This is a genomic window from Burkholderia sp. 9777_1386, from assembly GCF_015712265.1.
GTDB classification, from domain to species: Bacteria; Pseudomonadota; Gammaproteobacteria; order Burkholderiales; family Burkholderiaceae; genus Burkholderia; species Burkholderia cenocepacia.
This window is the reverse complement of sequence record NZ_JACCQB010000007.1, coordinates 1-192,375: the sequence shown is the minus strand read 5'-3', so window position 1 is coordinate 192,375 and position 192,375 is coordinate 1. Positions and strand designations below refer to the sequence as shown.

The following is a 192,375-nucleotide window of genomic DNA, read 5'->3' as shown; positions in this document are numbered from 1 at the left end:
GCTGTTCCGACACGGCACCGCGTCCATCAAGATAAACGCGGGCCTTATCGTCGGCAGCGTCAGATGTGTATAAGCGACAGGGCCGGCACGGTTCACTTCTTTCCAGTCACGACAACACGCGGTCATTGTCCTGCGCACGAAAACACGTGTCGACCCGGCTGCGCGCAATAACGTATTACGCACATCGGGACAACATGCGGGTTGCGGTAGTGGTCGACACGCGTTTCGATCGCGACGTGTGCGCGACGAAGCATGATTCGTCCTGCTTGATGATAAGCAGGGCCAAAACGCGGCGTTCGCGCGCGGCATTCCGCTTGCCGTTCGAGACACGCAAAAAAAACGCGGCCGGGGTGGCCGCGTGAATACTCGCAGACTCCTTCGGACGAAGGAAACAAGCAACTGTGAAACGAAGTGTAGCGAAAGCCCGTGCACGGATTCAGGGGCCGTGCTGCAAAGGTCTCTTCCAGGTTTCGGCAGGCTGCCGGACCGGGCGCCGATCGACTACCATCACGGGTGACGCCGCCGCCCGGGCGGCGTACCACGTCGTACAAGGAGAATCCATGCTCAAGCTGCGTTTGCTCCAGGTCGCGTTATGCGCGGGCGTGCTGGCGGCCGGCAGCGCCGCTGCCGAAACGGTGCGCCTGTCCGCCAGCCTGCAGCCGTCGAGCGAAGTGCCGCCGACGGCGACCAAGGGCTCGGGCGCCGTCGCCGCCACCTACGACACGGCCACCCACATGCTGCAGTGGACGGTCACTTACGAACACCTCACGGGGCCGGCCACGGCCGCGCATTTCCACGGGCCCGCGCCGGTCGGCCAGAACGCCGGCGTGCAGGTGCCGATTCCGAAGGACGAGCTGGCGAGCCCGATCAAGGGTTCGAAGGCGCTCACCGACGCGCAGGTCACCGACCTGATGGGCGGCAAGTGGTACTTCAACATTCATACGAAGGAACACCCGTCCGGCGAGATCCGCGGCCAGGTGATGCCGGCGAACTGAGCGCCGGCGTTTGATATAGAGGCACCTGTCGAGCGACGCGGGAGCGTTCGCACGTACCATCGTCACACTGCGATGACGGAGTGCGTCCGATGAGTTGGCAAAGCAAGTTCGCCTGCTGGCTGCTGCGCTGGCAGTTTCGTCCGGAAACCATGCGCGAGGTGCTCGACCCCGCGCGTGCCCGGCGCTTCACCGACCTGCGGATGTTCGTGCCGCGCCGCCCGCCGTCGGGCTACCGGCTGCGGCAGTGCTATGGCGCCGGGGACGCGCCGCTGCGCGGCGAATGGCTCGAGCGCACCGACACGGGCGCGGGCCGCGGGTCCGGCCGCACGCTGCTGTATTTCCACGGCGGCGGTTACTACTTCTGTTCGACGAAGACCCACCGACCGCTGGTGTTCGGCCTGACGAAGCGCGCGGGCGTCCGTTCGTTCTCACTCGACTACCGGCTCGCACCCGAAAACCGTTTCCCCGCCGCGCTCGACGATGCGCTCGCCGCCTATCGGCAACTGCTGGCGCTCGGCACGCCGCCCGAATCGATCGTGCTCGGCGGCGATTCGGCGGGCGGCGGCCTCGCGCTCGCGACGCTCGTCGCGCTGCGTGATCGCGGCGAGCCGCTGCCGGCCGGCGCGATCCTGTTCTCGCCGTGGACCGACCTGGCCGGCACCGGCGGCACGATGCGCAGCAACGACGGCGTCGATCCGATGTTCGCGGCCGCGGCGCTGCCGAAGGCGGCGAAGCTGTATCTCGGCGACGAGCCCGCGACGAATCCGTACGCATCGCCGCTCTACGCGGACTTCACGGGCCTGCCGCCGCTGTACATCCAGGCCGGCAGCACAGAAGTGCTGCTCGACGATTCACGCCGCGTCGCCGAGAAGGCAAAGGCGGCCGGCGTTCAGGTCGAAATCGAGGTGTGGCCCGACATGCCGCACGTGTGGCAGCTGTACGCACCGATGGTGCCGGAAGCGCGCGACGCGCTCGATCGCGCGGCCGCGTTCCTGCGCCGCGTCGCGGTCGAGCGCGCGGTTCAGCGCGTGGGCGAGGCGTCGATCGCCTGATAGGCGGCCTTGACGGCCACCGAGCCGTACTTGCGTTCGAGCCGGCGCACGGTGAAGTGGCCGTGCGCCATCTGCTGGAAGTGGTCGATGAACAGCGTGTTGACGGTCGCGCCGAGCACGGCGCCGATCGCCGGGATCGACTTCGCGGCCATCTGTTCGGTCACCTGCACCGAGAAGCGCGAGGCCACCGTCTGCACGAGCTTGAACACGGCCGCCGAGCTGTGCGCGGCGATGCCTTTCGCCGTGATGTCCGACGACGCCTTCGAGATCGCCTGCGCGAGCGCGCCGCGCAGCACGAAATAGCCGAGATCGGCGTCTTCCTCCTGCTTGTCCGGGTTGCCGCCCATGCCGAGCACGGCCAGGCACTGCAACTGCGTATCGACCGACGTCAGGTCCTCGCCCTCGCTGCGCGCGATGTCGCACACCGAGCGGAAGATCAGCGTGGTCGTCACCGGCAGCTCGACCGGCAGCGCGAGAAAACCGAACGCGCCGCCCGCCGCGCCGGTCGTCGCGACCGCGAGCTTGTGCAGCAGGTTACTGGGTTTCTCGGGCTCCGCGTCCGGCGCCTGCGGCTTGCCGAGCGTGCGCAGCGCGATGTTCAGGCACTTGCGCAGCGCGAGCTGCGTCGCGTCGTTGATCTTGCCGGTCGCGAAGTCCGGCAGCCGCGCGATCATCTTCTCGACCGGCGCGCCGAGCACGCCCGTCAGCTTCATCGTCAGCGACGGGCTTTCCAGCACCTGTTTCGCGCGCCGCAGCGCGTCCCGATCCTCCGGCGACAGCGCCGTCGCGGGGGTGATTGAAATCGGTTCCATCTTTCTCCTTGGCCTGAGCGGGCCCTGAACCATCGCCAGCCTAGATTACTCCGGCATGCTAGAATTTTGAGATTCTTTGACTCGGCAAAAGTTGCATCGACAAAAAATGGCCGTTCACACCGCCGCCCACCATTCGAGCGGGCAAGTCCTGCCGTTCCGCGAGTCGCTGCTGGCGATGATCGGGATCTCGTTCGTCACCATGCTGGTCGCGCTGGACCAGACGGTCGTCGGCACGGCGCTGCCGACCATCGTCGCCGAACTCCGCGGCTTCGACCTGTACGCGTGGGTCGCGACCTCGTACCTGCTCAGTTCCGTGATCACGGTGCCGATCTTCGGCCGGCTCGGCGACTATTACGGCCGCAAGCCGTTCGTGATCGCGTCGATCGTCGTGTTCACCGGCGCGTCGGTGCTGTGCGGGATGGCCAACGACATGCTGACCCTCGTGCTCGCGCGCGGACTGCAGGGAATCGGCGGCGGGATGCTGGTCGGCACCGCGTTCGCGTGCATTCCCGATCTGTTCCCCGATTCCGTCGTGCGGCTGCGCTGGCAGGTGCTGATGAGTTCCGCGTTCGGCATCGCGAACGCGGTCGGCCCGTCGCTCGGCGGGTTCCTGACCCAGTCGTTCGGCTGGCGCTCGGTGTTCTACGTCAACCTGCCGATCGGCATCCTGTCGCTGATTTTCGTGTGGCGCTACCTGCCGCACCTGCGCCACGTCGAACACGATCGCAAGATGCGGCTCGACTGGCCGGGCGCGCTCTTGATCGCGCTGTCGCTCGGTGCGCTGCAACTGTTCGTCGAATGGCTGCCGAAGTACGGCGTCATGAGCTGGGCGTCGCTGCTGCTCGTCGTCGCGGTCGCGGCGGGCGTCGGCCTGTGGCACTGGGAGAAACGCTGTGCGCAACCGATTTTGCCGTTCGACATGTTCGGCAACCGTGCGCTGTCGGCGCTGTTCGTGCTCGCGATCCTCGCCGGTTTCTCGATGTTCTCGCTGCTGTTCTACGCGCCGCTGCTGTTCCAGGGCGGCTTCGGGATGTCGCCGAAGGAGGCCGGGCTCGTGATCACGCCGCTCGTCGTGTTCATCACGATCGGCAGCATCATGAACGGCCGCGTCGTCACGCGCATCCGCAACCCGAACGCAATGCTGCACGTCGGCTTCGTGCTGTTCGCCGTCGCGTGCGCGGGCATCGTCGTGGCGACCCACACGACGCCGGCCTGGATGCTGATGGCGCTGATGGTCGCGGGCGGCATCGGGCTCGGTTTCGTGTTGCCGAACCTCACCGTGTTCGCGCAGCAGACGGCCGGCCGCGAGCATCTCGGCATCGCGACGGCGCTCTTGCAGTCGCTGCGGATGGTCGGCGGGATGCTGGGCACCGCGCTGACGGGCACGCTCGTCAACCAGATGTATTCGAGCGGTGTGCGCAACGCGCTGTCGGCCGACCACGCGATGCAGTGGCACGCGCGGCTCGCCGATCCGCAGATCCTGATCGATCGCGCGGCGCAGGGCGGTCTCGTCGCGGAGTTGACGCGTGCCGGGCATAATGGCGCGCTGCTGCTGGAAGCGGCCCGCGAATCGCTGGTCGGCGCGATTCACCTGGGGGTCGCGATGGCGGCCGTCGTCGCCGTGGTGTCGGTGTGGCAGTGCCGTCGCGTGCCGCCGATCGCGCTGCGGCGCAAGATCGAACCGCACGTCGCGGCCGACTGACCGGTCACGCGATCGAGCGATTCGACGACTCAACGATTCACCGGAACGAAATCAGCGCATGGAAGAACAGGACCGCGTCGCGATCTTGCAGCAATTCGGACGCACGTATCGCGCCTTCATGACCGCGTTCGAAGCGCACGTCGGGCAGCCGATGCCGCGCTGGCGCATCATGGTCGCGCTGCACACGATGGACGGGCATGCGTCGCAGAAGAAGCTCGTCGAAGTGCTGCGCATCGATCCGGGCGCGCTCACGCGCCAGTTGAAGTCGCTCGACGCGCTCGGCTGGATCGAGCGCGAATCGGACGCGCGCGACAACCGCGTGACCAACGTCACGCTGACGGAAGCCGGCCGCGCGGCGTTCGACGCGTGCCTGCCGCGCCGCAAGGCGTTTCTCGACCAGACGATGGCGCAGTTGCCGGACGATGTGCTGAATGCGCTGTCGGGTGCGCTCGCGATGCTGGAATCGCGGATCGCGGATGTCGGGTCGACGCCGGTCGCGCGTTGATGCGCGGGGCCGGGCGGTACTTGAGCGCCGCCGGCCGCCGCTTCATTTCATTCTGATCAGGTGACGGTTTACAGCTCGATGCGCGTGCCGAGCAACGCGAGGAACTGCGCGAGCCAGGCCGGATGTGCAGGCCACGCGGGGGCGGTGACGAACGGCGCGTCGGTCACGGCCGCGTCGACCGGGATGTCCGCGTATTCGCCGCCCGCGAGCTTCACTTCCGGCGCGCAGGCCGGGTAGGCCGAAATGCGCTTGCCGCGGATCACGTCGGCGGCCGCGAGCAGTTGCGCCGCGTGGCAGATCGCCGCGATCGGCTTGCCGGCCTCGGCGAACTCGCGCACGAGCGAGATCACCTTCGGATCGAGTCGCAGGTATTCGGGCGCACGGCCGCCCGCGATCGCGAGCGCGTCGTAGCGCGCCGCATCGACGTCGTCGAATGCCGCATTCAACGTGAACTGGTGGCCGGGCTTCTCGGTGTAGGTCTGGTCGCCTTCGAAATCGTGGATCGCGGTCTTGATCTTGTCGCCCGCGCGCTTGCCCGGGCAGACTGCATCGACGTGGTGGCCGACGGCCTGCAGCGCCTGGAACGGCACCATCGTTTCGTAGTCTTCGGCGAAATCGCCGGTCAGGAACAGGATCTTCTTCGCGGCCATGGCTTTCTCCAGTGAAGCAGCGTTGAAGGCCCGGTCGCGCCGTGCATGACGGCGGCGACGGGCCCCGAGGACGAAAGCGCAGTGTACTCCGCCAGATTGAAGCGCGCGTGACGGCCGCCCCGCGCGAGCGGCTGGGCGGCGTCGCGCGCGGCGTGCGTCAGAAGAAGGTCTCGACGACTTCCGTCACGCGGAACTGCGGATCGAGCACGAGCACCTGGCGCCACTTGTCGAACGTCAGGCACGGGTGCGAGATGTCGAACGCGACCATGTCGCCGACCTTCACGTCCGCGCCCGGCGGGATCTGCAGGTATGCGTGCTGGTCCATCATCCCGGTGACGGCCCAGCCTTCGGTGGCGGCGACGTCGCGCGGCGCGCTGTCGCGGCCCGGGCGGAAGTGGCGCGCCGGCTCGGGCAGGCCCGCGTCGAACGCCGCATCGCGCTTGCCGAGCGCGACGATCGCGCGATCGGGCTCCGGCACCGACTGCACGTACGCCCACAGCTGCAGCGCCGGCAGCAGCCCTTCGCCCATCGAGCGGGCGATCGGGTTGCGCGCGAACACGTCGCTCTGCGCCTTCTTGTAGATGCCGACGTCGTGCGTCAGGTAGCAGCCGGGACGCAGCACGACTTCCGCGAAGCCCGCGTCGGACGCCTTCCGGAATTCTTCCGCGACCACGTCGTACCACGCCGAACCGGCGCCGGACAGGATCGCCGGCGTGCGCGCGAAGCGGCCGGCTTCGGCCAGCTCGCGCGTGAGCGCGACCGCCTGCTGCAGGAACGCGCGGATCTCGCCTTCCTCTTTCAGCACGCCTTCATAGAGCTCGATGCCGGCCAGCTTCAGCGTGTCCGGATAGCGCGCGATCGCGGCCAGCACGGCCTCGCGCTGCGCGGCATCGCGCACGCCCGCGCGGCCGCCCGGCACGCCGAGCTCGATCAGCACGTTCAGCGACTTCTGCGCGGCGCCGAAGAAGCGGCCGAGCTGGTCGACGCTCTCCGCGGAATCGACGAGACAGAAGAACTCGAAATCGGGATCGGACAGCAGCCCCGCGATGATCGTCATGTTCTGGCGGCCGACCAGCTGGTTCGCGAGCAGCACGCGCCGCACGCCGCCGTGATACGCGGCCTGCGTCTGGTGCGCGGTCGCGAGCGTGATGCCCCACGCGCCGGCGTCGAGCTGGCGGCGGAACAGTTGCGGCGCCATCGTCGTCTTGCCGTGCGGCGCGAACTTGACGCCGTATTTCTGCACGAACGCCTGCATCCAGTTCAGGTTGTGCTCGACGCGATCCTCGTAAAGCACGGCGGCCGGCAGGCTGACGTCTTCCGCGAGCAGGTTCCATTCGAGCCGGCCCGCGTCGCCGAGCGGCACGCTCGCGCTCGGCAGATTGCCCAGGCCCTTGCCGAACGGATCGATCGTCGCTTCCTGATAGTTTGTAACTTTCATGTCATCCCGCTCCATCATCACTATGCATTGCACTGAAGTTGACATGCAGATGGTACAGAAAGTAGCATCGGCGCGGTGATGTTATTTAATAACATCCGGCCTCGCACCCTTTTCCGCAGATGAATACGCCCGCTTCCCCGTCCGCTCCGCCAGCCGCCGAGCCCTATCCGGCTCAGGCCGCTCCGCCGGTCCTCGACATCGTCGCGCGGATCGCCGAATGCGCGCCCGAGTTGCGCGAGGCCGAGCGCAAGGTCGCCGCGTTCATCCTCGCCGATCTGGCCCGCGCCGCGCATGCGAGCATCGGGGCGCTCGCGCGCGACGCGGAGGTCAGCGTCGCGACGGTCACGCGTTTCGCGAAGGCCGTCGGCTGTCGCGACGTGCGCGAACTGAAGGTGCTCGTCGCGCAGGCGGCGGCCGTCGGCCAGCGCTTCCTGGTGCCGTCCGACGACACGCCGGCCGACGACGCGAGTCCCGCGTCGATGGTCTACGACGAGATCCGCGTGGCGCTCGCCCACAATCACCAGCTGTTGCGCAACACGTCGTTCGACGCGGCGGCCGACCTGCTCGCCGGCGCGAAGATGACGTACGTGTACGGGCAGGGCGGCGGCTCGACCGCGCTCGCCGACGAGCTGCGCTTCCGGCTCGTGCGCTTCGGCCGGCCGGTCGCGAGCTACCAGGACAGCCTGCTGCAGCGGATGGTGGCCGCGACGCTGTCGGGCGACACCGTCGTCGTCGCGTTGTCGGTGAGCGGGCGTGTGCCCGAGCTGCTCGAGAGCTGCCGGCTCGCGAAGCGCTACGGCGCGAAGCTGATCGCGATCACCGCGCCGGCGTCGCCGCTCGCGAAGCTCGCCGACCACCTGATCCCGGTCGTCGCGTTCGAAACCGATTTCATTTACAAGCCGTCGACCTCGCGCTACGCGATGATGATGGCGATCGACGTGCTCGTCACCGGCGTCGCATTGCGGCTCGGCGATGCGGGCCGGGAATCGCTGCGCCGCATCAAACACGCGCTTGACGCGCACCGCGGCGGCGGCGACCGTCAACCGGTAGGAGACTGACCATGCATTCGCATCCCGAAGCGGCCGATACGCTGATCGTCGGCGCGCAACTGTACGACGGCACCGGCGCGCCGCCCGTCACGCGCGACGTCGCGATCCGCAACGGCCTGATCGCGGCGATCGGCAACCTGTCGAACTGGCTCGCGGAGCACGTCGTCGACGCGAACGGCCGGGCGCTCGCGCCGGGTTTCGTCGACGTGCATACCCACGACGACACGCACGTGATCCGTGCGCCGGAGATGATCCCGAAGATCTCGCAGGGCGTGACGACCGTGATCGTCGGCAACTGCGGGATCAGCGCATCGCCGGTGACGCTCGCGGGCGACCCGCCCGACCCGATGAACCTGCTCGGCGAGCGCGGCGCGTTCCAGTACCCGACCTTCGCCGCTTACGTCGCGGCCGTGAACGACGCGCGCCCGGCCGTGAACGTCGCGGCGCTCGTCGGCCACACGGCGCTGCGCAACAACCAGATGGACCGCCTCGACCGCGCGGCGACCGACGGCGAGATCGCCGGCATGCGCGCGCAGCTCGAGGAGGCGCTCGCGAACGGCGCGCTCGGCCTGTCGTCGGGTCTCGCGTACGGTTCCGCGTTCGCGGCGCCGACCGAGGAAGTGATGGCGCTCGCCGAGCCGCTCGCCCGCTCCGGTGCGCTGTACACGACGCACATGCGCACCGAGTTCGACGCGATCCTCGACGCGATGGACGAAGCCTATCGCGTCGGCCGTCACGCGCAGGTGCCGGTCGTGATCTCGCACCTGAAATGCGCGGGCCCGTCGAACTGGGGGCGCAGCACCGAGGTGCTCGCGTCGCTCGAAGGCGCGCGCCGCTACCAGCCGGTCGGCTGCGACTGCTATCCGTACAGCCGCAGTTCGTCGACGCTCGACCTGAAGCAGGTGACGGGCGACATCGACATCACGATCACGTGGTCGGAGCCGCACCCGGAAGTCGCGGGCAAGCTGCTGAAGGCGATCGCGGCCGACTGGGGCTTGACCGAGCAGGAAGCCGCGCAGCGCATCCGTCCGGCCGGCGCCGTGTACCACAACATGTCCGAGGACGACGTGCGCCGGATCCTGTCGCATCCGGCGACGATGGTCGGCTCGGATGGCCTGCCGAACGATCCGCTGCCGCATCCGCGGCTGTGGGGCGCGTTTCCGCGCGTGCTCGGCCATTACGTGCGCGACACCAACCTGCTGCCGCTCGAGGAGGCGATCCGCAAGATGACGTCGCTGTCCGCGCGTCGCTATGGCATCCCGAAGCGCGGCGAGGTGCATGTCGGCTATCACGCGGACCTGGTGCTGTTCGATCCGGCGAGCGTGATCGACGCCGCGACGTTCGAGAAGCCGCAGCAGCCCGCGCACGGGATCGACGCCGTGTGGGTGAACGGCGTGCTGACCTATGAAAACGGCCAACCGACCGGCGAGCGCGCCGGCGGTTTCGTCGCGCGCGGCGAGCGCGTGCCGGCCAGTGCCGATGCGGCGTTCTGAACGCACGCATTCCGATCTTCCGTGCGCGCCGCAGCAGCCGGCGCGTGCATCCGTAACCGAAATGTGAGGAGTGAAACGATGAAGCGATATGGCGTAGGCGAAGCGAAGGGCACCGGCGGCCAGGTGATGCCGTTTGCACGGGCGGTCGAGGCCGACGGCTGGCTGTACGTGTCGGGCCAGACGCCGATGGTGAATGGCGAGGTCGTGGAAGGCGGGATCGTCACGCAGTCGAAGCAGGCGATCGAGAACGTGATCGCGATCCTGAAGGAAGCCGGCTACGGCCTCGAGCACGTCGTGCGCTGCGGCGTATGGCTCGACGACGCACGCGATTTCGCGTCGTTCAACAAGGTGTTCATTTCGTACTTCGGCGAGAACCCGCCGGCGCGCGCGTGCGTGCAGTCGAGCATGGTCATCGACTGCAAGGTCGAAGTCGATTGCATCGCTTACAAGGCGCCGGCGAAGTAACGCGGCCACGCTTCCCCGCGCACAGTGAAACAGCCCGGTCGGTTGAAGCCGACCGGGCTGTTTCGTTTGACGCGCGTGGCCGTTACTGCCGCGCGGTCCGCGCGTTGTCCGGCATCGGCTGGTTGTAGTTGGTGCGGAACGGGTTGATGTCGAGCCCGCCGCGGCGCGTATAGCGCGCGTACACCGCGAGCTTCACCGGTTTGCACGCGTGCATGATGTCGAGGAAGATCCGCTCGACGCACTGCTCGTGAAAGCCCGTGTGATTGCGGAACGAGATGATGTAGCGCAGCAGCCCCGCGTGGTCGATCTGCGGCCCGACGTAGTGGATCTGCACGCTGCCCCAGTCGGGCTGGCCCGTGACCGGGCAGTTCGAGCGCAGCAGGTCGGACACGAGCGTCTCCTCGACCGGTGCTTCGTCCTCGCCGTCGGCCGCCGACAGTAGCGACGGATCGGGTTCGTACACGTCGGCGTCGAGGTCGAGCCGGTCGAGCGACAGCCCGTCGAGCTCGTCCATCTCCAGCTTGCGGAAATCGTGCGCCGACACCAGCTGGACCGACACGCTCGCGCCGCACGCGGCCGACACGTCGCGCTTCAGCACGTCGCGCACCGCGTCGACCGAGTCGAACTTCGACTGTGCGAACGAGCCGAGATACAGCTTGAACGACTTCGATTCGACGATGTTCGGCGATTCGGCCGGCACGTAGAACGTCGCGATCGCGACCTGCGGCTTGCCGCGCGCGTTGAGCCACGACAGTTCGTACGCGTTCCAGATGTCGGTGCCGAAGAACGGCAGCGCCGACGTGATGCCGAGCTGCTCGCGCGCGCCGGCGCGCGGGATCGGGAACAGCAGCGACGCATCGTACTGCGCCGCGTAGACGGTGGCCTTGCCGAGCGGGGATTGTTCGGGATTCATTGCACGCAGCCTTTACGACAGGAAGAGGCGGTAAGCCGGGTTGGCGCTCTCTTCGACATACGGATAGCCGAGCGCCGCGAGGAAGCGTTCGAATTCGGCGCGGTCGGCCTGCGGCACCTGCAGCCCGACGAGGATCGAGCTGTAGTCCGCGCCCTGGTTACGGTAGTGGAACAGGCTGATGTTCCAGTCCGGCGCCATCGACGACAGGAACTTCATCAGCGCGCCCGGCCGTTCCGGGAATTCGAAGCGGAACAGGCGCTCGTCGAGCGCGAGCGGCGAGCGGCCGCCGACCATGTAGCGGATGTGCTCCTTCGACAGCTCGTCGTGCGTCAGGTCGACGCTCTTGAAACCGTGCGACTCGAAGTTCGCGGCGATCTCCGCCGATTCGCCGCGACGGCGGATCTGCACGCCGACGAAGATGTGCGCGGACTTCTCGTCGGCGATCCGGTAGTTGAACTCGGTGACGTTGCGATCGCCGACCAGCGAGCAGAAGCGCTTGAAGCTGCCGCGTTCCTCGGGGATCGTGACCGCGAACACCGCTTCGCGCGCTTCGCCGACCTCGGCGCGCTCGGCGACGAAGCGCATCCGGTCGAAGTTCATGTTCGCGCCGGACGTGACCGCGACGAGCGTCTGGTTCTCGATGCCTTCGCGTTCCGCGTACAGCTTCGCGCCCGCGACCGCGAGCGCGCCCGACGGTTCGAGCACGCTGCGCGTGTCCTGGAACACGTCCTTGATCGCCGCGCACAGCGCGTCGGTGTTGACCGTCACGACGCCGTCGAGGAATTCGCGGCACAGCCGGAAGGTTTCCTCGCCGACGAGCTTCACCGCGGTGCCGTCCGCGAACAGGCCGACCTCGCTCAGCTCGATGCGCTCGCCCGCGTCCAGCGACTGCTTCATCGCGCACGAGTCCTCGGCCTGCACGCCGATCACCTTGATCTCCGGACGCACCGCCTTCACGTACGCGGCGACGCCGGACGCGAGCCCGCCGCCGCCGATCGGCACGAAGATCGCATGGATCGGGCCCTGGTGCTGACGCAGGATCTCCATCGCGATCGTGCCCTGGCCGGCGATCACGTACGGATCGTCGAACGGGTGAACGAACGTGAGGTCGCGCTCCTGCTGGACCTTCACCGCGTGCGCGTATGCATCGCTGTACGATTCGCCCGCCTGGATCACCTCGACGCTCGGGCCGCCGTGCGCGCGCACCGCGTCGACCTTCACCTGCGGCGTCGTGACCGGCACGACGATCACGGCCTTGATGCCCATCCGGGCCGCCGAGAACGCGACACCCTGCGCGTGGTTGCCGGCCGACGCCGTAATCACGCCGCGCGCGAGCGCATCCGTCGGAATGTGCGCCATCTTGTTGTACGCGCCGCGCAGCTTGAACGAGAACACCGGCTGGTTGTCCTCGCGCTTCAGGTAAACGGCGTTGCGCAGCCGGGCCGACAGGTTGCGGGCGGGTTCGAGTTCCGTCTCGATCGCGACGTCGTAGACGCGCGCGGTGAGGATTTTCTTCAGGTAATCGTGGGATGCCATGGGCGCTCGCGTGCAGTGCGGATGCAGACGGTAAAGGGTCAATGATAGCGCCAAGGGTCCGCCCGTACGCAAGCGGCATGCCGGGCGGCCGGGTGGGCGTGCCGGCAGGGGAGGCGCGCCGCCGGGCGCCGCTTTTTATCGGCTTAACCGCGTGGTTACCGACCGGACGGACGGCGAATGATCGCATGAAACCGCGCCGAGCCCCGCCCGGCGCGGCTCGCGGCGATAGCCCCACGACCTGTCCGGCGTGTCACGGACCGCCCGATCATGGGTTAGAATTCCGTTTTGAATCAAGGATTCGGAAGATGCAGAGGCACCCTCGGATCGCACCGTTGAAGCCGACGCCGCGCGCAGCCAGCCCCGCGGCCGAACGGCATGCGCGCCGCGCGCGATCGTGCTGATGATCCCGAGTGCCGCCAGGCCCTGTCGCCGGCCAGGAGGGGCGAGTCGCCCGCTCCGGCCCCATGAAGGACAGCCGCGCGCCTGGTAACAGAACAGATTTCCCCAAGATTGCGCCCACGCGCTTGCCGACGCCCGTGCACGGTGTATCGGCCCTCCGAGTCGTCCGAACATGAACGCACCACAAGTTTTCGATCCGCATGGCGCGGCCGCCGCCGTCGCCGCCGACCCCGCGCCCCGCTTGCGCGAGATTCCCTACAACTACACGTCCTTCTCGGATCGCGAGATCGTGATCCGCCTGCTCGGCGAAGAGGCGTGGTCGGTGCTCGACGAGCTGCGCGCCGAGCGCCGTACGGGCCGCTCGGCGCGGATGCTGTATGAAGTGCTCGGCGACATCTGGGTCGTGCGTCGCAACCCGTACCTGCAGGACGACCTGCTCGACAACCCGAAGCGCCGCGCGCTGCTGATCGAGGCGCTGAACCACCGTCTGACCGAGATCGGCAAGCGCCGCAGCGCGGATCTCACCGAGCATCGCGACGACGCGGGCCGCGAGCGCGCGTCGCGCGTGGAGATGCTCGAGACCGCCGCGCAGCGTGCGGTCAACGAGTTCGCGGACGAATTCGACAAGATGGCCGAGCTGCGCCGCCGCGCGACCAAGGCGCTCGGCCGCTGCACGCAGAAGGACAACATCCGCTTCGACGGGCTGTCGCGCGTGTCGCACGTGACCGACGCGACCGACTGGCGCGTCGAATACCCGTTCGTCGTGCTGACGCCCGATACCGAAGCCGAGATCGCCGGCCTGATCAAGGCGTGCTTCGAGCTCGGCCTGACCGTGATCCCGCGTGGCGGCGGCACCGGCTACACGGGCGGCGCGGTGCCGCTCACGCCGTTCTCCGCGGTGATCAACACCGAAAAGCTCGAACAACTGGGCGCGGTCGAGCTGACCGAGCTGCCCGGCGTCGCGCACAAGGTGCCGACGATCTTCTCCGGCGCGGGCGTCGTCACGCGTCGCGTGACGGAAGCGGCCGAGGCGGCCGGCTACGTGTTCGCGGTCGATCCGACGTCGCTCGACGCCTCGTGCATCGGCGGCAACGTCGCGATGAACGCGGGCGGCAAGAAGGCCGTGCTGTGGGGCACCGCGCTCGACAACCTCGCCTGGTGGCGGATGGTCGACCCGGACGGCAACTGGCTCGAAGTCACGCGCCACGAGCACAACCAGGGCAAGATCCACGACATCGCGGTCGCGCGCTTCGAGCTGAAGTGGTTCGACGGCGCGTATGCGCCGGGCGAGAAGCTGCTCAAGAGCGAGATGCTCGAGATCGAAGGCCGCCGGTTCCGCAAGGAAGGGCTCGGCAAGGACGTGACCGACAAGTTCCTCGCCGGCCTGCCGGGCGTGCAGAAGGAAGGCTGCGACGGGCTCATCACGTCCGCGCGCTGGGTGCTGCACAAGATGCCCGCGCACACGCGCACCGTCTGCCTCGAATTCTTCGGCCAGGCGCGCGAGGCGATCCCGAGCATCGTCGAGATCAAGGATTACCTGTTCGAGACGTCGAAGCAGGGCGGCGCGATCCTCGCGGGCCTCGAGCACCTCGACGAGCGCTACCTGCGCGCGGTCGGCTACGCGACCAAGAGCAAGCGCAACGCATTCCCGAAGATGGTGCTGATCGGCGACATCGTCGGCGACGACGCCGACGCGGTCGCGCACGCGACGTCCGAAGTGATCCGGATGGCGAACGGCAAGAGCGGCGAAGGCTTCGTCGCGGTCAGCGCGGAGGCGCGCAAGCGCTTCTGGCTCGACCGCAGCCGCACGGCCGCGATCGCGAAGCACACGAACGCGTTCAAGATCAACGAGGACGTCGTCATCCCGCTGAACCGGATGGGCGAGTACACCGACGGCATCGAGCGGATCAACATCGAGCTGTCGCTGAAGAACAAGCTGCAGCTGGTCGATGCGCTCGAAGCGTTCTTCCGCGGCGGCAACCTGCCGCTCGGCAAGACCGACGACGCGAACGAGATCCCGAGCGCGGAACTGCTCGAGGATCGCGTCCAGCAGGCGCTGGAACTGCTCAAGCGCGTGCGTGCGCGCTGGGAATTCGTGCGCGACCGGCTCGACCAGCCGCTGCGCGAGGCGCAGCACTACCTGGTGCAGCTCGGCTACGAGGCGCTCGCCGAGAAGTTCGCGGATCGTGCGGACGAACAGCCGGGCGCGACCGTGTTCCACATCACGCAGGACCGCACGGTCCGCATCTCGTGGAAGCAGGAAATCCGCGCGGAATTGCGCGCGATCTTCAACGGCGGCGCATTCAAGCAGATCCTCGACGAGGCGCAGGCGATCCACAAGCGCGTGCTGCGCGGCCGCGTGTTCGTCGCACTGCACATGCACGCGGGCGACGGCAACGTCCACACCAACATCCCGGTCAACTCCGACAACTACGAGATGCTGCAGGACGCGCACGCGTCGGTCGCCCGCATCATGACGCTCGCGCGCTCGCTCGACGGCGTGATTTCCGGCGAACACGGGATCGGCATCACGAAGCTCGAATTCCTGACCGACGACGAGATTGCCGAATTCCGCGCATACAAGCAGCGCGTCGACCCGAACGGCCGCTTCAACAAGGGCAAGCTGCTCGACGGCGCCGACCTGCGCAACGCGTACACGCCGAGCTTCGGGCTGATGGGCTACGAATCGCTGATCATGCAGCAGTCCGACATCGGCGCGATCGCCGATTCGGTGAAGGACTGCCTGCGCTGCGGCAAGTGCAAGCCGGTGTGCGCGACCCACGTGCCGCGCGCGAACCTGCTGTACAGCCCGCGCAACAAGATCCTCGCGACGTCGCTCTTAGTCGAGGCGTTCCTGTACGAAGAACAGACGCGCCGCGGCGTGTCGATCAAGCACTGGGACGAGTTCAACGACGTGGCCGACCACTGCACGGTGTGCCACAAGTGCGCGACGCCGTGCCCGGTGAAGATCGATTTCGGCGACGTCACGATGAACATGCGCAACCTGTTGCGCAAGATGGGCAAGAAGAAGTTCAACGCCGGCAACGCGGCGGGCATGTTCTTCCTGAACGCGACCAATCCGCAGACGATCAACGTCGCGCGCGGCGTGATGATGGGCGTCGGCTACAAGGTGCAGCGCTTCGCGAACGACATGCTGAAGAAGGTCGTGACGAAGCAGACGCAGCACCCGCCCGCGACGACCGGCAAGCCGCCGGTGGTCGAGCAGGTGATCCACTTCGTCAACAAGAAGATGCCGGGCAACCTGCCGAAGAAGACGGCGCGCGCGCTGCTGGACATCGAGGACAACAAGATCGTGCCGATCATCCGCAACCCGAAGTCGACGACCGTCGATTCGGAGGCGGTGTTCTACTTCCCGGGCTGCGGCTCCGAGCGCCTGTTCTCGCAGGTCGGGCTGGCCACGCAGGCGATGCTGTGGGAAGCGGGCGTGCAGACGGTGCTGCCGCCGGGCTACCTGTGCTGCGGCTATCCGCAGCGCGGTTCGGGCCAGTACGACAAGGCCGAGAAGATCGTCACGGACAACCGCGTGCTGTTCCACCGCGTCGCGAACACGCTGAACTACCTCGACATCAAGACGGTCGTCGTGTCGTGCGGCACCTGCTACGACCAGCTCGCGGGTTACGAATTCGACAAGATCTTCCCGGGCTGCCGGATCATCGACATCCACGAGTTCCTGCTCGAGAAGGGGATGAAGCTCGACGGCGTGACGGGCACGCGCTACATGTATCACGACCCGTGCCACACGCCGATCAAGACGATCGACCCGGTGAAGCTCGTCAACGAGCTGATGGGCGCCGAGAAGGACGGCTACAAGATCGAGAAGAACGATCGCTGCTGCGGCGAATCGGGCACGCTGGCGGTCACGCGGCCGGACATCTCGACGCAGGTCCGCTTCCGCAAGGAGGAAGAGATCCGCAAGGGCGCCGCGAAGCTGCGCGCGATTCCCGTGGTGGCGGGCGACGCGCCGGCGCCGGCCGCCGCGGCCGCGAACGGCCCGGACGTGAAGATCCTGACGAGCTGCCCGTCGTGCCTGCAGGGCCTGTCGCGCTACAGCGAGGACGCGAACCTCGAAGCCGACTACATCGTGGTCGAAATCGCGCGCCAGGTGCTCGGCGAGAACTGGATGGCCGATTATGTCGCACGGGCGAACCATGGCGGGATCGAGCGCGTGCTGGTCTAATGCGGGCATGACGACCGCCCGACCGGGCCGGGAATGAGCGGGCGCCGGCATGCCATGCCGGCGCCCGTCCACATGGGAGCGACGATGGAATGCGTGTTTTGCCGTGAAGACGGCGGCGAGGTGCTCTGGCAGGACGATGCGCTGCGCGTCGTGCTTGCCACGGGCGAGCACGACTACCCGGGCTTCTGCCGGGTGATCTGGGGCGCGCACGTGGCCGAGTTCTCCGATCTCGGCGAGCCCGAGCGGGCACATCTGATGCGCGTGGTCTACGCGGTCGAGCGGGCCGTGCGCCGCGTGATGCAGCCGAACAAGGTGAATCTCGCGAGCCTCGGCAACATGGTGCCGCACGTGCACTGGCACGTGATTCCGCGCTTTTCCAACGATGCCCATTTTCCGCAGCCCGTGTGGGCACCGCGCCAGCGCAGCGTGTCCGAGGCGCTGCTGCGCTCGCGCGCGGCGCAGGCCTCGCTGCTGCACAATGCGGTGCGCGAGGAAATTCAACGCATGACCGATTCGAGGCAAGCATGAGCGGTTTGACTTCCACGACGCCGATTCCGTCCGGCGTCGTCGTGCACGCGGTGTCGCGCGTGCTCGAATTGCAGTATCCGAACGGCGAGAGTTACCGGATTCCGTTCGAGCTGATGCGCGTCTATTCGCCGTCGGCCGAGGTGCGCGGCCACGGGCCCGGCCAGGAGACGTTGCAGACCGGCAAGCGCGAAGTGACGATCACCGCGCTCGAGGGCGTCGGCAACTATGCGCTGCAGCCGACGTTCTCCGACGGCCATTCGACCGGCATCTACTCGTGGGACCTGCTGTACGAGCTGGCGACGCAGCAGGACGCGCTGTGGCGCGACTATTTCGACAAACTGAAGGCGGCGGGCGTCGAGCGCGACGCGCCGATGCAGGCGGCCGGCGCGCCGCACGGCCACTGCCACTGAAATCGACGGCGCCCGCTCGGCGCCGTCTTGCCATTTACTGAGGATCAACGCGATGAGCAAAACCCACTTCGGCTTCGAGAGCGTCGAGGAAAACGAAAAAGCGAAGAAAGTGGCGGGCGTGTTTCATTCGGTCGCGAGCAACTACGATCTGATGAACGACCTGATGTCGGCGGGCATGCACCGCGCGTGGAAGGCGTTCACGATCGCGCAGGCGAACGTGCGCCCCGGCTTCAAGGTGCTCGACATCGCGGCCGGCACCGGCGACCTGACGAAGTCGTTCGCGAAGGCGGCCGGGCCGACGGGCGAGGTCTGGCATACCGACATCAACGAATCGATGCTGCGCGTGGGCCGCGACCGGCTGCTCGACAAGGGCGTCGTGACGCCGTCGCTGCTGTGCGACGCCGAGAAAATTCCCTTCCCGGACAACTACTTCGACGTGGTCACGGTCGCGTTCGGGCTGCGCAACATGACGCACAAGGATGCCGCGCTGGCCGAGATGCGCCGCGTGACGAAGCCCGGCGGTCGCGTGATGGTGCTGGAATTCTCGAAAGTCTGGGATCCGCTGAAAAAAGCGTACGATCTGTATTCTTTCAAAGTATTACCGTGGCTTGGCGACAAGTTCGCGAAAGATGCCGAAAGTTATCGGTATCTTGCTGAATCTATCCGGATGCACCCCGATCAGGACACGCTGAAGACGATGATGGAACAAGCGGGCCTCGACGCCGTCAAATATTACAATTTGTCAGGTGGCGTGGTAGCTTTACACCTAGGGACCAAGTACTAAGGGGTTCTTTCCCTACATTCGTCTTACATTCGGAGAAGCTGATGTCTGAATCGCGTTCGTTGTTCAACCGTAGCAAGCCGTCGAAGCCGTGGGCTCGACGGGTCGGCACGCTGCTGATGGTCGGCCTGCTCACGGCCGGCACGTTCGCATCGCTCGACGCTGAAGCGAAGCGCATGGGCGGCGGGCGCAGCATCGGCCGCCAGAATTCCACCGTCACGCAGCGTCAGGCCACGCCGCCTGCGCAGCAGCCGATGCAGCAGGCCGCGCCGTCGCAGGCGCAGCGCACGAACCCGGCTGCCCCCACGCCGGCCGCGCAGCCCAACCGCTCGCGCTGGCTCGGGCCGATCGCCGGCCTCGCGGCCGGTCTCGGTATCGCGGCGCTGCTGTCGCACTTCGGTCTCGGCGGCGCATTCGCGAGCATGATGGCGAACGTCATCGTGATTGCGTTGCTCGCGATGGTCGGCATCTGGCTGATCCGCAAGTTCATGAACCGCCGTCGCCCGCAGGAGCCGGCGTATTCGGTCGGCGGCGCCGCATCGTCGTCGGGCGGCTACTCGCAAAGCCCGTCGTTCCAGCAAGGCAATGCCGGCAGCAACTACGCGGGCAGCGGCAGCAGCTATGCGAACGAAGCGCAGGGCGTGTTCGGCGGCGGTGCGGCGGCCGCCGGCGCGGCTGCGGCGGCAGCGGCGCCCCTGCAGGTGCCGGCCGGCTTCGACACCGAAGCGTTCCTGCGCAGCGCGAAAGTCTATTTCGTGCGCCTGCAGGCCGCGTGGGACCAGGGCAACCTGGCCGACATCCGCGAGTTCACGACGCCCGAAATGTTCGCCGAGATCAAGATCGACCTCGATTCGCGCGGCAACGACGCGAACCAGACCGACGTCGTACAGCTCGACGCGGAACTGGTCGCGATCGAGGATCGCGGCATCGAGCAGTCGGCGAGCGTGCGCTTCCACGGCCTGATCCGCGAATCGGCGAATACGTCGGCGGCGCCGTTCGACGAGGTGTGGAACCTGTCGAAGTCGGGCAGCCAGGGCTGGCTGCTCGCGGGTATCCAGCAGATCAACACGCACTGAGCGTGGCCGGCGGCCCGCGCCGCCGGGCACCCGGGCGACGGCCGCCGCACTGCGACCGCTTGCCGCCCGGGTGTACGGTCAGGCACGGTCCGCCATCGATCCGACGTTACAATAGAAACCCGCGTGGGCGCCCGGCCTGCGCGGGTTTTTTCTTTCCCAGCCCGATGACCTTTGCCGCCAAGCCTTTTGCTGCTGCCGTCAATCACCTGCTCGCGCGCGAATCGTGGGCACGCGACCGCCTGATTCCCTATGCGGGCAAGACCGCCCGGATCGACGTGCCTCCCGTCACGCTCACGCTGCTGGTGCAGCCCGACGGTTATCTGTCGGCCGTCGACGCGCACGACGCGCAACAGGTCGACGTGTCGATCGCGCTCGCCGGCGACACGGTCGCCGCGTTCCTGCAGGGCGGCCAGGCGGCCGTGATGAAGCACGTGAAGATCGAAGGCGACGCGGAATTCGCGACGCAGATCGCGAAGCTGGCCGAGCATCTGCGCTGGGAACCGGAAGAAGATCTCGCGAAGCTGGTCGGCGACGCGGCGGCGTACCGGATCGCGACGGTCGTGCGCGACGCCGGCGCGCGCGCACGCCGCACCGGCCGCAACGTGCTCGATTCCGTCGCCGAATACTGGCTCGACGAGAACCCGCAGGTCGTCCGGCGCGCGTCGCTCGGCGGCTTCGACGCCGAGCTGGCGCGCGCACGCGATGCGCTCGCGCGGGTCGAAAAGCGGGTCGAGCGACTCGAACAAAAAATCGGCGCGCGCACGGGCTCCGGCCCGCGCGGCGCGCACTGAGGGCCGCAGGGCATGCGCATTTTCCGTTTCATCAAGATTGTCTACACCGTCATCCGCTTTGGCCTCGACGAAGTGATGCTGTCCCGGATCGACGACCGGCGGGTGAAGCTGCTGCTGCGGATCACGACGATCGGTCGCCGCTTCTCCGATCCGCCGGCCGTGCGGTTGCGTCACGCGCTCGAAAGCCTGGGCCCGATCTTCGTGAAGTTCGGCCAGGTGCTGTCGACGCGCCGCGACCTGCTGTCGGTCGATTTCGCGAACGAACTCGCGAAGCTGCAGGACCAGGTGCCGCCGTTCGATTCGGCCGTCGCGATCGCGATCATCGAGAAGTCGCTCGGCGCGCCGGTCGACGAGCTGTTCGACGAATTCGAGCGTGAGCCGATCGCGAGCGCGTCGATCGCGCAGGTGCATTTCGCGAAGCTGAAGCAGGGCGTGCATGCGGGCAAGGCCGTCGCCGTCAAGGTGCTGCGCCCGAACATGCTGCCGGTGATCGATTCCGACCTCGCGCTGATGCGCGACATCGCGACGTGGACCGAACGCATGTGGGCCGACGGCCGGCGCCTGAAGCCACGCGAGGTCGTCGCCGAATTCGACAAGTACCTGCACGACGAGCTCGACCTGATGCGCGAGGCCGCCAACGGCAGCCAGCTGCGCCGCAACTTCGCGGGCCTCGACCTGCTGCTCGTGCCCGAGATGTTCTGGGATTTCTCGACGTCGCAGGTGCTCGTGATGGAGCGCATGACCGGCGTGCCGATCAGCCAGGTTGAGACGCTGCGCTCGGCCGGCGTCGACATCAAGAAGCTCGCGCGCGAAGGCGTCGAGATCTTCTTCACGCAGGTGTTCCGCGACGGCTTCTTCCACGCCGACATGCACCCCGGCAACATCCAGGTGAGCCTCGACCCGAACACGTTCGGCCGCTATATCGCGCTCGATTTCGGGATCGTCGGCGCGCTGTCCGATTTCGACAAGAACTACCTCGCGCAGAACTTCCTCGCGTTCTTCAAGCGCGACTACCACCGTGTCGCGACGCTCCACCTCGAATCGGGCTGGGTGCCGCCGGAGACCCGCGTCGAGGAGCTCGAAAGCGCGATCCGCGCGGTGTGCGAGCCGTATTTCGACCGCGCGCTGAAGGACATCTCGCTCGGCCAGGTGCTGATGCGCCTGTTCTCGACGTCGCGTCGCTTCAACGTCGAGATCCAGCCGCAGCTCGTGCTGCTGCAGAAGACGATGCTGAACGTCGAAGGGCTCGGCCGCTCGCTCGATCCCGAACTCGACCTGTGGAAGACCGCGAAGCCGTATCTCGAGCGCTGGATGACCGAGCAGATCGGCCTGCGCGGCTGGTACGAGCGGTTCAAGGTCGAGGCGCCGCAGTGGAGCAAGACGCTGCCGCAACTGCCGCGCCTCATCCACCATGCGCTGGCCGCGCGCCACGATGCGCCGCGCGCCGCGAGCGAGGAACTGATGCGTCAGGTCCTCGTCGAGCAGAAGCGGACGAACCGGCTGCTGCAGGCGTTGCTGATCTTCGGCCTGGCCGTCGGCGTCGGGGCGCTCGTCGCGCGCGTGCTGCTCGCGCTCGCGTACGGCGCTTGATCGAAAGGAGCACGGCGATGTCCGATCCGAAGCAACCGGCCGCACCGTCGGCCACCGATTTCGCGACACGCGACCCGGGCAGCGCGTCGTTCTGGAACGAGCGCTTCGAGCGCGGCGTGACGCCATGGGAATTCGGCGGCGTGCCGGACGGTTTTCGCGTGTTCGCGCAGCGGCTGGCGCCGCGCGCGGTGCTGATTCCCGGCTGCGGCAGCGCGCAGGAGGCCGGCTGGCTCGCGCAGGCCGGCTGGCCGGTGCGGGCGATCGATTTCGCCGCGCAGGCGGTCGCTGCGGCGAAGGCGCAGCTCGGCACGCATGCGGACGTCGTCGAGCAGGCCGATTTTTTTCAGTACCGGCCGCCGTTCGACGTGCAGTGGGTGTACGAGCGTGCGTTCCTGTGCGCGTTGCCGCCGAGCCTGCGTGCCGATTATGCGGCGCGGATGGCCGAGCTGCTGCCCGCGGGCGGATTGCTGGCCGGCTATTTCTTCGTGGTGGCGAAACCGAAGGGGCCGCCGTTCGGGATCGAGCACGCGGAACTCGATGCGCTGCTCGCGCCGCACTTCGAGCTGGTCGAGGATTTGCCCGTGACCGATTCGCTGGCCGTGTTCGACGGGCACGAGCGCTGGCTCACGTGGCGTCGCCGCTGATGCGCGGGCGTCGCGGCCATTGCCGGAGCGCGCCAGGGTTTCGGCTATAATTCAAGGTTTTGCAAGCCGTTTCCAGTTTCTGCGGGAAAAATATCATGCCGATCTACGCCTATCGATGCGAAGCGTGCGGTTTCGCGAAGGACGTGCTCCAGAAGATGAGCGACGCGCCGCTGTCGCAATGCCCTGAATGCGGGAAGGATGCTTTTCGCAAACAGGTGACCGCCGCCGGTTTCCAGCTGAAGGGCTCGGGGTGGTATGTCACCGATTTCCGCGGCGGCTCGGGCGGTACCAGCGCGCCGGCGACGGCGTCGGGCGACGCGGCGCCGGCCGCACCGGCGGCTGAAGCCGCACCCGCCGCGGCCGCGCCGGCTGCGGCGAGCAGTTCGGGCAGTACCTCGACGACGAGCGCCGCGCCGGCTCCGGCCGCAGCGCCCGCCGCCGGTAGTTGACCGTCGCGGCCCGTCCGGGTCGCGACCAACCCGCGCCGCCGGCGCGGTTCATTGACGGCAGATGATGAAAAAGACGACCCTGAAAACGGTGTTCCTGACCGGCCTGCTGGTTCTCGTCCCGCTCGCGATCACGCTGTGGGTGCTCGGCCTCATCATCGGCACGATGGACCAGACGCTGCTCCTGCTGCCCGAATCGTGGCAGCCCGAGCGGATGCTCGGCTTCCATCTGCCGGGGATCGGCGCGGTGCTGACGCTCGCGTTCATCTTCGTCGTCGGGCTGGCCACGCAGAACTTCATCGGCCAGAAGCTCGTCACGTGGTGGAACGCGGTCGTGCGTCACATCCCGGTCGTCGGGCCGATCTACACGAGCGTCAAGCAGGTGTCCGACACGCTGCTGTCGAGCAGCGGCAATGCATTCCGCAAGGCGCTGCTGATCGAATACCCGCGCCGCGGCTCGTATACGATCGCGTTTCTGACCGGCACGCCCGGCGGCGACGTGGTCAACCATCTGACGGAAGAGTACGTGAGCGTGTACGTGCCCACGACGCCGAACCCGACGTCGGGCTTCTTCCTGATGCTGCCGAAGAGCGAAGTCATCGAACTCGACATGTCGGTCGATGCCGCGCTCAAGTACATCGTCTCGATGGGCGTCGTGGCGCCTTCGGCGCCGGCTCCGGCGCCCGCCCGCCGTCCCGTCGAGCCGCCGCTGTAAGTAAAGAATCATCGCCCGGGCCGCGCGTTGCGGCGCCCGTTGATCAAACCGAACGAAAGCAAACATCATGTCGATGCGTACTGAATACTGCGGTCTCGTGACCGAACACCTGCTGGGCCAAACCGTGTCGCTGTGCGGCTGGGTGCAGCGCCGCCGCGATCACGGCGGTGTGATCTTCATCGACCTGCGCGATCGTGAAGGCCTCGTGCAAGTGGTGTGCGACCCGGATCGCGCCGAGATGTTCGCGACCGCCGAAGGCGTGCGCAACGAGTTCTGCGTGCAGATCAAGGGCCTCGTGCGCAACCGTCCGGAAGGCACGGTCAACGCCGGCCTGAAGAGCGGCAAGATCGAAGTGCTGTGCCACGAACTGAACGTGCTGAACGCGTCGGTCACGCCGCCGTTCCAGCTCGACGACGACAACCTGTCGGAAACGACGCGTCTCACGCACCGTGTGCTCGACCTGCGCCGCCCGCAGATGCAGCACAACCTGCGCCTGCGCTACCGCGTCGCGATCGAGGCGCGCAAGTACCTCGACGAGCAGGGCTTCATCGACATCGAGACGCCGATGCTGACGAAGAGCACGCCGGAAGGCGCGCGCGACTACCTCGTGCCGTCGCGCGTGAACGCGGGCCAGTTCTTCGCGCTGCCGCAGTCGCCGCAGCTGTTCAAGCAGCTGCTGATGGTCGCGAACTTCGACCGTTACTACCAGATCACCAAGTGCTTCCGCGACGAAGACCTCCGCGCGGACCGTCAGCCGGAATTCACGCAGATCGACTGCGAGACGTCGTTCCTCGGCGAGCAGGAAATCCGTGACCTGTTCGAAGACATGATCCGTCACATCTTCAAGACGACGATCGACGTCGAGCTCGACGCGAAATTCCCGGTGATGCCGTACTCGGAAGCGATGGCGCGTTTCGGTTCGGACAAACCGGACCTGCGCGTGCAGCTCGAATTCACCGAGCTGACCGACGCGATGAAGGACGTCGACTTCAAGGTATTCAGCACGCCGGCCAACGCGAAGGACGGCCGGGTTGCGGCGCTGCGCGTGCCGAAGGGCGGCGAGCTGTCGCGCGGCGACATCGACGGCTACACGGAATTCGTGCGTATCTACGGCGCGAAGGGCCTCGCGTGGATCAAGGTCAACGAGAAGGCGAAGGGCCGCGACGGCCTGCAGAGCCCGATCGTCAAGAACCTGCACGATGCATCGATCGCGGCGATCCTCGAGCGCACCGGCGCCGAAGACGGCGACATCATCTTCTTCGCGGCCGATCGCGCGAAGGTCGTCAACGACAGCCTCGGCGCGCTGCGCCTGAAGATCGGCCATTCGGAATTCGGCAAGGCGAACGGTCTCGTCCAGGCCGGCTGGAAGCCGCTGTGGGTCGTCGACTTCCCGATGTTCGAATACGACGACGAAGATGCGCGCTACGTCGCCGCGCACCATCCGTTCACGAGCCCGAAGGACGAGCACCTCGAGTACCTCGAGACCGACCCGGGCCGCTGCCTCGCGAAGGCGTACGACATGGTGCTGAACGGCTGGGAAATCGGCGGCGGCTCGGTGCGTATCCACCGCGAGGAAGTGCAGAGCAAGGTGTTCCGCGCGCTGAAGATCGGCGCGGAAGAAGCGCAGGCGAAGTTCGGCTTCCTGCTGGACGCGCTGCAGTACGGCGCGCCGCCGCACGGCGGTATCGCGTTCGGTCTCGACCGTATCGTCACGATGATGGCCGGCGCCGATTCGATCCGCGACGTGATCGCGTTCCCGAAGACGCAGCGTGCGCAGGATCTGCTCACGCAGGCGCCGAGCCCGGTCGACGAGCGTCAGCTGCGCGAGCTGCACATCCGTCTGCGTCAGCCGGAGCAGCCGAAGGCGTAACGCGCTTCTCGCCCCGGTCGTGTGCGTGGTCACGCGCACACGACGCCCATGAAAAAGGCGCAGTGATGCGCCTTTTTCATTTTTTGCGGTACAGTCGCAGCACTTGCCGCACGTTCGGGCGCAGGCCCGGCGCACGGCCCTGTGCCGCATGAAACAAAGATGACGAAGCCGCCGAAAATCCCCGAATCCGTTCTCGTCGTGATCTACACGCCCGACCTCGATGTGCTCGTGATCAAGCGTGCCGACCAGCCCGATTTCTGGCAATCGGTCACCGGCTCGAAGGACGCGCTCGACGAGCCGCTCGCGCTCACCGCCGCGCGCGAAGTGGCCGAGGAAACCGGCATCGCGGTCGGCACGCCGGACGTGCCGGCCAGCGCGCTCGTCGACTGGCACCACCGGATCGAATACACGATCTATCCGCAATACCTGCATCGCTATGCGCCGGGCGTCACGCGCAACGTCGAGCACTGGTTCGGCCTGTGCGTGCCGCATCGCGTCGACGTGACGCTGTCGCCGCGCGAGCATGTCGACCATGCGTGGCTGCCGTTCCGCGAGGCGGCCGCGCGCTGCTTCTCGCCGTCGAACGCCGAGGCGATCCTGCAATTGCCCGCGCGCGTGGCCCTCGCGCGTGCGCCGCACGGCTCGTCCGCATGAATGCGGAGACCCGCAAGCGCTTCGCGCAATTGCGGCAGATGTTCCTGCAGGAGCGCGGCTCCGCGTCGCGGCTCGCGTTTACGGCCGGCAACACGGTGCGGCTGTGCGAAACCGGCGGCGAATTCTTCCACGCGCTGATCGAGCGGATCGACGCCGCCCGCGAGCAGGTGATGCTCGAAACCTACATCTTCTGCGACGACGCGGCCGGCCGCCCGGTGTCGGACGCGCTGATCCGCGCGGCGCAGCGCGGCGTGCGCGTGCGGGTGATCACCGACGGCATCGGCACCGCACGCCTGCCGCTGTTCGACACGTGGGCCGAGTCCGGTGTCGAGCACTGCATCTACAACCGTTTCCTGTTCGGCCGCTTCGGCTTCTCGCGCACGCACCGCAAGCTCGCGGTGATCGATCATGCGGTCGCGTTCTGCGGCGGCATCAACATCGTCGACGACTACACGCAGGGCAGCGCGACGCTGCCGTTCCCGCGCTGGGATTTCGCGGTCGAGATGGCCGGGCCCGCGGTGTCCGACGTGCGTGCCGCGTTCGAGCTGCAATGGCACCGGATCCAGTTCGGCCACAAGCCGTACGCGCAGTACGCGGCCGGGCTGCACGGCGGCGAAGCGTTCCCGGACATGTTCCGGCGCTGGATGCGCAGCCACCGGTGGATCAAGGCCGGCGCGCTGCGGGTCGTGACGGAGCCGAGCGTCGCGTTCGTCGCGCGCGACAACGTCGTGAACCGCCGCGCGATCGAGAAGGCCTATCTCGCGGCAATCGGCCAGGCGCGCCAGCGGATCCTGCTCGCGAATCCGTATTTCATGCCGGGCCGCAAGCTGCGTCGCGCGCTGACGGGCGCGGCGCGGCGGGGTGTCGACGTGCAGGTGCTGATCGGCCGCAAGGAATTCGCGGCGCTCGATACGGCCGTACCGTTCCTCTATCACACGCTGCTGCGCGCGGGCGTGCGCGTCGCCGAATACGACAAGACGATCCTGCACGGCAAGGTCGCCGTGATCGACGACAACTGGGCGACGGTCGGCTCGTCGAATCTGGACGCGCTGAGCCTGATGCTGAACAATGAAGCGAACGTCGTGCTGGTGCGCTACGATGCAGTGACGAACCAGTTGCGCGACGCGATCGCCACCGCGTTCGCCGAAGGCCGGGAGATCGATGCCGCGCACTACGCGGCGCGCCCGCGCGTCGAGCGGCTGCTGAACTGGCTCGCGTACACGACCTACCGTGTCGTGATGAAGGCGCTGACGGTCGGCGGTTACGACTGACGCCGACTAAGTATTCGCTTCAAAAAATCTGTCCGCACGTTCGTGCGGAAAAGCCGCTCCGGTCCCGCCGGAATCGCGCAAAATAGCGGCTCGGTTAGACACCGGTTTCTAATAATTTCCTTGTTTCGCGAGCGGCCGCACTCAATAATAGTACGGCCGTTCGATTTTATTCGAACCCCCGAACGGTTACAGAAATAGCTATGCGAAAAGGCGAACAGACGCGTGCCGCGATACTTGAAGCTGCTTTGGACCTCGCCAGCCGTGACGGGCTGGAGGGGCTGACGATCGGCCTGCTGGCCGAGCGCATGCAGATGAGCAAGAGCGGCGTGTTCGCGCACTTCGGATCGCGCGAAGACCTGCAGGTCGAGGTCGTCCGCGAGTACCACCATCGTTTCGAAAACGAGGTGTTCTTTCCGAGCCTGCGCGAGTCGCGCGGTCTGCCGCGTCTTCGGGCGATGCTGGCGCGCTGGATCGAGAAGCGCATCCAGGAGGTGACGACCGGGTGCATCTACATCAGCGGCGCAGTGGAGTACGACGACCGGCCGGACAGCCCCGTGCGCGAGCAGTTGATCGCGAGCGTGACCGCCTGGCGTGCCGCGTTGCTGCGCGCCATTTCGCAGGCGATGGAAGAAGGGCATCTGCGCACGGACACGGATCCGGAACTGATGCTCTTCGAGTTGTACAGCTTCACGCTCGGCCTGCATCACGACGCACGCTTCCTGCATTCGCCGGACGCCGTGCGCCTCACGTGGGCCGCGCTGGAAAAGACGATTGTTTCGTATCAGAGCGAGAGCCGTTAGCGGCGCGTGACCCGCCCGCCAGGAGCTCGAGCCGTTTTGCCCACCTTTGGAGAGAGTCATGGGACAGTACGCCGCGCCGCTGCGCGACATGCAATTCGTGTTGCACGAGCTTCTGAACGTCGAAGCCGAAGTCAAGCAAATGCCCAAGCATGCGGACCTCGACGCCGACACGATCAACCAGGTCCTCGAGGAAGCGGGCAAGTTCTGCTCCGAGGTACTGTTCCCGCTGAACCAGGTCGGCGACCGCGAAGGCTGCACGTATGAAGGCGACGGCGTCGTGAAGACCCCGACCGGCTTCAAGGAAGCGTATCAGCAATACGTCGAGGCCGGCTGGCCGGCGCTCGGCTGCGATCCGGACTACGGCGGCCAGGGCCTGCCCGCGTTCGTGAACAACGCACTCTACGAAATGCTGAACTCGGCGAACCAGGCCTGGACGATGTATCCGGGCCTGTCGCACGGCGCGTACGAATGCCTGCACGCGCACGGCGCGCCGGAACTGCAGCAGCAATATCTGCCGAAGCTCGTGTCGGGCGAATGGACGGGTACGATGTGCCTGACCGAGCCGCACTGCGGCACCGACCTCGGCATCCTGCGCACCAAGGCCGAACCGAACGGCGACGGCTCGTACTCGATCAGCGGCACGAAGATCTTCATCTCGAGCGGCGAGCACGACATGTCGAAGAACATCATCCACCTCGTGCTCGCGCGCCTGCCGGACGCGCCGCAAGGCACGAAGGGGATCTCGCTGTTCATCGTGCCGAAGTTCATTCCGGACGCTGCGGGCGAGCCGGGCGAGCGCAACGGCATCAAGTGCGGCTCGATCGAACACAAGATGGGCATCCACGGCAACTCGACGTGCGTGATGAACCTCGACGGCGCGAAGGGCTGGATGGTCGGCGAGCCGAACAAGGGCTTGAACGCGATGTTCGTGATGATGAACGCCGCGCGCCTCGGCGTCGGCATGCAGGGCCTCGGCCTCACGGAAGTCGCGTACCAGAACTCGCTGACGTACGCGAAGGAACGCCTGCAAATGCGTTCGCTGACGGGCCCGAAGGCACCGGACAAGCCGGCCGACCCGATCATCGTGCACCCGGACGTGCGCCGCATGCTGCTCACGCAGAAGGCTTACGCGGAAGGCGCGCGCGCGTTCACGTACTGGTCCGCGCTGCAGATCGACAAGGAGCTGTCGCACGCCGACGAAGCGGTGCGCAAGGAAGCGGCCGACCTCGTCGCGCTGCTCACGCCGATCATCAAGGCGTTCCTGACCGACAACGCGTTCGAGTCGACCAACCACGCGATGCAGATCTACGGCGGCCACGGCTTCATCTCCGAGTGGGGCATGGAGCAATACGTGCGCGACGCGCGGATCAACATGATCTACGAAGGCACGAACTCGATCCAGTCGCTCGACCTGCTGGGCCGCAAGGTGCTCGGCGACATGGGCGCGAAGCTGAAGAAGTTCGGCAAGCTCGTCACCGAATTCGCGGAAGCCGAAGGCGTGAAGCCGGAGATGGCCGAGTTCATCAACCCGCTCGCCGACATCGGTGAAAAGGTGCAGAAGCTGACGATGGAAATCGGCATGAAGGCGATGCAGAACCCCGACGAAGTCGGCGCGGCCGCCGTGCCGTACCTGCGCACCGTCGGCCACCTGGTGTTCTCGTACTTCTGGGCGCGCATGGCGCGTCTCGCACTCGACAAGGAAGCGTCGGGCGATCCGTTCTACAAGTCGAAGCTCGCCACCGCCCGCTTCTACTTCGCGCGTCTGCTGCCTGAAACGGCATCGACGATCCGCGCCGCGCGCGCCGGTTCGAAGACGCTGATGGAAGTCGACGAATCGCTGTTCTGACGCGATTCAGGGCGGTGCGCGCCGCGCGCCGCCCGGACGCAACGGTTCCTGGTACTCACTTCGCCGTGCAGCCCTCACATTTCGCGCTGCACGACACTATCCGGAGACATCCCGTGAGCAATTTCCTGATTCGCAAGGTCGCCGTGCTGGGCGCCGGCGTGATGGGCGCGCAAATCGCCGCGCATCTCATCAACGCGCGCGTGCCGGTGCTGCTGTTCGACCTGCCGGCCAAGGAAGGCCCGAAAAACGCGATCGCGCTGAAGGCGATCGAGAACCTGAAGAAGCTGTCGCCCGCGCCGTTCGGCGTGAAGGACGATGCGAAGTACCTCGAAGCGGCGAACTACGAGGACGACATCGCGAAGCTGGCCGAATGCGACGTCGTGATCGAGGCGATCGCCGAGCGGATGGACTGGAAGCACGACCTGTACAAGAAGGTCGCGCCGCACATCGCTTCGCACGCGATCTTCGCGACCAACACGTCGGGCCTGTCGATCACGAAGCTGTCCGAAGGTTTCTCGGACGAGCTGAAGTCGCGCTTCTGCGGCGTGCACTTCTTCAACCCGCCGCGCTACATGCACCTCGTCGAGCTGATTCCGACCGCGCATACGCGCCCGGAGATCCTCGACCAGCTCGAAACCTTCCTGACGAGCGTCGTCGGCAAGGGCGTCGTGCGCGCGAAGGACACGCCGAACTTCATCGCGAACCGCGTCGGCATCTTCTCGATCCTCGCGGTGATCACCGAGGCCGCGAAGTTCGGCCTGCGCTTCGACGAAGTCGACGACCTGACGGGCAGCCGCCTCGGCCGCGCGAAGTCGGCGACGTTCCGCACCGCGGACGTGGTCGGCCTCGACACGATGGCGCACGTGATCAAGACGATGCAGGACAACCTCGCCGACGATCCGTTCTTCCCGGTCTACCAGACGCCTGCCGTGCTCGCCGAGCTGGTGAAGCAGGGCGCGCTCGGCCAGAAGACGGGCGGCGGCTTCTACAAGAAGGAAGGCAAGGCGATCAAGGTGCTCGACGCGAAGACGGGCACCTACGTCGATTCGGGCGCGAAGGCGGACGAAACGGTCGGCCGCATCCTGAAGCGTCCGCCGGCGGAACGCCTGAAGCTGCTGCGCGAGACGGATCATCCGCACGCGCAGTTCCTGTGGTCGATCTTCCGCGACGTGTTCCATTACATCGGCGTGCATCTCGAGTCGATCGCCGACAACGCGCGCGACGTCGACCTCGCGATCCGCTGGGGCTTCGGCTGGAACGAAGGTCCGTTCGAAGGCTGGCAGGCCGCCGGCTGGAAGCAGGTCGCCGAGTGGGTGCAGGAAGACATCGCGGCCGGCAAGGCGCTCGCGAACGTGCCGCTGCCGTCGTGGGTGCTCGAAGGCCCGGTCGCCGAGAAGGGCGGCGTGCACACGGCCGAAGGCTCGTGGGCGCCGGCCGCGAAGCGCTTCGTGCCGCGCTCGGACCTCGCGGTCTACGGCAAGCAGGTGTTCCGTGCGCCGCTGCTCGGCGAAGCGGGTGCCGATCCGAAGACGTACGGCAAGACGCTGTTCGAGACCGACGCAGTGCGCGCATGGGTCGACGACCGTGCCGGTGAAGACGACGTCGTGATCGTGTCGTTCAAGTCGAAGATGAACACGATCGGACCGAGCGTGATCGACGGCCTCGTGCAGGCGATCGAACTCGCGGAGAAGGACTACAAGGGCGTGGTGATCTGGCAGCCGACGTCGCTGAAGCTCGGCACGCCGGGCGGCCCGTTCTCGGCTGGCGCGAACCTCGAGGAGGCGATGCCCGCGTTCATGATGGGCGGCGCGAAGGGCATCGAGCCGTTCGTGAAGAAGTTCCAGGAAGGCATGCTGCGCGTGAAGTACGCGAACGTGCCGGTCGTCGCGGCCGTGTCGGGCATCGCGCTCGGCGGCGGGTGCGAGCTGATGCTGCACAGCGCGAAGCGCGTCGTGCACGTCGAGAGCTACATCGGTCTCGTCGAAGTGGGCGTCGGCCTCGTGCCGGCGGGCGGCGGCCTGAAGGAAGCGGCGCTGCGCGCGGCAGACGCCGCGACGGCCGCGAACGCGACCACCGACATCCTGAAGTTCGTCACGAAGTCGTTCGAGAACGCGGCGATGGCGAAGGTGTCGGCGTCCGCGCACGACGCCCGTGCGATGGGCTACGTGAAGCCGTCCGACACGATCGTCTTCAACGTGTTCGAACTGCTCGACACCGCGAAGAAGGAAGCGCGTGCGCTGGCCGACACCGGCTACCGCGCACCGCTGCGTGCGAAGGACGTGCCGGTTGCAGGCCGTTCGGCGATCGCGACGATCAAGGCATCGCTCGTCAACATGCGTGACGGCCGCTTCATCAGCGACCACGACTACCTGATCGCGAGCCGCATCGCAGAAGCCGTGTGCGGCGGCGACGTCGAAGCCGGCAGCCTGGTCGACGAAGAATGGCTGCTTGCGCTGGAGCGTCGCGCATTCGTCGAGCTGCTCGGCACGCAGAAGACGCAGGAACGGATCATGGGCATGTTGCAGACCGGCAAGCCGGTGCGTAACTGAGCGAGCGGATAACTTTGTATGGGGCCCGGGCCGGCGCTGAAGCGCCCGCTCGGGTCGACAGGAGTCTGAAATGAGCAAACAACTGCAAGACGCATACATCGTCGCCGCCAGCCGCACGCCGATCGGCAAGGCCCCGCGCGGTGTCTTCAAGAACACGCGGCCGGACGAGCTGCTGGTCCACGCGATCAAGTCGGCGGTCGCGCAGGTGCCCGGCCTCGACACGAAGGTGATCGAGGACGCGATCATCGGCTGCGCGATTCCGGAAGCGGAGCAGGGCCTGAACGTCGCGCGCATGGGCGCGCTGCTCGCCGGCCTGCCGCAGACGGTCGGCGGCGTGACGGTCAACCGCTTCTGCGCGTCGGGCATCACCGCGCTGGCGATGGCGGCCGACCGCATCCGCGTCGGCGAATCGGACGCGATCTTCGCGGGCGGCTGCGAATCGATGAGCATGGTGCCGATGATGGGCAACAAGCCGTCGATGTCGCCGCACATCTTCGATCGCAATGAAGATTTCGGCATTGCATACGGGATGGGCCTGACCGCCGAGCGCGTCGCCGAGCAGTGGAAGGTGAGCCGCGAAGACCAGGACGCGTTCTCGGTCGAGTCGCACCGCAAGGCGCTCGCCGCGCAGCAGGCCGGCGAGTTCAACGACGAGATCGCCGCCTACACGATCAGCGAGCGTTTCCCGAATCTCGCGACGGGCGAAATCGACGTGAAGACGCGCGAGATCAAGCTCGACGAAGGTCCGCGCGCGGATACGTCGCTCGAAGGCCTCGCGAAGCTGCGCACGGTATTCGCGAACAAGGGCTCGGTCACGGCCGGCAACAGTTCGCAGACGTCGGACGGCGCGGGCGCGCTGCTCGTCGTGTCGGAGAAGGTGCTCAAGGAATTCAACCTGACGCCGCTCGCGCGCTTCGTGAGCTTCGCGGTGCGTGGCGTGCCGCCGGAAATCATGGGCATCGGTCCGAAGGAAGCGATTCCGGCCGCGCTGAAGGCCGCCGGCCTGAAGCAGGACGATCTCGACTGGATCGAGCTGAACGAAGCGTTCGCCGCGCAATCGCTGGCGGTGATGCGCGACCTCGGCCTCGATCCGTCGAAGGTCAACCCGATGGGCGGCGCGATCGCGCTGGGCCACCCGCTCGGCGCGACCGGCGCGATCCGCGCGGCGACCGTCGTGCACGGCCTGCGCCGCCGCAACCTGAAGTACGGGATGGTCACGATGTGCGTCGGCACCGGCATGGGTGCGGCGGGCATCATCGAACGCCTGTAAGCGGGACGCGACGACAAGCGACGACGGTGCGCGGGCCACGAGCTCGCGCACCGTTTTTTCATTCCGGTAGAGACAGTCAAAGGAGACGGTTGTGGCCGACATTCAAGTGGAACGCGCCGACGGCGTGATGACGATCACGATCGCGCGCCCGGCGAAGAAGAATGCGCTGACGGCGGCGATGTACCAGACGATGGCCGATGCGCTCGCCGATGCGCAGGAAGACAAGGCGGTTCGCGTGATCCTGCTGCGCGGCAGCGACGGCAATTTCAGCGCGGGGAACGATCTCGAGGATTTCCTGAAGTCGCCGCCGAAGGACGACACCGCGTCGGTCTTCCAATTCCTGGCACGGATCAGCAGCGCGAGCAAGCCGGTCGTGGCGGCGGTGCCGGGCATCGCGGTCGGCGTCGGCGTGACGATGCTGCTGCACTGCGATCTGGTCTACGCGGCCGATACCGCGACGTTCTCGCTGCCGTTCGTGCAGCTCGGGCTGTGCCCGGAGGCCGCATCCAGCGCGCTGCTGCCGCGTCTGGCCGGCCATCAGGTCGCGGCCGAGAAGCTGCTGCTGGGCGAGCCGTTCGACGCGCTGGAAGCGCACCGGATCGGCATCGTCAACCGCGTGCTGCCGGCGGCCGAACTCGACGCGTTCGCGGCGAAGCAGGCGGCGAAGCTGGCGGCATTGCCGGCGGCATCGCTGCGTGTGACGAAGGCGCTGCTGAAGGAGACGGGCGGCGTGGCGACGCCCGCGCGGATGGCCGAGGAAGCGCGCCACTTCGCGACGATGCTGCGCGCGCCGGAAGCGCGCGAGGCGATGACTGCGTTCTTCGAGAAGCGTAAGCCGGATTTCCGTCAGTTCGACTGACGGAGCGGGCCGCGCCGGCGGCGGAGCGCCGGCGCGATCCGTTGATTGCGGTCAGGCCGTGCCGTAGTCGACGTGGCCGGTTTCGCGGCAGAAGCTGACGAGCCGCAGGCCAGCCGCCTTCGCGATCTCGATCGCGAGCGACGACGGCGCGGAGATGGTCGCGACCAGCGGGATGCCGACCCGCGCGGCCTTGCGTACGAGCTCGTAGCTCGCGCGGCTCGACAGGAACACGAAACCGTCGGTGGTATCGGCGCGCGACAGCACGAGCGAGCCGATCAGCTTGTCGAGCGCATTGTGGCGGCCGACATCCTCGAATGCCGCGCGGATCGCGCCTGTTGCGTCGCACCACGCGGCCGCATGCAGCCCGCCGGTCAGTTTCGTGAGCGCCTGATGCGCCGGCAGCGTATGCGCGGCGCGCGCCAGTGCGTCGGGCGCGAGGCGTGCGAGAAAGCCGGTATCGGGCACGCGTTCGGGCGCAAGGTCGAGCAGGTCGATGCTCTCGATGCCGCAGACGCCGCAGCCCGTGCGCCCCGCGAGTGCGCGGCGCCGGTCCTTCAGCGCGGCGAACGCCTGCTGGACCACGTCCAGATGGACTTCCGCATGCGGCAGCGGCGCGTCGGCGTGCAGGATCACCTCGATGTCCTTGATGTCGCTGCCGCGCGCGACGATCCCTTCCGAGATCGCGAAGCCGACCGCGAACGCTTCGAGGTCGCATGGCGTACACATCATCACCGCGTGCGAGATGCCGTTGAAGACAAGTGCGACCGGCCATTCCTGGCCGACGAAGTCGTGCGCGGTGTCGACCGCGCCGCCGCGCGTGCGGCTGACGGGCAGCTCGATCGCGCCGCGCGGTTCGTCGCGAAGTTCGTCGCGCAGTTCGTCTGATTGGGTCGGATTCACGAGCACTCCCGTTGATTCGAAGCACGGCCGGCGACGATCGTGCCGCCGCCCGCGCGCAGAGGTTCTAAAATACCCCAGGCAAGCCGGCCGCGCCGGCATCCGCCACGTCAGGTAACGACCATGGGACTCAGCGACGCTCCGTTGCTCTTCAACTTCGAACACGATTCGTCGGAAAACTTCACGTACATCCCGATGATCGTGCGTTTCAATCTCGACCGCTTCGGCCTGCGGATTTCGCTCGACCAGTGGCAACTGCTGCCGCTCGAGGACCGCAAGCTGCTCGCGCGCTTTCCGGCCGACGACGACACCGCGATCGAGCCCAATTTCGATCATGCGCTGTTCGAAATGCTGCGCACGCACGCCGATCTGGAGCCGTCGTGGTTCCAGCCGGACGAGCAGCCGGCCTGGCGCGCGGTCGACACGGTGCCGGAGTCGCTCGTGCAGCAGAGCGCGCTGGCCGGGCTGCCGGCGCCCGCGCTCGCGCAGTGGCAGCGGCTCGCGCCGTTCCAGCGCTACGTGCTGGTCAAGCTGTCGCGCAAGCCGACGCTGAATCACGATTTCCTGCCCGCGATGCGGGAGTTCGGGCTGACGGCCACGCACTGACGGCCATCTGCCGCGCGGCGGCGCGGCGCGTGCCCGTCAGAGCGGCGGCAGTTGCCGCGGCTTGCGGTCCGGGCCGGTCGCGACGTACGTGAGCGTCGCTTCGGTGACCTTCACGACTTCGCCCATCAGGCGCATGCGCTGCGCGTATACCTCGACGTCGACCGTGATCGACGTGTTGCCGGTGCGCATGATGGTGGCGTAGAAGCTCAGCAGATCGCCGACGAATACCGGCTGCTTGAACACGAACGAGTTGACCGCGACCGTCGCGACGCGGCCGTTCGCGCGCTGGCTCGCGGGGATCGAGCCGGCGATGTCGACCTGCGACATGATCCAGCCGCCGAACACGTCGCCGTGGACGTTCGCGTCGTGCGGTTGCGGGACGACGCGCAGCGCGGGCTGCTTCTGCGGAAGTTCGAGGGTCGAATCGGTCATGGCGGGGGCTTTCATCCTGTAATAAATGGACCGCCGCGCGCAGGCTGGCCGGCGAGGGCGCCGGCAGCGGCGCGAAGCGGCTTCTGCGACAATACAACGTTCACAAATTGTACGAGAAAGCGCGCGAGCCGGCCGTCGGAAAACGGATCCGGCACCGCCGCGCAATCCTTCCCCATGCGCCGATTTCCCGCTTCCGGCGAGCCCGCGCCGGCTTCGACCGGGCCACGCAACGACTGGCAGACCGTCCGGTCGCTGCTGCCGTACCTGACCACCTACAAATGGCGCGTCGCGCTGGCGCTCGGCTGCCTGATCGGGGCGAAGGTCGCGAACCTCGGCGTGCCGGTCGTGATGAAGCGCATCGTCGACCACCTGTCCTACGTGCAGCAGCTCACCGCGCTCGGCCGTGCCGAACAGTCGGCCGGCATCGTGCTCGCGGGCGGCGTCGGGCTGCTGGTCGTCGCGTATGCGCTCGTGCGGCTGTCGACGTCGCTGTTCACCGAGCTGCGCGAAATCCTGTTCTCGAAGGTCACCGAGAGCGCGGTGCGCCAGCTCGCGCTGCAGGTGTTCCGGCATCTGCACGGGCTGTCGCTGCGGTTTCATCTCGAACGCCAGACGGGCGGCATGTCGCGCGACATCGAGCGCGGCACGCGCGGCATCCAGCAGCTGATTTCGTATTCGCTGTACAGCATCCTGCCGACGCTCGTCGAGGTCGGGCTCGTGCTCGGCTTCTTCGTCGTCAAGTACGAGGCCTACTACGCGTACGTGACGTTCGCGGCGCTCGTCACGTACATCGTGTTCACCGTGAAGGTCACCAACTGGCGCACGCATTTCCGCCGCACGATGAACGAGCTCGATTCGCGCGCGAACTCGCGGGCGATCGATTCGCTGATCAACTACGAGACGGTCAAGTACTTCGGCAACGAGGAATGGGAAGCGCAGCGCTACGACGAGAACCTGAAGCGCTACCGGAAGGCCGCGATCCGCTCGCAGAACTCGCTGTCGGTGCTGAACTTCGGCCAGCAGGCGATCATCGGCACGGGGCTGGTGTTCATCCTGTGGCGCGCGACGCAGGGCGTGCTCGCGGGCAAGCTGACGCTCGGCGATCTCGTGCTGATCAACACGTTCATGCTGCAGCTGTACATTCCGCTGAATTTCCTCGGCGTCGTCTATCGCGAGCTGAAGCAGAGCCTGACCGACATGGACCGGATGTTCGGGCTGCTGTCCGCGCCGAAGGAAGTGGCCGACCGGCCCGATGCGCCGCCGCTCGCGGTGACCGGCGCGCAGGTGCGCTTCGAGCACGTGAACTTCGCGTACGAGCCGTCGCGGCCGATCCTGCACGACGTGACGTTTACGATCGAGGCCGGCACGACGACCGCGGTGGTCGGCCACAGCGGGTCGGGGAAATCGACGCTGTCGCGGCTGCTGTTCCGTTTTTACGATCTCGACCGGCAGGCGGGCGGCGCGATCCGGATCGACGGCCAGGACATCCGCGACGTCACGCAGGAATCGCTGCGCGCATCGATTGGGATCGTGCCGCAGGACACCGTGCTGTTCAACGACTCGATCTACTACAACATCGCGTACGGGCGACCGACCGCGACCCGCGACGAGGTGGTCGCGGCCGCGCGCGCCGCGCACATCCACGACTTCATCGAAAGTCTGCCGAAGGGCTATGACACGCCGGTCGGCGAGCGCGGGCTGAAGCTGTCGGGCGGCGAGAAGCAGCGCGTCGCGATCGCGCGCACGCTGCTGAAGGACCCGCCGGTGCTGCTGTTCGACGAAGCGACGTCGGCGCTCGATTCGCGCTCGGAACGCGCGATCCAGCACGAACTCGACCAGATCGCGCGGCATCGCACGACGCTCGTGATCGCGCACCGGCTGTCGACGGTCGTGCACGCGCAGCAGATCCTCGTGATGGACCACGGGCGGATCGTCGAGCGCGGCACGCACGACGAACTTGTGCGCGCCGACGGGTTGTATGCGCAAATGTGGGCGCTGCAGCAGCAGCGCGCGGCGGCTGGCGGGGAAGAGGCCGAGGCCGCGTGAGCGCGCAGGCGCCGCGCGACACGGCGGGCGGCGGGAATGGATGGTGGGCGTCCGTCCGGTAGCGGGCGGTGTAGCGGCGTCCCGGTCGGGTGACCGGGCGGATGCCCGCGGGCACGTGATCCGGGCTCGGCCGGGCATTCATTGGCCCGTCAGGCCATCGGCGCCGCGCCGGCTACCCGACGACCGGCGCCCGGCCACGAGACGATCAGCCCGCGGCGGCGCGCAGCCGCGCGTCGAGCTCGCCGAGCTGCGCGGGCGTGCCGACGTTCTCCCAGATGCCTTCGTACAGTTCGCCGCTCGCGTGGCCGGCTTCGATCGCCGCGCGATAGTACGGCGTCAGCGCGCGCCGCGTGCCGGGCGCGAGGTCGCGGAACATCCGCGTGTCGTACAGGCCGATGTTGCCGAACGTGAAGCGCGCGGCGCCGTCGAGCGCCAGACGGCCATCGTCGCCGAGCGCGAAGTCGCCGGCCGGGTGGAACGGCGGGTTCGGCACCATCACGAGGTGCATCGCCGGCGTGTCGAGCGCGGCCATCCGGGCCGCGCGCGGCGCGAGCGTCCGGTAGTCGAACGCGCAATACACGTCGCCGCTGACCGCCGCGAACACGGCCGGCTGCCCGTCGCGCTCCAGCAGCGGCAGCGCCTGCGCGATGCCGCCGGCGGTTTCCAGTGCGTCGCCCTCGGCCGAATAGGCGATCCGCACGCCCCAGCGCGAACCGTCGCCGAGCGCGGCCTCGAGCTGCTCGCCGAGCCATGCGTGGTTGATCACGATGGTCTCGATGCCCGCCCGCGCGAGCGCCTCGATCTGCCACACGATCAGCGGCTTGCCGCCGGCTTCGAGCAGCGGCTTCGGGCGGGTGTCGGTCAGCGGGCGCATCCGTTCGCCGCGTCCGGCGGCGAAGATCATCGCCGTGGTCAGGGTAGTGCTCATGTTCGACTGGGTGTGGGGACGGTCAGAACGTATAGCCGACGTCGGCCGGCGCATTGCCCTCGAGCTCGTCGAGCAGCTTCGCGAACGGCACGAGCGGGCGATAGCGCAGCGCGACCTTGCGCGCATAGGTCAGGAAGCGCGGCAGGTCGTTCAGGTAATGCGGCTTGCCGTCGCGATAGTTGATGCGCGCGAACAGGCCGAGGATCTTGATATGGCGCTGCAGCCCCATCCATTCGAGCTGGCGGTAGAACTCGCCGAAATCCGGATCGACCGGCAGGCCGGCCTTTTTCGCCTTTTCCCAGTAGTACGCGAAGCAGTCGAGCTCGAACTCCTCGTCCCAGCTGATGAACGCGTCGCGCAGCAGCGACACGACGTCGTACGTCAGCGGCCCGTACACGGCGTCCTGGAAGTCGAGCACGCCCGGATTCGGCTCGCAGACCATCAGGTTGCGCGGCATGAAGTCGCGCAGCATGAAGCCTTGCGGCTGCGCGTGCGCGCTCGCGACCAGCAGCGCGAAGGTGCGCTCGAGCGTGCCGCGCATCGCGTCGGTGACCGGCTTGCCGAGGTGGCGGCCGACGAACCATTCGGGCAGCAGCTCCATTTCGCGGCGCAGGAACGCTTCGTCGAACGGCGGCAGCACGTCGGGCTTCGACGTGAGCTGGAAGCGGATCAGCGCATCGAGCGCGGCGCGCATCAGCGGACGTGCGGCGGCCGGGTCGGCCGGGTCGAGCACCGAGATGTACGACGTGCGGCCGAGGTCGGTCACGAGCATGAAGCCTGCGTCGAAATCGTGAGCCAGCACGTCGGGCACGTGGTCGCCGGCCGCGGCGAGCAGCTGCGCGACCTGGACGAACTCGCGGCATTTCTCGGGCGGCGGCGCATCGACGGCGATCAGCGTGCCGCCGGCACTGGTGGCCGACGCGACCCGGAAATAGCGGCGGAAACTGGCGTCCGACGACGCGGGCGCGAGGGTCGACAGATCGAGGGCGTAGCGCCCGGCGAGCGGGTGCAGCCACGCGGTGAGCGCTTCGAGGCGGGCGTCGGGCTGGGATGCGGCGGATGGGGGCGTCATGAAACTCGGCGGAGGGGGGAACGTCTTGCCATATAATACCCCACGACTTTTTTGACGCGCCCCCGCGTCAGCTTCCGCCGTGCAGGCCCGCCGCCTGTCGCGCCGTCCGCCCGATCGCCTCCCCGGTTTGCGAAGAGCCGCAGTCGCGGCTCGACGGCGCGGCCCGCCGCGCGCGAAGGTGCCGTGCAGGCGCGGTTGACAAGGGGCGATTCGCCAAACGATAGATGCCGCCCAAACCGCTATTCCCGAATGTTTTCCCCGGTGACGGGGCGCCGCGCAAACGGCGGCTCGCGCTCGCGCTCCTGGCCGTGCCCGGCCTCGTGCCGGCCGTGTCGTACGCGCAGCTGTCGGGCGCGGCTGCGCAGCCGCAGCCGCTCGACTCGCCGTGGGATCTGCGTCTCGCACCCCAGCTCGAGGATCATCCGCTGAAGGACGGCGCGAAGCCGGCCGCCTTCGTGATCGCCGACCACACGAGCGGCACCGCCGAGCAGGATCTCGCCGCGAAGGGCTCCGCCGAGCTGCGGCGCGGCGACGCCGTCGTGAAGGCCGACGCGATCCACTACGATCAGGATACCGACATGGCCGATGCGTACGGCCAGGTCAAGGTGGTCAATGGCGGGATGTCGTTCGCGGGCCCCGAGGCGCACATGAAGATCGAGGCGAGCCAGGGCTTCATGACCGCGCCGAAGTATCACTTCAACGTGACGGGCGGGTCGGGTAGCGCGGAGCGCGTCGACATGGTCGACAACGAGCGCTCGGTGTTCGTCAACGGCACGTATACGGCGTGCCAGTGCTCGACGAACCCCGCGTGGTACATCAAGGGCAGCCGCTTCGACTTCGATACGGGCGCCGACGAAGGCACCGCGCGCAACGGCGTGCTGTTCTTCCAGGGCGTGCCGATCTTCGCGAGCCCGTGGATGACGTTCCCGCTGTCGGGCGAGCGGCGCAGCGGCCTGCTGCCGCCGACGTTCTCGATGAACTCGAACAACGGCTTCGAGCTGTCGCTGCCGTACTACTTCAACATCGCGCCGAACCGCGACCTGACGCTCACGCCGCGCATCATCTCGCGGCGCGGCGTGATGACCGAGGCGACGTTCCGCTACCTGTCGCCGTCGTATTCGGGCACGTTTACGGCCAATTACCTGCCGGATGACCGGCTCGCGCACCGCAACCGCTATGCGATCTACTGGCAGCACCAGCAGAATTTCGGCGGCGGTTTCGGCGGCTACGTCTACTTCAACAAGGTCTCGGACAACACGTATCCGGAAGACCTCGGGTCGACGAACCAGTTCGTCAACGGGACGCAGACGCTGTACCAGCAGGAAGCCGGCCTCACGTACAACAACGGCCCGTGGTCGGTGCTCGCGCGCTACCAGCACTGGCAGACGCTGCCGCCGTCGATCGCGCCGTACAGCCGCGAGCCGCAGTTGAACGTGAAGTACACGAAGTACAACGTCGGCGGTTTCGACTTCGGCGCGGAAGCCGACTATTCGCGGTTCCGCATCACGACCGCCGATGCGACCCAGGGCGACCGGATCGTCTTCAACCCGTACATCTCGTACGGCGTGTACGGCCCCGGCTACTTCGTCGTGCCGAAGGTCCAGTATCACTTCGCGTCGTACGACCTGGGCTACCTGTCGTCGACCACGCCGAACAACCCGAAGCGCTTCACCGAGTCGATCCCGACCGTGAGCGTCGATTCGGGCCTGATCTTCGACCGTTCGGTGCGCCTGTTCGGCCAGGACTTCATCCAGACCCTCGAGCCGCGCCTGTACTACGTGTACACGCCGTATCGCGACCAGTCGAACGCGCCGCTGTTCGACACCGCGGAATCGGACTTCGGCCTCGCGGAGATCTACCAGCCGAACACGTTCGTCGGTAACGACCGGATCGCCGATGCGAACCGGATCACGGCCGGCCTGACGTCGCGCTTCATCGATCCGCGCACCGGCGACGAGCGCGCGCGCTTCGTGATCGCGCAGCAGTACTACTTCGCCGATCAGCGCGTCACGCTGACGCCGGGGCAGAGCGCCGTGCTGGCGCGCCACTCGGACCTGATCGTCGGCGCCGCGCTGAAGCTCGGCTCGGGCTTCATGTCGGAAACGGCGTTCCAGTACAACCAGAACAACAACCAGCTCGTGAAGTCGAGCGTCGGTTTCGGCTACAGCCCGGGCGAGCGCCGCGTGATCAACGTCGGCTACCGCTATACGCGCGCGAACACCACGCTCGACAACCAGCCGATCAACCAGTTCCTGGTGTCCGCGCAATGGCCGCTCACGCGCCGCCTGTATGCGATCGGCCGTTTCAACTACGACCTCGCCGGAGATCGCGTGGTCGACGGTCTGGTCGGCTTACAATACGACGCGGACTGCTGGGCGCTCGGGGTCGGGGTCCAGCGATTTGCGAACGGCATCAATACGTCGGGACAGCAGAACTCGTCGACGCGATTCATGATGCAGCTGACGCTCAAGGGCCTGTCGACCGTCGACAACGGCCTCGTGTCCGCGTTCCGCGCCGGGGTGCCGGGCTACACGCCGTTGCCGCCGATGTCCCGCTTCAGCAACTACGAGTAACGCCGGCATGTCTGCACCGGTCAGCACGATTTCAATGGAGTTTCAGTGGCAATGAAGAAAACCCTTCGTTTCGCGGCAGTCGTGTCCAGCCTTGCCGCGTCCGCCGCGCTGCTCGCCGCCGCGCCGGCCGCGGCGCAGGCGCTCGGTTCGCAAGGTGCGCAGCTCGCCGACGAAGTCGTCGCGGTCGTCAACAACGACGTGATCACGGGCCGTGAACTCGACCAGCGTGTCGGCTTGATCGCGCGCCGGCTGCAGCAGCAGAACGCGCCGGTGCCGCCGGCCGACCAGCTGCGCGGGCAGGTGCTGAACCAGATGGTGCTCGAACGTATCCAGGTGCAGAAGGCCAAGGATGACGGGATCCGTGTCGACGACGCGACCGTGCAGGCCACGCTGCAGCGTCTCGCGCAGGCGAACGGGATGACGCTCGACCAGTACCGCGCGCGTCTCGAGGCGCAAGGCGTGCCCTGGAGCATCTTCACGAACGACGCGCGCACCGAGCTGACGCTGTCGAAGCTGCGCGAGCGCGAGGTCGACGGCAAGATCACGGTGTCGGACGCCGAGGTCGCGAACTACATCGCGAGCCAGCGCGGGCCGAACGCGTCGCAGCAGCAGGACCTGCGCTTCCAGCACATCTTCATCAAGGCGCCGACCAACGCGCCGCAGGCCGACATCGAAGCCGCGCAGAAGAAGGCGGAAGCGCTGCTGCAGCAGGCGAAGTCGGGCGCCGATTTCGAGCGGCTCGCGAAGAACAACTCCGAAGCGAACGACGCGAAGAAGGGCGGCGATCTCGGCTTCAAGTCGCCGAGCGCGCTGCCGGCCGACGTCGTCGAGGCCGCGTCGAAGCTGCGCCCGGGCCAGGTCAACCCGACGCTGATCCGCGTGCCGGACGGCTTCGAGATCGTGCGCCTCGTCGATCGCCGCCAGAGCCAGGGCGCGAGCGCCGCGGCGCCGAAGATCGTCCAGACGCACGTGCGCCACATCCTGCTGCGCGTCGGCGAAGGCAAGTCGGAAGGCCAGGCGCGTCAGCAACTCGTTGACATCCGCAACCAGGTCGAGGCCGGCGGCGATTTCGCGAAGTTCGCGCGCACCTACTCGCAGGACGGGTCGGCGTCGCAGGGCGGCGATCTCGGCTGGATCAGCCCGGGCGAGACCGTGCCGGAATTCGAGCGTGCGATGAACAACCTGCAGGACGGCCAGATCAGCCAGCCGATTCGTACCGAGTACGGCTACCACCTGATCCAGGTGCTGAACCGCCGCGAAGCGGAAGGGTCGGTGCAGCAGCAGATGGACATCGCCCGCCAGGCGATCGGCCAGCGCAAGGCCGAACAGGCCTACGCCGACTGGCTGCGCGAGCTGCGCGATTCGTCGTACGTGCAGTACAAGATCGGCGGCGTCGGCCCGGCGAACTGAGCGAGCATCGAATGACCACGCCCGCGCTGCAGATCGCGATCACGACCGGCGAACCCGCGGGAGTCGGCCCGGAGCTGACCGTGCAGGCGCTGCGTGACGCCGCGCAGCGTTGGCCCGACGCGCATTTCACCGTGCTCGGCGATGCGGCGTTGCTCGACGCGCGGGCCGCGGCGGTCGGCATCGACCCGGCCACGCTGGCCGGCGGCGCGCAGGTGTCGGTCGCGCATCGCGCGCTGGCCGTGCCCGCGCAGGCGGGCAAGCTCGACGCGGCGAACGGCCGCTACGTGCTCGGGCTGCTCGACGCGGCGATCGACGGCGCGCTGGCGGGCCGGTACGACGCGATCGTCACCGCGCCGCTGCAGAAAAGCACGATCAACGATGCGGGCGTGCCGTTCACCGGCCATACCGAATACCTGGCCGAGCGCACGCATACGCCGCGCGTCGTGATGATGCTGGCCGGCACCGGCCAGCGGCCGCTACGTGTCGCGCTCGCGACCACCCACTTGCCGCTGAAGGACGTATCGGCCGCGCTGACGATCGACGGGCTCGTCGAGACGCTCGCGATCATCGATCGCGACCTGCGGCGTGACTTCGGTCTCGCCACGCCGCGCATCCTCGTGACGGGCCTGAACCCGCACGCGGGCGAGAACGGTTATCTCGGCCGCGAGGAGATCGACGTGATCTCGCCGGCGCTGGCCCGTGCGCATGCGCAACACATCGATGCGCGCGGCCCGTATCCGGCCGACACGCTGTTCCAGCCGCGCCATCTGGCCGATGCCGATTGCGTGCTGGCGATGTTCCATGACCAGGGCCTGCCCGTGCTGAAGTACGCGACGTTCGGCGAGGGCATCAACGTGACGCTCGGGCTGCCGATCATCCGCACGTCGGTCGATCACGGCACCGCGCTCGATCTGGCCGGCACGGGCCGCGCCGATCCGGGCAGCATGATCGCCGCGCTCGATACGGCCGTCACGATGGCGCGCCATCGCCGCGCAGCCTGACGCTGCCGGCTTACCCCATTCGTCGTATTTTTCGTTTTACTCAGTCGATGTCGAACAGCAGACAGCACCAAGGCCATTTCGCGCGCAAGCGCTTCGGGCAGAACTTCCTCGTCGATCACGGCGTGATCGATTCGATCGTCGCGACGATCGGCCCCGCGCGCGGCCAGCGGATGGTCGAGATCGGGCCCGGGCTCGGCGCGCTGACCGAGCCGCTGATCGAGCGTCTCGCGACGCCCGAGTCGCCGCTGCACGCGGTCGAGCTCGACCGCGACCTGATCGGGCGCCTGCAGCAACGCTTCGGCGCGCTGCTGGAACTGCACGCGGGCGATGCGCTCGCATTCGACTTCCGCTCGCTCGCGGCGCCCGGCGACAAGCCGTCGCTGCGGATCGTCGGCAACCTGCCGTACAACATTTCCAGCCCGCTGCTGTTTCATCTGATGACGTTCGCCGATGCGGTCGTCGACCAGCATTTCATGCTGCAGAACGAAGTCGTCGAGCGGATGGTCGCGGAGCCGGGCACGAAGGCGTTTTCGCGGCTGTCGGTGATGCTGCAGTACCGCTACGTGATGGAAAAGATGCTCGACGTGCCGCCGGAGTCGTTCCAGCCGCCGCCGAAGGTCGATTCGGCGATCGTCCGGATGATTCCGTACGAGCCGCACGAACTGCCGGACGTCGATCCCGTGCTGCTCGGCGAAATCGTCACCGCCGCGTTCTCGCAGCGCCGCAAGATGCTGCGCAATACGCTCGGCGACTACCGCGAGACGATCGATTTCGACGCGCTCGGCTTCGATCTCGCGCGCCGTGCGGAGGACGTGAGCGTGGCGGAGTACGTCGGCGTCGCGCAGGCGCTTGCGGCGGTGCGCAAGGCCGGATGACGCGGGTCGCGCGCGCCCACCGGCTGTATCGAAGAGGCTGCCTGACCGGCGGCCTTTTTTATTGCCCGCGCATCTCGCGTCGGTCGTCACGCCCGCCGGCGCGGCGGCGCGTTGACGAGCGCGATGCCGGTCAGCACGAGCGCGGCCGCGGACATGAAGCGCCAGCCGACCGATTCGCCGAGCAGCAACACGCCGAACGCGACGCCGAACAGCGGCGACAGAAACGTGAACACGGACAGCCGGGACGCGCTGTAGCGTGTCAGCAGCCAGAACCACGACAGGTAGCTGACGAACGCGACGATCACCGACTGGTACGCGAGGCTCGCCAGCGCGACCGGCGTCACGTGCGCGAACGACATCTGGCCGGACAGCGCGGCGAGCGCGACCAGCACGACCGCCGATACCGCGAGCTGGTAGAACAGCGTCTTGCTCGCGCTGGCCCGCGCGAGCGCCGTCGAGCGCACGACGACCGTCGTCGCGGCCCACATCGCGCCGCCGAGGATCCCGAGCGCGTCGCCGGCGAGCCCGGCCAGCACGGATGCGCCGGCCGCGCGCGGCTTCAGGAAGCCGTCCGCGAACGCGAGCGCGATGCCGGCGAAGGCGAGACCGACGCCGGCCCATTGCGTGCGCTGCAGCCGCTCGCCCGGGGCGAACAGGTGCAGGCCGAGCGCGGTGAAGCACGGCGCCGTGTACAGGAAGATCGCCATGTGCGACGCGCTCGTCAGCGTCAGTCCGAAGAACACGCAGATGAATTCGCCGGCGAACAGCGCGCCGGCGGCGAGCCCCGCGCCGAACGTGCCGTCCGCCTGGAACAGCGGCGTGCCGCGCGTGCGGGCCCAGCCCCATAGCAGCACCGCCGCGATCACCGAGCGCAGCCCGGCCTGGAACATCGGTGCGATCGCGGCGTTCGTGCTCTTGATCGCGACCTGCTGGAAGCCCCAGATCGCGCACAGCAGCAGCATCAGGCCGACCGCGCGCGTATCGAGCGCGCGGCGCACGGGGGCGGCGGCAAGCGCGGTCATCGGCGCGCCTCGCGGGTCCGGTATGACGGCGGCGAGGTCAGGCGGGCGGCGCGTCCGGCGCGCTCGAATCGGCGGTTTCGCACGGCAGTGTGGGGTAGGGAAGAGTGGGTGGTCGCGGTCGGGCGGCGGGACGCATGCCCGCTTTTGGTGCGAAGTGGAAGGATGTTACCCGATCGGCGCGGTGGTCGGGCGGGCCGGAGTGTGACGTTTTCTGCCGTTGCGCTTGCGTCGGGTCAACCGATGTGCCGCCTCGGCCGTGCGCCGGGCGGGGCGCCCCCGGCGAAATTCACCCGTCTCCGGTAGAATTTCCGGTTCTGGAAAGTCCCCACAGGAGTACAACACATGCGTTTGCTGCATACGATGCTGCGAGTCGGCGATCTCGACCGCTCGATCAAGTTCTACACCGAATTGCTCGGCATGAAGCTGCTGCGTCGCGAGGATTATCCGGAAGGCAAGTTCACGCTCGCGTTCGTCGGCTACGAAGACGAGAGCACGGGCACCGTGATCGAACTCACCCATAACTGGGAGACGCCGTCCTACGATCTCGGCAACGGCTTCGGCCATCTGGCGGTAGCGGTCGACGATGCGTACGCGGCCTGCGAGAAGATCAAGGCGCAAGGCGGCAAGGTCACGCGCGAGGCAGGCCCGATGAAGCACGGCACGACCGTGATCGCGTTCGTCGAGGATCCGGACGGCTACAAGATCGAGTTCATCCAGAAGAAGTAAGCGCGGGATGAACCGGGCCGCGGCGTGCGATGTGCGCCGCGGCAGCGAAAAAGGGCGATGCGGGGTAATCCGCATCGCCCTTTTTCGTTGGAGCCGAAGCCGCGCGCGTCAAAGCGACGGCAGCAACTCGGGCGGATGATGCTTGAGCGTATGCCGCGCTTCGCGGAACTCGGGGAAGATCGATTCGACGGTCTGCCAGAAGGCCGGGCTGTGGTTCATCTCGCGCAGGTGCGACAGCTCGTGCGCGACGACGTAGTCGATGATCGACATCGGGAAATGGATCAGCCGCCAGTTCAGGCGGATCTTGCCGTCGCTCGAGCAACTGCCCCAGCGCGTCGCGGCCGACGACAGCGCATACATCGAATACGTGACGCCGAGCTTTTCCGCGTAGACGACGAGGCGTTCGCCGAAGATGCGTTTCGCTTCGCCCTGCAGCCAGCCCTGCACGCGATCCTTGATCTGCTGCATGTCGGCCTGCACGGGCAGCGGCAGCGACAGCCGCAGCGCATCGGCATCGAACGCGACGGCGCCCGCGCCGAGCGCGATCGTCACCGTCTTGCCGAGATACGGCAGCTGCGCGCCGTCGCGCCAGTCGATTTGCGGCAGCGCGCGCTGCTCGGTGCGCGTCTTCCACTCCGCGAGCTTCGCGAAGATCCAGCGTTGTTTCTCCGCGATCGCCGCTTCGATGTCGGCGAGCGTGACCCAGCGCGGCGCGGTGATCGACAGCCCGCTGCCGTCGATCGTGAAGCCGATCGTACGGCGCGCCGAGCGCTTCAGCCGGTATTCGAGCACGCGGCTGTCGAGCGCGAACGTGCGCACGCGCGAGCGATCGGGCGCCGGGCCCGGATCGAGCGGTGCGGCGGGTGCGACTTCAGGCGGCGCCGGCGGGGCGGCGGGCGCCGACGGCGCCGCGGCCGGCCCGTCGAAGAGCGGCAGATCCATCTGGCGATGATCGAGGGCCACGACGGCAGGCCGTGGCCGCGGACGCTGTTTCATCAGTTCGCTTCTTTTTGTCGTACGCAACGGCTGCAATCCGGGGCTTCAGGCGCGCGCGGCGTCGCGTGTGCCGGCGTTGCCCGCCTGACGATACGCATCGGGATCGATGCGGCGCATTTCCGCTTCGATCCATGCTTCGACCTGCGAGTTCAATGCATCGGGCGTCAGCCCTTCGCTCGCGATCGGCTTGCCGATCGACACCGTGACGACGCCCGGGAATTTCGTGAACGAGTTACGCGGCCACACCCGCCCTGCATTGTGCGCGATCGGCACGACCGGCGTGCCGGTTTCGATCGCGAAGCGCGCGCCACCCGTCTTGTACTTGCCCTGCTTGCCGACCGGCGTACGCGTGCCTTCGGGGAACATGATCATCCATGCGCCTTCCGACAGGCGCTTCTTGCCCTGGCGGATCACCGAATTGAACGCGTTCTTGCCTTCCTTGCGGTTGATGTTGACCATGTGCAGCAGCCCGAGCGCCCAGCCGAAGAACGGCACGTACAGCAGCTCGCGCTTGAACACGTAGCAGAGCGGCTTGGGCATCAGCGCCGGGAACGCGAGCGTCTCCCACGCGGACTGGTGCTTCGACAGCAGCACGGCCGGGCCGTCGGGCAGGTTTTCCATCCCTTCGATCCGGTAGCGGATGCCGTTCAGCCAGCGCACGACCCACAGCGTCGACTTGCACCAGCCGGCCGCCATCCAGTAGCGCGCGTCGGGGCGCATGAACGGAAACGCGATGAAGCACGCGGTGGCGTACGGCACCGTGTACAGGATGAAGTAGATCAGCAGCAGCAGGGAGCGGACGAAGCGCATCGGCGTGAGTCTGGCGTTGGGGAGGATGCGCGCGGCAGCCGCATCACTCGTGTTCGTGTGAAAGAAAATCGAGCGCAAACGCGCGCAGGTCGTCGTGGACCTTCGTGCCGGGCGGCAGATTGCCCGCGGCGAGCGTTTTCTTGCCCTTGCCGGTCAGCACGAGGTGCGGCTGGAAGCCGACCGCGACGCCGGCCTGCAGGTCGCGCAGCGAATCGCCGACGACCGGCGTGTGATCGGGATCGATCTCGAAGCGCTCGGCGATCATCTGCATCATGCCGGGTTTCGGCTTGCGGCAGTCGCAATGATCTTCGGCCGTATGCGGGCAGAAGAACACCGCGTCGATGCGCGCGCCGACCGCGGCCGCCGCGCGATGCATTTTCAGGTGCATCTCGTTGAGCGCGGCCATGTCGAACAGCCCGCGACCGATGCCGGACTGGTTGGTCGCGACGACCACGCGGTAGCCCGCGTGGTTGAGCCGGGCGATCGCCTCGAAGCTGCCGGGCAGCGCGATCCATTCGTCGGGCGTCTTGATGAACGCGTCCGAATCGACGTTGATCACGCCGTCCCGGTCGAGGACGACGAGCTTTCGGTTGGGGCTGGTCGGCATCGGGCGGCCCTTATGCGGCGAGCTTCGAGATGTCGGCGACGCAGTTCATCTGCTGGTGCAGCGCGGACAGCAGCGCGAGACGGTTCGCGCGCAGGGCCGGATCTTCCGCGTTGACCATCACGTCGTTGAAGAACGTGTCGACCGGCGCGCGCAGCGCGGCGAGCGCCGACAGCGCGCCCGTGTATGCACGCGCCTCGAGCTGCGACTGCACGTGCGGCGTGACGGCCGCGAGCTGTTCGTGCAGCGCCTTCTCGGCGGCCTCGACGAGCAGCGTCGGCTGCACCGCGCCGTTCGCGCCGCCTTCCGACTTCTTCAGGATGTTCGAGATCCGCTTGTTCGCGGCCGCGAGCGCTTCGGCTTCCGCGAGGCGCGTGAATTCGCGCACCGCGTCGAGACGCGCGACGAGATCGTCGATGCGCGTCGGATTCAGGCTCAGCACCGCGTCGATTTCGCCGGCCGAATAGCCGCGCTCGCGCAGCAGGCCGCGCAGGCGATCCATGAAGAACGCGAAGATCGCGTCGGTCGATTCGGCGACGCCCGGCACGCCGTTAAAGCGTGCATGGGCCGTGCGCAGCAGCGAGACGAGATCGAGCGGCAGCTGCTTTTCGAGCAGCAGGCGCAGCACGCCGAGCGCGTGGCGGCGCAGCGCGAACGGATCCTTCTCGCCGGTCGGCGCGAGGCCGATGCCCCAGATGCCGACGATCGTTTCGAGCTTGTCGGCGAGCGCGACGGCGGTCGACACCGGCGTGGTCGGCAGTGCGTCGCCGGAAAAGCGCGGCTGGTAGTGCTCGGCGCATGCGAGCGCGACGTCGTCGGCTTCGCCGTCGTGGCGCGCGTAGTACGTGCCCATCGTGCCCTGCAGTTCCGGGAACTCGCCGACCATGTCGGTCAGCAGGTCGGCCTTCGCGAGGCGCGCGGCGCGCTTCGCGTGCGCGGTGTCGGCGCCGATCGCAGGGGCGATTTCGCCGGCCAGCGCCTCGAGGCGCTCGACGCGGGCGAGCGCCGAACCGAGCTTGTTGTGATAGACGACGTTCGCGAGTTGCGGCACGCGGTCGGCGAGCGGCTTCTTCTTGTCCTGCTCGAAGAAGAACTTCGCATCGGCGAGGCGCGGGCGCACGACGCGCTCGTTGCCCTCGATGATCTCGCCCGGCGTCTTCGTCTCGATGTTCGACACGATCAGGAAGCGCGAGCGCAGCTTGCCGGCGACGTCGGTCAGCGCGAAATACTTCTGGTTCGTCTGCATCGTGAGGATCAGGCATTCCTGCGGCACCTGCAGGAATTCGTCCTCGAAGCGGCACGGGTAGACGACCGGCCATTCGACCAGCGACGTGACTTCGTCGAGCAGCGATTCGGGCATCACGACCGTGTCGCCGTTCGCATGTTCGTTCAGCTGCGTGCGGATCGTTTCGCGGCGATCGGCGAAGTGCGCGATCACGCGGCCCTTGTCGCGCAGCGTGTCGGCGTACGCGCGGGCGTGCTGGATCGCGACCAGGCCGTCGGACAGGAAGCGGTGGCCGAGCGTCGTGTCGCCGGCGTCGACGCCGAACGCGGTGACGGGCACGATGCGGTCGTCGTGCAGCACCGTCAGGCGATGCACCGGGCGCACGAACTTCACGTCCGAGCCGTCCGGGCGCTGGTACGTCATGAATTTCGGGATCGGCAGCTTCGCGAGCGCCTCGTCGAGCGCGGCCTGCAGGCCGTCGGCGAGCGTGGCGCCGGCCGCCGAGTAATTGATGAAGAACGCTTCGGCCTTGCCGTCCTGCGCGCGCTCGAGATCGGCGATCGACAGGTTCGGGTGGCCGAGCGCCGCGAGCTTCTTCGCGAGCGGGGCCGTCGGCTTGCCTTCGGCGTCGAGCGCGACCGACACGGGCAGGACCTTTTCGCGGACCTGCCGGTCAGGCGCGACGGCGCGCACGTTCTGCACGACGACCGCGAGGCGGCGCGGCGTGGCGTAGCGTTCGAACACGAGTTCGCCTTCGACGAGGTCGCGCGCCGCGAGGCGTTGCGCGAGACCTTCGGCGAATGCGTCGCCGAGGCGCGCGAGGGCCTTCGGCGGCAGCTCTTCGGTCAGCAGTTCGACGAGCAGGGGGGCGGGATGATTGTGCGTCATGGTTGGATTGAATCTCGTCTCGTCAGACCTGATCGATCTTGCGTTCGACCTTGAGCGGCGGCGCCCATGCCGGCTGGGCGGCGTCCTGGGCGTCGGTGGTGAGGCCCGGCACGCCCGGCGGGTTGCCGAGCATCGGGAAGCCGAGCTTCTCGCGCGAGTCGTAGTAAGCCTGCGCGACGAGACGCGACAGTGCGCGGATGCGGCCGATGTACGCGGCCCGCTCGGTCACCGAGATCGCGCCGCGCGCGTCGAGCAGGTTGAACGTGTGGCCGGCCTTCAGCACGAGTTCGTACGCGGGCAGCGCGAGCTGCGCGTCGATCATCTTCTTCGCTTCCGCTTCGTAGCTGTTGAAGAACGTGAACAGCAGGTCGACGTTCGCGTGCTCGAAGTTGTAGGTCGACTGCTCGACCTCGTTCTGGTGGTACACGTCGCCGTACGACAGGCGGCGCAGCTCGGGGCCGTTCGGGCCTTGCTCTTCCCACTCGGTCCACACGAGGTCGTACACGTTCTCGACCTTCTGCAGATACATCGCGAGGCGCTCGAGGCCGTACGTGATCTCGCCGAGCACCGGCTTGCATTCGAGCCCGCCGACTTCCTGGAAATACGTGAACTGCGTGACTTCCATCCCGTTCAGCCACACTTCCCAGCCGAGGCCCCACGCGCCGAGCGTCGGGTTCTCCCAGTCGTCCTCGACGAAGCGCACGTCGTTCTGCTTCAGGTCGAAGCCGAGCGCCTCGAGCGAGCCGAGGTACAGGTCGAGGATGTTTTCCGGCGCCGGCTTGAGCACGACCTGGTACTGGTAGTAGTGCTGCAGGCGGTTCGGGTTTTCGCCATAGCGGCCGTCCTTCGGGCGGCGCGACGGCTGCACGTACGCGGCGCGCCACGGCTCGGGGCCGACCGCGCGCAGGAACGTGTGGACGTGCGACGTGCCCGCGCCGACTTCCATGTCGATGGGCTGGAGCAGGGCGCAACCCTGCTTGTCCCAGTAGGACTGCAGCGTCAGGATGATTTGCTGAAACGTAAGCATGAAGAGCCTTCGTGGCGCTGGCGCTCCGTTGCGGACGGCGCTCCGGGCGGGCCCGGAGGGTCGGCTCGCGCGGCGGCGCGGCTTGTTAGTGTGCTGAAACGCGTAATTTTACCGGATCGGCGACCGGATGCGGCCGGAACGCCGATGCGGGCATCGCCGCACCGCTCCCGCGGCCTGCGCGCACGCGCGCGGCGCCCCTGCCGCGGCGCGGCGCGCGGGCGGTAAGATGCGCGTATTGCGGCGCGCCACGCGTGCCGCGTCACCGCTTGCCGATGCCGATTGCATGGACGAACCGACCGACATTCTGATTCCGCTGCTTCCGCCGTTCCTCGCGCTGCTCGGGCAGGCCGCCGACGCGCAGGCGCGCGGCGAGCGCCCCGCGCACGAGCTGTGGCTGGCCGCCGCCGCCCATCTGCATGCGGTCGATGCCGACGCGCTCGTGCGGCTCACGACGGCGCTCGTCGCGCGGCAGCGCACGGCCGACGCGCTCGCGCTCGCCGAATGCGCGGTGCGCGTGCAGCCGGGCGCGGCCACACACTTCAACCATGGCTATGCGCTGCAGATGGCCGGCCGTCACGCGGACGCGGTCGCGCCGTACCGCGCGGCGCTCGCGATCGATGCCGGCTGGCCGTCGCTGCGCAACAACCTCGCGATCGCGCTGCGCTTGTCGGGCGCCGATCGCGCGGAAGAGATCGCGTTGCTCGACGCGGCCGTGCAGCACGATCCGCGGGACGTGCAGGCATGGATCAACCTCGTCGTCGCGCGGATCGCGACGCACGACCTGGACGGTGCGCTCGCGTGCGCCGCGCGGCTCGTCGAGCTCGCGCCCGACAACGCGCTCGCGATGAACAACGTCGCGATGGCGATGAAGGAGGCGCAGCGCTGGGACGAGGCCGAGCGCCATGCGGCGCGCGCCTGCGAACTCGCGCCCGACGATGCGTCGTTCCGCTTCAATCTCGCGATCATCCAGCTGGTGCGTGGCAACCACGCGGCCGGTTGGCGTGGCCACGAGGCGCGCTGGGACGGCGCGGGCGAGTTGCGCGGCCGCCGGCCGGCGCTGCCGGGCCCGCGCTGGCAGGGCGAGCCGCTCGCCGGCAAGACGCTGCTGGTGTGGGGCGAGCAGGGGCTCGGCGACGTGCTGCAGTTCTGCCGCTTCGTCGTGCCGCTCGCCGAACGCGTGCATCGCGAAGGCGGCCGGCTCGCGTGGAATACGTTTCCGGCGCTCGGCACGCTGATGCAGCGCAGTCTCGGCGCGCACGCGGACGTGTTCGGCGCGGGCGGCGGCATCGACGCGCTGCCGGCATTCGATTACGAAGTGCCGCTGATCGGCCTGCCGCTGATGCTCGGGATGGAGGCGTCGACGCTCGCCGCGTCGGTGCCTTACCTGCGGGCCGAACCACGCGCACGTGATGCATGGCGCGCGCGGCTCGCGGGCGATGGCCGGCTGAAGGTCGGGCTCGTGTGGACGGGCAGCGCGGGCCATCAGCGCAATCCGTTCCGGCGCGTCGGGCTCGAGCGCTATGCCGACGCGTTTCGCGGCATCGACGGCGTCGCGTTCTATTCGCTGCAGCCGGGTGCGGATGCGGATGTCGCCGCCGCGCGCGCGGCGGGCTTTGCGATCGACGACTACACGGCCGAGTTGAAGAGCTTCGACGATACGGCCGCGTTCATCGGCGCGCTCGATCTCGTGATCACCGTGTGCACGTCGGTCGCGCACCTGGCCGGCGCGCTCGGTGCGCGCACCTGGGTGCTGCTCGACGTGAATCCGCACTGGCCGTGGCTGCTCGATCGCGCGGACAGCCCGTGGTATCCGACCGCGACGTTGTACCGGCAGCCGACGTTCGGCGCGTGGGCGCCGGTGATGGAGGAAGTGAGCCGCGATCTGCGCGGCCTTGCCGCGCAGCCGGCGCAACAGGATCGATCGAACTGATCGTCCCGGCCCGCCTGAGCGGCCGGCCGGTTCGTGGTCACGGGCCGCCGCGCGCGGCAGCGGCCCGCTGCATCATGCCGCTTCGTCGTCGCCGGGCTTGCGGCCGTTGCGTCGCCGCAGCCCGGGCCCGAACGTGAAGCCGAACGCGAGCAACACGAGCGACACCGCGAGCACGATATTGTTGCCGCTCGTCACGTACGGCGTGAAGCCGCTCGTGCCTTCGATCCGCACGTCGAGCGAGCCGATCGTGAACGGCTTCAACTGGCCGAGCACGCGGCCGTGCGCGTCGATCGCGGCCGTCATCCCGGTGTTGGTCGAGCGCAGCATCGGCCGGCCCGTTTCGAGCGAGCGCATCCGGGCGATCTGCAGGTGCTGGTCGAGCGCGATCGTGTCGCCGAACCACGCGAGGTTCGTGACGTTGACGAGCACGCCCGGCGGCTGCGGGTTGTCGCGGATCGTCGCGGCGATTTCCTCGCCGAACAAGTCCTCGTAGCAGATGTCGGCCATCACCGGCTGGTTGTGCACGAGGAACGGCTTCTGCACGGGCGCGCCGCGCGCGAAGTCGCCGAGCGGCATCTTCATCAGGTCGACGAACCACCGGAAGCCCCACGGAATGAACTCGCCGAAGGGCACGAGGTGGTGCTTGTCGTAGTGATAGATGTCGCGCGAGTTCGGCGTCACGCCGTACAGGCTGTTCGTGTAGTCGACGTAGTGGCCGTCCTCGGTCACCGACGCGCCGACCGCGCCGAACAGCACGGCCGAGCCGGTCGTGTCGCTGAACTTGCGGATCGCGACCGCGAACGGTTCGGGCAGCTCCTGGATCATCACCGCGATCGCGGTCTCGGGCGTGACGATCAGGTCGGCCGGTTTCTCGACGATCATCTGCTGATACATCTTGATCGCTGCGTCGATGCCTTCCTGCTCGAACTTGATGTCCTGCTTCACGTTGCCCTGCAGCAGCCGCACGGTGAGCGGCGCGTTCGCGGGCACGGTCCAGGTGACCTGCGACAGTCCGAGGCCGGCCGCGACGAGTGCGACGGCGATGCCGGCCGGCGCGGCGACGCGCACGCGGGCGTTGCCGCCGGATGCACCGGCTCCGTTGTCACGCACGGGCGACGGACGCGCGGCGACGAGCGCCTGCACGACCAGTGCGGCGAACAGCGCGAGCACCCACGCGATCCCGTACACGCCGACCACCGGCGCAAAGCCGGCGAACGGGCCGTCGACCTGCGGGTAGCCGCTGCCGAGCCACGGAAAGCCGGTGAACACGGTGCCGCGCAGCCATTCGCCGAGCGCCCACGCGCTCGCGAACGCAAACGCACCGTGCCAGGTCGGCGAGAACGGCCGCGGGTCGGGCGCGCGGCGATGCCACGCATGGCCCGCGCAGAACGACCACAGCCCGGCCGAGAACGCCGGGTACAGCGACAGGTACAGCGAGAACAGCACGAGCGCGCCGCCCGCGAGCGGCGCGGCCATCTCGCCGTACACGTGCATGCTGATGTAGAGCCACCAGACGCCGCTGATGAAGTTGCCGAAGCCGAACGCGCCGCCGGTGAGCGCGGCACCGCGCCAGCTCGACGTGCGCGTCAGCTGTGCGAAAAACCAGACGAATACGACGAGCTGCAGCCAGCCGCCGTGCGGCGTGGGCGCGAAGCTGAGCGTATTGGCGGCGCCGGCGAGCAGCGCGGCCGGATAATGCCAGCGCGGCAGCGCGCGGCCGGGGGCCGGCGCGAGAAGGCCGCCAGCCGGGCGGGACGGGATCGGATCGTCCATGTGAAGCGGAAGTGGGCGAGCGGTTGAAGGAGGCGCGGCTGGCGCGGAACGGTCAGTCTTCGTGCGAGGTTTCGGCGCGACGGCTGGCGAGCGGGTTGCGGCGCACCAGCAGCACATGAACCTGGCGCGCATCGCCGCGCTGGATTTCGAACGCGAGGTTGCCGAGCTGCAGCTTCTCGCCGCGGTGCGGCACGCGTCCGAAATGATGGGTGATCAGCCCGCCGATCGTGTCGACTTCGTCGTCGGGGAAATCGGTGCCGAACACCTCGTTGAACTGTTCGATCTCGGTGAGCGCACGCACGCGGTAGCGGCCGTCCGGCCCCGCGATGATGTTGCCGGCTTCCTCGTCGAAGTCGTATTCGTCCTCGATGTCGCCGACGATCTGTTCGAGCACGTCCTCGATCGTGATCAGGCCCGCGACGCCGCCGTATTCGTCGACGACGATCGCCAGGTGGTTGCGGTTCACGCGGAAGTCGTGCAGCAGCACGTTCAGGCGCTTCGATTCCGGAATGAACACGGCCGGGCGCAGCATCCCGCGCACGTCGAACTCTTCCTCGGCGTAGAAGCGCAGCAGGTCCTTCGCGAGCAGCACGCCGATCACGTTGTCGCGGTTCTCCTCGTACACGGGGTAGCGCGAGTGCGCCTTTTCGAGGACGAACGGGATGAAATCCTCGGGCTTGTCGGCGATGTTGATCGCGTCCATCTGCGCGCGCGGCACCATGATGTCGCGGGCGCACAGATCGGATACCTGGAACACGCCTTCGATCATCGACAGCGAATCGGCGTCGATCAGGTTGCGTTCGTGGGCGTCCTGGAGGATTTCCAGCAGCTCGCCGCGGGATTCGGGCTCGGGCGAGATGAAGTCGGTCAGGCGCTCGAGCAGCGAGCGCTTTTCTTGCGGTTTGTCGGTTGACTTACGACTGGGATACGAATCGTTCATGGTGGTGCGCCCGGGTCATGCCGGGGCGCGCGGTCACGGAGTAGGCAAGGATACACCAAGGGCACGACGCGACCGTGTCACCCCGGCCGCACGGCCAGGATGGGCGGCTCGCGCGGGCCCGCTCGCGGACGGCCGCGCCGGGCGCGACATCGTCCTCGGGTCCATCCTAGCGCAGAAAGAGTCGGCGGGGCGCGGCGGCAAAAAAACGGCGGCGGCAAGGGCGGCGCGGCCCGACGCGGGACATCGGTCGTGAGCGCGGCATTCTGCCGCAGGCGGGCGCCGCCGGCGCGCGGTTCAGAACCGCATGCCGGCCGAGCAGCCGCCGGCGGCCGCGCCGTTGGTCGCGGCGCCGCCGCAGCCGAGGATTCCGCAGCCGGACAGCGCGACGCTCGCGGCGACGAGCAGCGCGGCGATCCTGCCGCGCGACCAGTTTGACGGTTTCATCGGGGATGTCCTCGTTCGGATGCGCGGGCGGCGTGGTGTCGCATCACCGGCATCGCGCCAGCAGCCCTTCCAGCGCGCGGTCGGGGATGCCGCTCGCGCGCAGCGCGTCGACCGTGCGGCTCACGTAGTCGAGCGTCGTGCCGTAGCGGCCGGCCGCGCAACTGAACACTTCCTTCACGACGGGATCGGTCAGCTTGCCCGTATAGGTCGGTGCATCGCGGCGCATCACGAACGCGAGCGCGTTCACGCGTTCGCCGGTCTCGAGCGAGCACGGCAGCCACGCGGGCCGGTACGAGCCCATCGGCATCTCGCGCTTCCACAGCGTCTCGAGATGCGGCTGCGCGGTCGGGCCGGAGAGCCGGAACGCGATGCCCGAGCACGAGCCGCCGCGATCGAGCGCGAGCACGAGGCCCGGCCGTTCGGGGGTGCCGCGGTTCACGCGCGACCACAGGTAGAGCCCGCGGTGATAGCCGTGCACCTTGCCGCGTACGGCGGCGACGGTCGGCAGCCCGGGGTTCCAGATCAGCGAGCCATAGCCGAACAGCCACAGATCCTGCCGGCCGTCCCAGTCGCGCATCGTATGCGCGAGCGACGCCGCGAGCTCGTCTTCCGTCAGCAGACGGCCTTCGCCGATCGACGGCGGGTAGGCGGGCGGCAGCATCGCGGCGTTACGCATCGGGCGGACGGCTTACTGGTACGGGTTCGGGAAACCCAGTTTAGCGAGGATGTCGACTTCGAGCGCTTCCATTTCGGCCGCGTCCTCGTCGCTGGTCTCGTGGTCGTAGCCCTGCGCGTGCAGCGCGCCGTGCACCAGCAGGTGCGCGTAATGGGCCATGAGCGGCTTGCCCTGGTCGTGCGCTTCCTTCTCGACCACCGGGCAGCACAGCACCAGGTCGCCGATCACGGTGCCGTCGGGCGCCGCGTCGTACGCGAAGGTCAGCACGTTGGTCGGATAGTCCTTGTGGCGGTAGCCGGCGTTCAGCGTACGGCCTTCGTTCTCGCCGACGAAGCGCACGGTGAGCTGCGCGCTCGCGAACAGCGCCGGCTCGAGCCATTCGGCGATCAGCTTGCGCTTGGGGAGCGTCTTGCGCACGTCGCTCGTGATCTCGTCGCCGTACTGCACCGACAGGTCGAGTTCCAGCGCGCGCGGCTCGTCTTCCGGATCGTCCTCGCGCGGCGCGAACTCGGCGCCGACGTGCAGCGTCACGCTGTCGTAATGCTCGGGTTGCAGCGCGAGCTTCGCGCGCATCGCCGGATCGTTGTGCTGCGCGACGATCGCGACGGCCGCGTCGCCCGAGCTGCCCGACAGGTCGAACATCAGGCTGCGGCCGTCCGGGAAGTCGATCCGCAGCCCTTGCGCGTTGACGGTGCGGGCTTTGCCCTTCGCGTCGAACAGCGAAAGGCGGGGGGATTCGGACGCGGCGGACTGGGCGCGACCGGACTTGCGGGAACGGGAGGATTTCATGACGCGTGCGGCGATTGGGACGCGTTGAGGATACACCAAACGGCCGATCGCGCCCGAATTCGGCCGGGCTGCGCGCGGGTGAAAAAAAGCCCGGCGCGCCATGACGGCGGGCCGGGCCGGCAGGCCTGGGGCAGCGCACGCGCGCCGCCGCTCAGCCGTCCTGGTGCTGCGCGTGGAATTCGTCGTACGCCTCGACGATGCGCGCGACGAGCGGATGGCGCACCACGTCCGCGCTCGTGAAGCGGGTGAGCGCGATGCCGCGCACGCCGCCGAGCACCTGCTGCGCCTCGACGAGGCCGCTCTTGTGGCCGCGCGGCAGGTCGACCTGGCTCGTGTCGCCCGTCACGACCGCCTTCGAGCCGAAGCCGATCCGCGTGAGGAACATCTTCATCTGCTCGGGCGTCGTGTTCTGCGCCTCGTCGAGGATGATGAACGCGTGGTTCAGCGTGCGGCCGCGCATGTACGCGAGCGGCGCGATCTCGATCATCTGGCGCTCGAACATCTTGGCCGTCTTGTCGAAGCCGAGCAGGTCGTACAGCGCGTCGTACAGCGGACGCAGGTACGGGTCGACCTTCTGCGCGAGATCGCCGGGCAGGAAGCCGAGCCGCTCGCCGGCCTCGACGGCCGGGCGCGTCAGCACGATCCGCTTGACCTGGTCGCGCTCGAGCGCGTCGACCGCGCACGCGACCGCGAGGTAGGTCTTGCCGGTGCCGGCCGGCCCGATGCCGAACGTCACGTCGTGCGACAGGATCTGCTTCAGGTATTCGCGCTGGGCGGGCGTGCGGCCGCGCAGGTCGGCGCGCCGCGTGTAGAGCTTCGGCGCCGGCTCTTCGTCCGGCGCGTCCGCGTCGAGCTGCACGACCGGTTCGTCGAACGGATGATCGGGGTCGCCGCGAAAGCGCACGTCGAGCGTGTCCTGGCGGCCGTTGCCGGCCGTGTGGCGCACCTCGACCAGCGCGAGCTGGATGTCGTCGACCGACAGCGGATCGCGCGCGCGGTTGTAGAAGTTTTCGAGCGCGGCGAGCGCGAGCTTGGCGCCGCGCCCGCGGATCGTGATCCGGTGGCCGCGCCGCGCGAGCGTGACGTCGAGCGCCTGTTCGATCTGCCGCAGGTTCTCGTCGAGCGGGCCGCAGAGGTTGGCGAGGCGCGCGTTGTCGTCGCGCGGGGCGGTGAATTCCAGTGCTTGGACGGTCTTCAAAGTAGCGTCGGGCTCCTGTCGGGCGTCAATCAGTGGGTGGCCGCGCTCGCGTCGTCGCTGACGATCACGAGCTCGCCGCGCAGCGAGTGCGGGTACGCATGGTTGATCTTCACGTCGATCATCTGGCCGATCAGGCGCGGGTGCGACGCGAGCGGCGCCGGGAAATTCACGACCCGGTTGTTCTCGGTGCGGCCCGCGAGTTCGTTCGGGTCCTTGCGCGACGGGCCCTCGACGAGGATCCGCTCGACCTTCCCGACCATCGACTGGCTGATGCGCGCGACGTTCTCCTCGATCGTCGCCTGCAGATGTTGCAGGCGTTTGAGCTTCACGTCGCGCGGCGTGTCGTCGGCGAGGTTCGCGGCCGGCGTGCCGGGGCGCGGGCTGTAGATGAACGAGAAGCTGGTGTCGTAGCCCATCTCGTGCACGAGCGCCATCATCTTGTCGAAATCGTCCTCGGTCTCGCCGGGGAAGCCGACGATCATGTCGGTCGACAGCGACAGGTCGGGGCGGATCGCGCGCAGCTTGCGGATCACCGACTTGTATTCGAGCACCGTGTAGCCGCGCTTCATCGCCATCAGGATGCGGTCGGAACCGTGCTGGACCGGCAGGTGCAGGTGGTTCACGAGCTTCGGCACCTTCGCGTAGGTGTCGATCAGGCGCTGCGTGAATTCCTTCGGATGCGACGTCGTGTAGCGGATCCGCTCGATGCCGGGGATGTCGGCGACGTATTCGATCAGCGTCGCGAAATCGGCGATCTCGGACGAGCCGGCCGCCAGCGCGCCGCGGTAGGCGTTCACGTTCTGGCCGAGCAGCGTGACTTCGCGCACGCCCTGGTCGGCGAGGCCGGCCACTTCGGTCAGCACGTCGTCGAGCGGGCGCGACACTTCATCGCCGCGCGTGTACGGCACCACGCAGTAGCTGCAGTACTTCGAGCAGCCTTCCATGATCGACACGAACGCGCTCGGCCCCTCGACGCGCGCGGGCGGCAGGTGGTCGAACTTCTCGATTTCGGGGAACGTGATGTCGACCTGCGCGCGGCCGCTCGCGCGGCGCGCGTCGATCATCTGCGGCAGGCGGTGCAGGGTCTGCGGGCCGAACACGAGGTCGACGTACGGCGCGCGCGACACGATCGACGCGCCTTCCTGGCTCGCGACGCAGCCGCCGACGCCGATCAGCAGGCCGGGCTTCGCTTCCTTCAGCTCGCGCACGCGGCCGAGATCGGAGAACACCTTTTCCTGCGCCTTTTCACGCACCGAGCACGTGTTGAACAGGATGATGTCCGCGTCTTCCGGCGTGTCGGTCTTTTCGAGGCCTTCGGCCGCGTTGAGCACGTCCACCATCTTGTCCGAGTCGTACTCGTTCATCTGGCAGCCGAAGGTCTTTACGTAAACTTTCTTGGTCATGGGGATTCGCCGTTCGCAGTGGTTGACCTGGGGGCGTCGTCAAGGGTGAGTCGGGACGGCCGTGCGCGGCACGCGAATCGCGCGCACGGACAGGAAAGGCCGTCGGGAAAGCCTTCCATTATAGCTTTCCATGCCAAGACGGACGGGCGGCCGGTTGCGGGCGCGCGACGCCGGTTTTCGCGTTCCGACCCCGGAGTGGTGACGGCCCGGCCGTCAGCGACACGCGTTCAGCAGGTCGTCGAGCGCGGCTTCCTCGCGCGCGAAGCGTTCGGCGAGAAAGTCGAGCAGCACGCGCACGCGCGGCGCCATGTAGCGCTTGCTGTGATAGATCGCGTGCAGCGGCGCGTCCTGGTGCCGCCACTCGGGCAGCAGCACGCGCAGCCGGCCCGCGCGGACGTCGTCGGCGATGTCCCACAGCGACTTCAGCGCAATGCCGTGGCCGCGCAGCGTCCATTCGCGCGTGAGCCCGCCGTCGTTGGTCTCGAACGCCGTCGACACGGGCACCGTGTGGATCTGCACTTCGTCGCCGCGCGTGAAGTGCCAGGTGTTCATCGGGCCGGACGCGATCGTGATCACGTTGCACGGAAAGCGGGCCAGATCGTGCGGATCGGCCGGCACGCCATGGCGCTCGACGAACGACGGCGCCGCGCACAGCACGCGCCGGTTGGTCGCGAGCCGGCGGGCGATCAGCGCGCCGTCGGGCGGCGCGGCGAAGCGGATCGCGAGGTCGATCTCGTCCTGCCACAGGTTCGACGACGAATCGGACGCCGTCAGCGAGAACGTGACGCCCGGATGCAGCGTCGTGAATTCGTGGAGCCAGTCGAGCAACTGATGGCGGCCGAAATCGGACGTCGACGACAGCCGCACCTTGCCGCTCACGACATTGCGGCCTTCCTGCAGCATCGCGTCCGCGTCGTCGAGCGCCTGCAGCGCCTGGCGGCAGCAGTTCAGGTACAGCTTGCCTTCGTCGGTGAGCCGCAATTGCCGCGTCGAGCGTTCGAACAGCCGCGTCGCGATCTTCGCCTCGAGCTTCGCGAGCCGCGCGCTCGCGGCGGCCGGCGTGAGGTTCAGCTTGCGCCCGGCGGCGGACAGGCTGCCCAGCTCCGCCGCCTCGACGAACAGCCGGATGTCGCCCAGTCGGTCCATGCGATTTTCCAGAAATATTTGAAAATGGTTCAAATGCCACGCCAATTATCAAATATAGGCGTCTTCGGGACAATGCGCGCACACCCCGCTTTTTTGTGCGGTGCGGCACCGATCGGGCGCCGCGGCCGCCGCCTTCCGGAGAACGTCATGCCCATTCCGTTACTGGCGCTCGCGATCAGCGCCTTCGCCATCGGCACCACCGAATTCATCATCATGGGCTTGCTGCCCGAAGTTGCGCACGACCTGGCCGTGTCGCTGCCGTCGGCCGGCCTGCTCGTCACCGGCTACGCGCTCGGCGTCGCGGTCGGCGCGCCGCTGCTCGCGGTGCTGACGAGCCGCATGCCGCGCAAGGCTGCGCTGCAGTTGCTGATGGCGATCTTCATCGTCGGCAACGTGCTGTGCGCGACCGCGTCCGGCTACGCGATGCTGATGGTCGCGCGCGTCGTCACGTCGTTCGCGCACGGTTCGTTCTTCGGCATCGGTGCGGTGGTCGCCGCGTCGCTCGTGCCGGCCGACAAGCGCGCGAGCGCGATCGCGCTGATGTTTACCGGACTCACGCTGTCGAACGTGCTCGGCGTGCCGTTCGGCACGTTCGTCGGCCAGTTGCTCGGCTGGCGCGCGTCGTTCTGGATCGTCGCCGCGCTCGGCGTGCTGGCGCTCGGCGGCGTGGCCGCGCTGGTGCCGAACCGCCACGACAGCGGGCCGGTCGGCCTCGGCCACGAAGTGCGCGTGCTGAAGGAGCCGCAGGTGTGGCTCGCGCTGCTGATGACCGTGCTCGGCTTCGGCGGCGTGTTCGTGGTGTTCACGTACATCGCGCCGATTCTCGAGACCGTGTCGGGCTACTCGCCGCGCGCGGTCGCGCTGATCCTCGTGCTGTTCGGCGCGGGGCTGACGATCGGCAATACGATCGGCGGCAAGCTCGCCGACCGCGCGCTGATGCCGTCGCTGATCGCGATCCTCGTCGCGCTGATGGCCGTGATGGCCGTGTTCGCGAAGACGAGCCACCTGCCGGTCGCGGCGGCCGTCACCGTATTCGTCTGGGGGATCGCCGCGTTCGCGACGGTGCCGCCGCTGCAGGCGCGCGTGGTCGAGAAGGCCGCGAGCGCGCCGCATCTCGCGTCGACGCTGAACATCGGCGCGTTCAACGTCGGCAATGCGGGCGGTGCGTGGCTCGGCGGCCTCGCGCTGGAACACGGCTTCGCGCTCGATGCGCTGCCGTGGGTCGCGGTCGCGGTGACGTTCGCGGCGCTGATCGTCACGTGGCTCGCGATGCGGCTCGACGCGCGCGGCCCGGCCCGCGGCGCCGCGCCGGCGGCGCAGTGAGCGTCGGCCCCGGCGCGCCGACGGCGACGCCATAGCGGCAGGAAAAGGTTCGCGAGAAACGCATTCCTCCGCGATGCTGATAACGGTGTGAAGATAACTTCGTTTGCCCGTGCCAGGCCGGGTGATAGCGTCTCGATACGCGCCAATGACCGGCGCAACCCGATTCCGATTCCGGCTTACCCCCTACGCAGGGCCGCGCGGCGGCCCGGAGGCAATGCTATGTCTTCATCCCTGGCGCTCGTGCGCGACGTGTCTTCCTTCGAGTCCGGCCATGCCGCCGACCTGCGCGCGTCCGCGTCGCTCGACGTGCTCGAGCAGGTCGTCGGCGTGAACCTCGCGCGCTTGCGCGCCGAGCGGCAACTGTCGCTCGATGCGCTCGCGCGGCTGTCCGGCGTGTCGCGCGCGATGCTCGCGCAGATCGAATCGGCGCGCAGCGTGCCGTCGATCAAGGTGCTCTGCAAGATCGCCGCGGCGCTGAAGGTGTCGGTCGCCGCGTTCCTGCGGCGCCACGCGGTGAACGGTTTCGAGCACCTGGCGGCCGAGCGCGCGTCCCGCGTCGTCAGCTCGAACGGCCGTTTCTCGGCGCGTGCGCTGTATCCGGAAGGCGAGCCGGCCGCGGCCGAATTCCACGAGCTGCGCATCGCGCCGCTGCATACGGAGCCCGGCGCGCGTCGCGCCCCCGGCACGACGGTCAACCTCGTCGTCAGCGAAGGCACGCTCGAAGTCAGCGTGCACGATCGCCGCCAGTTGCTCGCAACCGGCGACGCGATCGTGTTCGATGCCGACCAGCCGTACAGCCTGCGCAACCCGGGCGACAGCGAAGCGCGGGCGTTTCGCGTGACGGTGAGCCCCGAGGTGCCGCCGCGCTGGCTTGTGCCCGACGCGGCGCACACGGCGGCCGCCAACTGATCGCGCGGGTGCGCGCGGCGCGACTGCGCTCCCGGATTCTCGCGGGATCGCGGGCGGGTGCGTCGGCCGTTCGGACGATGCCGTTAGACAGGGTCGTCAGTAAGGTTTTACCGGTAGTGGGCTGCGCGTCGCGCGCGGCTGTTGTATGCTTGGCCCGCCGGTGACGGGGCGTTCCCGTCCGGCAATCAGTGCGTCTTCAGGGCGGGGCGAAATTCCCCACCGGCGGTAGGCTGGCGTAAGCCGGCGAGCCCGCGAGCGCCCGCGCATCCGCGCGGGGTCAGCAGATCTGGTCGAATGCCAGAGCCGACGGTCACAGTCCGGATGAGAGAAGATGTGCAGATAGTCATGTCCGTCAGGGCCGCTTCGCGCTGCGTGCGAAGCGGGTTGTCGTTCTGTCTGTTTGCAATGCCCTGAAACGTTTTTCGCCCAAATCGTATTTGCGAGGAGCGTTTCACATGTCCTTGATGTCCGTTTCGTCGGCGCCTGCCGACGCCTTTGCCGATCTCCCGTTGCTGGATTCCGAACCGGTGCCGCCGCGCATCGCCGCTGCGCTCGACGCGATGCGCGCAGGCCGCGCGGTCGTGCTGCAGGACGACCACGACCGCGAGAACGAAGCCGACCTGATCGTCGCCGCCGAGCGCATCACGCCCGAGACGATGGCGCTGTTGATCCGCGAGTGCAGCGGCATCGTCTGCCTGTGCCTGACCGACGACACGGTGCGCGCGCTCGAGCTGCCGCCGATGGTGCAGACCAACGAAAGCCGCAACGGCACCGCGTTCACCGTCTCGATCGAGGCGCGCGAAGGCGTGCATACCGGGGTGTCGGCCGCCGATCGCGTGACGACGATCCGCGCGGCGATCGCCGACGGCGCGAAGCCGCACGACATCGTGCGCCCCGGCCACGTGTTTCCGTTGCGTGCGCAACCGGGCGGCGTGCTGGCGCGCCGCGGTCATACCGAAGGCACGGTCGACCTGTCGATCCTCGCGGGCCTGAAGCCGGCCGGCGTACTGTGCGAGCTGATGAATCCGGACGGCACGATGACGCGCGGCGACGATGTCGAGCGCTTCGCGCAGCGGCACGGGCTGCCGATGCTGACGATCGCGGAACTCGTCGAGTTCCGCGAGGCGCTGGCCGCGGCGCGCGAACGCTGCTGCGAGCCGGCCTGAGCGAAGGAAGGCGGGCGCGTACGCGCGCCCGCGGCATGGCCGGATCGACCCGGTCCGGCCCGAATGACGATCAGGACTGCACGTCGCCGAATTCGCCGCGCATGCCGGCTTCGACGAGCGCCGGCAGTTCGTCCATCCGGCGCATGATCCGCGTGATGCCCATCGCGCGCAGCGCGTCCGCGTAGTTGTCGGGGATGTGGCTCGCGCCGACGAACGCGATCGTCTTCATCCCGGCCGCCCGCGCGGCATTCAGCCCCGAGATGCTGTCCTCGACGACGACGCAGCGCGCCGGCTCGACGCCGAGCGTGTGCGCCGCATGCAGGTAGACGTCGGGGTAGGGCTTCGGCCGCGCGACCTGTTCGGAACTGAACACGCGCTCGCCGAAGATCTCGGTGAGCGACGCGCGCTTCAGCGAATTGCGCACGCGCACGAGCCGGCTGTTCGACACGACGGCGGCCGGCAGCGTGACCTTCAGCAATGCGTCGCGCACGCCGCTGATCGGTGCGAGCGATTGCGCGAGCGCGATTTCGATGTTGTGCTCGATGGTCTCGATGAAGTTGGCGGGCATCTCGATGCCGAAGCGGGATTCGATGCCGGTGAGGAAGCGCGACGTCTGCTGGCCGAATGCCGACTTCGCGGCGGCTTCGAAATCGAGGTTGGGGAACGTGGCGGACAGCGTGTCGAGCAGCACGCGGTCGGCGATGACTTCGCTGTCGACGAGCACGCCGTCGCAGTCGCAGATGAGGTGATCGAGCATGGTGATGAAAACGCGGGATATCGGCGACGCCGATCGATTCGCCATCATACGTGCTTTCATGCGCCTGCCGCGCGACGTGGCGGCAAATTTGCCCGATGCGGCCGTGCTACTGCGGCAACGCGTGCCCGAGTGCCGCCGGTCGTGCGGCTGCGGCGACCCGGTTGCGCGGGCCGCCGCCGTTCACGGCGTCACAGCGCGATCACGCGCCCCGTTTTCCACGACGTCATCGCGGCTTCGGCCAGCTCGAGCGCGGCGAGCCCGTCGTCGATCGTCGTCCGGACCGGCGTGCCGTCGCGCAGCGCGTCGACGAAGTGCGCGATCTCGGCCGCGTACGCGTGCCGGTAGCGTTCGAGGAAGAACGGCTCCGGCACGTCCGTCGCGATGCCGCCCGCGAGCCAGGCGCTCACCTCGGTCGGCCGCACGTTGCCGGCCTGCAGCATCCCTTGGCTGCCGAGCAGCTCGAAGCGCTGGTCGTAACCGTAGGCCGCGCGCCGCGACGTGTTGATCTGGCACAGCAACCCGCGCCGCGTGCGGATCGTCACGGCGGTCGAATCGATGTCGCCCGCGTCGTGCACGGCCGGATCGGTCAGGCAACTGCCCGTCGCGTGCAGCGTCTGCGCTTCGTCGCCGAGGATCCAGCGGAACACGTCGAAGTCGTGGATCAGCATGTCCTTGAAAATGCCGCCCGAGCTGCGAATGTAGTCGGCGGGCGGCGCGCCCGGATCGCGGCTCGTGACGACCAGCATTTCCGGCGCGCCGATCTCGCCGCGCTCGACGCGCGCCTTCAGCGCCGCGAAGGTCGGGTCGAAGCGGCGCTGAAAGCCGATCATGCAGGTCACGCCGGCGCGCCGCACGACGTCCGCGCATGCACGCGAGCGTTCGACGGTGAGGTCGACCGGTTTCTCGCAGAACACCGCCTTGCCCGCGTTCGCGGCGGCGACGATGAGATCCGCGTGCGTGTCGGTGCTCGACGCGATCACGACAGCCTGCACCGACGCGTCGCCGAGCGCGCGCTCGACGTCGGCGACCTGCGCGCCGTGCATGCGGGCGAGCGCTTCCGCCGACGGCGCGTGCCGGTCGATCACGTATGTCAGTTTCGCGCCCGGCTGGCGCGCGAGATTCGCCGCGTGGATCTTGCCGATGCGGCCCGCGCCGAACAAAGCGAATTCGATCATTCCGTTCTCCGGTGGATTGCGTTGTCTTGCCGATGCGCTCAGCGATCCGCCAGTGCGCCGCGCACGTAGTCGATGCTCGCCCGCAGCCGGTCTTCGATGTCGTCGGCTTCGGCGATCTCGCTCGCGAACGGCTCGAACGACAGCGCGCCGCGGTAGCCGCGCGCGAGCAGCTCGCGCAGTTGCGGGATGTTGCCGAGCCGGTCGGCGCCGCCGACCAGCACGCGGTGGCCGTCGCGCATCCGCTCGATCGGCAGGTCGGCTTCCTCGACGCCCGAGATGTGCACGAGGCCCGTCAGGTTCGGGAAGAAGATGTCCTCGCCGGCGAGATGATGGTGGAACGTGTCGTGCACGAGCCGGAACACCGGCTCGCCCGCCGCCGCGTAGATGCCCTTTACCGCGTCCGACTTGCGGCGCAGCGCGCATTCCTCGAAACCGAGCGGCTCGATGAAGCCGAGCAGGCCGCGGGCCGCGAGGATCGGCTTCAGCGCCTGCAGCGCCGTCACGAGATCCGCGTGGCGGGCGTCCGCGCTGCGCGTGTCGGCGCGGCTGTTGGTCGGGCACAGCACCAGCGCACGCGCGCCGCATTGCGCCGCGTAGTCGGCCAGCGCGGTCGCCTCGTCCGCGCGCTCGGCGTTCCACTGCTCGAAGCGCTGCAGCGCGTTGATCGTCAGAATCGTCACGCCGCCGGCCTCGGCGGTTGCGCGCACGGCGGCGGCCGGCGTGCCGTCGGCGAGCTCGACGCCGTCGAGATCGTTGCGGATCTCGATCGTGTCGACACCGAGGCGCCGGCACAGCGCGACGTAGCGGTCGAGCGGCAAGCGCGGCGCGCTCATCCGGTTCAGCGAAAAGTGGCAGGCTTGCGTCATCGTTCTGTCCTTGGAGCTTGAGTGGGGCGTGGGGGGCGAATCAGGTGCCGGCATGCGCGGCGAATGCTTGCCACGTGTCGCGCAGCCATTGCGCGCACGCGACGTTGTTGTCGAAGATCGAATAGCGTGCGCCGCCGCCGTAGTCGGGAAACGGGATGAACTCGCAGCTGATCTGCTCGAGTCGTGCCGGCTGCGCGGGAGCGGGAGCGTGAACCTCGGCCTGCGCTTGCGCGTGCAGCAACTGGCGCAGCGCGGCTTTCCACGGATCGAGCGACGCCGCACGCCATTCGCCGTGATAGGCGCCCGGCGCGGGTTCGACGAACGGGTACTGGATACCGCGCCCGGGCCGGCCGTCCGCGCGGCGCATCCAGCGGTTGGCGGGATTGTTCGGCGTCACGCTGCGCGCATGCGCATGCCGGACCCAGCCGCGCGCGATCCAGTCGGTGTAGATCGCGGCGGGCGACGCCGGGTCGAGCATCGCGCAGCCGCCGTCGGCCGATTCGCGCAGCCCCGACGCGTCGAGCTCGGCGCGGTTGCCGATCTTGAACAGCAGATGCGAATGATCGAGCGTGATCCGGAACGGCGCGCCGGCCTGCTCGACCAGCCGCGCGACGCGCGCCACGCGGGCGACATCCTCGCTCCACATGTCGACGTGCACTTCGAGGCTCGGCAGGCAGCCGACCGGCTCGCCCGATGCGTAGGCGCGCAGGTAGAAATCGGCGACTTCGCGGTCCGACAGCGGATGGCCGTCCGCGTGATGCGCGAACAGCTGGCAGTTGAGCACCGTGCTGCCGAAGCGCGCGCCCGCCGCGAGGATCTCGGCGACATGCGCTTCGTCGCGGCCCGCGCACCAGATGCCGCCGATCACGCGAATCGGCAGCGCGTGGCGGTCGACCAGCGCGAAATACGGCGACAGGTCCTCGCCGCGTACCGGGTTCTTTTCGATGTAATCGAACACGCCGGCGCCGGCGATCATCCGAAAGCGTTCGGCGGGCGTTGGCGCCGGCAGCCCGTCGTGTTCGAGCACGCCGTCGAGGTTCACGCCGATGAGGATCGGTTCAGCCATCGTCTCCTGTCCGTTGTCGGTTATCGATGGCTGACCAATGTACGGAGGCGCGGCGCGACCCGCATGACAAACGTTGGCGAAAAATCGCCAACGCGACGGTCGATTTTTTCGCCGCGAGCACGCGGCCCGCCGCGCGGCGCGATTCACGGCTGCAGGTACGCGCTCGTCCTCACGTTCGCCGGACAGAACACGCGGAATTCGACCGGATCGTCCGGCGGCGGTTGTTCGACGATGCCGCATGCATGCAGCACGTGCTGCAGCGCGGAAATCGCCTGTCCGTCCGGATCCTGGTCGATCGCGAGATCCATCGCGCCGGCTTCGATGAAGGCGCGATGCTGGTCGATCATCTCGTGGCCGATCCACACGACGCGCCCGATCGCGCCGGCCTTGCGCAGCGCCGCTTCGATGCCGGCCGAACCCGCGCCGCTGTTGTAGATCGCGACCACGTCGTCGTGCGCCTGCAGCGCCTTCGACACCGCGCGGTAGCAGCGGTCGTCCTGGTCGAGCGTCTCGACCGGCGCGTCGTCGCAGCGCACGGCGGCGAACGCGTCGGCGAGCTGGTCGCGGCAGCCGGCCATCCGGTCGACGTGCGCGCGGTAGCCCATGCGCCCGCCGAGCAGCAGCACGCGGCCGGGGCGCGCCGCGAGGCGGCCGATGTAGTAGCCGGCCGTGCGCCCGGCGCGATAGTTGTCGATGCCGGCGAAGTGCGTGCGGTCGATGCCGCCGATGTCGGTGACCATCGTGACGACGGTCTCGCCCCGCGCGATCGCGCCGGCCAGCGCGTCGCGCACGCGGGCCGTGTCGTGCGCGGTGACGATCAGCGCCGCGCGCCGGTACGCGGGCCGTTCGATCAGCGTCGCGGCGCGCACGTCGTCCGCGGCGGGCAGGATCGTCCGGTGCACGACCACGCGCCGGTCGAGCATCTGCAGCGAGCGCTGCAGCGCCTGCTGCAAGCGTCGGAAGAATGGCGCGTCGGTGTCCGGCAGCAGCACGTCGACGTGGATCAGCCCGTGCCGCGTGTCGGGCAGCTGCCGCGGCACGCCGAGCTGCCGCGCGGCCGCCACCACGCGTTCGCGCGCCTGCGCGGAGACGCTGCCGCGCTCGTTCAGCACGCGGTCGACGGTGGTCGTGCTGACGCCGGCGAGCGCCGCGATCTCGTCGAAGCGCGCGGTGCGCTTGCGCCAGCGCGGCCCGGATTCACCTGCCATGGTCGTCTCCATCGTGAGGGTCGCCATCGATCGCGTGGCGTTGTCGGGAACGCTAAAGCGGTGGCGAAATTTCGTCAACGTTTCGATTGAGGCGGGGCGGCCGCTCGCCTAATTTCGTTCCTATGGCGAAGCGCTTGCCGCGCTTCCCCCGCACAAGAACCCCAGGAGACAGACGTGGCCCAACCCGACGACCCGGCACGCGAACCCACGGCGGCGCGCCGTCAGGCATACCGAATGATTGGCGGCGCCGGCGAGCGCGCGCACGCGGCCGGGCTCGTCAACGCCGCGTGGTACCGCTGCGCGGTGCCGCGGCCGCTGATGAAGCAGTTGATGCAGCGCGGCGATGCGCGTGCGATTCGCGACACGCTGATCTGGTACGCGGCGATTGCAATCAGCGGCGTGCTCGCGTGGCTGGCGTGGCGCGCGCATTCGACGTGGGCGATCCCCGCATTCTTCGTGTACGGCACGCTGTACTGCAGCCCGGCCGATTCGCGCTGGCACGAATGCGGGCACGGCACCGCGTTCCGCACGCGCTGGATGAACGACGTGCTGTACCAGGTCGCGTCGTTCCAGGTGTTCCGCCGCGCGACTGCCTGGCGCTGGAGCCATGCGCGCCATCACACCGATACGCTGATCGTCGGGCGCGATCCGGAAATCGCCGCGCCGAAGCCGACCGACTGGCTCACGCTCGCGCTGAACGTCGTCGCGCTGAAGCACGTGGCCGGCGAACTGCGCAAGATGATCGCAGTGTCGTTCACCGGCCGGCTCGACGACGAGGAACGCACCTACGTACCTGCATCGGAATGGCCGAAGGTCGTGCGCGAGTCGCGCATCCATCTCGCGATCTACGCACTCGTGACGGGCGCGGCGCTCTACTGGCACACGATCCTGCCGCTGCTCTACATCGGGCTGCCGAGCCTCTACGGCGCGTGGCTGTACCTGTATTTCGGCCTCACGCAGCACGCGGGCATGCCGGAGAACGTGCTCGATCACCGGCGCAATTGCCGGACCGTGATGATGAATCCGGTGTTCCGCTTCCTGTACTGGAACATGAACTATCACGTCGAGCACCACATGTTCCCGATGGTGCCGTTCCATGCGTTGCCGAAGCTGCATGAAGCCGTGAAGGCCGACATGCCGCCGCCGTACCGCAGCACGCTGGCCGCGTACGCGGAGATCGTGCCGGCGCTGGTCCGGCAGACGCGCGACCCGTCCGCTTGCGTCGTGCGGCCGGTGCCCGATGCCGCGCGCGCCTAGCCGTTATCCAATATCCCGACGAAGGAGACACACACCATGACGCAATGGATCGACACCGGCGCGCTCGACGATATCGACGATGAAGACGTCGCACGCTTCGACCACGGCGGCCGCACGTACGCGATCTACCGGATCGGCGGCCACGTGTATGCGAGCGATGGCCTGTGCACGCACGAGCAGGTGCATCTCGCGGACGGGCTCGTGATGGATCACGTGATCGAATGCCCGAAGCACAACGGCCGCTTCGACGTGCGCGACGGCCGGCCGCTGTCGGCGCCCGCGTGCGAGAAGCTGCGCACGTACCGCGCGAAGATCGAAGACGGCCGCATCCTGATCGAGGTATGACGCAATGAACAGCGACCGGGTGATGGCGATCGTCGGTGCGGGCCATGCGGGCGGCCGCGCGGCGCAGGAGCTGCGCGCGTGCGGCTGGCGCGGGCGCATCGTGCTGATCGGCGCGGAGCCGCATCCGCCGTACGAGCGGCCGCCGCTGTCGAAGGGCGTGCTGACGGGCGAGCGCAGCGCGGCGCAATGCCGGTTGCGCGATGCGCAAGCCTGGGCGGCCGATCGCATCGAACGGATCGTCGCGACCGTCGAGCGCATCGAACCGCACGCACGCGAAGTGCGGGTGTCCGGCGGGCACGTGTTCGGCTACGACGCGCTGCTGCTGGCCACGGGCGGCCGTGCGCGTCGCCTGGCCATCCCGGGCGCGGCGCTCGACGGGGTATTCGCCTTGCGCACGCTCGACGATGCGGCGGCGCTCGGCGCGCGGCTCGTGCCCGACGCGCGGATCGTGCTGATCGGCGGTGGCTTCATCGGTCTCGAAGTCGCGGCGTCGGCGCGGCAGCGCGGCTGCCGCGTGACCGTGCTCGATGCGGCGCCGCGACTGCTCGGCCGCGCGGTGCCGGCAGCCATCGCGACGCGCGTGCATGCGCTGCACGACGAGCAGGGCGTGGCGATTCGTCTGAACCGGACGCCGGTGGCGATCGAGCGGACCGCGGGCGGGGCGCTGGCCGTCGTGCTCGACGACGGCGACACGCTGATCGCCGACACGGTCGTGGCCGGCATCGGCATCGAACCGGCCGACGAGCTGGCGCGCGACGCGGGCCTCGCGGTCGAGCGCGGGATCGTCGTGAATGCGCAGCTCGAGACGTCGGCGCGCGGCATCTACGCGGCCGGCGACGTCGCGGTGTTTCCGAGCGCGCTATCGGGCCAGCCGGTTCGGCAGGAGACGTGGCACGGCGCGGAGACGCAGGCGCACGTCGCCGCCCGCAACATGCTCGGTGCGGGCGAGCCGTATCGCGATACGCCGTGGTTCTGGTCCGATCAATACGATGCGCAGTTGCAGGTGGCCGGGGAGCCGGCGCTCGGCACGCAATCGGTCGCGCGCGTGCTCGGCGACGATGCGGAAATCCATTTCCATTTCGACGCGCGCGCGCGGCTCGTCGCGGCGAGCGGCTTCGGCCGTGCAGCGGGATTCGTGAAGGACATGCGCGTGGCGAGAATGCTGGTCGAGCGCGGGACCGACGTGACGCCGGCGGCGGTCGCGGACGTCGACGTGAAGCTGAAATCGCTGGTGACGGCCGTGAATGACCGGTAGAACGACGCAGGGGCGTGAAGCGCGCGGCAGTGCAGGCCGCGCGCTTCGTTCAAACCGCGATCAGATCGTGGTGTGCAGGTGCAGATACAGGCCGGCCGCCGCGGCGCCGCCCAGCAGCGGGCCGACGACCGGCACCCATGCATAGCGCCAGTCGCTGTCGCGCTTGCCGGGAATCGGCAGCAGCGCATGCATGATGCGCGGCGACAGGTCGCGCGCGGGGCTCATCGCATAGCCGGTCGGGCCGCCGAGCGAGATGCCGATGCCGAGCACCAGCAGGCCGACGGGCAGCGCGTCGAGTGCGCCGAGGCCGACCTGCGGCGACGCGAGATACAGCACGCCGAGGATCAGCACGAACGTGCAGATCGCTTCGGTCAGCACGTTGTGCGTGACGCTGCGGATCGCCGGTGCCGTGCAGAACACCGCGAGCTTCAGGTCCGCATCGGCTTCCTTCGCGAAGTGCTGGCGATACGCGAGCCACACGAGCAACGCGCCGGCCATCCCGCCGAGCATCTGCGCGAGGACGTAGCCGCCGACTTTCGACCACGCGAACTTGCCCGCGAGCGCGAGGCTGATCGTGACGATCGGGTTCAGGTGCGCGCCGCTGAACGACGCGGTCACGTAGACCGCGACGAATACCGCCATCGCCCAGCCCATCACGATCACGATCAGGTCCGCGCCTTTGCCCTTGGTCTTTGCAAGCAGCACGTTTGCGACCGCGCCGTTGCCGAGCAGCACGAGGATCGCTGTGCCGATGAATTCTGCAATGTAAGGTGACATGATTGTCTCTCGTATGTCACGGCGGACTCGCGCGTCGCGCGGTCCGCCAGTGTTGTTGTATGTCGTCCGGACTGATTCGGATTACTGGGCGTCGTCGGCCCATGCCTTCGCGGCGCGCACCGCCCGCTGCCAGCCGGCCATGCGCTGCTCGACCTGCTCCTTCGGCATCGACGGTGCGAAGCGGCGATCGAGCTGCCACTGGTCGCGCACTTCGTCGAGGTTCTTCCAGTAGCCGATCGCGAGGCCCGCGAGGTAGGCCGCGCCGAGCGCGGTCGTCTCGGTGATCTGCGGGCGCACCGCGTCGACGCCGAGCAGGTCGGCCTGGAACTGCATCAGCAGGTCGTTCGCGCTCGCGCCGCCGTCCACCCGCAGCTCGCCGATGCTAATGCCCGAATCGGCTTCCATCGCGGCCAGCACGTCGAGCGACTGGTACGCGATCGCATCGAGCGCCGCGCGCGCCAGATGCGCGGCGCTCGTGCCGCGCGTGACGCCGAACACCGAGCCGCGCGCCCGCGCGTTCCAGTGCGGCGCGCCGAGGCCGGCGAAGGCCGGCACGAGATACACGCCGTCGGTATGCGGCACGCTGGCGGCGAGCGCCTCGATTTCCGCGGCCGTCTTGATGAGGCCGACGCCGTCGCGCAGCCACTGCACGACCGCGCCCGCGATGAAGATGCTGCCTTCGAGCGCGTACTGCACGTCGTCGCCGATCTGCCAGGCGATCGTCGTGACGAGGTTGTTCTTCGATTCGATCGGCTTGTCGCCGGTGTTCATCATCAGGAAGCAGCCGGTGCCGTAGGTGTTCTTCACCATGCCCGACGTCGTGCACATCTGGCCGAACAGCGCCGCATGCTGGTCGCCGGCGATGCCCGCGAGCGGGATCTTCGATGCGAACACGGTGGTCTTCGTGTGGCCGTAGATTTCCGACGACGCCTTCACTTCGGGCAGCATGCTGCGCGGGATGTCGAGCAGTTCGAGCAGCTCGCTGTCCCACTCGCGCGTATGGATGTTGAACAGCATCGTGCGCGACGCGTTGGTCACGTCGGTCACGTGCAGCTCATGCTTCGTGAAGTTCCACACGAGCCAGCTGTCGACGGTGCCGAACGCGAGCTTGCCCTGGCGCGCCTTGTCGCGCGCGCCCGGCACGTTGTCGAGGATCCAGCGGATCTTCGTCGCGGAGAAGTACGAGTCGATCGGCAGGCCGGTCTTCGCGCGCACCTTCGCTTCGAGGCCCTGCTTCTTCAGCGAGTCGCAGAAGTCGGCCGTGCGGCGATCCTGCCAGACGATCGCGTTGTAGACGGGCTGGCCCGTCTCGCGATCCCAGACGATCGTGGTTTCGCGCTGGTTCGTGATGCCGATCGCGGCGATCGACGTGCCGTTCAGGCCCGTGCGCGTGACGGCTTCCGCGGCGACGCCGGCTTGCGTCGACCAGATTTCCTGCGGGTCGTGCTCGACCCAGCCGGGTTGCGGGTAGATCTGTTCGAATTCCTTCTGGGCGATCGATACGATATTGCCCTGGCGATCGAACAGCATCGCGCGGGAACTCGTGGTGCCCTGGTCAAGCGCGAGGATGTACTGGTCCTGCATGTCTCTCATCTCCATCCGTGGATTGGCTTAGTTGTGATGCGCGCCGCATGTGAGCGGCGCGTCGGTGAGTCAACGTCGGTCAGGCAACTGCAACTGCATTCGGATCAGGCGTGCGGCGCATGCGCGGCGGCGAACCATGCGTCGACCGCGGCGGTCACGGCGTCGAGCGTGCCGGGCGCGACGTGCAGCCCGAGCTTCGAGCGGCGCCACAGCACGTCCTGCGCGCAGGTCGCCCATTCGGCGTCGCGCAGGTAGCGCAGTTCGGCATCGTGGATGCCCGGCGCGATTTCGGCGCCGAGATCGGCGAGCGACTTCGCGTCCGCCACCACGCGCTCCGCACGCGTGCCGTACGCCCGTGCATAGCGGCGCGCGAGCGCGGCGGGCAGCCACGGATGGCGTTTCGCGAACGCGCTGGCGAACCCGTCGAACTTCGCGTCCGCGATGTCGCCGCCCGGCAGCGCGACGCCGGCCGTCCAGGTCTTCGCGTCGCGGCCGAGCGCGCGGCACAGCATGTCGCCGGCTTCTTCCGCGAGCTTGCGGAACGTCGTGATCTTGCCGCCGAACACCGACAGCAGCGGCGCGCCCGCGCCGTCGTCGAGTTCAAGGCGATAGTCGCGCGTGACGGCCGATGCGTTCGCCGCGTTCTCGTCTTCCAGCAGCGGGCGCACGCCCGAATAGGTCCAGTGCACGTCTGCCGGCGAGATCTTGCGCTTGAAATAGCGGTTGATCGAATCGCACAGGTACTGCGTCTCGTCGCGATCGATCGCGACCTTCGCCGGATCGCTCGTGTATTCGACGTCGGTCGTGCCGATCAGCGTGAAGTCGTGCTCGTACGGAATCGCGAAGATGATCCGCTTGTCCGGGTTCTGGAAGATGTACGCGTGATCGTGATCGAACAGGCGGCGCGTGATGATGTGGCTGCCCTTCACGAGCCGCACGCTGTGATGCGCGCCGCGGCCGAGCGCGCCGTGCAGCACGTCGCCGACCCACGGGCCGGCCGCGTTCGCGATCGCGCGCGCCTGCACGACGCGGATCGAACCGTCGGCCTGCTGCAGCCGCGCTTCCCATTCGTCGCCGCGGCGTTCGGCGGACAGGAGCTTCGTGCGCGTCAGGATCTCGGCGCCGCGCTCCTTCGCGTCCATCGCGTTCAGCACGACGAGGCGGGCGTCGTCGACCCAGCCGTCGGAATACACGAAGCCGCGCTTGATGGAGTCGATCAGCGGCGCGCCGGCCGCATGGCGGCGCATGTCGATGCCGCGCGAGCCGGGCAGCAGCTCGCGTTTCGCGAGGTGATCGTAGAGGAACAGGCCGATGCGGATCAGCCAGGCCGGGCGCAGGTTCGGCATGTGCGGCATCACGAAGCGCAGCGGCCACATGATGTGCGGCGCCGCGCGCAGCAGCGTTTCGCGCTCCTGCAGCGCCTTGCGCACCAGTCCGAACTCGTTGTACTCGAGGTAACGCAGGCCGCCGTGAATCAGCTTCGTGCTGGACGACGACGTATGCGACGCGAGGTCGTCCTGCTCGCAGAGCATGACCGACAGGCCGCGGCCGGCCGCATCGCGCGCGATCCCCGCGCCGTTGATGCCGCCGCCGACGACGAGCAGATCGTAGCGATTCGGTTGGGTCACCTGCTGTCCTTATCGTCTGTTGAAATGGGGCGAACATGAAATGTTCGAATTCGAAATTTAACGAACGGAATCGAAAAAGTAAAGTTCGAAAAAGCGGGGCCAGTAGCGCGCGACACGATCCCGGACGATACTGGCGGAATCGACCGTTTCGCGAGGTGAATCATGCGTATTGGGATGTGGGCCGGCGTGTGCGCCGTCCTTCTGGCGGGGTGCGGCGCGGGTATGCCGCCGCTCGCCGGCAACTGGCGGGCGCCGTCGTTCGTCGACCTGCAGACGTCGTGCGGCGGCGCGGCGCGCGACTGGGGCGCGGACGCGCAGCCGGTCTACTCGACGCTGTACGACGCGTACGTGGCGAAACGGTATCGCGGGCTGACCGAAGCGAACTATTGTGCGTTCGTAAACGAACTTTCGACCCACTATGTGGCGCCTGACGCGGCGGCACGCGCCGGCTGGATCGCGTATTTCAACGGCGCGCGCGCGCAGGCCATCAGCTGGCGGGCGGCGGTCGATCCGACGCTGCGCGGCGGTTGAGGCCGACGGCGACGAACGGACAGGCGGGAGGCAGGAACGACCGCGCGGCCGATTCCGGCCGCGCGAGCAGGTTCAGGTCAGGGAACGGCGGAGCTTACGAATAGCGGTATTTGATGGATCGCAGCGCGGCGTCGCCGGTCTCGGTCACGCAGTATTTGCGCCCCGAGCCGAGCCCTTCCAGGCGGACGAGCTGTTGTTCGAGCAGGATGTCCAGTTCATCCCGATCCATGTCGCGCTGATCAGGCGCGTCCTTCACAAGCAATAGCGTGGCGAATTCATGCGGACTCAGCATCGTTTCTCTCCATGGCAATCGGACTGCCCGCGCGGCCGGCGCACCGCCGACGCGCGATACCCCGCGGGGTATGGCTTGGGGGGAAAGCTGTCTTCGCCGGCCCTGCGATTCGCACCGCCCTGGCACAGGCGGATCGGCGAACGGGCCGGGGAACTGGAGTCTAGTCGAGCGCGCAGGCAACGACAAATCGTGCCCCGTTAATTTTCCGTTTGACAGAAGGGCCCGCCACAAGCGGGTTGCGCGCGGCGCCAACTTCTTGATTTCACTTGAAGTTTCAGGTGCGGTGCAGCATCGCAACGGTCATTCCGCGACGTACACCTGGGTGCCGGCGGCCGCCACCGTATCGGCCATTTCGGGCGGCAGCGGCTTGTCGGTGAAGAGCGCATGCACCTGGCTCAGATGGCCCTGGCGCACCAGCGCCGGGCGGCCGACCTTCGAATGGTCGGTCACGAGGTAGACCGTGCGCGCATGCTGCATGATCGCCTCGGCGACGCGCACCTCGCGCGTGTCGAAATCGCGCAGCGTGCCGTCGGCCTCGATCGCCGACGTGCCGATGATCGCGTAGTCGACCTTGAACTGGCGGATGAAGTCGATCGCGAGCTCGCCGACGATGCCCTTGTCCCACGGCCGCACGATGCCGCCCGTGATCAGCACCTCGCAGTCGGGGTAGCCGCTCATCATCGACGCGACGTTCAGGTTGTTCGTGATCACGTGCAGCCCGTGATGGCGGTTCAGCGCGCGCGCGACTTCCTCGGTCGTCGTGCCGAGGTTGATGAACAGCGACGCCTGGTCGGGGATGTGCGACGCCGCGAGCGCCGCGATGCGCCGCTTCTCGTCGTGGAACATCCGCTGGCGCGCGGTGTACGACACGTTCTCCGAGCTGGTCGGCAGGCTCGCGCCGCCGTGGTAGCGGCGCAGCAGGTTCAGGTCGGCGAGCCAGTTCACGTCGCGGCGGATCGTCTGCGGCGTCACCGCGAAGTGCGCGGCGAGATCGTCGACGGTCACGAAGCCGTCGCGCTGCACCCATTCGAGCAATTCCTGCTGGCGCGCGTTGAGGGTGAGGCGGGGATCTCGGGTCATGGCTCGATGGTCGTGTCGTGAGACGGAGCGGGTATTGTAAGGGCGGCAACGGCGTTCGGCCGGCCTGCGGAACATCGCCGCGCGCGATTCATGTAGAAAACGCATGGATTCATTTGACAAATGAATTTGTGCGATCGCGCGGATCGCGCTGCAATGGCGGATTGCCCGTTCACGCGGGGCACGTTCATTCAGCTTTCGACGAGGTGGTATCGATGAGTGGCTTCAACTGGCACAACCCGTATCCGACGACCCGCATTCCGGTGTTCGCGCGCAACGTCGTGTCGACGTCGCACCCGCTGGCCGCGCAGGCCGGGTTGCGGATGCTGTGGAAGGGCGGCAACGCGGTGGACGCGGCGCTGGCCGCCGCCGCCGCGATCACGGTCGTCGAGCCCGTGTCGTGCGGGCTCGGCGGCGATGCATTCGCGCTCGTGTGGGACGGCGAGCGGCTGTCCGGGCTGAACGCATCGGGCGTGGCGCCGGCCGCCTGGAACGTCGACTACTTTCGCAAGCGCCACGGCGAGGACGCGCACGGCATCGCGAACAAGCCGACGCGCGGCTGGGACACCGTCACGGTGCCGGGCGTGATCGCGGGCTGGGAAGCGCTGCACGCGAAGTTCGGTTCGCTGCCGTTCGCGGACCTGCTCGAGCCGGCGATCGAGATCGCGGAGCGCGGCTATTCGGTGCCGCCGATCGTCGCGCACAAGTGGGCGGCGGCCGTTCCCGAACTGCAGGGCCTGCCGGGCTTCGCGGACACCTTCATGCCGCGCGGCCGCGCACCGCTCGTCGGCGAACGCGTGTGCCTGCCCGGTCATGCGCAGACGCTGTGCACGCTCGCGAAGGACGGCGCCCGTGCGTTCTACGAAGGGGCGCTCGCCGAGCGTATCGCCGCGTTCGCGCGCGAAGGCGGCGGCGCGCTGACGGAAGCCGACCTGCGCGCGTACCGGCCGGAATGGGTCGAGCCGATCGGCAAGCGCTTCGGCCGCCACACGATTCACGAGATTCCGCCGAACGGGCAGGGTATCGCCGCGCTGATCGCGCTCGGCATCGCCGAGCATGCGGGCGTGACCGAATGGCCGGTCGACTCGGTCGATTCGCAGCATCTGCAGATCGAGGCGATGAAGCTTGCGTTCGCGGACGTCTATCGCTACGTCGCCGATCCGCGCGCGATGGAGGTCACGCCCGAACAGATGCTCGACGATGCGTATCTCGCCGAACGCGCGAAGCTGATCGATCGCGCGCGGGCGACGCACTTCGCCGCCGGCCGTCCGCATTCGGGCGGCACGATCTACCTGTCGGCGGCCGACGAGCGCGGGATGATGGTGAGCTTCATCCAGTCGAACTACATGGGCTTCGGTTCGGGGCTCGTCGTCCCCGGCACGGGCATTGCGCTGCAGAACCGCGGGCACGGCTTCTCGATGGACCCGGCTTCGCCGAACGTCGTCGCGGGCGGCAAGCGGCCGTTCCACACGATCATCCCGGCGTTCGTCACCGAGGAAGCCAATGGCCGCACCGAGGCCGTGATGAGCTTCGGCGTGATGGGCGGCGACATGCAGCCGCAAGGCCACCTGCAGACCATCGTGCGGATGCTCGGCTATGGCCAGCAACCGCAGGCCGCGTGTTGCGCGCCGCGCTGGAAGGTCAACCGCGACTTCACGCTCGACGTCGAGGCGACGATGAACCGCGCGACGGTCGACGCGCTGGCCGCGCGCGGCCATACGATCAAGTCGATCGACGATCCTTACATGGATTTCGGATCGGGGCAGTTCGTCTGGCGCCTCGATCCCGACGATCCGGAGCGCGGCTACGTGGCCGCGAGCGACAGCCGGCGCGACGGGCTGGCGGCCGGTTTCTGACGGATCGCTTCCAGCCTGCTTGGCAGTGTCCCGGCATGACGGGCGGCCCGACGGCCGCCCGTTTTCATTTGGCGCGGCGCCTGCCGTCGAGCACGCGCAAGCGGTTTGAAGGACTCATCTAACGCACGGCAACAGGCGCCGTGGAACTGCGCTCGTCGGGTATGGTCAGTGCTCTGGAGCACGAACATCAAAGTCCGGCTAAGATGCCAAGATGGTTCGGCCGGACCGATTCACTATAAACGCAAGTAAAACGCCGCCTGCGGATCGGCTGGCGCCTGTGCCCCAGGCATGGGCCGGCCTCCGCGCGACGACTGGGAGCGCACTACCATGGACACCAAAACGACGCATGTGATGCCGTGGCGTATCGAGGACATCGACCTGAACCGGATCGATCGTCAGCGTGCCGCCGCGAACGAGGATCTGCTGCTGCTGCTGTGCGCGTCGTCGTTCATCGAGAGCGGCTCGGATCTCTATACGAGCAATCTGAGCGAATTCTTCAATGACGATCCGGAAGTCTCCGCATGGCTCAACAATGCATGGGAGCACGAAGAATTGCAGCACGGCCGCGCGCTGAAGGCGTACATCGCGCACGTGTGGCCCGAGTTCGACTGGGATACCGCGTTCGCGAATTTCTTTGCCGAGTATTCGAAGACCTGCTCGGTCGAGGCGTTCGAAAAAACCCGCGCGCTCGAAATGGTCGCACGCTGCGTCGTCGAGACGGGCACGGCCACGCTCTATCGCGCGATCAACGAATGCTCGGACGAGCCGGTGCTGAAGGAAATCACCGACAACATCCGCACGGACGAAGTGCGTCACTACAAGCACTTCTTCAAGTTCTTCAAGAAGTACAACCAGGTCGAAGGCAACGGCCGGCTCGCGGTGCTCGGCGCCCTCGCGCGCCGCGTGATGGAAATCAAGAACGAGGATTCCGAGATCGCGCTGCGCCACGTGTTCGCTATCCGTTATCCGGATCGCGTCGGCGACAGCCAGTACAACCGCGAGCGCGCCGCCCGCATCAATTCGCTCGTCCGGCGCAACCTGTCGGCCGACATGTGCGTGAAGATGCTGCTCAAGCCGCTCGACCTGCCCGCGAAGATCCAGCCGGGCGTCCACTATCCGCTCACGAAGATCACGCGGCACGTTTTCCTGCGCTGATCGCCGCGGCACGGCCCGTCGCGCGTATGCTGGCGCATCCTCATCCGATCCGCACCGGGGCCACGCCATCATGACCGATACCCATCGCCACGCGCTCGAACAATGGACGTTCGACGCGTGGCCGCCCACCGTTGTGTCGCGGTTCGACGGCACCGCACTCGAGCGTCATGCCGACATGGCCGCATCGCTGATCGTCGCGACCGACGACGGCCAGTTGCGCACGACGCTGCTCGGCGTCGGCGAGATCTATGCACACGATGCGCGCACGCTGCTGATCGCGCTCTGGCCGCAGTCGCGGGCGGCGCGCGCGATCGCGCAGCGGCGCACGGCCGCGTTGACGCTCGTCGCGGACGGTGCGTTCTTTCAGGCGCAACTGGAGATGGCGCCGCTCGAAGGAGACTTCGGCGGACTGGCCGGATTCGCTGCGACGATCGCGCACGGCGATGCGCAGCGGGTCGGCTATGCGCGTCTCGCGACAGGCGTCACGTTCACGCTGGAAGGGGAGCGCGCCGCGGTGCTCGCACGCTGGCAACGCCAGATCGAGCACCTGCGGCGCGCGGCCGCGCGGCTTCAGTGACCGCGCTGGCCGCTGCGCGACGAACGGTTGCGGTTCGCGTGCGCGGCGTTGCCGTTCGCCGGGCGGGCGCCGTTGCCGCCGCCCGCCGGACGTCCGCCGCCGTTACCACCGGCGCCGGCACCGCCTTGCGTGCGCGGCTTCGCGGCCTTCTGCTGCGCGGCCTTCGGTTGCGCGTGGCCGTCGCGTTTTGCGGCCGGCTGGCCTGAGCCGCCGGCGCGCGGCTGGCGATTGCCGCCGCCGCCACCGCCACGCGGTTGCTGCTGCCCGCGGCGCTGCTGGATCGGCTCCGGCTTCGCGTTCGGATCGGGTTCGAAGCCCGCGATCACTTCCTGCGGGATCTCGCGCTTGATCAGCCGCTCGATGTCGCGCAGCAACTGCTTCTCGTCGACGCACACGAGCGACACGGCTTCGCCGGTCGCCCCCGCGCGGCCCGTGCGGCCGATCCGGTGCACGTAATCCTCGGGCACGTTCGGTAGGTCGAAGTTGACGACGTGCGGCAACTGGTCGATGTCGATCCCGCGCGCGGCGATATCGGTCGCGACGAGCACCTGCAGCGTGCTGTTCTTGAACTCGGCCAGCGCGCGCGTGCGGGCCGACTGGCTCTTGTTGCCGTGGATCGCCATCGCGCTGATGCCGTCCTTCGTCAGCTGCTCGGCAAGCCGGTTCGCGCCGTGCTTGGTGCGCGTGAACACGAGCACCTGGAACCAGTTGTGTTCGCGGATCAGGTGCGTGAGCAGCTCGCGCTTGCGGTCGCGATCGACCGGGTGGATCTTCTGCGCGACGCTCTCGGCGGTCGTGTTGCGGCGCGCGACTTCGATCAGGGCGGGCGAGTCGAGCAGGCTGTCGGCGAGCGCCTTGATTTCATCGGAGAAGGTGGCCGAGAACAGCAGGTTCTGACGCTGCGGCGGCAGCTTCGCGAGCACGCGCTTGATGTCGTGGATGAAGCCCATGTCGAGCATCCGGTCGGCTTCGTCGAGCACGAGGATGTCGAGATCCGACAAGTCGATGGTCTTCTGCTGCATGTGATCGAGCAGGCGGCCTGGCGTCGCGACGACGATGTCGACGCCGCGCTTGAGCGCATCGATCTGCGGATTGATGCTGACGCCGCCGAACATCACGGTCGAGCGCAGCTTCAGGTACTTGCTGTACGCACGGACGCTTTCCTCGACCTGGGCGGCGAGTTCGCGCGTCGGCGTGAGGATCAGCGCGCGCACCGCGCGCTTCGCGCCACGGTGCTCGGCGTAGAACGTGTGCAGGCGTTGCAGGATCGGCAGCGTGAAGCCGGCGGTCTTGCCGGTGCCGGTCTGTGCGCCGGCGAGCAGGTCGCCGCCGCCGAGGACGGCCGGGATCGCCTGCTGCTGGATCGGGGTCGGCGACGTGTAGCCGAGCTCGTTGACCGCCTTGACCAGCGGTTCGGCCAGGCCGAGAGATTCGAAAGACATAGATACCACTCTTGAGTTTTATGATCGGCGATGCGTCGCGCGGCCCGCGCGGCAAACCTGCATCGCAAAACAGCCAAAAAGCAAAAGGGCGCGGCCGCGGTTTCCCGCAGCCGCGCCCCGTTTGTGTGAGCCGCTTCTTAGTCGAGCGGCGCGGAACGCAGGTCGCTCACCTGTTGCGGCGAGATCGGCGTACCGTTGTTACCCCAAGACATCCGGATATACGTGACGACCGCCGCGACTTCCTGGTTCGACAGCGACTGTGCGAACGGCGGCATCCCGTACGGACGCGGATTCTTGAACGTGCTCGGCGGATAGCCGCCATTCAGCACCATGCGGATCGGGTTGACGGCCGATTCCATCATGATCGAGTGGTTGCCCGCGAGCGGCGGATAGGCCGGCGGCTTGCCGGCGCCGGTTTCGGCGTGGCAGGTCGCGCAGTTGTCCGCGTAGATCTTCTTGCCCTGGTCGAACAGCGCGTTGCCGAACTGCTTCGACGGCTCGTACTGCATGTTCTTCGGCGCTTCAGCCTTCTGCGGGATCGACTTCAGGTACGTCGACATCGCGCGCGTATCTTCGTCGGTCATGTACTGCAGGCTGTTGTGGACCACGTCCGCCATCGGGCCGAATACCGCACCCTTCTGCGACACGCCGGCCTGCAGCAGGTCGGACAGCTCCTGCACGTGCCAGTCGCCGAGGCCGAGTTCCTTGTCGTTCGTCAGCGACGGCGCATACCAGTTCTGCAGCGGGATCAGGCCGCCGGCGAACGCCGACGAGCTCACCGGGCCGCCCATCATGTTGATCGACGTGTGGCACATCGAGCAATGGCCGAGGCCTTCGACGAGATACGCGCCGCGGTTCCATTCGACCGACTTCGTCGGGTCCGGCTTGTATTCGCCTTCCTTGAAGAACAGCGTGCGCCAGCCGATCAGCAGGTTGCGGTTGTTGAACGGGAACTTCAGTTCGTGCGGACGGCTCGGCACCGACACCGGCGGGACCGAACGCAGGTACGCGTAGATCGCGTCCGAATCGGCGCGCGTGACCTTCGTGTAGCTCGCGAACGGGAAGCCCGGGTACAGCAGGCTGCCGTCCTTCGAGCGGCCCGTGTGCATCGCGCGGTAGAAGTCGTCCGACGTCCACTTGCCGATACCGTTCTGGTCGTCCGGCGTGATGTTCGGCGTGTACATCGTGCCGAACGGCGTCGCCATCGGCAGGCCGCCCGCGAACGACTTGCCGCCGCGCACGGTGTGGCACGCGATACAGTCGCCGACGCGCGCGAGGTATTCGCCCTTCTTGATCAGCGCGGCCTGGTCGGCCGGCGTGGCGGCGACGGCGGCAGCGCCGTGCAGCGTGTCGTTGCCCGGCCACAGGACCGGCACGAGGGCGGCAGCCGCGACGATCGCGACGGCCGAGAGTGCAAACAGGGACTTGCGTTTCATTGTGTCTGTCTCCCTTGCCTTATTGCGGTTCGCTGCCGCAGGCGAGCGGAGTCTTCATCGAACGCGCCGGGGCCGGCACGGGGTTGGCGGGCGCCGGTTGCGCGGCGAGCCATGCGGTCACGGCCGTCACGTCTTCGTCGGAAAGCTTCGCGGCGATGTCGTGCATGCAATCGGGTGCCTTCGCGTGGCGGTTGCCCGAGCGCCATGCGCCGAGCTGCGCGCTCAGGTAATCGGCGTGCAGGCCGACGAGGCCCGGGATCGCCGGCTGCATGCCGGTCAGCCCTGCGCCGTGGCAGGCTACGCAAGCCGGCAGCTTGCGGGACGGGTCGCCCTGCGTGACGAGCTGCTTGCCGCGTGCGAGCGTCGCGGCCGGCAGCGTCGGCTTCGCAGGCGTCGGGTACGGCGGACGTTCGGCCGAGAAATGCTCGGCGATTTCGCGCAGGTAGTCGTCGCTCAGATACGTCAGCAGGTAGTTCATCGGCGGGTACTTGCGCCGGCCGTCGCGGAAGTTGACGAGCTGGTTGTACAGGTACTCGGCCGGCTTGCCGGCAAGACGCGGGAAATAGTCGTTGTCCGTGCCCTGGCCGTGGACGCCGTGGCATGCGGTACAGCCGCGCACGCGCTCGGCCATGGTATCGGGTGCCTTGAGCGGCGCCTGCTGGGCGTGCGCTTGCTCCGTGGGCTTGGTCTGCGCTTGGGCAGCGCTCATAAGGCCCGCGCCGCCGATCATCAGAACGGCGAGCAGCGGACGGAAGAGGCGTCTTGAAGACACACGAGACTCCATGTTTATTCGTCGGGGACCTTGTCCGGGCTACGATCGGCTCGGCGCATGGACGGCAGGACAGCCGGGCTGCTGCGACGCGGCATTCTATCATCGATGGGTAATGACGGCTATTTGACGAAAGGACATCGGTTCCTGTCTGTTTGCGACTTGCGACAATTTGACGCGCATTGCGGTGGGGCCGTGTGAACCGGCGTGCGTTTTCACCATCGAAGACCGTACACTCGCGGGTCGCGCGGCGCCTGCGCCGCAGGTCCAGTCATTTCTCCCGTTTCCGGATTCATCGATGACGTTTTTTACCGTGCCGTTGCCTGCCTCACGCTGTCCGTCCCGTTGCCGCCGCATTGCCGGCCTGCCGCTTGCGGGAGGGTGCGCGCGATGAAGTTCGACAGCTTGTGGATCGGCCAGGTCGCGCTCGCGGCGCTGATGGATGCGGCGTTCGCGATGGCGGTCGGCTCGGCGCTGCTCAAGGCGTGGCTCGGCAAGGACGGCGCGCGGCCGGTCGTCGCGCCGTCGCACCCCGCATGGCTGCGCGCGCAACATTCGCTGGTCGCGGCGGCGCTGGCGCTGGTGCTCGCCGATCTCGGCTGGCTCGTCTACGAGGCCGCGACGATGAGCGGCGCGGGGCTCGGCGGCGCGTTCGCCGCGATCCCCGTCATGCTGATGCAGACGCACACGGGCTTCGCGTGGAGCGTCGCGTTCGCCGGCGCGGTGGTGCTCGCGATCGTCGCGCTCGCGAAGCCGGATGGCCCGCTCGCGCATGCGGTGCTGTGGCTCGCGGTGATCGTGGTCGCGGCCGGCAAGGCGTCGCTCGGCCATGCGGCCGACAGCGGCGTGGTGTCCGCGGCGGTCGGCGTGCAGACGCTGCACCTGCTGGCCACCGCCGTCTGGGGCGGCCTCGTGCTCGCGGGCGGGCTCGCGGTGCTGCCGGCGCTCGGGTCGTCGGTCGCGCGCGGCGCGCTGATCCGCATCGGCCAGCACCTGTCGCGCACGTCGATCGTCGCGGTGGTCTTCGTGCTCGGGACGGGCGTGCTCAACGCGATCCGCGGGCTCGGCGGCTCGCTCGCGCCGCTCGACGGCAGCACGTGGGGACGCGTGTTGCTGCTGAAGCTGCTGCTCGTCGCGCTCGCGCTGGTGCTCGGCGGGCTCAACCGCTTCTCGGCGCTGCCGCGTCTGCGCCGCACCGCGTCGACCGAGGACGCGCACACGTTCCGCAACATCCTGCATCTCGAAGGGATGACGATGATCGGCGTGTTCGTCGCGGCGGCCGTGCTGTCGTTCAGCGTGCCGGGGTTCGCGGCGCTCGGCTGACGACCGAACGGCGCGGCCCGACGCGAGATGCCGGCGCGCGGCGGGCGTGGCGCGGATGCAAGAACGGCCGCCTGGTCGGGGCGGCCGTGTCGAACGTGTGGCGCGGCGCGCGTGCCGCGCCACCCGGCTTCGTCATCTCACGCGTTCATCACCATTCGGCGACGCTGCCGTCCGCGTGGCGCCACACCGGGTTGCGCCAGCGATGGCCGGTCTTCGCCATCTCGCGCACCTTCTCCTCGTTCACGTCGATGCCGAGCCCCGGGCCCTGCGGGATCGCGACGAAGCCGTCCTCGTAGCGGAACACTTCAGGGTTGCGCAGGTAGTCGAGCAGGTCGTTGCCCTGGTTGTAGTGGATGCCGAGGCTCTGTTCCTGGATGAATGCGTTGTAGCTGACCGCGTCGAGCTGCAGGCACGCGGCGAGCGCGATCGGCCCGAGCGGGCAGTGCAGTGCGAGTGCGACGTCGTAGCTTTCCGCGAGCGTCGCGATCTTGCGGCACTCGGTGATGCCGCCCGCGTGCGACGCGTCCGGCTGGATGATGTCGACGTAGCCGCCCGCGAGGATGTGCTTGAAGTCCCAGCGCGAGTACAGCCGTTCGCCGAGCGCGATCGGCGTGTTGGTCTGGTTGACGATGTCGCGCAGCGCTTCGGCGTTCTCCGACAGCACCGGCTCCTCGATGAACATCAGCTTGTACGGGTCGAGTTCCTTCGCGAGCACCTTCGCCATCGGCTTGTGCACGCGGCCGTGGAAGTCGACGCCGATCCCGACGTGCGGGCCGACCGCGTCGCGCACCGCCGCGACGTTCGCGATCACCTGCTCGACCTTGTCGTAGGTGTCGACGATCTGCAGCTCTTCGGAGCCGTTCATCTTCACGGCCTTGAAGCCGCGCTCGACGACCGCGCGCGCATTGTTCGCGACGTCGCTCGGGCGGTCGCCGCCGATCCACGAATACACCTTGATGCGGTCGCGTACCTGGCCGCCCAGCAGCGCGTGCACGGGCACGCCGTGATGCTTGCCCTTGATGTCCCACAGCGCCTGGTCGACGCCCGCGATCGCGCTCATCATGATCGGGCCGCCGCGGTAGAAGCCCGCGCGGTACATCACCTGCCAGTGATCCTCGATCAACAGCGGGTCGCGGCCGACGAGGTAGTCGGCCAGTTCCTGCACGGCGGCCTCGACGGTGTGCGCGCGGCCTTCGACGACCGGCTCGCCCCAGCCGATGATGCCCTCGTCGGTTTCGATCTTGAGGAACAGCCAGCGGGGCGGAACGACGAAAGTTTCGAGGCGGGTGATTTTCATGACGCGAGTCTCCATGATTGACCGGCGCGGCCGGGGCGCACGATCCGTGCTTTCGCGGTTATCCTAGCGTAGTCGAATAAAAAATAGTATTAATAGCATTAATGTGCAGATAGTGGGCAGCCCGCCCGACGGAGAACGATCATTCAACGCGACCTGCATGGACAGACGGCCTTCCGGCTCGCGACGGCGATCCTGCGCGGCGACTATCCGCCCGAATCGCTGCTGCCGAGGGAACCCGACCTGATGGAGATGTACGGCGTGAGCCGCACGGTGATGCGCGAGGCGCTGCGCACGTTGACGTCGAAGGGGCTGGTCGAATCGCGGCCGAAGGTCGGCACGCGCGTGCGGCCGCGTCGTGCGTGGAACCTGCTCGATGCCGACCTGCTCGACTGGTATGCGCGCGTCGCGCCGCCGCTCGCGTTCGCGCTGAAGCTGCAGGAGATGCGCGAGATGATCGAGCCGCACGCGGCCGCGCTGGCCGCGCGCACCCATACGCCCGAAGCGTTCGACGCGATCGACGACGCGGTGCGGGCGATGGCCGCCGCGCGCAACGTCGACGAATGGGTGCGCGCCGACCTGCGCTTTCACCTGAGCGTGCTGGAGGCCGGCGGCAACGAGCTGCTGGTGCCGCTCGGCGCGCTGATCGATCGCACGCTCGAGGCGCAACTGCAGCTGAACGCGCGCCGGGCCGAGGTGTACAACGCGTCGCTTGCCGAGCACACGGCCGTCAGCGACGCGATCCGCGTGCGCGACGAGGACGGCGCGCGCCACGCGATGGCGATGCTGCTCGCGGTGACGCGCGCGCGGATCGAGATGTCGTGACGGACGCGAGGCGGGCGGCGCCGGCGGCGTGCCGTCAGGCGTTCGCGCAACCGCCCGGCTTGTGGATGCGTTCCGTCGACGGCGGGTACTTCGCGAGGAGGCTCGCCGGCCGCCGCGGGCGGGCGACCAGGTCGCCGCCGCAGTTCGGGCAGCGGCCCTTCAGCACGTCGTCCGCGCAGGTCGCGCAAAACGTACATTCGAATGTGCAAATGCGCGCTTCCGCCGAATCGGGCGGCAGGTCCTTGTTGCAGCATTCGCAGCCGGGGCGCAGTTCGAGCATGACGGTCTCCTGGGTCGGTGAGGGATGGGCGCCGCCCGGGCATTGCGTGCGGCGCATGCGAGCGCTACTGTACGCGCTTGGATCGGCCCGGCCAACGGTGTCCCGCCCGGGCGCCGGCGATGCGCACGGGCTGCACCGGGAGACGACCATGCTTTATCGCGGAAGCTGTCATTGCGGAGACGTGACGTTCGAGGCGGAAGGTGACCTGCAGGGCGTGATGGCGTGCAACTGCTCGATCTGCCAGCGCAAGGGCGCGCTGATGTGGTTCGTGCCGCGCGATCACATGAAGCTGCTGACGCCCGACGAGCATCTCGCGACCTACATGTTCAACAAGCACGTGATCCAGCATCGCTTCTGCAAGCGCTGCGGGATTCATGCGTTCGGCGAAGGCGTCCATCCGGACGGCACCGCGATGGCCGCGATCAACGTGCGCTGCCTGGAAGGCGTCGACCTCGACGCGCTGCCCGTCACGCACTACGACGGCCGCTCGCTCTGAGCGGCGCATCGGCGCGGGCGCCTGCGGGCCGCGATCGCGTCACGACGGTTGCACGGCCGCCGCGTTCGGCGCGGGCGTTTCCGCTTGCGGCGCCGGTCCGGCGGTGCGCGTGCCGGCGCTGGCCGGGCGTTCGATCAGCGGCGCGAGCGCCGGCGCCATCGACTTCAGCAACTGCACGGCCATCGCGCTCGTGAAGTCGTAGCGCGCCGCATACGGCTCATGCGCGGTCGCCGTCAGCACGCCGAAGAACCGGTCGCCGAGTGCGAACACGAAGGTGCCGCTGCGATTGACCTTGCGCGACTCGATCAGCCGCGCGCCGCGCGCATAGACGTTGAAGCGCTGGTCGCCCGTCCCCGTCTTGCCGTACACGTCGAGCGTCTTGCCGTCCGGCAGCGTGAGCCCGCCTGCGAGGCGGCGCGCGGTGCCGTTGAGCACGACGTCGCGCAGCAGCGTGTGCGTCACGTTGACGATCTCCGGCGCCAGCATCGGCTGCGGCTGCGCGGCCGCGCGCACGAAGCGCGTTTCGTACGGCGTGCCCTTCGCGAAATCGAGCCGCGTGATCGTTTCGGTCGGCGCCTTCTGGCCGCCGTTGGCGATCAGGCCGATCAGTTTCGCGAGCGCGTCGGGCTGGTCGCCCGATGCGCCGATCGCGGCTGCATACGACGGCGTCACTTCCGCGAACGGATAGCCGAGCGCGCGCCACGACTTCGTGATCTCCGCGTACGCACGCAGCTCGACCATGCGGCGGATGCGCCGGTCCTGCGTCGCGTGGTAGCGGGTCTTGTACAGCCACGAATACGTGTAGAAACGCGCATCGCGGCTGTCGCGCTGAACCTCGGCGAGCGATGCGCCCGGATGCGCGCGCAGGTAGTTGAGTGTCCACAGCGCGAGCGGATGGACGCTCGCGATATAGCCGCGATCGTTGAGATTGAAGCGGTCGATCGCGTATTTCGCGTAGAGCGCGGCGAGATCGTCGTCGGACAGCGTCGCGGCCGGCGTGCCCTTCAGTTGCGCACGCATCTGCGCATTGAACCATGCGGGCGATTCGTTCGGCGCGACGCTGCGCAGCACCGTCGCGAGCTTCGGCGGCGACTTGCGGACGTCGCGCAGCATCAGCGCGAGTGCGTCGTCGGGCGCCTTGCCCGCATAGCGCGTGTAGTAGCGCTTCACGTAGACCTGGCTTTCGCCGTCGACGAATTGCTGCAGGTAGTGCTGGCGCTGCGCGGGATCGTTGAGCCACGACGACGACGGCCCGGCCGCCTGCAGCGTCTCGTAGTGGACGATGTCGCGCATCAGCCGCACGAACACCAGGTTCACCGAATGCTCGAATGCCGCGTGCAGCGTCATGATGCGGCCGTTGTCCGACTTCTCGAAGTTGGAGAACACCTGCGCGCCGCCGCCCGTGTAGAACACGTCCGGGCTCGCCGAATACTTGCGTTCGACGGAGGCGTCGAGCATCGCCTGCAGCGAGCGGTCGCGCGTATGCGACAGATAGTCGAGCGCCCAGCGCGACAGCCCGTCGATCGGATCGGGCTTCACGCGCGCGAGCTCCGCGTTCGACAGGTTCGCGTAGCGCGCATGCAGGTCGGAGACGATCTGCAGGTACGTGATCAGCGTGCGCAGCTTCGCGGTCGAGCCGAGATTGATGCGGCCGCCGCGATTCACGTCGAACGGCTGGTTCACGCTGTCGGTCTGCACGCGCAGCAGGTTCGCGCCGTTGCGGTGTTCGTAGAGCGTGAAGCTGTACGTGAGGTGCGACGGGTCGTCCTTCGGCGCGAGCATTTCGAAACCGTACAGGCCGGCGGCCTGTGCGCCTTCACGCGTCGACGCTTGCGCGAGCCGCGCGGCGACCGCCTGCTGCACGCCGTTGTCGAGCGTGCTGGTCGCCTGGAGATCGAGCTGGTCGAGCTGGTACAGGTCGCTGATGCCGAGCGCCGACAGCAGCGACGCGCGCGCGGACGTGACGGCCTTGCGCGACACGAACGACTGCACGCGCGCGGCGGCCGGCGGCGCGCTGCGTTCGATCTGCGCGGCGAGCGCGGCATCGCGCAGCGCGGGCGAGATCACGCCGCCGTTCGACAGCAGCCGCAGGTAGCTGTCGGTCAGCTTCTGCAATGCCGGATAGCCGCGGTTCAGGAAGTACGACGGCGCGCGCTGCGCGATCAGCAGCGACAACACCTCGCGGAACGTCTTGCCCTGCTGATCGACGTTGTCGCCGGTCGTCGGCGCGGACAGTACGCGATTCACGTCGTTGAAGTCGCGGCCGTACCACGCGGCGAGACCGTCGCCGATGCCGGTGATTTCGCCCACGTGCGGCCGCGCGGCGAGCGGCACCGAGTTCAGGTAGCGCACGACGATCGTGCGGCGCGCGAGCATCGTCTGCGGACCGTTCAGGTAGGCGCGCACCGACGCGGAGGCGATCTGCCGCAGCTTTTCGGGCGGCGTCGCGGTGCGGCCCTCGGGCGAATGGCGGAACTTCTCGATCTGCGTCGCGAGCGTGCTGCCGCCCGGGCGCGCCTGGTGGCGGTTGACGACGTGCAGCGCCTGGTCGGCGAGCGCGCGGCTGAAGCGTCCCCAGTCGATCGCCGGGTTGCGGTTCGGCTCGTTCGCATCGAGCAGGTAGCGATCCTCGATGAACAGCAGCGAATCGGTGATCACGCGCGGCACCGTGTCGAAATCGGCATAGACGCGCTGCGGAAACACGGTCGCGAACAGCGGCGAGCCGGTCGAATCGAACAGCATCAGGCCCGTCTGGTCTTTCTCTTCGTAAGGGAGGAACAGCCCGCGCTCGCCGAGCGACAGCATCCGCTGCGAATCGCGCGCCTGCTCGCTGACGACGAAGCCGCGTGCGAGCAGCCGCTGCTGGAACGCGGGAATCATCGCGTAGCCGAAGCGCTGGTCGTACGGGCCGTTTGCCGGGAAGCGGATGTGATCGCTCGGCCCCGCCTCGACCGTGTAGCCGACGTCGCGGGTGAGCTCGGACAGGTAGTGCGCCTGCAACCGGGACGTTTCGATCTCGGTCTGCACGAGCCGTGCGACGATCGCGACCGCGATCAACAGTGCGGCGAGCAAGGACCACTTGACCCACGTCCACACCGAGGCGGGACCGGTCACGCGCGGCAGGATACGATTCAGCGGCCGATTCATGGCGGCGTCTCCCTGAGGGCGCGGTTATCCGGCCGCACCCCATTAAGGATTAGTGTAGTCCTCCGCGGCGGGCTGCCAAGGGCGGTTGACTACCGAGATGCGCCGGCGCAACAGGCGTGCCCACGCGAGCCGCGCGGCGGCTCGCGGGCCGTCGGGGCGCCTGCCGGCGCGCCGCCGCGACCAGGCGAGGGCCGCGCGGGCGGCGGCGAATCGGTGTGAAAAATGGTGTGCGATGCCACCCTTCATTCAACCGACGAAATGGTCGATCAGGTGATCGACGAAAAGCCGGGCCTTGCGCGGAAAGTGACGGCGGCTCGGGTATGCGACGTTCATCTCGAGCGTCTCGAGCCGATAGCCGGGCAGCAGCGCGAGCAGTTGGCCGTCGTCGAGATCCGACTGGACGAGGAAGTCCGGCAGGACCGCGATGCCCATGCCGGACAGCGCCCAGTTGCGGATCAGCCCGACGTTGTTCGACGACGCGGACTTGTTCGGGCGCACGGTGATGCGCGTCTGGTCGTGATCGAACGACAGGTATTCGCCCATGAAGTCGGCATGGAACGACAGGCACGCGTGCGACGCGAGGTCGTGCGGATGCGCGGGCGCGCCATGCCGGTCGACATAGTGCGGTGCGGCGCAGACGATCTGCTTGAGCCGCGTGAGCGGGCGCTTCACCAGCGTGTTGTTGCTGATGTGCTGGGACAGCAGCAGCCCGACGTCGAAGCCCTCCGACACGAGGTCGACGTGACGATCCACGATCGTGACCTCCGGCACGATGGCCGGGTGGCGCATCTTGAACGCGTCGATGGCCGGCGCGAGCACGTGCATGCCGAACATGACCGGCGCGGCGATTTTCAGCGATCCGATCGGTTCGTGATGCATCGACGCGATGGTTTCCTCGACCCGGTCGATTTCGTCGATCACGTGACGGATCTGCGCCAGATAGAGGTGGCCTGCGTCGGTCAGCGACAGGCTGCGGGTGGTGCGATTCAGCAGGCGGGCGCCAAGCCGGTCCTCGATGCTCATGACGAGGCGGGTGGCCGATGAATTGGAGATGTTCAGTTCCGTGGCGGCGCGCGCGAAACTACGAAGTTCGGCGACCTTGACGAATAGTCGCATCGGTAGGAGTTCGTCCATTTTCTTATCGATAAACAGAAGGCATTGATTGAATTCTATCTATCGGTTTGCTGAATTTTAACGCCCCGTTTTAATGAATGTTTATTATGGAATAGCGTGTTTATCGGGTGTGCGAACGGTCGGAGAATGGTAGGTTTTGAGGTGGGAAGGGCGTCGAATGAATGATTCGAATCGGCTTGCTATTAAGCCTTTTTGATGTATTTGTATTTAGTACTTGTACGAAAATATAGGCTATTTTTTTCATTAAAGCATCAGCATTATCGATGCAATGCGATGTCGAACCGGCTGTGTCCTGATCGCCATGACGACTTCATGCGATCGTGCCGGCGCACGGCTCCGATGGAACAGGGGAACGGGTCGTCGCAGGCAGGCGGGTTCGACGCGTCATGGTGCGTGAGCACACCGCGACGCCGAATAGCCGTGTGCGGCGAAGGCGTGTTGTGACGGCCGCCCGATGCGGAGGGCCTGCGTCGCGGCCGTGGCGAGCGGTGATATGCTCGCGGGACGCCCGCGACCGACCGGCAGTATCACGATACCCGTGCGCGGTTGCGTTGCGCGGCGTTTCCGAGGGAAGAACCGACATCATGAGCCGCAAATTCATTCTGAAGGGCGACACGACCGATCATGGCGGCGTCGTGCTCGAAGGGATCGCCAATTCGTCGTTCGACGGGCGCGAACTCGCGTATCTCGGCGCAGCCGTGTTCTGCGCGGCGTGCAAGTCGCCGGGCGTGATCGTGTCGGACGGCGGCGAGCGCACGATGACCGTGATGGGCAAGGTCGTCGCCCTCGAGCACGACCTGTGTCAGTGCCAGTGCACGCCGCTGCCGAAACTGATCGCATCGCAGGCAACCGGCACGATCTCGGGGTAACGCCCACCGCGCGGCGTCGAGCCTCCGAGGCTCGCCGTCAGACGCTGCCTTCGGTCTCGATCACCAGGATGCGCGCGACGCCGAGCGGATGCGCGACGTGTTCGGTGCCGACCGTCGCGTGGAAGACGTCGCCCGTCTCCAACACCGTCGCATGCTCGACGCCTGCCTCGCGGTAGCGCATCTCGACGCGGCCGTCGAGCACCGCGAATACCTCCTCGCCGTCGTTCACGTGCCAGCGATACGGCTGATCGGTCCAGTGCAGCCGGACCGTGATGCCGTTCAGGTTCGCGATGTCGAGGGCGCCCCACGCGCGGTCCGCGGTGAATGCGGCGCTCCGGATGATGTTCATCGAGATGGTCTCCCGCACGCGTGCGCGTTGCTTTCCCATGATTGTTCCGACATCCGCATTCAGCGCGGCGTCGCGCGCAGCGCGTGCTCGACGATCTGCTTGCGTTTCGCGAAGCCGGCGGCCGAACGTTCGGTGACGCGCTTCACGACCGCGGCCGGCGCGGTGTCGGGCGAGCCGGCGTCGAACGGCGGCGCCGGCGCATATTCGAGTTGCAGCTGGATCGCCTGCGCTTCTTCTTCGCCGACCAGCTCCGCGGCGATCGTCAGCGCGAAGTCGATGCCGGCCGTCACGCCGCCGCCCGTGACCAGGTTGCCGTCGCGCACGACGCGCTCGCGCACGGGTATCGCACCGAGCGGTTCGAGCAGCGCATGGAAGGCCCAGTGCGTCGTCGCGCGCCGCCCGCGCAGCAGGCCGGCCACGCCGAGCAACAGCGAACCCGTGCAGACCGACGTCACGTAGCGCGCGGTGGCCGCGCGCTGCTGCACGAACGCGATCGTTTCGGCATCGAGCAGCAGCTCGTTGATGCCGATGCCGCCCGGGATGCAGATCACGTCGAGCGGCGGGCAGTCGTCGAACGTGCAGGTCGGTGCGAGCGCGAGGCCGCTGCTCGACGCGACCGCGTCGCGCGACTTCCACACCAGATGGACGGCCGCGTCGGGCAGCGATGCAAGCACGTCGTGCGGGCCGGTGAGGTCGAGTTGCTGGACGCCCGGAAAGACGAGAAGGCCGATATGCAGGGTCATGCGAAGACTCCGAGAGGAAGGGAACGCGCGCCGTTCGGCACGGGATGGACAGATCGATTCTAGGCGCGTAGTGTTTGGCGAAATTGCCATATCCCCCACGTTTTCAGCCAATCGCCATGCCTGCCGCCGCCCCGCGTTCGATCCTGGTCCTCGCGTTTCCCCGTGCGCAACTGCTCGATGTGACGGGCCCGCTGCAGGTATTCGCGTCCGTCAACGAGCTCGCGCTGGAGCGCGGGCAGCCGGCGCCGTATGCGCCGCGCGTCGTGGCCGTCGAAGCGGGACCGGTCGAGACGTCGTCGGGCCTCGTCGTGATGGCCGAGTCACTGCGCGCGGCCGCGCGCCATCCCGATACGCTGATCGTCGCCGGCGGCAAGGGCGTGCATGCGGCGTCGAAGGACGCGCGGATGGTGCGCTGGGTGCGGCAGCAGGCCGGGCGCGCGCGGCGCGTGGCGTCGGTCTGCACCGGTGCGTTCCTGCTCGCCGAAGCCGGCCTGCTGGACGGGCGGCGCGCGGTCACGCACTGGGCGCGCTGCGACGAATTCGCGGCGCGCTATCCGAACGTGCGCGTCGAACCGGACCCGATCTTCATCCGCGAAGGCGCGCTGTGGACGTCGGCCGGCGTGACGGCCGGCATCGATCTCGCGCTCGCGCTGGTCGAGGAGGATCTCGGGCGGGCCACCGCGCTCGACGTCGCGCGCGAACTCGTCGTGTTCCTGAAGCGTCCGGGCGGGCAGGCGCAGTTCAGCACGATGCTGTCGATGCAGCGCACCGCCGACCGGTTCGGCGAGCTGCACGCATGGATGGCCGAGCACCTGACGGCCGACCTGTCGGTGCCCGCGCTCGCCGAACGCGTGAGCATGAGCGAGCGCAGTTTCGTGCGCCACTATCGCGCTGCAACCGGCCGCACGCCCGCGCGCGCGGTCGAGCAGATCCGTGTCGAGGCCGCGCAACGCCTGCTCGGCGAAACGGCGTGGTCCGTCAAGCGGATCGCCGGGCGTTGCGGCTTCGGTTCCGAGGAGACGCTGCGGCGCAGTTTCGTGCGCGTGCTGGGGGTGTCGCCGCAGGGATATCGCGAGCGGTTCGTGCGGTAACGTACGACGGATGAGCGGGCTCGCCCGGAACTGCACGGAAACGACGCGATTTCCAGTCCGAAGCGTCGAAACTATTCGGTATCGGAGAACAATAGACGGGGGCTTGTGCCGCGCTTGTCGCGCGCTCTATTCTGTTCCGTTGGCGATTCGAAGGGGGAAGCAGCATGGACCGAATCCAGGCAATGGAAGTTTTTACCCGCGTGGTCGACGCGAACAGCTTCACGCGGGCGGCCGACACGCTCGCGATGCCGCGCGCGTCGGTGACGACCATCATTCAGAATCTCGAGGCGCTGCTCGGCGTGCGCCTGATGCACCGGACGACGCGCCGGCTGTCGCTGACGCCGGAGGGCGCCGCATACTACGAGCATTGCATGAAGATCATCGCGGAGATCGCCGAGGCCGACGCGAGTTTCCAGACCGGCAACCGCAAGCCGAGCGGCGTGCTGCGCGTCCACATGCCGAGTTCGCTCGGGCGGCGCATCGTGCTGCCGTCGCTGTCGATCTTCCGGCAGCGCTATCCGGACATCACGCTCGAGCTGGGATTGTCCGACCGTTACGTCGATCCGGTCGAGGAAGGCATCGACTGCATGATCCGGGTCGGCCCGCTCGAGGATTCGTCGATGGTCGCGCGGCGCATCGGGATGCTCAAGCGCGTGACGTGCGCGTCGCCCGATTACCTCGCCCGTCACGGCGAGCCGAACGAGATTGCCGATCTCGTCGAACATCATGCGGTGAATTTCCGGTCGAGCCATGGCGCGCGGGCGATTCCGTGGGTGTTCATGATCGACGGCAAGCCGTTCGAGGTGCGGATGAACGGCAGCGTGACGGTCAACGACTCGGATGCGTACGTGACGTGCGGGCTCGAAGGCTTCGGGATGATCCAGCCGACGCTGTTCATGGTGCTGCCGAACCTGCTCGACGGATCGCTCGTCGAGGTGCTGCCGGACTGCAATCCGAAGCCGAAACCGATCTCGATCGTCTATCCGCACAACCGGTATCTGTCGCAGAAGGTGCGCGTGTTCGCCGACTGGATCGCGGAGGTGTTCGAGTCGACGCCGGCGCTGGAGGGCGGGGAGAACTGGCGGGGGAAGCTGCGGGCGCAGACGCCGGATGCGCAGCGCGGCGCGGTGGTGGCGTAGTCGCGGCGCAGCGCGCGGCCTGAAGGCGGGCAGCGCGCGACACCGCGTGCTGCCGGATGAGGCAATGAAAAAAGCCGCTGTTTCTTTCGAAACAGCGGCTTTTCGCATTTGGTGGCGAATCAGGGATTCGAACCCCGGACCTGCGGATTATGATTCCGTCGCTCTAACCGACTGAGCTAATTCGCCGTGAAGACTTGAATTATGTCGATCGGCCGGTCAGCTGTCAATACCTTTTTCCATCTTTCCCGAAAAAAGTTGCCGGCGGCTCGTGCCGGCCTCCGTCGCGGGCGGGAGCCGGGCGCCGGAAGGCGATCCTCCGCCGGCCGTCCCCGCCGCGGACCCGACATCAATCCTGCGCATAGATGTCCGAGTCCTTCGTCTCCTTGACGAACAGCAGGCCGATCACGAACGTGGCCAGCGCGATCACGATCGGATACCAGAGCCCCGAGTAGATGTTGCCCTTCGCCGCGACGATCGCGAACGCGGTCGCCGGCAGGAAGCCGCCGAACCAGCCGTTGCCGATGTGATAGGGCAGCGACATCGACGTGTAGCGGATCCGCGTCGGGAACATCTCGACCAGCATCGCGGCGATCGGGCCGTAGACCATCGTCACGAAGATCACGAGGATGGTCAGAATCACGATCGTCATCGGCCAGTTGAGCTGCGCCGGGTCGGCCTTCGCCGGATAGCCGGCCCCCTTCAGCGTCGACGCGAGCGTCTTGTCGAACGCCGCACCCTGCGTCTTCGCGTCGGCCGCCTTGCCGTCGTAGGTCTGGATCACCGTGTCGCCGACCTTGATTTCGGCCAGCGTCCCGGCCGGGGCCGCGACGTTCTCGTAGTTCAGGCCGGCCTTCGCGAGCGCGCTCTTCGCGATGTCGCACGAGCTGGTGAACTTCGACGTGCCGACCGGGTTGAACTGGAACGAGCAGGTAGCCGGATCGGCGACGACCGTGATCGGCGCCTTCTGCGTCGCGAGTTCGAGCTGCGGGTTCGCGTAGTGCGTGAGCGCCTTGAACAGCGGGAAGTAGGTCAGCGCGGCGATCAGGCAGCCGGCAAGGATGATCGGCTTGCGGCCGATCTTGTCCGACAGCGAACCGAAGAACAGGAAGAACGGCGTGCCGATCAGGAGCGCGATCGCGATCAGGATGTTCGCGCTGGCGCCGTCGACCTTCAGCGTCTGCGTGAGGAAGAACAGCGCGTAGAACTGGCCCGTGTACCACACGACCGCCTGGCCGGCCGTCAGGCCGATCAGCGCGAGGATCACGATCTTCAGGTTCTTCCACTGGCCGAACGCTTCGGTCAGCGGCGCCTTCGACGTCTTGCCTTCCGCCTTGATGCGCAGGAACACCGGCGATTCATTCAGTTGCAGCCGGATCCACACCGATACCCCGAGCAGCAGGATCGACGCGACGAACGGCACGCGCCAGCCCCAATTGCCGAACGCTTCCTCGCCGATGAACGTGCGCACGCCGAGGATCACGAGCAGCGACAGGAACAGGCCGAGCGTGGCCGTCGTCTGGATCCACGCGGTGTAGAAGCCGCGACGGTTGGCGGGCGCATGCTCGGCGACGTAGGTCGCCGCGCCGCCGTATTCGCCGCCGAGCGCGAGGCCCTGCAGCAGCCGCATCGCGATGAAGATCACGGGAGCGGCGATGCCGATCGACGCGTAGCCGGGCAGGAAGCCGACCACGAACGTCGAGACGCCCATGATCACGATCGTCACGAGGAACGTGTGCTTGCGGCCGACGAGGTCGCCGAGCCGGCCGAACACGATCGCGCCGAACGGCCGCACCGCGAAACCGGCCGCGAAGCCGAGCAGCGTGAAGATGAACGCGGCGGTCGGATTGACGCCGGAGAAGAAGCTCTTGCTGATGTAGGCCGCGAGCGAGCCGGCCAGGTAAAAGTCGTACCACTCGAACACGGTGCCGAGCGACGACGCGAAGATCACCTTCTTCTCTTCGCCCGTCATCGGCGAGTGCGAAATTTGCCCGCCTAACGTTGCCATGAATCGTCTCCAAGTCCCTTGATATAGATGTGCGGCCGCCTTGGGAGGGGCGGGCCTGTCGACGATTATTGGCACGGAAACTTACGGCGCACTGACTCGCGCGCACAAAACGACTGCGCGTTAACCCGTGTCGAATCGGCGGCTTCGCGCGCGGATCGTGACGCGAACGTCCGGTAAAGCGCCGGTTTCGACGTATCCGCGGCCGAGCCGCGGCGGCGTACGTCAGGGTTAATCCGGGGCGGTGTCGGTCAGCGGCAGGCTGATGCGCACGAGCGTGCCGGCGAGACGCGGCGCATGCTGGTAGACGTGATCGTCGAGCGTCAGCGTGCCGCCGTGCTGCGTGGCGATCTCGCGCACGATCGCGAGCCCGAGGCCGCTGCCGTCGCCTTCGCGGCCGAGGATCCGGTAGAAGCGCTCGACGACGCGCTCGCGCTCGCCGGCCGGGATGCCGGGGCCGGTATCCTCGACTTCGAGATGCACGCGCCGCGCCGCGCGCTCGGCCCGCACGCGCACCGTGATGCGGCCGCCTTCCGGCGTGTAGCGGATCGCGTTGTCGATCAGGTTGCCGAGCATCTCGCGCAGCATCACCGGGTTGCCGTCGACGTTGAGCGGCGCGTCGTCGTCCGGGCCTTCGTAGCCAAGGTCCATGCGTTTCGCGAGCGCGGCCTGCACCCAGTCGCGCACCGCGCGCCGCGCGAGCGCGGCGATCTCGACTGGCTCGAACGTCAATCCGCTCGCACGGTTCTCGGCGCGCGCGAGCGCAAGCAGTTGCGTGACGAGCCGCGCGGCCTGCTCGGAACTCGTCGCGATCTGCTCGAGCGAGCGCTGCACGTCGGGCGGGACAGGGTGGCGCATCGCGAACTCGGCCTGCGTGCGCAGGCCCGCGAGCGGCGTCTTCATCTGGTGCGCGGCGTCGGCGATGAAGCGTTTCTGCAGCGCCATGTTCTGTTCGAGGCGTGCGAGCAGGTCGTTGAACGACGTGACGAGCGGTTCGATCTCGGGCGGCGCGCGCTGCGCCTCGACGGGCGACAGGTCGTCGGGCCGGCGCGCGCGGATGTGCGCCTGCAGCGCGTTGAGCGGCGCGAGCCCGCGCGACAGCCCGAACCAGACGAGCAGGATCGCGAGCGGCAGGATCACGAATTGCGGCAGGATCACGCCCTTGATGATGTCGTTCGCGAGCGCGTTGCGCTTGTCGAGCGTCTCGCCGACCTGCACCAGCACGGGCTGCGCGCCGCTCGTCTGCGGCAGCGCGACGGTCGTATACGCGACCCGCACGTCGTTGCCGCGCAGCAGGTCGTCGCGGAACACGACGACGCCCGGCGGCGGGCGGTCCTCGTCGCGCGGCAGCGGCATGTCGGCTTCGCCCGCGACCAGCTCGCCGCGCGTGCCGAGCACCTGGAAGTAGACGCTGTCGATGTTGTCCGCGCGCAGGAAGTCGCGCGTCTGCTCCGGCAGCGTCAGCTCGGCGACGCCGTTGACCGGATGGATCTGGCGCGCGAGCACGTACGCGTTGGTCTCGAGCGCGCGGTCGAACGGGCTGTTCGCGATCGTTTTCGCGACGAGATAGGTGACGGCGATGCTCATCGGCCACAGCAGCAGCAGCGGCGCGAGCATCCAGTCGAGGATTTCGCCGAACAGCGAGCGCGGGCGCGGCGTTTCGGGCGATTCGGTTTCGTCGGGCGGCGCGAACGGGTTCTCGTAGCGCGCGTCGCGTGCCTCGTCGGCGGCCGACGACGGCGCGCCGGTCGGGTGGCGGGAGTGGGCCGGCGTGGCCATCGCGGCGACGCCCGGCGTCAGCGCAGCGGCGTGCCGGCCGCCGCGGGCTGGGGCGCCGCCGTGTCGGCCGGCGTCGCGGGCGCGACCTTCTCGAGGCAATAGCCGAGGCCGCGCACGGTCGAGATCCGCACGCCGCTCGGTTCGATCTTCTTGCGCAGCCGGTGCACGTAGACTTCGATCGCGTTGTTGCTGACTTCCTCGCCCCATTCGCACAGGTGATCGACGAGCTGTTCCTTCGATACGAGCCGGCCGATCCGCTGCAGCAGCACCTCGAGCAGGCCCAGTTCGCGCGCGGAGAGATCGAGCACGTGATCGTTCGCATACGCGATGCGGCCGACCTGGTCGAACGCGAGCGAGCCGTGGCGCACGACGGTCGGGCCGCCGCCGGCGCCCCGCCGGGTCAGCGCGCGCACGCGCGCCTCGAGCTCGTTGAGCGCGAACGGCTTGGCCATGTAGTCGTCGGCGCCGAGGTCGAGTCCCTTCACGCGTTCGTCGACGCTGTCGGCGGCGGTCAGGATCAGCACGGGAAGATTGGAATTGCGCGCGCGCAGGCGCTTGAGCACGTCGAGCCCGGACATTTTCGGCAGCCCGAGATCGAGGATCAGCAGGTCGAAAGTCTGCATCGACAGCGCGGTGTCGGCGTCGACGCCGCTCTTCACGTGATCGACGGCATAGCCCGATTGGCGGAGTGACCGGGTGAGGCCGTCCGCGAGTATGCTGTCGTCTTCGGCGATGAGAATTCGCATGTTGCTGACCGATGCCGGCAGGGCGTTCGCGCCGGCGCGGCTGTCTCCGAAGTTATTCGTGCACAACGCGCTGCATTGCGGGCTTGCACAAAACACTGTTTTTTTATACAGTGTCTGCATTCGTGGGCAGCGCTTGAAAGGGGCGCGCCTCCAACAGACGCTGCTCATCATAGCAAAGGACGATTCATGGAAGATAGCAAGAAGGGCTCCGGGATGACCGCCGAGAAGAGCAAGGCGCTGGCGGCCGCGCTCGCGCAGATCGAAAAGCAGTTCGGCAAGGGCTCGATCATGCGGATGGGCGACGGCGAAGCGGCCGAGGATATCCAGGTCGTCTCCACGGGGTCGCTGGGTCTCGACATCGCGCTGGGCGTCGGCGGCTTGCCGCGCGGCCGGGTGGTCGAGATCTACGGTCCGGAATCGTCCGGTAAGACCACGCTCACGCTGCAGGTCATCGCCGAGCTGCAGAAGCTGGGCGGCACCGCGGCGTTCATCGACGCCGAGCACGCGCTCGACGTTCAATATGCCGCGAAGCTCGGCGTGAACGTGCCGGAGCTGCTGATCTCGCAGCCGGACACCGGCGAGCAGGCCCTCGAAATCACCGATGCGCTGGTGCGCTCGGGCTCGATCGACATGATCGTCATCGACTCGGTCGCGGCGCTCGTGCCGAAGGCCGAAATCGAAGGCGAGATGGGCGATTCGCTGCCGGGTCTGCAGGCCCGCCTGATGTCGCAGGCGCTGCGCAAGCTGACCGGTACGATCAAGCGCACGAACTGCCTCGTGATCTTCATCAACCAGATCCGGATGAAGATCGGCGTGATGTTCGGCAACCCGGAAACCACGACGGGCGGTAACGCACTGAAGTTCTACTCGTCGGTGCGTCTCGATATCCGCCGGATCGGCTCGATCAAGAAGAACGACGAGGTGATCGGCAACGAAACCCGCGTGAAGGTCGTCAAGAACAAGGTGTCGCCGCCGTTCCGCGAAGCGATCTTCGACATCCTGTACGGCGAAGGCATTTCGCGTCAGGGCGAGATCATCGATCTCGGCGTGCAGGCGAAGATCGTCGACAAGGCGGGCGCCTGGTACAGCTACAACGGCGAGAAGATCGGCCAGGGCAAGGACAACGCGCGTGAATTCCTGCGCGAAAATCCGGAAATCGCGCGCGAGATCGAGAACCGCATCCGCGAATCGCTCGGCGTCGTCGCAATGCCCGATGGCGCAGGCAACGAAGCCGAGGCGATGGACGAAGAAGAGTGATGGTTGCGCGCCGAGGTCAGGCCGGCGAGCCGGAGGAGCACGACACGCCCGAAACGGCGGGTCGCTCCGGCCGGCGAGGCGGATCCTCGGGCGCCGACCGGCGGAGCGCAGGCGGCAACGCCGCGAACCGCACCGCGACGAGGGCATCCGACGATGCCCTCGTTTCGTTTGAGATTGCCGCACCGGACGATCCGTTCGACGACGATGAGTCGTTCGACGCGCACGATCGGTCCCGCCGTCGCGTGTCCGGTGTCCGCTTCCCGGTCGATCGCACAGCCGATGCGCCGGCGACGGAAGATGTCTATACGCGCAGCAGCCAGCATCCGCGCCGCGCACGCCGTGCAGCCGGCGCGTCTTCCGGCGATGCCTCGAGTGACGCGCCGGGCGCCCGCGAGCGCAAGTCGTCGAAGCCGCCGCGGTCGTTGAAGGGCCGCGCGCTCGGCTATCTGTCGAGGCGCGAATACAGCCGCGCGGAGCTCGCGCGCAAGCTCGCACCCTACGTCGGCGAGGACGAATCCGTCGAGCCGGTGCTCGATGCGCTGGAAAAGGAAGGCTGGCTATCCGACGCCCGTTTCGCCGAGAGCCTCGTGCATCGCCGCGCGTCGCGTGTCGGCGTCGCGCGCATCGTCGGCGAGCTGAAGCGCCACGCGGTCGGCGACAGTCTCGTCGAAGCGGTGAATGCACAATTGCGCGAGACCGAGTTGACGCGCGCGCAGGCCATCTGGCGCAAGAAATTCGGTGCACTGCCGCAAACGCCCGCCGAGCGCGCGAAGCAGGCGCGCTTCCTGGCCGCGCGCGGCTTCTCGAGCGCGACCATCGTGAAGTTGCTGAAGGTCGGCGACGATTTCCCGATCGACGACTGACGGGCCCGGTCGCGCGCGTGGCGCGCGATTTTGCTGCATTGCAACCGCTTCCGGACAGGCGGGAATACCCGCCGTCGCGGCAAACTGTCTCAAATACCCAATATGCTAAAATCCACGGGTTTTCCTCTTCGGCCTCAACCTCCAGCATGCCGCTATCCGAGCCCGTGCCCCGTCAGTTGCGACATCGACGCGCAATCCGAGCGGAAGCCTACGAGCGCGGCGACGGCTTGTGGGACATCGAAGCCTGCCTGACCGACCACAAGCCGCGCGATGTCGCGCTTGCGTCGGGCATCCGGCCCCAGGGCCTGCCGATCCACGAACTCTGGCTGCGCGTGACCATCGATCGTGACCTCAATGTCGTCGACGCCGAAGCGTCTTCGGAATGGGTGCCCTATCCCGGTCACTGTCAGTCCGCCCCGCCTGCCTATCGGGCCCTCATCGGGCTCAATCTCTTCCGCAATTTCCGCCGCAACGCGACCCGGCTGCTCGCCGGCGTCGCAGGCTGCTCCCATCTCACCGAACTGTGCGCCGTGCTGCCGACGGCCGCGATCCAGGCGTTCGCCGGTGATGTGTGGAACGTGCGCGAGGAGGGCGGCGAAGGGCCGGATCATGACGACGCGCACGCCGAACCGCCTTTCCAGCTCGGCCGCTGCCGGGCGCTGCGATTCGACGGCGAGGTCGTGCGGCAGTACTACCCGAAGTGGTATGGCCCGCTTCGGCCGGATTTGCCCGGTGAAGGCAGCACGAAGGAATGAACGGAAATCATTCGAAGAAGCGTCTTAAGCGACTTTTCATCCAACTCTCAGACTGAAGGGAATCACGCATGAAGATTCACGAGTACCAGGGTAAGGAAATCCTGCGGAAATTCGGAGTCGCGGTACCGCGCGGCAAGCCGGCGTTCTCGGTTGACGAGGCCGTCAAGGTGGCGGAAGAGCTCGGCGGCCCGGTATGGGTCGTGAAGGCTCAGATTCACGCGGGTGGCCGTGGCAAGGGCGGCGGCGTGAAGGTGGCGAAGTCGATCGAGCAGGTCCGCGAATACGCGAACCAGATCCTCGGCATGCAACTCGTCACGCACCAGACCGGTCCGGAAGGCCAGAAGGTCAACCGTCTGATGATCGAAGAAGGCGCCGACATCAAGCAGGAACTGTACGTCAGCCTCGTCGTCGATCGCGTGTCGCAAAAGATCGTTCTGATGGGTTCGAGCGAAGGCGGCATGGACATCGAAGAAGTCGCCGAAAAGCACCCGGAACTGATCCACAAGGTCATCGTCGAGCCGTCGACGGGCCTGCTGGATGCGCAGGCCGACGACCTCGCCGCGAAGATCGGCGTGCCGGCTGCTTCGATCCCGCAAGCGCGCGCGATCCTGCAAGGCCTGTACAAGGCATTCTGGGAAACCGACGCATCGCTGGCTGAAATCAACCCGCTGAACGTCTCCGGCGACGGCAAGGTCACCGCACTCGACGCGAAGTTCAACTTCGACTCGAACGCGCTGTTCCGCCACCCGGAAATCGTCGCGTACCGCGATCTGGACGAAGAAGATCCGGCTGAAATCGAAGCGTCGAAGTTCGACCTCGCGTACATCTCGCTCGACGGCAACATCGGCTGCCTCGTGAACGGCGCGGGCCTCGCGATGGCGACGATGGACACCATCAAGCTGTTCGGCGGCGAACCGGCGAACTTCCTGGACGTCGGCGGTGGCGCGACGACGGAGAAGGTCACGGAAGCGTTCAAGCTGATGCTGAAGAACCCGGGCCTGAAGGCGATCCTCGTGAACATCTTCGGCGGCATCATGCGCTGCGACGTGATCGCGGAAGGCGTGATCGCCGGTTCGAAGGCCGTGAACCTGAACGTGCCGCTCGTCGTGCGCATGAAGGGCACGAACGAGGACCTCGGCAAGAAGATGCTGGCCGATTCGGGCCTGCCGATCATCTCGGCGGACAGCATGGAAGAGGCTGCGCAGAAGGTCGTCGCGGCTGCCGCAGGCAAGTAACGCTATCGAATACGCATGGCGGCGCGGTTTGCACGCGACGCCCATCGAACAGAGGTCAAAATACATGTCGATTCTGATCAACAAGGACACGAAGGTCATCACGCAGGGCATTACCGGCAAAACCGGTCAGTTCCATACGCGCGCCTGCCGTGAATACGCAAACGGCCGCGAAGCATTCGTCGCGGGCGTGAACCCGAAGAAGGCCGGCGAAGACTTCGAAGGCATTCCGATCTACGCGAGCGTCAAGGAAGCGAAGGCGGAAACCGGCGCGACCGTGTCGGTCATCTACGTTCCGCCGGCAGGCGCGGCGGCTGCGATCTGGGAAGCGGTCGAAGCCGACCTGGATCTCGCGATCTGCATCACGGAAGGCATTCCCGTCCGTGACATGATCGAAGTGAAGGACCGCATGCGTCGCGAAGGCCGCAAGACGCTGCTGCTCGGGCCGAACTGCCCGGGCACGATCACGCCGGACGAGCTGAAGATCGGCATCATGCCGGGTCACATCCACCGCAAGGGCCGCATCGGCGTCGTGTCGCGTTCGGGCACGCTGACGTATGAAGCCGTTGCGCAGCTGACGGCACTGGGCCTCGGCCAGTCGTCGGCAGTCGGTATCGGCGGTGACCCGATCAACGGTCTGAAGCACATCGACGTGATGAAGATGTTCAACGACGATCCGGATACGGACGCGGTCGTGATGATCGGCGAAATCGGCGGTCCGGACGAAGCCAACGCGGCCGAGTGGATCAAGGACAACATGAAGAAGCCGGTCGTCGGCTTCATCGCGGGCGTCACGGCGCCTCCGGGCAAGCGCATGGGCCACGCCGGCGCGCTGATCTCGGGCGGTGCGGATACGGCCGAAGCGAAGCTGGAAATCATGGAAGCGTGCGGCATCACCGTCACGCGCAACCCGTCGGAAATGGGCCGTCTGCTGAAGAAGGCGCTGTAATCATTTCCCCCGGGCTCGTCCTGCAGAAAACGCCGGCTTTGCCGGCGTTTTTTGTTATGCTGCCGCAATGAATTCGTAAGCACCGGGCATGCGTCCTGCATGTGCCGGCGATGAACCGGGTCGCCCTCGGAGCGGCCGCTGTCCTTTCCTCACCGCCATGCTCGAATTCCTGACCTCGCTGCACTGGGGCGCGATTCTCCAGATCGTCATCATCGATATCCTGCTCGGCGGCGACAACGCGGTCGTGATCGCGCTGGCCTGCCGCAACCTGCCGGCGAACCAGCGGCTGCGCGGCGTCGTCTGGGGCACCGCCGGGGCGATCCTGTTGCGTGTCGCATTGATCACGTTCGCGGTCGCGCTGCTCGACGTGCCATTCCTGAAGTTCGGCGGCGGGCTGCTGCTGCTGTGGATCGGCATCAAGCTGATGGCGCCGGCCGCCGACGCACACGACAACATCAAGCCGGCCGACCGGCTGTGGGACGCCGTGAAGACGATCGTGATCGCCGATGCGGTCATGAGCCTCGACAACGTGATCGCGATCGCCGGCGCGGCCGAGCAGGCCGACCCGTCGCACCGGATCGCGCTCGTGATCTTCGGGCTCGTCGTCAGCGTGCCGATCATCGTGTGGGGCAGCACGCTGGTGCTGAAGCTGCTCGACCGTTTCCCGGTCGTCGTCGCGCTCGGCGCCGGGCTGCTCGGCTGGATCGCGGGCGGGCTGATCGTGAACGACCCGGTCGGCGATCGCTGGCCGGTGCTCGATACGCCGCCGGTGGTCTACGGCGCGAGCATCGCCGGCGCGCTGTTCGTCGTGGCGATCGGTTACGCACTCAGAAAACGCCGCAGCGCGCCGCACGCGCACTGACTAGGCCGTCCGGCCGACTGCCGGCTTCGCCGCCCGCTGGCTACGATCGAGACGCCTGCCTGTATCGGCAGGCGTTTTTCGTTTCCGGAGCCTGTTCATGTTCGAAGCCTTTTCCGTTTCCCTGTTCCGTCGCGTGGCCGCCGACCTGCGGCGCGCGAACCGGCCATCGCCGCGCTGGCGGCCGGCCGGCTTCACGCTGATCGAACTGATGATCGTGCTCGCGATCGTCGGCGTCGTCGCGGCCTATGCGATTCCCGCGTACCAGGATTACCTCGCGCGGTCGCGCGTCGGCGAGGGGCTGGCGCTCGCATCGTCGGCGCGGCTCGCGGTCGCCGACAACGCGGCCAGTGGCACGAGCCTCGATGGCGGCTACAGTCCGCCTGCCGCGACCCGCAACGTCGAGTCAGTGGCGATCGACGGCGCGACCGGTCAGATCACGGTCGCGTTCACCACCCGCGTCGCCGCCGCCGGCACGAATACGCTGGTGCTCGTGCCGTCCGCGCCCGACAAGGCCGATACGCCCACCGCGCGCGTGCCGCTCAAAAAGGGCACGATACAAGCCGGCACGATCGCGTGGGAATGCTTCGCCGCCGGCAAGGATGCGTCGTCGCTGCCGGCACCGGGAGCCGGGCCGTTGCCGAGTAACGCCGCGACGTTGCCCGCGAAATATGCGCCTGCGGAGTGCCGCGCATAGGTCCGGCGCGGAACGAGGGCGCCGGGGCATGCGGCCGCCGCTTCGGCCGGCGGGGCGCCGGCGCCGCGCCGGCTCGCGGAGCGACAGCCCCGCACAGAGCAGGGAAAGTTTTGTATAGTGCGCCGGTTGCTGACATCCGGTTCGCTCATGCCTTCTACTTTTTCCCGTTCGTTGTCGCTCGTTGCGCTGGCTGTCGCCCTGATCGTGCCGTACGCGATCACGAATCACACGTATCCGATCCCGACCTTCTATTCCGAGTTTTCCGCGCTGGTGCTGTATCTGCTGGTGGGCGTGTCCGTCGTGCTGCTCGCGCGCACCGGCCGTCCGGCCGAGCCGTTTGCCGCGCCGGCCGCGTTCGCGGTGCCGCTCGGCTTTGCGGTGGTGCTGCTCGCGCAGGTTGCGCTGATCCCGCTCAAGGTGCCGTCGATGAACTGGCTCGCGCTCGGGTATCTGGCCGCTGCGCTGGTCGCGATGCAGGCCGGCTATGCACTGGCGCGCGACGGGATGGCGGAAACGGTGTGGCCGATGATGGCCGGTGCGCTGCTCGTCGGCGGCGTGTTCGCGGTCGGTACCCAGATCGTGCAGCTGTTCCACCTCGAGTCGGCCGTCTCGCCGTTCGTCGTGGTGTACAACATCGCGGTCGACCGCCGTCCATACGGCAACATGGCGCAGGCGAACCATCTGGCCAGCTACATCGCCTTCGCGCTCGCGGGCGCGCTGTATCTGGTGCAGACGCGCCGGCTCGCGGTGTGGGCATGGCTTGCGCTGTCGCTCGTGCTGTCGGTCGGTCTCGCGCTCACCGTGTCGCGCGGGCCGTGGCTGCAGGTCGCGGTGATGGTCGTCGCGGGCTTCTGGATGGCGTGGGTCGAATCGCGCCGCACGCCGGGCAATGCACGCGCGTGGCTGATCCCGGTCGTGCTCGCGGCCGCCTTCATCGCGGTGAACGTCGCGGTGCGCTGGGCCAACGTGCACTATCACCTGAATCTCGCGGAGTCGGCCGCCGACCGGATGCGCGACGCCGGGCAGATCGCGCCGCGCCTCGCGCTGTGGAAGTACGGGCTCGCGATGTTCCGCGAGCATCCGCTGCTCGGGGTCGGCTGGGGTGAATTCCCGTCGCACCAGTTTGCGCTGGTGCGCACGCTCGGCGGCGTCGAGATCGCGAACAACTCGCACGACATCTTCATCGACCTGCTCGCGAAGTCCGGTCTCGTCGGGCTCGGTGTGCTCGCCGTCACGCTCGTCGCGTGGTTCGTGCGCGCGGTGCGTGCGCCGCAGTCGAGCATGCGCGTGTTCGGCTTCGCGCTGATCGGCATCCTGCTGATGCATGCGCTGGTCGAGTATCCGCAGCAGTACATGTTCTTCCTGCTGCCGGCGATGTTCGTGATCGGGCTGCTCGACGTGAAGCCGCTGCGCATCCTGCCGGGGCGGGCGGCCTTCGGGCTGTTCGCGGTGCTGTCGTTCGGCGGCGTGCTGGCGGCGGTGCCCGTGCTGCGCGACTACCAGCGCGCGGAAGTGCTCTATTACGGCAGCAGCCCGGCCGCGCAGTACCGCGATGCGCCGTCGCTGCTGTTCGGCGCGTGGGGCGATTACGGTGCGGCGACGCTGCTGCCGATTTCGCCGGACGATCTGCCGGCCAAGCTCGCCGCGCACGAGCGCGCGATCGCGCTGTTGCCCGGCGAGACGGTGCTGCGTCGCTACGCGGTGCTGCAGGCGCTGGCCGGCCGCGAAGCCGACGCGCTCGATACCGTCGCACGCCTGCATGTGTTCGCGAAGGAACTGAAGGACTGGCCGCAACAGCTGGCCGCGTTGTACAAGCTGTGCGACCAGGAGCCCGCGCTGAAGACGTTCAGGGCGGCCGTCGTCGCGAAATACGGGGAAGCGCCGGCCGACGAGGGCGACGACTCGGACGACGACGATTCGGATTGACGCCTGTCGTGCGCGCCGGAACGGGGAATTCCGGCGTCGATCGCGGCGGGCTTGAGGCGGCTGACGTCGGAGCCACACGACGTGGCCTGTCGCGCGGCAATCCGTCGGATCTCGATTACCTCGCGGATCGCGCGGATTCCGGCCGAACGAGCAGCGATTCGCGTCAACCATTGTCAAATTGACGCCGCTGACCTGGCGGCGCGTGCACAATGCGCGAAAGCGTTTGCGTGCCCGCAGGCGCCGGGCATCGCCGGTGCGAATACGGCAGATTTCCCGGCTATTCGGGCATTGCGCCGAGCAGGATCGCGGCCGAGCATCGCTCGGTCGTGCGGCCGTAACGGGGCGCCGGTCCGATGGCCGCGGCGCAGTGCGACACATGCGATGCGGCCGGGGAAGGCTGCCGGCCTGCGGTGCGTGTGCCCAGAACAGTGCTGAAGAACGATATTCGACCATGGCCATTCGCTCGACCTACCTGATCCTGCCTGCCGCCGCGATGCTGTTTTCCGGCTGCGCGATGTTGTCGTCATCGCAGGAAAGCAAGCTGACCTGCCACATTCCGCGGGCCGTCTATCCGGATACCGCGAAGCCGCTTACGCGTCCGGCGACGGTGCTCGTGCGCGCGCTGATGACGACGTCCGGCGAAGCGCAGAATGTCACCGTGACGACGAGCAGCCGCAATGCGGCGGCCGATCGCGCGGCCGTCGAAGCGATGACGCACGCGACCTGCGTGCAGACCGGCGCGAGCGCGAATCCTTTCTTGCTGACCCAACCGTTCGTGTTCGAGCCGCAGCGCCGGCAGTGACGCGGGGGCGGGCGCCGCGCCGTGGCGCGGTCCAGATTCAGTTCCGGGGTATCGGGTTCGTGCCGCGACAGTCCGGCGGGGCACGAATGGCGCGAACCCGTCGCGCGTCCGTCGATCAACGCGTCGTGACGGTGTTTTCCCGCGCTTGCCCGTCAGGGCCGGTTCACATGGGAACGGATAGCTGCCGGCACGGTGGCGCACCGGGGCACGCATACGGCAGCGGCGCAACGCATTTCACCGAATCGCTCCCCATCGGCGACGTGGTTTCCTGATGGTCTGTCGTCCGACCGGGAAATCACGACAACCATCGATTCTCCACGAGCTGCGCGCGAGTGCGTCGCGGCGGGCGCTCAACCCGCGACGTCTTCCGCCTTCCAGTCCCCCGACTTCCCACCGCGCTTCTCCCGCACGCTCACGTCGGTGATCACCATCCCGCGATCGACCGCCTTGCACATGTCGTAGACGGTCAGCAGCCCGACCTGGACGGCCGTCAGCGCTTCCATCTCGACGCCGGTCCGGCCGAACGTCTCGACCTGCACGACGCAGTGGACGCCCGGCAGCGCGTCGTCGAGTTCGAAGTCGACGGCCACGCGCGTCAGCGCGAGCGGATGGCACAGCGGAATGAGATCGGCCGTGCGTTTCGCGCCCTGGATCGCCGCGATGCGCGCGACGCCGAGCACGTCGCCTTTCTTCGCCTTGCCGTCGCGGATCAGCGCGAACGTGGCCGGCAGCATCCGGATCGTGCCGCGCGCGATCGCGATGCGTTGCGTTTCCTGCTTGCCGCCGACGTCGACCATGTGGGCGTGGCCGGCGGCGTCGAAATGGGTGAGTCCTGACATGTCTTCCTCTGGTGGAACGGAGTGCGCGTGCACGTGCGTCGATCCTGCTTCGCGATCGGCAGGCCACCGGATGCCATACCGGCGCGACGAACCGATCCAACCGCTCAACGGGCGCCTATCATAGCAGCGGCGTTCGCGTTGCCGGAGGCGCAGATGACGCACGCGCGGTACGGGACAGTCATCGCGGCGCCGGTACAATGACCCGAATATTCAGACCAAACGCCGCGATGCGCGCCGCTCGCGCGGGACGGCGTCGTTTTCATCCTGCCATGCGTGTCAAACAGTTGCTTGCCGTGTCGCTGTCGGCGGCGCTCGCGCTACCGCCGGGCGGCCATGCGCAGAGCGCCTCCGCGCCGCCGCTCGAGCCGGCGGCCGGCGGCGCGACGTCGATTTCCACCGTGCCGTCCGGCATCGCGACCGGCGTGTTCGGCACGTACGGCGGCGCGGAGAGCCGGTTCTCGGGCGCGGGCGGTGCGTCGGCGCCCGTCGCGAGCCTGCGCGCGCCGCTGCGGGCACTGGAGCTGCCCGATCTAGGCGACGGCTCCGGCGGTGCGCTGACGCCGCGGGCCGAGCGCCGGCTCGGCGAGCGCGTGATGCGCGAAGTGCGGCGCGATCCCGACTATCTCGACGACTGGCTCGTGCGCGACTACCTGAACGCGATGGCGGCGCGGCTCGCGGCCGCGGCGGCGGCGCGCTACATCGGCGGCTACGCGCCGGACTTCGACCTGTTCCCGGTGCGCGATCCGCAGATCAACGCGTTCTCGATGCCGGGCGGCTTCATCGGAATCAACAGCGGGCTGGTGGTCACGACGCAGACGGAGTCGGAGCTCGCGTCGGTGGTCGGCCACGAGATGGGCCACGTGCTGCAGCGGCACATCGCGCGGATGATCGGCGCGAGCGAGAAGACCGGCTATACGGCGCTTGCGACGATGCTGCTCGGCGTGCTGGCCGGCGTGCTCGCGCGCAGCGGCGATCTCGGCAGCGCGATCGCGATGGGCGGACAGGCGTACGCGGTCGACAACCAGCTGCGCTTCTCGCGGTCGGCCGAGCGCGAGGCCGATCGCGTCGGCTTCCAGTTGCTAGCGGGAGCGGGCTACGACCCGTACGGCATGCCCGGCTTCTTCGAGCGGCTGGACCGCGCGTCGATGGGCGATGCGGGCGTGCCGGCCTATGCGCGCACGCACCCGCTGACCGGCGAGCGGATCGCCGACATGGAAGATCGTGCACGTCGCGCGCCATACCGGCAGCCACGCCAGTCGGCCGAATACGGGTTCGTGCGTGCGCGGCTGCGCGTCCTGCAGAACCGGGCGCCGACCGACATCTCGGCCGAGGCGCGGCGGATGCAGCTGGAGATCGACGATCGCACGGCGCCGAACGTCGCGGCGAACTGGTACGGCATCGCGCTCGCGAACACGCTGCTCGGCCAGTACGATGCGGCGGACAAGGCGCTCGCGTCGGCGCGCAGCGCGTTCGATGCGCGCGAGCGGCGCGACGACGATCCGGCGACCAGCTCGCCGAGCCTCGACGTGCTGGCCGCGGACCTCGCCCGCCGCGCGGGCCGGACCGACGACGCGGTACGGCTGTCGGCGCTCGCGCAGCGGCGCTGGCCGGCGTCGCACGCGGCGATCGTCGCGCACCTGCAGGCGCTGATCGCCGCGCGCCGCTTCGCCGAAGCGCAGACGCTCGCACGGGCGCAGGCGAAGGCCGACCCCGAACAGCCGGACTGGTGGGATTACCTCGCGAAGTCGAGCGACGGCAAGGGCGACGTGCTCGCGCGGCGTCGCGCGCTGGCGGAGAAGCTGGCGCTCGACGGCGCGTGGCCGTCGGCGATCCGGCAACTGAAGGAAGCGCGCGACGCGAAGGATGTGTCGTTCTACGAGCAGTCGATCATCGGCGCACGGCTGCTGGAATTCGAGGCGCGCTACAAGGAAGAGCGCGACGACGAGAAGAACGGCCGCGGGTAGCGGCCGTCGCGCGGCGAACGCGGAAGGCGCCGCGGCGGGTCAGTTGCCGCTGTCGGCGGCATCGCGTGCGTGGCGCGCCGGGCTGGGAATGTAGCCGAACCGCGCAGGCACGTCGGCGCACGCGATGCTGCCAAGCGGCAGCGAGCGGCCGTCGCGCCAGCGCAGCACGGGTGGCTCCGCGTCGAAATCCGCGTGGTCGGCGAACAGCCCGAGATCGTGATCGTGCAGTGCCGCGATGCGCGGCGGTGTGCCGGCATCGCGAAACAGCACGCCGCCGCCGTCATCGAGCCACGCTGCGTCCGGTTCGAACGGGGCGCCCGTCTGGTCGGTGAGCGCGAGCTGCCCGTCGCGTTCGGCGAGCCGCACGACCCACGGCGTATAGGCGAGTTCGACGTACACGCGCTGCGGCCCGTTCTGGAAGAACCACTGGCCCTGCGCGTCGCATTCGTAGTTGCGGCCGATGAACGCGTTCAGCGCCGCATGCCGGATCGGCGAGCCGAGCTCGCCGGCCGCCTGCGCCGCGTCGTCGCGCAGCCGCCATGCGCCGCGCCGGTCGAGCAGCAGCCAGCCGGTGCAATGCGGCACGTTCGGCCATTTGGCGAGTGCCTGCCTGACGATGTCATCCATGGTCGACGAATTTCGAGCAATAGCCGAACACCCGCGCCGACAGCCAGTCGAGGCGGCCGGGGAACGGCCCGGTCATGAAACCCGCATGGCCGCCGTGCGCGGGCTGGTCGAGCTCGACGGCGGGCGACACGTCGGCCGGGCCCGGCAGCGCCGATTCCGGCAGGAACGGGTCGTTGCGGGCGTTGAGGATCAGCGTCGGCACGTCGATCGCGGGCAGCAGCGGCCGCGTGGTCGCCTGCGTCCAGTAGTCGTCGGCGTTCGCGAAACCGTGCAGCGGCGCGGTCACGACCTCGTCGAAGTCGCGCATCGTCACGGCCTGCAGCATCGCGTCGCGGTCGAACAGCCCCGGATACTGGTCGAGCTTCGCGAGCGCCTTGCGCTTGAGCGTCTTCAGGAAGCTGCGTGTGTAGACCATCGCGAACCCCTGCGACAGCGCGCGGCCGCCCGCATGCACGTCGATCGGCGTCGAGATCGCGGCGGCGGCGCGCACGATCGACGTGTCGCTGCGATGCTCGCCGAGCCAGCGCAGCAGCACGTTGCCGCCGAGCGATACGCCGGCCGCGACCAGCGGCCCGCGATGCTGCGCGGCGAGCCGGCGCAGGATCCAGTCGACCTCGGCGCTGTCGGCGAGATGGTAGAAGCGCGGCTGGCGGTTGATCTCGCCGCTGCAACTGCGGAAGTGCGGCACCACGGCGTGCCAGCCGTTCGCGCGCGCGGTGGCCATCATCGCGAGCGCGTAGTGCGACGCGGAGCTGCCTTCGAGACCGTGGAACAGCACGAACAGCGGCGCGTCGGGCGCCGGCGCCGCGCTGTCGAGGTGCGCGACCCAGTCGAGGTCGATGAAGTCGTGGTCGGGGGTTTCCCATCGCTCTCGCCGGTAAGCGACAACCGGACGCCGCGCGAACAGCGCGGGCACGATGGTTTGCACATGGCTGTTGGGCAGCCAGCGCGGTGCGCGATAGCGCAGTGTGTCGTCGTCGGGGGCCGGGGCCCCGGTCAGCGGCGAGGTGGGCGGAGAAGCCGTACTCATGATCGCCCCGCTAATGCGTTGCTTCGTTCTTCGTCAGTGCAGCGGACCCTGCCCGTGACGGATCTTCGCGGCGAATTGTCCGGCCGCCTGTTCAGGAATCGGGCTCGCGTGGATGTGCGCGATGCGCCATTCGCCGCGTTCGTGGATCATCACGTACGTCGCGAAAACCATGTCGGGTTCGGCCGTCAGGTCGGCCTGCTGATGCGCTTCGGCGATCGTATAGACGACCGTGCCGAGGCTGTCGTACACGCGGATGTCGAGCGGCTCGATCGTGACCGGGCGCGTCGCGAGCCGGTTGGCGAGCCCGCCGCGGATCTGGTCGAGGCCGTGCAGATGCTCGCCGTCCGCCCACACGCAGCTGGCGAAATCCTCGTCGATCCACAACGCCAGCAGCGCGTCGAGATTGGCATCCGCGACGGCCTGGTAGTAGGCGTTCAGCGTATCGGCAGCGGCTTCGAAGAGGCGGGCAAAACGTGGCATCGGGGTTGTCTCTCGCGCGCGTCGCGCGCCGTATTCAGCACGGCGGCCCGGATCGAGCCGCCGCACACCGGTGAATCGGATTGCCCGGCGCGCCGTGCGACGCTGCCGGTCAGGGTCAGCGCTGCCCGACGAGCATGCCGCGCAAATCGCCGAATACCTGCTCCGGACCGAGTTCGCGCAGGCACTTCAGGTGGCCGAGCGGGCACTCGCGTTCGAAGCAGGGACTGCATTCGAGATGCAACCATTGTACCTTCGCCAGCTCCGACAGCGGAGGGGTGTGGCGCGGATCGGTCGATCCGTACAACGCGACGAGCGGCCGGCGCAGCGCGGCCGCGACGTGCATCAGCCCGGAATCGTTGGTGACGACCGCGTTCGCGCGCGCGATCAGCGCGCACGCCTCGGACAACGACGTCTGCCCGCACAGGTTGCGCACGTTCGGCGCGTGGTCGGCGATCGCCTGCGCGGCCGCGGCATCCTTCTGCGAGCCGAGCGCGACGATCTGCGTATACGGGAACGACTGGTGCACGATGGTCGCGAGCGACGCGAAGTGCTCGGGCGGCCAGCGCTTGGCCGGGCCGTATTCGGCGCCGGGGCAGAACACGACGAGCGGCTTGCGTGTATCGAGATTGAAACGTGCGGACACCCGCGCCGTTTCGTTCAGGTCGGCGTCCAGGCGCGGGGCGGGCAGCGTCTTCATCGACTCGGGCAGCTTCGCGCCCGGCGCGTACGCGAGCGCCGCGTAGTGGGTCGTCATCGGCGGCCGCTCGCCCGACTTGTCGGGGTTCGCGTGGCGCACGTTGAGCAAGCCGTAGCGGTGCTCGCCCGTATAGCCGATCCGCAGCGGGATGTTCGCGAGCCACGGAATCACGGCGGACTTCAGCGAATTCGGCAGCACGTACGCCGCGTCGTACCCGACGTCGCGCAGGTCGCTCGCGAGCTGCCAGCGGCGCAGCAGCTGCAGCTTGCCGTGCGCGAGATCGGTCGCGTGGACATCGTGGATCTCGGGCATCCGCTCGAGCACGGGCGCGACCCACGAGGGTGCGACGGCATCGATCGCGATGCGGGGATGGAGTTTCTTCAGCAGCGCAAAAAGCGGCTGCGCCATCAATGCGTCACCGATCCAGTTCGGTGCGATAACCAGCGCTCGACGCATCAGGTCGACTTCCGATGTCGTAATGAAGCACGGCGCTCGGGCGCCGCGTTCGGGTTGCCAGAATGGGGAACGGCGGCGCGCCGGACTTCCGGCTGCGCCGCCTTGCGGGTCGGTGGGCCTTCAGGCCCGGCCGCCGGGCTCAGTGGCCCTTGACGACCTCGCCGTCGCGCAGCTTGTAGCGCGTGCCGCAGTACGGGCAGCGCGCCTCGCCGTGCGACACGTCGATGAAGACGCGCGGGTGCGCGTTCCAGCGGGTCATGGCCGGGTTCGGGCAGTAGGCGGGAAGATCCTTGGCCGTCAGCTCGACCAGCGGCATTTCCTTGATTTCACTCATGAGACTTTCTCTTATCACTCTTGTGTGGGGCGGTCGGTCGCGCGGCGCGCTCAGACCTTCGTCAGCCAGTGCGCGTACTTCGCGTTCTTGCCCGACACGATATCGAAAAACGCCGACTGGAGCTTTTCCGTGATCGGGCCGCGCGCGCCGCTGCCGATCGTGCGGTTGTCGAGCTCGCGGATCGGCGTGACTTCGGCGGCAGTGCCGGTGAAGAACGCTTCGTCGGCCGTGTAGACCTCGTCGCGCGTGATGCGCTTCTCGATCACCTCGATGCCGGCGTCCTTCGCGAGCGTGATGACCGTGTCGCGCGTGATGCCGTCGAGGCACGACGACAGGTCGGGCGTGTACAGCTTGCCGTTGTTCACGAGGAAGAAGTTTTCGCCCGAGCCTTCCGACACGTAGCCGTCGACGTCGAGCAGCAGCGCTTCGTCGTAGCCGTCGGCCGTCGCTTCCTGGTTCGCCAGGATCGAGTTCACGTACCAGCCCGACGCCTTCGCGCGCACCATCGACACGTTCACGTGGTGGCGCGTGAACGACGACGTCTTCACGCGGATGCCCTTCGCGAGACCGTCTTCGCCGAGGTACGCGCCCCACGGCCATGCGGCGATCGCGACGTGGATCGTGTTGCCCTTCGCCGCCACGCCGAGCTTTTCCGAGCCGACCCAGATGATCGGGCGCAGGTAGCACGACTCGAGCCGGTTCTCGCGCACGACCGCGAGTTGCGCGGCTTCGAGCGTTTCGCGGTCGAACGGCACGTCCATCTGGAAGATCTTCGCCGAATTCAGCAGACGTTTGGTGTGCTCGGGCAGGCGAAAGATCGCGGTGCTGCCGTCGGCCGCCTTGTACGCGCGCACGCCCTCGAAGACGCCCATGCCGTAGTGCAGCGTGTGGGTCAGGACGTGGATCTTGGCGTCGCGCCAGTCGATCAGCTTGCCGTCCATCCAGATCTTGCCGTCGCGGTCGGCCATTGACATAGGATTCTCCTGGAAGCGGTGAGGTGCTGCGGGTTGTATGCAGCGTTGAGCCGGAAAGACGCGTATTTTAGCGTCATTTGGCGACGATCCGGTCGGACGGCGCGGGGCCGGCGCTATAATCGTCCGGTACCGATTCCAATAACGAAGGGTCGCACCGGCAGGAGGCGCCGGCGTCCCGACGAACCGCCCGCTGCGGCCCGCTTTCCCATGCTCGCTCGATTGTCCGCCACCGACCGCTTCGCGCTGATCCAGGGCGCGCGCGACTATTCCCCGACACTGATGGCGATCCTGTCCTGGGGGCTCGTCACCGGCATCGCGATGAGCAAGTCCGTGATGACGCTCGGGCAGGCGAGCGCGATGTCGCTGTTCGTCTACGCGGGCTCGTCGCAGCTCGCGGTGCTGCCGCTCCTCGCGGCGAAGCTGCCGATCTGGACCGTGCTGCTCACGGCCGCGATGGTCAACATGCGCTTCGTGATCTTCAGCGCCGGGCTGGCGCCGCATTTTTCCTACCTGCCGCTGTGGCGGCGTCTCGCGATCGGCTATTTCAACGGCGACGTGATCTACCTGCTGTTCCAGAAACAGGGCTTCGCGTACGGCCGCGTGCCGGGCAAGGAAGCCTATTTCTGGGGGATGGCGCTCGCGAGCTGGGCGTCGTGGCAGGTGTCGTCGCTCGCCGGCATCCTGCTCGCGAGCTTCTTTCCCGCGAGCTGGGGGCTGGAGCTGGCCGGCACGCTCGCGCTGATCCCGATCATGGTGTCGGCGGTCGCGAACCGCTCGACGCTCGCGGCCGTCGCGGTCGCCGGGATCGTGTCGCTCGTCGCGTTCGACCTGCCGTACCGGCTTGCGCTGCCGCTCGCGGTGCTCGCCGCGCTCGCGGCCGGCTGCACGGCCGACTTCTTCGTCGAGCGGGCCGACTGGCGGCGCATCCGTACCGAAACCGTGCACGAAAAGGAGATCGAATGAGCGCGACCGAGATCTGGATCGTCATCGTCGGGATGACGATCGTCACGGCGGTCACGCGCGCGCTGTTCCTGATCGGCGGCGAGCGCACCGTGCTGCCCGAACGCGCGCAGCGCGCGCTGCGCTACGCGCCGGCCGCCGCGCTGGTCGCCGTCGTGCTGCCCGACGTGCTCGAAACGCCGGCCGGCCTGTCGTTCGCGCTGTCCAACCATCCGTTCTACGCGGCGCTCGCCGGCCTCGGCTGGTTTTTGTGGCGGCGCAGCATGCTCGGTACGATCGTCGTCGGAATGCTCGTCTTCACCGCGTTGCGCCTGATCTTCTGATGGGCCGCCGTTCCGGCTCGCCCGGCGCCGCCCGGTTGCGTCGGCGAATTGCTGCGTTGCGGCAATATGTCGGTTCCGGCCCGCGATCCCAAATAGGCGGAATTCGCCGCCGCACGGGTCAGTCTGCCGGGTGGATCGGCTAGAATGCCCGTTCGAGATTTTTTACCCGTGCGCGTCATGCGAACCGCCAGCCACGGCCGCATCCGGCGCCCTTTCGCGGCAGCCCGCGCACGTCCAGCGTGAACCCCCTTTCCCCATCCACTACTTCAATCTGTCCAACATGAGCCAAGTCAAGCGTCTTACCGACCTGATCGCCGCCGGCCAGCTCGCCGGCAAGCGGGTGTTCATCCGCGCCGACCTGAACGTCCCGCAGGACGATCACGGCAACATCACCGAGGACACCCGCGTGCGTGCGTCCGTGCCGGCCATCCAGGCCGCGCTCGACGCCGGCGCGGCCGTGATGGTCACGTCGCACCTCGGCCGTCCGACCGAAGGCGAATTCAAGCCGGAAGACTCGCTCGCGCCGGTCGCCAAGCGTCTCGCCGAGCTGCTCGGCCGCGACGTGCCGCTGGTGTCGAACTGGGTCGAGAACGGCGTGAACGTCGCACCGGGCCAGATCGTGCTGCTCGAGAACTGCCGCGTGAACAAGGGCGAGAAGAAGAATTCGGACGAGCTCGCCCAGAAGATGGCGAAGCTCTGCGACGTGTACGTGAACGACGCGTTCGGCACCGCGCACCGCGCGGAAGCGACCACGCACGGGATCGCGAAGTACGCGCCCGTCGCGTGCGCGGGCCCGCTGCTGGCCGCCGAACTCGACGCGCTCGGCAAGGCGCTCGGCAACCCGGCGCGCCCGCTGGTGGCGATCGTCGCCGGCTCGAAGGTGTCGACCAAGCTGACGATCCTGAAGTCGCTGGCCGGCAAGGTCGACCAACTGATCGTCGGCGGCGGCATCGCGAACACGTTCATGCTCGCGGCCGGCCTGTCGATCGGCAAGTCGCTCGCGGAAGCCGATCTCGTCGCCGAGGCGAAGGCGATCATCGACGAAGCGCGCGAGCGCGGCGCGTCGGTGCCGATCCCGACCGACGTCGTCACCGCCAAGGAATTCTCGCCGACGGCCGCGGCCACGGTGAAGCAGGTCGCCGACATCGAAGCGGACGACATGATCCTCGACATCGGCCCCGATACGGCCAAGGCACTCGCGAGCCAGCTCGAGAAGGCCGGCACGATCGTGTGGAACGGCCCGGTCGGCGTGTTCGAGTTCGACCAGTTCGGCAACGGCACCAAGACGCTCGCCGAAGCGATCGCCAAATCGTCCGCGTTCTCGATCGCGGGCGGCGGCGACACGCTCGCGGCCATCGCGAAGTACGGCATTCACGACCAGGTCAGCTACATCTCGACGGGCGGCGGCGCCTTCCTCGAGTTCCTCGAGGGGAAGAAGCTGCCGGCGGTGGAAGTGCTCGAAACGCGGGCGGCCTGAGCGTGGCGGCGCGCGCAGGGGTGACGAAGGCCGCGCGCTCCGCGAAAGCGGAGCAGCCGGCCGGCGCGGGCAAGCGCAAACGCGCGCCCGCGCGGGCGAACACCGCCCCGCGCGCACCGGCGGCTGCCGGCGACGCGGCCGCACAGCACCACGAGATTCAGAACAAAGCGATGCCGGGCGCAAGCACCGGCACGCCCCCCGGAACGGCCGCCGCTGGGCCCGCCGATTCCGGCTCTCGCAGCGTTTCACCCAGCGCATCCACCTTGATCCAGATGAGGAGTTTCATGCAGCGCGCCACCAAGATAGTCGCCACGATCGGCCCGGCTTCCAGTTCGCCGGAGATTCTGCTGCAGATGATGCAGGCGGGCCTCGACGTCGTGCGGCTCAACTTTTCGCACGGCACGGCCGACGATCACCGCCAGCGCGCCGAAATGGTGCGCGAGGCCGCCCGCAAGGTTGGCCGCGAGATCGCGATCATGGCCGACCTCCAGGGCCCGAAGATCCGCGTCGGCAAGTTCGAGAACGGCAAGACCACGCTCGTGCCCGGGCAGCCGTTCATCCTCGATGCGGGCTGCGAGCTCGGCAACGACGAGCGTGTCGGCCTCGACTACAAGGAACTGCCGCGCGACCTGAAGCCGGGCGACCTGCTGCTGCTGAACGACGGGCTGATCGTGCTGACCGTCGAGCGCGTGCTCGGCGACGAAATCCACACGACCGTCAAGGTGGGCGGCGAGCTGTCGAACAACAAGGGGATCAACCGCCAGGGCGGCGGCCTGTCGGCGCCGGCGCTGACCGCGAAGGACATGGAAGACATCCGTACCGCGATGTCGCTCGGCGCGGACCTCGTCGCGGTGTCGTTCCCGAAGAATGCGACCGACATGGAAATGGCGCGCCAGCTCGCGAACATCGCGGGCGCGCCGTACGGCATCAAGCCGAAGATGATCGCGAAGATCGAGCGCGCGGAGGCGATTCCGGCGCTGCAGAGCATCCTCGACGCGTCCGACGGCATCATGGTCGCGCGCGGCGACCTCGCGGTGGAAGTCGGCAACGCGGCCGTGCCGGCGCTGCAGAAGCGCATGATCCGGATGGCGCGCGAGTCGAACAAGCTCGTGATCACCGCGACGCAGATGATGGAATCGATGATCCACGCACCGGTGCCGACCCGCGCGGAAGTGTCGGACGTCGCGAACGCGGTGCTCGACGGCACCGACGCGGTGATGCTGTCGGCCGAGACGGCCGCCGGCAAGTACCCGGTCGTCACGATCGAGACGATGGCGGCCGTGTGCGTCGAAGCGGAAAAATCCGAAGAAGTCGAGCTGGACAAGGATTTTCTCGACCGGACGTTCACGCGGATCGACCAGTCGATCGCGATGGGCGCGCTGTTCACCGCGTACCACCTGGGCGCGAAGGCGATCGTCGCGCTGACCGAATCGGGCGCGACCGCGCTGTGGATGTCGCGTCACTACACGCACGTGCCGATCTTCGCGCTGACGCCGCGCGTCGGCAGCGAGCGGACGATGGCGCTGTACCGCAACGTGACGCCGCTGCACGTCGACTTCAACAGCGACCGCGATTCGGCGCTGCAGGCGGCGCTCGAGATCGTCGTCAAGCAGGGGTACGTGCAGCACGGCGACATGGTCGTGCTGACCGTCGGCGAGCCGATGGGGCAGGCGGGCGGCACCAACACGCTGAAGATCGTGCGGGTCGGCGAGCACTATTGAGCGCCGGCTGAGCCTCGCTGAGCCGGCGCCCCGGATCGGTCGAGGCTGATCTGGCACCGTTTTTGCGCAAAAAGCCGCGCGGGGTCCGAAGCCCCGCGCGGCTTTTTTTCTCCTTTTTGGCCGCATTGTGCCGTGCGAACGTAACAAATTGCGAGCGGGGGCCACCGGGCGGTCGGAATCGGAGGCGCTTCGCGATAAAATGCGGCTATTCGACGCTCAGCCGCGCCGCGCTGCCCCGGTCCAGACCCGGGCAGGTGCCGCGCCGGCGTCAGGGCGCACCGGTTTTCATTCCAAGGAGTTCCACAATGCCTCTCGTATCAATGCGTCAATTGCTGGACCACGCGGCAGAGCACGGTTACGGCCTGCCGGCCTTCAACGTGAACAACCTGGAGCAGGTCCAGGCGATCATGGCGGCGGCGGACCAGGTCGGCGCGCCCGTGATCATGCAGGCATCGGCCGGCGCGCGTAAGTATGCGGGCGAGCCGTTCCTGCGCCACCTGATCGAAGCGGCGGTCGAATCGTATCCGCACATCCCGGTCGTGATGCACCAGGATCACGGCCAGTCGCCGGCCGTCTGCACGGCCGCGATCCGCAGCGGCTTCACGAGCGTGATGATGGACGGTTCGCTCGAAGCCGACGGCAAGACGGTCGCGTCGTACGAGTACAACGTCGACGTGTCGCGCAAGGTCGTCGAGATGGCGCACTCGATCGGCGTGACGGTCGAAGCCGAACTCGGCGTGCTCGGCTCGCTCGAGACGATGAAGGGCGACAAGGAAGACGGCCACGGCGCGGAAGGCACGATGACCCGCGAGCAGCTGCTGACCGATCCGGAGCAGGCCGCCGACTTCGTCAAGCTCACGCAGTGCGATGCACTCGCGATCGCGATCGGTACGTCGCACGGCGCGTACAAGTTCTCGAAGAAGCCGACGGGCGACATCCTGTCGATCCAGCGCATCAAGGAAATCCACGCGCGCATCCCGAACACGCACCTCGTGATGCACGGTTCGTCGTCGGTGCCGCAGGAACTGCTGGCCGAGATCCGCGAATTCGGCGGCGACATGAAGGAAACCTACGGCGTGCCGGTCGAGGAAATCCAGGAAGGCATCAAGCACGGCGTGCGCAAGATCAACATCGACACCGACCTGCGTCTCGCGATCACCGGCGCGATCCGCCGCTACCTGTTCGAGAACCCGGGCAAGTTCGATCCGCGCGACTACCTGAAGCCCGCGCGCGAAGCGGCGAAGAAGGTGTGCGTCGACCGTTACCTCGCGTTCGGCTGCGAAGGCCAGGCCGGCAAGATCAAGCCGGTGTCGCTCGACAAGATCGCCGAGCAGTACAAGTCGGGCGCGCTCGCACAGGTCGTGCGCTGAGACTGTAGTACGATTTGCCCCGCCCGGTTCTGCCGCCGGGCATGGGCTGGCCGCCCGGCTGGCCGGATCCGATCCGGCCCCGGCAGCCGTTCCGTCCGGCCGAACAAGGGCCGGCCGGCAGCCGTCGGGGCGCTGCGCCCGCCGGTTCGCCGACGTATTGCAAGACCGCCGTTCCCGCCTGCCGCGGGGAACGGCGTTTCCCTTTTTGTTTGGCTCCTTATCTGCGAAAAGACGATGTCTACCCTTTACGAATCCACGCTCCGTTCGCTGCCGCTCCTCGGTCGCGGCAAGGTTCGCGATAACTACGCGGTCGGCAACGACAAGCTCCTGATCGTCACGACCGATCGCCTGTCGGCGTTCGACGTGGTGATGGGCGAGCCGATTCCGAACAAGGGCCGCGTGCTGAACCAGATGGCGAACTTCTGGTTCGACAAGCTCGCGCACATCGTGCCGAACCACCTGACGGGCGACGCGCCGGAAGCGGTCGTCGCGGCCGACGAAGTCGAGCAGGTGAAGGGCCGCGGCGTGGTCGTCAAGCGCCTCGAGCCGATCATGATCGAAGCGGTCGTGCGCGGCTACCTGGCCGGCAGCGGCTGGAAGGAATACCAGGCGTCGGGCGCCGTGTGCGGCGTGCAGCTGCCGGCAGGCCTGCAGAACGCGCAGAAGCTGCCGGAGCCGATCTTCACGCCGGCCGCGAAGGCCGAGATGGGCGAGCACGACGAGAACATCACGTTCGAGGAAACCGAGCGCCGCATCGGCACCGAGCTGGCCGCGACGATCCGCGACATCTCGATCAAGCTGTACAAGGAAGCGGCCGACTACGCGGCGACGCGCGGCATCATCATCGCCGACACGAAGTTCGAATTCGGCCTCGACAACCACGGCAAGCTGTACCTGATGGACGAAGTGCTGACCGCCGATTCGTCGCGCTTCTGGCCGGCCGACCAGTACGAAGTGGGCACCAACCCGCCGTCGTTCGACAAGCAGTTCGTGCGCGACTGGCTCGAGGCGCAGCCGTGGGGCAAGACGGCGCCGGCGCCGGCGCTGCCGGCCGACGTCGTCGAGAAGACGGCCGCGAAGTACCAGGAAGCGCTCGAGCGCATCACGGGCCAGTCGCTCGCCTGATCGGGACAGATACGACATGAGCGAAATCCAGACTGCCCACACGCACAGCGCGCCGCTCGTCGGCGTGCTGATGGGCTCGAGTTCCGACTGGGACGTGATGAAGCATGCGGTCGCCATCCTGCAGGAATTCGGCGTGCCGTACGAAGCGAAGGTCGTGTCCGCGCACCGGATGCCCGACGAGATGTTCGACTATGCGGAGAAGGCGCGCGAGCGCGGGCTGCGTGCGATCATCGCGGGCGCCGGCGGCGCCGCGCACCTGCCCGGCATGCTGGCCGCGAAGACCACGGTGCCGGTGCTCGGCGTACCGGTCGCGAGCAAGTACCTGAAGGGTGTCGATTCGCTGCACTCGATCGTGCAGATGCCGAAGGGCGTGCCCGTCGCGACGTTCGCGATCGGCGAGGCCGGCGCCGCGAACGCCGCGCTGTTCGCGGTGTCGATCCTGTCCGGCAACTCGGTCGACTACGCGAACCGGCTCGCCGCGTTCCGCGTGCGCCAGAACGAAGCCGCGCACGCGATGGTGCTGCCGCCGCTGGAATGACGGCATGGCGCGCGGCCGCACGACGCGGCCGGCGCCGGATTTTCCCACAGCGGCGGGCCGTTCCGCGTTCCGCCGCGACCGACCACTGACATGACCGCAACTCCTGATTCCGTTTCCCCGATCCTGCCCGGCGCGTGGCTGGGCATGGTCGGCGGTGGCCAGCTCGGCCGCATGTTCTGCTTTGCCGCCCAGTCGATGGGCTATCGCGTCGCCGTGCTCGATCCCGATCCGACGAGCCCCGCCGGCGCGGTCGCCGATCGCCACCTGCGCGCGGCGTACGACGACGAAGCCGCGCTCGCCGAACTGGCCGACCTGTGCGAGGCCGTATCGACGGAGTTCGAGAACGTGCCGGCCGCGAGCCTCGATTTCCTCGCGCGCACGACGTTCGTCGCGCCGGCCGGCCGCTGCGTCGCGGTCGCGCAGGACCGGATCGCGGAGAAGCGTTTCATCGCGGCATCGGGCGTGCCGGTCGCGCCGCACGTCGTGATCGAATCGGCGGCGGCGCTCGCCGCGCTCGACGATGCCGCGCTCGACGCGGTGCTGCCGGGCATCCTGAAGACGGCCCGCCTCGGGTACGACGGCAAGGGCCAGGTGCGGGTCGCCACCGCGCAGGAAGCGCGCGACGCGCATGCCGCGCTCGGCGGCGTGCCGTGCGTGCTGGAGAAGCGCCTGCCGCTGAAATACGAAGTGTCGGCGTTGATCGCGCGCGGCGCGGACGGCCGTTCGGCCGCCTTCCCGCTCGCGCAGAACGTGCATCACAACGGCATCCTCGCGCTGACGGTCGTGCCGGCGCCGGCCGCCGATGCGGCCCGCGTCGAGGAAGCGCAGCAGGCGGCGATCCGGATCGCCGATACGCTCGGCTACGTCGGCGTGCTGTGCGTCGAATTCTTCGTGCTGGAGGACGGTTCGTTCGTCGCGAACGAAATGGCGCCGCGCCCGCACAACTCCGGCCACTACACGGTCGATGCGTGCGCAACGAGCCAGTTCGAGCAGCAGGTGCGCGCGATGACGCGCATGCCGCTCGGCAACCCGCGCCAGCATTCGCCGGCCGCGATGCTGAACATTCTCGGCGACGTGTGGTTCCCCAACGGTGCGGCGGCCGATGCCGTCACGCCGCCGTGGGACACGGTCGCCGCGATGCCGGCCGCCCACCTGCACCTGTACGGCAAGGAAGAAGCGCGCGTCGGCCGCAAGATGGGCCACGTGAACTTCACGGCCGAGACGCGCGACGAAGCCGTCGCCGCCGCCACCGCGTGCGCGCAACTGCTGCGCGTGCCGCTCGACTGAGGCGCCGGCCGATGTCCAGCGATCTCCCGAAGCACGTGACGCCCGCGCAGATCGACGCGGCCGCCGCGTTGCTCGACGCGGGCCAGCTCGTCGCGTTTCCGACCGAAACCGTCTACGGGCTCGGCGGCGATGCGGCGAACCCCGAGGCCGTCGCACGCATCTACGCGGCGAAGGGGCGGCCCGCGAACCATCCGGTGATCGTGCATCTGCCGCCGGGCGGCGATCCCGGTTACTGGGCCGACGACCTGCCGGCCGACGCGCACGCGCTGATCGACGCGTTCTGGCCGGGCCCGCTGACGCTGATCCTGAAGCGCCACGCGCGCATTCCGGATGCCGTGAGCGGCGGGCAGGATTCGGTCGGGCTGCGCTGCCCGTCGCATCCGGTCGCGCAGGCGCTGCTGGCCGCGTTCAGCGCGCGGCGCGGCGGCCACGGCGGCGTGGCTGCGCCGTCCGCGAACCGGTTCGGCCACGTGAGTCCGACGACCGCGCAACACGTGCGCGACGAATTCGGCGATACCGTGCACGTGCTCGACGGCGGCGCATCCGAAGTCGGCATCGAGTCGACGATTCTCGACCTGTCGCGTGGTTTCCCGGCGCTGCTGCGCCCGGGGCACGTGACGCCGCAACAGATCGCCGACGTGCTCGGCCGCGCCCCGAAGCTGCCGGACGGCAGCGATGCGACGGCCCCACGCGCGTCGGGCACGCTGAAAGCGCATTACGCGCCGCGCACGCCGCTCGCGCTGCTGCCGTTCGACGCGCTCGAGCCGCTGCTCGCGGCCGCGCAAACCGACGGCGAACGCATCGCGCTCGTCGCCCGCGCGTCGCGTGCGGGACGCTGGGCGCAGGCTGACGGCGTGCACTTCGTCGCGGCGCCGGAAGATCCGCAAGCCTATGCGCGCGACCTGTATGGAATGCTGCGCGCGCTCGACCGGGCGCAGGTCGCGCGCATTCTCGTCGAGAAGCTGCCCGAGACCGTCGAATGGATCGCGGTCAACGATCGCCTCGGCCGCGCGGCCGCGGCGTTCGAAGCGCGCGACTGACGCAGCCACGCGCATCCGTCCACGCAAACAAAAAACGCCTGACCGGCGCGAACCGGTCAGGCGTTTTCGTTTGGGCGCGTAGTGGGCGGCTTACTTGCCGACGCCGGACTTTGCGATCTGCTGTTCGACGTACTGCGCGAACAGCGCATGCAGGCGCGTCGTCGGGTGGACCGTGTCGGCGAACATGTAGGTCTGGTCCGCGTTCGCGACCGTGTAGGTCTGCGGCGAGCAGAACAGCGACGAGCCGAACGCGGTCGCGTTCGCGACGCCGTACTGCGTGGCGGCCTGGACCATCGCCTTCAGGTTGCATGCGGTGTCGGTGTTCGACACGCTGAAACCGTTCGACTGGTAGTTGGCCGCGATGCCGTCCTGCCACGTGAACGAATCGATCACCGCATATTTCGTCGGGTCGACCTTCAGCGCGGCGAGCGTACCGACGAGCGTCTTGTTGAACAGCCCGGACAGTTGCGTGAACGCGGCCTGCGTGCCGCCTTGCAGCGCGAGCGGCGTGCCGCCGATGTCCGGCACGTTCGCGACGAACACGTGGGTCGCGCCGGCCGCGACGATCTGCTGGACGATCCCGCCGAGCTGCTGCGCGGCCAGGCCGATCGCCTGCGCCGCCGCGAGCTGCGCGGCCGGCGTGTTGCCTTGCGCCTGCGCGACCTGGGCCTGGTAGAAGATGTCGTTCGCACCGCCGTTGATCAGCACGATCTGGCCGGCGTTGAAGCTGCCGTATTGCGACAGGTACTGCTTGACCTGGTCGGCGATCGGCGTGGTCGTCGCCTGCGCGTAGTCGGGATTCGGCACGCTCGCGTCCGCATGGCCGATGCCCGGCTGCAGCGTCACGCGCGAGCCGCCCTGCGCGTAGCCGAGGCCGCCGGTGGCCTGCAGCGGGATGCCGAAGCCGCCCTGGTTGGCGGGCTGCAGCGTGTCGCCGTAGTACTGCGCGACGTTCTGCGTCCATACCTGGCCCGGGTTGGTCGTGAAGCGGCCGCCGCCGAAGCCGAGCTTGATCTGCGAGTAGGTGCCGACGTCGGACAGGCTGTCGCCGAACGACACGATCTGCATCTTCACGCCCGACGGCGGCGTGTTCGACGCACTGCTGTTGTTGTTGTCGTCACCGCCGCCGCATGCGGCGAGCAGCGCGAGCGCGGCGCCGGCGATCGCGACCTGCGCGGTGCGCAGCATGCGCTGCCGGGTGCGGGAAGGTGCGTGTTGTTGTGTCTGCATCGTTCGATCTCCTCGTAGATATGGCCTGATGTGTTGCTCATCTGCCGCGCGCCTGCTCGGTTCCGGGCTGCGCGGCGGCCGTTGGCTGAAACGGTTTATCGATCGCGCGCAGCCGCCAGTGGCACGGTGCGCGGATCCTGGTTCGCGGCCTCGGCAATCTGCGCATGATAAGCGCTCGCCCATTCGGGCGGGCCGAAAATCGCGCGCAGCTTGTTGCGCCATCCGCCGACGCGCAACGCGTCGGACGCCATCGACACCCACTCGTGAAACGTCGCGACGAGCGGGTTGTTCGAGCCGAGCCGCTCGACGATGCCGTACTGCGGCGGATCGTCGGGCGTTTCCTCGACATAGCTGCCGAACAGGCGATCCCAGATCACCAGGACGCCTGCGTAATTGCGGTCGATGTAGCGCGCGTTGCGCGCATGGTGCGCGCGGTGGATCGACGGCGTGTTGAGCACGTATTCGAGCCAGCCGAGCTTGCCGATCGCCTGCGTGTGCACGAAGAACTGGAACGCGAGGTTGATCAGCACGACGCCGACGACCTGTTGCGGCGGAAAGCCGGCGAACGCGAGCGGCAGCCAGAACAGCCACATGCCTGCGACCGGATACATCAGGCTCTGGCGGAACGCGGTCGAGAAATTCATTCGCTCGGACGAGTGGTGCACGACGTGCGCGGCCCACAGCCAGCGCACGCGATGGCTCGCGCGATGGAACACGTAGTAGAGGAAGTCCTGCGCGACGAACAGCACGGCGAACGACAGCCAGCCGTCGTGCCACGTGTAGACGCGATAGTGCCGGTAGCAGTACGCATAGACAGGAATCACGAACAGCCACGCGATCTTGTCGGCGCCCTGGTGCATCAGCGCGAGCGCCGCGTTGCACAGCGTGTCGCGCCACGCGTAGATACGGTCCTGCGCACGGGTGCGGGCGAGGTGCCAGGCCTCCCACGCGATGCAGAGCAGGAAGACGGGCGCCAGCGCGAGCAGAAGCAATTCGACGTCGAATCGCATGGGCGTGTGTCTCCTTCGTTCCCCTGCAAGCCATCAGGCCGGGCGTGTGGCCCGTTGTAGATATCGTCAGGCCAACAGCCTACGCAATCGCTACGCGCTAGGCGAGGGGGCAGCGTAGAGGGTTCCCTCTGAGGACAGGGTTTCTACGGAATCCGTACTGCACGGGGCCGGGCGGTGTGGCCCCGTTTTGAGGATGGGGCGAGCGCGCGAGGCGCCGCGCGACGGTGGCGGCGCGCGTTTCAAACCGCGCGGCGCGAAATTTCGCGGGTGACGCACTGCGGGGCCGCACGGGCCGCCGTGTCACGACGGCCCGCCGCGCGGTGCGCGGATCGTCAGTGCGCGCCCGCGTAGATCCATTCGAGCAGCGTGTCGTGCGCGGCGCGCGCGGCTTCCGCGTGATCGTTGTTGATGAAGCTGACGACGATGTAGCTCTGGCCGTCCGCGCCGGCGACGTAGCCGGCGATCGCGCGCACGTCGCGCAGCGTGCCGGTCTTGATGTGCGCGTTGCCGAGCACGCCCGCGTTGGTGAGGCGGTTCTTCATCGTGCCGTCGATGCCCGCGATCGGCAGCGAATCGATGAACGCCTGCGCGACCGGGCTCGCGTTCGCGGCCTGCAGCAGCGCGGCGAGCGACAGCGCGCTCACGTGCTCTTCGCGCGACAGCCCCGAGCCGTTCTCGAGCACGAGGTCGGGCATCGCGATGCCGTTCTTCTGCAGGAACGCCTGGATCGCGCGGCTCGACTGCTCGGGCGTCGCGGGCGGCTTGCCGCTGACCGCGCCGATCGTCAGGAACAGGTTGCGCGCCATCACGTTGTTGCTGAACTTGTTGATGTCGTAGACGATGCTGCCGAGCACCGGGCTGTGATGCACGGCGAGCGGCCGCGCGGTGGTCGGCACCTTGCCTTCGCTCACGGGCCCGGCGATCGTGCCGCCGTCCTGCTGCCACAGCGCGAGGAAGCCGCGCGCGAAGAAGGTCGTGTGATCGAGGATCGCGAGGTTGGTCGTGTGCGCGCCGCAGCGCAGCGGGTAGTCGCCGGCGAACGACGCCGTCATGATTCCGCCGCCGGCCGTCAGCGTCGGGCGCGCGGCCGCGGCGGCCGCGCTGCACGAGCCCGAACCTTCGACGAGCTGGTTGTCGATCGACAGGTCCGCGAGCGGCGGCAACACGTCGACGGCGACCTTGCCGTCGTCGCCCGGCGTGACCGTGAACGACACGGCCTTGAACGCGTACAGCAGCGGATCGGGGCCGACGTTGTACGGCGCGCTGGCATCGTCGTCGAACGACGGCAGGTCGCGCGTCGACGCCGCGAAATAACTCTTGTCGAGCACGAGGCCGCCGGCCACGCGCTTGACGCCGGCCTTGCGCAGCTTGTCGACGAGGTCGATCAGCTCCTCGGGCACGAGCTTCGGATCGCCGGTGCCCTTGATGTACAGGTTGCCCTGCAGCGTGCCGTCCGGGTCGACCGTGCCGTCCGTGTACGCGGTGGTGCGCCAGCGGTAGTCGGGGCCGAGGATCGACAGGCCCGAGAAGGTCGTCACGAGCTTCATCGTCGAGGCCGGCAGCATCGGCCGGCTCGCATTCCACGCGATCAGCGGCTGCGGATCGCCGACGCGCTCGACCACCACGCTCATCGCCGACGCCGGCACCTTCGCACGCTGCAGCGCGACGAGCACGGAGGCCGGCAGGCCGGCCGCGCGTGCGGCCGGCGACACGACGGCGGTCTTGCGCGCTTCCTTGTGGGATTTCTTGCGGGCCTGGGCGGACGGCGCGAACGCGAGGGCCGTGCAGGTGGCGACGACGGCGGCCGCGCGCAGGCAGACGCGGGCGCGGGGGGCGAACCGGGCGGAAAGATCGGAAATCGGCATGGGCGAATACGGGAAAAGCAGGGGGCTCGGGCAGGACGCGCGGGGGCGCCGAAGCGCACATTGTAGAGACAAGTCGGGGTAGGCCCCTTGCAATCCGCCTTACTGTTGCATTGCACGGTGCCGCGCACCCGATTCGCGGCGCTACAATGGTCGCCGTGTTTGACTCGCCCCATGGATGCGTGGCCCGATGCGGATTCTGCTTGTCGAAGATGATCGAATGATTGCCGAGGGCGTGCGCAAGGCGCTGCGCTCGGACGGCTTTGCGGTCGACTGGGTGCAGGACGGCGACGCCGCGCTGACGGCGCTCGGCGGCGAGACGTACGATCTGCTGCTGCTCGATCTCGGCCTGCCGAAGCGCGACGGCATCGACGTGCTGCGCACGCTGCGCGGGCGCGGGCTCGCGCTGCCGGTGCTGATCGTCACCGCGCGCGACGCCGTCGCCGATCGCGTGAAGGGGCTCGACGCGGGCGCCGACGATTACCTCGTCAAGCCGTTCGATCTCGACGAGCTGGGCGCACGGATGCGCGCGCTGATCCGCCGTCAAGCGGGGCGCAGCGAGTCGCTGATCCGCCACGGCGCGCTGACGCTCGATCCCGCGTCGCACCAGGTGACGCTCGACGGCGCGCCCGTTGCGCTGTCCGCGCGCGAGTTCGCGCTGCTCGAGGCGCTGCTCGCGCGGCCGGGCGCGGTGCTGTCGAAGAGCCAGCTCGAGGAGAAGATGTACGGCTGGGGCGAGGAGATCGGCAGCAACACGGTCGAGGTCTACATCCACGCGCTGCGCAAGAAGCTCGGTTCGGACCTGATCCGCAACGTGCGCGGGCTCGGCTACATGGTCGTCAAGGAAAGCTGACGCGTGCGGTCGATTCGTCATCAACTGCTGATCTGGCTGCTCGCGATCGTCGTCGCGGGCGTGGGCGCCGCGGGCTGGCTCATCTACCGGCAGGCGCTCGCCGAGGCGAATGAGCTGTTCGACTACCAGTTGCAGGAAATCGCCGCGGCGCTGCCGTCGGAGCCGTTCTCGCAGGTGTTCGGCTCGCGCACCAACGGCGACGAAGGCATCGTGATCCAGATCTGGAATCGCAACGGCGTGCTGATGTACTTCTCGCATCCGCGTGCGCCGATCGCGCCGCGCGCGGAGCTCGGCTTCTCGACCGAACGCACCGATCGCGGCGAATGGCGCGTGTACGGCGCGATCGTCGGCGACAACGTCGTGCAGCTCGCGCAGCCGCTGTCGGTGCGCAACCGGCTCGCGGCGAACGTCGCGCTGCGCACGCTGTGGCCGCTGATCGTGCTGCTGCCGTTCCTCGGCGCGGCCGCGTGGGGGATCGTCGGGCGCGGGCTCGCGCCGCTCGGCCGCGTGACGCGCGCGGTCGAGGCGCGCCGGCCGGAAGCGCTCGATCCGCTGCCCGACGCGCGCCTGCCGCTCGAGGTGCAGCCGCTCGTGCGGGCGCTGAACGGGCTGCTTGCGCGACTGTCGGCGGCGCTCGACACGCAGAAGGCGTTCGTCGCCGACGCCGCGCACGAATTGCGCACGCCGCTCGCGGCCGTGCAGATCCAGGCGCAGCTCGTCGCGCGCGCGAAGGACGATGCGTCGCGCCGCGAGGCGATCGCGGATCTCCAGGACGGCGTGTCGCGCGCGACGCGCCTCACCGAGCAACTGCTCGCGCTCGCGCGTGCCGAGCCGGACGGCGCGACGATGCGCGAGCCGGTCGACCTGCAGGCGCTGCTCGCCGAATGCGTGGCCGCGCATGCGCCGCTCGCGCAGCGGCGCGACATCGATCTCGGCTTCGAGGAAACGCGCGCGGCGAGCGTCGTCGCGGACGTCGGCGCGCTGCGCGTGATGTTCGGCAACCTGCTCGACAACGCGGTGAAATACACGCCGGACGGCGGCCGCATCGACGTGTCGCTGACGCGCGACGCGGCCGGCCGCGCCTGCGTGCAGATCGGCGACAGCGGGCCGGGCATTCCGGCCGACGAGCGCGAGCGCGTGTTCGACCGCTTCTATCGCGACAGCACGGCGCGGGCGCGCACCGACGTGTCGGGCAGCGGGCTCGGGCTCGCGATCGTCAAGCGCGTGGCGGCGCAGCAGGGCGCGACGGTGTCGCTCGGCGATGCGGCCGCGGGCGGCCTGCTCGTCAGCGTCGTGTTCCGCGATGCCGAGATGCCGGCCCCGGCGTCGCAGCCGTCCGAAACCGTCTGAGGGGGCGGCGCGGGCAGCCGCTTAAGCCCCGCTTAAGGCTGATTAAGCCTCCTTTAAGTCAGGGTCGTTACGCTGCGTCCTAACAAAGAGGAGGTCCTACGATGAACACCCGATTCCTTGCGCGCGGCGCCGTCGCGGTCGCCGTGGCGGCCGCCCTGTCGGCCGGCTATTTCGCCGGCACCCGCCGCGCCGATCCGCAGATCATCACGCCCGCGCAGGCGGCCGCATTGATGCCGGCCGAAGCTGCCGCCAAGACCGGCATTCCCGATTTCTCCGGGCTCGTCGAGACCTACGGCCCGGCGGTCGTGAACATCAGCGCGAAGCATGTCGTGAAGCAGGTGGCGCGGCGCGCGCCGCAGCCGCAACTGCCGATCGATCCGAGTGACCCGTTCTACCAGTTCTTCAAGCACTTCTACGGCCAGGTGCCGGGCATGGGCGGCGACGCGCAGCCGGACGACCAGCCGAGTGCCAGCCTCGGGTCGGGCTTCATCGTCAGTTCCGACGGGTACATCCTCACCAATGCGCACGTGATCGACGGCGCGAACGTCGTCACGGTCAAGCTGACCGACAAGCGCGAATACAAGGCGAAGGTCGTCGGCTCCGACAAGCAGTCCGACGTCGCCGTGCTGAAGATCGACGCGAGCGGCCTGCCGACCGTGAAGATCGGCGATCCGGCGCAGAGCAAGGTCGGCCAGTGGGTCGTCGCGATCGGCTCGCCGTACGGCTTCGACAACACGGTCACGTCGGGCATCATCAGCGCGAAGTCGCGCGCGCTGCCGGACGAGAACTACACGCCGTTCATCCAGACCGACGTGCCGGTGAACCCCGGCAACTCGGGCGGCCCGCTGTTCAACCTGCAGGGCGAGGTGATCGGCATCAACTCGATGATCTACTCGCAGACGGGCGGCTTCCAGGGCCTGTCGTTCGCGATCCCGATCAACGAGGCGATCAAGGTGAAGGACGAGCTCGTGAAGACGGGCCACGTGAGCCGCGGCCGGCTCGGCGTGGCCGTGCAGGGGCTGAACCAGACGCTCGCGAGCTCGTTCGGGCTGCAGAAGCCGGACGGCGCGCTCGTCAGCTCGGTCGACGCCAACGGTCCGGCCGCTAAGGCCGGCCTGCAGCCGGGTGACGTGATCCTGTCGGTCAACGGTTCGCCGGTCGCCGATTCGACGTCGCTGCCCGCGCAGATCGCGAACCTGAAGCCGGGTTCGAAGGCCGACCTGCAGATCTGGCGCGACAAGTCGAAGAAGTCGATCACCGTGACGCTCGGCGCGATGGCCGACGCGAAGCTCGCATCGAACGACGGCGGGCCGGTCGAACAGGGCCGCCTGGGTGTCGCGGTGCGGCCGCTGTCGCCGCAGGAACGCAGCGCCGACAACCTGTCGCACGGGCTGATCGTGCAGCAGGCCGGCGGGCCGGCCGCCAACGCGGGCATCCAGCCCGGCGACGTGATCCTCGCGGTGAACGGCCGTCCGGTCACGAGCCCCGAGCAGTTGCGCGACGCGGTGAAGGGCGCGGGCAACAGTCTTGCTCTGTTGATCCAGCGCGATAATGCACAGATCTTCGTGCCGGTCGACCTGAGCTGACCGGCAACGGCCGACGGCCGGCCCGGCCGGCCGTGGCGGGCGCCGCCGCCGCTCGATCGATCGCGTGACGCCGCGCCCCGTATGTGTTCCGACCCCAAGGAGAGAGCCATGCAATATCTACGCAACGTGTCCCGATTTGCCGTCGCCGCGGCGCTGACCGCCGGCCTCGCAGCCGGTGCGACCGGCGCGTACGCGCAGTCGGACGGCTTGCCCGCCGCGCGCCAGCAAGGCGATGTCACCTTCGTGTCCGGCGGTGTCGGGCAGGACGAATCGACGGCGTTCCAGCGCAACGAGTCGCAGTGGCCGCTGGCGCTGCGCTTCACCGGCAAGGGCGGCGAGTTCCTGGCCGACGTCCATGTCCGGATCGTCGACGGCAAGGGCGCCGAGGTGCTGAAAACCGACACGCGCGGGCCGTACATGCTCGTGAAGGTGCCGCCGGGGCGCTATACGGTGCACGCGTCGTACCAGGGCAGCGACGAATCGCGCGCCGTCACGGTCGGCGCGAAGGGCGGCGCGAAAGCCGCGTTCCAGTGGAGTGCGCAGTAGCCCGTCGCGCGCGGCCGGGCTCCCGGTCGCGCAATCGGACGAAGTTTCGCCCATAATGAAAGCCACGGCATGCGTGCCGTGGCTTTTTCGTTTCCTGCCCCCGGCCTGACGCCGCCCGAAGGAGAAACGATGTCCGATGCAGCCGACCCCCGACTCGAAATCGTGCCGAACCGTCATCGCGTGCGCGTGATTCATCGCGGCATCACCTATGCCGATTCGCACGGCGCGCTGACCGTGCGCGAGGCGGGGCTCCCGGACATTCATTACCTGCCGCGCGGCGACGTCAACATGCGCCGGCTCGTGAAATCGGGCGTCACGTCGGCCTGCCCGTTCAGGGGGCAAGCCGTGCATTTCGACTTGCAGACGGAAGACGGCGTGATCGAGAACGCCGCATGGAGTTACGAAGAACCGAAGGAGGCGGCGGCCGTGCTCGCGCACTACGTCGCCTTCGATGTCGCACGGGTCGACAGTCTCGTCGAGACGTCCTGATGCGGCGCGCGTTCATCGGGGAGGCGTCATGGAACTGAACGACACGTTACGCGTACCGCTCGCGCCGCCTGTCGTGCGGGATGCGCTGGAGGATCTCGCGCTGCTGCGGGCGAGCTTCGACCATTGCGAATCGTTCGTGAAATTCGCGCACGGCGAGTTCGCGCTGACGATCACGGTGCCGCTCGGCCCGCTGCGCGCCCGCTACGACGTGCGCGCGCATGCGGCCGCCGAGCAGGGCGACGCCGAAGGTCGGCCGCGCCGGGTGCTCAACTTCAAGGCGCGGGCCGACGGCCTCGGCGCGCTGCGCGGCCAGGTCGAACTGGTGCTGACGCCGGATGACGATGCGAACGCCACGCGGATCGAATACGTGGTCTGGGCGACGGCGAGCGGGCCGCTCGCGGAGTTGCCGGCGCGGCAGATCGACAATGCGCTGCGCGAATGGACCGACACGTTCTTTCGCGAGTTCTGCGCGGTCGTGCAGGCGAAGCACGGTCTCGCGCCGAATCGCGCGCGCGCCCCCGCGCAGCGCCGCCAGCATGTCTTCCTGCGGCCGGCGTCGCTGGTGGCCGCGACGAAGCGTTCGCTGCCGCCGCACCTCGGCGGCGCGCTGAGCGGGCGGGCGGCGAGCGCGCTTCCGCATCGCGATTCGGGCACCGTGCCCGTATGGGCCTGGGCGGCGATGATCGTGTTCGTCGCGTTGCTGCTTTACGCGGCGCGCTGGATCAACGGCGGCTGAGCGGCTGCCCGGTTCCGCTTCGAGGCCTGCCCGCCACGCACGCGGCCGGCGTCACTGTCCCGCGTCGGCACGCGCTCCGGCGCCGCGAAATTCCCTTCGATACGCAGACGGCGACGTGCCGAGCGCGCCCGCGAAATGCTGGCGCAGCGACACGCTCGAGCCGTAGCCGGCCGCCTGCGCGATCGCGTCGATCGACTGCCCGGTGGTTTCGAGCAGATGCTGCGCACGCGCAAGCCGTTCGGCCTGCAGCCACGCGGTGACGGTCGTGCCCGTCGCCTGGCGGAAGTGGCGCGTGAACGTGCGGCGGCTCATCAGCACGCGTTCGGCGAGCGAATCGACGCTGTGCGCGGCGTCGAGATGCGCGCGCACCCAGTCGAGCAGGCCCGCGAGCCGTGCATCGCGCGGGTGCGCGGCGACCGGCTGCGGTACGTATTGGGCCTGTCCGCCCTGGCGGTGCGGCGGGATCACGAGGCGGCGCGCGATCCGGTTCGCGGCGTCCGAGCCGAAGCGCCGCCGCACGACGTGCAGGCAGCAGTCGAGGCCGGCGGCCGTGCCGGCCGACGTCATCAGGTTGCCGTCGTCCACGTAGAGCACGTCGGGATCGAGTTTCACGCGCGGAAAGCGTTGGGCGAAATCGTCGGCCCACGCCCAGTGCGTGGTGGCCGGACGGCCGTCGAGCAGGCCGGCCGCGGCGAGCACGTAGGCACCGAGGCACAGGCCCACGAGCTCCGCGCCGCGCGCGGCGACCACGCGGACCGCATCGAGCAGCGCGTCGGGCGGCGCTTCGTCCGGGTCGCGCCAGGACGGCACGATGACGATGTCCGCGTCGTCGAGCGCGTCGAGCCCGTACGGTGCGGTGATCGTGAAGCCGCCCGTCGTCGCGAGCGGGCCGCGCTCGGCCGAGCAGACGCGGAACTCGAACGCGGGCGACGCGGCCGCATCACGTTCCTTGCCGAACACGACCGATGGCACGGACAGGTGGAACGGACTGATGCCGTCGTACGCGATCACGGCGACGATGGTCGGAACGGACGGGGCGGGCGACGCGGCGGCGAGCATGGCGGATTCCGGAAAGGTGATGGCCCGATTTTATCGAAGAATGGCTATCGGGCCACTATCGGCATACGCGCTGCGGCCCGACAATGCATCCCATCGCACTGCTGGCCGCCCTGCTCCGGGGCGGGGCAGCGCCTCCCGACCAGGAGTCCGCCATGCTTGCCGCCGCGTCGCCCGCCGTCCCGCAATCCGCTTCCCGTCCCGCTGCCCGCCGCGCACTGATCGTGATCGACGTGCAGAACGAATACGTGACGGGCAACCTGCCGATCGAATATCCGCCGCTCGACGTGTCGCTCGCGAACATCGGCCGGGCGATCGACGCCGCGCACGCGGCCGGCGTGCCGGTGATCGTGGTTCAGCACGTCGCGCCGGCCGGTGCGCCGATCTTCGCGCCCGGTACCGACGGCGTCGCGCTGCACACGGTGGTCACCAGCCGCCCGTACGCGCACCTGATCGAGAAGGCGCAAGCGAGCTCGTTCGCCGGCACCGATCTCGCCGCGTGGCTCGACGCGCACGGAATCGACACGCTCGCGGTGACCGGCTACATGACGCACAACTGCAATGCGTCGACGGTCTATCACGCGGCGCATGCGGGGCTGAAGGTCGAATACCTGAACGACGCGACGGGCGCGCTGCCTTACGAGAACGAAGCGGGGGCGGTGAGCGCCGAAGAGATTCACCGCACGTACGCGGTGGTGTTCCAGTCGAATTTCGCGGCGGTGATGTCGACCGACGCGTGGATCGCGGGGCTCGCCGGCGCACCGATGCCGGCGCGCGATTCGGTCGCCGCGTCGAACCGGCGGGCCCGCGCGCGGCGCGCGAAGGCGGCCTGACCCGGCACGGCGACGCGGCGCGCGATGCGCCGTGCCGTCAGTCGCGGTCCTTCAGCATCGCCGGGCTGTAGCGCAGCATGTCGAAACAGCCGTCGACGAGCTTTTCCGCATGCTGCTCGGCGTCGATCTCGTCGGGCAGCATCAGCATGTCGCGCACGAAGCCGCTGACCAGCGTGTGCAGCATCAGCGTCGCGCGCCACGTGTCGAGCCGCTCGGGCAGCAGCTTGAGCCCCACGGCCACCGCGAGATCGGCGTCGATCATGTGCAGCGCCTCGCTCATCCCCGCGCGGTTGCGCTGCAGCAGCGGCTCCATGTCCGCGACGTACTCGCACTTCATGAACAGGATGCTGAACACGCGGCGCAGCTGCGGGTCGCGCTGCACGCCGAGCAGGCACCAGATCAGGATCTGGCGCACCTTCTCCAGCGGATTGCCGCCCGGCGCGTCGAGCGGCATCCGTTTCAACTCGTCGATCGGCAGGAACACGCGGTCGAACATCGCATCGAACAGTTCGCTCTTGTTCGCGAAATGCCAGTAGATCGCGCCGCGCGTCACGCCGGCGTGCTGCGCGATGTCCGCGAGCGACGTGTGCGACACGCCTTTCTCGAAGAACACGTGTTCGGCGGCGTCGAGAATGCGATTGCGCGTCTCGAGCGCCTCCTCCTTGGTACGTCTGACCATGTGCAGGCCTGATTGGATCGATCGTAGGTGAATATAGGGTCCGCAACCCCTCGTCGCCGTCACGCAGACGGGCTATGCTTGCTGCTGGTAACAATCTGTAAGACTGGACAGCGGGCGGAGTACAAACGGGCTTTTTACATACATTCGTGAATGTATATACAATACCACCCTACGATCGAATGACCCAAGTGGCAATCAGTTAATATCCCACTCTGCTGATTCCCGCCCTAGTACCAGTCCGCAGTTCGCGGCATCCCCGTCGGCACGGAGGTCTCGTGCCGACGTGCTGTATCTGGCAGTCCAGTAATTCAGGTGTTCGATCTGCGCCGCGAGGCGCATCCGTGTTGCGCTCCGGTCGGGCGTGGCACTTATTCCATTGGTTATACACAGAGGTCGCTCCATGCGCGTCGAACGGGTTCCATACCGCTTAATCACTGTCGCGACGGCCGCCGTTTTCCTGGCCGCGTGCGGGAAAAAAGAATCGGCACCGCCGCCGCAAACGCCGGAAGTCGGCGTCGTCACCGTCCAGCCGCAATCCGTACCGGTCTTCACCGACCTGCCGGGCCGCACCAGTGCATTCCTCGTCGCGCAGGTGCGCGCGCGGGTCGACGGCATCGTGCTGCGTCGTGAATTCACCGAGGGCACCGACGTCAAGGCCGGCCAGCGTCTCTACAAGATCGATCCGGCGCCGTACATCGCGGCCCTGAACAGCGCGAAGGCGACGCTCGCGAAGGCGCAGGCGAACCTCGTCACGCAGAACGCGCTGGTCGCGCGCTACAAGGTGCTGGTCGCCGCCAACGCGGTCAGCAAGCAGGACTACGACAACGCGGTCGCCACGCAAGGGCAGGCCGCGGCGGACGTCGCGGCCGGCAAGGCGGCGGTCGACACCGCGCAGATCAACCTCGGCTACACGGATGTCGTGTCGCCGATCACCGGCCGCGTCGGCATCTCGCAAGTGACGCCGGGCGCCTACGTGCAGGCGAGCCAGGCGACGCTGATGTCGACCGTGCAGCAGCTCGATCCGGTGTACGTCGACCTCACGCAGTCGAGCCTCGAAGGGCTGAAGCTGCGGCAGGACGTGCAGAGCGGCCGTCTGAAGACGACCGGCCCGGGCGCGGCGAAGGTGTCGTTGATTCTCGAAGACGGCAAGACCTATTCGGAGCCGGGCAAGCTGCAGTTCTCGGACGTGACGGTCGACCAGACCACCGGCTCGGTGACGATCCGCGCGGTGTTCCCGAACCCGAATCGCGTGCTGCTGCCGGGCATGTTCGTGCGTGCACGGATCGAGGAAGGCGTGAACGAGAACGCGTTCCTGGTGCCGCAGATCGGCGTCACGCACGACCAGAAGGGCCAGGCGATCGCGATGGTGGTGAACGCCAGCAACAAGGTCGAGCCGCGTCCGCTGAAGACCACCGGCATGCAGGGCCAGAACTGGGTCGTCGAAGGCGGTCTGCAGGCGGGCGATCACGTGATCGTGCAAGGCGTCGACAAGGTGCGCCCGGGCGCGACCGTGAAGACGGTCCCCGCGCAGCTCGCCCCGGCGGCCGATGCCGCTTCGGGCGCTGCTGCCCCCGCCGCGCCGGCCGCTGCCGGGTCCGGCGCCGCTGCCGCTTCCGGTGCCGCCGCATCGGGCGCCGCGCCGGCGAGTGCTGCCGCTGCTTCGAGCGCGAAATAACAGGGAGCCTGTTTCATGGCAAAGTTTTTTATCGATCGCCCGATCTTCGCGTGGGTGATCGCCATCATCCTGATGCTGGCCGGGGTTGCGGCGATCTTCACGCTGCCGATCTCGCAGTATCCGACGATCGCGCCGCCATCGATCCAGATCACCGCGAACTACCCGGGCGCTTCCGCGAAGACGGTGGAAGACACGGTGACGCAGGTGATCGAGCAGCAGATGAGCGGTCTCGACAACTTCCTGTACATGTCGTCGACGAGTGACGACTCGGGCAACGCAACGATCACGCTGACCTTCGCGCCGGGCACCAACGCCGACATCGCGCAGGTCCAGGTGCAGAACAAGCTGTCGCTCGCGACGCCGGTTCTGCCGCAGGTCGTGCAGCAGCTCGGTCTGTCGGTCACGAAGTCGAGCAGCAGCTTCCTGCTGGTGCTCGCCTTCAACTCCGAAGACGGCAGCATGAACAAGTACGACCTCGCGAACTTCGTGGCGTCGCACGTGAAGGATCCGATCAGCCGGCTGAACGGCGTCGGTACCGTCACGCTGTTCGGCTCGCAGTACGCGATGCGGATCTGGCTCGACCCGAACCGCCTGACCAACTACGGCCTCACGCCGGTCGACGTCAGTTCGGCGATCACCGCGCAGAACGTGCAGATCGCGGGCGGCCAGATCGGCGGCACGCCGGCCACGCCGGGCACCGTGCTGCAGGCGACGATCACCGAATCGACGCTGCTGCAGACGCCCGAGCAGTTCGGCAACATCCTGCTGAAGGTCAACCAGGACGGCTCGCAGGTGCGCCTGAAGGACGTCGCGCAGATCGGCCTCGGCGGCGAAAACTACAACTTCGACACGAAGTACAACGGTCAGCCGACCGCGGCACTCGGTATCCAGCTCGCGACCAACGCGAACGCGCTCGCGACCGCGAAGGCCGTGCGCGCGAAGATCGACGAGCTCGCACCGTTCTTCCCGCACGGCCTCGTCGTGAAGTATCCGTACGACACGACGCCGTTCGTGAAGCTGTCGATCGAGGAAGTGGTCAAGACGCTGCTCGAAGGTATCGTGCTCGTGTTCCTCGTGATGTATCTGTTCCTGCAGAACCTGCGGGCGACGATCATCCCGACGATCGCGGTGCCGGTCGTGCTGCTCGGTACGTTCGCGATCATGTCGATGGTCGGCTTCTCGATCAACACGCTGTCGATGTTCGGCCTCGTGCTCGCGATCGGCCTGCTGGTCGACGATGCGATCGTGGTGGTCGAGAACGTCGAGCGCGTGATGGCGGAAGAGGGGCTGTCACCGAAGGAAGCGACCCGCAAGGCGATGGGCCAGATCACCGGCGCACTCGTCGGCGTGGCGCTCGTGCTGTCGGCGGTGTTCGTGCCGGTGGCGTTCTCCGGCGGCTCGGTCGGCGCGATCTATCGTCAGTTCTCGCTGACGATCGTGTCGGCGATGGTGCTGTCGGTGCTGGTCGCGTTGATTCTGACGCCGGCGCTGTGCGCGACGATCCTCAAGCCGATCCCGCAAGGGCATCACGAAGAGAAGAAGGGCTTCTTCGGCTGGTTCAACCGCACGTTCAACAACAGCCGCGACAAGTACCACGTCGGCGTGCACCACGTGATCAAGCGCTCGGGCCGCTGGCTCATCATCTATCTGGTCGTGATCGTCGCGGTCGGGCTGCTGTTCGTGCGCCTGCCGAAGTCGTTCCTGCCCGATGAAGATCAGGGCCTGATGTTCGTGATCGTGCAGACGCCGTCGGGCTCGACGCAGGAAACGACCGCGAAGACGCTCGCGAACATTTCCGACTACCTGCTGAAGGACGAGAAGGAAATCGTCGAATCGGCGTTCACGGTCAACGGCTTCAGCTTCGCGGGTCGCGGCCAGAACTCGGGTCTCGTGTTCGTCCGCCTGAAGGACTACTCGCAGCGTCAGCATGCGAACCAGAAGGTGCAGGCGCTGATCGGCCGGATGTTCGGGCGCTACGGGAGCTACAAGGACGCGCTCGTGATCCCGTTCAACCCGCCGTCGATTCCTGAGCTCGGTACGGCTGCCGGCTTCGACTTCGAGCTGACGGACAACGCCGGTCTCGGCCACGACGCGCTGATGGCCGCACGTAACCAGCTGCTCGGGATGGCATCGAAGGACCCGACGCTGCAGGGTGTGCGTCCGAACGGCCTGAACGATACGCCGCAGTACAAGGTGAACATCGACCGCGAGAAGGCGAATGCGCTCGGCGTGACGGCGGATGCGATCGACCAGACGTTCTCGATCGCGTGGGCGTCGAAGTACGTGAACAACTTCCTCGACACCGACGGCCGGATCAAGAAGGTGTACGTGCAGGCCGATGCGCCGTTCCGGATGACGCCGGAAGACATGAACATCTGGTACGTGCGCAACGGGTCGGGCGGGATGGTGCCGTTCAGCGCGTTCGCGACCGGTCACTGGACGTACGGTTCGCCGAAGCTCGAGCGCTACAACGGTGTGTCGGCGATGGAAATCCAGGGTCAGGCCGCACCGGGCAAGTCGACCGGTCAGGCGATGGCCGCGATGGAAACGCTCGCGAAGAAGCTGCCGGTCGGTATCGGCTATTCGTGGACGGGCCTGTCGTTCCAGGAAATCCAGTCCGGTTCGCAGGCGCCGATCCTGTACGCGATCTCGATCCTCGTCGTGTTCCTGTGTCTCGCGGCGCTGTATGAAAGCTGGTCGATCCCGTTCTCGGTGATCATGGTCGTGCCGCTCGGCGTGATCGGTGCGCTGCTCGCGGCCACGATGCGCGGCCTCGAGAACGACGTGTTCTTCCAGGTCGGCCTGCTGACCACCGTGGGCCTGTCCGCGAAGAACGCGATCCTGATCGTCGAGTTCGCGCGCGAACTGCAGCAGACGGAGAAGATGGGGCCGATCGAGGCCGCGCTGGAAGCGGCGCGCCTGCGGCTGCGTCCGATCCTGATGACGTCGCTCGCGTTCATTCTCGGCGTGATGCCGCTCGCGATCAGCAACGGCGCGGGTTCGGCGAGCCAGCACGCGATCGGTACGGGCGTGATCGGCGGGATGATCACGGCGACGTTCCTCGCGATCTTCATGATCCCGATGTTCTTCGTGAAGATCCGCGCGATCTTCAGCGGCGAGAAGGAAGACGTCGACGAGGCGCTGCGTCTGGCTCAGGAGCACTCGCACCACGAAGAAAAGCCGGGCAACGGCGACGAAGGCAACAAGGGACAGTGATGATGCAAAAACACGCTTTGACTGCAATCGCAGTCGCGCTCTTTGCCACGGGCTGCACGATGGCGCCGCACTACAAGCGGCCCGACGCACCCGTCGCGCAGGCGTACCCGGCCAGCGGCGTCTACGCGACGCAGCCGGGCGCGGCCGGCGCGCGCAGCGCGAATGGCCAGGCGGCGACTGCCATCGGCTGGCGCGAATTCTTCGTCGATCCGCGCCTGCAGCGGCTGATCGAGATCGCGCTGAAAAACAACCGAGACCTGCGCGTGTCGGTGCTCAATATCGAGGCCGCGCGTGCGCAGTACCAGATCACGCGTGCGGGGCTGTTCCCGACGCTCGACGGTACGGGTACGGGCAACATCCAGCGCCTGCCGGCCGGTGTGTCGACGACAAGGGCGCCGTTGATCTCGCGCACCTACAACGTCGGGCTGTCCGCGTCATGGGAACTCGACCTGTTCGGCCGCGTGCAGAGCCTGAAGGATCAGGCGCTCGCGCAATACCTGTCGACGTCGTACGCGCGACAGGCGTCCGAGATCTCGCTGGTGTCGCAGGTCGCGGATCAATATCTGACGCTGCTGTCGACCGATGACCTGCTGAAGGTCACGGAGGACACGCTGAAGACCGCGCAGGCATCGTACGACCTGACCAAGCTGCAGTTCGACAACGGCACGGGCTCCGAGCTCGAGCTGCGTCAGGCGCAGACGGTGGTCGAGACGGCGCTCGCGAACCAGCAGGCGCAGGCGCGAGCCCGCGCGCAGGCGCTGAATGCGCTGGTGCTGCTGATCGGCGAGCCGCTGCCGGACGATCTGCCGGCGGGCATGCCGCTCGATGCGCAGAACCTGCTGACGGACGTGCCGGCCGGGTTGCCGTCGGACCTGCTGACGCGTCGTCCTGACGTGATGCAGGCCGAGCAGACGCTGCTGGCCGCGAACGCCAATATCGGCGCGGCGCGCGCGGCGTTCTTCCCGAAGATTTCGCTGACGGGCGCGTTCGGCACCGCGAGCCCGACGCTGGGCGGCCTGTTCAAGGCCGGCACGGCGGCGTGGTCGTTCGCGCCGAGCATCGCGCTGCCGATCTTCGAAGGCGGGCAGAACATCGCGAACCTCGATCTCGCGAACGTGCAGAAGCGCATCGAGATCGCGAACTACGAGAAGGCGATCCAGTCGGCGTTCCGCGAAGTGTCGGATGGTCTGGCCGCACGCGGCACGTACGACCAGCAGATCGCGGCGCTCGAGCGCAACGAGCACGCGCAACAGCGACGCTTCGATCTGTCGGACCTGCGCTACAAGAACGGTGTCGACAGCTACCTGTCGGTGCTGACCGCGCAGACGGATCTGTACGCCGCGCAGCAGTCGCTGATCAGCGCACGTCTGGCACGCTGGACGAACCTGGTCGACCTGTACCGCGCCCTGGGCGGCGGGTGGATCCAGCGCGCCGGCGAGACGCCGCGTGCGCCGGATGCACCGGTCGATTACGACAAGGCGGCTGCGCCGGCGCCCGCGTCGGCAACCGCGACGAACGGGTAAGCACCGAGAAGGCAGGCGCGGGTTATCGCGCTTGCGCTTCGAACCGGCTGTATGCGGAAGCGAGAACGCCACGGACGAAGGTCCGTGGCGTTTTCTTTTGCGCTGCCGGATCGGGCGGGGACGGGCGCTGTCGTCGTGACGATGCGTGCGCGGCGTTCCGCTGGTACCGATCACGCCGACCGCACCAACCGCGTCACGCCTGGCGGTCAGTCGGCATTCCGCATCATGCGCCGGCGATCCATCTGCTCGCGCGAAGCGCGTTCACCCCCGCACCACGCGTGGTCCCGCACCCCCAAAACAAAACGCCACGGCATGCCGTGGCGTTTCTCGTTACCGCCGTCACCGCTTCGCGCCATCGTCCGGCGCGGCGCGATCAGTGGTGCACGTCGGCGGGCCGCCCGTCGAAGTCGTGTCCCGCGCGCCGAATCTCGCAGCGCGCATCCTTTTCGCCTTTCACGCCGTTGAACACGATGTTCAGGATCACGGCCGAGGCCGATGCCAGCAGGATGCCGCTATGCAGGATCGGTGCGAACGCGGGCGGCAGCTTCGAGAAGAAGTGCGGCGACACGACCGGCACGAGGCCCATGCCGACGCTCACGGCGACGATGAACAGGTTGTGCGAGTTGTTCACGAAGTCGACCTTCGACAGCACCTTGATGCCGTTCGCGGCGACCATCCCGAACATCACGATGCCTGCGCCGCCGAGCACGAACGGCGGCACCGACGCGACGACCTGCGCCATCTTCGGGAACAGGCCGAGCAGCACGAGGATCACGCCGCCCGTCGCACACACGAAGCGGCTCTTCACACCCGTCACGCCGATCAGGCCGACGTTCTGCGAGAACGACGTATGCGGGAACGAATTGAAGATGCCGCCGATCAGCGTGCCGAGGCCGTCGACGCGCAGGCCGCGCACGAGGCGCTCCTGATTGACCGGGCGATCGACCATGTCGCCGACCGCGAGGAACATGCCGGTCGATTCGATGAACGTGACGAACATCACCGTGACCATCGTCACGATCGACAGCGGATCGAAGTGCGGCAGGCCGAAGTGGAACGGCATCACGAAGCCGACCCACGGCGCATGCGCGACGCCGTCGGTGTTCACGCGGCCGATCGCGAAGGCGATCGCGAAGCCGGCGACGATGCCGAGCAGCACCGAGATGTTCGCGACGAAACCGCGGCCGTACTTGTTGATCAGCAGGATCAGCGTGAGCACGAGCAGCGACAGGCCGAGATAGACCGGGCTGCCGTACTCGGGGTTGCCGACGCCGCCGGCTGCCCAGTTGATGCCCACTTCCATCAGCGACAGCCCGATCACGGCGATCACCGTGCCGACGACCACCGGCGGGAAGAACCGCAACAGCTTGCCGATCATCGGCGCGAGCACGATGCCGATGATGCCGGCCGCGATGGTCGAGCCGAAGATGTCGAGAATGCCGAGGCCGGGGTTCGTGCCGATCGCGATCATCGGGCCGACGGCCGCGAACGTGCAGCCCATGATGACGGGCAGGCGGATCCCGAAGATCCACAGGCCGAGCGTCTGGATCAGCGTGGCGATGCCGCACGAAAACAGATCGGCGCTGATCAGGAACGCGATCTGGTCTTTCGGCAGCTTGAGCGCGGCGCCGACGATAAGCGGCACGGCGACGGCGCCGGCGTACATGACGAGGACGTGTTGCAGGCCAAGCGTTACCAGCTTGCCGGTCGGCAGCACCTCATCGCACGGATGGACCGTGTTCGATTGCATCTGTCTCACTCCATGATCTTGTTTTCGGGGTGATACGAAGTTATTCGGAATGAATCCATGCAACAAGAGCACTGGGTTCTATTCCGTTCTTTGCTGGTTCGATATGCCATTTCGGCATGGAGCAGGGGGGCGATCATCGGGAAACTGCCGCAGGAGTGAGGTTCACCGGTTTTATAGCGCTTCAAAATAGCGCCGGCCCCCATGTCAAATATGGTCCGCTTTATGGTGTGTATCGGGTCGGCCGCATAGTGGCAAAAAGGGGGGTGCGGAAAGCGTGCCGGGTTAACCCGCGAGCGGCCGCTTTTGCGTGCAAGGTGCAGCCCGGTCAAACCCGCCGGCCGAGCGCCGTTTCGACGCGTCGACGTGACGGCAAAAAACGGGGCGCACATCGCGATCCCGTTATCATCGACATCCGTTCATACGAATCCCCCTCACGTCATGCGCCTGCTCGGAATCGACCTCGGCACCGGCTCCGTCAAACTCGTCACGCTCGATGCCGACGGCGTCGAGCGGGCGGTCGCGAGCGAACCTTATGCGTTGTCGTCGCCGCAGCCGGGCTGGGCGGAAATCGCGCCCGACACCTGGTGGCAGGCGCTGGTGCGCGCGGCCGCGCGGCTGCCGGCCGACGAGCGCGCGCAGGTCGCGGCGATCGGCTTTTCGGGCCAGATGCATGGCGTCGTGCTGATCGACGCGGCCGGCCAGCCGGTGCGGCCCGCGCTGCTGTGGCCGGACACGCGCGCGGTGCGGGAGGCGGATGCAGCGAGCTGGCCGGCGTTCGGATCGCCCGTCGCCGGGTTGCCCGTCGCCCCAAATCCCGTCGCGCCCGGCATGGCCGGCCCGCTGTTGCGCTGGCTGGCCACGCACGAACCCGCTGCGCTGCGCGCCGCGCGCTGGGCCGTGCAGCCGAAGGACTGGCTGCGCATCGCGCTCGGCGGCGATGTCGCGGCCGATCCGAGCGACGCGTGCGCAACCGCGCTCGCGACGCCCGACGGCGCGTGGGACAACCCATTGATCGACACGCTCGGCTTGCCGACCGACCGCTTCGCGCCGGTGCGTGCGTCCACCGCGCGCTGCGGCGTGCTCGGCGCGCAGGCTGCCGCCGCGCTCGGCCTGCCGGCCGGCGTGCCGCTCGCGACGGGCGCGGCCGATACCGCGTGCGCGGCGCTCGGCAGCGGGCTGGCCGTCGCAGGCGACGCGCTGCTGACGACCGGCAGCGGCGGGCAGATCGTCGTGCTCGCGGACGCGCTGCCGCCCGCGCGGCGCGGCTTGCATCGCTATCGTGCGGCGGCCGGCGGCGGCTATTACACGATGGCCGCGATGCAGAACGTCGGGCTCGCGCTCGAAGCCGTGCGCGGCTGGCTCGGCTACGCGCGATGGGCCGATGCATATGACGATGCGTTCGCGCAGCCGGCGTCGGAGCGGCTGTGCTTCCTGCCTTACCTGACCGGCGAACGTTCGCCATGGATGAACCCCGATGCGCGCGGCGGCTGGCTCGGCCTCGGGCTCGGCGACACGCGCGGCGCGATGATGCGCGCCGCGTTCGAAGGCGTCGCGTTCGCGTTGCGCGCGGGGCTCGATGCGATCCGCGACGCCGATCGCCGTGATGCCGTGACGACGCTGCGTCTCGCGGGCGGCGGCTCGGTCGATCCGCGCTGGCGCCAGTTGCTCGCCGACGCGCTCGGCGCGTCGCTGCACGCGATCGATTGCCCGAACGCCGCGACGCGCGGCGCCGCGTTGCTCGCAGGCGTCGCGATCGGACATTGGCGTGAAGATGCGTTGCGCGCGCTGGCGCCGACTGCGTCGCCGGTCGCGGCCCCGCACGACGATCGCCGGCTGGCTGCCCGCGACGCGCGCTTCGTCGATCTGTACGTTCGCACGGATGCATGGTTCACGACGGGCGTTTAAACTCGAGCACTTGTTCTTTTGCGTCAGCGATGACGCATCCTGGCAAGCCGGCGACCGTTTCCCGCACGCGATGCGCGGCGGGAGCGGCCATCATGGCGAGCACGAGATTCTTTCGCCGTGCCCCGCGGCACGGCTTCGACCGCTTTGCACGAAACCCCGGCCGGCGCCGATCCGCCGGCCCGGGCCGATCTCACAGACATACAGGAGTGACACGATGAAGACGAAAGCCGCGATTGCATGGAAGGCCGGTGCGCCGCTCACGATCGAGGAAGTCGATCTCGAAGGGCCGCGCGCCGGCGAAGTGCTGATCGAAGTGAAGGCGACGGGCATCTGCCACACCGACTACTACACGCTGTCGGGCGCCGATCCGGAAGGGATCTTCCCGGCGATCCTCGGCCATGAAGGCGCGGGCGTGGTGGTCGACGTCGGCCCCGGCGTCGGCACCGTGAGGAAGGGCGACCACGTGATTCCGCTCTACACGCCCGAATGCCGCGAGTGCCAGTTCTGCCTGTCGCGCAAGACCAACCTGTGCCAGAAGATCCGCGCGACGCAGGGCAAGGGCCTGATGCCGGACGCGACGTCGCGCTTCTCGCTCGACGGCAAGCCGCTGTTCCACTACATGGGCACGTCGACGTTCTCGAACTACATCGTCGTGCCGGAGATCGCGGTCGCGAAGGTGCGCGAGGACGCGCCGTTCGACAAGATCTGCTACATCGGCTGCGGCGTGACGACGGGCGTCGGCGCGGTCGTGTACTCGGCGAAGGTCGAGGCCGGTGCGAACGTGGTCGTGTTCGGCCTCGGCGGGATCGGCCTGAACGTGATCCAGGGCGCGAAGATGGTCGGCGCGGACAAGATCATCGGCGTCGACATCAACCCGAAGCGCGTCGAGCTCGCGAAGAAGTTCGGGATGACCCACTTCATCAACCCGAACGAGGTCGAGAACGTCGTCGACCACATCGTGCAGCTGACCGACGGCGGCGCCGACTACTCGTTCGAGTGCGTCGGCAACGTGAAGCTAATGCGCCAGGCGCTCGAGTGCACGCACAAGGGCTGGGGCCAGTCGTTCATCATCGGCGTGGCGGCAGCGGGCGAGGAAATCAGCACGCGCCCGTTCCAGCTGGTGACGGGCCGCGAATGGAAGGGCTCGGCGTTCGGCGGCGCACGCGGGCGCACCGACGTGCCGAAGATCGTCGACTGGTACATGGAAGGCAAGATCAACATCGACGACCTGATCACGCACACGCTGCCGCTCGAGCGGATCAACGAAGGCTTCGACCTGATGAAGGCCGGCGAGTCGATCCGCTCGGTCGTGCTGTACTGACCGGGAGCGAATCGTCATGCTCGAACTCGTTTCCTCGCATGCGTGCCACGGCGGCGAGCAGCGCTTCTACCGTCACGATTCGGCAGTCATCGGCCTGCCGATGAAGTTCTCGGTGTACCTGCCGCCACAGGCCGCGCACGGCCGCGTGCCGGCGCTGTTCTATCTCGCCGGGCTCACGAGTACCGACGAGACGTTCGCGATCAAGGCCGGCGCGCAGCAATACGCGGCGCAGCACGGCATCGCGCTCGTGATGCCCGATACGAGCCCGCGCGGCGCGGGCGTGCCGGGCGAGACCGATGCGTGGGACTTCGGCGTCGGCGCGGGCTTCTACGTCGATGCGACCGAAGCGCCGTGGTCGACGCACTACCGGATGGAGTCGTACGTGACGGGCGAGCTGCGCGAGCTCGTCGCGGCCGAACTGCCGATCGACGGCGCGCGGCTCGGCATCTTCGGCCACTCGATGGGCGGGCACGGCGCGCTGACGCTCGCGTTGCGTCATCCGGGGCTGTACCGGTCGGTGTCGGCGTTCGCGCCGATCGCCGCGCCGACGCGCTGCCCGTGGGGCGAGAAGGCGTTCTCCGGCTATCTCGGCGCCGATCGCGACGTGTGGAAGGCGCACGACGCGAGCGAGCTGGTCGCGCGCGCCGATGCGCCGAAGTTCGCGGACGGCATCCTCGTCGATCAGGGGCTGGCCGATCAGTTCCTCGCGAACCAGCTGAATCCCGACGTATTCGAAGCCGCGTGCGCGAAGGCCGGCCAGCCGCTGACGCTGCGCCGCCATCCGGGCTACGACCACGGCTACTACTTCATCTCGACGTTCATCGCCGATCACCTCGCGCATCACGCGCGCGTGCTGGCGCGGTGAGCAGGGGCGCAAGCCGGTAACGCACACGGCGCACCGCACGCGATTGCGAGCGCATGAAAAAACGCCGGCGCTGCCCTCGGGCACGCCGGCGTTTTCTTTGATCGGCATCGGGCGGCGATGCGCCGGGCCGCGATCAGTTGCGTCGCAACAGGCTCGCGCCGTACACGAGCGCCGACAGCGCGGTGATCCAGAAGCTCGTCGGCCAGTCGGTGTGATACGCGAGCACGATGCCGGCCCACGCTTCGAACAGCGCGAACAGCGCGGCGAGCAGCACGCCCGTCGACAGTCGCGTCGACACGTTCTGCGCGGCCGCCGCCGGCCCGACCAGCAGCGTGAACACGAGCAGCACGCCGACGATTTGCGTGGCCGCGGCCACCGCGAGCGCGCACACCGCGAGGAACAGCATCGACACCGTGCGCAGCGACACGCCCTTGGCTTCGGCCAGTTCGGGCTGCAGCGACGCGAACAGCAACGGCCGCGCGATCAGCGCGAGCGCGGCGAGGCTCACCGCGCCGATGCCCGCGAGCACCGCGAGCGTGTCGTGGCTGACCGCGAGCACGTTGCCGAACAGCAGTGCGGTGACCTGCGTCGCGAACGACGTGTAGAAGTGCAGGAACAACAGGCCGAAGCCGAGTGCGCCCGACAGGATCACGCCGATCGCGACGTCGCGGCCCGCGAGCTTTTCGCCGAGCGCGCCCATCCCGATCCCGGCCGCGAGCGTGAAGCCGACCATCCCCCAGATCGGCGAGACGCCGAGCAGCACCGCGCCCGTCGCGCCGGTGAAGCCGACGTGCGACAGCGCGTGGCCGGCGAAGGTCTGCCCGCGCAGCACCAGGAAGTAGCCGACGATGCCCGCGAGCACCGCGACGATTCCCGACGCCGCGAAGGCGTTGATCATGAAGTCGTATTCAAACATCGTGCGAATGCCCGGGATGAGCATGTCCGTGGTGGTGGTGGCCGTGGCCGCCGCCGTGCGAATGGCCGTCGTCGTCCTCGTGTTCGTGATCGTGCTTCTCGATCTCGACGTCGCCCGACATCACGAAGATCTTGCCGTTCACGCGCATCACGTCGATCGGCGATCCGTAGAGCCGCGACAGCACGGGTTTCGTGATCACCTCGTCGACGGTGCCGAGCGCCGCCACGCCGTTGCCGAGATACAGCACGCGGTCGAGCGCGTTCAGCAGCGGATTCAGTTCGTGCGCGGAGAACAGCACGGTGATGCCGAGCTCGCGCTGCACGTTGCGCACGAGCTCGACGACGCCGCGCTGGTGGTTCGGGTCGAGGCTGATCAGCGGCTCGTCGAGCAGCAGCAGCTTCGGGTCGCCGAGCAGGCATTGCGCGAGCAGCAGCCGCTGCCGCTCGCCGCCCGACAGTTCGGACAGCGGGCGGCGCGCGAGCGACGGGCCGCCGACGAGGTCGAGCACGCGATCGACGTCGCGGCGCGTGGCCGCGTTCGTGTGCGGCAGGCCCCAGCGGTGGCCGTCGGCGGCCATCGCGACGAAGTCGTAGCCGCGCATCCGGCGGTTCGCGAGGCCGCTCCGGATCTGCGGCATGTAGCCGATCGACGGGTTGCCGCGCACGACCGGCACGCCGCCGACCGACAGCGTGCCGGCCGACACGGGCACGAGGCCGAGCACCGCGCGCATCAGCGTCGTCTTGCCCGCGCCGTTCGGCCCGAGCACGCCGACGAATTCGCCGGGCTCGATCGAGAAGCTGACGTCGCGCAGGATCGTGCGGCCGCCCAGTTCGAGCGTGACGCGATCGACGGCGAGGGCGTGGGGAGTGGCGGTCATGACGTTACGGTTGTCGGTTACTTGCCGGCTGAGAGCGCGTTGCCGAGCGCGTCGAGCTGGCCGCTCATCCATTGCTGGAAGGTCTTGCCGGCCGGCTGCGTCTCGGTGACGCTGACGGTCGGCACGCCGCCGTCGCGCGCGACCTTCAGCATGCGCTTGGTCATCGGCTCCTCGGCCTGGCTGTTGTAGATCAGCACGCGCACCTGCTTCTTGCGCAGATCGTTCTCGAATGCGGCGACGTCCTGCGCGCTCGCCTCGGTGTCGTTCATCGTCGCGAGCTGGAAGCGCTGGTTGCGCATGTCGAGGCCGATCGCGTCCGACATGTAGCCGAACACGGGCTCGGTGGCCGTCACGGGCACCCCCTTGAACTTCGCGCGCAGTGCGGCGACCTGGTCGTCGACGGGCTTCAGCGATGCGACGAACTTCTGCAGGTTCGCCTCGTATTCGGCCTTGTTCGCCGGGTCGGCGCGGCCGAGTTCGGCCGCGATCGCGCGTGCGGCCGCCGGCATCGTCGCCGGGTCGTACCACAGGTGCGGGTTGTCGCCGGCCTTCTTGCCGACGAGATCGGCGACGACGATCGTCGCGCGCTTCGCCTGTTTCGACGCGCCGAGCAGCTTGCCCATCCACGGATCGTAGTCGGCGCCGTTGTAGATCACGACCTGCGCGTGCTGGAGCGCGCGGGCCGTCTTCGGGCTCGCTTCGAACAGGTGCGGATCCTGATCCGGATTGCTGAGGATGCTGGTGACCGCGACGTGGCGGCCGCCGATCTGCGACGCGACGTCGCCGTAGAAATTCTCGGCGGCGACGACGTTGACGGTCGCGGCCTGCGCGACCACGGGCGCGGCGAACGACAGCGCGGCGACGGCGGCGGCCAGCCAGCGGACAGGCGACAGGGCGCGCCGCGGCGCGCGCTTCAGGGCAATGGACATGGAACTCCTCGTTGGAAGGGCGGCGCGTACGCCGCGATTCGGCGTCAGCGCTGCGCGGGCTTGCGCTTGCAGTGTCCGCACAGGCCGCTCAGCTCGACGACCTGGTGGTGGACTTCGAAACCGTGCGCGGGCTCGCTCGCGGACAACTGCTTCGCGAGGTCGCCGCCGGGAATCTCGACGGTGTCGCCGCACGAATCGCAGATCAGGAACTGGCCTTCGTGCGGCACGCCGATCTCGCAGCACGCGAAGAATGCGTTCTTCGATTCGATCCGGTGGATGAAGCCGTGTTCGACGAGGAAATCCAGCGCGCGATAGACGGTCGTCGGCGGCACCCGGCCGCGTTGCGGTTCGAGTTCGGCGAGCAGGTCGTACGCGCCGATCGGGCGTTGCGCGGCCAGCACGCGTTCGTAGACCTGGCGGCGCAGCGGTGTCCACGCGAGCCCGTGTTCGGCGGCGAATGCGTTGGCCCGGGACAGCCGGGCGTCAATGGGCGATGAGGTAGCCATGGCGTGAAGCAGGCGATGAAACACAGTACGGCGATGATATAACGTATCGCCGCGCCGTGCAGCGCGAATTCCGCGTTCCGCCGTCGCTCCGTCCCCTTCATGCCGCTCCCACTGCGCCGCACCGTGCGCGCCGCACCTTGCCGCGCGGGCGCGACCGGGCGTCGTCATGCGCCGCCGTGCCGCAGCGCGTCATAGAAAGCCGTCGCGTCGTCTTGACAGCGCGTATCGCGTATCCGATCATTCGATCACTAACAGAGCAATTGATCGGTTTGCGAGCGTTCGCTCACCTCGTGACCGTCGTACAGCAGAACGAACCGGAGACAGCCAGTGAGACTGGAAGACAAGGTCGCGATCCTGACGGGCGCCGCAAGCGGCATCGGCGAGGCGGTCGCGCAACGCTATCTGGACGAGGGCGCGCGCTGCGTGCTCGTCGACGTGAAGCCGGCAGGCGGCTCGCTCGCGCGGCTGATCGAGGCCAACCCGGGCCGCGCGGTGGCCGTCACGGCCGACGTCACGCGCCGCGACGACATCGCGCGGATCGTCGCCACGGCGGTCGAGCGCTTCGGCGGCGTCGACATCCTGTTCAACAACGCGGCGCTGTTCGACATGCGCCCGCTCCTCGACGAATCGTGGGACGTGTTCGACCGGCTGTTCTCGGTCAACGTGAAAGGGCTGTTCTTCCTGATGCAGGCGGTCGCGCAGCGGATGGTCGAGCAGGGGCGCGGCGGCAAGATCGTCAACATGTCGTCGCAGGCCGGCCGTCGCGGCGAGGCACTCGTTTCGCACTACTGCGCGACCAAGGCCGCGGTGATCAGCTATACGCAGTCGGCCGCGCTCGCGCTCGCGCCGCACCGGATCAACGTGAACGGCATCGCGCCGGGCGTCGTCGACACGCCGATGTGGGAGCAGGTCGATGCGCTGTTCGCGCGCTACGAGAACCGGCCGCTCGGCGAGAAGAAGCGGCTCGTGGGCGAAGCCGTGCCGCTCGGCCGCATGGGCGTGCCGGGCGACCTGACGGGCGCCGCGCTGTTCCTCGCGTCGGCCGACGCCGACTACATCACCGCCCAGACGTTGAACGTCGACGGCGGCAACTGGATGAGCTGACGTGGCGCCGCTCGCACGCGCCACCCGCCGGCCGGCCCGCGACGCCGCGGCCGCCGTCGCACGAGGAGGGCTCGCCTGATGGCCGAGATCGTCGTCGCCGGCGAACTGCTGGCGGAATTCGTCGCCGCCGAGCGCGGCCAGGGTTTCGATACGCCGGGCCTGTTCGCCGGACCGTTCCCGAGCGGCGCGCCGGCGATCTTCGCCGACCAGGCCGCCCGGCTCGGCGCGCGCGTCGCGTATGCGGGCTGTGTCGGTCGCGATGCGTTCGGCGACGCGATCGTCGCGCGGCTCGCCCGCGACGGCGTCGACGTCGCGCGCATCCGCCGCGTCGCCCGCCCGACCGGCACCGCGTTCGTCGCGTATCGCGACGACGGCTCGCGCAGTTTCGTCTTCACGCTTTCCACCAGCGCGGCCGCGTGCGTCGATGCGTCCGACGTCGACACCGCGATGTTCGACGGCTGCCGCTACTTCCACGTGATGGGCTCGTCGCTGACGAGCGAATCGGCGATCGCCGCGGTGCAGCGCGGCGTGATCGAGGCTGCGCGCGCCGGCGCCAAGGTGTCGTTCGATCCGAACGTGCGGCCCGAAATGCTGAGTTTCCGCCCGATGCGCGCGGCCCTCGACGAGATGCTCGCCGCGTGCCACCTGTTCCTGCCGAGCGAAGCCGACCTGCCGTTCTTCTGCGGGCCGCAGCCGGCCGAGCGCGCGATCGCCGGCCTGCTCGCGACCCATCCGCTGCTCGAGCGGGTCGTGCTCAAACGCGGCGCGCAAGGCAGCGTCGCGTTCGAGCGCGCGCACCGGGCCGACGCGCCGGCGTTCGCGGTCGACGAAGTCGATCCGACCGGCGCCGGCGACTGCTTCGGCGGCACGCTGGTCGCGAGCCTCGTCGCGGGCTTGGCCGTCGACGTCGCGTTGCGTCGCGCGAACGCGGCCGGCGCGATCGCGGTCACGCGGCGCGGCCCGATGGAAGGCAACAGCAGCGCGGCCGAGATCGACCGCTTCCTGACCGAACGGGGGATCGCATGTCCGGCCTGACGACCGTTGCCGAACGCACGCGCACCGCGCACGCGGACACCGTGCTGCGGATGATCTTCGACGCGAACCGCGCGGACGCGCAGCGCGGCATCTATTCGGTCTGCAGCGCGCACCGGCTGGTGCTGGAGGCCGCGTGCGAAGCGGCGCGCGCGGACGGCTCGCCGCTGTTGATCGAGGCGACCTGCAATCAGGTGAACCATCTCGGCGGCTATACGGGCATGACGCCGGCCGATTTTCGTCGCGACGTCGATGCGATCGCCGCGCGCTGCGGGCTCGCGCCGTCGGCGCTCGTGCTCGGCGGCGACCATCTCGGCCCGAATCCGTGGCGGCACCGTCGCGCGGCCGACGCGATGCGTGAAGCGGCCGCGATGGTCGCGGCCTACGTCGAAGCCGGCTTCGAAAAGATCCACCTCGATGCGAGCATGGCGTGCGCCGACGATCCGGCACGGCTCGACGATCGCACGATCGCCGCGCGCGCGGCCGAGCTGTGCCGCGTCGCGGAAGACGCGGCCGCGCGCGTCGGCATCGCGCCGGTCTACGTGATCGGCACCGAGGTGCCGACGCCGGGCGGCGAGGTGAGCGGCGACGCAAGTAACGACGCGATCGCACGGATCGCGGTCACGCGCAGCGACAGCATCGCGGCGACGCTCGATGCGCACCGCCGCGCGTTCTCCGCGGCCGGGCTCGACGATGCGTGGACGCGCGTCGTCGCGGTCGTCGCACAGCCGGGCGTCGACTTCGACGATCGCCACGTGCTTGATTACGACAGTGCCAAGGCAGCGTCACTGGGCGCGAGTATCCTGCAGACACCGCGCCTCGTGTTCGAAGCGCATTCGACCGACTACCAGACCGAGGCGGCGCTCGCCGCGCTGGTGCGCGACCACTTCGCGGTGTTGAAGGTCGGCCCCGCGCTGACGTTCGCGCTGCGCGAGGCGCTGTTCGCGCTGACGTTCATCGAGGACGCGCTGATCGACGACGTCGCGCAGCGCTCGCGATTGCGCGACGTCGTCGATGCGGCGATGCGCGCGCAGCCCGAACACTGGGCGCCGTACTACCGCGGCGACGAGACCGCGCAGCGGCTCGCGCGCCAGTTCAGCTACAGCGACCGCATCCGCTATTACTGGCTGCAGCCGGCCGTCGCGGCCGCGGTCGAGCAGCTGTTCGACAACCTCGCGCGGCAGCCGGTGCCGGAGACGCTCGTCGCGCAGTGGCTGCCGGATGTCTACGCGGCATGCCGCGCGGGCGGCCTCGCGAAGGCGCCGCGCGCATGGGTGCGCCACCGGATACGCGACGTGATCGCGCACTATGCGCGCGCGTGCGGCATGCAGCGGCCGGCATGACGGGCCGCGAAGGAAACGACGCAACACCGACGCAAGACCGACGACATTTCGAACAATCACAGGAGACATGCCATGCAACGAAAGATGCTCGACGCCGCCGCCCGCTGTTTCGCCGGAGCCGCGCTCGCGACGGCGGCCTGCGCGGCGTCCGCCGGCACGCTGACGATCGCGACGCTGAACAACCCCGACATGATCGAGCTGAAGAAGCTGTCGCCGGCGTTCGAGAAGGCGAACCCCGACATCAAGCTGAACTGGGTGATCCTCGAGGAGAACGTGCTGCGCCAGCGCGCGACGACCGACATCACGACCGGCAGCGGCCAGTTCGACGTGATGGCGATCGGCACCTATGAAACGCCGCAGTGGGGCAAGCGCGGCTGGCTCGCGCCGATCACGGGCCTGCCGGCCGATTACGACCTGAACGACATCGTGAAGACCGCGCGCGACAGCCTGTCGTACAACGGCCAGCTCTACGCGCTGCCGTTCTACGTCGAAAGCTCGATGACGTTCTACCGCAAGGACCTGTTCGCGGCGAAGGGGCTGAAGATGCCTGACCAGCCGACCTACGACCAGATCGCCGAATTCGCGGACAAGCTCACCGACAAGTCGAAGGGCACCTACGGGATCTGCCTGCGCGGCAAGGCCGGCTGGGGCGAGAACATGGCGTACGTGTCGACGGTCGTGAACACGTTCGGCGGGCGCTGGTTCGACGAGAACTGGAACGCGCAGCTCACGTCGCCCGAATGGAAGAAGGCGATCAATTTCTACGTGAACCTGCTGAAGAAGAACGGCCCGCCCGGAGCGAGCTCGAACGGTTTCAACGAGAACCTGACGCTGACCGCGTCCGGCAAGTGCGCGATGTGGATCGACGCGACGGTCGCGGCCGGGATGCTCTACAACAAGCAGCAGTCGCAGGTGGCCGACAAGATCGGCTTCGCGGCCGCGCCGGTCGCCGCCACGCCGAAGGGCTCGCACTGGCTGTGGGCATGGGCGCTCGCCGTGCCGAAGACGTCGAAGCAGCAGGACGCCGCGCGCAAGTTCATCGCGTGGGCGACGTCGAAGCAGTACATCGAGATGGTCGGCAAGGACGAAGGCTGGGCGTCGGTGCCGCCGGGCACGCGCACGTCGACGTATCAGCGCGCCGAGTACAAGGCCGCCGCGCCGTTCTCCGACTTCGTGCTGAAGGCGATCGAGACGGCCGACCCGAACGATCCGTCGCTGAAGAAGGTGCCGTACACGGGCGTGCAGTACGTCGGGATTCCTGAATTCCAGTCGTTCGGCACGGTGGTCGGCCAGTCGATCGCGGGCGCGGTCGCGGGCCAGATGTCGGTCGACCAGGCGCTCGCCGCGGGCCAGGCCGCGGCCGACCGCGCGGTGCGGCAGGCCGGCTACAAGAAGTAACGCGCAAGCCGTCGCGCGGCCCGCGTCGTGCGCCGTGGCACACGGCGCGGGCCGGCGAGGCGGACAGGCGGGCGGCCGTTCGCGCCCGCGCATCAACCGGAGGGACTCCGATCATGCGTCACCTGCGTCTTCCCCTGAGTCACGCTCACGCGCCGTCGGTCGGCGACGCGTCGTCGCCGCCCGGCGCGCCGCGCCGCGCGCGCGGCGGCGCGAGCTGGCTCGTGTCGCCGTCCGTCGCGGTGCTGCTGCTGTGGATGTCGATTCCGCTCGCGATGACGATCTGGTATTCGTTCTCGCGCTACAACCTGCTGAACCCGGACGTGAAGGGCTTCGCCGGGTTCGACAATTACCGCTTCCTCGCGACCGATCCGTCGTTCCTGCCGGCGATCTGGCACACGCTCGTGCTGATCGGCGCGGTGCTCGCGATCACCGTGGTCGGCGGCGTGCTGATGGCCGTGCTGTTCGACCGCAAGTTCTACGGGCAGGGCGTCGCGCGCCTGCTCGCGATCGCGCCGTTCTTCGTGATGCCGACCGTCTCCGCGCTGATCTGGAAGAACATGATCCTGCATCCGGTGTACGGGCTCGTCGCGAACGCGATGCGCGCGCTCGGGATGACGCCGATCGACTGGTTTGCCGATTACCCGTTGACCGCGGTGATCATCATCGTCGCGTGGCAATGGCTGCCGTTCGCGTTCCTGATCCTGTTCACCGCGATCCAGTCGCTCGACCAGGAGCAGAAGGAAGCCGCGCGCATCGACGGCGCCGGCCCGATCGCGATGTTCTTCTACATCACGCTGCCGCACCTGAAGCGCGCGATCGCCGTGGTCGTGATGATGGAGACGATCTTCCTGCTGTCGATCTTCGCGGAAATCTACACGACGACCGGCGGCGGCCCCGGCGACGCGACGACCAACCTGTCGTACCTGATCTACGCGCTCGGCCTGCAGCAGTTCGACGTCGGCCTCGCATCCGCGGGCGGCATCATCGCCGTCGTGGTCGCGAACGTCGTGTCGTTCTTCCTCGTGCGGATGCTCGCGCGCAACCTGAAAGGGGAATACGAGAAATGAGCGACCTGACCTTCTCGGGCCGGCGCGCGCCGGCCGCGTTCGACCTCGTGCGGCGCGCGCTGCCCGGCACGCTCGCGTGGCTGATCGCGCTCTTGCTGTTCTTCCCGATCTTCTGGATGGCGATCACCGCGTTCAAGACCGAGCAGCAGGCGTACGCGTCGTCGCTGTTCTTCATGCCGACGCTCGACAGCTTCCGCGAGGTGTTCGCGCGCAGCAACTACTTCGCGTTCGCGTGGAATTCGGTGCTGATCTCGGCCGGCGTCACGGTGATCTCGCTGCTGTTCGCGGTGCCGGCCGCGTACGCGATGGCGTTCTTCCCGAACCACCGCACGCAGAAGGTGCTGCTGTGGATGCTGTCGACCAAGATGATGCCGTCGGTCGGCGTGCTGGTGCCGATCTACCTGCTGTGGAAGAACGCGGGCCTGCTCGATACGGTGTCGGGGCTCGTGATCGTCTACACGCTGATCAACCTGCCGATCGCGGTGTGGATGACCTTCACGTACTTCAACGAGATCCCGAAGGACATCCTGGAGGCCGGGCGCATCGACGGCGCGTCGACGTGGCAGGAAATCGTCTACCTGCTGATGCCGATGGCGCTGCCGGGGCTCGCGTCCACCGCGCTGCTGCTCGTGATCCTGTCGTGGAACGAGGCGTTCTGGAGCATCAACCTGTCGAGCTCGAACGCCGCGCCGCTGACCGTGTTCATCGCGTCGTACTCGAGCCCCGAAGGGCTGTTCTGGGCGAAGCTGTCCGCCGCGTCGCTGCTCGCGGTCGCGCCGATCCTGATCGTCGGCTGGCTGTCGCAGAAGCAGCTCGTGCGCGGGCTCACGTTCGGGGCGGTCAAATGAGCGCGGCAAATCATGGCGTGAACGTGCTGATCTGCGACTGCGACGGCGTGCTGATCGACAGCGAGGCCGTGGCCGCCGACGTGATCGTGCGCGAACTCGATGCGCGCTGGCCGGGCGTCGACGCGCGGCCGGCCGTGATGCCGCTGCTCGGGCTGCGCATCGAGCGCGTGCTGGCCGGGGCGGCCGATGCGGTCGGCCGCACGCTGTCGGCCGACGACGTCGACGCGATCCGCCGCGCGGTGGAGGCCGCGGCCGTCAACGCGCCGATGGTCGACGGCATCGATGCGGCGCTGGCCGCGATTCGACTGACGACGGCCTGCGCGAGCAACAGCTATCGCGCGTACGTCGAGGCGGCGCTCGCACGCACCGGCCTCGCGCGCTTTTTCGGCGACCGGCTGTTCTGCGCGGATTCGGTCGCGCGGCCGAAGCCGGCGCCGGACGTGTATCTGGCGGCCGCGCGCACGCTCGGCGCGGCGCCCGCGAATTGCCTGGTCGTCGAGGACAGCGTGACCGGCATCACCGCGGCGGCGGCGGCCGGCATGACCGTGCTCGGCTTCGTCGGCGGCGGGCACGCATCGGCGGCCCAGATCGACGCGTTGCGCAGCATCGGCGCGCGTCACGTATTCGACGACATGCACGAGCTGCCCGGCTACGTCGCGCGCTGGCAGGCGACGGGCGCGGTGCTGCCCCACTAGCAACGATCAGGCGCTGCCTGCACGGCGGCGCATCACGAACGAACGGAGACAGATCATGGCAAGCGTGCTCCTGCGCAACATCGCGAAGCGCTACGACGACACCGAAGTGCTGCGCAACGTGAACCTCGACATCGCCGACGGCGAATTCGTCGTGTTCGTCGGCCCGAGCGGCTGCGGCAAATCCACGCTGATGCGGATGATCGCCGGCCTCGAGGACATCTCGAGCGGCGACCTGCTGATCGACGGCGCGAAGGTCAACGACGTGCCGAGCGCGAAGCGCGGCATCGCGATGGTGTTCCAGTCGTATGCGCTGTATCCGCACATGACGCTGTACGACAACATGGCGTTCGGCCTGAAGCTCGCGGGTGCGAAGAAGCCCGAGATCGACCAGGCCGTGAAGCAGGCCGCGAAGATCCTGCACATCGACCACCTGCTCGATCGCAAGCCGAAGCAGCTGTCGGGCGGCCAGCGGCAGCGCGTCGCGATCGGCCGCGCGATCACGCGCAAGCCGAAGGTGTTCCTGTTCGACGAACCGCTGTCGAACCTCGATGCCGCGCTGCGCGTGAAGATGCGGCTGGAGTTCGCGCGGCTGCACGACGAGCTGAAGACGACGATGATCTACGTGACGCACGACCAGGTCGAGGCGATGACGCTCGCCGACAAGATCGTCGTGCTGTCGGGCGGCGCGGTACAGCAGGTCGGCACGCCGAACGCGCTGTATCACGCACCGGCGAACCTGTTCGTCGCGGGCTTCATCGGCTCGCCGAAGATGAACTTCCTGAAGGGCGCGGTCGAATCGGCCGATGCGGGCGGCGTGCTGGTGCGCTTCGACAGCGGCGAGACGCAGCGCGTGGCGGTCGACGCGGCGGGGCTGCAGCGCGGCGCGGCGGTGACCGTCGGCGTGCGGCCCGAGCACCTGCTGGTCGATGCGGCGGCGGCGGGCGTCGCCGCGCGGACGATGGCGGTCGAATCGCTCGGCGATGCCGCGTATCTGTATGCGGAGTCGGCCGTCGCGCCGGACGGGCTGATCGCGCGGATTCCGCCGCTCGACACGTACCGCACCGGCGAGGCGCTGCGCGTGCATGCGCAGCCCGAGCACTGCCACCTGTTCGACGAAAACGGGCAGGCGTTCCGGCGGCTGAGCGCGCACGCGAAGGCGGCGTGACGGCGGCGCGCCGGTTACAGCCGCAAATGCTCGGCCATGTAGTCGACGAACGCGCGCAGCTTGGGCAGCGGATGGCGGCCTGACGGCCATAGCACGTAGAACGGCGTGCGGCTCGCGACGTGATCGTCGAGCACTGCGCGCAGCCTGCCGTCGGCGAGCGTGTCGCGCACGAAGAACTCGGGCAGGCACGCGATGCCGAGCCCGCGCAGCGCGAAGCACAGGCGCGTCTCGGCGTTGTTGCTGACCATCGAGACGGGTACCTCCGGCGGCGTGCCGGCGCGCGGCGCGCGCAGCGGCCAGATCTCGAGCTTGCCGCTGCTCGGGAATCGGTAATGCAGGCAGCGGTGCTGCGCGAGGTCGGCCGGCGTGCGCGGCGTGCCGTGCCGTTCGAGATAGTCGGGCGACGCGACCAGGTGCTGGCGGAAGTGGCCGAGCAGCCGCGACGACAGTCGGGAATCGGTCGGATGGCCGGTGCGCAGTACCACGTCGAAGCCTTCGTCGATCACGTCGACGATCCGGTCGCTGAAATCGATGTCGAGCTCGATCTCCGGATACGCGGCCATGAAGTCGGCGAGCACCGGCAACAGCAACGTGCCGATCGTCGGCAGGCTCACGCGCAGCCGCCCGCGCGGCGCCTCGACGCTCTGCGTGAGTTCCCGCTCGGCCGCGTCGATTTCGGCGATCACGCGCCGGCATCGTTCGAGAAAGCGCGCGCCTTCGGCCGTCAGCGTGATGCTGCGCGTGCTGCGGTGAAAGAGCCGCACGTTCAGGCGTGCCTCGAGCCGCGCGATGCGCTTGCCGATCGCCGACGCCGACAGTCCGAGCGCACGGCCGGCCGCGACGAAGCTGCGCGTTTCCGCGACCTGGACGAAGACGACGAAGCCGCCAAGATTTTCCATGCAGGTTCTCGATTACGGACACCCATGTCCGGAGTGTCCGGAACTCTAACCCGATTTTTCTTCTCGTGCCGGCTCCCTACGATGGGCGTTCCTTCACTGTTCGAGGTCACGCCATGTCATCACTGCCTGTCACCGCCCGCCGCGCCGAACCGGATGCCGCGCTGCGCGCTCGGCTCGATGCCGTGCTCGACCGCGCGCTGGCCGATGCGCGCGCGGTCGGCGCGGTCGTGCTGGTCGCGCGCGACGGCGAATTGCGTTATGCACGCGCGGCCGGGCTGGCCGATCGCGAAGCCGGCACGCCGATGCGCGAGGACACGCTGTTCCGGCTCGCGTCGGTATCCAAGCCGATCGTGACGGCCGCCGCGATGCGGCTGGTCGCGACATCGAAGATCGGGCTCGACGAGCCGGTCGCGCGCTGGCTGCCCGCGTTCACGCCGACGCTCGCGGACGGCACGCCGGCGAACATCACGCTGCGGCATCTGCTGTCGCATACGGCCGGGCTCGGCTATCGCTTTCTCGAAGCCGCCGCCGACGGCCCGTATGCGCGCGCGGGCGTGTCCGACGGGATGGACCGAGCGAGCCTGTCGCTCGCCGAGAACGTCCGGCGCATCGCCGGCGTGCCGCTGCAGTTCGCGCCCGGCACATCGTGGGGCTACTCGCTTGCGACCGACGTGGTCGGTGCGCTGATCGAGGCGGTCGATGGCCGGCCGCTCGCCGACGCCGTGACCGCGCTCGTGACGACGCCGCTCGGGATGACCGACACGGCATTTTTCACGCATGACGCGGCGCGTCTGGCGACGCCTTACGTCAGTACGCCCGACGCGCCGCGCCGGATGGCGGACGACGATCTCGTGCCGGTATTCGACGGCACGGTGGGCATCCGCTTCGAGCCGGCGCGCGCGTTCGATGCGACCGCGTGGCCGTCGGGTGGCGCGGGCATGGTCGGCACCGCGCACGATTGCCTGACGTTGCTCGATACGCTGCGCACGGGCCTCGACGGCTGGCTCGCACCGCGCTGGATCGACGAGATGGCGCGGGTGCAGCCGGGCGCGCACGACTTGCCGGATGCGCCGGGATTCGGTTTCGGGCTCGGTTTTTCCGTGCTGCATGACCCGGTGGCCGCGCAATCGCCGGAGTCGGTCGGCACCTGGCGCTGGGGCGGTGCGTACGGGCACGCGTGGTTCGTCGACCGCGCGGCAGGGCTGACGGTGGTGGCGTTGACCAATACGTTGTACGAAGGGATGCACGGGCGCATCGTCACCGACGTGCGCGATGCGGTGTATGGCGTCGGCGACCGGAGCGCGCGATGAGCGAGTGCGTATCCGTCTCCGACCGCGCCATCGATCGTGTGGCAGATCCGTCCACGCCGGCCCGCGCACGCTTGCCCGTCGCGAACCTGCTCGCGCTCGCCACCGCCGGCTTCATCACGGTGCTCACCGAAGCGTTGCCGGCCGGCCTGCTGCCGCTGATGAGCGCCGACCTGCACGTGACCGAGGCGCTGATCGGCCAACTGGTGACCGTCTACGCGCTCGGCTCGATCGTCGCGGCGATCCCGCTCGTCGCCGCGACCCGTGCGATGCGCCGGCGCCGGCTGCTGCTCGCGGCGCTGGCCGGCTTCGTCGTCTCGAATGCGCTGACGGCCGGGTCGCCGTATTACGCGCTCACATTGGCTGCGCGGTTCGTCGCGGGGATGTCGGCCGGGCTGCTGTGGGCGCTGCTCGCGGGCTACGCGAGCCGGCTGGTCGACCCGTCGCTGCGCGGCCGTGCGATCGCGATCGCGATGCTCGGCATACCGGCGGCGATGTCGATCGGCATTCCGGCGGGCACCGCGCTCGGCGCGATGTTCGGCTGGCGCATCGCGTTCGCGGGCATCACGCTCGCGGCGCTCGTGCTGATCGGCTGGATCCGGCTGCGTGTGCCCGACTATCCGGGGCAGGCGGCCGGCGCGCGCGAGCCGGTGCTCGGCGTGATGACGCTGCCCGGCGTGCGGCCGGTGCTGGCGGTGATGTTCGCGTACGTGCTCGCGCACAACCTGCTGTACACGTACGTCGCGCCGTTCCTCGCGGGCGTGCGGATGGGCGCGCAGGTCGACGTGGTGCTGTTCGTGTTCGGCGTCGCGTCGCTGGTCGGCATCGCGCTGACGGGCGCGTGGATCGGCGCCGCGCAGCGACGCCTGACGCTCGCCAGCATCGCGCTGTTCGCGCTGGCGGCGGCGATGCTCGGCGCCGGCTCGGGGATGACGGTCGTCTATGCGGGCGTCGTGCTGTGGGGGCTCGCGTTCGGCGGCGCGCCGACGCTGTTCCAGACGGCCACCGCGAACGCGGCGGGGGAATCGGCCGACGTCGCGCAGTCGATGCTCGTGACGGTCTGGAATCTCGCGATCGCCGGTGGCGGCATCGCAGGCGGGATGCTGCTCGGCGCGACGGGCGCCGGCGCGATTCCGTGGGTGCTCGTCGTGCTGCTGGCGCTGGCGTGGGTCGGCGCGTGGCGCGCCCGCCGCCATGCATTTCCGGCGCCGCGCGCGGCCTGAGCCGGCGTGCGCGATGGCGACGGCGGCGTCAGGCCGCCTTCGCGGCGAGCGCGGCGCGCGCGCAGGTTTCGTCGGTGACGAGCCCCGACAGCCAGCCGCCGCGCAGCGCGGCAATCACCGCGTCGTGTTTCTTCGGGCCGCCGGCGAACGCGATCGTGGGCAGCTTCGGCGGCGTGGCGAGCGCGACGCTCGTCACGCGCGCGCTGGTCGACACGGTGATCTGCGTGCCCTGCGCGTCGATCGGCACGCCGAGCAGTTCGGCCACCGCGCCGAGCGCGGTCATCTCGTCGCGCTCCTGTTCGGTGATGAAGCCGTCTTCGTAGAGCGGGCAGTGCGGGCCGATGTTGCCGATCCCGACGAACGCGACGTCGGCCTTGCCCGACAGCGCCTCGACGATCCGGTACAGCCGGTGATTGCACCACTGCGCGCGTTCGGCGTCGCTGTCCGCGAACAGCGGCGCAGGCAGCAGGAAGTGCTTGCTGCCGGTTTTCTCGGAGATGTACTGCGCGACGTCGTAGCGGTTCGACGAGCCGTCGGCCGCGATCGCGCCGACCATCGATACGAGCCGGTGCTGCGGGCGGTCGATCTGCGCGATCTGCGCGACCGCGGCCTTCAGCGTCCGGCCGCTGCTGACCGCGATCACCATCGGCCGCGTTTCGTTCAGGTAGCGCTCCATCACCTGCGCGCCGGCGACCGCGAGCTTGCGGTCGATCGCGTCGGGCGCATCGGCGTCGACCGGCACGACTTCGCACATCGCGAGGCCGTAGCGTTTCGACAGTTGCGCGCCGAGATCGAGACAGTCGGCGAGCCGATGGTCGACGCGCACACGGATCAGGTTCTTCTCGACCGCGAACGCGACGAGGCGCTGTGCGACGGGGCGCGACACCTGCAGCTTTTCGGCGATTTCGTTCTGCGTGTCGCCCGCGACGTAATAGAGCCACGCGGCGCGCGTGGCGAGATCGAGTTTTTCTGAGGACTTGGACACGATAGCGATTCGGTTCGGATCTGGGGGCCGCCCCGCGGACCGGCCGGCGGGCCGCATGACGGCATCCACTGTACCGCATGTCGCGCGCGCGGCCGGCGGCCGGTCGCGCGAGCGCGGCGCCTACGCGAGTCGTGCGCGCGACGGTTCGTACAGCGGCCGCACGTGGCGGTACAGCGTGCGGAACGCGTCGAGGCGTTCGCGCAGCCGCGCATGGCGGGCGGCGTCCGGCGCGTATTCGGCGCGTACCGGCGGCTTGGTCAGCACCGTATGCGGATCGCCGCCGACGGCCAGCCAGCCGAGCCGTGCCGCGCCGAGCGCCGCGCCGGTTTCGCCGCCGCCGTGCTGACGCGTGCGCACGTTCAGCGCGTCCGCGATCAGTTGCGCCCAGAACGCGCTGCGCGCGCCGCCGCCGATCAGCGACAACTGGTCGGTCTCGACGCCGGCCGCGTGCAGCGCGTCGAGACCGTCGGCGAGGCCGAGCGTCACGCCTTCGAGCACCGCGTAGCCGAGGTGCGCGCGGTCGGTTGCGTGCGTCATGCCGAAGAACGCGCCTTGCGCGTACGGATCGTTGTGCGGCGTGCGCTCGCCCGACAGGTAGGGCAGGAACAGCGGCGCCGCCGCGAGTGCGTCGGCGTCGAGCGCCTCGACTTCGGCGAGCAGCGCGGGCTCGTCGGTGCCGGTCAGCTTGCAGACCCAGCGCAGGCAACTCGCGGCCGACAGCACGACGCTCATCAGTTGCCAGCGGTCGGGAATCGCATGACAGAACGCATGCACGGCCGACGCGGGATTCGGCATGAAGCGGTCGCCGACCACGCTCAGCACGCCGGACGTACCGAGCGACACGAAGCCGTCGCCCGCGTGGATCGCGCCGATGCCGAGCGCGCTCGTCGCGTTGTCGCCGCCGCCGCCCGCGACCACGACGGCCTCGGACAACCCCAGTTCGCGTGCGACGTCCGCGCGCAACGTGCCGGACGGCGCGTTGCCTTCGACGATGCGCGGCATCTGCCCGCGCGTCATCCGGCACGCGTCGAGCAGCGCATCGGACCAGTCGCGGCGCGCGACGTCGAGCCACAGCGTGCCGGCCGCGTCCGACGGATCGGACACTTTCGCGCCGGTCAGCCGGAATCGCAGGTAGTCCTTCGGCATCAGCACGCACGCGGTCGCCGCGAACACGTCGGGCTCGTGCTTCGCGACCCACAGCAGTTTCGGCGCGGTGAAGCCGGGCATCGCAAGGTTGCCGGCCAGTGCGTGGAGATCGGGCGCGCGTTCGGTGAGCAGCGCGCATTCGTCGGCGCTGCGCATGTCGTTCCACAGGATCGCGGGGCGCAGCACGCGATCGTCGCGGCCGAGCAGCACGGCGCCGTGCATCTGGCCCGACAGGCCGATGCCGCGTACCTGCGCGAACGCCTGCGGGTGCCGTTCGCGCAGCGCGGCGAGCGCGGCGAGCGTGCCTCGCCACCAGTCGTCCGGATGCTGTTCGGCCCAGCGCGGATGCGGTCGCGACACGCTGAACGGCGAGCCGGCGGTGCCGACGACCGCGCCGTCCGGGGCGAGCAGCAGCACCTTCACTTCCGAGGTGCCGAGGTCGATGCCGAGATACATGAGCGATCCGTTCCGTCAGAGAGGAGCCGCTACTTTAGCCGTGCCGCACGGCATGTGCCAAGCGGGTTCGCCCGGTGGCGCGGCCGGGCGCCGCGCGCGGGTCATCAGCGTGCGGCGAGCCATGCGTCGACGCGCGCGAGCCCGGCGCGCAGCGCGTCGAACAGCGCCGCGTTGCCGGCGAGCGAGCCCCACAGCGCGCGGTTCGCGCCGAGCGCGACAACGGGGTCTGAGGCTCCGACGATCGCGCGGGCGCTGCTGTCGTCCATCACGCCGTCCTGGTACGCATACGGCAGCGTGCCGCGCGCCCAGCGTTCGAGAAAGCGCAGGAACAGTGCGGGCAGCACGGCGGTGGCGATGGGTGCCGCGCCGCGCGCGAACGATTCGACGAGCGTCGGCGCGATGAAACCGGGGATCTTCGAGAAACCGTCGGCCGCGACGCGCTGGTTCGTGTCGAGCACGTACGGATTGCCGAAGCGCTCCAGCACGACGTCGCGGTAGCGCGCGAGATCGAGCGGGCTCGGCGTGAGGCACGGGATCACGTCCTGCGTCACGTAGTCGTGCGCGAAGCGGCGGATCGCCGGGTCGTGCGTGCCTTCGTGGATGTAGGTATGGCCCGCGAGCGTGCCGGCCCATGCGATGCAGCTGTGCGTCGCGTTGAGGATGCGGATCTTCGCTTCCTCGTACGGATGCACGTCGTCGACGAGTTCGGCGCCGGCCAGCTCCCAGCGTGGCCGGCCGGCCGCGAAACGGTCCTCGATCACCCACTGGATGAACGATTCGCCCATCACCGGGCACGCATCGTCGACGCCGGTGGCCGCGAGGACGCGCTCGCGCACGTCGGCGGTCGGGCGCGGCGTGATGCGGTCGACCATCGCGCTGGGCGTCGCGACGTGCGCATCGAACCACGCGAGCAGGCCGCCTTCGCCGCGCCGTTCGAGGAATTCGCGCATGCCGGCGCGAAAGCGTGCGCCGTTGTTGCGCAGGTTGTCGCAGCTTTGCAGCGTGAGCGGGCCCGCGCCGCGCTTCACGCGTTCGGCGAGCAGCGCCGCGAGCGCGCCGTACAGCGTCGTGCGCGCGCCCTGCAGGTCGGCGGCGAGATCGGCATTGGCGACGTCGAGCCGGTTGTGTTCGTCGAGGTAGTAGCCGCCTTCGGTGACGGTGAACGACACGATCCGGCAGGCCGGATCGGCGCCGGCGTCGATCAGCGCGGCAAGGTCGATCGACCACGGCAGCACGCACGTGATCGCGCGGATCGTCTCGTACGCGCGCTCGCCCTGCGGGGTGACGGTTTCGAGCGTGTACGCGCCGTGCTGCGCGGCGAGCGCGTCCATCGTCGCGCGCATGTCGTCGCGGATGTTGCCGACGGTCAGCGACCAGCGCTCGTCGGCCGGCACGGCGGCGTTCACGCGATGCAGATACCACGCCTGATGCGCGCGGTGAAACGAGCCGGCGCCGATGTGCAGCAGCACGGGCGCGTGGGCGGAGGGCGATTCGCTCATCCGGTGTCTCCTTTTCCTGCCTGTCTGTCCTGTCGAATACGATCATTTGCTCTTTATGTGAGCGAATGATCGTATTCGGGCGAACGAAAGTCAAGGCGGGGACGCGGCATTTCGATGGTGCGCTGCGGCGGCGCGCGGGCCGGGCGGACGCGGAGCCGGCAGGAAACGAACGTCAGCGTCCTTCGCGCGTGAGCGCGACGAGTTCGTCGAGCAGCTTGCCGGCCGGCCCCGGCAGGATGCCGTGGCGGCGCCGGAACGCGGTGAGCGTGCGCACCGCGACCACTTCGCGCACGGGCAGCGTGTCGATCGTGCCGGCGCGCTGCTCGGCGCCGACCATCGGCTCGGCCATCCAGCTCAGGAAACCGGCGTGCGCGACCAGGCTTTTGAGCGTCGTGACCGAGCGCGTCTCGACCGCGATGTCGGGCAGCGGCAGCCCGTGCGCGTCGAAGGTCGCGCGCATGTGGTCGAACGGCGCGGTGCCGCGCGGCGGAATCGCCCAGCGCGCGTGCAGCGTATCGGCGAGCGTCGGCGGGCGGCCGAGCGCTCGCAGCGGATGGTGCGGCGCCGCAACGATATGGCTGCGGTCTTCCCAGCGGCACTCGGGAATCGCGACGATCTCGTCGGTATCTGGCCCGTGCGCGGACAGCGCGAGGTCGATCTCGTGCTTGATCAGCCCTTCCGCGAGCCGGTCCCACACGCCTTCGATGATCTCGACGCGCAGGTTCGGCCAGCGGTCGAGCACGCGGCCGACTGCGATCGGCAGCACGAGGCTCGCGATGCTGCCCACCGCGCCGACCTTGATCGTGCCCTTCGCGAACCCGCGCATCGCGTCGAGCTCCTCGCGCGCATGCTCGGCCTCGTGCTGCAGCAGCGTCGCATGCGGCAGCAGCGCCTCGCCGAACGCGGTGAGCTGCACGCCCTTCGAATGGCGCTCGAACAGCGGCGCGCCGACCTGTTCCTCCAGCCGCTTCAGGATCCGGCTCAACGCCGGCTGCGTGACGTGCAGCGCGTCGGCCGCGCGGCCGAGGCTGCCGGACGCGACGATCGTCGTGAACGCGCGTAATTGTCGGAGATCGAAAGTCATGCCGGATCGTAATGGCTTTTTGCGGAAAATACAGTATCCGAGAATGGCTTGCACTTCGATACTGTGGAAACCGCCCAGTCATCGAGGAGACACCCGAGCATGTCCGGCCATCCGCCCCTTTCCGCATCGATCACCGTCCGCGACGCGGTCGTCGACCTGCTCCGGCAGTTCGGCATCGACCGCGTGTTCGGCAATCCCGGTTCGACCGAGCTGCCGATGTTCCGCGACTTCCCCGACGATTTCCGCTACGTGCTCGGCCTGCACGAAGCCGTCGTGGTCGGGATGGCCGACGGCCATGCACAGGCCACCGGCAATGCGGCGGTCGTCAACCTGCATTCGGCGGCGGGTGTCGGCAACGCGATGGGCAATCTGTTTACCGCGTTCAAGAACCGCACGCCGCTGATCGTCACCGCGGGCCAGCAGGCGCGCGCGATTCTGCCGTTCGATCCGTTCCTCGGCGCGACGCAGGCCGCCGAGCTGCCGAAGCCGTACGTGAAATGGAGCATCGAGCCGGCGCGGGCGCAGGACGTGCCGGCCGCGATCGCGCGCGCGTACCGCATCGCGATGCAGGAGCCGCGCGGCCCCGTGTTCGTGTCGATCCCGGTCGACGACTGGGACCAGCCGGCCGAACGGCTGCCGCGGCGCGACGTCAGCAGCATCGTGCGGCCCGATCCCGACGCGCTCGCGCGGCTCGGCGACGCGCTCGACGCCGCGCGGCGCCCGGCGTTCGTGGTCGGCGCGGCAGTCGATCGCGCGGGAGCATGGGACGACGTCGTGCGCCTGGCCGAGCGGCACCGGGCGCGCGTGTACGTCGCGCCGATGTCGGGGCGCTGCAGCTTTCCGGAAGACCATCCGCTGTTCGCCGGCTTCCTGCCCGCGATTCGCGAGAAGATCGTCGCGCGGCTCGACGGGCACGATCTCGTGTTCGCGTTCGGCGCGCCCGCGTTCACCTATCACATCGAAGGCTTCGGCCCGCACCTGCCGCCGGGCGCGACGCTCGTGCAGCTCGTCGACGATCCGGGCGTCGCCGCGTGGACGCCGTCGGGCGATGCGGTCGTCGGCAATTTGCGGCTCGCCGCGCGCGACCTGCTCGCGCGACCGGCGCCGCCCGAGCGGCCGATGCCCGCGGCGCGCGCGCCGCGGGTACGCGTCGACGCGCCCGCCGCCGGCGAGCGCATGTCGGTCGCGTTCGCGCTGCAGACGCTCGCCGACGTGCGCGACGCGTCCGACATCGTCGTCGAGGAGGCGCCGAGCGCGCGGCCGGTGATGCAGGAGCATCTGCCGTTCACGCGCAGCGGCACGTTCTACACGATGGACAGCGGCGGGCTCGGCTACGGGATGCCGGCCGCGGTCGGCGTCGCGCTCGCGCAGCCGGGCCGGCGCGTGATCGGGCTGATCGGCGACGGCTCGAGCCTGTATTCGATCCAGGCGTTGTGGAGCGCCGCGCAGCTGAAACTGCCGATCACGTTCGTGATCCTGAACAACCGGCGTTACGCGGCGCTGCAGGATTTCGCGCCCGTGTTCGGCTTTGGTCCGGGCGACCCGGTGCAGGGCACCGAGCTGCCCGACCTGGATTTCGTCGCGCTCGCGCAAGGGATGGGCTGCCGCGGCGTGCGCGTCGCCGAAGCGGCGAAGCTGCGCGACACGCTGACCGACGCGCTGCGTGCCGCGACGCCGGTCGTCGTCGAAGTCGAGATTGCGTGACGCGCCGCGCGCGTCCTTCCGGAGATGCCATGCAAACCGTAGCGATGCTGATCGGCGGCGAACGCCGCCACTCGTCCGGCGGCGCGACCTTCGTGCGCCGCAACCCGCTCGACGGCCAAGTCGCGTCCGAAGCGCCCGCATGCACCGTCGACGATGCGCGCGCGGCGGCCGATGCGGCTGCCCGTGCATTTCCCGACTGGGCCGCGCTCGGGCCCGGCGCGCGGCGCGCCTTGCTGCTGAAGGCGGCCGCCGCGCTCGAAGCGAAGCACGACCAGTTCGTTGCGGCGATGGCGGCCGAGACGGGGGCGTCCGCGCTGTGGGCCGGCTTCAACGTTCACCTCGCGGCGAGCGGGCTCGTCGAGGCCGCATCGCTCACCACGCAGGTCGGCGGCGAGCTGATTCCGTCGGACGTGCCGGGCTCGCTCGCGATGGGCGTGCGGCAACCGGCAGGCGTCGTGCTCGGCATCGCGCCGTGGAACGCGCCGGTGATCCTCGCGACGCGCGCGCTCGCGCTGCCGCTCGCGTGCGGCAACACGGTCGTGCTGAAGGGCTCGGAGCTGTGTCCCGTCACGCACGGGCTGATCGTCGAGGCGCTGCAGGAGGCCGGACTGCCGCCGGGCGTCGTCAACTTCGTGACGAACGCGCCCGACGATGCGGGCGCCGTCGTCGATGCGCTGATCGCGCATCCGGCCGTGCGCCGCGTGAATTTCACCGGCTCGACGCGGGTCGGGCGGATCGTCGCGCAAGCGTGCGCGCGTCACCTGAAGCCGTCGGTGCTGGAACTCGGCGGCAAGGCGCCGTTCGTCGTGCTCGACGATGCCGATCTCGACGCGGCGGTCGCCGCGGCCGCATTCGGCGCATTCGCGAATTCCGGGCAGATCTGCATGTCGACCGAGCGCATCGTCGTCGACGCGGCGATCGCCGATGCGTTCGTCGCGAAGCTCGCCGACAAGGCCGCGTCGCTGCCGCTCGGCGATCCGCGCAACGGGCCCGTCGTGCTCGGTTCGCTGATCGACACGAAGGCGGTCGAGCGCTGCAACGCGCTGATCGACGATGCGCTCGCGCACGGCGCGACGCTGCTGTGCGGCGGCAAGGCCGACACCACGCTGTTCCCGGCGACGCTGCTCGACCATGTGACGCCGGCGATGCGCATCTACGCGGAAGAATCGTTCGGCCCGGTGAAGGGCATCGTGCGCGTCGACGGCGAGGAGGCCGCGATCCGTTGCGCGAACGACAACGCGTTCGGGCTGGCGTCGGCCGTGTTCAGCCGCGACGTCGCGCGGGCGCTGCGCGTCGCGGCGCGCATCGAATCGGGCATCTGTCACGTGAACGGCCCGACCGTGCACGACGAGGCGCAGATGCCGTTCGGCGGCGTGAAGGACAGCGGCTTCGGCCACTTCGGCGGCAAGGCCGGCATCGCCGCGTTCACCGACCTGCGCTGGATCACCGTGCAGACGGCGCCGCGCCACTATCCGTTCTGACGAGGCCGCCGACGATGAGAATTGCAATTCTGGGCGCCGGCGCGATGGGTTCGCTGTTCGGCGCGCGACTGGCCGAAAGCGGCGAAGCCGTCACGCTGATCGACGTGAACGATGCGCATCTCGATGCGATCCGCCGCGACGGGCTGCATATCGACGACGACCGCGGCGAACGGCGCATTCGCACGCTGCAGGCCGTGCGGCCGGACGCCGCGAATGCGGCCGCGGCCGCCGCGCCCGACACACCGTTCGATCTGCTGATCGTTTTCACCAAATCGCTGCACACGCGCGCCGCGCTAGACGGCGTGCGCGCGCTGCTGACGCCGGACACGTTCGTGCTGACGTTGCAGAACGGGCTCGGCAACGTCGAGACGCTGAATGCGTTCGTGCCGCTCGAGCGCATCCTGGTCGGCGTGACGACGTGGCCGGCCGATGCGGCCGGGCCCGCGCACGTGCGCTCGCACGGCGCCGGCACGATCCGCATGATGACGGCCGACGGCGCGGCACGCCCGTTCGCGACGGCCGTGGCCGACACGCTGTCGCGCGCGGGGCTCGCCTGCACGCTCGATGCCGACGTGTGGGCCGCGATCTGGGAGAAGGTCGCGTTCAACGCGGCGCTCAACACGCTGTGCGCGACGACGGGTTGCACCGTCGATCAGCTCGGCCATCATCAGGACGGGCCGCGGCTCGCGCTGGCGATCGCGGCCGAGACGGCCGCCGTCGCGCGCGCGAAGGGCATTGCGGTCGACGGCGAGCGCGTCGCACGCAACGTCGAGCATGCGATCCGCGACCATCGCGGCCATCGCCCGTCGATGCTGCAGGACGTGCTCGCGGGCCGCCGCACCGAAATCGACGCGATCAGCGGCAAGGTCGTCGCGGCCGCGCGCGAAGCGGGCGTCGCGGTGCCGCATGGCGAGACGCTGCTCGCGCTCGTCCGGTTGATCGACGCACGGACGAACTGAGCCACAGGCCGGCGGCCGGCTCGCGCCGCATGACGATACGGAGGCCGTGCCCGCGGGGCGACGGCGCCGGGTCGTGAAGGGTGGAACAAGACGCCGACGCCGATGCACGGGCGCCGGTCGATGCACAGCACGAGATCCGGGCACGCATGCGCGCCAGCCCGGACAACCGGAGACGCCATGAAAACCATCGAATGCCGTTGTCTTGCCGCGCGCCGTTCGCGCACGTTGCCGCCGACGTGCGGCGCCCGGGAGGCCGCATGAGCACGCGCGACGCACTGGATGGCCGGCGACCGCCGTCGATCGACATCGGCACGACGCTCGACGACGGGCCGTTTACGCTGATGCAGCGCTGCGTGGTGCTGCTCGCCGCGCTCGCGATCGTGCTCGACGGCTTCGACGGCCAGTTGATCGGCTTCGCGATTCCCGTGCTGATCCGCGAATGGGGCATCACGCGCGGCGCGTTCGCGCCGGCCGTCGCGGCGGGGCTGGTCGGGATGGGCATCGGCAGCGCGTGCGCGGGGCTCGTCGCGGACCGCTTCGGCCGCCGCCAGGCCGTGATCGGCAGCGTGTTCCTGTTCGGCATCGCGACCTGCGCGATCGGGTTCGCGCCCGACGTCGCGACGATCGCGATGCTGCGCTTTTGCGCCGGGCTCGGGATCGGCGGCGCGTTGCCGACGGCCACGACGATGACCGCCGAATACACGCCCGCGCGGCGCCGCACGATGATGGTGACCGCGACGATCGTCTGCGTGCCGCTCGGCGGGATGCTGGCCGGCCTGTTCGCGCACGAGGTGCTGCCGCGCTACGGCTGGCGCGGGCTGTTCTTCGCGGGCGGCGCGTTGCCGCTCGTGCTCGGCTTCGTGCTGGTGCGCGCGTTGCCCGAGTCGCCGCGCTATCTCGCGCGACGCCCCGCACGCTGGCCGGAACTCGGCGCGCTGCTCGCGCGGATGCAGCGGCCGGTCGCGCCGGGCACCGTGTTCACCGATACGAAGGACGCCCGCGCGCCGGGCAGTCGCGGCGGCTTCGGCGCGCTGTTCGCGAGCGGCCAGGCGCGCGACACGATCGCGCTGTGGTGCGCGTTCTTCATGTGCCTGCTCGCCGTGTACGCGGCGTTCAGCTGGCTGCCGACGATGCTCGCGGCGAGCGGGTTGAGCGTGTCGGTCGCGGGCTCGGGGCTCACCGCGTACAACCTCGGCGGCGTGATCGGCGCGTTGTTGTGCGCATGGGCGATCGCGCATGCGGGCTCGCGCTGGCCGCTCGCGCTGTGCAGCATCGGCGGCGCGGCGAGCGCGGTGTGGCTGATGGGTGTCGATGCGAGCCGCCATACGGGCTGGCTGATCGTCGGGCTCGGCCTGCACGGGCTGTTCGTCAACGCGGTGCAGTCGACGATGTATGCGCTGTGCGCGTACATCTATCCGACGGCCGTGCGTGCGACAGGCACCGCGAGTGCGCTCGCGTTCGGCCGGCTCGGCGCGATTCTCAGCGCATTCGCGGGCGCGATCGTGATCACGGCGGGCGGCGCGGGCGCGTATCTGACGATGCTGGCCGTGGCGATGGGCGTGGTGTGCGTCGCGCTGCTCGCGGTGCGGCGGCACATTCCGCGGCTGTCGCGCGTGCCCGCGCCGCCGCGCGAAGGGGAGGAACTCGCCCGCCCGTCGTCGTGACGGCGGGCGCGTGACGTGCGTTACAGCGTGGTGCGCACGTGCCAGAGCTCGGGGAACAGCACGACGTCGAGCATCTTGCGCAGGTACGGCGCGCCGCTCGTGCCGCCGGTGCCCTGCTTGAAGCCGATGATGCGTTCGACCGTCGTCACGTGACGGAAGCGCCACTGACGGAACGCATCCTCGAGATCGACCAGTTCCTCGGCCATCTCGTACAGCTCCCAGTGCTGCTGCGGATGACGATAGACCTCGAGCCACGCGGCTTCGACCGTCTCGTCGTGCCGCATCGGCTGCGTCCAGTCGCGCTCGAGCCGCTCGGGCGCGATCGGGAACCCGCGCCGCGCGAGCAGGCGCACGACCTCGTCGTAGAACGACGGCGCCTCGAGCGTCGCGCGCACCTGTTCGAGGATGTCGGGCCGGTGCGCATGCGGCTGCAGCATCTGCGCGTTCTTGTTGCCGAGCAGGAATTCGAGCTGGCGATACTGGTACGACTGGAAGCCCGACGACTGGCCGAGATACGGCCGCATCGCCGAATACTCGGACGGCGTCATCGTCGACAGCACGTTCCACGCCTGTACCAGCTGCTCGAGGATGCGCGACACGCGCGCGAGCATCTTGAACGCGGGCGGCAGCGCGTCCGTGCGCACTGCATCGAGCGCGCCGCGCAATTCGAACAGCGCAAGCTTCATCCACAGCTCGCTCGTCTGATGCTGGATGATGAACAGCATCTCGTTGTGATCGGGCGACAGCGGATGCTGCGCGTCGAGGATCGAATTCAGCGACAGGTAGTCGCCATAGCTCATCGACTTCGAGAAATCGAGCTGCGCGTTGTGCCAGCCGGCTTGAGCGTCGGCCTCGCCCGGCACGTGCGGGGCTTCGTGCGCGGCTTGCGCCGGTTGTGCGGCGCGTGCGCCCGAGAACGGGCAGCCTGCCGGCGCGTCGCCGCCGGGGGGCTGCATATGACCAGAATTCACGACTTTCTCCAGATTTGAATGATGAATGCGCGGCGCGCCGCCGTTGCATGCGGTGCGCGCGCCGCGCAGAACCGGTCAGGTCACCGCGCCGCGTTCGGCGAACTCGGGCGCCTTCCACGCGTCGGTGGCGAGGATGTCGCGCAGCGTCTCGACCGCATCCCACACGTCGGCGAAGCGCGTATAGAGCGGCGTGAAGCCGAAGCGCAGCACGTACGGCTCGCGGTAGTCGCCGATCACGCCGCGCGCGATCAGCGCCTGCATCACTTCGTAGCCGTGCGGATGCTCGAAGCTCGCCTGCGAGCCGCGCTGGTGATGCGCACGCGGCGTGACGAGCTTCAGCGACAGGCCCGCGCAGCGCGCTTCGACGAGCGCGATGAAGGCATCGGTCAACGCGAGCGACTTGCGGCGGATCGCGTCCATGTCGGTCTGCAGGAACACGTCGAGCCCGCATTCGACCATCGACATCGACACGATCGGCTGCGTGCCGCACAGGAAGCGCGCGATGCCCGGATCGGGCGCGAAGCCCGGCTGCATCGCGAACGGCGCGCGGTGGCCCCACCAGCCGGACAGCGGCTGCGAGAAATGCGCGAGATGGCGTTGCGGCACCCACACGAACGCGGGCGAGCCGGGGCCGCCGTTCAGGTACTTGTACGTGCAGCCGACCGCGCCGTCCGCGCGCGCGCCGTTCAGGTCGACCGGCACTGCGCCGGCCGAGTGCGCGAGATCCCACAGCATCAGCGCGCCGGCGTCATGCACCAGCTGTGTGACGGCCGGCATGTCGTGCATGTAGCCGGTGCGGTAGTTCACGTGCGTGATCATCGCGACGGCCGTGTCCGCGCCGAGCGCGCCGGGCAGGTCGGCCGGATCGTCGATCAGGCGCAGCGTGTAGCCGCCGCCGAGCTGGTCGATCAGCCCCTGCGCGATGTACAGGTCGGTCGGGAAGTTCGAGCGCTCCGACACGATCACCCGGCGCTCGGGCGCACGCTCGGCCTGGTGGCGCAGCATCGCCGACAGCAGCTTGAACAGGTTGATCGAGATGGTGTCGGTGACGACCGTCTCGCCGGGCGCGCCGCCGATCAGCGTCGCGAGCTTGTCGCCGAGGCGGCGCGGCAGCGCGAACCAGCCGGCCGTGTTCCAGCTGCGGATCAGGCCTTCGCCCCATTCGGCGCCGATCACCTGCTGCGCGCGGGCGGCCGATGCACGCGGCTGCGCGCCGAGCGAGTTGCCGTCGAGATAGATCACGCCGTCGGGCAGCGAGAACTGGTCGCGCAGCGGGGCCAGCGGGTCGTCGCGGTCGAGCGCGAGCGCGTCTTCACGGGTCTTGATCATCATGATGTGAGGTCGTAGGTCGGGTAATCAGGAAGCGTGCGCGGGCAGCGCGCGCAGCACCGCACGCACGGGGCTCGCGTCGAGCGTCGCGAATTTGAGCGGCAGTGCGATCAGTTCGTAGTCGCCGGGCGGCACGTCGTCGAGCACGATGCCTTCGAGGATCGCCATCCGGTGCGCGCGCACGCGGTGATGCGCATCCATCGTCTTCGATTCCTGCGGGTCGAGCGACGGCGTATCGATGCCGATCAGCTTCACGCCGTGCGCCGCGAGCAGGTCGACGGTGTCGGGCGCGACCGCGCAGAAATTGCTGTCCCATTGCTCGACCGCGGCGCGCGCATACGTGCGCAGCAGCACGCGCGGCGGTACGCCGTCGAGCGCGGCTTCCACATCGGCCGGCCGCACGACCGGCGATGCGCCGATGCAATGGATCACGCGGCACGGGCCGAGATAGGTATCGAGCGGCACCGCGCCGATCGGCGCGCCGTCGGCATCGTAGTGCAGCGGCGCGTCGCAGTGCGCGCCCGTGTGCGGCGACAGCGTCAGGCGCGCGACGTTGACCGGCGAACCGGCCTCCATCCGCCATACGCGCTCGACGGCAACCGGCGTATCGCCCGGCCACACGGGGGTGGCGGGGCTGACGGGCGGCGAGATGTCCCAGAGTGTGTCCATGGCATGACGAATCGTGAGTCGATCCTTCGAATGATAGGTGGACGCTCGCAGAAAGTGCTTGCGAAATAAACATGGACAATCCGCCGGATTGGCAGATAATTCGACTCAGAGGGAAAACGGGGACCAAAAATGCACGCGATCACGCTCGATGCCACCGACTGCCGGATTCTGGCGGTACTGCAGGAGGAGGGCAGAATCAGCAATCTCGACCTGGCCGAACGCATCTCGCTTTCGCCATCCGCCTGCCTGCGCCGCATGCGCCTGCTCGAGGAGCAGGGCGTGATCGAGCACTATCGCGCGTGCCTGAGCCGCGAGAAGCTCGGTTTCGAGCTCGAGGCGTTCGTGCAGGTGTCGATGCGCAACGAAGAGAATCAATGGCACGAGCGCTTCGCGGAAGCGTTGCGCGAATGGCCGGAGGTGGTCGGCGCGTTCGTCGTGACGGGCGAGAGCCACTATCTGCTGCGCGTGCTCGCGCACAACCTCAAGCACTATTCGGATTTCGTGCTGAACCGCCTCTACAAGGCGCCGGGCGTGATGGACATCCGGTCGAACATCGTGCTGCAGACGCTGAAGGACGAAGCCGGCGCGCCGGTCGGGCTGGCGCGCACGGGGGCGATCAAAGCGGTGTAAGGCCGTGGAAGCCGCCGCCGTGGAACACGAGCGGCGGCGCCGTTTCCGTTACGGCGCGCACGCCGCAGCGTTCCACTTCGCCGACGAAGATCACGTGGTCGCCTTCGTCGTAGCGGCTGCGGTTGTGGCATTCGAACCATGCGAGCGCGCCGTCGAGCACGGGCATCCCCGAGTTGCCGGCCGCATGCGCGATCCCTTCGAAGCGGTCGCCCTTGTAGGTCGAGAAGCGCTTGCACAGGTCCAACTGCGACGCCGCGAGCACGTTCACCACGTAATGGCTGTTGCCGCGGAACACCGGCGTCGACGCCGATTTGTGCGCGAGGCTCCACAGCACGAGCGGCGGATCGAGCGACACCGAATTGAACGAACTGGCGGTGATGCCGATCAGCTGGCCGGACGGCGCGCGCGTCGTGATCACCGTCACGCCCGTCGCGAACTGGCCGAGCGCCTGCCGGAAGGCGGCCGAGTCGAAATCCGGCGGATTGGCGTGGCTCATCGGGCAGCCATCCGGAACGGGACGGGCGGGCGCGACACGGCACGGGCGTGACGGGCGCGGCGGACGAAAGACGACGAGGCGGTCGATTGGGAAGGGGTGCGCATGGCCCGATTTTAACGGAATCGAAGTCGCCGGACCCGGTCGGGCGGCGCATCGCGACGGCAGGGTGGCGTAGCGAACACTGCGGCGCGCGGCCGGCAGCGCCGTTCCGTCACGTTTTTTAACGGTGCGGCCGTTGCGCCCGGCACCTCGCTGCGCCAGCGAGCCATCGCTGCCCGCGCTATCGCGCCGCCGCTAGCCCGAGCGACAACGCTCCCGTCACGATCAGGCTCGACGCCCACACCGCATCCAGATTGAACCAGCTCCGCGACACGAACTTCAGCCCGAGATAACGGTACACGAGCCACGCGAGCCCGCCGCCGGCGGCGATCATCGCGGCCGCATGCACGGCGGCGACGACGAGCGCCATGCCGAGGTGCGCATCGACGAGCAGCGCCGCCGCGCGGTGGCCGGCATCCCGGTCGAGCCCGCACAGGCCGAGGTAGATCGGCACGAGCATCAGCCCCGCGCCGTGCGCGAGCGCGACCGCGAACGACCACAGGCCGAGCCGCGCCGGCGGAATCCGTGCGAGCGCCCGCGGATGTCGGCGCCGGATCAGCAGTACCGCGCCGAAGCCGATCACGAGCGCGCTCGCGCCGATCCGGATCGCCGACTGCCACGCGAGCAGCGCGGCGAGCAGCCCGAATGGCAGCATCACCGCGAAAACGGCCAGCGCATGACCGAGCGCGAGATAGCCGAGCGCCGCGACGAGCGCGCCGCCGCGGCGCGTCATCAGCGCGTTCGACACCGCGAGCGGCCAGCCCATCGCCGGGTTGAGTCCGTGATAGACGCCGCTCGCGAGCACGGCCGCCCACAGCGCGAACGACGCGTGAAGGCCGGTGCTCAACGCTTGACCGACGGATAGCAGAACGAGTCGGTCGAGCAGTCGCCGCCTTCGAGCCGGATCTGGTGCGCGCGGTAGCCGTCGGGGAACTCGACCCAGTAGTCGTCGGCGAGCGTCAGCCCGCCGTCCGGCCCCGCGTGCGCGAGCACCTGCGCGGCCGGCACGCCGTCCGGATAGAACTGGTCGTCCCACGTCGAATAGAGCGAGTTGGTCCAGTACACGCGCCGGCCGTCGCGACTGATCTCGACCATCTGCGGGCCGCCCGCGAACGTGCGGCCGTTCGAGTGCGGCGCACGGCGCGCGATGCCGCCGATGCGCACCGACCCCGCGAGCACCGGGTGGTGCGGGTCCGACACGTCATACTGGCGCATCTCGCCGGTGCCCCAGCACGACACGTACAGGAAGCGATCGTCGAGCGACAGGTCGATGTCGGTCACGAGCGGCGGCACCGCGCCGAATCCTTGCAGCAGCGGCGGCAGCTCGTCGGCCGCGGCCGGTTCGGCCGGGATCGTCGCGGTTTTCTTCGCATGGAACTTGCCGCCTTCGCGCCACCAGGTCCAGATCGAGCCTTCGAGATTGGTCGTATCGACCACGACGCCGACGAATCCGTATTCGCGCACCGGGTCGTGCGCGGGCCGCACCTCGAGCGCCATCTGGTGCTGCGCGCCGAGATCGATCGTCTGCACGTTGCGCCGCGCGCGCAGGTCCCAGAAATGCAGCCGGTGCCCGTACTTGTTCGCGAGCAGATCCTCCGGGACGATCCCGTTCTCGAATTGCGGCGGCAGCGCCCATTCGCTCGACACCATGTAGTCGCGCGGCAGGTTCCACCAGAAGTCGTAATGCTTGTCCTGCGGGCCGCGGTCGATCTCCCAGCGGCCGAGCACGTCGAAGGTCTCGCAATCCATGATGAAGATGCCAGGCGCGCCGTCGGTGCCGTCCTTGCCCGCGCCGCCCAGCGTGCTCACGTAGATGCCCTCGGGTCCGCAATGCACGGTGTGCGGCCGCGAATAGCCGGTCTTCGCGAAGATTTCGTCGGGCTCGATGATCTTGTGGATGCGCGCCTGCGTCGGATGCGGCTTCGTGTCGATCACGTAGATGCGCGACGAGCGCAGGCCGGGAATGATCAGGAAGCGGCGCTCGAGGAACGCATGGCCGGTCAGCGGCGACAGCGACGACGAGCACGCATTCCAGCCGAAGTGGTGAAACTCGTCGCCGGTGTTCGGCATCGTCACCGTGTGCACGATCTTGCCGTACGTCGACGAACCGGGCTTCACGTCGATCACGGCAAGCGCGTCGGGTCTGGAAAAATCGGGGCTCAGCAACAACGTATAGGCAAACTCCTCCGCCGGCGCCTGCATCGCAAGTTCGGGCGAAGCGTGAAACGTCGGGTCGGGCCGCATGCTCATGGTGAAGTCCTCCGGATGGTGTCGGATCGTGGACGCACGGCCGTTCGTTGCGGACGTGCGGACTGCGGTGGCCGCGCGCGTCGGCGACGCGCGCGATGCCGTGCATCAGGTCGTGAAAGCGGGAAAAGGCGAGGGGGTGCCGTGCGGCGCGCTCCGTGAAACCGGCACGCGCCACTGCGATGGTGCGATCGACGGAGCGGCGACCGGGCCCGCGACGCAGGCGATGTCTGTTAAGGCGTGCATATCGATGTTCCGGCAGATGATGGTGGCATCGGGGTCGGGCATGCATCGGACGCTGGGCGGGCGCGACGGGTTGGCCGTCGCTTGCGCGTGCCTAAGTGTAGACGAGAAACACGCGGCGGGGCGCGTGCGGCGCCCTGTCCGATCTGCCAGTTGCGCGCGCGAGTGAGATACTTGACGAAGTGCCGCTGCCTCCCCCTCGCGGGCGGGCAACGGCGACGCGAAACGATGGCGCCGGCACGGGCGTGCCGGCTGCCGTCATCCACGAGGGACTGATTTCATGGGGAACGAGATGCTTGAAACCGCGACGCTCGGAGGCGGGTGTTTCTGGTGCACGGAGGCCGTGTTTCTCGACGTCGACGGCGTGACGGCCGTGCAGTCGGGTTACGCGGGCGGCCATACGCGCAATCCCGGCTATCGCGACATCTGCGAAGGCGACACGGGCCACGCGGAAGTCGTCAACGTGACGTTCGATCCGGCGCGCATCGGCTATCGCGAGATCCTCGAGATCTTCTTCGCGACGCACGATCCGACCACGCTGAACCGGCAGGGCAACGACGTCGGCACGCAGTACCGGTCGGTCGTGTTCACGCATTCGGATGCGCAGCGCGATACCGCGCTCGACATGATCCGCGAGCTCGAGCGCGAGCAGGTGTTCGGCCAGCCGATCGTCACGCAGGTCGTGCCGCTCGACGGCAATTACTGGCCGGCCGAGGACTATCATCAGAACTATTACGCGCGCAATCCGGGGCAGGGCTACTGCTCGGTCGTGATCGGGCCGAAGCTCGCGAAATTCCGGCAGAAGTTCGCGCACCGGCTGAAGTCGCTGCGCGGCGCGTGAGCGTCGACGGCGCACGCCGCGATCACGCCGCCTCGTTGCGCCACTGCGCGCACGCGGCGGCGATTTCGCGCGCGAGCGCGATGCACGACAGCGGCGCGGAGCCTTCCGCCTTGTTGTTGATCGTGATGATCACCGGCTGCCCGGCCAGTGCGTAGCGCGCGGCCAGTTCGGCGAGCGCCGAGCGGGTGGCGGGATCCTCGTCGACGAGCTTGTCGAACGGCTCGTATTTCGCTTTCGCCTGCTCGTACTTGAACCCGCCGTGCAGGCTCCAGCGCACGATCAGCGGGCCCGGCGCGTCGCCGTCGAGCAGTGCGAGCGCGGCGGCCTGGCGCAGCGGGTCGGGCATCCGCGCGTGCAGGCCGACGCAATAGCGCACGCCGAGCGCGGCCAGTGCGCGGATGAAGCGCGGCGTGAGCAGGCTCGCGTCGCGGATCTCGATCGCGTAACGCGGGCCGTCGGCATCCGGCGGCAGCGGCGGCAGCGCCGCGAAGAACGCCGCGAGCCGGTCGATCAGCGCGGCCGGCGCCGCGAGCAGTTGATCGGGCAGCGGCGAGAACTGGAACACGAGCACGCCGGCTTTCCGGCCGAGCCCGTCGAGGCACGGCTGGACGAATTCGCGGGTCGCGAGCGGTGCGTCGAGGAAGGTCGGGTTCGGCCCGGACGGCTCGCCGCGCCGGCCGCGGATCACCGCGTCGGTCACCGCGGCCGGCGCCTTCACGACGAAGCGGAAATCGTCGGGCACCTGCTGCGCGTAGCGCAGGTAGTCGGCCACCGACAGCGGGCCGTAGAACGAGCGGTCGAGGCTGACGCTCCTCAGCAGCGGATGCGCGCCGTACGCTTGCAGTCCTTCGCGCGACAGCTTCGTCTGCGCGAAATCGCCGTCGAAGACGATGCCGTTCCAGCCGGGGAAATACCACGACGACGTGCCGAGCCGCACGTTCGGCGGCAGGCCGGCCGCGGCGGCGGCCACGTCGGCCGGGATCGGCGCGGGCAGCACGCCGCGCTTGCGGCGGCCTTTTTTCGGCGCGGCGGCCGGCGGGGATGGTTCGTCCCACAGCAAACCGGACGACGGGGCAGGCGCGTC

174 protein-coding genes, 1 tRNA gene and 1 riboswitch are annotated in these 192,375 nt (G+C 68.4%); of the genes, 99 read left to right on the top strand and 76 right to left on the bottom strand.

Features of this window, described 5'->3' with window-relative positions:
* The first annotated feature begins 560 nt into the window (after window positions 1–560).
* Both H0X91_RS08810 and H0X91_RS08805 read left to right on the top strand, forming a co-directional pair.
* On the top strand, window positions 561–995 hold the full coding sequence (locus tag H0X91_RS08810; RefSeq protein ID WP_006487921.1) for a CHRD domain-containing protein: 435 nt from the start codon (window positions 561–563) through the stop codon (window positions 993–995).
* Between the two features lie 89 nt (window positions 996–1,084).
* Entirely contained in the window at window positions 1,085–2,047 is a 963-nt protein-coding gene (locus H0X91_RS08805) for an alpha/beta hydrolase (RefSeq protein ID WP_196432956.1), read from the top strand.
* Here H0X91_RS08805 and H0X91_RS08800 read toward each other — a convergent pair.
* Window positions 2,017–2,859: an EcsC family protein gene (locus H0X91_RS08800; RefSeq protein ID WP_006497394.1), complete on the bottom strand. Its 843-nt coding sequence runs from the start codon at window positions 2,857–2,859 to the stop codon at window positions 2,017–2,019. The two genes, H0X91_RS08805 and H0X91_RS08800, sit on opposite strands and share 31 nt — an antisense overlap.
* Before the next feature lie 106 nt (window positions 2,860–2,965).
* Here H0X91_RS08800 and H0X91_RS08795 point away from each other — a divergent pair, with 106 nt between their 5' ends.
* Both H0X91_RS08795 and H0X91_RS08790 read left to right on the top strand, forming a co-directional pair.
* Window positions 2,966–4,561, top strand: coding sequence for an MDR family MFS transporter (locus tag H0X91_RS08795; RefSeq protein WP_048987449.1), 1,596 nt, complete (start codon window positions 2,966–2,968; stop codon window positions 4,559–4,561).
* Window positions 4,562–4,619: 58 nt separating this feature from the next.
* Window positions 4,620–5,066 (top strand): MarR family winged helix-turn-helix transcriptional regulator, encoded by a 447-nt coding sequence (locus H0X91_RS08790; protein WP_006487928.1) that lies wholly within the window; start codon window positions 4,620–4,622, stop codon window positions 5,064–5,066.
* Between the two features lie 68 nt (window positions 5,067–5,134).
* Here the strand turns inward: H0X91_RS08790 and H0X91_RS08785 are convergent, their stop codons facing one another.
* The gene (locus tag H0X91_RS08785) at window positions 5,135–5,716 is read right to left on the bottom strand and encodes a DJ-1/PfpI family protein (protein WP_006487930.1); all 582 of its coding nucleotides are present in this window, start codon (window positions 5,714–5,716) and stop codon (window positions 5,135–5,137) included.
* Window positions 5,717–5,873: 157 nt separating this feature from the next.
* Complete coding sequence (locus tag H0X91_RS08780) at window positions 5,874–7,154, bottom strand: amino acid deaminase (protein WP_020979402.1); 1,281 nt, start codon at window positions 7,152–7,154, stop codon at window positions 5,874–5,876.
* 119 nt (window positions 7,155–7,273) lie between these two features.
* On the opposite strand from H0X91_RS08780, the gene H0X91_RS08775 reads away from it, so the two are divergent.
* The 3 genes from H0X91_RS08775 to H0X91_RS08765 all read left to right on the top strand — a co-directional run bounded on the left by H0X91_RS08775 (window position 7,274) and on the right by H0X91_RS08765 (window position 10,161).
* Window positions 7,274–8,212 carry a MurR/RpiR family transcriptional regulator gene (locus H0X91_RS08775; RefSeq protein ID WP_006487897.1) on the top strand — a complete coding sequence of 313 codons (939 nt, stop codon included), beginning with the start codon at window positions 7,274–7,276 and terminating at the stop codon, window positions 8,210–8,212.
* A 2-nt stretch (window positions 8,213–8,214) separates the two neighbouring features.
* Window positions 8,215–9,696 carry an N-acyl-D-amino-acid deacylase family protein gene (locus H0X91_RS08770; protein WP_196432955.1) on the top strand — a complete coding sequence of 494 codons (1,482 nt, stop codon included), beginning with the start codon at window positions 8,215–8,217 and terminating at the stop codon, window positions 9,694–9,696.
* Window positions 9,697–9,774: 78 nt separating this feature from the next.
* Window positions 9,775–10,161 carry a RidA family protein gene (locus H0X91_RS08765; protein WP_006497391.1) on the top strand — a complete coding sequence of 129 codons (387 nt, stop codon included), beginning with the start codon at window positions 9,775–9,777 and terminating at the stop codon, window positions 10,159–10,161.
* Window positions 10,162–10,243: 82 nt separating this feature from the next.
* Here the strand turns inward: H0X91_RS08765 and queF are convergent, their stop codons facing one another.
* Both queF and ilvA read right to left on the bottom strand, forming a co-directional pair.
* On the bottom strand, window positions 10,244–11,074 hold the full coding sequence (gene queF / locus H0X91_RS08760) for an NADPH-dependent 7-cyano-7-deazaguanine reductase QueF (protein ID WP_006497390.1): 831 nt from the start codon (window positions 11,072–11,074) through the stop codon (window positions 10,244–10,246).
* Between the two features lie 12 nt (window positions 11,075–11,086).
* On the bottom strand, window positions 11,087–12,610 hold the full coding sequence (gene ilvA, locus H0X91_RS08755) for a threonine ammonia-lyase, biosynthetic (RefSeq protein ID WP_006487895.1): 1,524 nt from the start codon (window positions 12,608–12,610) through the stop codon (window positions 11,087–11,089).
* Between the two features lie 571 nt (window positions 12,611–13,181).
* Here ilvA and H0X91_RS08750 point away from each other — a divergent pair.
* From H0X91_RS08750 to H0X91_RS08665, 18 genes are all read left to right on the top strand, one after another.
* Window positions 13,182–17,207, top strand: a complete 4,026-nt coding sequence (locus H0X91_RS08750) for a DUF3683 domain-containing protein (protein ID WP_006487887.1) — start codon at window positions 13,182–13,184, stop codon at window positions 17,205–17,207.
* 84 nt (window positions 17,208–17,291) lie between these two features.
* Window positions 17,292–17,735 (top strand): HIT family protein, encoded by a 444-nt coding sequence (locus H0X91_RS08745; RefSeq protein WP_011546191.1) that lies wholly within the window; start codon window positions 17,292–17,294, stop codon window positions 17,733–17,735.
* On the top strand, window positions 17,732–18,145 hold the full coding sequence (locus tag H0X91_RS08740) for a gamma-butyrobetaine hydroxylase-like domain-containing protein (RefSeq protein WP_006487879.1): 414 nt from the start codon (window positions 17,732–17,734) through the stop codon (window positions 18,143–18,145). Before H0X91_RS08745 ends, H0X91_RS08740 begins: the two co-directional genes overlap by 4 nt.
* Window positions 18,146–18,197: 52 nt before the next feature.
* Window positions 18,198–18,929, top strand: a complete 732-nt coding sequence (gene ubiE / locus H0X91_RS08735) for a bifunctional demethylmenaquinone methyltransferase/2-methoxy-6-polyprenyl-1,4-benzoquinol methylase UbiE (protein ID WP_006477837.1) — start codon at window positions 18,198–18,200, stop codon at window positions 18,927–18,929.
* 41 nt (window positions 18,930–18,970) lie between these two features.
* On the top strand, window positions 18,971–20,002 hold the full coding sequence (locus tag H0X91_RS08730) for a Tim44 domain-containing protein (RefSeq protein WP_006487901.1): 1,032 nt from the start codon (window positions 18,971–18,973) through the stop codon (window positions 20,000–20,002).
* Window positions 20,003–20,166: 164 nt separating this feature from the next.
* Entirely contained in the window at window positions 20,167–20,793 is a 627-nt protein-coding gene (locus tag H0X91_RS08725) for a ubiquinone biosynthesis accessory factor UbiJ (RefSeq protein WP_006487883.1), read from the top strand.
* A 12-nt stretch (window positions 20,794–20,805) separates the two neighbouring features.
* On the top strand, window positions 20,806–22,383 hold the full coding sequence (gene ubiB, locus H0X91_RS08720; protein ID WP_006487907.1) for a ubiquinone biosynthesis regulatory protein kinase UbiB: 1,578 nt from the start codon (window positions 20,806–20,808) through the stop codon (window positions 22,381–22,383).
* Window positions 22,384–22,400: 17 nt separating this feature from the next.
* A complete protein-coding gene (locus tag H0X91_RS08715) occupies window positions 22,401–23,027 on the top strand; it encodes an SAM-dependent methyltransferase (protein ID WP_058901799.1) in 627 nt (208 codons plus the stop codon).
* Between the two features lie 95 nt (window positions 23,028–23,122).
* The gene (locus tag H0X91_RS08710; RefSeq protein ID WP_006497387.1) at window positions 23,123–23,476 is read left to right on the top strand and encodes an FmdB family zinc ribbon protein; all 354 of its coding nucleotides are present in this window, start codon (window positions 23,123–23,125) and stop codon (window positions 23,474–23,476) included.
* A 61-nt stretch (window positions 23,477–23,537) separates the two neighbouring features.
* Window positions 23,538–24,188 (top strand): DUF502 domain-containing protein, encoded by a 651-nt coding sequence (locus H0X91_RS08705; RefSeq protein WP_006477842.1) that lies wholly within the window; start codon window positions 23,538–23,540, stop codon window positions 24,186–24,188.
* Between the two features lie 67 nt (window positions 24,189–24,255).
* Window positions 24,256–26,058, top strand: a complete 1,803-nt coding sequence (gene aspS, locus H0X91_RS08700; protein ID WP_006485737.1) for an aspartate--tRNA ligase — start codon at window positions 24,256–24,258, stop codon at window positions 26,056–26,058.
* 159 nt (window positions 26,059–26,217) lie between these two features.
* Window positions 26,218–26,712: a dihydroneopterin triphosphate diphosphatase gene (gene nudB / locus H0X91_RS08695; RefSeq protein WP_006485748.1), complete on the top strand. Its 495-nt coding sequence runs from the start codon at window positions 26,218–26,220 to the stop codon at window positions 26,710–26,712.
* Window positions 26,709–27,983: a cardiolipin synthase ClsB gene (clsB, locus tag H0X91_RS08690; protein WP_006485739.1), complete on the top strand. Its 1,275-nt coding sequence runs from the start codon at window positions 26,709–26,711 to the stop codon at window positions 27,981–27,983. The genes nudB and clsB overlap by 4 nt, the downstream gene beginning before the upstream one ends.
* A 200-nt stretch (window positions 27,984–28,183) precedes the next feature.
* Window positions 28,184–28,783, top strand: a complete 600-nt coding sequence (locus H0X91_RS08685; protein WP_006485742.1) for a TetR/AcrR family transcriptional regulator — start codon at window positions 28,184–28,186, stop codon at window positions 28,781–28,783.
* A 58-nt stretch (window positions 28,784–28,841) separates the two neighbouring features.
* Complete coding sequence (locus H0X91_RS08680; RefSeq protein WP_006485746.1) at window positions 28,842–30,629, top strand: acyl-CoA dehydrogenase C-terminal domain-containing protein; 1,788 nt, start codon at window positions 28,842–28,844, stop codon at window positions 30,627–30,629.
* Window positions 30,630–30,742: 113 nt separating this feature from the next.
* A complete protein-coding gene (locus H0X91_RS08675) occupies window positions 30,743–33,178 on the top strand; it encodes a 3-hydroxyacyl-CoA dehydrogenase/enoyl-CoA hydratase family protein (protein ID WP_006497386.1) in 2,436 nt (811 codons plus the stop codon).
* Between the two features lie 70 nt (window positions 33,179–33,248).
* A complete protein-coding gene (locus H0X91_RS08670; protein WP_006485733.1) occupies window positions 33,249–34,448 on the top strand; it encodes an acetyl-CoA C-acyltransferase in 1,200 nt (399 codons plus the stop codon).
* 91 nt (window positions 34,449–34,539) lie between these two features.
* Complete coding sequence (locus tag H0X91_RS08665; protein ID WP_006485740.1) at window positions 34,540–35,307, top strand: enoyl-CoA hydratase; 768 nt, start codon at window positions 34,540–34,542, stop codon at window positions 35,305–35,307.
* 51 nt (window positions 35,308–35,358) lie between these two features.
* On the opposite strand, the gene fdhD is transcribed toward H0X91_RS08665, so the two are convergent.
* Window positions 35,359–36,213: a formate dehydrogenase accessory sulfurtransferase FdhD gene (fdhD, locus tag H0X91_RS08660; RefSeq protein ID WP_196432954.1), complete on the bottom strand. Its 855-nt coding sequence runs from the start codon at window positions 36,211–36,213 to the stop codon at window positions 35,359–35,361.
* A 114-nt stretch (window positions 36,214–36,327) separates the two neighbouring features.
* Between fdhD and H0X91_RS08655 the strand changes: the two genes are divergently transcribed.
* Complete coding sequence (locus H0X91_RS08655) at window positions 36,328–36,810, top strand: nitrate reductase associated protein (protein WP_012492415.1); 483 nt, start codon at window positions 36,328–36,330, stop codon at window positions 36,808–36,810.
* 36 nt (window positions 36,811–36,846) lie between these two features.
* Here the strand turns inward: H0X91_RS08655 and H0X91_RS08650 are convergent, their stop codons facing one another.
* Window positions 36,847–37,242: an acyl-CoA thioesterase gene (locus H0X91_RS08650; RefSeq protein ID WP_006485741.1), complete on the bottom strand. Its 396-nt coding sequence runs from the start codon at window positions 37,240–37,242 to the stop codon at window positions 36,847–36,849.
* Between the two features lie 174 nt (window positions 37,243–37,416).
* Between H0X91_RS08650 and H0X91_RS08645 the strand changes: the two genes are divergently transcribed.
* On the top strand, window positions 37,417–39,288 hold the full coding sequence (locus H0X91_RS08645) for an ABCB family ABC transporter ATP-binding protein/permease (RefSeq protein ID WP_077189721.1): 1,872 nt from the start codon (window positions 37,417–37,419) through the stop codon (window positions 39,286–39,288).
* A 205-nt stretch (window positions 39,289–39,493) separates the two neighbouring features.
* Here the strand turns inward: H0X91_RS08645 and murU are convergent, their stop codons facing one another.
* Complete coding sequence (gene murU / locus H0X91_RS08640; RefSeq protein ID WP_012492416.1) at window positions 39,494–40,216, bottom strand: N-acetylmuramate alpha-1-phosphate uridylyltransferase MurU; 723 nt, start codon at window positions 40,214–40,216, stop codon at window positions 39,494–39,496.
* A gap of 22 nt (window positions 40,217–40,238) precedes the next feature.
* Window positions 40,239–41,288, bottom strand: a complete 1,050-nt coding sequence (locus H0X91_RS08635) for an aminoglycoside phosphotransferase family protein (protein WP_034201384.1) — start codon at window positions 41,286–41,288, stop codon at window positions 40,239–40,241.
* Between the two features lie 224 nt (window positions 41,289–41,512).
* Here H0X91_RS08635 and H0X91_RS08630 point away from each other — a divergent pair, with 224 nt between their 5' ends.
* From H0X91_RS08630 to rsmA, 4 genes are read left to right on the top strand one after another with little or no spacing between them, the layout of a single operon-like run.
* Window positions 41,513–43,861, top strand: a complete 2,349-nt coding sequence (locus H0X91_RS08630; protein ID WP_196432953.1) for an LPS-assembly protein LptD — start codon at window positions 41,513–41,515, stop codon at window positions 43,859–43,861.
* Window positions 43,862–43,912: 51 nt separating this feature from the next.
* The gene (locus tag H0X91_RS08625; protein WP_034178516.1) at window positions 43,913–45,271 is read left to right on the top strand and encodes a peptidylprolyl isomerase; all 1,359 of its coding nucleotides are present in this window, start codon (window positions 43,913–43,915) and stop codon (window positions 45,269–45,271) included.
* A gap of 11 nt (window positions 45,272–45,282) precedes the next feature.
* Window positions 45,283–46,272 (top strand): 4-hydroxythreonine-4-phosphate dehydrogenase PdxA, encoded by a 990-nt coding sequence (pdxA, locus tag H0X91_RS08620; protein WP_006491615.1) that lies wholly within the window; start codon window positions 45,283–45,285, stop codon window positions 46,270–46,272.
* A gap of 47 nt (window positions 46,273–46,319) precedes the next feature.
* Entirely contained in the window at window positions 46,320–47,147 is an 828-nt protein-coding gene (gene rsmA / locus H0X91_RS08615; RefSeq protein WP_058901797.1) for a 16S rRNA (adenine(1518)-N(6)/adenine(1519)-N(6))-dimethyltransferase RsmA, read from the top strand.
* Window positions 47,148–47,233: 86 nt separating this feature from the next.
* On the opposite strand, the gene H0X91_RS08610 is transcribed toward rsmA, so the two are convergent.
* A complete protein-coding gene (locus tag H0X91_RS08610; protein ID WP_058901796.1) occupies window positions 47,234–48,169 on the bottom strand; it encodes a DMT family transporter in 936 nt (311 codons plus the stop codon).
* Window positions 48,170–48,511: 342 nt separating this feature from the next.
* Between H0X91_RS08610 and gloA the strand changes: the two genes are divergently transcribed.
* Window positions 48,512–48,895, top strand: a complete 384-nt coding sequence (gene gloA, locus H0X91_RS08605) for a lactoylglutathione lyase (protein ID WP_006477863.1) — start codon at window positions 48,512–48,514, stop codon at window positions 48,893–48,895.
* A 108-nt stretch (window positions 48,896–49,003) separates the two neighbouring features.
* Here the strand turns inward: gloA and H0X91_RS08600 are convergent, their stop codons facing one another.
* The 5 genes from H0X91_RS08600 to glyQ are packed head-to-tail and all read right to left on the bottom strand — an operon-like array spanning window position 49,004 to window position 54,445.
* Window positions 49,004–49,891 carry a M48 family metallopeptidase gene (locus tag H0X91_RS08600; protein ID WP_034201389.1) on the bottom strand — a complete coding sequence of 296 codons (888 nt, stop codon included), beginning with the start codon at window positions 49,889–49,891 and terminating at the stop codon, window positions 49,004–49,006.
* A gap of 45 nt (window positions 49,892–49,936) precedes the next feature.
* Complete coding sequence (locus H0X91_RS08595; RefSeq protein WP_006488592.1) at window positions 49,937–50,701, bottom strand: lysophospholipid acyltransferase family protein; 765 nt, start codon at window positions 50,699–50,701, stop codon at window positions 49,937–49,939.
* Window positions 50,702–50,744: 43 nt separating this feature from the next.
* Complete coding sequence (gene gmhB / locus H0X91_RS08590; RefSeq protein ID WP_006488591.1) at window positions 50,745–51,308, bottom strand: D-glycero-beta-D-manno-heptose 1,7-bisphosphate 7-phosphatase; 564 nt, start codon at window positions 51,306–51,308, stop codon at window positions 50,745–50,747.
* Between the two features lie 10 nt (window positions 51,309–51,318).
* Window positions 51,319–53,418 (bottom strand): glycine--tRNA ligase subunit beta, encoded by a 2,100-nt coding sequence (glyS, locus tag H0X91_RS08585; RefSeq protein WP_006488597.1) that lies wholly within the window; start codon window positions 53,416–53,418, stop codon window positions 51,319–51,321.
* Window positions 53,419–53,440: 22 nt separating this feature from the next.
* Window positions 53,441–54,445 (bottom strand): glycine--tRNA ligase subunit alpha, encoded by a 1,005-nt coding sequence (gene glyQ / locus H0X91_RS08580; RefSeq protein ID WP_006488593.1) that lies wholly within the window; start codon window positions 54,443–54,445, stop codon window positions 53,441–53,443.
* A gap of 283 nt (window positions 54,446–54,728) precedes the next feature.
* Between glyQ and H0X91_RS08575 the strand changes: the two genes are divergently transcribed.
* Window positions 54,729–56,375 carry a hypothetical protein gene (locus H0X91_RS08575; protein ID WP_080330698.1) on the top strand — a complete coding sequence of 549 codons (1,647 nt, stop codon included), beginning with the start codon at window positions 54,729–54,731 and terminating at the stop codon, window positions 56,373–56,375.
* A gap of 72 nt (window positions 56,376–56,447) precedes the next feature.
* Here H0X91_RS08575 and lnt read toward each other — a convergent pair whose 3' ends face one another.
* The 8 genes from lnt to H0X91_RS08535 form a co-directional block, all read right to left on the bottom strand.
* Window positions 56,448–58,148 carry an apolipoprotein N-acyltransferase gene (gene lnt, locus H0X91_RS08570; protein ID WP_006497374.1) on the bottom strand — a complete coding sequence of 567 codons (1,701 nt, stop codon included), beginning with the start codon at window positions 58,146–58,148 and terminating at the stop codon, window positions 56,448–56,450.
* 52 nt (window positions 58,149–58,200) lie between these two features.
* On the bottom strand, window positions 58,201–59,088 hold the full coding sequence (locus tag H0X91_RS08565; protein WP_006487531.1) for an HlyC/CorC family transporter: 888 nt from the start codon (window positions 59,086–59,088) through the stop codon (window positions 58,201–58,203).
* Window positions 59,089–59,382: 294 nt separating this feature from the next.
* Complete coding sequence (locus H0X91_RS08560; RefSeq protein WP_006497373.1) at window positions 59,383–59,532, bottom strand: hypothetical protein; 150 nt, start codon at window positions 59,530–59,532, stop codon at window positions 59,383–59,385.
* Window positions 59,533–59,575: 43 nt separating this feature from the next.
* Window positions 59,576–60,208, bottom strand: coding sequence for a gamma-glutamylcyclotransferase (locus H0X91_RS08555; protein ID WP_006486595.1), 633 nt, complete (start codon window positions 60,206–60,208; stop codon window positions 59,576–59,578).
* Window positions 60,209–60,220: 12 nt separating this feature from the next.
* Window positions 60,221–60,997 carry an rRNA maturation RNase YbeY gene (gene ybeY, locus H0X91_RS08550; protein WP_006497372.1) on the bottom strand — a complete coding sequence of 259 codons (777 nt, stop codon included), beginning with the start codon at window positions 60,995–60,997 and terminating at the stop codon, window positions 60,221–60,223.
* 151 nt (window positions 60,998–61,148) lie between these two features.
* On the bottom strand, window positions 61,149–62,195 hold the full coding sequence (locus H0X91_RS08545; protein WP_058901790.1) for a PhoH family protein: 1,047 nt from the start codon (window positions 62,193–62,195) through the stop codon (window positions 61,149–61,151).
* A 29-nt stretch (window positions 62,196–62,224) separates the two neighbouring features.
* Complete coding sequence (miaB, locus tag H0X91_RS08540; RefSeq protein ID WP_006486604.1) at window positions 62,225–63,598, bottom strand: tRNA (N6-isopentenyl adenosine(37)-C2)-methylthiotransferase MiaB; 1,374 nt, start codon at window positions 63,596–63,598, stop codon at window positions 62,225–62,227.
* A 213-nt stretch (window positions 63,599–63,811) separates the two neighbouring features.
* Window positions 63,812–64,744, bottom strand: a complete 933-nt coding sequence (locus tag H0X91_RS08535) for a LysR family transcriptional regulator (protein ID WP_006486591.1) — start codon at window positions 64,742–64,744, stop codon at window positions 63,812–63,814.
* Between the two features lie 147 nt (window positions 64,745–64,891).
* Between H0X91_RS08535 and H0X91_RS08530 the strand changes: the two genes are divergently transcribed.
* The 3 genes from H0X91_RS08530 (at window position 64,892) to ribB (ending at window position 68,142) form a co-directional block, all read left to right on the top strand.
* Complete coding sequence (locus H0X91_RS08530) at window positions 64,892–66,067, top strand: MFS transporter (protein ID WP_006497370.1); 1,176 nt, start codon at window positions 64,892–64,894, stop codon at window positions 66,065–66,067.
* A 219-nt stretch (window positions 66,068–66,286) separates the two neighbouring features.
* A complete protein-coding gene (locus tag H0X91_RS08525) occupies window positions 66,287–66,976 on the top strand; it encodes a helix-turn-helix domain-containing protein (protein ID WP_006489265.1) in 690 nt (229 codons plus the stop codon).
* Window positions 66,977–67,164: 188 nt separating this feature from the next.
* Window positions 67,165–67,313: riboswitch (FMN riboswitch) on the top strand.
* 118 nt (window positions 67,314–67,431) lie between these two features.
* Complete coding sequence (gene ribB / locus H0X91_RS08520) at window positions 67,432–68,142, top strand: 3,4-dihydroxy-2-butanone-4-phosphate synthase (protein ID WP_006489272.1); 711 nt, start codon at window positions 67,432–67,434, stop codon at window positions 68,140–68,142.
* Between the two features lie 70 nt (window positions 68,143–68,212).
* On the opposite strand, the gene H0X91_RS08515 is transcribed toward ribB, so the two are convergent.
* The 5 genes from H0X91_RS08515 to H0X91_RS08495 all read right to left on the bottom strand — a co-directional run bounded on the left by H0X91_RS08515 (window position 68,213) and on the right by H0X91_RS08495 (window position 73,214).
* The gene (locus H0X91_RS08515; protein ID WP_034178337.1) at window positions 68,213–68,899 is read right to left on the bottom strand and encodes an HAD family hydrolase; all 687 of its coding nucleotides are present in this window, start codon (window positions 68,897–68,899) and stop codon (window positions 68,213–68,215) included.
* Window positions 68,900–69,087: 188 nt separating this feature from the next.
* Window positions 69,088–70,074, bottom strand: a complete 987-nt coding sequence (iolG, locus tag H0X91_RS08510) for an inositol 2-dehydrogenase (RefSeq protein WP_048987467.1) — start codon at window positions 70,072–70,074, stop codon at window positions 69,088–69,090.
* A 38-nt stretch (window positions 70,075–70,112) separates the two neighbouring features.
* Window positions 70,113–70,940, bottom strand: coding sequence for a TIM barrel protein (locus H0X91_RS08505; protein ID WP_196432952.1), 828 nt, complete (start codon window positions 70,938–70,940; stop codon window positions 70,113–70,115).
* Between the two features lie 40 nt (window positions 70,941–70,980).
* The gene (locus H0X91_RS08500; RefSeq protein ID WP_196432951.1) at window positions 70,981–72,006 is read right to left on the bottom strand and encodes a xylose isomerase; all 1,026 of its coding nucleotides are present in this window, start codon (window positions 72,004–72,006) and stop codon (window positions 70,981–70,983) included.
* A 143-nt stretch (window positions 72,007–72,149) separates the two neighbouring features.
* Window positions 72,150–73,214 carry a LacI family DNA-binding transcriptional regulator gene (locus tag H0X91_RS08495; protein WP_006497363.1) on the bottom strand — a complete coding sequence of 355 codons (1,065 nt, stop codon included), beginning with the start codon at window positions 73,212–73,214 and terminating at the stop codon, window positions 72,150–72,152.
* A gap of 174 nt (window positions 73,215–73,388) precedes the next feature.
* Here H0X91_RS08495 and H0X91_RS08490 point away from each other — a divergent pair, with 174 nt between their 5' ends.
* From H0X91_RS08490 to H0X91_RS08480, 3 genes are read left to right on the top strand one after another with little or no spacing between them, the layout of a single operon-like run.
* Window positions 73,389–74,471, top strand: coding sequence for a fatty acid desaturase family protein (locus H0X91_RS08490; protein ID WP_080323170.1), 1,083 nt, complete (start codon window positions 73,389–73,391; stop codon window positions 74,469–74,471).
* 36 nt (window positions 74,472–74,507) lie between these two features.
* Complete coding sequence (locus H0X91_RS08485) at window positions 74,508–74,816, top strand: non-heme iron oxygenase ferredoxin subunit (RefSeq protein ID WP_077189714.1); 309 nt, start codon at window positions 74,508–74,510, stop codon at window positions 74,814–74,816.
* A 4-nt stretch (window positions 74,817–74,820) separates the two neighbouring features.
* Window positions 74,821–76,071: an NAD(P)/FAD-dependent oxidoreductase gene (locus tag H0X91_RS08480; protein ID WP_196432950.1), complete on the top strand. Its 1,251-nt coding sequence runs from the start codon at window positions 74,821–74,823 to the stop codon at window positions 76,069–76,071.
* 60 nt (window positions 76,072–76,131) lie between these two features.
* On the opposite strand, the gene H0X91_RS08475 is transcribed toward H0X91_RS08480, so the two are convergent.
* The 3 genes from H0X91_RS08475 to glpD all read right to left on the bottom strand — a co-directional run bounded on the left by H0X91_RS08475 (window position 76,132) and on the right by glpD (window position 80,060).
* Window positions 76,132–76,848 carry an MIP/aquaporin family protein gene (locus tag H0X91_RS08475; RefSeq protein WP_006484467.1) on the bottom strand — a complete coding sequence of 239 codons (717 nt, stop codon included), beginning with the start codon at window positions 76,846–76,848 and terminating at the stop codon, window positions 76,132–76,134.
* Window positions 76,849–76,929: 81 nt separating this feature from the next.
* Window positions 76,930–78,432: a glycerol kinase GlpK gene (glpK, locus tag H0X91_RS08470; protein WP_006497360.1), complete on the bottom strand. Its 1,503-nt coding sequence runs from the start codon at window positions 78,430–78,432 to the stop codon at window positions 76,930–76,932.
* A 104-nt stretch (window positions 78,433–78,536) separates the two neighbouring features.
* The gene (gene glpD / locus H0X91_RS08465) at window positions 78,537–80,060 is read right to left on the bottom strand and encodes a glycerol-3-phosphate dehydrogenase (protein WP_006484470.1); all 1,524 of its coding nucleotides are present in this window, start codon (window positions 80,058–80,060) and stop codon (window positions 78,537–78,539) included.
* Window positions 80,061–80,222: 162 nt separating this feature from the next.
* Between glpD and H0X91_RS08460 the strand changes: the two genes are divergently transcribed.
* Window positions 80,223–80,591 carry a hypothetical protein gene (locus tag H0X91_RS08460; RefSeq protein WP_196432949.1) on the top strand — a complete coding sequence of 123 codons (369 nt, stop codon included), beginning with the start codon at window positions 80,223–80,225 and terminating at the stop codon, window positions 80,589–80,591.
* Window positions 80,592–80,685: 94 nt separating this feature from the next.
* Here H0X91_RS08460 and H0X91_RS08455 read toward each other — a convergent pair whose 3' ends face one another.
* Complete coding sequence (locus tag H0X91_RS08455; protein WP_006477892.1) at window positions 80,686–80,883, bottom strand: hypothetical protein; 198 nt, start codon at window positions 80,881–80,883, stop codon at window positions 80,686–80,688.
* A 300-nt stretch (window positions 80,884–81,183) separates the two neighbouring features.
* Window positions 81,184–81,963, bottom strand: coding sequence for a DeoR/GlpR family DNA-binding transcription regulator (locus H0X91_RS08450; RefSeq protein WP_006493999.1), 780 nt, complete (start codon window positions 81,961–81,963; stop codon window positions 81,184–81,186).
* Window positions 81,964–82,175: 212 nt separating this feature from the next.
* On the opposite strand from H0X91_RS08450, the gene H0X91_RS08445 reads away from it, so the two are divergent.
* The 3 genes from H0X91_RS08445 (at window position 82,176) to H0X91_RS08435 (ending at window position 85,548) form a co-directional block, all read left to right on the top strand.
* Window positions 82,176–83,816 (top strand): gamma-glutamyltransferase family protein, encoded by a 1,641-nt coding sequence (locus tag H0X91_RS08445; protein WP_196432948.1) that lies wholly within the window; start codon window positions 82,176–82,178, stop codon window positions 83,814–83,816.
* Between the two features lie 327 nt (window positions 83,817–84,143).
* Entirely contained in the window at window positions 84,144–84,971 is an 828-nt protein-coding gene (locus H0X91_RS08440) for a ferritin-like domain-containing protein (RefSeq protein ID WP_006484464.1), read from the top strand.
* Window positions 84,972–85,041: 70 nt separating this feature from the next.
* Window positions 85,042–85,548 (top strand): hypothetical protein, encoded by a 507-nt coding sequence (locus tag H0X91_RS08435; protein ID WP_062911199.1) that lies wholly within the window; start codon window positions 85,042–85,044, stop codon window positions 85,546–85,548.
* On the opposite strand, the gene H0X91_RS08430 is transcribed toward H0X91_RS08435, so the two are convergent.
* The 3 genes from H0X91_RS08430 to H0X91_RS08420 form a co-directional block, all read right to left on the bottom strand.
* Window positions 85,542–86,990 (bottom strand): DEAD/DEAH box helicase, encoded by a 1,449-nt coding sequence (locus H0X91_RS08430; protein ID WP_034201401.1) that lies wholly within the window; start codon window positions 86,988–86,990, stop codon window positions 85,542–85,544. The two genes, H0X91_RS08435 and H0X91_RS08430, sit on opposite strands and share 7 nt — an antisense overlap.
* A 137-nt stretch (window positions 86,991–87,127) precedes the next feature.
* Window positions 87,128–88,426 carry a c-type cytochrome gene (locus H0X91_RS08425; protein WP_006477897.1) on the bottom strand — a complete coding sequence of 433 codons (1,299 nt, stop codon included), beginning with the start codon at window positions 88,424–88,426 and terminating at the stop codon, window positions 87,128–87,130.
* Between the two features lie 19 nt (window positions 88,427–88,445).
* The gene (locus H0X91_RS08420; RefSeq protein WP_006483254.1) at window positions 88,446–89,210 is read right to left on the bottom strand and encodes a c-type cytochrome; all 765 of its coding nucleotides are present in this window, start codon (window positions 89,208–89,210) and stop codon (window positions 88,446–88,448) included.
* Between the two features lie 375 nt (window positions 89,211–89,585).
* Between H0X91_RS08420 and H0X91_RS08415 the strand changes: the two genes are divergently transcribed.
* Window positions 89,586–90,518 carry a CopD family protein gene (locus tag H0X91_RS08415; RefSeq protein ID WP_059720733.1) on the top strand — a complete coding sequence of 311 codons (933 nt, stop codon included), beginning with the start codon at window positions 89,586–89,588 and terminating at the stop codon, window positions 90,516–90,518.
* Between the two features lie 148 nt (window positions 90,519–90,666).
* On the opposite strand, the gene dgoD is transcribed toward H0X91_RS08415, so the two are convergent.
* On the bottom strand, window positions 90,667–91,815 hold the full coding sequence (dgoD, locus tag H0X91_RS08410; protein WP_006483258.1) for a galactonate dehydratase: 1,149 nt from the start codon (window positions 91,813–91,815) through the stop codon (window positions 90,667–90,669).
* Window positions 91,816–91,953: 138 nt separating this feature from the next.
* On the opposite strand from dgoD, the gene H0X91_RS08405 reads away from it, so the two are divergent.
* Entirely contained in the window at window positions 91,954–92,637 is a 684-nt protein-coding gene (locus tag H0X91_RS08405; protein WP_034178258.1) for a FadR/GntR family transcriptional regulator, read from the top strand.
* 34 nt (window positions 92,638–92,671) lie between these two features.
* On the opposite strand, the gene H0X91_RS08400 is transcribed toward H0X91_RS08405, so the two are convergent.
* Window positions 92,672–92,917: a DUF1272 domain-containing protein gene (locus H0X91_RS08400; protein ID WP_048989297.1), complete on the bottom strand. Its 246-nt coding sequence runs from the start codon at window positions 92,915–92,917 to the stop codon at window positions 92,672–92,674.
* Between the two features lie 148 nt (window positions 92,918–93,065).
* Between H0X91_RS08400 and H0X91_RS08395 the strand changes: the two genes are divergently transcribed.
* On the top strand, window positions 93,066–93,413 hold the full coding sequence (locus H0X91_RS08395; protein WP_043205698.1) for a GFA family protein: 348 nt from the start codon (window positions 93,066–93,068) through the stop codon (window positions 93,411–93,413).
* A gap of 39 nt (window positions 93,414–93,452) precedes the next feature.
* Here the strand turns inward: H0X91_RS08395 and H0X91_RS08390 are convergent, their stop codons facing one another.
* Together H0X91_RS08390 and H0X91_RS08385 are read right to left on the bottom strand one after the other, a co-directional pair.
* Entirely contained in the window at window positions 93,453–96,560 is a 3,108-nt protein-coding gene (locus H0X91_RS08390; protein ID WP_006497354.1) for a transglycosylase domain-containing protein, read from the bottom strand.
* Window positions 96,561–96,806: 246 nt separating this feature from the next.
* Window positions 96,807–97,694 (bottom strand): LysR family transcriptional regulator, encoded by an 888-nt coding sequence (locus tag H0X91_RS08385; RefSeq protein WP_034201402.1) that lies wholly within the window; start codon window positions 97,692–97,694, stop codon window positions 96,807–96,809.
* Window positions 97,695–98,278: 584 nt separating this feature from the next.
* Between H0X91_RS08385 and H0X91_RS08380 the strand changes: the two genes are divergently transcribed.
* The gene (locus tag H0X91_RS08380) at window positions 98,279–98,563 is read left to right on the top strand and encodes a PAAR domain-containing protein (RefSeq protein ID WP_006483555.1); all 285 of its coding nucleotides are present in this window, start codon (window positions 98,279–98,281) and stop codon (window positions 98,561–98,563) included.
* 37 nt (window positions 98,564–98,600) lie between these two features.
* Here H0X91_RS08380 and H0X91_RS08375 read toward each other — a convergent pair whose 3' ends face one another.
* Together H0X91_RS08375 and H0X91_RS08370 are read right to left on the bottom strand one after the other, a co-directional pair.
* Window positions 98,601–98,912: a cupin gene (locus tag H0X91_RS08375; RefSeq protein WP_006497351.1), complete on the bottom strand. Its 312-nt coding sequence runs from the start codon at window positions 98,910–98,912 to the stop codon at window positions 98,601–98,603.
* Window positions 98,913–98,971: 59 nt separating this feature from the next.
* On the bottom strand, window positions 98,972–99,655 hold the full coding sequence (locus H0X91_RS08370; protein WP_006483566.1) for a DJ-1/PfpI family protein: 684 nt from the start codon (window positions 99,653–99,655) through the stop codon (window positions 98,972–98,974).
* A gap of 116 nt (window positions 99,656–99,771) precedes the next feature.
* Here H0X91_RS08370 and H0X91_RS08365 point away from each other — a divergent pair, with 116 nt between their 5' ends.
* A complete protein-coding gene (locus H0X91_RS08365) occupies window positions 99,772–100,746 on the top strand; it encodes a GlxA family transcriptional regulator (RefSeq protein WP_006483565.1) in 975 nt (324 codons plus the stop codon).
* Window positions 100,747–100,910: 164 nt separating this feature from the next.
* Window positions 100,911–101,885 carry a LysR family transcriptional regulator gene (locus H0X91_RS08360; protein WP_196432947.1) on the top strand — a complete coding sequence of 325 codons (975 nt, stop codon included), beginning with the start codon at window positions 100,911–100,913 and terminating at the stop codon, window positions 101,883–101,885.
* 109 nt (window positions 101,886–101,994) lie between these two features.
* On the opposite strand, the gene H0X91_RS08355 is transcribed toward H0X91_RS08360, so the two are convergent.
* From H0X91_RS08355 to H0X91_RS08340, 4 genes are all read right to left on the bottom strand, one after another.
* Window positions 101,995–102,071 (bottom strand) — tRNA-Met (locus tag H0X91_RS08355).
* A 160-nt stretch (window positions 102,072–102,231) separates the two neighbouring features.
* Complete coding sequence (locus H0X91_RS08350; protein ID WP_006483562.1) at window positions 102,232–103,890, bottom strand: MFS transporter; 1,659 nt, start codon at window positions 103,888–103,890, stop codon at window positions 102,232–102,234.
* 228 nt (window positions 103,891–104,118) lie between these two features.
* Window positions 104,119–105,666: a sensor histidine kinase gene (locus tag H0X91_RS08345; protein ID WP_196432946.1), complete on the bottom strand. Its 1,548-nt coding sequence runs from the start codon at window positions 105,664–105,666 to the stop codon at window positions 104,119–104,121.
* A gap of 17 nt (window positions 105,667–105,683) precedes the next feature.
* Entirely contained in the window at window positions 105,684–106,412 is a 729-nt protein-coding gene (locus H0X91_RS08340) for a response regulator transcription factor (protein ID WP_006497347.1), read from the bottom strand.
* On the opposite strand from H0X91_RS08340, the gene H0X91_RS08335 reads away from it, so the two are divergent.
* The 10 genes from H0X91_RS08335 to H0X91_RS08290 all read left to right on the top strand — a co-directional run bounded on the left by H0X91_RS08335 (window position 106,411) and on the right by H0X91_RS08290 (window position 115,752).
* Window positions 106,411–106,629 (top strand): hypothetical protein, encoded by a 219-nt coding sequence (locus tag H0X91_RS08335; RefSeq protein WP_124550975.1) that lies wholly within the window; start codon window positions 106,411–106,413, stop codon window positions 106,627–106,629. The two genes, H0X91_RS08340 and H0X91_RS08335, sit on opposite strands and share 2 nt — an antisense overlap.
* Window positions 106,599–107,669, top strand: a complete 1,071-nt coding sequence (recA, locus tag H0X91_RS08330) for a recombinase RecA (RefSeq protein WP_006486701.1) — start codon at window positions 106,599–106,601, stop codon at window positions 107,667–107,669. The genes H0X91_RS08335 and recA overlap by 31 nt, the downstream gene beginning before the upstream one ends.
* Window positions 107,669–108,532, top strand: a complete 864-nt coding sequence (gene recX / locus H0X91_RS08325; RefSeq protein WP_060263454.1) for a recombination regulator RecX — start codon at window positions 107,669–107,671, stop codon at window positions 108,530–108,532. The genes recA and recX overlap by 1 nt, the downstream gene beginning before the upstream one ends.
* A 146-nt stretch (window positions 108,533–108,678) precedes the next feature.
* Window positions 108,679–109,287 (top strand): DUF2889 domain-containing protein, encoded by a 609-nt coding sequence (locus tag H0X91_RS08320; protein WP_077055760.1) that lies wholly within the window; start codon window positions 108,679–108,681, stop codon window positions 109,285–109,287.
* A gap of 68 nt (window positions 109,288–109,355) precedes the next feature.
* On the top strand, window positions 109,356–110,522 hold the full coding sequence (gene sucC / locus H0X91_RS08315; RefSeq protein ID WP_006491644.1) for an ADP-forming succinate--CoA ligase subunit beta: 1,167 nt from the start codon (window positions 109,356–109,358) through the stop codon (window positions 110,520–110,522).
* Window positions 110,523–110,586: 64 nt separating this feature from the next.
* Window positions 110,587–111,468 carry a succinate--CoA ligase subunit alpha gene (sucD, locus tag H0X91_RS08310; RefSeq protein WP_006477916.1) on the top strand — a complete coding sequence of 294 codons (882 nt, stop codon included), beginning with the start codon at window positions 110,587–110,589 and terminating at the stop codon, window positions 111,466–111,468.
* 157 nt (window positions 111,469–111,625) lie between these two features.
* On the top strand, window positions 111,626–112,330 hold the full coding sequence (locus H0X91_RS08305) for a TerC family protein (protein ID WP_006497345.1): 705 nt from the start codon (window positions 111,626–111,628) through the stop codon (window positions 112,328–112,330).
* 97 nt (window positions 112,331–112,427) lie between these two features.
* On the top strand, window positions 112,428–113,024 hold the full coding sequence (locus H0X91_RS08300) for a pilin (protein ID WP_109341621.1): 597 nt from the start codon (window positions 112,428–112,430) through the stop codon (window positions 113,022–113,024).
* A 147-nt stretch (window positions 113,025–113,171) separates the two neighbouring features.
* Entirely contained in the window at window positions 113,172–114,950 is a 1,779-nt protein-coding gene (locus H0X91_RS08295; RefSeq protein ID WP_034201903.1) for a PglL family O-oligosaccharyltransferase, read from the top strand.
* 451 nt (window positions 114,951–115,401) lie between these two features.
* Entirely contained in the window at window positions 115,402–115,752 is a 351-nt protein-coding gene (locus tag H0X91_RS08290) for a TonB family protein (protein ID WP_196432945.1), read from the top strand.
* Window positions 115,753–116,102: 350 nt separating this feature from the next.
* Here the strand turns inward: H0X91_RS08290 and moaC are convergent, their stop codons facing one another.
* A complete protein-coding gene (moaC, locus tag H0X91_RS08285) occupies window positions 116,103–116,591 on the bottom strand; it encodes a cyclic pyranopterin monophosphate synthase MoaC (protein ID WP_006482362.1) in 489 nt (162 codons plus the stop codon).
* Window positions 116,592–116,860: 269 nt separating this feature from the next.
* Here moaC and H0X91_RS08280 point away from each other — a divergent pair, with 269 nt between their 5' ends.
* Window positions 116,861–118,555 (top strand): M48 family metalloprotease, encoded by a 1,695-nt coding sequence (locus H0X91_RS08280; protein WP_060210828.1) that lies wholly within the window; start codon window positions 116,861–116,863, stop codon window positions 118,553–118,555.
* A 39-nt stretch (window positions 118,556–118,594) separates the two neighbouring features.
* Here the strand turns inward: H0X91_RS08280 and H0X91_RS08275 are convergent, their stop codons facing one another.
* The 6 genes from H0X91_RS08275 to H0X91_RS08250 form a co-directional block, all read right to left on the bottom strand.
* Window positions 118,595–119,182 (bottom strand): DUF2946 family protein, encoded by a 588-nt coding sequence (locus H0X91_RS08275; RefSeq protein WP_062884344.1) that lies wholly within the window; start codon window positions 119,180–119,182, stop codon window positions 118,595–118,597.
* Window positions 119,175–120,212, bottom strand: a complete 1,038-nt coding sequence (locus H0X91_RS08270; protein ID WP_006482501.1) for a hydrolase — start codon at window positions 120,210–120,212, stop codon at window positions 119,175–119,177. The genes H0X91_RS08275 and H0X91_RS08270 overlap by 8 nt, the downstream gene beginning before the upstream one ends.
* A 33-nt stretch (window positions 120,213–120,245) precedes the next feature.
* Window positions 120,246–120,692, bottom strand: a complete 447-nt coding sequence (locus H0X91_RS08265) for a nuclear transport factor 2 family protein (protein ID WP_006477934.1) — start codon at window positions 120,690–120,692, stop codon at window positions 120,246–120,248.
* 115 nt (window positions 120,693–120,807) lie between these two features.
* The gene (gene waaF, locus H0X91_RS08260) at window positions 120,808–121,845 is read right to left on the bottom strand and encodes a lipopolysaccharide heptosyltransferase II (RefSeq protein ID WP_006482498.1); all 1,038 of its coding nucleotides are present in this window, start codon (window positions 121,843–121,845) and stop codon (window positions 120,808–120,810) included.
* A gap of 139 nt (window positions 121,846–121,984) precedes the next feature.
* Entirely contained in the window at window positions 121,985–122,179 is a 195-nt protein-coding gene (locus H0X91_RS08255; RefSeq protein WP_006482499.1) for a zinc-finger domain-containing protein, read from the bottom strand.
* A 50-nt stretch (window positions 122,180–122,229) separates the two neighbouring features.
* Window positions 122,230–123,153 (bottom strand): branched-chain amino acid transaminase, encoded by a 924-nt coding sequence (locus H0X91_RS08250; protein ID WP_006481735.1) that lies wholly within the window; start codon window positions 123,151–123,153, stop codon window positions 122,230–122,232.
* Window positions 123,154–123,360: 207 nt separating this feature from the next.
* On the opposite strand from H0X91_RS08250, the gene H0X91_RS08245 reads away from it, so the two are divergent.
* The 3 genes from H0X91_RS08245 (at window position 123,361) to H0X91_RS08235 (ending at window position 125,913) form a co-directional block, all read left to right on the top strand.
* A complete protein-coding gene (locus H0X91_RS08245) occupies window positions 123,361–124,116 on the top strand; it encodes an AzlC family ABC transporter permease (RefSeq protein WP_006481734.1) in 756 nt (251 codons plus the stop codon).
* Entirely contained in the window at window positions 124,113–124,436 is a 324-nt protein-coding gene (locus H0X91_RS08240) for an AzlD domain-containing protein (protein ID WP_006477942.1), read from the top strand. Before H0X91_RS08245 ends, H0X91_RS08240 begins: the two co-directional genes overlap by 4 nt.
* Before the next feature lie 280 nt (window positions 124,437–124,716).
* Entirely contained in the window at window positions 124,717–125,913 is a 1,197-nt protein-coding gene (locus H0X91_RS08235) for a phosphoglycerate kinase (RefSeq protein WP_034201409.1), read from the top strand.
* 157 nt (window positions 125,914–126,070) lie between these two features.
* Here H0X91_RS08235 and H0X91_RS35235 read toward each other — a convergent pair whose 3' ends face one another.
* Window positions 126,071–126,199 (bottom strand): hypothetical protein, encoded by a 129-nt coding sequence (locus H0X91_RS35235; protein ID WP_256097633.1) that lies wholly within the window; start codon window positions 126,197–126,199, stop codon window positions 126,071–126,073.
* Here H0X91_RS35235 and pyk point away from each other — a divergent pair.
* From pyk to H0X91_RS08205, 6 genes are all read left to right on the top strand, one after another.
* Complete coding sequence (pyk, locus tag H0X91_RS08230) at window positions 126,198–127,634, top strand: pyruvate kinase (protein ID WP_058901772.1); 1,437 nt, start codon at window positions 126,198–126,200, stop codon at window positions 127,632–127,634. The genes H0X91_RS35235 and pyk overlap by 2 nt on opposite strands.
* 305 nt (window positions 127,635–127,939) lie before the next feature.
* Entirely contained in the window at window positions 127,940–129,004 is a 1,065-nt protein-coding gene (gene fba / locus H0X91_RS08225) for a class II fructose-bisphosphate aldolase (RefSeq protein WP_006481730.1), read from the top strand.
* A 234-nt stretch (window positions 129,005–129,238) separates the two neighbouring features.
* On the top strand, window positions 129,239–130,129 hold the full coding sequence (locus H0X91_RS08220) for a phosphoribosylaminoimidazolesuccinocarboxamide synthase (protein WP_006477945.1): 891 nt from the start codon (window positions 129,239–129,241) through the stop codon (window positions 130,127–130,129).
* Window positions 130,130–130,145: 16 nt separating this feature from the next.
* Window positions 130,146–130,667 carry a 5-(carboxyamino)imidazole ribonucleotide mutase gene (gene purE / locus H0X91_RS08215; RefSeq protein ID WP_006481724.1) on the top strand — a complete coding sequence of 174 codons (522 nt, stop codon included), beginning with the start codon at window positions 130,146–130,148 and terminating at the stop codon, window positions 130,665–130,667.
* A gap of 90 nt (window positions 130,668–130,757) precedes the next feature.
* Entirely contained in the window at window positions 130,758–131,954 is a 1,197-nt protein-coding gene (locus H0X91_RS08210; RefSeq protein WP_034201410.1) for a 5-(carboxyamino)imidazole ribonucleotide synthase, read from the top strand.
* A gap of 11 nt (window positions 131,955–131,965) precedes the next feature.
* Window positions 131,966–132,994, top strand: coding sequence for an L-threonylcarbamoyladenylate synthase (locus tag H0X91_RS08205; protein ID WP_006481731.1), 1,029 nt, complete (start codon window positions 131,966–131,968; stop codon window positions 132,992–132,994).
* Window positions 132,995–133,084: 90 nt separating this feature from the next.
* Here H0X91_RS08205 and H0X91_RS08200 read toward each other — a convergent pair whose 3' ends face one another.
* The 3 genes from H0X91_RS08200 to dacB all read right to left on the bottom strand — a co-directional run bounded on the left by H0X91_RS08200 (window position 133,085) and on the right by dacB (window position 137,099).
* Window positions 133,085–134,224, bottom strand: a complete 1,140-nt coding sequence (locus H0X91_RS08200; RefSeq protein ID WP_196432944.1) for an SGNH/GDSL hydrolase family protein — start codon at window positions 134,222–134,224, stop codon at window positions 133,085–133,087.
* 95 nt (window positions 134,225–134,319) lie between these two features.
* Complete coding sequence (locus H0X91_RS08195; protein ID WP_006497335.1) at window positions 134,320–135,234, bottom strand: sterol desaturase family protein; 915 nt, start codon at window positions 135,232–135,234, stop codon at window positions 134,320–134,322.
* Window positions 135,235–135,566: 332 nt separating this feature from the next.
* Window positions 135,567–137,099: a D-alanyl-D-alanine carboxypeptidase/D-alanyl-D-alanine endopeptidase gene (dacB, locus tag H0X91_RS08190; RefSeq protein WP_006497334.1), complete on the bottom strand. Its 1,533-nt coding sequence runs from the start codon at window positions 137,097–137,099 to the stop codon at window positions 135,567–135,569.
* A 187-nt stretch (window positions 137,100–137,286) separates the two neighbouring features.
* Here dacB and H0X91_RS08185 point away from each other — a divergent pair, with 187 nt between their 5' ends.
* The 6 genes from H0X91_RS08185 (at window position 137,287) to H0X91_RS08160 (ending at window position 142,656) form a co-directional block, all read left to right on the top strand.
* The gene (locus H0X91_RS08185; protein WP_006481728.1) at window positions 137,287–137,949 is read left to right on the top strand and encodes a response regulator; all 663 of its coding nucleotides are present in this window, start codon (window positions 137,287–137,289) and stop codon (window positions 137,947–137,949) included.
* Between the two features lie 3 nt (window positions 137,950–137,952).
* Window positions 137,953–139,299 (top strand): ATP-binding protein, encoded by a 1,347-nt coding sequence (locus H0X91_RS08180; protein ID WP_006493399.1) that lies wholly within the window; start codon window positions 137,953–137,955, stop codon window positions 139,297–139,299.
* A gap of 101 nt (window positions 139,300–139,400) precedes the next feature.
* Window positions 139,401–140,885: a DegQ family serine endoprotease gene (locus H0X91_RS08175; protein WP_006497333.1), complete on the top strand. Its 1,485-nt coding sequence runs from the start codon at window positions 139,401–139,403 to the stop codon at window positions 140,883–140,885.
* A 108-nt stretch (window positions 140,886–140,993) separates the two neighbouring features.
* Window positions 140,994–141,431: a carboxypeptidase-like regulatory domain-containing protein gene (locus tag H0X91_RS08170; protein ID WP_006490101.1), complete on the top strand. Its 438-nt coding sequence runs from the start codon at window positions 140,994–140,996 to the stop codon at window positions 141,429–141,431.
* A gap of 129 nt (window positions 141,432–141,560) precedes the next feature.
* Window positions 141,561–141,920, top strand: coding sequence for a DUF427 domain-containing protein (locus H0X91_RS08165; RefSeq protein WP_006497332.1), 360 nt, complete (start codon window positions 141,561–141,563; stop codon window positions 141,918–141,920).
* Window positions 141,921–141,948: 28 nt separating this feature from the next.
* Window positions 141,949–142,656, top strand: coding sequence for a CoxG family protein (locus tag H0X91_RS08160; RefSeq protein ID WP_196432943.1), 708 nt, complete (start codon window positions 141,949–141,951; stop codon window positions 142,654–142,656).
* 51 nt (window positions 142,657–142,707) lie between these two features.
* On the opposite strand, the gene H0X91_RS08155 is transcribed toward H0X91_RS08160, so the two are convergent.
* The gene (locus H0X91_RS08155) at window positions 142,708–143,715 is read right to left on the bottom strand and encodes a helix-turn-helix domain-containing protein (RefSeq protein ID WP_062911204.1); all 1,008 of its coding nucleotides are present in this window, start codon (window positions 143,713–143,715) and stop codon (window positions 142,708–142,710) included.
* Window positions 143,716–143,867: 152 nt separating this feature from the next.
* Here H0X91_RS08155 and H0X91_RS08150 point away from each other — a divergent pair, with 152 nt between their 5' ends.
* Complete coding sequence (locus H0X91_RS08150) at window positions 143,868–144,545, top strand: cysteine hydrolase family protein (protein ID WP_006497329.1); 678 nt, start codon at window positions 143,868–143,870, stop codon at window positions 144,543–144,545.
* A 37-nt stretch (window positions 144,546–144,582) separates the two neighbouring features.
* Here H0X91_RS08150 and H0X91_RS08145 read toward each other — a convergent pair whose 3' ends face one another.
* Complete coding sequence (locus H0X91_RS08145) at window positions 144,583–145,224, bottom strand: TetR family transcriptional regulator (RefSeq protein ID WP_006486802.1); 642 nt, start codon at window positions 145,222–145,224, stop codon at window positions 144,583–144,585.
* A 400-nt stretch (window positions 145,225–145,624) separates the two neighbouring features.
* Here H0X91_RS08145 and H0X91_RS08140 point away from each other — a divergent pair, with 400 nt between their 5' ends.
* The 3 genes from H0X91_RS08140 to H0X91_RS08130 are packed head-to-tail and all read left to right on the top strand — an operon-like array spanning window position 145,625 to window position 151,638.
* The gene (locus H0X91_RS08140) at window positions 145,625–146,899 is read left to right on the top strand and encodes an efflux RND transporter periplasmic adaptor subunit (RefSeq protein WP_006497328.1); all 1,275 of its coding nucleotides are present in this window, start codon (window positions 145,625–145,627) and stop codon (window positions 146,897–146,899) included.
* A gap of 15 nt (window positions 146,900–146,914) precedes the next feature.
* On the top strand, window positions 146,915–150,115 hold the full coding sequence (bpeB, locus tag H0X91_RS08135) for an efflux RND transporter permease BpeB (protein ID WP_006482626.1): 3,201 nt from the start codon (window positions 146,915–146,917) through the stop codon (window positions 150,113–150,115).
* Window positions 150,115–151,638 (top strand): efflux transporter outer membrane subunit, encoded by a 1,524-nt coding sequence (locus tag H0X91_RS08130; protein ID WP_046337461.1) that lies wholly within the window; start codon window positions 150,115–150,117, stop codon window positions 151,636–151,638. The genes bpeB and H0X91_RS08130 overlap by 1 nt, the downstream gene beginning before the upstream one ends.
* Before the next feature lie 373 nt (window positions 151,639–152,011).
* On the opposite strand, the gene H0X91_RS08125 is transcribed toward H0X91_RS08130, so the two are convergent.
* Window positions 152,012–153,388, bottom strand: a complete 1,377-nt coding sequence (locus tag H0X91_RS08125; RefSeq protein WP_196432942.1) for a nucleobase:cation symporter-2 family protein — start codon at window positions 153,386–153,388, stop codon at window positions 152,012–152,014.
* Between the two features lie 438 nt (window positions 153,389–153,826).
* Between H0X91_RS08125 and H0X91_RS08120 the strand changes: the two genes are divergently transcribed.
* The 3 genes from H0X91_RS08120 (at window position 153,827) to fghA (ending at window position 157,479) form a co-directional block, all read left to right on the top strand.
* Window positions 153,827–155,293: a xylulokinase gene (locus H0X91_RS08120; protein ID WP_196432941.1), complete on the top strand. Its 1,467-nt coding sequence runs from the start codon at window positions 153,827–153,829 to the stop codon at window positions 155,291–155,293.
* Window positions 155,294–155,507: 214 nt separating this feature from the next.
* Window positions 155,508–156,614, top strand: a complete 1,107-nt coding sequence (locus tag H0X91_RS08115) for an S-(hydroxymethyl)glutathione dehydrogenase/class III alcohol dehydrogenase (protein ID WP_196432940.1) — start codon at window positions 155,508–155,510, stop codon at window positions 156,612–156,614.
* A gap of 16 nt (window positions 156,615–156,630) precedes the next feature.
* Complete coding sequence (gene fghA, locus H0X91_RS08110) at window positions 156,631–157,479, top strand: S-formylglutathione hydrolase (RefSeq protein ID WP_034201415.1); 849 nt, start codon at window positions 156,631–156,633, stop codon at window positions 157,477–157,479.
* Between the two features lie 133 nt (window positions 157,480–157,612).
* Here the strand turns inward: fghA and H0X91_RS08105 are convergent, their stop codons facing one another.
* Genes H0X91_RS08105 through H0X91_RS08090 form a run of 4 tightly spaced genes read right to left on the bottom strand, consistent with a single transcriptional unit; the run spans window position 157,613 to window position 160,707 of the window.
* Entirely contained in the window at window positions 157,613–158,395 is a 783-nt protein-coding gene (locus H0X91_RS08105) for a metal ABC transporter permease (protein ID WP_006483758.1), read from the bottom strand.
* Window positions 158,388–159,272, bottom strand: coding sequence for an ABC transporter ATP-binding protein (locus H0X91_RS08100; RefSeq protein WP_006483750.1), 885 nt, complete (start codon window positions 159,270–159,272; stop codon window positions 158,388–158,390). The genes H0X91_RS08105 and H0X91_RS08100 overlap by 8 nt, the downstream gene beginning before the upstream one ends.
* Window positions 159,273–159,289: 17 nt before the next feature.
* Window positions 159,290–160,201: a metal ABC transporter solute-binding protein gene (locus tag H0X91_RS08095; protein WP_006496501.1), complete on the bottom strand. Its 912-nt coding sequence runs from the start codon at window positions 160,199–160,201 to the stop codon at window positions 159,290–159,292.
* A 44-nt stretch (window positions 160,202–160,245) separates the two neighbouring features.
* Entirely contained in the window at window positions 160,246–160,707 is a 462-nt protein-coding gene (locus tag H0X91_RS08090) for a Fur family transcriptional regulator (protein WP_196432939.1), read from the bottom strand.
* A 327-nt stretch (window positions 160,708–161,034) separates the two neighbouring features.
* Between H0X91_RS08090 and H0X91_RS08085 the strand changes: the two genes are divergently transcribed.
* From H0X91_RS08085 to H0X91_RS08050, 8 genes are all read left to right on the top strand, one after another.
* On the top strand, window positions 161,035–161,811 hold the full coding sequence (locus H0X91_RS08085) for an L-iditol 2-dehydrogenase (protein WP_006483759.1): 777 nt from the start codon (window positions 161,035–161,037) through the stop codon (window positions 161,809–161,811).
* A 78-nt stretch (window positions 161,812–161,889) separates the two neighbouring features.
* Window positions 161,890–162,846 (top strand): sugar kinase, encoded by a 957-nt coding sequence (locus tag H0X91_RS08080; RefSeq protein WP_006496500.1) that lies wholly within the window; start codon window positions 161,890–161,892, stop codon window positions 162,844–162,846.
* Window positions 162,834–164,186 carry a D-tagatose-bisphosphate aldolase, class II, non-catalytic subunit gene (locus tag H0X91_RS08075; RefSeq protein WP_006496499.1) on the top strand — a complete coding sequence of 451 codons (1,353 nt, stop codon included), beginning with the start codon at window positions 162,834–162,836 and terminating at the stop codon, window positions 164,184–164,186. Before H0X91_RS08080 ends, H0X91_RS08075 begins: the two co-directional genes overlap by 13 nt.
* 72 nt (window positions 164,187–164,258) lie before the next feature.
* Window positions 164,259–165,584, top strand: a complete 1,326-nt coding sequence (locus tag H0X91_RS08070; protein WP_006477974.1) for an ABC transporter substrate-binding protein — start codon at window positions 164,259–164,261, stop codon at window positions 165,582–165,584.
* 113 nt (window positions 165,585–165,697) lie between these two features.
* The gene (locus H0X91_RS08065; RefSeq protein ID WP_006496497.1) at window positions 165,698–166,651 is read left to right on the top strand and encodes a carbohydrate ABC transporter permease; all 954 of its coding nucleotides are present in this window, start codon (window positions 165,698–165,700) and stop codon (window positions 166,649–166,651) included.
* Window positions 166,648–167,499: a carbohydrate ABC transporter permease gene (locus tag H0X91_RS08060; RefSeq protein WP_006484674.1), complete on the top strand. Its 852-nt coding sequence runs from the start codon at window positions 166,648–166,650 to the stop codon at window positions 167,497–167,499. The genes H0X91_RS08065 and H0X91_RS08060 overlap by 4 nt, the downstream gene beginning before the upstream one ends.
* A complete protein-coding gene (locus H0X91_RS08055) occupies window positions 167,496–168,194 on the top strand; it encodes an HAD family hydrolase (RefSeq protein WP_006496495.1) in 699 nt (232 codons plus the stop codon). Before H0X91_RS08060 ends, H0X91_RS08055 begins: the two co-directional genes overlap by 4 nt.
* A 55-nt stretch (window positions 168,195–168,249) precedes the next feature.
* On the top strand, window positions 168,250–169,359 hold the full coding sequence (locus H0X91_RS08050; protein WP_006496494.1) for an ABC transporter ATP-binding protein: 1,110 nt from the start codon (window positions 168,250–168,252) through the stop codon (window positions 169,357–169,359).
* 14 nt (window positions 169,360–169,373) lie between these two features.
* Here the strand turns inward: H0X91_RS08050 and H0X91_RS08045 are convergent, their stop codons facing one another.
* A complete protein-coding gene (locus H0X91_RS08045; RefSeq protein ID WP_006484673.1) occupies window positions 169,374–170,258 on the bottom strand; it encodes a LysR family transcriptional regulator in 885 nt (294 codons plus the stop codon).
* A gap of 113 nt (window positions 170,259–170,371) precedes the next feature.
* Here H0X91_RS08045 and H0X91_RS08040 point away from each other — a divergent pair, with 113 nt between their 5' ends.
* Both H0X91_RS08040 and H0X91_RS08035 read left to right on the top strand, forming a co-directional pair.
* A complete protein-coding gene (locus tag H0X91_RS08040; protein ID WP_034201418.1) occupies window positions 170,372–171,568 on the top strand; it encodes a serine hydrolase domain-containing protein in 1,197 nt (398 codons plus the stop codon).
* Window positions 171,565–172,788: an MFS transporter gene (locus H0X91_RS08035; RefSeq protein WP_034201419.1), complete on the top strand. Its 1,224-nt coding sequence runs from the start codon at window positions 171,565–171,567 to the stop codon at window positions 172,786–172,788. Before H0X91_RS08040 ends, H0X91_RS08035 begins: the two co-directional genes overlap by 4 nt.
* A gap of 28 nt (window positions 172,789–172,816) precedes the next feature.
* On the opposite strand, the gene H0X91_RS08030 is transcribed toward H0X91_RS08035, so the two are convergent.
* The 4 genes from H0X91_RS08030 to H0X91_RS08015 form a co-directional block, all read right to left on the bottom strand.
* A complete protein-coding gene (locus tag H0X91_RS08030; protein WP_077019627.1) occupies window positions 172,817–173,830 on the bottom strand; it encodes a sugar-binding transcriptional regulator in 1,014 nt (337 codons plus the stop codon).
* A 63-nt stretch (window positions 173,831–173,893) separates the two neighbouring features.
* Complete coding sequence (xylB, locus tag H0X91_RS08025) at window positions 173,894–175,375, bottom strand: xylulokinase (RefSeq protein WP_006485856.1); 1,482 nt, start codon at window positions 175,373–175,375, stop codon at window positions 173,894–173,896.
* A gap of 104 nt (window positions 175,376–175,479) precedes the next feature.
* Complete coding sequence (dalD, locus tag H0X91_RS08020; RefSeq protein WP_058901765.1) at window positions 175,480–176,874, bottom strand: D-arabinitol 4-dehydrogenase; 1,395 nt, start codon at window positions 176,872–176,874, stop codon at window positions 175,480–175,482.
* Window positions 176,875–177,046: 172 nt separating this feature from the next.
* On the bottom strand, window positions 177,047–177,958 hold the full coding sequence (locus tag H0X91_RS08015) for a LysR family transcriptional regulator (RefSeq protein WP_006485519.1): 912 nt from the start codon (window positions 177,956–177,958) through the stop codon (window positions 177,047–177,049).
* Between the two features lie 99 nt (window positions 177,959–178,057).
* On the opposite strand from H0X91_RS08015, the gene mdlC reads away from it, so the two are divergent.
* The 4 genes from mdlC (at window position 178,058) to H0X91_RS07995 (ending at window position 183,766) form a co-directional block, all read left to right on the top strand.
* Window positions 178,058–179,662 (top strand): benzoylformate decarboxylase, encoded by a 1,605-nt coding sequence (mdlC, locus tag H0X91_RS08010; protein ID WP_060264804.1) that lies wholly within the window; start codon window positions 178,058–178,060, stop codon window positions 179,660–179,662.
* A gap of 29 nt (window positions 179,663–179,691) precedes the next feature.
* Window positions 179,692–181,143, top strand: coding sequence for an aldehyde dehydrogenase (locus H0X91_RS08005; protein WP_059721413.1), 1,452 nt, complete (start codon window positions 179,692–179,694; stop codon window positions 181,141–181,143).
* 14 nt (window positions 181,144–181,157) lie between these two features.
* Window positions 181,158–182,102, top strand: a complete 945-nt coding sequence (locus H0X91_RS08000) for a ketopantoate reductase family protein (protein ID WP_196432938.1) — start codon at window positions 181,158–181,160, stop codon at window positions 182,100–182,102.
* Between the two features lie 257 nt (window positions 182,103–182,359).
* Entirely contained in the window at window positions 182,360–183,766 is a 1,407-nt protein-coding gene (locus H0X91_RS07995; RefSeq protein ID WP_196432937.1) for an MFS transporter, read from the top strand.
* Window positions 183,767–183,786: 20 nt separating this feature from the next.
* Here the strand turns inward: H0X91_RS07995 and kynA are convergent, their stop codons facing one another.
* From kynA to kynB, 3 genes are all read right to left on the bottom strand, one after another.
* Window positions 183,787–184,722, bottom strand: a complete 936-nt coding sequence (kynA, locus tag H0X91_RS07990; protein WP_006482479.1) for a tryptophan 2,3-dioxygenase — start codon at window positions 184,720–184,722, stop codon at window positions 183,787–183,789.
* Between the two features lie 90 nt (window positions 184,723–184,812).
* Entirely contained in the window at window positions 184,813–186,066 is a 1,254-nt protein-coding gene (kynU, locus tag H0X91_RS07985; protein ID WP_012492839.1) for a kynureninase, read from the bottom strand.
* 27 nt (window positions 186,067–186,093) lie between these two features.
* Complete coding sequence (gene kynB, locus H0X91_RS07980) at window positions 186,094–186,735, bottom strand: arylformamidase (RefSeq protein ID WP_011546066.1); 642 nt, start codon at window positions 186,733–186,735, stop codon at window positions 186,094–186,096.
* 129 nt (window positions 186,736–186,864) lie between these two features.
* Between kynB and H0X91_RS07975 the strand changes: the two genes are divergently transcribed.
* Window positions 186,865–187,365 (top strand): Lrp/AsnC family transcriptional regulator, encoded by a 501-nt coding sequence (locus H0X91_RS07975; protein ID WP_006477992.1) that lies wholly within the window; start codon window positions 186,865–186,867, stop codon window positions 187,363–187,365.
* Here the strand turns inward: H0X91_RS07975 and H0X91_RS07970 are convergent.
* The 3 genes from H0X91_RS07970 to H0X91_RS07960 form a co-directional block, all read right to left on the bottom strand.
* A complete protein-coding gene (locus H0X91_RS07970) occupies window positions 187,352–187,861 on the bottom strand; it encodes a flavin reductase family protein (RefSeq protein WP_006482487.1) in 510 nt (169 codons plus the stop codon). The genes H0X91_RS07975 and H0X91_RS07970 overlap by 14 nt on opposite strands.
* A gap of 280 nt (window positions 187,862–188,141) precedes the next feature.
* Window positions 188,142–188,807: a hypothetical protein gene (locus H0X91_RS07965; protein WP_006482477.1), complete on the bottom strand. Its 666-nt coding sequence runs from the start codon at window positions 188,805–188,807 to the stop codon at window positions 188,142–188,144.
* On the bottom strand, window positions 188,804–190,210 hold the full coding sequence (locus tag H0X91_RS07960) for a selenium-binding protein SBP56-related protein (protein ID WP_006482492.1): 1,407 nt from the start codon (window positions 190,208–190,210) through the stop codon (window positions 188,804–188,806). Before H0X91_RS07960 ends, H0X91_RS07965 begins: the two co-directional genes overlap by 4 nt.
* Here H0X91_RS07960 and H0X91_RS07955 point away from each other — a divergent pair.
* Window positions 190,209–190,619: a hypothetical protein gene (locus H0X91_RS07955; protein ID WP_230877906.1), complete on the top strand. Its 411-nt coding sequence runs from the start codon at window positions 190,209–190,211 to the stop codon at window positions 190,617–190,619. The genes H0X91_RS07960 and H0X91_RS07955 overlap by 2 nt on opposite strands.
* A gap of 111 nt (window positions 190,620–190,730) precedes the next feature.
* Window positions 190,731–191,291, top strand: coding sequence for a peptide-methionine (S)-S-oxide reductase MsrA (msrA, locus tag H0X91_RS07950; RefSeq protein ID WP_048988968.1), 561 nt, complete (start codon window positions 190,731–190,733; stop codon window positions 191,289–191,291).
* 22 nt (window positions 191,292–191,313) lie between these two features.
* On the opposite strand, the gene H0X91_RS07945 is transcribed toward msrA, so the two are convergent.
* Window positions 191,314–192,375 (bottom strand): DUF72 domain-containing protein (locus H0X91_RS07945; RefSeq protein WP_077233829.1); only part of this gene is annotated, 1,062 nt, incomplete at its 5' end.

Excerpts from the sequence above, each read along its gene's own strand:
- H0X91_RS08810 (WP_006487921.1), top strand. The coding sequence starts at position 561 with ATGCTCAAGCTGCGTTTGCTCCAGGTCGCGTTATGCGCGGGCGTGCTG.
- H0X91_RS08805 (WP_196432956.1), top strand. The coding sequence starts at position 1,085 with ATGAGTTGGCAAAGCAAGTTCGCCTGCTGGCTGCTGCGCTGGCAGTTT.
- H0X91_RS08800 (WP_006497394.1), bottom strand. The coding sequence starts at position 2,859 with ATGGAACCGATTTCAATCACCCCCGCGACGGCGCTGTCGCCGGAGGAT.
- H0X91_RS08795 (WP_048987449.1), top strand. The coding sequence starts at position 2,966 with ATGGCCGTTCACACCGCCGCCCACCATTCGAGCGGGCAAGTCCTGCCG.
- H0X91_RS08790 (WP_006487928.1), top strand. The coding sequence starts at position 4,620 with ATGGAAGAACAGGACCGCGTCGCGATCTTGCAGCAATTCGGACGCACG.
- H0X91_RS08785 (WP_006487930.1), bottom strand. The coding sequence starts at position 5,716 with ATGGCCGCGAAGAAGATCCTGTTCCTGACCGGCGATTTCGCCGAAGAC.
- H0X91_RS08780 (WP_020979402.1), bottom strand. The coding sequence starts at position 7,154 with ATGAAAGTTACAAACTATCAGGAAGCGACGATCGATCCGTTCGGCAAG.
- H0X91_RS08775 (WP_006487897.1), top strand. The coding sequence starts at position 7,274 with ATGAATACGCCCGCTTCCCCGTCCGCTCCGCCAGCCGCCGAGCCCTAT.
- H0X91_RS08770 (WP_196432955.1), top strand. The coding sequence starts at position 8,215 with ATGCATTCGCATCCCGAAGCGGCCGATACGCTGATCGTCGGCGCGCAA.
- H0X91_RS08765 (WP_006497391.1), top strand. The coding sequence starts at position 9,775 with ATGAAGCGATATGGCGTAGGCGAAGCGAAGGGCACCGGCGGCCAGGTG.
- queF (WP_006497390.1), bottom strand. The coding sequence starts at position 11,074 with ATGAATCCCGAACAATCCCCGCTCGGCAAGGCCACCGTCTACGCGGCG.
- ilvA (WP_006487895.1), bottom strand. The coding sequence starts at position 12,610 with ATGGCATCCCACGATTACCTGAAGAAAATCCTCACCGCGCGCGTCTAC.
- H0X91_RS08750 (WP_006487887.1), top strand. The coding sequence starts at position 13,182 with ATGAACGCACCACAAGTTTTCGATCCGCATGGCGCGGCCGCCGCCGTC.
- H0X91_RS08745 (WP_011546191.1), top strand. The coding sequence starts at position 17,292 with ATGGAATGCGTGTTTTGCCGTGAAGACGGCGGCGAGGTGCTCTGGCAG.
- H0X91_RS08740 (WP_006487879.1), top strand. The coding sequence starts at position 17,732 with ATGAGCGGTTTGACTTCCACGACGCCGATTCCGTCCGGCGTCGTCGTG.
- ubiE (WP_006477837.1), top strand. The coding sequence starts at position 18,198 with ATGAGCAAAACCCACTTCGGCTTCGAGAGCGTCGAGGAAAACGAAAAA.
- H0X91_RS08730 (WP_006487901.1), top strand. The coding sequence starts at position 18,971 with ATGTCTGAATCGCGTTCGTTGTTCAACCGTAGCAAGCCGTCGAAGCCG.
- H0X91_RS08725 (WP_006487883.1), top strand. The coding sequence starts at position 20,167 with ATGACCTTTGCCGCCAAGCCTTTTGCTGCTGCCGTCAATCACCTGCTC.
- ubiB (WP_006487907.1), top strand. The coding sequence starts at position 20,806 with ATGCGCATTTTCCGTTTCATCAAGATTGTCTACACCGTCATCCGCTTT.
- H0X91_RS08715 (WP_058901799.1), top strand. The coding sequence starts at position 22,401 with ATGTCCGATCCGAAGCAACCGGCCGCACCGTCGGCCACCGATTTCGCG.
- H0X91_RS08710 (WP_006497387.1), top strand. The coding sequence starts at position 23,123 with ATGCCGATCTACGCCTATCGATGCGAAGCGTGCGGTTTCGCGAAGGAC.
- H0X91_RS08705 (WP_006477842.1), top strand. The coding sequence starts at position 23,538 with ATGATGAAAAAGACGACCCTGAAAACGGTGTTCCTGACCGGCCTGCTG.
- aspS (WP_006485737.1), top strand. The coding sequence starts at position 24,256 with ATGTCGATGCGTACTGAATACTGCGGTCTCGTGACCGAACACCTGCTG.
- nudB (WP_006485748.1), top strand. The coding sequence starts at position 26,218 with ATGACGAAGCCGCCGAAAATCCCCGAATCCGTTCTCGTCGTGATCTAC.
- clsB (WP_006485739.1), top strand. The coding sequence starts at position 26,709 with ATGAATGCGGAGACCCGCAAGCGCTTCGCGCAATTGCGGCAGATGTTC.
- H0X91_RS08685 (WP_006485742.1), top strand. The coding sequence starts at position 28,184 with ATGCGAAAAGGCGAACAGACGCGTGCCGCGATACTTGAAGCTGCTTTG.
- H0X91_RS08680 (WP_006485746.1), top strand. The coding sequence starts at position 28,842 with ATGGGACAGTACGCCGCGCCGCTGCGCGACATGCAATTCGTGTTGCAC.
- H0X91_RS08670 (WP_006485733.1), top strand. The coding sequence starts at position 33,249 with ATGAGCAAACAACTGCAAGACGCATACATCGTCGCCGCCAGCCGCACG.
- H0X91_RS08655 (WP_012492415.1), top strand. The coding sequence starts at position 36,328 with ATGGGACTCAGCGACGCTCCGTTGCTCTTCAACTTCGAACACGATTCG.
- H0X91_RS08650 (WP_006485741.1), bottom strand. The coding sequence starts at position 37,242 with ATGACCGATTCGACCCTCGAACTTCCGCAGAAGCAGCCCGCGCTGCGC.
- H0X91_RS08645 (WP_077189721.1), top strand. The coding sequence starts at position 37,417 with ATGCGCCGATTTCCCGCTTCCGGCGAGCCCGCGCCGGCTTCGACCGGG.
- murU (WP_012492416.1), bottom strand. The coding sequence starts at position 40,216 with ATGAGCACTACCCTGACCACGGCGATGATCTTCGCCGCCGGACGCGGC.
- H0X91_RS08635 (WP_034201384.1), bottom strand. The coding sequence starts at position 41,288 with ATGACGCCCCCATCCGCCGCATCCCAGCCCGACGCCCGCCTCGAAGCG.
- H0X91_RS08630 (WP_196432953.1), top strand. The coding sequence starts at position 41,513 with ATGCCGCCCAAACCGCTATTCCCGAATGTTTTCCCCGGTGACGGGGCG.
- H0X91_RS08625 (WP_034178516.1), top strand. The coding sequence starts at position 43,913 with ATGAAGAAAACCCTTCGTTTCGCGGCAGTCGTGTCCAGCCTTGCCGCG.
- pdxA (WP_006491615.1), top strand. The coding sequence starts at position 45,283 with ATGACCACGCCCGCGCTGCAGATCGCGATCACGACCGGCGAACCCGCG.
- rsmA (WP_058901797.1), top strand. The coding sequence starts at position 46,320 with ATGTCGAACAGCAGACAGCACCAAGGCCATTTCGCGCGCAAGCGCTTC.
- H0X91_RS08610 (WP_058901796.1), bottom strand. The coding sequence starts at position 48,169 with ATGACCGCGCTTGCCGCCGCCCCCGTGCGCCGCGCGCTCGATACGCGC.
- gloA (WP_006477863.1), top strand. The coding sequence starts at position 48,512 with ATGCGTTTGCTGCATACGATGCTGCGAGTCGGCGATCTCGACCGCTCG.
- H0X91_RS08600 (WP_034201389.1), bottom strand. The coding sequence starts at position 49,891 with ATGAAACAGCGTCCGCGGCCACGGCCTGCCGTCGTGGCCCTCGATCAT.
- H0X91_RS08595 (WP_006488592.1), bottom strand. The coding sequence starts at position 50,701 with ATGCGCTTCGTCCGCTCCCTGCTGCTGCTGATCTACTTCATCCTGTAC.
- gmhB (WP_006488591.1), bottom strand. The coding sequence starts at position 51,308 with ATGCCGACCAGCCCCAACCGAAAGCTCGTCGTCCTCGACCGGGACGGC.
- glyS (WP_006488597.1), bottom strand. The coding sequence starts at position 53,418 with ATGACGCACAATCATCCCGCCCCCCTGCTCGTCGAACTGCTGACCGAA.
- glyQ (WP_006488593.1), bottom strand. The coding sequence starts at position 54,445 with ATGCTTACGTTTCAGCAAATCATCCTGACGCTGCAGTCCTACTGGGAC.
- H0X91_RS08575 (WP_080330698.1), top strand. The coding sequence starts at position 54,729 with ATGGACGAACCGACCGACATTCTGATTCCGCTGCTTCCGCCGTTCCTC.
- lnt (WP_006497374.1), bottom strand. The coding sequence starts at position 58,148 with ATGGACGATCCGATCCCGTCCCGCCCGGCTGGCGGCCTTCTCGCGCCG.
- H0X91_RS08565 (WP_006487531.1), bottom strand. The coding sequence starts at position 59,088 with ATGAACGATTCGTATCCCAGTCGTAAGTCAACCGACAAACCGCAAGAA.
- H0X91_RS08560 (WP_006497373.1), bottom strand. The coding sequence starts at position 59,532 with ATGAAACCGTCAAACTGGTCGCGCGGCAGGATCGCCGCGCTGCTCGTC.
- H0X91_RS08555 (WP_006486595.1), bottom strand. The coding sequence starts at position 60,208 with ATGCGTAACGCCGCGATGCTGCCGCCCGCCTACCCGCCGTCGATCGGC.
- ybeY (WP_006497372.1), bottom strand. The coding sequence starts at position 60,997 with ATGAAATCCTCCCGTTCCCGCAAGTCCGGTCGCGCCCAGTCCGCCGCG.
- miaB (WP_006486604.1), bottom strand. The coding sequence starts at position 63,598 with ATGACCAAGAAAGTTTACGTAAAGACCTTCGGCTGCCAGATGAACGAG.
- H0X91_RS08535 (WP_006486591.1), bottom strand. The coding sequence starts at position 64,744 with ATGGACCGACTGGGCGACATCCGGCTGTTCGTCGAGGCGGCGGAGCTG.
- H0X91_RS08530 (WP_006497370.1), top strand. The coding sequence starts at position 64,892 with ATGCCCATTCCGTTACTGGCGCTCGCGATCAGCGCCTTCGCCATCGGC.
- H0X91_RS08525 (WP_006489265.1), top strand. The coding sequence starts at position 66,287 with ATGTCTTCATCCCTGGCGCTCGTGCGCGACGTGTCTTCCTTCGAGTCC.
- ribB (WP_006489272.1), top strand. The coding sequence starts at position 67,432 with ATGTCCTTGATGTCCGTTTCGTCGGCGCCTGCCGACGCCTTTGCCGAT.
- H0X91_RS08515 (WP_034178337.1), bottom strand. The coding sequence starts at position 68,899 with ATGCTCGATCACCTCATCTGCGACTGCGACGGCGTGCTCGTCGACAGC.
- iolG (WP_048987467.1), bottom strand. The coding sequence starts at position 70,074 with ATGATCGAATTCGCTTTGTTCGGCGCGGGCCGCATCGGCAAGATCCAC.
- H0X91_RS08505 (WP_196432952.1), bottom strand. The coding sequence starts at position 70,940 with ATGACGCAAGCCTGCCACTTTTCGCTGAACCGGATGAGCGCGCCGCGC.
- H0X91_RS08500 (WP_196432951.1), bottom strand. The coding sequence starts at position 72,006 with ATGGCTGAACCGATCCTCATCGGCGTGAACCTCGACGGCGTGCTCGAA.
- H0X91_RS08495 (WP_006497363.1), bottom strand. The coding sequence starts at position 73,214 with ATGGCAGGTGAATCCGGGCCGCGCTGGCGCAAGCGCACCGCGCGCTTC.
- H0X91_RS08485 (WP_077189714.1), top strand. The coding sequence starts at position 74,508 with ATGACGCAATGGATCGACACCGGCGCGCTCGACGATATCGACGATGAA.
- H0X91_RS08480 (WP_196432950.1), top strand. The coding sequence starts at position 74,821 with ATGAACAGCGACCGGGTGATGGCGATCGTCGGTGCGGGCCATGCGGGC.
- H0X91_RS08475 (WP_006484467.1), bottom strand. The coding sequence starts at position 76,848 with ATGTCACCTTACATTGCAGAATTCATCGGCACAGCGATCCTCGTGCTG.
- glpK (WP_006497360.1), bottom strand. The coding sequence starts at position 78,432 with ATGCAGGACCAGTACATCCTCGCGCTTGACCAGGGCACCACGAGTTCC.
- H0X91_RS08460 (WP_196432949.1), top strand. The coding sequence starts at position 80,223 with ATGCGTATTGGGATGTGGGCCGGCGTGTGCGCCGTCCTTCTGGCGGGG.
- H0X91_RS08455 (WP_006477892.1), bottom strand. The coding sequence starts at position 80,883 with ATGCTGAGTCCGCATGAATTCGCCACGCTATTGCTTGTGAAGGACGCG.
- H0X91_RS08450 (WP_006493999.1), bottom strand. The coding sequence starts at position 81,963 with ATGACCCGAGATCCCCGCCTCACCCTCAACGCGCGCCAGCAGGAATTG.
- H0X91_RS08445 (WP_196432948.1), top strand. The coding sequence starts at position 82,176 with ATGAGTGGCTTCAACTGGCACAACCCGTATCCGACGACCCGCATTCCG.
- H0X91_RS08440 (WP_006484464.1), top strand. The coding sequence starts at position 84,144 with ATGGACACCAAAACGACGCATGTGATGCCGTGGCGTATCGAGGACATC.
- H0X91_RS08435 (WP_062911199.1), top strand. The coding sequence starts at position 85,042 with ATGACCGATACCCATCGCCACGCGCTCGAACAATGGACGTTCGACGCG.
- H0X91_RS08430 (WP_034201401.1), bottom strand. The coding sequence starts at position 86,990 with ATGTCTTTCGAATCTCTCGGCCTGGCCGAACCGCTGGTCAAGGCGGTC.
- H0X91_RS08425 (WP_006477897.1), bottom strand. The coding sequence starts at position 88,426 with ATGAAACGCAAGTCCCTGTTTGCACTCTCGGCCGTCGCGATCGTCGCG.
- H0X91_RS08420 (WP_006483254.1), bottom strand. The coding sequence starts at position 89,210 with ATGGAGTCTCGTGTGTCTTCAAGACGCCTCTTCCGTCCGCTGCTCGCC.
- H0X91_RS08415 (WP_059720733.1), top strand. The coding sequence starts at position 89,586 with ATGAAGTTCGACAGCTTGTGGATCGGCCAGGTCGCGCTCGCGGCGCTG.
- dgoD (WP_006483258.1), bottom strand. The coding sequence starts at position 91,815 with ATGAAAATCACCCGCCTCGAAACTTTCGTCGTTCCGCCCCGCTGGCTG.
- H0X91_RS08400 (WP_048989297.1), bottom strand. The coding sequence starts at position 92,917 with ATGCTCGAACTGCGCCCCGGCTGCGAATGCTGCAACAAGGACCTGCCG.
- H0X91_RS08395 (WP_043205698.1), top strand. The coding sequence starts at position 93,066 with ATGCTTTATCGCGGAAGCTGTCATTGCGGAGACGTGACGTTCGAGGCG.
- H0X91_RS08390 (WP_006497354.1), bottom strand. The coding sequence starts at position 96,560 with ATGAATCGGCCGCTGAATCGTATCCTGCCGCGCGTGACCGGTCCCGCC.
- H0X91_RS08385 (WP_034201402.1), bottom strand. The coding sequence starts at position 97,694 with ATGGACGAACTCCTACCGATGCGACTATTCGTCAAGGTCGCCGAACTT.
- H0X91_RS08380 (WP_006483555.1), top strand. The coding sequence starts at position 98,279 with ATGAGCCGCAAATTCATTCTGAAGGGCGACACGACCGATCATGGCGGC.
- H0X91_RS08375 (WP_006497351.1), bottom strand. The coding sequence starts at position 98,912 with ATGAACATCATCCGGAGCGCCGCATTCACCGCGGACCGCGCGTGGGGC.
- H0X91_RS08370 (WP_006483566.1), bottom strand. The coding sequence starts at position 99,655 with ATGACCCTGCATATCGGCCTTCTCGTCTTTCCGGGCGTCCAGCAACTC.
- H0X91_RS08365 (WP_006483565.1), top strand. The coding sequence starts at position 99,772 with ATGCCTGCCGCCGCCCCGCGTTCGATCCTGGTCCTCGCGTTTCCCCGT.
- H0X91_RS08360 (WP_196432947.1), top strand. The coding sequence starts at position 100,911 with ATGGACCGAATCCAGGCAATGGAAGTTTTTACCCGCGTGGTCGACGCG.
- H0X91_RS08350 (WP_006483562.1), bottom strand. The coding sequence starts at position 103,890 with ATGGCAACGTTAGGCGGGCAAATTTCGCACTCGCCGATGACGGGCGAA.
- H0X91_RS08345 (WP_196432946.1), bottom strand. The coding sequence starts at position 105,666 with ATGGCCACGCCGGCCCACTCCCGCCACCCGACCGGCGCGCCGTCGTCG.
- H0X91_RS08335 (WP_124550975.1), top strand. The coding sequence starts at position 106,411 with ATGTTGCTGACCGATGCCGGCAGGGCGTTCGCGCCGGCGCGGCTGTCT.
- H0X91_RS08340 (WP_006497347.1), bottom strand. The coding sequence starts at position 106,412 with ATGCGAATTCTCATCGCCGAAGACGACAGCATACTCGCGGACGGCCTC.
- recA (WP_006486701.1), top strand. The coding sequence starts at position 106,599 with ATGGAAGATAGCAAGAAGGGCTCCGGGATGACCGCCGAGAAGAGCAAG.
- recX (WP_060263454.1), top strand. The coding sequence starts at position 107,669 with ATGGTTGCGCGCCGAGGTCAGGCCGGCGAGCCGGAGGAGCACGACACG.
- H0X91_RS08320 (WP_077055760.1), top strand. The coding sequence starts at position 108,679 with ATGCCGCTATCCGAGCCCGTGCCCCGTCAGTTGCGACATCGACGCGCA.
- sucC (WP_006491644.1), top strand. The coding sequence starts at position 109,356 with ATGAAGATTCACGAGTACCAGGGTAAGGAAATCCTGCGGAAATTCGGA.
- sucD (WP_006477916.1), top strand. The coding sequence starts at position 110,587 with ATGTCGATTCTGATCAACAAGGACACGAAGGTCATCACGCAGGGCATT.
- H0X91_RS08305 (WP_006497345.1), top strand. The coding sequence starts at position 111,626 with ATGCTCGAATTCCTGACCTCGCTGCACTGGGGCGCGATTCTCCAGATC.
- H0X91_RS08300 (WP_109341621.1), top strand. The coding sequence starts at position 112,428 with ATGTTCGAAGCCTTTTCCGTTTCCCTGTTCCGTCGCGTGGCCGCCGAC.
- H0X91_RS08295 (WP_034201903.1), top strand. The coding sequence starts at position 113,172 with ATGCCTTCTACTTTTTCCCGTTCGTTGTCGCTCGTTGCGCTGGCTGTC.
- H0X91_RS08290 (WP_196432945.1), top strand. The coding sequence starts at position 115,402 with ATGGCCATTCGCTCGACCTACCTGATCCTGCCTGCCGCCGCGATGCTG.
- moaC (WP_006482362.1), bottom strand. The coding sequence starts at position 116,591 with ATGTCAGGACTCACCCATTTCGACGCCGCCGGCCACGCCCACATGGTC.
- H0X91_RS08280 (WP_060210828.1), top strand. The coding sequence starts at position 116,861 with ATGCGTGTCAAACAGTTGCTTGCCGTGTCGCTGTCGGCGGCGCTCGCG.
- H0X91_RS08275 (WP_062884344.1), bottom strand. The coding sequence starts at position 119,182 with ATGGATGACATCGTCAGGCAGGCACTCGCCAAATGGCCGAACGTGCCG.
- H0X91_RS08270 (WP_006482501.1), bottom strand. The coding sequence starts at position 120,212 with ATGAGTACGGCTTCTCCGCCCACCTCGCCGCTGACCGGGGCCCCGGCC.
- H0X91_RS08265 (WP_006477934.1), bottom strand. The coding sequence starts at position 120,692 with ATGCCACGTTTTGCCCGCCTCTTCGAAGCCGCTGCCGATACGCTGAAC.
- waaF (WP_006482498.1), bottom strand. The coding sequence starts at position 121,845 with ATGCGTCGAGCGCTGGTTATCGCACCGAACTGGATCGGTGACGCATTG.
- H0X91_RS08255 (WP_006482499.1), bottom strand. The coding sequence starts at position 122,179 with ATGAGTGAAATCAAGGAAATGCCGCTGGTCGAGCTGACGGCCAAGGAT.
- H0X91_RS08250 (WP_006481735.1), bottom strand. The coding sequence starts at position 123,153 with ATGTCAATGGCCGACCGCGACGGCAAGATCTGGATGGACGGCAAGCTG.
- H0X91_RS08245 (WP_006481734.1), top strand. The coding sequence starts at position 123,361 with ATGCTCGCTCGATTGTCCGCCACCGACCGCTTCGCGCTGATCCAGGGC.
- H0X91_RS08240 (WP_006477942.1), top strand. The coding sequence starts at position 124,113 with ATGAGCGCGACCGAGATCTGGATCGTCATCGTCGGGATGACGATCGTC.
- H0X91_RS08235 (WP_034201409.1), top strand. The coding sequence starts at position 124,717 with ATGAGCCAAGTCAAGCGTCTTACCGACCTGATCGCCGCCGGCCAGCTC.
- pyk (WP_058901772.1), top strand. The coding sequence starts at position 126,198 with ATGCAGCGCGCCACCAAGATAGTCGCCACGATCGGCCCGGCTTCCAGT.
- H0X91_RS35235 (WP_256097633.1), bottom strand. The coding sequence starts at position 126,199 with ATGAAACTCCTCATCTGGATCAAGGTGGATGCGCTGGGTGAAACGCTG.
- fba (WP_006481730.1), top strand. The coding sequence starts at position 127,940 with ATGCCTCTCGTATCAATGCGTCAATTGCTGGACCACGCGGCAGAGCAC.
- H0X91_RS08220 (WP_006477945.1), top strand. The coding sequence starts at position 129,239 with ATGTCTACCCTTTACGAATCCACGCTCCGTTCGCTGCCGCTCCTCGGT.
- purE (WP_006481724.1), top strand. The coding sequence starts at position 130,146 with ATGAGCGAAATCCAGACTGCCCACACGCACAGCGCGCCGCTCGTCGGC.
- H0X91_RS08210 (WP_034201410.1), top strand. The coding sequence starts at position 130,758 with ATGACCGCAACTCCTGATTCCGTTTCCCCGATCCTGCCCGGCGCGTGG.
- H0X91_RS08205 (WP_006481731.1), top strand. The coding sequence starts at position 131,966 with ATGTCCAGCGATCTCCCGAAGCACGTGACGCCCGCGCAGATCGACGCG.
- H0X91_RS08200 (WP_196432944.1), bottom strand. The coding sequence starts at position 134,224 with ATGCAGACACAACAACACGCACCTTCCCGCACCCGGCAGCGCATGCTG.
- H0X91_RS08195 (WP_006497335.1), bottom strand. The coding sequence starts at position 135,234 with ATGCGATTCGACGTCGAATTGCTTCTGCTCGCGCTGGCGCCCGTCTTC.
- dacB (WP_006497334.1), bottom strand. The coding sequence starts at position 137,099 with ATGCCGATTTCCGATCTTTCCGCCCGGTTCGCCCCCCGCGCCCGCGTC.
- H0X91_RS08185 (WP_006481728.1), top strand. The coding sequence starts at position 137,287 with ATGCGGATTCTGCTTGTCGAAGATGATCGAATGATTGCCGAGGGCGTG.
- H0X91_RS08175 (WP_006497333.1), top strand. The coding sequence starts at position 139,401 with ATGAACACCCGATTCCTTGCGCGCGGCGCCGTCGCGGTCGCCGTGGCG.
- H0X91_RS08170 (WP_006490101.1), top strand. The coding sequence starts at position 140,994 with ATGCAATATCTACGCAACGTGTCCCGATTTGCCGTCGCCGCGGCGCTG.
- H0X91_RS08165 (WP_006497332.1), top strand. The coding sequence starts at position 141,561 with ATGTCCGATGCAGCCGACCCCCGACTCGAAATCGTGCCGAACCGTCAT.
- H0X91_RS08160 (WP_196432943.1), top strand. The coding sequence starts at position 141,949 with ATGGAACTGAACGACACGTTACGCGTACCGCTCGCGCCGCCTGTCGTG.
- H0X91_RS08155 (WP_062911204.1), bottom strand. The coding sequence starts at position 143,715 with ATGCTCGCCGCCGCGTCGCCCGCCCCGTCCGTTCCGACCATCGTCGCC.
- H0X91_RS08150 (WP_006497329.1), top strand. The coding sequence starts at position 143,868 with ATGCTTGCCGCCGCGTCGCCCGCCGTCCCGCAATCCGCTTCCCGTCCC.
- H0X91_RS08145 (WP_006486802.1), bottom strand. The coding sequence starts at position 145,224 with ATGGTCAGACGTACCAAGGAGGAGGCGCTCGAGACGCGCAATCGCATT.
- H0X91_RS08140 (WP_006497328.1), top strand. The coding sequence starts at position 145,625 with ATGCGCGTCGAACGGGTTCCATACCGCTTAATCACTGTCGCGACGGCC.
- bpeB (WP_006482626.1), top strand. The coding sequence starts at position 146,915 with ATGGCAAAGTTTTTTATCGATCGCCCGATCTTCGCGTGGGTGATCGCC.
- H0X91_RS08130 (WP_046337461.1), top strand. The coding sequence starts at position 150,115 with ATGATGCAAAAACACGCTTTGACTGCAATCGCAGTCGCGCTCTTTGCC.
- H0X91_RS08125 (WP_196432942.1), bottom strand. The coding sequence starts at position 153,388 with ATGCAATCGAACACGGTCCATCCGTGCGATGAGGTGCTGCCGACCGGC.
- H0X91_RS08120 (WP_196432941.1), top strand. The coding sequence starts at position 153,827 with ATGCGCCTGCTCGGAATCGACCTCGGCACCGGCTCCGTCAAACTCGTC.
- H0X91_RS08115 (WP_196432940.1), top strand. The coding sequence starts at position 155,508 with ATGAAGACGAAAGCCGCGATTGCATGGAAGGCCGGTGCGCCGCTCACG.
- fghA (WP_034201415.1), top strand. The coding sequence starts at position 156,631 with ATGCTCGAACTCGTTTCCTCGCATGCGTGCCACGGCGGCGAGCAGCGC.
- H0X91_RS08105 (WP_006483758.1), bottom strand. The coding sequence starts at position 158,395 with ATGTTTGAATACGACTTCATGATCAACGCCTTCGCGGCGTCGGGAATC.
- H0X91_RS08100 (WP_006483750.1), bottom strand. The coding sequence starts at position 159,272 with ATGACCGCCACTCCCCACGCCCTCGCCGTCGATCGCGTCACGCTCGAA.
- H0X91_RS08095 (WP_006496501.1), bottom strand. The coding sequence starts at position 160,201 with ATGTCCATTGCCCTGAAGCGCGCGCCGCGGCGCGCCCTGTCGCCTGTC.
- H0X91_RS08090 (WP_196432939.1), bottom strand. The coding sequence starts at position 160,707 with ATGGCTACCTCATCGCCCATTGACGCCCGGCTGTCCCGGGCCAACGCA.
- H0X91_RS08080 (WP_006496500.1), top strand. The coding sequence starts at position 161,890 with ATGGCCGAGATCGTCGTCGCCGGCGAACTGCTGGCGGAATTCGTCGCC.
- H0X91_RS08075 (WP_006496499.1), top strand. The coding sequence starts at position 162,834 with ATGTCCGGCCTGACGACCGTTGCCGAACGCACGCGCACCGCGCACGCG.
- H0X91_RS08070 (WP_006477974.1), top strand. The coding sequence starts at position 164,259 with ATGCAACGAAAGATGCTCGACGCCGCCGCCCGCTGTTTCGCCGGAGCC.
- H0X91_RS08065 (WP_006496497.1), top strand. The coding sequence starts at position 165,698 with ATGCGTCACCTGCGTCTTCCCCTGAGTCACGCTCACGCGCCGTCGGTC.
- H0X91_RS08060 (WP_006484674.1), top strand. The coding sequence starts at position 166,648 with ATGAGCGACCTGACCTTCTCGGGCCGGCGCGCGCCGGCCGCGTTCGAC.
- H0X91_RS08055 (WP_006496495.1), top strand. The coding sequence starts at position 167,496 with ATGAGCGCGGCAAATCATGGCGTGAACGTGCTGATCTGCGACTGCGAC.
- H0X91_RS08050 (WP_006496494.1), top strand. The coding sequence starts at position 168,250 with ATGGCAAGCGTGCTCCTGCGCAACATCGCGAAGCGCTACGACGACACC.
- H0X91_RS08045 (WP_006484673.1), bottom strand. The coding sequence starts at position 170,258 with ATGGAAAATCTTGGCGGCTTCGTCGTCTTCGTCCAGGTCGCGGAAACG.
- H0X91_RS08040 (WP_034201418.1), top strand. The coding sequence starts at position 170,372 with ATGTCATCACTGCCTGTCACCGCCCGCCGCGCCGAACCGGATGCCGCG.
- H0X91_RS08035 (WP_034201419.1), top strand. The coding sequence starts at position 171,565 with ATGAGCGAGTGCGTATCCGTCTCCGACCGCGCCATCGATCGTGTGGCA.
- H0X91_RS08030 (WP_077019627.1), bottom strand. The coding sequence starts at position 173,830 with ATGCGGCCCGCCGGCCGGTCCGCGGGGCGGCCCCCAGATCCGAACCGA.
- xylB (WP_006485856.1), bottom strand. The coding sequence starts at position 175,375 with ATGTATCTCGGCATCGACCTCGGCACCTCGGAAGTGAAGGTGCTGCTG.
- dalD (WP_058901765.1), bottom strand. The coding sequence starts at position 176,874 with ATGAGCGAATCGCCCTCCGCCCACGCGCCCGTGCTGCTGCACATCGGC.
- H0X91_RS08015 (WP_006485519.1), bottom strand. The coding sequence starts at position 177,958 with ATGACTTTCGATCTCCGACAATTACGCGCGTTCACGACGATCGTCGCG.
- mdlC (WP_060264804.1), top strand. The coding sequence starts at position 178,058 with ATGTCCGGCCATCCGCCCCTTTCCGCATCGATCACCGTCCGCGACGCG.
- H0X91_RS08005 (WP_059721413.1), top strand. The coding sequence starts at position 179,692 with ATGCAAACCGTAGCGATGCTGATCGGCGGCGAACGCCGCCACTCGTCC.
- H0X91_RS08000 (WP_196432938.1), top strand. The coding sequence starts at position 181,158 with ATGAGAATTGCAATTCTGGGCGCCGGCGCGATGGGTTCGCTGTTCGGC.
- H0X91_RS07995 (WP_196432937.1), top strand. The coding sequence starts at position 182,360 with ATGAGCACGCGCGACGCACTGGATGGCCGGCGACCGCCGTCGATCGAC.
- kynA (WP_006482479.1), bottom strand. The coding sequence starts at position 184,722 with ATGCAGCCCCCCGGCGGCGACGCGCCGGCAGGCTGCCCGTTCTCGGGC.
- kynU (WP_012492839.1), bottom strand. The coding sequence starts at position 186,066 with ATGATCAAGACCCGTGAAGACGCGCTCGCGCTCGACCGCGACGACCCG.
- kynB (WP_011546066.1), bottom strand. The coding sequence starts at position 186,735 with ATGGACACACTCTGGGACATCTCGCCGCCCGTCAGCCCCGCCACCCCC.
- H0X91_RS07975 (WP_006477992.1), top strand. The coding sequence starts at position 186,865 with ATGCACGCGATCACGCTCGATGCCACCGACTGCCGGATTCTGGCGGTA.
- H0X91_RS07970 (WP_006482487.1), bottom strand. The coding sequence starts at position 187,861 with ATGAGCCACGCCAATCCGCCGGATTTCGACTCGGCCGCCTTCCGGCAG.
- H0X91_RS07955 (WP_230877906.1), top strand. The coding sequence starts at position 190,209 with ATGGTGAAGTCCTCCGGATGGTGTCGGATCGTGGACGCACGGCCGTTC.
- H0X91_RS07960 (WP_006482492.1), bottom strand. The coding sequence starts at position 190,210 with ATGAGCATGCGGCCCGACCCGACGTTTCACGCTTCGCCCGAACTTGCG.
- msrA (WP_048988968.1), top strand. The coding sequence starts at position 190,731 with ATGGGGAACGAGATGCTTGAAACCGCGACGCTCGGAGGCGGGTGTTTC.